The sequence below is a fragment of the Micromonospora sp. WMMD882 genome (genome assembly GCF_027497255.1).
GTDB lineage: Bacteria > Actinomycetota > Actinomycetes > Mycobacteriales > Micromonosporaceae > Micromonospora.
Genome location: NZ_CP114903.1, coordinates 4,315,955 through 4,546,640 on the forward strand (window position 1 = coordinate 4,315,955; position 230,686 = coordinate 4,546,640).

At 72.6% G+C, this 230,686-nt stretch carries 206 protein-coding genes, 4 tRNA genes, 6 pseudogenes and 2 riboswitches (2 of these 218 cut by a window edge); of the genes and pseudogenes, 98 read left to right on the top strand and 118 right to left on the bottom strand.

Annotated elements, in window-relative coordinates:
- Positions 1-177: the 3' portion of a transposase gene (locus O7606_RS27655; protein WP_348651111.1), read on the top strand. It extends 258 nt beyond the left edge of the window; 177 of the gene's 435 nt are visible here — the last part of the coding sequence; the start codon falls outside the window, past its left edge; the stop codon is at positions 175-177.
- Between the two features lie 5 nt (positions 178-182).
- Complete coding sequence (locus tag O7606_RS18195) at positions 183-1,184, top strand: IS3 family transposase (RefSeq protein WP_348651112.1); 1,002 nt, start codon at positions 183-185, stop codon at positions 1,182-1,184.
- A 134-nt stretch (positions 1,185-1,318) separates the two neighbouring features.
- On the opposite strand, the gene O7606_RS18200 is transcribed toward O7606_RS18195, so the two are convergent.
- Positions 1,319-1,519, bottom strand: coding sequence for a DUF397 domain-containing protein (locus tag O7606_RS18200; protein WP_281595226.1), 201 nt, complete (start codon positions 1,517-1,519; stop codon positions 1,319-1,321).
- A gap of 32 nt (positions 1,520-1,551) precedes the next feature.
- Positions 1,552-2,406, bottom strand: a complete 855-nt coding sequence (locus O7606_RS18205; protein ID WP_281595227.1) for a helix-turn-helix transcriptional regulator — start codon at positions 2,404-2,406, stop codon at positions 1,552-1,554.
- Between the two features lie 444 nt (positions 2,407-2,850).
- On the opposite strand from O7606_RS18205, the gene O7606_RS18210 reads away from it, so the two are divergent.
- The 10 genes from O7606_RS18210 (at position 2,851) to O7606_RS18255 (ending at position 13,256) form a co-directional block, all read left to right on the top strand.
- Positions 2,851-3,201, top strand: coding sequence for a hypothetical protein (locus tag O7606_RS18210; RefSeq protein WP_281599747.1), 351 nt, complete (start codon positions 2,851-2,853; stop codon positions 3,199-3,201).
- Positions 3,198-3,491, top strand: coding sequence for a flavin reductase (locus O7606_RS18215; protein WP_281595228.1), 294 nt, complete (start codon positions 3,198-3,200; stop codon positions 3,489-3,491). Before O7606_RS18210 ends, O7606_RS18215 begins: the two co-directional genes overlap by 4 nt.
- 111 nt (positions 3,492-3,602) lie before the next feature.
- A complete protein-coding gene (locus O7606_RS18220; RefSeq protein ID WP_281595229.1) occupies positions 3,603-4,625 on the top strand; it encodes an ABC transporter substrate-binding protein in 1,023 nt (340 codons plus the stop codon).
- Entirely contained in the window at positions 4,622-5,659 is a 1,038-nt protein-coding gene (locus O7606_RS18225) for an iron ABC transporter permease (RefSeq protein WP_281595230.1), read from the top strand. The genes O7606_RS18220 and O7606_RS18225 overlap by 4 nt, the downstream gene beginning before the upstream one ends.
- Complete coding sequence (locus O7606_RS18230; protein ID WP_281595231.1) at positions 5,656-6,465, top strand: ABC transporter ATP-binding protein; 810 nt, start codon at positions 5,656-5,658, stop codon at positions 6,463-6,465. The genes O7606_RS18225 and O7606_RS18230 overlap by 4 nt, the downstream gene beginning before the upstream one ends.
- A gap of 360 nt (positions 6,466-6,825) precedes the next feature.
- Positions 6,826-8,010 (top strand): SagB/ThcOx family dehydrogenase, encoded by a 1,185-nt coding sequence (locus tag O7606_RS18235; RefSeq protein ID WP_281595232.1) that lies wholly within the window; start codon positions 6,826-6,828, stop codon positions 8,008-8,010.
- Complete coding sequence (locus O7606_RS18240; RefSeq protein ID WP_281595233.1) at positions 8,010-9,230, top strand: cupin domain-containing protein; 1,221 nt, start codon at positions 8,010-8,012, stop codon at positions 9,228-9,230. The genes O7606_RS18235 and O7606_RS18240 overlap by 1 nt, the downstream gene beginning before the upstream one ends.
- Complete coding sequence (locus tag O7606_RS18245) at positions 9,227-9,982, top strand: class I SAM-dependent methyltransferase (RefSeq protein ID WP_281595234.1); 756 nt, start codon at positions 9,227-9,229, stop codon at positions 9,980-9,982. The genes O7606_RS18240 and O7606_RS18245 overlap by 4 nt, the downstream gene beginning before the upstream one ends.
- Positions 9,982-11,217, top strand: coding sequence for an MFS transporter (locus tag O7606_RS18250; protein ID WP_281595235.1), 1,236 nt, complete (start codon positions 9,982-9,984; stop codon positions 11,215-11,217). Before O7606_RS18245 ends, O7606_RS18250 begins: the two co-directional genes overlap by 1 nt.
- Before the next feature lie 197 nt (positions 11,218-11,414).
- A complete protein-coding gene (locus tag O7606_RS18255) occupies positions 11,415-13,256 on the top strand; it encodes a family 43 glycosylhydrolase (protein WP_281595236.1) in 1,842 nt (613 codons plus the stop codon).
- A gap of 110 nt (positions 13,257-13,366) precedes the next feature.
- Here the strand turns inward: O7606_RS18255 and O7606_RS18260 are convergent, their stop codons facing one another.
- Complete coding sequence (locus O7606_RS18260; RefSeq protein ID WP_281595237.1) at positions 13,367-14,659, bottom strand: acetyl-CoA C-acetyltransferase; 1,293 nt, start codon at positions 14,657-14,659, stop codon at positions 13,367-13,369.
- Positions 14,660-14,714: 55 nt separating this feature from the next.
- On the opposite strand from O7606_RS18260, the gene O7606_RS18265 reads away from it, so the two are divergent.
- From O7606_RS18265 to O7606_RS18300, 8 genes are all read left to right on the top strand, one after another.
- Complete coding sequence (locus tag O7606_RS18265) at positions 14,715-16,091, top strand: 3-oxoacyl-ACP reductase (protein ID WP_281595238.1); 1,377 nt, start codon at positions 14,715-14,717, stop codon at positions 16,089-16,091.
- The gene (locus tag O7606_RS18270; RefSeq protein ID WP_281595239.1) at positions 16,091-17,053 is read left to right on the top strand and encodes a MaoC/PaaZ C-terminal domain-containing protein; all 963 of its coding nucleotides are present in this window, start codon (positions 16,091-16,093) and stop codon (positions 17,051-17,053) included. Before O7606_RS18265 ends, O7606_RS18270 begins: the two co-directional genes overlap by 1 nt.
- 684 nt (positions 17,054-17,737) lie before the next feature.
- Positions 17,738-17,866 (top strand): hypothetical protein, encoded by a 129-nt coding sequence (locus O7606_RS18275; RefSeq protein ID WP_281595240.1) that lies wholly within the window; start codon positions 17,738-17,740, stop codon positions 17,864-17,866.
- Between the two features lie 274 nt (positions 17,867-18,140).
- On the top strand, positions 18,141-18,893 hold the full coding sequence (locus O7606_RS18280) for an NUDIX domain-containing protein (protein WP_281595241.1): 753 nt from the start codon (positions 18,141-18,143) through the stop codon (positions 18,891-18,893).
- Positions 18,890-19,162, top strand: coding sequence for a hypothetical protein (locus O7606_RS18285; protein WP_281595242.1), 273 nt, complete (start codon positions 18,890-18,892; stop codon positions 19,160-19,162). Before O7606_RS18280 ends, O7606_RS18285 begins: the two co-directional genes overlap by 4 nt.
- 139 nt (positions 19,163-19,301) lie before the next feature.
- On the top strand, positions 19,302-19,886 hold the full coding sequence (locus O7606_RS18290; protein ID WP_281595243.1) for a hypothetical protein: 585 nt from the start codon (positions 19,302-19,304) through the stop codon (positions 19,884-19,886).
- A gap of 10 nt (positions 19,887-19,896) precedes the next feature.
- The gene (locus O7606_RS18295) at positions 19,897-20,862 is read left to right on the top strand and encodes a hypothetical protein (RefSeq protein WP_281595244.1); all 966 of its coding nucleotides are present in this window, start codon (positions 19,897-19,899) and stop codon (positions 20,860-20,862) included.
- Positions 20,859-22,298 (top strand): adenylosuccinate synthetase, encoded by a 1,440-nt coding sequence (locus O7606_RS18300; RefSeq protein ID WP_281595245.1) that lies wholly within the window; start codon positions 20,859-20,861, stop codon positions 22,296-22,298. The genes O7606_RS18295 and O7606_RS18300 overlap by 4 nt, the downstream gene beginning before the upstream one ends.
- On the opposite strand, the gene O7606_RS18305 is transcribed toward O7606_RS18300, so the two are convergent.
- Complete coding sequence (locus O7606_RS18305) at positions 22,273-22,911, bottom strand: TetR/AcrR family transcriptional regulator (protein WP_281595246.1); 639 nt, start codon at positions 22,909-22,911, stop codon at positions 22,273-22,275. The two genes, O7606_RS18300 and O7606_RS18305, sit on opposite strands and share 26 nt — an antisense overlap.
- A 70-nt stretch (positions 22,912-22,981) precedes the next feature.
- Here O7606_RS18305 and O7606_RS18310 point away from each other — a divergent pair, with 70 nt between their 5' ends.
- Together O7606_RS18310 and O7606_RS18315 are read left to right on the top strand one after the other, a co-directional pair.
- A complete protein-coding gene (locus tag O7606_RS18310; RefSeq protein WP_281595247.1) occupies positions 22,982-23,434 on the top strand; it encodes an SCP2 sterol-binding domain-containing protein in 453 nt (150 codons plus the stop codon).
- A 116-nt stretch (positions 23,435-23,550) separates the two neighbouring features.
- Positions 23,551-25,092 carry a N,N-dimethylformamidase beta subunit family domain-containing protein gene (locus O7606_RS18315; protein WP_281595248.1) on the top strand — a complete coding sequence of 514 codons (1,542 nt, stop codon included), beginning with the start codon at positions 23,551-23,553 and terminating at the stop codon, positions 25,090-25,092.
- A gap of 50 nt (positions 25,093-25,142) precedes the next feature.
- Here O7606_RS18315 and purD read toward each other — a convergent pair whose 3' ends face one another.
- Positions 25,143-26,390: a phosphoribosylamine--glycine ligase gene (purD, locus tag O7606_RS18320; protein ID WP_281595249.1), complete on the bottom strand. Its 1,248-nt coding sequence runs from the start codon at positions 26,388-26,390 to the stop codon at positions 25,143-25,145.
- Positions 26,391-26,492: 102 nt separating this feature from the next.
- Positions 26,493-27,782: an adenylosuccinate synthase gene (locus O7606_RS18325; protein WP_281595250.1), complete on the bottom strand. Its 1,290-nt coding sequence runs from the start codon at positions 27,780-27,782 to the stop codon at positions 26,493-26,495.
- A gap of 124 nt (positions 27,783-27,906) precedes the next feature.
- Between O7606_RS18325 and O7606_RS18330 the strand changes: the two genes are divergently transcribed.
- Complete coding sequence (locus O7606_RS18330; RefSeq protein ID WP_281595251.1) at positions 27,907-28,920, top strand: hypothetical protein; 1,014 nt, start codon at positions 27,907-27,909, stop codon at positions 28,918-28,920.
- 101 nt (positions 28,921-29,021) lie between these two features.
- The gene (locus O7606_RS18335) at positions 29,022-30,626 is read left to right on the top strand and encodes a chromosome partitioning protein (RefSeq protein WP_281599748.1); all 1,605 of its coding nucleotides are present in this window, start codon (positions 29,022-29,024) and stop codon (positions 30,624-30,626) included.
- Positions 30,627-30,724: 98 nt separating this feature from the next.
- Here the strand turns inward: O7606_RS18335 and O7606_RS18340 are convergent, their stop codons facing one another.
- Positions 30,725-31,153 (bottom strand): DUF3151 domain-containing protein, encoded by a 429-nt coding sequence (locus O7606_RS18340; protein WP_281595252.1) that lies wholly within the window; start codon positions 31,151-31,153, stop codon positions 30,725-30,727.
- Positions 31,154-31,278: 125 nt separating this feature from the next.
- On the opposite strand from O7606_RS18340, the gene O7606_RS18345 reads away from it, so the two are divergent.
- Positions 31,279-32,496 (top strand): hypothetical protein, encoded by a 1,218-nt coding sequence (locus O7606_RS18345; protein ID WP_281595253.1) that lies wholly within the window; start codon positions 31,279-31,281, stop codon positions 32,494-32,496.
- A 103-nt stretch (positions 32,497-32,599) separates the two neighbouring features.
- On the opposite strand, the gene fbaA is transcribed toward O7606_RS18345, so the two are convergent.
- Both fbaA and O7606_RS18355 read right to left on the bottom strand, forming a co-directional pair.
- Entirely contained in the window at positions 32,600-33,625 is a 1,026-nt protein-coding gene (gene fbaA / locus O7606_RS18350; protein WP_281595254.1) for a class II fructose-bisphosphate aldolase, read from the bottom strand.
- Between the two features lie 188 nt (positions 33,626-33,813).
- Positions 33,814-34,185 (bottom strand): phage holin family protein, encoded by a 372-nt coding sequence (locus O7606_RS18355; protein WP_281595255.1) that lies wholly within the window; start codon positions 34,183-34,185, stop codon positions 33,814-33,816.
- 162 nt (positions 34,186-34,347) lie between these two features.
- Here O7606_RS18355 and O7606_RS18360 point away from each other — a divergent pair, with 162 nt between their 5' ends.
- Together O7606_RS18360 and O7606_RS18365 are read left to right on the top strand one after the other, a co-directional pair.
- Positions 34,348-34,560 carry a hypothetical protein gene (locus O7606_RS18360; protein WP_281595256.1) on the top strand — a complete coding sequence of 71 codons (213 nt, stop codon included), beginning with the start codon at positions 34,348-34,350 and terminating at the stop codon, positions 34,558-34,560.
- Positions 34,561-35,227: 667 nt separating this feature from the next.
- Positions 35,228-35,929 (top strand): annotated as a pseudogene (locus O7606_RS18365) (VTT domain-containing protein); the annotation flags it as partial.
- Positions 35,930-36,765: 836 nt separating this feature from the next.
- Here O7606_RS18365 and O7606_RS18370 read toward each other — a convergent pair.
- The 13 genes from O7606_RS18370 to clpB all read right to left on the bottom strand — a co-directional run bounded on the left by O7606_RS18370 (position 36,766) and on the right by clpB (position 48,584).
- Entirely contained in the window at positions 36,766-37,143 is a 378-nt protein-coding gene (locus tag O7606_RS18370) for a metalloregulator ArsR/SmtB family transcription factor (protein WP_091081602.1), read from the bottom strand.
- Between the two features lie 56 nt (positions 37,144-37,199).
- Entirely contained in the window at positions 37,200-37,739 is a 540-nt protein-coding gene (gene pyrE / locus O7606_RS18375; RefSeq protein ID WP_281595257.1) for an orotate phosphoribosyltransferase, read from the bottom strand.
- Positions 37,740-37,905: 166 nt separating this feature from the next.
- Positions 37,906-38,679, bottom strand: a complete 774-nt coding sequence (locus O7606_RS18380; protein ID WP_281599750.1) for an SDR family oxidoreductase — start codon at positions 38,677-38,679, stop codon at positions 37,906-37,908.
- 180 nt (positions 38,680-38,859) lie between these two features.
- Positions 38,860-39,705: a hypothetical protein gene (locus O7606_RS18385; protein ID WP_281595258.1), complete on the bottom strand. Its 846-nt coding sequence runs from the start codon at positions 39,703-39,705 to the stop codon at positions 38,860-38,862.
- 94 nt (positions 39,706-39,799) lie between these two features.
- Complete coding sequence (locus tag O7606_RS18390; protein ID WP_281595259.1) at positions 39,800-41,377, bottom strand: polyamine aminopropyltransferase; 1,578 nt, start codon at positions 41,375-41,377, stop codon at positions 39,800-39,802.
- Positions 41,374-42,102 carry a hypothetical protein gene (locus O7606_RS18395; protein ID WP_281595260.1) on the bottom strand — a complete coding sequence of 243 codons (729 nt, stop codon included), beginning with the start codon at positions 42,100-42,102 and terminating at the stop codon, positions 41,374-41,376. Before O7606_RS18395 ends, O7606_RS18390 begins: the two co-directional genes overlap by 4 nt.
- Complete coding sequence (locus tag O7606_RS18400) at positions 42,102-42,524, bottom strand: DUF350 domain-containing protein (protein WP_281595261.1); 423 nt, start codon at positions 42,522-42,524, stop codon at positions 42,102-42,104. The genes O7606_RS18395 and O7606_RS18400 overlap by 1 nt, the downstream gene beginning before the upstream one ends.
- A gap of 35 nt (positions 42,525-42,559) precedes the next feature.
- Positions 42,560-42,985: a DUF4247 domain-containing protein gene (locus O7606_RS18405; RefSeq protein WP_281595262.1), complete on the bottom strand. Its 426-nt coding sequence runs from the start codon at positions 42,983-42,985 to the stop codon at positions 42,560-42,562.
- Entirely contained in the window at positions 42,982-43,602 is a 621-nt protein-coding gene (locus tag O7606_RS18410) for a DUF2617 family protein (protein WP_281595263.1), read from the bottom strand. Before O7606_RS18410 ends, O7606_RS18405 begins: the two co-directional genes overlap by 4 nt.
- A gap of 2 nt (positions 43,603-43,604) precedes the next feature.
- Positions 43,605-44,240 carry a DUF4178 domain-containing protein gene (locus O7606_RS18415; RefSeq protein ID WP_281595264.1) on the bottom strand — a complete coding sequence of 212 codons (636 nt, stop codon included), beginning with the start codon at positions 44,238-44,240 and terminating at the stop codon, positions 43,605-43,607.
- Between the two features lie 100 nt (positions 44,241-44,340).
- Entirely contained in the window at positions 44,341-45,408 is a 1,068-nt protein-coding gene (locus O7606_RS18420; RefSeq protein WP_281595265.1) for a hypothetical protein, read from the bottom strand.
- A gap of 70 nt (positions 45,409-45,478) precedes the next feature.
- The gene (locus tag O7606_RS18425) at positions 45,479-45,865 is read right to left on the bottom strand and encodes a hypothetical protein (RefSeq protein ID WP_281595266.1); all 387 of its coding nucleotides are present in this window, start codon (positions 45,863-45,865) and stop codon (positions 45,479-45,481) included.
- Between the two features lie 127 nt (positions 45,866-45,992).
- Complete coding sequence (gene clpB / locus O7606_RS18430; RefSeq protein WP_281595267.1) at positions 45,993-48,584, bottom strand: ATP-dependent chaperone ClpB; 2,592 nt, start codon at positions 48,582-48,584, stop codon at positions 45,993-45,995.
- A 168-nt stretch (positions 48,585-48,752) separates the two neighbouring features.
- On the opposite strand from clpB, the gene O7606_RS18435 reads away from it, so the two are divergent.
- The 3 genes from O7606_RS18435 to O7606_RS18445 all read left to right on the top strand — a co-directional run bounded on the left by O7606_RS18435 (position 48,753) and on the right by O7606_RS18445 (position 51,075).
- Positions 48,753-49,253 (top strand): TrkA C-terminal domain-containing protein, encoded by a 501-nt coding sequence (locus O7606_RS18435; protein ID WP_281595268.1) that lies wholly within the window; start codon positions 48,753-48,755, stop codon positions 49,251-49,253.
- Between the two features lie 5 nt (positions 49,254-49,258).
- A complete protein-coding gene (locus O7606_RS18440; protein ID WP_281595269.1) occupies positions 49,259-50,449 on the top strand; it encodes a cation:proton antiporter in 1,191 nt (396 codons plus the stop codon).
- A 194-nt stretch (positions 50,450-50,643) separates the two neighbouring features.
- Entirely contained in the window at positions 50,644-51,075 is a 432-nt protein-coding gene (locus O7606_RS18445) for a hypothetical protein (protein ID WP_281595270.1), read from the top strand.
- Positions 51,076-51,128: 53 nt separating this feature from the next.
- On the opposite strand, the gene O7606_RS18450 is transcribed toward O7606_RS18445, so the two are convergent.
- The 5 genes from O7606_RS18450 to dnaK form a co-directional block, all read right to left on the bottom strand.
- Positions 51,129-51,620 (bottom strand): hypothetical protein, encoded by a 492-nt coding sequence (locus O7606_RS18450; RefSeq protein ID WP_281595271.1) that lies wholly within the window; start codon positions 51,618-51,620, stop codon positions 51,129-51,131.
- A gap of 128 nt (positions 51,621-51,748) precedes the next feature.
- A complete protein-coding gene (locus O7606_RS18455; RefSeq protein WP_281595272.1) occupies positions 51,749-52,189 on the bottom strand; it encodes a MerR family transcriptional regulator in 441 nt (146 codons plus the stop codon).
- 62 nt (positions 52,190-52,251) lie between these two features.
- On the bottom strand, positions 52,252-53,439 hold the full coding sequence (gene dnaJ, locus O7606_RS18460) for a molecular chaperone DnaJ (protein ID WP_281595273.1): 1,188 nt from the start codon (positions 53,437-53,439) through the stop codon (positions 52,252-52,254).
- A gap of 85 nt (positions 53,440-53,524) precedes the next feature.
- Positions 53,525-54,262 carry a nucleotide exchange factor GrpE gene (gene grpE / locus O7606_RS18465; RefSeq protein ID WP_281595274.1) on the bottom strand — a complete coding sequence of 246 codons (738 nt, stop codon included), beginning with the start codon at positions 54,260-54,262 and terminating at the stop codon, positions 53,525-53,527.
- 50 nt (positions 54,263-54,312) lie between these two features.
- Complete coding sequence (gene dnaK, locus O7606_RS18470; RefSeq protein WP_281595275.1) at positions 54,313-56,175, bottom strand: molecular chaperone DnaK; 1,863 nt, start codon at positions 56,173-56,175, stop codon at positions 54,313-54,315.
- 197 nt (positions 56,176-56,372) lie between these two features.
- On the opposite strand from dnaK, the gene O7606_RS18475 reads away from it, so the two are divergent.
- From O7606_RS18475 to O7606_RS18515, 9 genes are all read left to right on the top strand, one after another.
- Entirely contained in the window at positions 56,373-58,292 is a 1,920-nt protein-coding gene (locus tag O7606_RS18475) for a GTPase domain-containing protein (RefSeq protein ID WP_281595276.1), read from the top strand.
- Positions 58,289-60,010, top strand: a complete 1,722-nt coding sequence (locus O7606_RS18480) for a GTPase (RefSeq protein WP_281595277.1) — start codon at positions 58,289-58,291, stop codon at positions 60,008-60,010. Before O7606_RS18475 ends, O7606_RS18480 begins: the two co-directional genes overlap by 4 nt.
- 67 nt (positions 60,011-60,077) lie before the next feature.
- A complete protein-coding gene (locus O7606_RS18485; protein WP_281595278.1) occupies positions 60,078-61,289 on the top strand; it encodes a hypothetical protein in 1,212 nt (403 codons plus the stop codon).
- 163 nt (positions 61,290-61,452) lie between these two features.
- Positions 61,453-62,058, top strand: coding sequence for a hypothetical protein (locus tag O7606_RS18490; RefSeq protein WP_281595279.1), 606 nt, complete (start codon positions 61,453-61,455; stop codon positions 62,056-62,058).
- Between the two features lie 566 nt (positions 62,059-62,624).
- Positions 62,625-63,812 (top strand): pyruvate dehydrogenase (acetyl-transferring) E1 component subunit alpha, encoded by a 1,188-nt coding sequence (gene pdhA / locus O7606_RS18495; RefSeq protein ID WP_281595280.1) that lies wholly within the window; start codon positions 62,625-62,627, stop codon positions 63,810-63,812.
- A complete protein-coding gene (locus tag O7606_RS18500; protein WP_281595281.1) occupies positions 63,812-64,801 on the top strand; it encodes an alpha-ketoacid dehydrogenase subunit beta in 990 nt (329 codons plus the stop codon). The genes pdhA and O7606_RS18500 overlap by 1 nt, the downstream gene beginning before the upstream one ends.
- 5 nt (positions 64,802-64,806) lie before the next feature.
- Complete coding sequence (locus O7606_RS18505) at positions 64,807-66,423, top strand: dihydrolipoamide acetyltransferase family protein (protein WP_281595282.1); 1,617 nt, start codon at positions 64,807-64,809, stop codon at positions 66,421-66,423.
- Positions 66,424-66,643: 220 nt separating this feature from the next.
- A complete protein-coding gene (locus O7606_RS18510; protein WP_281595283.1) occupies positions 66,644-66,784 on the top strand; it encodes a hypothetical protein in 141 nt (46 codons plus the stop codon).
- Between the two features lie 347 nt (positions 66,785-67,131).
- A complete protein-coding gene (locus O7606_RS18515; RefSeq protein WP_281595284.1) occupies positions 67,132-69,918 on the top strand; it encodes a hypothetical protein in 2,787 nt (928 codons plus the stop codon).
- A gap of 696 nt (positions 69,919-70,614) precedes the next feature.
- Here the strand turns inward: O7606_RS18515 and O7606_RS18520 are convergent.
- Positions 70,615-71,691 carry a cellulose binding domain-containing protein gene (locus tag O7606_RS18520; RefSeq protein WP_281595285.1) on the bottom strand — a complete coding sequence of 359 codons (1,077 nt, stop codon included), beginning with the start codon at positions 71,689-71,691 and terminating at the stop codon, positions 70,615-70,617.
- A gap of 149 nt (positions 71,692-71,840) precedes the next feature.
- Here O7606_RS18520 and O7606_RS18525 point away from each other — a divergent pair, with 149 nt between their 5' ends.
- The gene (locus O7606_RS18525; RefSeq protein ID WP_281595286.1) at positions 71,841-73,700 is read left to right on the top strand and encodes an NHL domain-containing thioredoxin family protein; all 1,860 of its coding nucleotides are present in this window, start codon (positions 71,841-71,843) and stop codon (positions 73,698-73,700) included.
- A gap of 70 nt (positions 73,701-73,770) precedes the next feature.
- On the opposite strand, the gene O7606_RS18530 is transcribed toward O7606_RS18525, so the two are convergent.
- The 3 genes from O7606_RS18530 to O7606_RS18540 are packed head-to-tail and all read right to left on the bottom strand — an operon-like array spanning position 73,771 to position 76,128.
- A complete protein-coding gene (locus O7606_RS18530; RefSeq protein ID WP_281595287.1) occupies positions 73,771-74,523 on the bottom strand; it encodes a 5-oxoprolinase subunit PxpA in 753 nt (250 codons plus the stop codon).
- Entirely contained in the window at positions 74,507-75,454 is a 948-nt protein-coding gene (locus tag O7606_RS18535) for a biotin-dependent carboxyltransferase family protein (RefSeq protein WP_281595288.1), read from the bottom strand. The genes O7606_RS18530 and O7606_RS18535 overlap by 17 nt, the downstream gene beginning before the upstream one ends.
- A complete protein-coding gene (locus O7606_RS18540) occupies positions 75,451-76,128 on the bottom strand; it encodes an allophanate hydrolase subunit 1 (protein ID WP_281595289.1) in 678 nt (225 codons plus the stop codon). The genes O7606_RS18535 and O7606_RS18540 overlap by 4 nt, the downstream gene beginning before the upstream one ends.
- 102 nt (positions 76,129-76,230) lie before the next feature.
- Here O7606_RS18540 and O7606_RS18545 point away from each other — a divergent pair, with 102 nt between their 5' ends.
- Complete coding sequence (locus tag O7606_RS18545) at positions 76,231-76,908, top strand: hemolysin III family protein (RefSeq protein WP_281595290.1); 678 nt, start codon at positions 76,231-76,233, stop codon at positions 76,906-76,908.
- Positions 76,909-77,023: 115 nt separating this feature from the next.
- Here the strand turns inward: O7606_RS18545 and O7606_RS18550 are convergent, their stop codons facing one another.
- Positions 77,024-77,308 (bottom strand): DUF6458 family protein, encoded by a 285-nt coding sequence (locus O7606_RS18550; protein ID WP_281595291.1) that lies wholly within the window; start codon positions 77,306-77,308, stop codon positions 77,024-77,026.
- 116 nt (positions 77,309-77,424) lie between these two features.
- Between O7606_RS18550 and O7606_RS18555 the strand changes: the two genes are divergently transcribed.
- Positions 77,425-77,961: a histidine phosphatase family protein gene (locus O7606_RS18555; protein WP_281595292.1), complete on the top strand. Its 537-nt coding sequence runs from the start codon at positions 77,425-77,427 to the stop codon at positions 77,959-77,961.
- Between the two features lie 28 nt (positions 77,962-77,989).
- Here the strand turns inward: O7606_RS18555 and O7606_RS18560 are convergent, their stop codons facing one another.
- The 4 genes from O7606_RS18560 to O7606_RS18575 form a co-directional block, all read right to left on the bottom strand.
- A complete protein-coding gene (locus O7606_RS18560; protein WP_275032893.1) occupies positions 77,990-78,259 on the bottom strand; it encodes a DUF6458 family protein in 270 nt (89 codons plus the stop codon).
- 163 nt (positions 78,260-78,422) lie between these two features.
- Positions 78,423-80,279, bottom strand: a complete 1,857-nt coding sequence (locus O7606_RS18565; protein WP_281595293.1) for an acyl-CoA dehydrogenase — start codon at positions 80,277-80,279, stop codon at positions 78,423-78,425.
- A gap of 117 nt (positions 80,280-80,396) precedes the next feature.
- On the bottom strand, positions 80,397-81,524 hold the full coding sequence (locus O7606_RS18570; RefSeq protein ID WP_281595294.1) for a PP2C family protein-serine/threonine phosphatase: 1,128 nt from the start codon (positions 81,522-81,524) through the stop codon (positions 80,397-80,399).
- Positions 81,525-81,624: 100 nt separating this feature from the next.
- Positions 81,625-82,296 carry a septal ring lytic transglycosylase RlpA family protein gene (locus tag O7606_RS18575; protein WP_281595295.1) on the bottom strand — a complete coding sequence of 224 codons (672 nt, stop codon included), beginning with the start codon at positions 82,294-82,296 and terminating at the stop codon, positions 81,625-81,627.
- 306 nt (positions 82,297-82,602) lie between these two features.
- Here O7606_RS18575 and O7606_RS18580 point away from each other — a divergent pair, with 306 nt between their 5' ends.
- A complete protein-coding gene (locus tag O7606_RS18580; RefSeq protein WP_281595296.1) occupies positions 82,603-83,154 on the top strand; it encodes a phosphoribosyltransferase family protein in 552 nt (183 codons plus the stop codon).
- Between the two features lie 122 nt (positions 83,155-83,276).
- Positions 83,277-83,693: an ASCH domain-containing protein gene (locus tag O7606_RS18585; protein ID WP_281595297.1), complete on the top strand. Its 417-nt coding sequence runs from the start codon at positions 83,277-83,279 to the stop codon at positions 83,691-83,693.
- Positions 83,694-83,789: 96 nt separating this feature from the next.
- Here the strand turns inward: O7606_RS18585 and O7606_RS18590 are convergent, their stop codons facing one another.
- From O7606_RS18590 to O7606_RS18605, 4 genes are all read right to left on the bottom strand, one after another.
- Complete coding sequence (locus O7606_RS18590; RefSeq protein WP_281599751.1) at positions 83,790-84,671, bottom strand: LLM class flavin-dependent oxidoreductase; 882 nt, start codon at positions 84,669-84,671, stop codon at positions 83,790-83,792.
- 153 nt (positions 84,672-84,824) lie between these two features.
- On the bottom strand, positions 84,825-86,486 hold the full coding sequence (locus tag O7606_RS18595) for a D-glucuronyl C5-epimerase family protein (RefSeq protein WP_281595298.1): 1,662 nt from the start codon (positions 86,484-86,486) through the stop codon (positions 84,825-84,827).
- A gap of 130 nt (positions 86,487-86,616) precedes the next feature.
- The gene (locus O7606_RS18600; RefSeq protein ID WP_281595299.1) at positions 86,617-88,656 is read right to left on the bottom strand and encodes a cell wall-binding repeat-containing protein; all 2,040 of its coding nucleotides are present in this window, start codon (positions 88,654-88,656) and stop codon (positions 86,617-86,619) included.
- Between the two features lie 155 nt (positions 88,657-88,811).
- Positions 88,812-89,417, bottom strand: a complete 606-nt coding sequence (locus tag O7606_RS18605; RefSeq protein ID WP_281595300.1) for a TetR/AcrR family transcriptional regulator — start codon at positions 89,415-89,417, stop codon at positions 88,812-88,814.
- A gap of 190 nt (positions 89,418-89,607) precedes the next feature.
- On the opposite strand from O7606_RS18605, the gene O7606_RS18610 reads away from it, so the two are divergent.
- From O7606_RS18610 to O7606_RS18620, 3 genes are all read left to right on the top strand, one after another.
- A complete protein-coding gene (locus tag O7606_RS18610) occupies positions 89,608-90,513 on the top strand; it encodes a hypothetical protein (RefSeq protein ID WP_281595301.1) in 906 nt (301 codons plus the stop codon).
- Between the two features lie 427 nt (positions 90,514-90,940).
- Complete coding sequence (locus O7606_RS18615) at positions 90,941-91,366, top strand: hypothetical protein (protein ID WP_281595302.1); 426 nt, start codon at positions 90,941-90,943, stop codon at positions 91,364-91,366.
- Between the two features lie 49 nt (positions 91,367-91,415).
- Positions 91,416-91,913, top strand: coding sequence for a hypothetical protein (locus O7606_RS18620; RefSeq protein WP_281595303.1), 498 nt, complete (start codon positions 91,416-91,418; stop codon positions 91,911-91,913).
- Between the two features lie 100 nt (positions 91,914-92,013).
- Here the strand turns inward: O7606_RS18620 and O7606_RS18625 are convergent, their stop codons facing one another.
- A complete protein-coding gene (locus tag O7606_RS18625; protein ID WP_281595304.1) occupies positions 92,014-92,214 on the bottom strand; it encodes a DUF397 domain-containing protein in 201 nt (66 codons plus the stop codon).
- The gene (locus tag O7606_RS18630; protein ID WP_281599752.1) at positions 92,207-93,085 is read right to left on the bottom strand and encodes a helix-turn-helix transcriptional regulator; all 879 of its coding nucleotides are present in this window, start codon (positions 93,083-93,085) and stop codon (positions 92,207-92,209) included. The genes O7606_RS18625 and O7606_RS18630 overlap by 8 nt, the downstream gene beginning before the upstream one ends.
- 358 nt (positions 93,086-93,443) lie before the next feature.
- On the opposite strand from O7606_RS18630, the gene O7606_RS18635 reads away from it, so the two are divergent.
- The 3 genes from O7606_RS18635 to O7606_RS18645 are packed head-to-tail and all read left to right on the top strand — an operon-like array spanning position 93,444 to position 94,382.
- Positions 93,444-93,758 carry a DivIVA domain-containing protein gene (locus tag O7606_RS18635; RefSeq protein ID WP_281595305.1) on the top strand — a complete coding sequence of 105 codons (315 nt, stop codon included), beginning with the start codon at positions 93,444-93,446 and terminating at the stop codon, positions 93,756-93,758.
- Positions 93,755-94,009 carry a hypothetical protein gene (locus O7606_RS18640; RefSeq protein WP_281595306.1) on the top strand — a complete coding sequence of 85 codons (255 nt, stop codon included), beginning with the start codon at positions 93,755-93,757 and terminating at the stop codon, positions 94,007-94,009. The genes O7606_RS18635 and O7606_RS18640 overlap by 4 nt, the downstream gene beginning before the upstream one ends.
- A gap of 52 nt (positions 94,010-94,061) precedes the next feature.
- Positions 94,062-94,382, top strand: a complete 321-nt coding sequence (locus O7606_RS18645) for a hypothetical protein (protein ID WP_281595307.1) — start codon at positions 94,062-94,064, stop codon at positions 94,380-94,382.
- A 9-nt stretch (positions 94,383-94,391) separates the two neighbouring features.
- Here the strand turns inward: O7606_RS18645 and O7606_RS18650 are convergent, their stop codons facing one another.
- The 4 genes and pseudogenes from O7606_RS18650 to O7606_RS18665 all read right to left on the bottom strand — a co-directional run bounded on the left by O7606_RS18650 (position 94,392) and on the right by O7606_RS18665 (position 96,627).
- Positions 94,392-94,709 carry a hypothetical protein gene (locus O7606_RS18650; protein ID WP_281595308.1) on the bottom strand — a complete coding sequence of 106 codons (318 nt, stop codon included), beginning with the start codon at positions 94,707-94,709 and terminating at the stop codon, positions 94,392-94,394.
- Positions 94,710-94,732: 23 nt separating this feature from the next.
- Positions 94,733-95,085, bottom strand: a pseudogene (locus O7606_RS18655) (hypothetical protein).
- A 57-nt stretch (positions 95,086-95,142) separates the two neighbouring features.
- Positions 95,143-96,075: a hypothetical protein gene (locus O7606_RS18660; RefSeq protein WP_281595309.1), complete on the bottom strand. Its 933-nt coding sequence runs from the start codon at positions 96,073-96,075 to the stop codon at positions 95,143-95,145.
- Between the two features lie 321 nt (positions 96,076-96,396).
- Positions 96,397-96,627 carry a hypothetical protein gene (locus O7606_RS18665; protein ID WP_281595310.1) on the bottom strand — a complete coding sequence of 77 codons (231 nt, stop codon included), beginning with the start codon at positions 96,625-96,627 and terminating at the stop codon, positions 96,397-96,399.
- Between the two features lie 152 nt (positions 96,628-96,779).
- Between O7606_RS18665 and O7606_RS18670 the strand changes: the two are divergent.
- From O7606_RS18670 to O7606_RS18680, 3 genes and pseudogenes are all read left to right on the top strand, one after another.
- Positions 96,780-97,347 (top strand): annotated as a pseudogene (locus tag O7606_RS18670) (alpha/beta hydrolase); the annotation flags it as partial.
- A complete protein-coding gene (locus O7606_RS18675) occupies positions 97,344-97,493 on the top strand; it encodes a hypothetical protein (protein WP_281595311.1) in 150 nt (49 codons plus the stop codon). The pseudogene O7606_RS18670 and the gene O7606_RS18675, both read left to right, overlap by 4 nt.
- Positions 97,494-97,715: 222 nt before the next feature.
- Complete coding sequence (locus O7606_RS18680; RefSeq protein WP_281595312.1) at positions 97,716-98,357, top strand: hypothetical protein; 642 nt, start codon at positions 97,716-97,718, stop codon at positions 98,355-98,357.
- Between the two features lie 304 nt (positions 98,358-98,661).
- Here the strand turns inward: O7606_RS18680 and O7606_RS18685 are convergent, their stop codons facing one another.
- From O7606_RS18685 to O7606_RS18695, 3 genes are all read right to left on the bottom strand, one after another.
- On the bottom strand, positions 98,662-99,033 hold the full coding sequence (locus O7606_RS18685) for a hypothetical protein (protein ID WP_281595313.1): 372 nt from the start codon (positions 99,031-99,033) through the stop codon (positions 98,662-98,664).
- A 239-nt stretch (positions 99,034-99,272) separates the two neighbouring features.
- Positions 99,273-100,178 carry a LysR substrate-binding domain-containing protein gene (locus tag O7606_RS18690; protein ID WP_281595314.1) on the bottom strand — a complete coding sequence of 302 codons (906 nt, stop codon included), beginning with the start codon at positions 100,176-100,178 and terminating at the stop codon, positions 99,273-99,275.
- Between the two features lie 441 nt (positions 100,179-100,619).
- Positions 100,620-100,693 (bottom strand) — tRNA-Gly (locus tag O7606_RS18695).
- Positions 100,694-100,993: 300 nt separating this feature from the next.
- On the opposite strand from O7606_RS18695, the gene O7606_RS18700 reads away from it, so the two are divergent.
- Positions 100,994-101,980 carry a zinc metalloprotease gene (locus O7606_RS18700; RefSeq protein ID WP_281595315.1) on the top strand — a complete coding sequence of 329 codons (987 nt, stop codon included), beginning with the start codon at positions 100,994-100,996 and terminating at the stop codon, positions 101,978-101,980.
- Between the two features lie 87 nt (positions 101,981-102,067).
- On the opposite strand, the gene O7606_RS18705 is transcribed toward O7606_RS18700, so the two are convergent.
- The gene (locus tag O7606_RS18705; RefSeq protein WP_281595316.1) at positions 102,068-102,697 is read right to left on the bottom strand and encodes a pyridoxamine 5'-phosphate oxidase family protein; all 630 of its coding nucleotides are present in this window, start codon (positions 102,695-102,697) and stop codon (positions 102,068-102,070) included.
- A 126-nt stretch (positions 102,698-102,823) separates the two neighbouring features.
- Between O7606_RS18705 and dcd the strand changes: the two genes are divergently transcribed.
- Positions 102,824-103,408 (top strand): dCTP deaminase, encoded by a 585-nt coding sequence (gene dcd, locus O7606_RS18710; RefSeq protein WP_281595317.1) that lies wholly within the window; start codon positions 102,824-102,826, stop codon positions 103,406-103,408.
- Between the two features lie 41 nt (positions 103,409-103,449).
- Here dcd and O7606_RS18715 read toward each other — a convergent pair whose 3' ends face one another.
- The 8 genes from O7606_RS18715 to O7606_RS18750 all read right to left on the bottom strand — a co-directional run bounded on the left by O7606_RS18715 (position 103,450) and on the right by O7606_RS18750 (position 113,637).
- Positions 103,450-104,541 (bottom strand): hypothetical protein, encoded by a 1,092-nt coding sequence (locus O7606_RS18715; protein ID WP_281595318.1) that lies wholly within the window; start codon positions 104,539-104,541, stop codon positions 103,450-103,452.
- A complete protein-coding gene (locus tag O7606_RS18720; protein WP_281595319.1) occupies positions 104,538-105,104 on the bottom strand; it encodes an RNA polymerase sigma factor in 567 nt (188 codons plus the stop codon). Before O7606_RS18720 ends, O7606_RS18715 begins: the two co-directional genes overlap by 4 nt.
- 87 nt (positions 105,105-105,191) lie before the next feature.
- Positions 105,192-106,259 (bottom strand): C40 family peptidase, encoded by a 1,068-nt coding sequence (locus tag O7606_RS18725; protein WP_281595320.1) that lies wholly within the window; start codon positions 106,257-106,259, stop codon positions 105,192-105,194.
- Positions 106,260-106,271: 12 nt separating this feature from the next.
- Positions 106,272-106,403: riboswitch (cyclic di-AMP (ydaO/yuaA leader) on the bottom strand.
- 239 nt (positions 106,404-106,642) lie between these two features.
- On the bottom strand, positions 106,643-107,653 hold the full coding sequence (locus O7606_RS18730; protein WP_281599753.1) for a C40 family peptidase: 1,011 nt from the start codon (positions 107,651-107,653) through the stop codon (positions 106,643-106,645).
- A 139-nt stretch (positions 107,654-107,792) separates the two neighbouring features.
- Positions 107,793-108,836, bottom strand: a complete 1,044-nt coding sequence (locus O7606_RS18735) for a hemolysin family protein (protein WP_281595321.1) — start codon at positions 108,834-108,836, stop codon at positions 107,793-107,795.
- Positions 108,829-110,154: a hemolysin family protein gene (locus O7606_RS18740; protein ID WP_281595322.1), complete on the bottom strand. Its 1,326-nt coding sequence runs from the start codon at positions 110,152-110,154 to the stop codon at positions 108,829-108,831. Before O7606_RS18740 ends, O7606_RS18735 begins: the two co-directional genes overlap by 8 nt.
- A 756-nt stretch (positions 110,155-110,910) precedes the next feature.
- Positions 110,911-113,106: a (Fe-S)-binding protein gene (locus tag O7606_RS18745; RefSeq protein WP_281595323.1), complete on the bottom strand. Its 2,196-nt coding sequence runs from the start codon at positions 113,104-113,106 to the stop codon at positions 110,911-110,913.
- 267 nt (positions 113,107-113,373) lie between these two features.
- The gene (locus O7606_RS18750; RefSeq protein ID WP_281595324.1) at positions 113,374-113,637 is read right to left on the bottom strand and encodes a cell division protein CrgA; all 264 of its coding nucleotides are present in this window, start codon (positions 113,635-113,637) and stop codon (positions 113,374-113,376) included.
- Positions 113,638-113,854: 217 nt separating this feature from the next.
- On the opposite strand from O7606_RS18750, the gene O7606_RS18755 reads away from it, so the two are divergent.
- From O7606_RS18755 to O7606_RS18770, 4 genes are read left to right on the top strand one after another with little or no spacing between them, the layout of a single operon-like run.
- On the top strand, positions 113,855-114,655 hold the full coding sequence (locus tag O7606_RS18755) for a DUF881 domain-containing protein (protein ID WP_281595325.1): 801 nt from the start codon (positions 113,855-113,857) through the stop codon (positions 114,653-114,655).
- A gap of 5 nt (positions 114,656-114,660) precedes the next feature.
- On the top strand, positions 114,661-116,175 hold the full coding sequence (locus tag O7606_RS18760) for a class E sortase (protein WP_281595326.1): 1,515 nt from the start codon (positions 114,661-114,663) through the stop codon (positions 116,173-116,175).
- 4 nt (positions 116,176-116,179) lie between these two features.
- Positions 116,180-116,470 (top strand): hypothetical protein, encoded by a 291-nt coding sequence (locus O7606_RS18765; RefSeq protein WP_281595327.1) that lies wholly within the window; start codon positions 116,180-116,182, stop codon positions 116,468-116,470.
- 4 nt (positions 116,471-116,474) lie between these two features.
- On the top strand, positions 116,475-117,125 hold the full coding sequence (locus O7606_RS18770) for an aminodeoxychorismate/anthranilate synthase component II (protein ID WP_281595328.1): 651 nt from the start codon (positions 116,475-116,477) through the stop codon (positions 117,123-117,125).
- A gap of 95 nt (positions 117,126-117,220) precedes the next feature.
- Here O7606_RS18770 and pknB read toward each other — a convergent pair whose 3' ends face one another.
- From pknB to O7606_RS18805, 7 genes are read right to left on the bottom strand one after another with little or no spacing between them, the layout of a single operon-like run.
- The gene (pknB, locus tag O7606_RS18775) at positions 117,221-119,053 is read right to left on the bottom strand and encodes a Stk1 family PASTA domain-containing Ser/Thr kinase (protein ID WP_281595330.1); all 1,833 of its coding nucleotides are present in this window, start codon (positions 119,051-119,053) and stop codon (positions 117,221-117,223) included.
- Complete coding sequence (locus tag O7606_RS18780) at positions 119,050-120,492, bottom strand: serine/threonine-protein kinase (RefSeq protein WP_281599754.1); 1,443 nt, start codon at positions 120,490-120,492, stop codon at positions 119,050-119,052. The genes pknB and O7606_RS18780 overlap by 4 nt, the downstream gene beginning before the upstream one ends.
- A 2-nt stretch (positions 120,493-120,494) precedes the next feature.
- Positions 120,495-122,006, bottom strand: a complete 1,512-nt coding sequence (locus tag O7606_RS18785) for a penicillin-binding protein 2 (RefSeq protein ID WP_281595331.1) — start codon at positions 122,004-122,006, stop codon at positions 120,495-120,497.
- Positions 122,003-123,493 (bottom strand): FtsW/RodA/SpoVE family cell cycle protein, encoded by a 1,491-nt coding sequence (locus tag O7606_RS18790; RefSeq protein ID WP_281595332.1) that lies wholly within the window; start codon positions 123,491-123,493, stop codon positions 122,003-122,005. Before O7606_RS18790 ends, O7606_RS18785 begins: the two co-directional genes overlap by 4 nt.
- Positions 123,494-123,521: 28 nt before the next feature.
- Positions 123,522-124,967 (bottom strand): protein phosphatase 2C domain-containing protein, encoded by a 1,446-nt coding sequence (locus O7606_RS18795; RefSeq protein ID WP_281595333.1) that lies wholly within the window; start codon positions 124,965-124,967, stop codon positions 123,522-123,524.
- Complete coding sequence (locus tag O7606_RS18800; protein WP_281595334.1) at positions 124,964-125,452, bottom strand: FHA domain-containing protein; 489 nt, start codon at positions 125,450-125,452, stop codon at positions 124,964-124,966. Before O7606_RS18800 ends, O7606_RS18795 begins: the two co-directional genes overlap by 4 nt.
- 6 nt (positions 125,453-125,458) lie before the next feature.
- Positions 125,459-126,247: a DUF3662 and FHA domain-containing protein gene (locus O7606_RS18805; RefSeq protein WP_119575106.1), complete on the bottom strand. Its 789-nt coding sequence runs from the start codon at positions 126,245-126,247 to the stop codon at positions 125,459-125,461.
- A gap of 211 nt (positions 126,248-126,458) precedes the next feature.
- On the opposite strand from O7606_RS18805, the gene O7606_RS18810 reads away from it, so the two are divergent.
- The 3 genes from O7606_RS18810 to O7606_RS18820 all read left to right on the top strand — a co-directional run bounded on the left by O7606_RS18810 (position 126,459) and on the right by O7606_RS18820 (position 128,527).
- A tRNA-Leu gene (locus O7606_RS18810) sits at positions 126,459-126,544 on the top strand.
- 109 nt (positions 126,545-126,653) lie between these two features.
- Positions 126,654-127,727, top strand: coding sequence for an NAD-dependent epimerase/dehydratase family protein (locus O7606_RS18815; protein WP_281595336.1), 1,074 nt, complete (start codon positions 126,654-126,656; stop codon positions 127,725-127,727).
- A complete protein-coding gene (locus O7606_RS18820) occupies positions 127,724-128,527 on the top strand; it encodes a WecB/TagA/CpsF family glycosyltransferase (protein WP_281595337.1) in 804 nt (267 codons plus the stop codon). The genes O7606_RS18815 and O7606_RS18820 overlap by 4 nt, the downstream gene beginning before the upstream one ends.
- 61 nt (positions 128,528-128,588) lie before the next feature.
- Here O7606_RS18820 and O7606_RS18825 read toward each other — a convergent pair whose 3' ends face one another.
- The gene (locus tag O7606_RS18825) at positions 128,589-130,148 is read right to left on the bottom strand and encodes a S8 family serine peptidase (protein ID WP_281595338.1); all 1,560 of its coding nucleotides are present in this window, start codon (positions 130,146-130,148) and stop codon (positions 128,589-128,591) included.
- A 212-nt stretch (positions 130,149-130,360) separates the two neighbouring features.
- Here O7606_RS18825 and O7606_RS18830 point away from each other — a divergent pair, with 212 nt between their 5' ends.
- Entirely contained in the window at positions 130,361-130,933 is a 573-nt protein-coding gene (locus tag O7606_RS18830) for a hypothetical protein (protein WP_281595339.1), read from the top strand.
- Here the strand turns inward: O7606_RS18830 and O7606_RS18835 are convergent.
- The 3 genes from O7606_RS18835 to O7606_RS18845 form a co-directional block, all read right to left on the bottom strand.
- Complete coding sequence (locus O7606_RS18835; protein ID WP_281595340.1) at positions 130,921-131,343, bottom strand: hypothetical protein; 423 nt, start codon at positions 131,341-131,343, stop codon at positions 130,921-130,923. The genes O7606_RS18830 and O7606_RS18835 overlap by 13 nt on opposite strands.
- 186 nt (positions 131,344-131,529) lie before the next feature.
- Positions 131,530-131,751, bottom strand: coding sequence for a DUF397 domain-containing protein (locus tag O7606_RS18840; RefSeq protein WP_281599755.1), 222 nt, complete (start codon positions 131,749-131,751; stop codon positions 131,530-131,532).
- Positions 131,721-132,602 (bottom strand): helix-turn-helix transcriptional regulator, encoded by an 882-nt coding sequence (locus O7606_RS18845; RefSeq protein ID WP_281595341.1) that lies wholly within the window; start codon positions 132,600-132,602, stop codon positions 131,721-131,723. Before O7606_RS18845 ends, O7606_RS18840 begins: the two co-directional genes overlap by 31 nt.
- A gap of 593 nt (positions 132,603-133,195) precedes the next feature.
- Here O7606_RS18845 and O7606_RS18850 point away from each other — a divergent pair.
- Positions 133,196-133,483: a hypothetical protein gene (locus O7606_RS18850; RefSeq protein WP_281595342.1), complete on the top strand. Its 288-nt coding sequence runs from the start codon at positions 133,196-133,198 to the stop codon at positions 133,481-133,483.
- A 97-nt stretch (positions 133,484-133,580) separates the two neighbouring features.
- On the top strand, positions 133,581-133,973 hold the full coding sequence (locus O7606_RS18855) for a hypothetical protein (protein ID WP_281595343.1): 393 nt from the start codon (positions 133,581-133,583) through the stop codon (positions 133,971-133,973).
- A gap of 127 nt (positions 133,974-134,100) precedes the next feature.
- Here the strand turns inward: O7606_RS18855 and O7606_RS18860 are convergent, their stop codons facing one another.
- Positions 134,101-134,916, bottom strand: a complete 816-nt coding sequence (locus O7606_RS18860) for a PASTA domain-containing protein (protein ID WP_281595344.1) — start codon at positions 134,914-134,916, stop codon at positions 134,101-134,103.
- A gap of 166 nt (positions 134,917-135,082) precedes the next feature.
- Between O7606_RS18860 and O7606_RS18865 the strand changes: the two genes are divergently transcribed.
- Positions 135,083-136,480, top strand: coding sequence for a hypothetical protein (locus O7606_RS18865; RefSeq protein WP_281595345.1), 1,398 nt, complete (start codon positions 135,083-135,085; stop codon positions 136,478-136,480).
- Between the two features lie 31 nt (positions 136,481-136,511).
- Here O7606_RS18865 and O7606_RS18870 read toward each other — a convergent pair whose 3' ends face one another.
- Entirely contained in the window at positions 136,512-137,990 is a 1,479-nt protein-coding gene (locus O7606_RS18870; protein ID WP_281595346.1) for a glutamate--cysteine ligase, read from the bottom strand.
- 524 nt (positions 137,991-138,514) lie between these two features.
- Between O7606_RS18870 and O7606_RS18875 the strand changes: the two genes are divergently transcribed.
- Positions 138,515-139,051, top strand: a complete 537-nt coding sequence (locus tag O7606_RS18875; RefSeq protein WP_281595347.1) for a MarR family transcriptional regulator — start codon at positions 138,515-138,517, stop codon at positions 139,049-139,051.
- A 291-nt stretch (positions 139,052-139,342) separates the two neighbouring features.
- Here the strand turns inward: O7606_RS18875 and O7606_RS18880 are convergent, their stop codons facing one another.
- From O7606_RS18880 to O7606_RS18895, 4 genes are all read right to left on the bottom strand, one after another.
- Positions 139,343-141,916, bottom strand: coding sequence for a helix-turn-helix domain-containing protein (locus O7606_RS18880; protein WP_281595348.1), 2,574 nt, complete (start codon positions 141,914-141,916; stop codon positions 139,343-139,345).
- 136 nt (positions 141,917-142,052) lie between these two features.
- On the bottom strand, positions 142,053-143,207 hold the full coding sequence (locus O7606_RS18885) for an acyl-CoA dehydrogenase family protein (RefSeq protein WP_281595349.1): 1,155 nt from the start codon (positions 143,205-143,207) through the stop codon (positions 142,053-142,055).
- A 106-nt stretch (positions 143,208-143,313) separates the two neighbouring features.
- On the bottom strand, positions 143,314-144,846 hold the full coding sequence (locus O7606_RS18890) for an acyl-CoA carboxylase subunit beta (protein ID WP_281595350.1): 1,533 nt from the start codon (positions 144,844-144,846) through the stop codon (positions 143,314-143,316).
- A 119-nt stretch (positions 144,847-144,965) separates the two neighbouring features.
- On the bottom strand, positions 144,966-145,874 hold the full coding sequence (locus O7606_RS18895; protein WP_281599756.1) for a hydroxymethylglutaryl-CoA lyase: 909 nt from the start codon (positions 145,872-145,874) through the stop codon (positions 144,966-144,968).
- 965 nt (positions 145,875-146,839) lie between these two features.
- On the opposite strand from O7606_RS18895, the gene O7606_RS18900 reads away from it, so the two are divergent.
- A complete protein-coding gene (locus O7606_RS18900; RefSeq protein WP_281595351.1) occupies positions 146,840-147,988 on the top strand; it encodes a hypothetical protein in 1,149 nt (382 codons plus the stop codon).
- Positions 147,989-148,374: 386 nt separating this feature from the next.
- Here the strand turns inward: O7606_RS18900 and O7606_RS18905 are convergent, their stop codons facing one another.
- The 4 genes and pseudogenes from O7606_RS18905 to O7606_RS18920 all read right to left on the bottom strand — a co-directional run.
- Positions 148,375-149,709, bottom strand: coding sequence for a biotin carboxylase N-terminal domain-containing protein (locus O7606_RS18905; protein WP_281595352.1), 1,335 nt, complete (start codon positions 149,707-149,709; stop codon positions 148,375-148,377).
- A gap of 60 nt (positions 149,710-149,769) precedes the next feature.
- A complete protein-coding gene (locus tag O7606_RS18910; RefSeq protein WP_281595353.1) occupies positions 149,770-150,393 on the bottom strand; it encodes a TetR/AcrR family transcriptional regulator in 624 nt (207 codons plus the stop codon).
- An 86-nt stretch (positions 150,394-150,479) separates the two neighbouring features.
- Positions 150,480-151,382 carry a sulfurtransferase gene (locus tag O7606_RS18915; protein WP_281595354.1) on the bottom strand — a complete coding sequence of 301 codons (903 nt, stop codon included), beginning with the start codon at positions 151,380-151,382 and terminating at the stop codon, positions 150,480-150,482.
- An 82-nt stretch (positions 151,383-151,464) separates the two neighbouring features.
- Positions 151,465-152,229, bottom strand: a pseudogene (locus O7606_RS18920) (SGNH/GDSL hydrolase family protein); the annotation flags it as partial.
- Between the two features lie 128 nt (positions 152,230-152,357).
- Here O7606_RS18920 and O7606_RS18925 point away from each other — a divergent pair.
- The 4 genes from O7606_RS18925 to O7606_RS18940 all read left to right on the top strand — a co-directional run bounded on the left by O7606_RS18925 (position 152,358) and on the right by O7606_RS18940 (position 155,885).
- Complete coding sequence (locus tag O7606_RS18925) at positions 152,358-154,103, top strand: proline--tRNA ligase (RefSeq protein WP_281595355.1); 1,746 nt, start codon at positions 152,358-152,360, stop codon at positions 154,101-154,103.
- A 120-nt stretch (positions 154,104-154,223) separates the two neighbouring features.
- Entirely contained in the window at positions 154,224-154,649 is a 426-nt protein-coding gene (locus O7606_RS18930) for a CBS domain-containing protein (protein WP_281595356.1), read from the top strand.
- 95 nt (positions 154,650-154,744) lie between these two features.
- Positions 154,745-155,188: a SufE family protein gene (locus tag O7606_RS18935; RefSeq protein ID WP_281595357.1), complete on the top strand. Its 444-nt coding sequence runs from the start codon at positions 154,745-154,747 to the stop codon at positions 155,186-155,188.
- Between the two features lie 61 nt (positions 155,189-155,249).
- Positions 155,250-155,885: a DsbA family oxidoreductase gene (locus tag O7606_RS18940; protein ID WP_281599757.1), complete on the top strand. Its 636-nt coding sequence runs from the start codon at positions 155,250-155,252 to the stop codon at positions 155,883-155,885.
- Between the two features lie 47 nt (positions 155,886-155,932).
- Here the strand turns inward: O7606_RS18940 and O7606_RS18945 are convergent, their stop codons facing one another.
- The 3 genes from O7606_RS18945 to O7606_RS18955 all read right to left on the bottom strand — a co-directional run bounded on the left by O7606_RS18945 (position 155,933) and on the right by O7606_RS18955 (position 157,075).
- Complete coding sequence (locus O7606_RS18945; RefSeq protein ID WP_281599758.1) at positions 155,933-156,484, bottom strand: YbaK/EbsC family protein; 552 nt, start codon at positions 156,482-156,484, stop codon at positions 155,933-155,935.
- 95 nt (positions 156,485-156,579) lie between these two features.
- Positions 156,580-156,753, bottom strand: coding sequence for a hypothetical protein (locus O7606_RS18950; RefSeq protein ID WP_281595358.1), 174 nt, complete (start codon positions 156,751-156,753; stop codon positions 156,580-156,582).
- A 70-nt stretch (positions 156,754-156,823) separates the two neighbouring features.
- On the bottom strand, positions 156,824-157,075 hold the full coding sequence (locus O7606_RS18955) for a hypothetical protein (RefSeq protein WP_281595359.1): 252 nt from the start codon (positions 157,073-157,075) through the stop codon (positions 156,824-156,826).
- Positions 157,076-157,335: 260 nt separating this feature from the next.
- Here O7606_RS18955 and O7606_RS18960 point away from each other — a divergent pair, with 260 nt between their 5' ends.
- Entirely contained in the window at positions 157,336-161,850 is a 4,515-nt protein-coding gene (locus O7606_RS18960) for a heavy metal translocating P-type ATPase (protein ID WP_281595360.1), read from the top strand.
- 53 nt (positions 161,851-161,903) lie between these two features.
- Complete coding sequence (locus tag O7606_RS18965) at positions 161,904-162,548, top strand: GAP family protein (protein WP_281595361.1); 645 nt, start codon at positions 161,904-161,906, stop codon at positions 162,546-162,548.
- Between the two features lie 59 nt (positions 162,549-162,607).
- Here O7606_RS18965 and O7606_RS18970 read toward each other — a convergent pair whose 3' ends face one another.
- The gene (locus O7606_RS18970) at positions 162,608-162,883 is read right to left on the bottom strand and encodes a hypothetical protein (protein WP_281595362.1); all 276 of its coding nucleotides are present in this window, start codon (positions 162,881-162,883) and stop codon (positions 162,608-162,610) included.
- Positions 162,884-163,409: 526 nt separating this feature from the next.
- Between O7606_RS18970 and O7606_RS18975 the strand changes: the two genes are divergently transcribed.
- Positions 163,410-163,928: an aminoglycoside adenylyltransferase gene (locus O7606_RS18975; protein WP_281595363.1), complete on the top strand. Its 519-nt coding sequence runs from the start codon at positions 163,410-163,412 to the stop codon at positions 163,926-163,928.
- 9 nt (positions 163,929-163,937) lie between these two features.
- Here O7606_RS18975 and O7606_RS18980 read toward each other — a convergent pair whose 3' ends face one another.
- The 7 genes from O7606_RS18980 to gyrB all read right to left on the bottom strand — a co-directional run bounded on the left by O7606_RS18980 (position 163,938) and on the right by gyrB (position 171,960).
- Positions 163,938-164,477: an ATP-binding protein gene (locus O7606_RS18980; RefSeq protein ID WP_281595364.1), complete on the bottom strand. Its 540-nt coding sequence runs from the start codon at positions 164,475-164,477 to the stop codon at positions 163,938-163,940.
- Positions 164,478-164,687: 210 nt separating this feature from the next.
- Positions 164,688-164,763 (bottom strand) — tRNA-Ala (locus O7606_RS18985).
- A gap of 33 nt (positions 164,764-164,796) precedes the next feature.
- Positions 164,797-164,925: a DLW-39 family protein gene (locus tag O7606_RS18990; RefSeq protein ID WP_281595365.1), complete on the bottom strand. Its 129-nt coding sequence runs from the start codon at positions 164,923-164,925 to the stop codon at positions 164,797-164,799.
- A gap of 43 nt (positions 164,926-164,968) precedes the next feature.
- A tRNA-Ile gene (locus tag O7606_RS18995) sits at positions 164,969-165,042 on the bottom strand.
- Positions 165,043-165,226: 184 nt separating this feature from the next.
- Entirely contained in the window at positions 165,227-166,102 is an 876-nt protein-coding gene (locus O7606_RS19000; protein ID WP_281595366.1) for a DUF3566 domain-containing protein, read from the bottom strand.
- Positions 166,103-166,105: 3 nt separating this feature from the next.
- Complete coding sequence (gyrA, locus tag O7606_RS19005; protein WP_281595367.1) at positions 166,106-169,885, bottom strand: intein-containing DNA gyrase subunit A; 3,780 nt, start codon at positions 169,883-169,885, stop codon at positions 166,106-166,108.
- 128 nt (positions 169,886-170,013) lie between these two features.
- The gene (gene gyrB / locus O7606_RS19010) at positions 170,014-171,960 is read right to left on the bottom strand and encodes a DNA topoisomerase (ATP-hydrolyzing) subunit B (RefSeq protein WP_281595368.1); all 1,947 of its coding nucleotides are present in this window, start codon (positions 171,958-171,960) and stop codon (positions 170,014-170,016) included.
- A gap of 528 nt (positions 171,961-172,488) precedes the next feature.
- Here gyrB and O7606_RS19015 point away from each other — a divergent pair.
- Positions 172,489-173,043, top strand: coding sequence for a hypothetical protein (locus tag O7606_RS19015; RefSeq protein WP_281595369.1), 555 nt, complete (start codon positions 172,489-172,491; stop codon positions 173,041-173,043).
- Positions 173,044-173,070: 27 nt separating this feature from the next.
- On the opposite strand, the pseudogene O7606_RS19020 reads toward O7606_RS19015, so the two are convergent.
- From O7606_RS19020 to dnaA, 5 genes and pseudogenes are all read right to left on the bottom strand, one after another.
- Positions 173,071-173,577, bottom strand: a pseudogene (locus O7606_RS19020) (DciA family protein); the annotation flags it as partial.
- A 304-nt stretch (positions 173,578-173,881) separates the two neighbouring features.
- On the bottom strand, positions 173,882-175,015 hold the full coding sequence (gene recF, locus O7606_RS19025; RefSeq protein WP_281595370.1) for a DNA replication/repair protein RecF: 1,134 nt from the start codon (positions 175,013-175,015) through the stop codon (positions 173,882-173,884).
- Positions 175,016-175,030: 15 nt separating this feature from the next.
- Positions 175,031-175,903, bottom strand: coding sequence for a phosphogluconate dehydrogenase (NAD(+)-dependent, decarboxylating) (gnd, locus tag O7606_RS19030; RefSeq protein ID WP_281595371.1), 873 nt, complete (start codon positions 175,901-175,903; stop codon positions 175,031-175,033).
- Between the two features lie 41 nt (positions 175,904-175,944).
- Entirely contained in the window at positions 175,945-177,078 is a 1,134-nt protein-coding gene (gene dnaN, locus O7606_RS19035; protein WP_281595372.1) for a DNA polymerase III subunit beta, read from the bottom strand.
- 884 nt (positions 177,079-177,962) lie between these two features.
- Positions 177,963-179,774 carry a chromosomal replication initiator protein DnaA gene (gene dnaA, locus O7606_RS19040; protein ID WP_281595373.1) on the bottom strand — a complete coding sequence of 604 codons (1,812 nt, stop codon included), beginning with the start codon at positions 179,772-179,774 and terminating at the stop codon, positions 177,963-177,965.
- A gap of 753 nt (positions 179,775-180,527) precedes the next feature.
- Between dnaA and rpmH the strand changes: the two genes are divergently transcribed.
- From rpmH to O7606_RS19085, 9 genes are all read left to right on the top strand, one after another.
- Positions 180,528-180,665: a 50S ribosomal protein L34 gene (rpmH, locus tag O7606_RS19045; protein WP_088969042.1), complete on the top strand. Its 138-nt coding sequence runs from the start codon at positions 180,528-180,530 to the stop codon at positions 180,663-180,665.
- Between the two features lie 35 nt (positions 180,666-180,700).
- Positions 180,701-181,117 (top strand): ribonuclease P protein component, encoded by a 417-nt coding sequence (gene rnpA, locus O7606_RS19050; RefSeq protein ID WP_281595374.1) that lies wholly within the window; start codon positions 180,701-180,703, stop codon positions 181,115-181,117.
- A gap of 44 nt (positions 181,118-181,161) precedes the next feature.
- Positions 181,162-181,401, top strand: coding sequence for a membrane protein insertion efficiency factor YidD (yidD, locus tag O7606_RS19055; protein WP_281599759.1), 240 nt, complete (start codon positions 181,162-181,164; stop codon positions 181,399-181,401).
- Between the two features lie 3 nt (positions 181,402-181,404).
- Positions 181,405-182,391 carry a membrane protein insertase YidC gene (yidC, locus tag O7606_RS19060; RefSeq protein WP_281595375.1) on the top strand — a complete coding sequence of 329 codons (987 nt, stop codon included), beginning with the start codon at positions 181,405-181,407 and terminating at the stop codon, positions 182,389-182,391.
- A gap of 209 nt (positions 182,392-182,600) precedes the next feature.
- The gene (locus O7606_RS19065) at positions 182,601-183,197 is read left to right on the top strand and encodes a R3H domain-containing nucleic acid-binding protein (RefSeq protein WP_281595376.1); all 597 of its coding nucleotides are present in this window, start codon (positions 182,601-182,603) and stop codon (positions 183,195-183,197) included.
- Between the two features lie 4 nt (positions 183,198-183,201).
- The gene (gene rsmG / locus O7606_RS19070) at positions 183,202-184,146 is read left to right on the top strand and encodes a 16S rRNA (guanine(527)-N(7))-methyltransferase RsmG (RefSeq protein ID WP_281595377.1); all 945 of its coding nucleotides are present in this window, start codon (positions 183,202-183,204) and stop codon (positions 184,144-184,146) included.
- Positions 184,147-184,402: 256 nt separating this feature from the next.
- Positions 184,403-185,719 (top strand): AAA family ATPase, encoded by a 1,317-nt coding sequence (locus O7606_RS19075; protein WP_281595378.1) that lies wholly within the window; start codon positions 184,403-184,405, stop codon positions 185,717-185,719.
- A 27-nt stretch (positions 185,720-185,746) separates the two neighbouring features.
- Positions 185,747-186,838, top strand: coding sequence for a ParB/RepB/Spo0J family partition protein (locus O7606_RS19080; RefSeq protein ID WP_281595379.1), 1,092 nt, complete (start codon positions 185,747-185,749; stop codon positions 186,836-186,838).
- A 1,215-nt stretch (positions 186,839-188,053) separates the two neighbouring features.
- Positions 188,054-188,818 (top strand): hypothetical protein, encoded by a 765-nt coding sequence (locus O7606_RS19085; protein ID WP_281595380.1) that lies wholly within the window; start codon positions 188,054-188,056, stop codon positions 188,816-188,818.
- A gap of 72 nt (positions 188,819-188,890) precedes the next feature.
- On the opposite strand, the gene O7606_RS19090 is transcribed toward O7606_RS19085, so the two are convergent.
- On the bottom strand, positions 188,891-189,901 hold the full coding sequence (locus O7606_RS19090; RefSeq protein WP_281595381.1) for a D-alanine--D-alanine ligase: 1,011 nt from the start codon (positions 189,899-189,901) through the stop codon (positions 188,891-188,893).
- 8 nt (positions 189,902-189,909) lie between these two features.
- Positions 189,910-191,220, bottom strand: a complete 1,311-nt coding sequence (locus O7606_RS19095; RefSeq protein ID WP_281595382.1) for a PLP-dependent aminotransferase family protein — start codon at positions 191,218-191,220, stop codon at positions 189,910-189,912.
- 420 nt (positions 191,221-191,640) lie between these two features.
- On the opposite strand from O7606_RS19095, the gene O7606_RS19100 reads away from it, so the two are divergent.
- On the top strand, positions 191,641-192,303 hold the full coding sequence (locus O7606_RS19100; protein WP_281595383.1) for a GNAT family N-acetyltransferase: 663 nt from the start codon (positions 191,641-191,643) through the stop codon (positions 192,301-192,303).
- Positions 192,304-192,360: 57 nt separating this feature from the next.
- Here the strand turns inward: O7606_RS19100 and O7606_RS19105 are convergent, their stop codons facing one another.
- The 7 genes from O7606_RS19105 to murJ form a co-directional block, all read right to left on the bottom strand.
- Positions 192,361-193,527, bottom strand: coding sequence for an N-acetylmuramoyl-L-alanine amidase (locus O7606_RS19105; RefSeq protein ID WP_281595384.1), 1,167 nt, complete (start codon positions 193,525-193,527; stop codon positions 192,361-192,363).
- A gap of 291 nt (positions 193,528-193,818) precedes the next feature.
- On the bottom strand, positions 193,819-194,142 hold the full coding sequence (gene trxA / locus O7606_RS19110; protein ID WP_281595385.1) for a thioredoxin: 324 nt from the start codon (positions 194,140-194,142) through the stop codon (positions 193,819-193,821).
- 36 nt (positions 194,143-194,178) lie between these two features.
- Positions 194,179-195,129 carry a thioredoxin-disulfide reductase gene (gene trxB / locus O7606_RS19115; protein ID WP_281595386.1) on the bottom strand — a complete coding sequence of 317 codons (951 nt, stop codon included), beginning with the start codon at positions 195,127-195,129 and terminating at the stop codon, positions 194,179-194,181.
- Between the two features lie 180 nt (positions 195,130-195,309).
- Positions 195,310-196,269 carry a hypothetical protein gene (locus O7606_RS19120; protein WP_281595387.1) on the bottom strand — a complete coding sequence of 320 codons (960 nt, stop codon included), beginning with the start codon at positions 196,267-196,269 and terminating at the stop codon, positions 195,310-195,312.
- The gene (sigM, locus tag O7606_RS19125; protein WP_281595388.1) at positions 196,266-197,051 is read right to left on the bottom strand and encodes an RNA polymerase sigma factor SigM; all 786 of its coding nucleotides are present in this window, start codon (positions 197,049-197,051) and stop codon (positions 196,266-196,268) included. Before sigM ends, O7606_RS19120 begins: the two co-directional genes overlap by 4 nt.
- Positions 197,052-197,094: 43 nt before the next feature.
- Positions 197,095-198,705: a protein kinase family protein gene (locus tag O7606_RS19130; RefSeq protein ID WP_281595389.1), complete on the bottom strand. Its 1,611-nt coding sequence runs from the start codon at positions 198,703-198,705 to the stop codon at positions 197,095-197,097.
- Between the two features lie 490 nt (positions 198,706-199,195).
- The gene (gene murJ, locus O7606_RS19135; protein WP_281595390.1) at positions 199,196-201,301 is read right to left on the bottom strand and encodes a murein biosynthesis integral membrane protein MurJ; all 2,106 of its coding nucleotides are present in this window, start codon (positions 201,299-201,301) and stop codon (positions 199,196-199,198) included.
- 126 nt (positions 201,302-201,427) lie between these two features.
- Between murJ and O7606_RS19140 the strand changes: the two genes are divergently transcribed.
- The gene (locus tag O7606_RS19140; protein ID WP_281595391.1) at positions 201,428-202,888 is read left to right on the top strand and encodes a CCA tRNA nucleotidyltransferase; all 1,461 of its coding nucleotides are present in this window, start codon (positions 201,428-201,430) and stop codon (positions 202,886-202,888) included.
- Between the two features lie 34 nt (positions 202,889-202,922).
- Here O7606_RS19140 and O7606_RS19145 read toward each other — a convergent pair whose 3' ends face one another.
- From O7606_RS19145 to O7606_RS19160, 4 genes are all read right to left on the bottom strand, one after another.
- On the bottom strand, positions 202,923-203,345 hold the full coding sequence (locus O7606_RS19145; protein ID WP_281595392.1) for a VOC family protein: 423 nt from the start codon (positions 203,343-203,345) through the stop codon (positions 202,923-202,925).
- 74 nt (positions 203,346-203,419) lie between these two features.
- Positions 203,420-204,925, bottom strand: coding sequence for an SPFH domain-containing protein (locus tag O7606_RS19150; protein ID WP_281595393.1), 1,506 nt, complete (start codon positions 204,923-204,925; stop codon positions 203,420-203,422).
- 32 nt (positions 204,926-204,957) lie between these two features.
- Positions 204,958-205,470: a hypothetical protein gene (locus O7606_RS19155; protein WP_281595394.1), complete on the bottom strand. Its 513-nt coding sequence runs from the start codon at positions 205,468-205,470 to the stop codon at positions 204,958-204,960.
- Positions 205,471-205,634: 164 nt separating this feature from the next.
- Positions 205,635-207,056 (bottom strand): cellulose binding domain-containing protein, encoded by a 1,422-nt coding sequence (locus tag O7606_RS19160; RefSeq protein ID WP_281595395.1) that lies wholly within the window; start codon positions 207,054-207,056, stop codon positions 205,635-205,637.
- 381 nt (positions 207,057-207,437) lie between these two features.
- On the opposite strand from O7606_RS19160, the gene O7606_RS19165 reads away from it, so the two are divergent.
- Positions 207,438-207,992 carry a methylated-DNA--[protein]-cysteine S-methyltransferase gene (locus O7606_RS19165; protein WP_281595396.1) on the top strand — a complete coding sequence of 185 codons (555 nt, stop codon included), beginning with the start codon at positions 207,438-207,440 and terminating at the stop codon, positions 207,990-207,992.
- Positions 207,993-208,034: 42 nt separating this feature from the next.
- Here O7606_RS19165 and O7606_RS19170 read toward each other — a convergent pair.
- A pseudogene (locus O7606_RS19170) lies at positions 208,035-208,154 on the bottom strand (DUF397 domain-containing protein); the annotation flags it as partial.
- Positions 208,155-208,414: 260 nt separating this feature from the next.
- Here O7606_RS19170 and O7606_RS19175 point away from each other — a divergent pair.
- Both O7606_RS19175 and O7606_RS19180 read left to right on the top strand, forming a co-directional pair.
- A complete protein-coding gene (locus O7606_RS19175) occupies positions 208,415-208,621 on the top strand; it encodes an Arc family DNA-binding protein (protein ID WP_281595397.1) in 207 nt (68 codons plus the stop codon).
- A complete protein-coding gene (locus O7606_RS19180; protein WP_281595398.1) occupies positions 208,618-209,004 on the top strand; it encodes a hypothetical protein in 387 nt (128 codons plus the stop codon). The genes O7606_RS19175 and O7606_RS19180 overlap by 4 nt, the downstream gene beginning before the upstream one ends.
- Positions 209,005-209,067: 63 nt before the next feature.
- On the opposite strand, the gene O7606_RS19185 is transcribed toward O7606_RS19180, so the two are convergent.
- Both O7606_RS19185 and O7606_RS19190 read right to left on the bottom strand, forming a co-directional pair.
- The gene (locus O7606_RS19185; protein ID WP_281595399.1) at positions 209,068-210,147 is read right to left on the bottom strand and encodes an inositol-3-phosphate synthase; all 1,080 of its coding nucleotides are present in this window, start codon (positions 210,145-210,147) and stop codon (positions 209,068-209,070) included.
- 23 nt (positions 210,148-210,170) lie between these two features.
- Positions 210,171-210,809 carry a PadR family transcriptional regulator gene (locus O7606_RS19190; RefSeq protein WP_281595400.1) on the bottom strand — a complete coding sequence of 213 codons (639 nt, stop codon included), beginning with the start codon at positions 210,807-210,809 and terminating at the stop codon, positions 210,171-210,173.
- A gap of 179 nt (positions 210,810-210,988) precedes the next feature.
- Between O7606_RS19190 and O7606_RS19195 the strand changes: the two genes are divergently transcribed.
- The 3 genes from O7606_RS19195 to O7606_RS19205 all read left to right on the top strand — a co-directional run bounded on the left by O7606_RS19195 (position 210,989) and on the right by O7606_RS19205 (position 216,196).
- Positions 210,989-211,435 (top strand): DUF5318 domain-containing protein, encoded by a 447-nt coding sequence (locus tag O7606_RS19195; RefSeq protein ID WP_281595401.1) that lies wholly within the window; start codon positions 210,989-210,991, stop codon positions 211,433-211,435.
- A gap of 116 nt (positions 211,436-211,551) precedes the next feature.
- Entirely contained in the window at positions 211,552-214,569 is a 3,018-nt protein-coding gene (locus tag O7606_RS19200; RefSeq protein WP_281595402.1) for a transglycosylase domain-containing protein, read from the top strand.
- Positions 214,570-214,699: 130 nt separating this feature from the next.
- Positions 214,700-216,196 (top strand): glycosyltransferase 87 family protein, encoded by a 1,497-nt coding sequence (locus tag O7606_RS19205; protein ID WP_281595403.1) that lies wholly within the window; start codon positions 214,700-214,702, stop codon positions 216,194-216,196.
- 80 nt (positions 216,197-216,276) lie between these two features.
- Here the strand turns inward: O7606_RS19205 and O7606_RS19210 are convergent, their stop codons facing one another.
- Together O7606_RS19210 and O7606_RS19215 are read right to left on the bottom strand one after the other, a co-directional pair.
- Positions 216,277-218,412 (bottom strand): hypothetical protein, encoded by a 2,136-nt coding sequence (locus O7606_RS19210; RefSeq protein WP_281595404.1) that lies wholly within the window; start codon positions 218,410-218,412, stop codon positions 216,277-216,279.
- Complete coding sequence (locus O7606_RS19215) at positions 218,409-219,194, bottom strand: deoxyribonuclease IV (RefSeq protein ID WP_281595405.1); 786 nt, start codon at positions 219,192-219,194, stop codon at positions 218,409-218,411. Before O7606_RS19215 ends, O7606_RS19210 begins: the two co-directional genes overlap by 4 nt.
- A gap of 656 nt (positions 219,195-219,850) precedes the next feature.
- On the opposite strand from O7606_RS19215, the gene rpsF reads away from it, so the two are divergent.
- The 4 genes from rpsF to rplI all read left to right on the top strand — a co-directional run bounded on the left by rpsF (position 219,851) and on the right by rplI (position 221,504).
- Entirely contained in the window at positions 219,851-220,141 is a 291-nt protein-coding gene (rpsF, locus tag O7606_RS19220; RefSeq protein WP_076468436.1) for a 30S ribosomal protein S6, read from the top strand.
- A 99-nt stretch (positions 220,142-220,240) separates the two neighbouring features.
- Complete coding sequence (locus O7606_RS19225; RefSeq protein ID WP_281595406.1) at positions 220,241-220,759, top strand: single-stranded DNA-binding protein; 519 nt, start codon at positions 220,241-220,243, stop codon at positions 220,757-220,759.
- A gap of 41 nt (positions 220,760-220,800) precedes the next feature.
- Positions 220,801-221,040 carry a 30S ribosomal protein S18 gene (gene rpsR / locus O7606_RS19230; RefSeq protein WP_007073789.1) on the top strand — a complete coding sequence of 80 codons (240 nt, stop codon included), beginning with the start codon at positions 220,801-220,803 and terminating at the stop codon, positions 221,038-221,040.
- Positions 221,041-221,054: 14 nt separating this feature from the next.
- On the top strand, positions 221,055-221,504 hold the full coding sequence (gene rplI, locus O7606_RS19235; RefSeq protein WP_281595407.1) for a 50S ribosomal protein L9: 450 nt from the start codon (positions 221,055-221,057) through the stop codon (positions 221,502-221,504).
- Between the two features lie 113 nt (positions 221,505-221,617).
- Here rplI and O7606_RS19240 read toward each other — a convergent pair whose 3' ends face one another.
- Positions 221,618-223,582: a hypothetical protein gene (locus O7606_RS19240; protein WP_281595408.1), complete on the bottom strand. Its 1,965-nt coding sequence runs from the start codon at positions 223,580-223,582 to the stop codon at positions 221,618-221,620.
- Between the two features lie 390 nt (positions 223,583-223,972).
- On the opposite strand from O7606_RS19240, the gene O7606_RS19245 reads away from it, so the two are divergent.
- A complete protein-coding gene (locus tag O7606_RS19245; protein WP_281595409.1) occupies positions 223,973-228,181 on the top strand; it encodes a replicative DNA helicase in 4,209 nt (1,402 codons plus the stop codon).
- 23 nt (positions 228,182-228,204) lie between these two features.
- Here the strand turns inward: O7606_RS19245 and O7606_RS19250 are convergent, their stop codons facing one another.
- From O7606_RS19250 to O7606_RS19265, 4 genes are all read right to left on the bottom strand, one after another.
- Positions 228,205-229,068: a bifunctional 5,10-methylenetetrahydrofolate dehydrogenase/5,10-methenyltetrahydrofolate cyclohydrolase gene (locus O7606_RS19250; RefSeq protein WP_281595410.1), complete on the bottom strand. Its 864-nt coding sequence runs from the start codon at positions 229,066-229,068 to the stop codon at positions 228,205-228,207.
- A 21-nt stretch (positions 229,069-229,089) separates the two neighbouring features.
- Positions 229,090-229,174: riboswitch (ZMP/ZTP riboswitch) on the bottom strand.
- Between the two features lie 16 nt (positions 229,175-229,190).
- Positions 229,191-230,000, bottom strand: a complete 810-nt coding sequence (locus O7606_RS19255; RefSeq protein ID WP_281595411.1) for a maleylpyruvate isomerase N-terminal domain-containing protein — start codon at positions 229,998-230,000, stop codon at positions 229,191-229,193.
- 19 nt (positions 230,001-230,019) lie between these two features.
- On the bottom strand, positions 230,020-230,442 hold the full coding sequence (locus O7606_RS19260; RefSeq protein ID WP_281595412.1) for a zf-TFIIB domain-containing protein: 423 nt from the start codon (positions 230,440-230,442) through the stop codon (positions 230,020-230,022).
- 29 nt (positions 230,443-230,471) lie between these two features.
- Positions 230,472-230,686 carry the 3' end of a phosphoribosyltransferase family protein gene (locus tag O7606_RS19265; protein WP_281595413.1) on the bottom strand. Its footprint extends 418 nt past the window's final position, so only the last 215 of its 633 coding nucleotides appear in the window; its start codon lies beyond the right edge, outside the window — the gene reads right to left on this strand; it ends in the stop codon at positions 230,472-230,474.

Below are 230,686 nucleotides of genomic sequence, written 5' to 3' on the forward strand. Positions count from 1 at the left end.
CGGGTGAAGAAGTCCGCAGAACAGATCGAGCTGGAGAAGCTGCGCCGGCAGAACGAGAAGCTGCAGGCGGATCTGAAGAAGACCCGCATTGCGTTGGACATCATGGGAAAAGCGCACGCGCTCTTGGAGGAACTCTCCGAGAGCGCGGACAACGACAACCCGCCGAGGAGATCCTGACCGCCGTGTTCGGGCAGTTACGCGACGCGGACATCTCCGTGCAGCGGGCGTGCGCGTTGACCGGGACATCGCGGGCGACCTACTACCGGCGGGCGAAGCCGGTGGTCGGGCCGCGGCACGGGCCGTGGCTGCCGCGGACCCCGCCGCCGCAGGCGCTCAGCACCGCCGAGCGGGAGCGGGTCCTGGCGGTGTTGAACTCGCCTGCTTATGCCGACCTGGCGATCCCGCAGGTCTGGGCCAGGGAACTCGACGCGGGCCGCTACCACTGCTCGATGTCCACGATGTACCGCATCGCCCGCGCGGCCGGGCAGAGCCGGGAACGACGCCGGCTGGCGACCCATCCGCCCCGGGTGCGGCCGGAGCTGGTCGCGACCGGGCCGGGTCAGGTGTGGTCCTGGGACATCACCGCGTTGAAAGGACCCGTCAAAGGCGTCTGGTACCGGTGTTACGTCATGATCGACATCTACTCCCGGTACGTCACCGGGTGGCTCGTCGCGGCCGCCGAGGACGCGGTCGTCGCCCGTGACTTCCTGGCCGACGCGATCGACCGTAACGGGATCGAGCCGCACACCATCCACGCCGACCGCGGCGGCGCCATGGTGTCGAAACCGGTGTCGGAGATGCTCGTCGACCTCGGTGTCCTCCGCTCGCACTCCCGACCCCGGACCTCGAACGACAACCCGTACTCCGAGGCCCAGTTCAAGACTATGAAGTACGTGCCGGATTTCCCGGCCCGGTTCGGATCCCTCGCTGACGCGAGAGCCTTCTGCGACGGCTTTTTTACCGCCTATAACCACGAGCACCGGCATTCCGGGATCGGCTGGCACACCCCGGCGTCGGTGCACTACGGCACCGCCGAGCAGATCCGCGAGCACCGCCAGAACACCCTCGACGCGGCCCACGCCACCCACCCAGACCGGTTCAACCACCGGCCACGCCCACCGCAACTACCCGACCGTGCCTGGATCAACCAGCCCACCCAACAGGACCAAACCGTCTCAATTTGACTTGACAACTACCGGAATGGGCCAAACCAGGGACAACACGGAACCAGTCCCTGCTGGCTACGGGCTGCTCGTGACCGCCACTGCACCCACCACTCGTGGGGCCAGCCATTAAGTACGCCGCGCAAGAACTCTCGTCAGCCGAACCGGCCGCTACGAATGCCCGCCAGGAAAGCTCTCCAGTTGGCCGCCTCGTAGACCAGCGCCGGCCCGTCAGGGTGGTGGCTGTGCCGTACGGCAACCCGGCCGGTGGCGTCACACAGCGGACCCGCCTCGACGCAGTTGCCGCTGCCGGCATCACTCTTGGTGCTGATGTGCCAGGCAACCTCGGGCAACATCCCAGGAGTCGTCGCCCTCGGCATCGTCATGATCACTCCAGCTGGGCCGCCAGATCCTTCAGGAACGCAGCGGTACTGGCGGAAGACATCGCCGCGTCACACAGCCGATCGTACGCCGCTGCGAGTGGCGCAGCCCGATCCGCTTCGACGTAGATCGCCCCTGACGGGGTCTGCATGCACGCTGCCTGCGGGTAGGGATCGGGCATCGAGAACAGGTCGAACTGCCCGTCCGGACTGGCGTGCGCGCCCGCCTCAAAGGACAGGACACGGATGTCCACGCCCCGGCGGTCCACAAGCGAGACGAGGTGGAGGAGCTGACCTCGCATCACCGTTCGCCCGCCGACGACTCTTCGTACCACCGCCTCGTCGATGATCGCGGAGAGCTGTACAGGTGGCTCCCGGTCGAGTAGCTGTTGCCGTGCCATACGTAGCTCAACCCAGCGCTCGACCTGCTCCTCACTGGCGTTACCGTGAGCCGCTCGGATAACGGAAACGGCATACTCGCGCGTTTGCAGCAGACCTGGCACAGCCACCGGCTGGAAGTAGGAGACGCCGGTGGCGCGGCTCTCCATCCAGATGCGGTCGATCAGCGAGCCGGTGACGTCGCCCGCGTAGCCGTCCCACCAGCCCTTACGAAAGAGCTCGCTGCTCATCGTCTTGAGGTCGTCGCGTCGCTTGGGATCGTCGACTCCGCAGATGTCCAGGTAGGCGAGCACCTCGGGTACCCGCGCCGGCAATAGTCCGCTCTCGAAACGGCTGACCGTCGAGGCGTTGCGACGTACGTACTCGGCCACCTCCTTGAGGGTCAGCCCTGCCCGCTCGCGCATTTCGCGCAGCTCGTTGCCCAGCCACTGTGCGCGCAGCGTCGGTCCACGCTGGTCGGTCAAAGTCCACCTCGACACGGTTGGAAAAAATCCTGCTACGCATTATTGCCAAACAACCCTCAATCCTGCAATGCTCTCGGTGCCCCAAAAGTCACCGAAAGTGATCAAGGGTGGCACGAAGAAGGCCGGGGCGGGTGCTGTGCTTGGCGGCCTCGTACCCGTCCCGGCCTGAGAAGCCGAACGGGAGCAGCCACGCTGGACCGCGCCCGGGGATCGACTCCCCTCCTGTCTACCACCCGAAGGTGACAGTGGCGTGCCCGGCGTGCCCGCTCCCCGTCCCCGGCCGCGCAGCGGCGCGCACCTCCGGCAGCGCCGCGCCGGCCACCGGGGGCGGGCGTACGGCATCGCGCCGCGCGCCGACCGCGCTCCCCCGTGGTCGCCGCGCCGGCCGTACGCCCGCCCCCGCCGCAGCGGCAGGGAGGAAAGCCGATGGGTGTCTACCAGTCCATGCGCCGATCGTCCGACCGGGACGAGGCGGACGCGCGGTCCGAGTCGGACGCGCGGTCCGAGTCGGACGCGCGGTCGGCGCGCGCCGTGCTCGCCGGGCACGTACCCGATGGGGAGAGCGGCCTCTGCGCGGCCTGTCTCGAACCGTCGCCGTGCCGGCCGGCGAACGCGGCGGCGAACCGGCTGGTCGAGCTGGGTCGGCCGGTGCTGCCGGACGATCCGCCGCGCCGGCCCGCCGGGTGGCGCAGCCGGTGGTTTCCGCACCGCCGGGGCCGGTACCGGACGGCGCCGCTGCTCACCCACGTCTGGCGGCTGCGGCTCGGGGCGTCCGTCGTCGGGGTCGCCGCGTGAGCCGGCGGCGACCGGCCGCCGGGCCGCGCCGGGGCGACGGCAACGGCAAGGGCGACGGCGGTACGCCGGAGCGGCACGTTCCGGTCCGGCCGGGGTGGACGTGTGCCGGGTGCGCCGCCGACTGGCCCTGCCCGGACCGGCGTGGCCGCCTGCTGGTCGAGTACGCGGGCGACCGGATCGCCCTGTCGATGTTGCTGGCCTCCTACCTGTCCGACGCCGTCGCCGACCTGCCCGGGACGCCTCCGCCGGAGTTGTACCGCCGTTTCCTCGGCTGGCCGCGCCGTCGGTGAACCGGCCCACTGCCGCACCCGCCCGACCTTGTTGCCATGATGTCGCTGTTGCAGTGTGTTTGCAGGAGTGGCTAGCGTCGGGGTGGCCTGGCGGGACGGGTGGGGTGGACGATGCGGCGATCAGGCCGGGTGGTGGGCGCGCTGCTGGCGGCGGCCCTGGTGGTCACCGGGTGCGGGTCCGGGCCGGGTGACGACGACCCCGCCGCCCCGGGCGGGGCGGAGGCCGCCGCCGGGTTCCCGGTGACGGTGACGAACTGCGGCCGTACGTTGACCTTCGACGCCCCGCCGAGCCGGGTGGTCACCGGCTACCAGCCGGTGCTGGAGACGCTGCTCGCCCTCGGCCTTCAGGACCGGATCGTGGGCCGGGTCAACTTCTCCGAGAACGGTCCGGACGGCTTCCTGCCCGGCCAGAAGGAGCTGTACGAGCGGATCCCGCAGCTCTCCGACTCGATCGCGTTCCCCGCCCGGGAGGTGCTGCTGGCCCAGGACGCCGACCTGGTGATCAGTGAGGGCTGGTACAACTTCGAGGCCAGCCGGGGCGAGGCCACCATCGACGAGTTGACCGCCGCCGGCACGCCCGTGTTCCTCACCGGTGGCTGGTGCGACGACGCCGGGCAGCGGAAGTTCCAGCTCGCCGACACGCTGCGGGACGTCCGGGAGCTGGGCCGGATCTTCGGCGTACCGGAGCGGGCCGAGCAGGTGGTGGCCGAGATGCAGAAGATCCTCGACGAGGTACGGGCGGCGGTGGCGGGCCGGCCGGCGGTGCCGGTGCTGGCCACCGACGGCGGGGCCGGCCCGGTACGGGCGTACGGCGGGGCGGGCCTGACCCAGCAGTTGATCGAGGCGGCCGGCGGGGTCAACGTGCTGGCCGGCGTCCGCGACGACCTGATCGAGGTCGGGGTGGAGCAGGTCGCGGCGACCGAGCCGACGGCGATCATCGTCACCGACTATCTTCCCGGGCCGACGGCCGCCGAGAAGTTCGCCACCGTGGCGGCGATCGTGCCGGAGTCCCCCGCCGCGAAGGACAAGCGCTACCTGCCGCTGCCGGCCGCCGGGCAGCACCCGGGCTACCGCAACATCCTGACCCTGCGGCAGGTCGCGGCGTTCCTGCATCCCGACGCCTTCCCGGGATGACCGGACGGCGACGCTACCCGCTGGTGCTCACCGCCGGCGTCACGCTGCTGGTGGTGGCGACGGTCGGGTCGGTGCTGGTCGGGTCGGTGTGGATTCCGCCGGCCCGGGTGGCGGGCGTGGTCGCCGACCATCTGCTGCCCGGCGTCACCGGCAGCCCGGCCGACGCGGTGCAGGACCGGATCGTCTGGCAGTACCGGCTGCCCCGGGCCGGGTTGGCGATCCTGGCCGGGGCGGGGCTGGCCGTGGTCGGGGCGGTCCTACAGGCCGTGGTCCGCAACCCGTTGGCCGATCCGTTCCTGCTCGGCGCCTCCTCCGGGGCGTCGTTCGGGGCCGTCCTGGTGATCGTCTCCGGGGCCGCCCTGGGTGGGCTCGGTCTGTCCGCCGCCGCGTTCCTGGGCGCGTTGGCGGCGATGGTGCTGGTGTACGTGCTGGCCCGGGCCGGGGGTCGGCTCACCCCCGGCCGGCTGATCCTGGCCGGGGTGGCGTTGGCGTACCTGTTCCAGGCCGGCTACTCGTTCCTGTTGCAGAAGGCGGACGCGGCGCGGGCCGCCCAGTCGGCGCTGTTCTGGCTGCTGGGCAGCCTGGCCGGGGCCCGCTGGCACAACCTGGGCCTGCCGGCGCTGGCGCTCGTGGTGGGGCTGACGGCGTTGCTGCTGCGCTGGCGGGCGTTGAACGCGGTCAGCGCCGGCGAGGAGGTGGCCGTCTCGCTCGGGGTGGCGGCGCACCGGCTCCGGGCGGAGGTGTTCGTGCTGACCTCGCTGCTGACCGGGGTGCTGGTGGCGGTGACCGGGGCGATCGCGTTCGTCGGGCTGATCGTGCCGCACGTGGCGCGGATGCTGGTCGGGGCCGACCATCGGCGGGTGCTGCCGGTGGCGGCGCTGCTCGGGGCCGGGTTCCTCCAGGCGGTGGACATCACCGCCCGGCTGTTGGACGCCCCGCAGGAGTTGCCGCTGTCGGTGGTGACGGCGGTGTTCGGGGTGCCGTTCTTCCTGTGGCTGCTGCGCCGCCGCGACACGGCCCGGGTGGTGTCGTGAACCTGCGGTTGGCCGGGGTGACGGTGGCGTTGGACGGCCGCCCGGTGTTGCGCGGTCTGGACGTCGAGGTGCCGACCGGCGGGTTCGTCGGGGTGGTCGGGCCGAACGGCAGCGGCAAGTCGACGTTGATCAGGGCCGTCTACCGGGCGGTGCGGCCGTCGGCGGGCGGCGTGCACGTCGGCGGGGACGACGTGTGGGCGGTGTCGGCGCGGGAGTCCGCCCGGCGGACCGCCGTGGTGGCCCAGCACGGCGGCGAGGCGGGCGAGTTCACCGTGGCGGAGACGGTGGCGATGGGCCGTACGCCGCACAAGCGGCTGTTCGACGCGGACACGGCGGCGGACCGGGAGGTGTGCGCGCGGGCGTTGGCCCGGGTCGGGTTGGCCGGGCTGGCCGACCGCCCGCTCTCCACGTTGTCCGGTGGGGAGCGGCAGCGGGTGACGATCGCGCGGGCGTTGGCGCAGCAGGCGCCGCTGCTGCTGCTCGACGAACCGACCAACCACCTGGACGTACGGCACCAGTACGAGATCCTGGCGTTGGTGCGTTCGTTGGGGGTGACCGTGCTCGCCGCGTTGCACGACCTCGATCTGGCCGTGCAGTTCTGTGACGCGCTGTACGTGCTGCGGGCCGGGCGGGTCGTCGCGGCCGGGCCGCCGGGTGAGGTGTTGACGCCGGATCTGGTGCGGGACGTGTTCGGGGTGGACGCCCACCTGCTGGCGCACCCGGTCACCGGCCGGTTGCGTCTGCTGCTGTCCCATCGGCCGGCAGGTGACGATCCGGCCGGCGCGCCGCCCGGCGTCCGCTCGTGAGTGGACCGTCTCCGATCACGACCGCCCGGTTCCCGGTGGTGACCTGCCTCACAGTCGCCCACTCTCCACCATCTGCAACTTCCACGCTCCTGCCACTCCTTGGCAACAAGATTCGCCGTCGGTAGTCTCCTGATCACCGCAGGCTTCGATGTCCCCTCCGCCTCCACGCCGGCAGAGGCGGGTCGGGGACGGCCAGAGAGCCGTGCCCGTCGAAGGAAGGAGGTGGCCCCATGGCGTTCGAGGTCGTGATCGTCGAGAGCGACGAGGAGCTGCTGCACCACCCGTCCGTCTGACACCCGACCGGGCCGGGCGCGGCCGTGTCGCCGCGCCCGGCCCTCCGCGCCGGAAGGGCTTTCGAGAATGCGGGTACGTCGCCGCGCGCACCTGGTCTGCCGGTGGGAGGCCGACGGGTTGTTCGTCGCGCTGCCCGATCAGCGACGGTGGCTGTGCGCCAACTCCGACCTGATGTCGCTGCTGCACGCCGCGACGGAGTGGACCGACGCCGACGACCTCGCCGCGCGGTTCGGCGCCGAGCACGCCGGCCGGGCGCACGCCGCCATCAAGGCCCTGCACGACGCCGGGCTGCTGGTCAGCGACGACACCGACGACGCCCTGCCGCCGGTGTGGGCGCACTGGGGTGTCGTCGCCCAACGCGCCCACGTCGACGCCCGCGACGCCAACTATCTCGTCGACTCGCCGCGTCGGGCCGAGGTGGCCGGGCAGATCACCGCCGACGGGCAGCCGCCCGCGCCGTTCAAGACGTACCCGGACGCGCCCGCGCTGTTCCTGCCCCGTCGGGCGGTGCCGCTGCGGACCCCGGTCGAGGAGGTCTTCGCCGCCCGCCGTACGCACCGGCGTTTCGCCGACGCCCCGGTGGACGTCGACGCCCTCGCCACCGTGCTGTCGTACACGTTCGCGCCGCAACGTTTCCTCGACGGCGGCCCGTTCGGCGTGCAGCAGGCCCGGGTGGCCGCCTCGGCGGGCGGTCGGCACGAGGTCGAGTGCTACGTGGTGGTGTTCGCCGTCGACGGGGTGCCGCCCGGCCTGTACCACTACGCGCCCGACCGGCACTGCCTGGAGCTGCTCGACCCGGGAGTGGACCGGGCCACCGTCGCCGCTCTCGGGTACGGACAGGAGCCCTCCTACCGGGGGGCGTTCACCTGTCTCACCACCGCCGTCGCCGGTCGACTGTCGTGGAAGTACCGGCATCCGCGCGCGTACCGGCTGTGGATGTACGACGCCGGTCACTACGGGCAGACCTTCGCGCTGACCTGCGTCGCGCTCGGTCTCGCTCCGTTCCAGACGGTCGCCTTCCACGACAGCCGGGTCGAGGCGCTGCTCGGCCTGGACCCGGACGAGGAGTTCGCCGTCTACCTGCTCGCCGCCGGGCTGCCCGAGCCCGCCGGGGTCCCCGGGTCGGCCGCCGGAGCTCCCGGGCCGGGCCCCACCGGGTTGCCGGTCGACCATCCGCATCCGCCGCTCACGCGCCTCGCGACCGCGCGCCACACCCACCGGCCCGCCGAGCCGGCCGAGAGGAGGTCCTGATGGCTCTCGACCGCTGCGTCGCCATGCCCGCCGACGCCTTCCGCGCCGACGTCTACGGCGTGCGTCACCTGCACACCCCGGCCGGTGACCTGCCCGCCGGCTTCGCCGACCTGCTCACTTCGCAGAGCCTCGACGAGCTGTTCACCGGCGGCGCGTTGCGCACCACCTCGGTACGACTGGTCCGGGACGGCCGGGAGGTGCCGACCCGGGGCGTGGTGGAGCCGGGGGACGTGCCGGCCGAGCCGAGTTTCGTCGACGCCGATCATCTGCGCCGCGCGCTGGCCGCCGGGAACACCCTGATCCTGCGTTCCCTGCACCGCTACCACCCGCCGGTCCGCCGACTCGCCCATCAACTCGCCGGTGAGCTCGGCTGCGCGGTCCGGGTCAACGCGTTCGTCACGCCGCCCCGGTCCACCGGCGTCGACCTGCACTACGACGTCCAGGACGTGTTCGTCCTGCAGATCGCCGGCAGCAAACTGTGGCGGTTGGGCACTCCGCCGCTGCCCGCGCCGCTGCCCAGCCAGGCCTGGTTCGATCTGCCCGCCGCCCGGCGTGAGCAGCTCCGTGCCGCCAGCGAGCCGCTGGGCAGCGTGCTGCTCCGGGCCGGGGACACCCTCTACCTGCCCCGGGGCACCATGCACGCCCCCCGGACCGATGACGAGCTGTCCATCCACCTGACCATCGCCGTCTCCCGGCTCACCGGTCACGACCTGCTGCGTCGTCTCGTCGACGCCGCCGCCGACGACGCCGCGCTGCGGGCCGGCGTCGACCTGGCCGAGCTGGAGGCCGATCCCGACACGGCGCGTACGACACTGACCTGGATCGCGCGGCGCCTCGCGGCCACCGCGGACGAGGTCGACGTGGCCGGTCTGCTCTGGTCGGCACGCCGCGAGGCGTTCCGGGATCTGCCCGCCGAGCCCGCGCCGGTGCTGCCCGCCCCGGTCGACGCCCCGGCGTACCGGCTGCGACCCGGCGCCCAGTACGCGGCCACCCCGGACGGCGACACCCTCCGCCTGCGGGTGCCCGGCAAGCAGGCCACGCTGCCGGTGACCACCGCCCCGGTCTTCGACGCCCTGCGCCGCCACGGTCACCTCGACCCGCGCGAGCTGACCGCGACGTTCGGCGACGACGACGCCAGTAGGCTGATCACCCTGCTGGTCGACCTCGATCTGGTCGCCCCGGTGGTCGGGGCCCGAGCGGAGCGGAGCGCCACCGCGTGAGCGCCCCGGGGCCGACCAGCTACGGCGACGCCTGGGCGGACGTCTACGACGAATGGTTCGGGGAGCTGTCCGACACCACCCCCGCGGTCGGCGTCCTCGCCGGGCTCGCCGCCGGCGGCGTCGCCCTGGAGGTCGGAGCCGGCACCGGGCGGCTCGCCGTACCACTGGCCCGGGCCGGCGGTACGGTCATCGCCGTGGAGTCGTCGCCCCGGATGGCCGGTCGGCTGCGCGCCAAGGCGCAGGGCCTGCCGGTGCGGCTGGTGGTCGGGGACGTCCTCGACGCGGACTGGTCGGCCCACCTGCCCCCGGGCGGCCTGGCCCTGGCCTATCTGAGCTGCAACACCCTGTACCAGCTCCCGGACCAGCAGGCCCAGCGGCGCTGCCTGGCCCGGCTGGCCGCCGACCTCGCGGTGGGCGGGCGGCTGGTCGTCGAGGCGTCGATGCCGAACCTGGCCCTGCTCGCGGCCGGCCGGAGCACCAGCATGCGGGTCCTGCCCGACGGCCGGGTCGCGGTCACCACCGTCCGGGCCGACCCCGCCCACCAGCGGACCACCACCGACACGGTCGTGTTCGACGGCCCCCGACAGCATGTCCTGCCGGTGCGGGAGCGCTACGTCTGGCCCGCCGAGCTCGACCTGCTGGCCCAACTCGTCGGCCTGGGACCGGAGCAGCGGTGGTCCGGCTGGGAGCGCGGGCCGTTCACCTCGACCAGCACCGGCCATGTCACCGTCTACCGGAAATCCAGCCTCTGATGACTCTCGCCGCACCGGCCAGCCGCCCCACCATCCGCACCCAGCCGCGTTTCCTGCGGGTCTGGGGCAGTCAGTCCGCCGGCGCGCTCGCCGACCAGATCCTCCCGGTGGCGCTCAGCCTGTACGTAATCCGGCAGGGCGGTGGGGCCGGGGCGGTCGCCACCATCCTCGCCGGCCGGGCTGTCGCCCTGGTGGTGTGTCTGCTCGCCGGTGGGGTGCTGGCCGACCGGGTCTCCCGGACCCGGATCCTGCTCGCCGCCGATGTCCTGCGCGCCGTCGCCGTGCTGACCACGGTGCTCGTGCTCGACCGGCTGCCGCTGGCCGCGCTCGCGCTCGTCACCGCCGGGTGCGGGGCGGCCGAGGCGTTGTCCCGCCCGGCTCTGCGGTCCCTGGTGCCCGCCCTGCTGCCGGATCGACTGCTGGAACGGGGCAACGCCTTCGTCTCCGCCGTGCACCGCGGCTCCGCCATGCTGGGCGCCCTGGTCGGGGCGGCGCTCGTCGCCGCCATCGGCACCCCGGCGGCCCTGGTGGCGGCCGGGGTGCTGTTCGCCCTGGGCGCGCTCGCCGTCGCGGGCGTCCCCGACACGGCCACCGCCAAGCCGACCGGCGGGGTGCTCGCCGATGCCGCGTCCGGGCTGCGTGAGGTGCGCCGCCGACCCTGGGTGGTCGCCGTGATGAGCGCCGTTGCCGTCCAGCTCTTCGCCGGCACGGCGCCGGCCCTCGTCCTGCTGCCGCTGATCGCGGAGCGTGACTTCGGGGGTGAGCTGGCCTACGGGGTCGTGCTGGCCGCGCTGGCCGCCGGGGCGCTGCCCGCCATCGCCGTCGCCGGCCGGTGGCGTCCGCGCCGGCCGGGTCTGGTGGGCATGCTGGCCCTGACCGCGTACGCGGCCCTGCCGTTGAGTCTCGCCGTGCCGTTGCCCCTGCCGGTCACCGCCGCGTGTTTCGCCGTCGGCGGGTTCACCGTCGAGCTGTACTTCGTCTACTGGCTGTCGGCCCTCCAGCGCGCCATCCCGGCCGGCGCCCGGGGCAAGGTCCTCGCTCTCGACCAGCTCAGCGCCTATGCCCTGCTGCCCATCGGGTACGCCCTGACCGGTCCGCTCGTGGCCGTCCTCGGTGACCGGACGACCCTGCTCGCGGCGGCCGTGGTCACCGCCGCCGCGACCGCCCTGACCCTTCTGGTGCCCGGGGTCTCCCGTTTCGCCGACCCGGGGCCGGAGCAGGTCCGGGCTGATTGACGCCCGCCAGCCTACTCAGTACCGTACATCGTCAATAGCCTATGTAAGCGTTGATACTCGTAGGCTGCGGCAACCCCGCTTGCGTGATCTTCGTATCCGCGGAATGGCACGTCAAACAGCCTGCAAAGGAGCCGTAGCGTACGTCGATCGACAGTGTTAGCGCTAACAGTCAGCCTTCCGCCACCATGGGAGTCAGCGTGAAAACCCTCCGTCCCCCGCACCTCCGACAGCGACTCCGGCGCTCCGTAGCCGTGCTCGCCGCCCTGGTCTGCGCCGCCGCCCTCGTCCCGGGCGTGGCGAAGGCCGACAACCCGATCGTCCAGCACATCTACACCGCCGACCCGGCGCCGATGGTGCACAACGGCCGGGTGTACCTCTACACCGGTCACGACGAGGACGGCTCCACCTACTTCACCATGCGGGACTGGCGGGTGTTCTCCTCCGCCGACATGGTCAACTGGACCGACCACGGCACCCCGATGAGCCTGGCCACCTTCTCCTGGGCCAGCGCCGACGCCTGGGCCGGGCACGTGATCGCGCGCAACAACAAGTTCTACTGGTACGTGCCGGTGAAGAACCGGTCCACCGGGCGGATGGCCATCGGGGTCGGCGTCGCCGACAGCCCCACCGGCCCGTTCCGGGACGCCATCGGCCGCCCGCTTGTCGAGAACGGCGAGATCGACCCGCACGCGTTCATCGACGACAACGGCCAGGCGTACCTCTACTGGGGCAACCCCAACCTGTGGTACCTGCGGCTCAACAGCGACATGATCTCGGCCTCCGGCGGCCCGACGCAGATCCCGCTGACCACCGCCGGGTTCGGCGCCCGCACCGGTAACGCCAGCCGGCCCACCCTCTACGAGGAGGGCCCCTGGGTCTACAAGCGCAACGGCACGTACTACATGCACTTCGCCGCCGAGTGCTGCGGCGAGTTCCTCGCCTACTCCACCGCCCCCGGGCCCACCGGCCCGTGGACCTACCGGGGCACCGTCATGCCGAGGCAGGGCGCCAGCTTCACCAACCACCCCGGAGTCATCGACTTCAACGGCGGGTCGTACCTCTTCTACCACAACGGCGCGTTGCCCGGCGGCAGCGGCTACACCCGGTCGGTGGCGGTGGAGAGGTTCACCTACCGCAGCGACGGCACCATCCCGACGATGAACATGACCACGGCCGGCGCGCCCCAGGTCGGCACGCTCAACCCGTACGTCCGGCAGGAGGCCGAGACCATCGCCTGGTCCTCCGGCATCGAGACCGAGCCGTCCAGCGAGGGCGGCATGAACGTCGGCTGGATCGACAACAACGACTACATCAAGGTCAAGGGCGTCAACTTCGGCACCGGCGCGAACTCGTTCTCCGCCCGGGTCGCCTCCGCCGGCAACGGCGGACGCATCGAGCTGCGCCTGGACAGCACCAGCGGCCCGGTCGTCGGCACCTGCACGGTGGGCAACACCGGCGGCTACCAGACCTGGACCACCACCACCTGCGGGGTCAGCGGGGCCACCGGCACCCGGGACCTCTTCCTCCGGTTCACCGGCAGCGGCGGCGGCCTGTTCAACGTCAACTGGTGGCAGTTCGCCGGTGGCAGCAGCACCGGCGGCAACCTGGTCACCAACGGCAACGCCGAGAGCGGCACCGCCGGCTGGGGCGTCTTCGGCAGCGGCACCCTGTCGGCCAGCACCAGCGTCGTCCGCAGCGGCAGCCAGTCGCTGTCGATCACCGGGCGTACGGCGTCCTGGAACGGCCCCAGCCAGGACGTGACCGCGAAGCTCACCAACGGCAAGAGCTACACCACGAGCGTCTGGGTACGGTCGCACAGCGGCACGCCCGCCGCGCGGGTCACCCTGGCGCTCACCGCCGACGGCACGACCAACTACGTCGGGCTCGCCCCGAACACGACGGTCAACGCGAACGGCTGGACGCAGCTCACCGGCACCTCGACCGTCTCGTGGAGCGGCACGCTGACCGGCGCCACGGTCTACGTCGAGACCGACTCGGGCACCGACAGCCTCTACCTCGACGACCTCACCATCCAGTAGCACCGCACCTGGCGGGGTCGGGCCGATAACGGCAACCATCGGTCCGACCCCGCGTCAGTAAGGGCCCCTTGCTACACACGAGGCGGCAACAAGGTGCCCCTCCTTGCGCCTCAGCGCTCCAGTACGGCGGTGACGCCCTGGCCGCCGGCCGCGCAGATGGAGATCAGACCCCGTCCGCTACCCCGTTCGGCGAGCAGCTTCGCCAACGTCGCGACGATCCGGCCCCCGGTTGCGGCGAACGGGTGCCCGGCCGCCAACGACGACCCCACCACGTTCAGCTTCTCCCGGTCGATCGCGCCGGGCGCGGTGTCCCGGCCCAGTCGCTCCCGGGCGAACTCGGGCGACTCCCAGGCGGCCAGGGTGGCCAGCACCTGCGACGCGAACGCCTCGTGCAGCTCGTAGAAGTCGAAATCCTGGAGGGCCAGCCCGGCCCGGTCGAGCATCCGGGGCACCGCGTACGCGGGGGCCATCAGCAGGCCCTCGTCGCCGTGCACGAAGTCCACCGCCGCCGTCTGCGACCAGGTGAACCAGGCCAGCACCGGCAGGTTCCGCTCGCGGGCCCACTCCTCGCTGGCCAGCAGCACGGTGGACGCGCCGTCGGTGAGCGGGGAGGAGTTCCCGGCGGTCATGGTGGCCCGCTCGGCGTCCGGGCCCTTGGTGCCGAACACCGGCCGCAGGCCGCCGAGCTTCTCCAGGGTGGTGTCCGGGCGGAGGTTCTGGTCGCGGGTCAGCCCCAGGTAGGGGGTCATCAGGTCGTCGAAGAACCCCCGCTCGTACGCGGCGGCGAGCCGCTGGTGCGAGCGCAGCGCCAACTCGTCCTGCGCCTGCCGGTCGACGCCCCACCGCAGCGCCGTCCGGGCCGCGTGCTCACCCATCGACAGCCCGGTACGCGGCTCCGCGTTGCGCGGCACCTCCGGCCGGAACGGCTGGAGCGGGCGCAGCTTCGCGGCGACCTTCAGCCGCTCGCCGAGCGTCCGGGCCGAGTTGAGTCTGAGCAGTGTACGGCGCATCTCCTCGTTGACCGCCAGCGGCGCGTCGGAGGTGCTGTCGACGCCGCCGGCGATGCCCACGTCGAGCTGCCCGAGGGCGATCTTGTTGGCGACCAGGATGACCGCCTCCAGACCGGTGCCACAGGCCTGCTGGATGTCGTACGCCGGGGTGTGCGGGTCGAGCCGCGAGCCGAGCACCACCTCGCGGGCCAGGTTGAAGTCCTTCGAGTGCTTGAGCACCGCCCCGGCGACCAGCTCGCCGACCCGCTGCCCGGCCAGCCCGAACCGGGCGACCAGGCCGTCGAGGGCCGCGCCGAGCAGGTCGGCGTTGCCGGCGTCGTCGTACCGGGAGTTGGACCGGGCGAACGGGATCCGGTTTCCACCGATCACCGCGACCCGTCGGACGCTCTGCACGATCCCGCCTCCTCAAAACGCTTGCCCTGACCCTACTCACCAGTAGGCTACGCCTATGACCGACAGGTACGCGAGCTTCGTCCAATCCGGGGCCGGCCGCGCGCTGGTCCGGCGCCTGGGCCTGCCCGACCCGCCCCGCCTGCGCCGACACCACCCGGGTGACCCGCTGCTGCCCGGCCCGGCCCTGCTCGGCGCGGCCACCGGCAGCCGCCTCGCCGACCAGGTCGGCCGGATCCTCACCGCCGCCGGCGTCGAGCTGGCCCCGGCCGCGACCAGCACCGACCCGCCGGACAGCGCCGACTCCGCCGCCCGGTTCGGGGCCCTGGTGTACGACGCCACCGGCGTCACCGACTCCGCCGACCTCCGCCAGCTCTACGACTTCTTCCACCCGTACGCGCGCACGCTGCTGCCCAGCGGCCGGGTGATCGTGCTCGGCACGCCGCCCGCCGAGGCGGCCACCCCACGCGAGGCGACCGCCCAGCGGGCCCTCGAAGGGCTGACCCGCAGCATCGGCAAGGAGTTCGGCCGGGGCGTCACCGCGCAGTTGGTATACGTGACCGCGAACGGCGACCCGAGCACCCTGACCGGTCTGGAGGCCACCCTCCGGTTCCTGCTCTCCGGCCGCTCGGCGTACGTCTCCGGGCAGGTGATCCGGGTCGGCGTCGGCACGGCGACCGCCCCGGCCGACTGGGACCGCCCGCTGGACGGGCAGGTCGTCCTGGTCACCGGGGCGGCCCGGGGCATCGGCGCGGCGCTGGCCCGGGTGCTCGCCCGCGACGGCGCGCAGGTCGTCGCGCTGGACATCCCGGAGGCCGGGGACGAGTTGGCCGCGGTGGCCAACGAGGTCGGCGGCACCGCCGTACAGCTCGACCTGACCGCGCCGAACGCGGCCGGCCGGCTCGCCGACCACCTCGCCGCCCGACACGGCCGGGTCGACGCGGTGGCGCACAACGCCGGCATCACCCGGGACCGGACCATCGCCCGGATGGACGTCGACCGTTGGCAGCAGGTGATCGACGTGAACCTGTCCAGCCAGGAACGGATCGACGACGTGCTGCTGGAGCGGGAGCTGCTCCCGCCCGGCGGCCGGCTCGTCTCGGTCTCCTCGATCGCCGGGATCGCCGGCAACCGCGGCCAGACCAACTACGCCACCAGCAAGGCCGGCGTGATCGGCCTGGTCGACTCGCTCGCCCCGGCGCTGGCCGGGCGGGGGATCAGCGTCAACGCGGTAGCGCCCGGGTTCATCGAGACGCGGCTGACCGCCCGGATCCCCGTGGTGCTGCGGGAGGCGGGCCGCCGGATGAACAGCCTGTCCCAGGGCGGGCTGCCGGTCGACGTCGCGGAGACCATCGGCTGGCTGGCCTGGCCGGCGTCCGGCGCGGTCAGCGGCAACGTGGTCCGGGTCTGCGGCCAGAGCCTCCTGGGGGCGTGATGGCCGCCCAGGAGCCCGCAGACACCCCGACCGGCCCGGCGCCGGTAGCCCGGGAGGTGGTCGAGTTGCCGGCGTTGCCGGCGTCCGGGCCGCTGTACCGACGGGCGGTGCTCGGCTCGGTGCCGGGGCTGCTCACCCGGCGGCCGGCCCGCGGCCCGGTGGACGCGTTGCCACCGGTGGAGTTGCGGGTCCGGGGCGTCACCGTCGACCGGACGCGCCTGGCCGACTACGACCGGGTCTGCGGTTTCCCGCTGACCGACCCGCTGCCGGGGACGTTTCCGCACGTCCTGGGCTTTCCACTGGCGTTACGGCTGATCACCGCCCCGGATTTCCCGATCCCGTTGGCCGGGGTCGTGCACATCGCCAACCGGATCACCGTGCGCCGGCTGATCGACGCGGGCGAGCCGATGGACTTCTCCGCGTACGCGGAGAACCTGCGCCCGCACCGGCGCGGCCGGCAGCTCGACGTGGTGCTGGTCGCCTCGGTGTCCGGCGCGGAGGTGTGGCGCGGAGTCTCCACGTATCTGAGCCGGGAGCGCGTCGCCGCCGCCCCACCCGACCAGCCGGAGCCCCCCTCCGACCAGCCGGATCCGGACAGCCCCGGCGGCCGGGGCCCGGCTGCCACCGGGTCGGCGGTGTGGCGGGTCGGTCCACGGGTGGGCCGGGACTACGCCCGGGTGTCGGGTGACCACAATCCGATCCACACCTCCCGGATCGGGGCACGACTGCTCGGCTTCCCGCGTCCGATCGCGCACGGCATGTGGAGCAAGGCCCGCTGCCTGGCCGCGCTGGCGTCCCGCCTGCCGTCCGCGTACACGGTCGACGTGGCCTTCCGACTGCCCGTCCCGCTGCCGTCCACGGTCGCCTTCGCCACCACCCCCGAGGGCGCGTTCGCCCTGCACGACCCACGTACCGGCCGCCCGCACCTGTTGGGCCAACTGACTCCCCCGGCAGTCGGCTGATCAGCCTCGGCCCTACTTGCTTCCCGGCGTCGACGGCCGCGCGGCTCGGTCCTTCGGGGTCCCGGCCGCCCGGGGCGGGCCGCCCAGGGGCAGGCCCGAGGGTCTGCCTTTGGGTGATTCGTGAGCTCTGCCCTCGGGGGAGCGGCATACGCGGTGACTCGCTTTAGAGCTGCCCCATATCTGGGGCGGACGGACGCCACCACCGGCACCGCAGGGCCAGGGCCGGTCCGCCCGAGGCCGGGCTGCGTCCGCCCGAGGCCGGGCTGCGTCCGCCTGAGGTCACGTCCGCACTCCGGATCTTGTCCACGCCGCCGTGGTCCTCCGCTCCGGACCCACATCCGTGTTCAGTCACGTCCGCCTTGGACGCCGGCGCTTGACGGAGAGCGCTGACGCCATGCCAGCCGTGGGGGCCACATCCGCTGATCCGGGGCGGGACCACAACGCCCGCCCGATCGTCCGGCACGGCGTGACCTACCTGCCGCTCGCCCGGACGGACCGGACCGGGCGGCCCCAACCGCCGGCCGCACGTCGCAGGTCACGACGGGCCACGGGCCACGGCCACACTGGTGGCACAGGCACAGACGCAGGCGCAGGCGGCGGCAGCAGTGGCGGCGGCAGCAGTGGCGGCGGCAGTGGCGGCGGCAGTGGCGGCAGTGGCGGTGGCGGCAGTGGCGGTGGGCGGCGGTGAAGGCGGTGGCGGTGGCGGCGGCGGTGAGGGCGGTGGTCGTGGCGGTGAAGGCGGTGGTCGTGGCGGTGCCCCAGATCTGGGGCAGCTCCAAAGGCAGCGAAAGGGAGCACCTCTCCCCGGGCTGATACCCGACGCCGGACCAACCCCGACCTCGCCCCACAGACCAGCCCGACCGACAGACCACCACCGACCCACAGACCACCCACTCCTGGGCCACGCCCGATCAGCAGACCAGCGCGGCGGGCAGATCGGCCCGACCCCTGACCCGCCGGTCGGCGAGCCAGGCCAGCCGCAGCCGGCGCCGGTAGGACCCGGGGCGGCGGGGGTGGACAGTCACCCGATCGTGAGCTAAGTTATTCTCAGATTGAGTTGTTCTCCAAGTGAGAGGGACGGGTTCCGGTGGACGAGCAGGAGTTTCTTGCGGCGTACGACCCCAGCGCCTACCCGGCGGTGGCCGTGACCGTGGACGTGGTCGCGCTGACCATCCGCGAGGGCGCGCTGCACCTGCTGCTCATCCGGCGCGGCCAACCGCCGTACGCGGGGCACTGGGCGCTGCCCGGCGGCTTCGTCCGCCCGGACGAGGACCTGGCCACCGGCGCGCGCCGGGAGTTGGCCGAGGAGACCGGCCTGGGTGACGAGCGGATGCGCCGGGTCCACCTGGAGCAGCTCGGCAGCTACGGCGAGCCGGACCGGGACCCGCGGATGCGGATCGTGTCCGTGGCCCACCTCGCGTTCGCCCCCGACCTGCCCGACCCGGTCGCCGACAGCGACGCCGCCGAGGCGCTCTGGCAGCCGGTGGCCACGTTGAGCAGCCGGCAGCTCGCCTTCGACCACGGTCGGATCATTGCCGACGGGTTGGAGCGGGCCCGGTCCAAGCTGGAGTACACGCCACTGGCCACCCGCTTCCTCGAAGCCGAGTTCACCATCGGTGAGCTGCGCGGCGTCTACGAGACGGTCTGGGGTCACCCGCTGCACGCCGGCAACTTCCACCGCAAGGTGCTCTCGGTGCCGGGGTTCGTGGAGAGCACCGGGGCCAGCACCGAGCGCGGCGGGACGCGCGGCGGCCCCCGCGCCAAGCTCTACCGGGCCGGCGACGCCCGGCTGCTCCACCCGGCGCTGCTGCGCCCCGCCCGGGAGGAGACCATCCGATGAGGACGGACGAGGCGATCACCCTGGTCGTGGCGGCCCGTACCGGGGCCGAGCTGTTCGGCGTCGACGCGCCGGCCCGCCGCTACCGCGAGCTGGTGGCGGCGCTGCACCCCGACCGGCTGGGCGCGGCAGACGACCGGGTACGCGCCGCCGCCACCGACGCGTTCGTCCAGGTCACAAGCTGGTGGCGGGCCGGCCGGGGGGGGCCGGCCCGCCACCGGACCGCTCGACCTCGGCGGCTACCGGCTCGGCCCGCTCGCGTACGCCGGTGACCTGGCCGACCTGTACGACGTCGGCGCGGACCGGCTGCTGAAACTGCCCCGCGACCCGGCCGACAACGACCTGCTGGCCCGGGAGGCGTACGCCCTGCGCGCCATCGAGGAGCACGGCGACCCGCGCTACCTGCCGTACGTGCCCCGGCTGGTCGACTCGTTCCGGCACCGGGACACCGACACCGGGGCGGAACGGCGGGTCAACGTGCTGGCCGCCGTACCGGGACTGCGCAGCCTGGCCGACGTGCGCCGGGCGTACCCGGACGGGTTGGACGCCCGCGACGTGGCCTGGATGTGGCGGCGGCTGCTGGTCGCGCTCGGCCTGGCCCACCGGGCCGGCGTGACGCACGGCGCGGTGCTGCCGCCGCACGTGCTGATCGAGCCGGACGGGCACGGCGTGGTGCTCGTCGACTGGTGCTTCTCCGCCGCGCCCGGCCGCGCCGTGCCGGCGCTGGTCCCCGACTTCGAGGACTGGTACCCGGAGGAGATCCTCCGGAAGCGGCCCTGCGGGCCGGGCACCGACATCTGGCTGGCGACGGGCTGCATGACCTGGCTGATGGGCCGGCACGCCCCGCGCGAGCTGCTCGCCTTCGCGCGGGGCTGCCGGCAGCGGCCCCTGAACCGCCGCCCGGACGACGCCTGGCGGCTGCTCGGCGAGCTCGACGAGGTGCTGGAACGGCTGTACGGGCCGCGCGCCTTCCGACCCTTCACCCTCAACCCCTAAGGAGGCTGCCATGGGCAGCGGAGTCTGGTCCACCGACGTGTACGACGCGGCCAAGCGGTACCGCCGGGCCACCGGCAAGAGCGCGTTCTCGTACAGCGACAGCGGGGCCCGTACGGTGCACCCGGCGCTCGACCCGCGCGGCGCGACCCGGGAGGCCCGGGACTCGACCGAGCACCCGCAGTCGACACCCATCGCGGTGCTGTTCGACGTGACCGGCTCGATGGGACACGTGCCACGTACCCTCCAGGCCAAGCTGCCGCAACTGCTCGGGCTGCTGCAACGTCAGGGGTACGCCCGGGACCCGCAGCTCATGTTCGGCGCGATCGGCGACGCCACCTGCGACCGGGCGCCGTTGCAGGTCGGCCAGTTCGAGTCGGACAACCGGATGGACGACGACCTCGGCCGGATCGTGCTGGAGGGCGGCGGTGGCGGCCAGATGATGGAGTCCTACGAGCTGGCCATGTACTTCATGGCCCGGCACACCGTCACCGACTCGTGGGAGAAGCGCGGCCGGCGCGGCTACCTGTTCATCATCGGTGACGAGCTGGCCTACCCCCGGGTGGACCGGCGGCAGGTGGAGCGGCTGATCGGTGACCGGCCGGGCGAGGACGTGCCGCTGACCCAGGTGGTCGACGAGCTGACCCGCCGCTGGGACACGTACTACCTGCTCCCGGCCGGCAGCCACTACTCGGGTAACCGCAAGGTGCTGGACTTCTGGCGTGGGCTGTTCGGGCAGCGGGCGGTCACGCTGGACGACCTGGACGCGGTCTGCGAGACCATCGCGCTCGCCGTGGGCCTCGGCGAACAGGCCATCGACCTGGAGCAGGGGCTGGCGGACCTGGCCCGGCACGGCTCGACGGCCACCGGCACGGTCTCCCGGGCGCTGGCCCGGCTGGGCGACGACCGGGGCCCCGTGACGCGGGGCGGCAGCGGGGTGGCCCGTACCGGGCGGGGCAGCGGAGTCACCCGGCTGTGAGCCACGTGATGGTGGTCGACCTCGGCTACGGCGACGCCGGCAAGGGCACCGTGGTGGACTGGCTCTGCGCGACCCGGCCGGTCCACACGGTGGTCCGGTTCAACGGAGGCGCGCAGGCGGCGCACAACGTCGTCCTGCCCGACGGGCGGCAGCACACGTTCGCCCAGTTCGGGGCGGGCACCTTCCGGCCCGGCGTACGGACCCACCTGTCCCGGCACGTGGTGGTGGACCCGCTGGCCCTGGCCGCCGAGGCCGACCATCTCGCCTCGGTCGGGGCGCCGGACGCGTTGGACAGGTTGACTGTCGACGGGGCGGCGCTGCTGGCCACCCCGTACCACCGGGCCGCCAACCGGGCCCGGGAGCTCGCCCGGGGCGCCGACCGGCACGGCTCCTGCGGGCTGGGGGTGGGCGAGACCGTCGCGTACGGTCTCGCCCACCCCGACGAGGCCCCCCGGGTCGCCGACTGCCGCCACCCCGGGCTGCTGCGGCGCCGGCTGACCGTGCTGCGGGACCGGCTGACCGCCGAGCTGGGCCCACTGGACGCCCCGTCCGTCGAGGACTGCCTGCCCGCGTTCACCGGGTTCGCCGAGCGGGTGGCGATCGTCGACGGGACGTACCTGGCCGGGGCGCTACGCGCCGGGACGTGCGTGTTCGAGGGGGCCCAGGGGGTGCTGCTGGACGAGTGGCACGGCTTCCATCCGTACACGACGTGGAGCACCACCACGTTCGCCAACGCGGAGGAGCTGCTCGCCGAGGCGGGGCTGGCCGGGACGGCGCGACGGCTGGGCGTACTGCGGATCACCACCACCCGCCACGGGCCGGGGCCGCTGGTCACCGAGGACCCGGCGTTGCCGTTCACCGACCCGCGTAACCCGACGAACCCGTGGCAGGGCCGGTTCCGGTTCGGGCACTTCGACGCCGTCGCCCACCGGTACGCCCTGGCGGTGGCCGGCGGGGTGGACGCCCTCGCGCTCACCCACCTCGACCTGGCCGAGGCCGCCGGGGGCACTCCACTTCCAGGAGAACGGGGCTTCGGGGCGGGGCGAAGCCGCCAGATCCGTGAAACGGAGTGGATCATCGGCGGGGCACCCGCCGGGGGCGTCGCGCCGCCCGCCGGGCTGTCGGGCGGGTCGGGCGGGGGCCGTCCGGTCGCTGCCGGGACGGCGCTGCGGATCTGTCACCGGTACGACGGCCTGGACCGGTTGGACCCCGGCCCGCCGGGCGACCTGGAACGGCAGGCGGCGCTCACCGCGCGACTCCAGGCGGCCCGCCCGGCGTACGCGGACGACGGCCCGCCGGCCGACTGGGTGACGGCGGTCGAGGAGGCGCTCGACGTGCCGGTGGCGCTCACCTCGCACGGCCCGACCGCCGCGCACAAGCGGCCCCGGCAACCACGGTGGCCCCGACGGCTCACTCCTGCTCGGGCCGCCAGGTGACTCCGCGGAGCAGTTGGTCCGCCCCCAGCCAGGCCACGTTCATCATCCGGGTGGCGGTCTTCTCCGGGTCCGCCTCGGGGTGGTCGGCCAGCCAGTCGGCGAGCGACTCGGACGCGCCGACCAGCGCGTACGCGACGACTTCCAGGTCGGTCTCGCGGACCTCGCGTCCGCGGGCGCGCAGCGCGTGGTCGAGCATGCCGGCGACCACCTCGACCAGCCGGTCGCGCATGGCGGCGAGTTCCCGGGCGAACCGCTGCTCGCCCCGGGCCTGCCGGTAGAGGACGATCCAGCCGTCCCGGTGCCGGCCGACGAACCCGAAGAACGCCCGCAGCCCCCGCCAGAGCCGAACGTCCGCCGGCAGGTCGGGGGCCGCCGCGCCGGCGATGGCCTCCACCATCCGGGCTGCCTCCCGGTGCAGGCAGGCGATGAAGAGTTCTTCCTTCGTGCCGAGATAGGCGTAGACCATCGGTTTGGAGATGCCGGCGTCTTCGGCTATCTCGTCCATGCTGGCAGCATGGAAACCCCTGCTCGAGAAGGCTCGGACGGCCGCGTCGAGCATCTGTTGCTCGCGGGCGGCACGGGGCAGGCGGCGGAACGCGGGCGGGCTGGACACCTTGCGAGCATACCTACCCGTACGTAAGGTTACGCCGGAGTAGGTAAGCCGATCGTCCGGAAGGTACCCCATGACTGACTTCGACCCGGCCACGTTCGCATCGGTCGGCCCCAAGGAGTTCTCCAAGCTCGTCAAGACCACGCCCGACAAGAAGATCGCCGAGATCATGGCCGGCGAGCACCGTGGCAAGATCCTCGACGAGGTCTTCAACCGGATGCCGACGATCTTCCGGCGGGAGAAGGCCGGCGCGACCAACGCCGTGCTGCACTGGAACATCACCGGCGGCCCCGGGGGCGGCACCGACACGTACGAGGTCGTCATCGCCGACGGCACCTGTGTGGTCAACCCGACTCCGCAGCACGACCCGAAGCTGAGCCTGACCCTCGGTCCGGTCGAGTTCCTCAAGATCGTCTCGGGCAACGGCAACCCGGCCATGATGTTCATGACCGGCAAGCTCAAGGCGAAGGGTGACCTCGGCTTGGCGGCCAACATTCCCAACCTGTTCGACATCCCCAAGGCCTGACCCCGGTCGACGGCGCGAGGAAGGGCCCCTTCCTCGCGCCGCGCGCCTGCCGGCACCCACCGTCCACAGTGGTAAGTTCGGGCGTTTTCCTCGAACGGCCCACGGTAGGAGCTGCCATGGCAGGTGTGCGTCGGCGGCGGACGCTCGGCCTCTTCACCCTCGGGGCGTCCGCGGCGACAGCCGGCGCGCTGTGGCTCACCACCGGGCCGGACGATCCGGCGGTCGTCCAGAGCCGGTGGGGGCGACCCACCCCGCCCGCCAGCAACGCCACCGGCGTCGGCCCGCACCCGGTCGAGCGGGAGAACCGGGCCGCCGGCCGGCCCTGGCCGCCCACCGGCGACCGCCGGCCCGGCGTCGACGACCGCCGCCGCCAGATCCAGGGGTACGCCTCGACGACGAGCGTCGCGCCCGGCGGAACCGTCGACTTCCACGTCGCCACGCAGCCCGCCGGGGCGTACCGGATCTCGGTCCTCCGGCTCGGCTGGTACGGCGGCGCCGGCGCGCGGGAGCTGCTGACCAGCCCGGAGCTGCCCGGTCGCCCCGAGCCGGTGCCCGCCCCCGACCCGGTCACCGGGGCGCTGATCTGCCGCTGGCCGGTCTCCTGGACGCTGCGGGTCCCCGACGACTGGGTCTCCGGCCTCTACCAGGCGGTGTTCACCTCCGCCGACGGCTGGCACGCCTACACCCCGTTCGTGGTACGCGACGACCGGCGGGCCGCCGCGCTCTGCGTGGTGCTGCCGTTCACCACGTACCAGGCGTACAACCAGTGGCCGATGGACGGGGTGGCCGGAAAGAGCCTCTACTACGGGTACCGGGCCGGTGGGCTGGACTACCCGCGACGGTCCCTGACCGTGTCCTTCGACCGCCCGTACGCGAACGAGGGCCGACCCAAGCACCTCGACCGGGAACACGACCTGATCCGCTGGGCGGAACGGAACTCGTTCGACGTCACGTACGCGACCAGCGAGGACCTGCACCTCGGCCGGCTCGACCCGACCCGGCACCGGGGGATCGTGTTCGGCGGCCACGACGAGTACTGGTCCGCGCCGATGCGGCAGGCCGCCGAGCGTGCGGTGACCGTCGGCGCCAGTCTGGCGTTCCTCGCCGCGAACAGCGTCTACTGGCACGCCCGGCTGGCCCCGGCGGCGGACGGTCGCCCCGCCCGGCTGCTCACCTGCTGCAAGACCTCACCCGACCCGTGGGCGGACCACGCCGGCCCCACCACGTACTGGCGCAGCGTCGCCCCGGACGGCAGCCGCGCCGAGCAGGGCCTGCTCGGCGTGCAGTACAACGGCATTTTGCCCGACCCGCAGCCGCTGGTGGTCCGCTCGGCCGACCACTGGTTCTGGGCCGGCGCAGGCGTCACCGACGGTGACCGGATCCCCGGCCTGGTCGGCGGGGAGGCGGACGGCCGCTCCGCCGGCTACCCGAAACCGGCGGCGGTCAGCGGGGCGACGCTGAGCGCGTCGCCGTACCAGACCCGCTACCGGCAGCGCCGTACGCAGCACACCCACCTGTACGAGACGCCGCAGGGCGGGGTGGTCTTCGCCGCCGGGACGTTGCACTGGACGATGGCCCTGGACCGCCCCGGCCACCGGGACGAACGCGTCGAACGGGCCACCGCCAACCTGCTGACCCGGATGGCCCGCCCCCGCTGACCGCCCCGGCCACCACCGGCCGCCGTGGCACGCCGGGCGCCGGGCAGTGGTCAGGCCGGCAAGCGGATCTCGCCGCGTACCGCCGCCCCGGCGATGTCCCGCCGGTGCTGTGAGCCGGCCAGCTCCACCCCGCCCACCAGCGCGTACGCGGCGTCGCGGGCGGCGGCCAGGCTCGGGCCGGCGGCCGTGGCGCAGAGCACCCGCCCACCGGCGGAGCGCAGCGTGCCGTCCTCGGCCCGGCGGGTGCCGGCATGGATGATCCCCGGCCGCTCCGCCCCGGTGATCACGTCGCCGGTACGCGGACTGCCCGGGTAGTTGCCGGCGGCCACCACCACGGTCACCGCCGCGCCGTCCTGCCAGCGCAACGCCGGGTGCCCGGCCAGCGTGCCGGTGGCCGCCGCGTGCAGCAGCCCGCCGAGCGGCGACTCCAGCAGGGCCAGCACGACCTGGGTCTCCGGGTCGCCGAACCGGGCGTTGAACTCGATCACCCGGGGGCCGGCGGCGGTGATGGCCAGCCCGACGTAGAGCAGACCGGCGAACGGCGTGCCCCGCCGGCGCATCTCGGCGAGCGTCGGTCGCACCACGTCGGCCATCACCTCGTCGACCAGGCCGGACGGGGCCCAGGGCAGCGGCGCGTACGCCCCCATGCCGCCGGTGTTCGGGCCGGTGTCACCGTCGCCGATCCGCTTGAAGTCCTGGGCCGGCAGCAGCGGCACCGCCGCTTCGCCGTCGGTGACCACGAACAGCGACACCTCGGGGCCGGCGAGGTACTCCTCGACGACCACCCGTCCGCACTCGGCGGCGTGGGCCAGCGCGGCGGCCCGGTCGTCGGTGACCACGACGCCCTTGCCGGCGGCCAGCCCGTCGTTCTTCACCACGTACGGCGGCCCGAACTCGTCGAGCGCCTTCGCCGTCTCCGTCTCGTCCACACAGGTGTACGCGCGGGCGGTGGGCACTCCGGCGGCGGTCATCACGTCCTTGGCGAACGTCTTGGAGCCTTCCAGCCGGGCGGCCTCGGCGGACGGCCCGAAGCAGGCGACGCCCTTGGCGCGTACCGCGTCGGCGACCCCGGCGACCAGCGGCGCCTCCGGCCCGATCACCACCAGGTCGACGGCCTCCTCGACGGCCAGCCGGGTGACCGCGGCGGCGTCCGTCGGGTCGACCGCCCGCAGCTCCGCCACGCCCGCGATGCCCGGGTTACCCGGCGCCGCCAGCACCGCGGTCACGCCCGGATCCCGCGCCAACCCCAGGGCCAGCGCATGCTCGCGCCCCCCGCCACCCACCACAAGTACCCGCACGTCGGAGCATCCTACCCACCCCCTCCCCCACCCCGTTGATCGAGAAGTTTCCGTCCCAGATCCCGGGTCACCAGCGGGCGGGAAGGTCGGGGGTGGGAGGGGTCAGGGGAGGAGGGGGTGGCGGGTGACGTTCTCCTCGCGGCCGGGGCCGACGCCGACCACGCTGACCCGGGTGCCGCAGAGCTCCTCGACACGGGCGATGTAGCGGCGGGCGTTCTCGGGCAGGTCGTCCTCGGTGCGGGCCTTGCTGATGTCCTCCCACCAGCCGTCCAGCTCCTCGTAGACCGGCCGGGCGTGGTGGAAGTCGGTCTGCGTCATCGGCATGTCGTCGAACCGCTCGCCGTTGATCTCGTACCCGACGCAGATCGGCACCTTGGTCAGGCCGGTCAGCACGTCCAGCTTCGTGACGACCAGGTCGGTGACGCCGTTGAGCCGGCACGCGTACCGGGCCACCACCGCGTCGAACCAGCCGCAGCGCCGCTCCCGGCCGGTGGTCGTGCCGTACTCGTGGCCGATCTTGCGCAGGTGCTGGCCGTTGTCGTCGAACAGCTCCGTCGGGAACGGCCCGGAGCCGACCCGGGTCGTGTACGCCTTGCTCACCGCGATCACCTTCGTGATGGCGGTCGGCGGGACGCCCGCCCCCACGCACGCCCCGCCGGCCGTCGGGTTCGACGAGGTGACGAAGGGGTACGTGCCGTGGTCCATGTCGAGCATGGTGGCCTGGGCGCCCTCCAGCAGCACCGTCTCGCCCCGGTCCAGGGCGTCCCAGAGCATCACCCGGGTCTCCGCGATGTACGGCCGCAGCCGCTCCGCGTAGGCCAGATACTCCTCGACGGTGGACTCGACGTCGATCGCCTTGCGGTTGTACACCTTGAACAGCATCTGGTTCTTCTCGCGCAGCGCGAGCTCCAGCTTCTTGTGCAGGATGCCCGGGTCGAGGAGGTCCTGGAGCCGGATGCCCATCCGGGCCACCTTGTCGCCGTACGCGGGGCCGATGCCCCGGCCGGTGGTGCCGATCCGGGACGAGCCGAGGTACCGCTCGACGACCCGGTCCAGCGCCCGGTGGTGCGGCATGATCAGGTGCGCGTCGCCGGAGATCCGCAGCCGGGAGACGTCCACGCCCCGCTCGGCGAGCCCGTCGATCTCGGCCAGCAGCACCTTCGGGTCGACCACCACGCCGTTACCGATGACGATCATCGCGTTCGGGGAGAGCGCGCCCGACGGCATCAGGTGCAGCGCGTACTTCTGCCCGTCCGGGGTGATCACCGTGTGGCCGGCGTTGTTGCCGCCGGAGTAACGCACGACGTAGTCGACCCGCTCGCCCAGCAGGTCGGTAACCTTGCCCTTGCCCTCGTCGCCCCACTGAGCGCCGAGAAGCACGATCGCTGGCATCTTCACCGCCTCCGGGGGGCTCGGGTGCCAGGTGGCGACCGCGTGGCAAGCCCGAGGTGTCAGGCTAACAGTGGTGAAGGCGCAGCCGGCAGGGGCTGCGTGACGAGGCAGGAGGCCCTCTCCGGTGTACGACGTGGTGCTGCTCACCCTCGGCTCGGAGCGCGACGCGGCGGGGGCGTGCGGCGGCGGTGACGGCGCCGGGGGCTGCTGCGGCGCGGCCGACGCGCTCGACGCGAGCCCCGGGAAGGCCGCCGACGAGCGCTGCGAGACGCCCCGGGTGCCGGTGCTGGCCTGCGCGGACGCGCTCACCGACCGGGGCGCCCGGGTGACCACGGTCACCGCCCGGTCGGACGTCGAGATCGACGCGGTGCTGGCCCGGCTGGACGCCCCGGCCCGCCCGGACGGCCTGGACTGGCCGGACCCGGACTCGAAGACCAGGCTGGTCGTCGCCACGGCCAGTGACGGCCAGTTGCGGGCCGTCCTCCGCCGACTCGTCCGGCGGTACGCGCCACCGCCCAGTCGCCGCCCCGACGACCTGCCCGGGAACCGTACGGTGCCGGATCTGCCGCCGATCGGCGTACTCCCGCTCGATCCGGCCCGGAGCACCACGCAGCGTGACCTGGCGGGGCAGCTCGGGCTGCCCCGGGAGCCGGCGGCGGTGGCCGCCGCGGTGCTGGACGGCCGGGTACGCCGGCTCGACCTGCTCCGCAACGACGGCGGCTCGGTCACCCTGGACGGGGCCCTGCTCGGGGCCTCCGACGAGTCCGGCCGACCGCTCTACTGGCGGGGCCGGGTGGAGGTCGACGACGCCGTCCTCAGCGCCGGCGAGGAGCCGCTGCTGGCCTGCGCGGTCGGCAACGCCGGCGGGTACGCGAACCTCGCCGGGCTGCCGTTGCTGACCGGCCCGGACCCGGCCGACGGGATCGTGGAGGTCGCGGTGGCCGTTCCCGTGGTGGCCCGCTCCGCGTTGGGCAGGAAGCGGGTCCGTTTCGAGGTACGCCGGGCCCGTGGCCGGGCCGTCGCCGTGCTGCCCCGCGACGAGCGGATCCCGTACCTCGACGACGGCGTCGAGGGGGAGTTGAGCCGCAAGCGGTCCTGGTGGATCGAGCCGGGAGCGTGGGCGGTCTACCGCGCCTGACCGTGCCGGGTCCGGGCGTCCGGCTGCGGCTACCGCCCGGTTCGGCACCGGATGGGCGACTTTCAGGGCCTATCCTCGGCGGAGGTATGGGGGGAGGAACCGTGGTGCACGACGACGCCGACCGGGTCCGTCTGCCGGATCAGCAGGTGGGACCGCTGACCGAACGGGACATCGAGCCGCTCTGGACACCGGACCAGTTCCCGGCCGACGCCGGCCCGGCGTGGCAGCCGTCGGTCGGGCTCCAGTGGGCGCCTCCACCGCCCCCACCGCCCCCGCCGCCGCCGGAACCGGACGGGAACGTCCAGCGGGCGGGCGGGGCACGCGGGTCGATGGAGTCGCCGTGGGCGTACCCGCCGCAACGACCGTCCGGTCCGACGACCGACCGGCACCCTCGTCGGGTGACGACCGAGGAACAGGCTCGTCACCTGACGACCGAGGACCAGCCGTCCGGCCCGGCGGTGGATCCGCCGTCACCCGCCCCGCCGGTGGCGCCCCGGCAGCAGCCGGCGCACGACACCGGGCAGGGCTGGTACTCCCCGCCGCCACCGGTCGACCCGGACCCCGCCGACGGGCAGCGGCATCCTGCCGGCTGGGCGCCGCTGCCGCCGGACCCGGTCGCGGCACGGGTCACGGCCCCGGTCTCGGACCCGTTCGCGGCACAGGTCACGGCCCCGGTCTCGGCACAGGTCACGGACCCGTTCGCGGTGGAGTCCGCGCCCCGGGTCTTCCCGCTGTCCTCGGCCGGCTACTCGGACCCGCTGTGGTCGGACGGCGCGACACCGACCGCCGAGGACTTCGCCCGGCGACGGCAGGCCCGCCCGGTCGACCCGGTGGCCACCATGGGCGTACGGGCGGTGGTGAACCGGTCGACCCTGGGGCTGGTGAAGCTGCCGCCGGGCCGGCACGAGCAGGAGGTCAAGCAGGACGTCGAGATGGTCCGGCGTAACTTCGGCGGCCTGCGTCAGGTGACCGTGGTCAACCCGAAGGGCGGGGCGGGCAAGACGGTGGCCATCCTGCTGCTCGCGATGACCTTCGGGCAGAAGCGCGGCGGGTACGTGCTGGCCTGGGACAACAACGAGACCCAGGGCACCCTCGGCATGCGGGCCCAACAGGACTTCCACTCCCGTACCGTGCGGGACATGCTGCGGGACCTGGGCCAGTTCCAGGGCCCGCACGGGCGGGTCGGCGACCTGTCGCAGTACGTCCGTTCCCAGGGTGAGGGCATGTTCGACGTGCTGGCCTCGGACGAGTCGGCGACCGGCGGCGAGATGCTCACCGCCTCCGCGTTCGCCGAGATCCGGGACGTGGTCAGCCGGTTCTACAAGCTGATCTTCGTGGACACCGGTAACAACGTCCGGGCGCAGAACTGGCAGGCGGCGATGGACGCCACCGACCAGCTCGTGGTCACCATGTCGGCGCGTAACGACTCGGCCGAGACCGCCGCCCGGATGCTCGACCACCTGGAACAGAGCGGGCGGCAGCGGCTGGTCCGGCAGGCGGTGACGGTGGTGTCGATGCCACCGTCCCGCAAGGAGATCGACCTGCCGGCGATCCAGGAGCACTTCGCCGCCCGGACCCGGGCGGTGCTGCTCGCGCCGTACGAGCGGCTGATCGACACCGGGGAGCCGATCCGGTACGGGCAGCTCTCCTCCGCCACCCGGGACGCCTGGCTGAAGATCGCGGCGGCGGTCGCCGAGGGCCTCTGACCCGGGCCACCTGACCGCCCCGCCGCAGGCCCGGGCCGCCGGCCGGAAGGGACCCCTCCGCCGCCCGGGGCAGCGGAGCGGGCCCCTTCCGCGGCGCGTCAGTTGCTGGCGAGCGCGTCCCCGGCGGCGGGGTCACAGTCGCGGAGGAACTGGGCGCAGCGGGCCGCCTCGTCGGCCTCACCGATCTCTCCGGCGGCCTTCGAGAGCACGTGCAGGCACCGCAGGAAACCCCGGTTGGGTCGGTGCGACCACGGCACCGGGCCGTGCCCCCGCCACCCGCTGCGACGGAGCTGGTCCAGGCCACGGTGGTAACCGGTCCGCGCGTAGGCGTACGCGGCGATCACCTGGCCCTGAGCGAGCGCCCGGGTGGCCAGCGCGGCCCACGCCGCGCTGAAGGTCGGGAAACCGGCGGCCACCTCGGCGTACGCCTCGTCGGTGTCGGTTTCGAGCGCGGCGGCCAGCGCGGCCTCGGCCTCGTCGTGGACGGGCAGCATGGTCGCCGGCGGCTCTGGCAAGAGGTTCTGCATCGCCTCATTCAACCCCGCTTCGCTCGGCGGCCCGCGAGGGGCCCCGGTAACCGGCACGGCTGGGTGGACCAGGCTCCCGCCGACCGCCGGTTTGACCGGTTGACGGCGGTGGGCAGGATGTCCTGATGCCGAGCCCTCCTCCAGCGGACGTCGTCGAGCCGCACACCGCCCCCGACGAGATCGAGACCCGGGCCGCCTTCGACCGGCGGCTGACCACCGGCAGTCTGGCCGGGTGGACCGTGCAGGGCCTCCGGCTCGACCTGCCGCCCGTACCCGATCTGAGCGCCGTGGACGTGGCGGGCGCCCTCTTCGTCGGCTGCCGGTTCGCCTCCCGCGAGGTCGGGGCGGATCTGGTCCGGCGCGGGGCGAACGTGGTGCCGCCGTTCTCCGGGCTGCCCTACCCGACCCAGCCGTCGCACCTCTACCGCCCGGACGACCTGGCAGACGGGTTCGCCGAAGGCGGCTTCGCCGGCATGTACGACACCCGGGTGTACGAGCACTTCCGGGCACACGGCGGCGCGTTGCCGGACGTCCGGGAGGCGCTCGGTCAGCGGCTGCACGACCACGGCGTGGACAACGCCCTGGGTGACGCGACCCGGGCGTGGCTGGCCACACACGGGCCGCAGTCCGTGGTGGGCGTGATGGGCGGGCACGCCGTGCGGCGCGGCAGCGTGCCGTACCGGATGGCGGCCACGCTGGGCTGGGAGTTGGCCCGCGCCGACCGGTTGGTGGTCACCGGGGGCGGGCCGGGGGTGATGGAGGCGGCGAACCTGGGCGCGTACCTCGCCTCCCACCCGTTGGCGGCGCTGGCCACGGCGATCGACATGCTGGCCACCGCGCCCGACTTCACCGACCACGACCGGTACACCGCCGTCGCGCTGGAGGTCCGGCAGCGGTACGCGCCGAAGCCCGGCCTGCCGGGCGCGCCCGGTGAGTTGTCCAGCCTCGACTGGGCCCGGACCGGTGGGTTGTCCATCCCGACCTGGTTGTACGGGCACGAGCCGGCGAACCTGTTCGCCGGGCGGATCGCGAAGTACTTCTCGAACGCCATCCGGGAGGACACCATCCTGCGGCTGTCCCGGGGCGGGATCGTCTTCGCGCCGGGTCGGGCCGGCACCGTGCAGGAGGTGTTCCAGGCGGCGACGAAGACCTACTACGGCACGGACGGGGCCAGCGGCGCGTACGTCTTCCTGGACCGCGAGTACTGGACGCGGGAGCTGCCGGTCGAGGCGCTGCTGCGCCCGTTGCTGGCCGGCTCGCCGTTCGGTGACCTGTCCGGCACCGTGCACCTCACCGACGACGTCGCCGAGGCGGCCCGCGCCCTGATCGGCCGCGCGGGCTGAACCGGCGGAGCGGGCCGGATCGACGGCGGGGGTCGGCTGAACCGGCGGGCCGGGAGACGGGAGGAGCCCCCGGCGTGGGCCGGGGGCTCCTGACTCGTCCGGGTTACTTCGCGAGGGTGGTGCCGGTGGAGCGGAGGTGCTCGCAGGCCTCGACGACCCGGGCGGCCAGGCCGGACTCGGCGGCCTTGCCCCAGGTGCGCGGGTCGTACATCTTCTTGTTGCCGACCTCACCGTCGATCTTGAGGACGCCGTCGTAGTTGCGGAGCATGTGCTCCACCACGGGACGGGTGAAGGCGTACTGGGTGTCGGTGTCGATGTTCATCTTGACCACGCCGTAGTCGAGCGCCTCGCGGATCTCCTCCAGCAGCGAGCCGGAGCCACCGTGGAAGACCAGGCTGAGCGGCTTCTCCTTGCCGTACTTGGCGCCGACCGCCTCCTGGATCTGGTTGAGGATCTCGGGGCGGAGCTTGACGTTGCCCGGCTTGTAGACGCCGTGCACGTTGCCGAAGGTCAGGGCCGCCATGTAACGGCCCTTCTCGCCGAGGCCGAGCGCGTCGACCATGGCCAGGCCGTCCTCGACGGTGGTGTAGAGCTTGTCGTTGATGGCGTTCTCGACGCCGTCCTCCTCGCCACCGACCACGCCGACCTCGATCTCCAGGACGATCTTGCCCTCGGCGGCCCGGTCGAGCAGCTCGGCGGCGATCTCCAGGTTCTCGGCGACCGGCACGGCGGAGCCGTCCCACATGTGCGACTGGAACAGCGGCTCCTCGCCCCGGGCCACCCGCTCCTTGGACATCGCCATCAGCGGCCGGACGAACTTGTCCAGCTTGTCCTTGGGGCAGTGGTCGGTGTGCAGGGCGATGTTGACCGGGTAGTTCTTCGCCACCTCACGGGCGTACGCGGCGAACGCGGCGGCGCCGGTGACCATGTCCTTGACGCTGGGGCCGGAGAGGTACTCGGCGCCACCGGTGGAGACCTGGACGATGCCGTCGCTCTCCGCGTCGGCGAAGCCCTTGAGCGCGGCGTTGAGGGTCTGCGAGGACGTCACGTTGATCGCGGGGTACGCGTACCGGCCGGCCTTGGCGCGGTCCAGCATCTCCGCGTAGACCTCAGGGGAAGCGATGGGCATGGGAAAAGCTCCTTAACTACCGCTCTCGGCCGTGCTGGCCGCTGTCTTCCATGGCTGCGCCGGACCGCGCTGTCCTCCGCGGGCAGTATCCCGTAACCGGGTCGGGCGGGCACACCCGACCCAGGGACGGGCCCACCGCGCGGACGCCCCGGTGACGCCCGGACACCGGCCGGAGGGGCACGCCGGCCCTAGCGGTCCCGGACGGCGATGCTGATCAACCAGGTCACCACCGCCACCACGAGCGCGCCCCAGAACGCCGGCCAGAAACCCTCCACCCGGAACGGCAGGTCGAGGTGCCGGGCGATCCAGTCCGTCAGCAGGAACAGCAGCGCGTTCACGACCAGCGCGAACAGACCCAGGGTCAGCAGGTAGAAGACACAGCCCACCACCTGGATGACCGGTTTGAGGACCGCGTTGACCACGCCGAAGATCAGCGCCACCGCGAGCAGGGTCAACACGGTGCCGGTTCCGGACCGGCCGCCCACGTCGACCCCGGGCACGACCAGGGTGGCGACCCAGAGCGCGACCGCGCTGGTCACCAACCGGATCAGGAAGCCCACCCTCCCATCCTGGCACCGGCCCCCGGTCCGGGGTGGCCGATCGGCGGGACTCGGCCGACCCGTCGCCCCGGTCGGTTTCGGGTCACCTCCCGGTGGGCACGAGTCACAGCCCGTACGGTGTGGAGAAGCGCCAGCATCCTGCCGTGACACGAAGGAGGGACGATGGGCCAGCCCGACGAGGAGTTCACCCCCAGCGACCATCTCGCCCCGGACGAGCGGGATCCGGAGGCGCCCCCGGCCGACGCCGTCGAACAGGCGACGGTGGTCGGTCCGGTCGACGGCGACACCGAACCGCGCCGGGGCCTGGAGGTCGCCGACTGGGACGCGGTGGAGCAGTCCCGGGTGGTCGCGGCGGACGAGGACGACTACCGCTGAACCGGGCCGCACCCCCGGCCGGCGGTGGGAAGCCGGCGGTCGGGAAGCCGGTCGCTACCCGCGCGCCAGCCCTCACCCCGTCACTCTGAGAAAGGGCCGCCCCTACCACCGCACCGTCACGTTTCGTCACCACTTTCGACCGTGTCATGGTCCGATCTCGCCACCTTCCGCCAACCGCGACGAGCTCACCAGGGATTTCTCTACCTGACCCTGCCCGCCCACACCATCCCACCAAAGCCTTTGCTCTGCCCCCACGGGCGCACCAGTCACACCTCGTGCCTGGCGCGTGAACGGGTGCAGAGCAAAGGATCGAAAACGGAGAGCAGAGACCAGTCGTTCGATTACTTTCCGCGTTCGGGGGTGAGTGTCGTGAACGGGCCGGTTCAGGAGGAGCAGCCGGGGCGGCCATCACGGGAGGGGCAGCAGGGGTGGTCATGCTGCGACGAGCACAACCGCGTGCCGCAGCAGCGCGGTCAGCCGTGAGTCGGCGAACGCCTCGTACGTCACTGAGCCTCCCCGGGTGCCGTCCTGTTGACGGGTACGACCCCGGAGAACGTTGCGTCTCCGCGCCGCCGGGTACCGGGTGCGAAACGGGCACCTAGACTACGAGGTGCCATCGCCGGCGGCGGAGGATCGCCGCCCCCTGGCCGACATCGGAGGTCACCTCGTGCCGACACCCACGATCACCCTGGCCCTCGGGCCGGACTGGCTCGACCCGGAGTGGTTGATTTCGACGTTCGGGTTGCTCGGCATCCTGGCCATCGTCTTCGCCGAGTCCGGCCTGCTGATCGGATTCTTCCTGCCGGGGGACTCGCTGCTGTTCACCGCCGGCCTGCTCACCGCCGACGGGAAGTACATCACCTACCCGCTCTGGCTGGTCTGCCTGCTGATCACCATCTCCGCGATCGCGGGTGACCAGGTCGGGTACGCCTTCGGGCGCAAGGTCGGGCCGGCGCTGTTCCGCCGGCCGAACTCCCGGCTGTTCAAACAGGAGAACGTGCTCAAGGCGCACGAGTTCTTCGAGAAGTACGGCGCCCGGTCGATCGTGCTGGCCCGGTTCGTGCCGATCGTGCGGACGTTCATCCCGATCGTGGCCGGGGTGAGCCGGATGGACTACCGCACGTTCGTGATCTACAACGTGGTGGGCGGCATCCTCTGGGGCACCGGCGTCACGGTGCTCGGGTACTTCCTCGGGCAGATCCCGTTCGTCAAGGCCAACATCGAGATGATCCTGATCGCCATCGTGCTGATCTCGGTGGTGCCGATCGCGGTGGAGCTGCTCCGGGCCCGGATGGCCGCCAAGCGCGGCACCACGCCGCAGGAGCGGACGGCCGCCGAGGAGGCGATCCGGGAGGTCCACGAGAACCACGCCGACCAGGCACGGGACGCCGGCCAGCCGTACCCCGGCAGCGCCCAGCCCTACGGCAGCGCCCCACAGCCGTACGGCAGCGCCCAGCCCTACGACGCCGGCCAGCAGCAGTACAGCGGAGGCGGCCAGCAGTACGGCGGCGGCCAGCAGCAGCCCTACGGCCACGGCGGCGGCCAGCAGCCGTACGGGGACGGGCAGCAGCAGCCGTACGGCGGGGGGCAGCAGCAGTACGGCGGGCCGGCCCCGTCCTACCGGGACGAGCGGCAGCAGTCGTACGGGGGCGACGCCGGTCAGGCCCGGCCCCGGACCGGCCAGGTCTACGGCGGCGGGCAGCAGCCGTACGGGGACGGGCAGCAGCAGCCGTACGGCAGTGGCTACGGCGGGCAGCAGCCCTACGGGGGCGGCTACGGCGGCGGGCAGCAGCAGCCGTACGAGGAGGAGACCGAGCGGTTCAGCGCGCAGGCCCACCCGGGGCAGCGGTACGCCGGCCAGCAGCAGCCCCCGCACGGTGCCGAGCAGCCGTACCCGGACCGGCAGCCCTACGGCGACCGGCAGCAGCCCTACGGCGGTCAGCCGTACGGCCGGCACTGACCGGACTGTCGACGCGCGACACCCGCCCCGGTGACGGCTGTGGCCGCCCTCGCCGGGGCGGCCGTCGTCGTACCAGATCGGTGCGTCACCAGAGCGTGCGTCAACCGTGCACCCGTGACTCCGGGTCGGGCGCGCGTGTCACCCACATCGGAGCCCGCGCCTGCCGTACGACGCCGGCCCAGGGCGAACCCGGCCGGTCGCCTGGCAGCCACCCCCGGCGGAGCGGCACCAGGCGACCGGGTAGGTCAGCGAGCCTTCTTGGTGGCGCGCTTACGGGGCGGGGTGAGCAGATCGGCGATCGTGGCGATCGCCGACGGCACCAGCCGGTAGTACGCCCAGACCCCACGCTTCTCCCGCTCCAGCAAGCCGGCCTCGGTGAGGATTCGCAGGTGGTGGCTGACCGTCGGCTGGGAGAGGCCGAGCGGCGCGGTCAGGTCACAGACGCACGCCTCGCCCTCGGGGGCCGACTGGATCAGGCTGAGCAGCCGCAGCCGGGCGGGGTCGGCGAGGGCCTTGAGGACCCCCGCCAGCCGCTCGGCGTCGGCACGTTCGATCGGCTCGCCGGCAAGCGGCGAGATCTGAGGCATAGTCATTTCAGCCAATGCAGTTCCCACGTTTTCCATCCTTCCACCAGCAGCATCGAAACGCCTGCATATTCGCAATCCGAATCGGCAAACTTTTAGGCCACAAGGCCTAGGTCAGCCAACGTATAGGCCGCCCGGTAGGGCAATCCGGCTGCTTGCACGGCGTCGCCGGCACCTCGATCAACAATAACCGCTACCCCGACGACCTCCGCCCCCGCCTCTCGTAACGCTTCGACTGCGGTGAGTACACTCCCACCGGTAGTCGAGGTATCTTCCACCGCCAATACCCGGCGCCCGGGCACATCAGGCCCTTCGATACGGCGTTGCAGCCCGTGCGCCTTCCCCGCCTTGCGCACGACGAAGGCGTCCAGCGGTCGCTCCGTCGCGGCTGCGGCGTGCAGCATCGACAGGGCGATCGGGTCGGCGCCCAACGTCAGTCCGCCGACGGCGTCGTACTCCCAGTCGGCGGTGAGCTCCCGCATGACCCGCCCCACCAGCGGAGCAGCCTGGTGATGGAGCGTGACGCGACGCAGGTCGACGTACCAGTCCGCCTCGCGTCCAGAGGAGAGCACCACCCGGCCATGGACCACGGCCAGGTCAGTGATGAATTTACGCAGGTCGTCGCGGTCCCCCATGGCGCACAAGGGTACTGCGGAAGTCTGGGAGCCGGGGCCCGGGCCCACCTCCGGTCAGCCCTGTGGGCGACCCATCGGCGCCGGTGTCCATTTACTCTCTGCAACATGCAGCGCTGTCGCTGTGATCGCCGCCGGTCGGGCGGGGGACGGTCGGGGTCGGGGGCGGTCAGCGTTCCCGGCGTCCGGCCGGGGACCGGGTGTCCCGGGTGAGCCGGTGCAGCAACCGTTGGGGCGTGTGCCGCAATCCCACCACGGCGAGCTTGTACTTCCAGTCCGGCACGCTCACCAGCCGACCTTTTCGCAGGTCGCGCAGACCTTGGTCGATGACATCGTCGGCGTCGAGCCAGATCCAGGAGGGCATCTTCGTCGTGTCGATGCCGGCCCGCTGGTGGAATTCGGTTCGGGTGAAGCCGGGGCACAGCGCCATCACCCGTACCCCGTGGGGTCGGGCGGCCTGGCCCACCGACTCGCTGAAGTTGGTCACCCACGCCTTGGTGGCCGAGTAGGTCGAGCCCGGTTCGAGCGCCCCGAAACCCGCAACCGAAGAGACATTTATCACTGCCCCGCGTCGTCGGCCGATCATGCCGGGCAGGACGGCATGGGTCAGTCGCATCACCGCGTCGACGTTGAGCCGCAGCAGCCTGGCCTCGTCGTCTACCCCGGACCGCAGGAAGGACCTGGTCAGGGCGATGCCGGCGCTGTTGACCAGTAGGTCGACCGGGCCGGCGTCGGCGAGTCGGCGGGTCACCGCCGCGCATCCGTCCTCGGTGCAGAGGTCGGCCGGCAGGGTCTCCACCCGGCGGCCGTGCCGCTCGGTCAGCTCGGCGGCGAAGGCGGCGAGCCGGACGGCGTCCCGGGCCACCAGGACGAGGTCGTGCCCGTCGGCGGCGAGCCGGCGGGCGAAGGCCGCCCCGATACCGGCGGTCGCGCCGGTGACCACCGCGACCGGGGCGACAGAGGCGACAGGGGCGACAGGGGTGGACCCGACCGGGTCGGGCGTCGCGGACACGGGCGGATCCTCCACCTCGACGGGACGGGGCACGACAGAGCTGGTCCCTCCGGGCAGGCGGCGCGCGGCGACCTGCCCGGAGGGATCAGCGGAAGCCGACCTGTGGACCGGTCAACTGACCGGTGGCGGCGGGTTCTGCCCCGGCTGGTCGTCCGGCCGGTCCGTCGTGGACCCCGGCCGGTCGCCGGGGGTCTGGCCCGGCCCGCCGTACGGGGACTGGCCCGGCGGCGGGTAACCCGGCTCACCCGACTGGCCGCCGGCCGGCGGGTAACCCGGCTGGCCGCCGGAGGACGGGTATCCCGGCTCACCCGACTGCGGGTAGCCCGGCTGGCCGCCGGCCGGCGGGTAACCCGGGTAGCCACCGGGGGTCGGGGGCTCCCACGCCGCCTGCGGCTTGCGGAAGAACGCGTTCGAGGCCGGCAGCGCCAGCAGCACCAGGGCCGCGATCAGGGCGAGCACCGTGACCACCCCGAGCAGCATGGTGACCGGCGTGTACCAGGACGGCAGGACCTCGTCCAACCGGCGCTGGATCTCCTCCTGGCTGGGCATGTCGGCGTCGGAGCCGCCGACCGGGCCGGTCAGCGAGCCGGCCGCGCCGCTGAGCAGGCCACCGCCGGAGCAGCAGAGGAGGATGCCGCCGACCACCCAGGTGGTGATCCGGGAGCCGTTCTTGCCCCGGTTGTTGAGCACCGCCAGGACGACCAGGGCGACCGCGAGCAACAGGGTGAGCAGGCTGCCTCCGACGGCGGCGACGGTGGCGAAGTCGGCCACCGCGTCCATCCCGTCGACGGAGCTGTCCCGGTAGGCGTCCTCCAGCACCCGGCGGGTGTCGCCGAGGGTGGCGAGCGTGATGATCAACGAGATCACCTGTAGGACGGCCACCAGGATCAACAGGTAGCTGGATATGGTCACGCTGCCCGGACGTACCCGGGCCGGCGCGCTGTGGGATTCGGCCACGCCTCTCCTTCCCTCGGTTCGCCACCACACCGTAACGGCATTCGGCCGTTCGCACCGGGCGGCGCGGACGACCCGCCGTACGGATCGTGACTGGTCAGTACCCCCGCCACTCGGCGCGGGCGTATTCGAGCACCTTCGGTCGCAGCAGCGTCGAGGCGGGCACGTCGACCCGGCGCCGGTCGGCCGGGAAGGCGCCGGCCGCGGCGAGCGTGTCGGCGTCCAGGAACCGCAGCGGCGGCCCGTCGGCCGGCAGCTCCAGGACGGGCGGTCGCGCCCCGGGCGCGGCGAGCACGAAACCCCAGTCGCCGAAGGAGGGCACGTCCACGTGGTAGGGCCGGGTGGCGAACCCGGCCGCCCGGATCGACGCCTCGATCGACCAGTACGACCGGGGCGCGAAGTACGGCGAGCCGGACTGCACCACCAGCCGGCCGCCGTCGGCCAGCACCGCCCGCACCAGGGAGTAGAACTCGACGGTGTAGAGCTTCGCGGTGGCCGTCTCGTCGGGGTCGGGCAGGTCCGCCAGCACCACGTCGAAACGTTCCGCGGCGGTGCGCAGCCAACCGAACGCGTCGGCGTGCACCACCCGGACCCGGGGGTCGGCGAACGCGTCGCCGTTGAGCCGGCGCAGTTGCGGCTCCTCGCGGGCCAGCGCCACCACCGCCGGGTCCAGGTCCACCACGGTGACCCGGCGTACGTCCGGGTAGCGCAGCAGCTCCCGTACGGCCAGCCCGTCACCGGCGCCGAGGACCAGCGCCTCGCCGCGCGGGCCGGTCAGCGCCGGATGCACCAGCGCCTCGTGGTAGCGGTACTCGTCGACCGAGCTGAACTGGAGATCGCCGTTGAGGAAGAGGCGCAGGTCGCTGGCCTGCCGGCTCACCTCGGACACCGAGCGGGTCAGCACGATCTCCTGGTAGCGGCTGCGTTCGGCGTGCACGACCGGGTCCCGGTAGAGCTGCTGGCGGGCGGTCACCTCGAAGTCCCGGGCGGTGACCCAGGCGTACGAGAGGCTGAGCGCGACCAGCACGGACCCGGCGGTGAGGGTCACCCACGCCCGGCGGCTCAGCTCCCGCCGGAACACCGTGACCACCAGCGCCAGCCCGGCCACGGCGTTCACCGCGCCGACCACCAGCGCCCCCTTGAGCTGCCCGAAGACCGGGATCAGCAGGAACGGGAAGGCCAGCCCGCCGAGCAGCGCGCCCACGTAGTCGGCGGCGAACAGGTCGGCGACCGCGCTGCCGGCGGACTGCTCGCGGATGCGTTGCAGCAGCACCATCAGCAGCGGGATCTCCGCGCCGATCAGCAGGCCGAGCACGAACGCGGTGCCGACCAGCGCCGGGCCGTACAGGTCCAGCCAGGCGAACGCGGCGTAGAGCCCCAGCACCGACAGGCCGCCGAGCAGCGCCAGGGTCAGCTCGATCAGCGCGAACGCGGCGGCGGCCCGGGGCTGGAACGGCTTGGCGGCGAGCGCGCCGACGCCCATCGCGAAGACCATTACGCCGAGCACGATGGACGCCTGGCCGACCGTGTCGCCGATCAGGTAGCTGCCCAGCGCCACCAGCGCCAGCTCGTACACCAGACCGCAGGCCGCGCAGACGAAGACCGCGAGCAGGACCGCCGCCCGGGCCGCCCGCCACCGTGGCCGGTACGACGGTGGGTCCGCCGGGCTGGTCACCGTCGGGCCCGCCGTTGCCGGTGGCGCTGGACCAGGCCGACGGTGACCAGCAGCGCGGTGACCAGCAGCAGTCCGGCGGCGGTGAGCGTGGGCGCCCAGCGGTCACGCCAGAAGTCGCTGCCCGCGTCCGGCAGCGTGGCCGGGGCGGCGGCGGGGACCGCGGCCGGGGTGGCGGCCGGCGCGACCAGCTCCGCCTCGACGGCGAGCAGCGGCAACGTGACGGCGGCCCGGGTGACCGCCCAGCCGGGGTCTTCGACGAAGACGTCCGGGGTGAGCCCGAAGCGGGGCAGGGCGGCGTCGATCTGCCAGAGGGCCGACTGCGGAATGTCGTCCGAGCCGGTCACCCGGACCAGCGCGGAGTCCTCGCTCTCGCTGCTCTCCGACGTGTAACGGACGTCGGCGACCACCTGGATCCAGCGCGGGCAGCCCGGGTCGCCCTCCACCGGCGCCCCGTCGCCGAGGTTCGAGCCGACGCTGACCTCGTCGTAGCCGAGGTCCTGGAGTTTCCAGCCGTAGCAGAGGCCCTGCGCGGTGGCGTTGCGCTGGAGCACGGCCACGGTGTCGGCACGTTCCGTGGTGGCCGGTGGCGGCACCTCGGTGCCCCCGTCGTCGTTGACGATCCCGGCGGCCACGCAGACGCCGACGACCGCGACCGTGACCACGCCCACCCAGATCCCGGCCCGGTTCGAGGACTTCTGGGCCGCGGCGGACCTGGTGGCGGCCATCAGATGATCGCGGCGGCGATGATCGCGCCGGTGGCGAGGTGGATGACGGCGCTCACCCAGACCGCCGGGTGCGGCTCCGGGTCGACCAGGATCTCCCCCAGCTTGCCGGGCGTCGCCACGTCCAGCACCAGGAACGCCGACGCCATGATGACCAGGCCGAGCACGCCGTACGCGGCGGCGCCGGTGATGCCCAGCGCGAAGTCGTCCTCGCTGGCGACGATCGCGGCGACCACGATGACGCCGACGCCGGCCAGGTTGGAGGCGAGCAGCAGCGCCGCGTTGCGGTTGCGGTGGGTCCAGATCAGCTCGTTGAGCCGGCCGGGGGTGGCCACGTCGACGAGGACGTAGCCGACGGCCATCAACAGCACGCCGACCACCCCGTAGGCGAGGGTGACCAGCAGATCGGTGACGAGGGTCTGCACGGTGGGACTCCGGAGGACGAAGGGGTTCGGTCGGATTACTTGCCGCTGCCGGGGCCGCCGCCTCGGACGGTGCTGCCACGCCCCCAACCCCAGGCGTTACCCACCGTGGAGTGGTAGCGCGGGTAGGCGGTGGAGAGGCGTTCGAGCAGGATCAGCGACCCGGCCGCCACCGGCAGGATGACCACCGAGTCGTCGTCGTACCGCAGGTAGACGCCGCTGCCGTCGACGTACTGGTCGGCCGGTTTCCAGGCGTCGGTGACCTCGTCCGCCACCTGGCTCGGCGACTTCGACGAGGTGTAGGCGATCGCGTCCCGACCGATGTCCCGGCCGTTGGCCCGGGTGTACCGGTCCTCGACGTAGCCGCGCGGGGAGAAGTTGCCGTAGCCGATGGCGAACGCGGCGACCAGCGCGCCGATCACGGCGAACGCCGCGCCCACCACGAACCATCTGCGGTACGTCACCGTGTCACCACCGTCTCGGTCAGGACCAGCTCGTTGGTCTGCGGGTACGCGTGCCAGGTGCGCCACCGCGTCACCCCGCCCGTCGGGTCGGGGGTGACCGCGAGGGCGGTCACCGCGTCCGGGTCACCGGGAAACACCCCCACCAGCGCGTACGGGTCGTCGGCCAGCTCGGCCCGGAGGCGGGCGACCCGCCGGCCCAGGCCCCCCGGCTCGGGCCGGAGCACGCTCGCGCTGAACGTGTAGCCGCTCGCCGGCTCGTGCACGGTCGCCGGCAACTCCGGACGCCGCCCGGGCAGGCAGGCCACCGTCTCGGTCAGCACCACCCCGACCCCGCCGGGGTCACCGCCCCACGGCCGGCCGTCTCCGCCGGACGGGGCGTCTCCGCCGGACGGGGCGTCTCCGCCGGACGGGGCGTCTCCGCCGGACGGGGCGTCTCCGCCGGACGGGGCGTGCAGGAGCACCTGGTGGGACGCGCCGAGCAGCCGCAGCCGCAGCCGGTGGCCGTCGGGCAGCGCCAGGTCGAGCACGTGCAGGGCGGGCAGCTCGGGGCCGCCCAGCGCCAGGCTCAGGTCCCCGGCGCTGGTGTCGACGTACGGGGCTTCCAGGGTGACCAGCACGCTCAGCCCACCTGCTCCGGGCCGGACTGCGGGTAGATCATCACCTCGGGGCGGTGCACCTGCTCGCCCCGGGCCACCTCCCAGCCGGCGTCCCCGTACCGCTCGAAGGAGAGCCGGGCCCCGCCGGAGGCCCGGTAGTCGTGGTAGCGGAGGCCACCGGTGGGGTTCAGGCCGGTGGTGCCGGTGGCGGTCCAGCGGGCCTGCCCCGACTCGTGGCTGCGGTAGCGACGCCCGTCGAAGTCGACGGTGGCCGGTCCCGGGGCCACCGTCGCTCCCGGCTCGTCCGTCCAGAGCACCAGCTCCAGCTCCGGGTCCTCCTCGACAGAGAGCCAGCGGCGAACGCCGTCGGCCGTCTCCAGCAGGTGCTCACGCCAGCTCCACTCCCCCTCGGTGAGGAGGAGCGAGCCGCGTACCGCGTACGACACCTGGCGGATCTCGATGATGTCACCGGGTCGCAGCCGGCGCGGGTCGCCGCGCAGGGCGTCGGCGTCGTGGTCCCGCAGCGGGTCGACGCCGGTGGCGGTGGCCGGACGAGTGGCCCGGCGGGACCGCCGCAACGCGATCACCGCGACGACCACTCCAGCCACCGCGACCAGGCAACCCGTGGTCGCCATCAGGTACGCCAACGTGCCGTTCACGGTCGCCCGCCTCCCCTGCGCCGGTCGATCATCGTCCGTCGGCGCACGACGGTAACAACCGTTCGCACCTGCGGGAACAGGGGCGCTGTCGAGTGACTGGTCAGTTACCCGAGGTCGTCGACCCGGACGGCGGATCGACCGGCGGGCCAACGTCCGTCGACGTCGTGCCGGGCGCGGCGGACTCCGGGCCGGGCGCGGCGGACTCCGGGCCGGGCGCGGCGGACTCCGGGCCGGGCGCGGCGGACTCCGGGCCGGGCGCGGCGGACTCCGGGCCGGGCGCGGCGGACTCAGGATCGGACCCGGTGGGCTCCGGGCCGGGCGCGGCGGACTGCGGGCCGGGCGGTGGTGGCAGGTGCCGGCCGGGGTCGGGGCAGACCAGGTATCCCGGCGGCGGATAGCCGGACGGTGGCGGGTACCCGGGCGGAGGCGTCGGATAGCCGGACGGCGGCGGGTAGCCGGGCAGGAGCGGCTGCCCGGGCGGCGGGGCGTACCAGGGCAGGCCGACCGGCGGGGCCGGGTAGTGCCAGGGCGGCTGCGCCGGGCCGGCGGGCTGCTCGGCGCGCGGCCGGAAGTACCTGTCGGCGGGCGGCAGGGTCAACAGCAGCACCACCGCCACGGTGAGCGCGACGGCCAGCAGGATCCCGCCGAGCGAGCCGAGGCTGAGGAACTGGTAGGTGGGGTCGTCGGCGCCGTACAGGGTCTCCGCGAACTCGGACTCCTGCCAGACCAGGTCGCCGTTGTCGTCCTCGGTCCAGTCGCCGTCCGCGCCGATGCCGAACGGGACGGTCAGCGCGCCGACACATCCCCCGACGACGCAGAACAGCAGGTGCAGGCCCGCGCCCACGTAGACCAGGGTCCGGGCGGCGAGACCGCCCCGGCGGGTCGGGCGGGCGGTGGCGGCGAACCAGACCGCCAGAAACAGCGCGGGCAGCCCGGTGGTCACCGCCAGCAGCACGTTGCCGAACCGCTCACCGGAGACCTCCGCCGGGTCGGCGTCGGAGACGATCTCGGCGGCCCGGGTGATCTGGCCGTCGAACTGCGCCGCCGAGGCCACGGCCAGACCGGCCACGGCGAGCAGCAGGCCGACCGTGGCGAGCTGCAACCAGAACGCGACGGTGACGGTGGTCGGCCGGGCCGGACGCGCCGGCTCATCGGCGGTGGAGGTCATACCTGCCGACGGTACGGCCATCGACGCGCTGGGCGCAGCCCTCTTCAGCCGACGCGCGTCGTACTCATGATCATTCTGCGGTGAGCTGTTCGGCCGCGTGGTCGCGGAGCGCGCGGCGGCCCATGACGCAGCCGGAGAAGGTGGTGAACTCGCCGTCGGCGTCGGCGAGCCGGGCCCAGGCGGCTCGGGCCGCCGTCGGGTCGATCCGGCCCAGCAGCGTCGCCGCGTACGCCCGGCCGGCCGGCGAGCCCTCCGCCAGCAGCCGGTCGACCGCCGCGCGCACCTGGTCGGCCTGCTCCGGCAGGGCCGCTTCGAGCCGCCGGTACGCCTCGGTCGCCGGCAGCGGCTGCGCCGCGAACCCGACCCCGCCGAACGCGAGGGTGTCCGCCCGCGCCAACTCGTCGGCGTCCATCTCGACCGCCGACCGCCGTCCCCGCCCACTTCTCCGCCACCTCATACCCCTCTCCCTTCCCACCCCGCCCCGCCCCGACCCCGGTGATCAAGAGATTTGTGTCGCCGAACCGGCCGGTCCGGCACGAGAACCTCTTGATCACCGTCGAGGGGCGGGGGTGGGGTGGCTGGGGTCAGGCGGCGGTGACGGTCAGGGAGTCCCGGGTGTCGGAGAGGGTCACCTGGACGGTGTCGCCGTCGCGGACGCGACCGGCCAGCAGGGCCCTGGCGAGTTGGTCGCCGATGGCCGACTGGACCAGGCGGCGCAGCGGCCGGGCGCCGTAGATCGGGTCGTACCCGTGCTCGGCGAGCCAGGCGCGGGCGTCGTCGGTGACGTCCAGGGCCAGCCGACGGTCGGCGAGCCGCCGACGCATCCGGTCGAGCTGGATGTCCACGATGGCCCGCAGGTCGTCGCCGTGCAGGGCGGCGAACACCACGATGTCGTCGAGCCGGTTGAGGAACTCCGGCTTGAAGTGCGACCGGACCACCGCGAGCACGCCCTCCCGGCGCTGCTCCTCGGCCAACGTCAGGTCGCTGATCACCGACGAGCCGAGGTTGGCGGTGAGGATCAGGATGGCGTTGCGGAAGTCCACCGTACGGCCCTGGCCGTCGGTGAGCCGACCGTCGTCGAGCACCTGGAGCAGCACGTCGAAGACGTCCGGGTGGGCCTTCTCCACCTCGTCCAGCAGGATCACCGAGTACGGCCGGCGGCGCACCGCCTCGGTGAGCTGGCCGCCCTCCTCGTACCCGACGTAGCCGGGCGGGGCGCCGACCAGGCGGGCCACCGAGTGCTTCTCGCCGTACTCGCTCATGTCGATGCGGACCATGGCCCGCTCGTCGTCGAAGAGGAACTCGGCGAGCGCCTTGGCCAGCTCGGTCTTGCCGACGCCGGTCGGGCCGAGGAAGAGAAAGCTGCCGGTGGGACGGTCCGGGTCGGCGACCCCGGCACGGGCCCGGCGGACCGCGTCGGAGACCGCGCCGACCGCCTCGGCCTGGCCGACCACCCGGGCCCGCAGCGACTCCTCCATCCGGAGCAGCTTGGCCGTCTCGCCCTCCAGAAGGCGGCCGGCGGGAATGCCCGTCCAGGAGGCGACCACGGCGGCGATGTCGTCCGCGCCGACCTCCTCCTTGAGCATCGCGCCGTCGGCCTGGAGCCGGGCCAGCTCCTCCTCGGCCCGCCTCAGCTCGTTGCGGAGCGCGGGGATCCGGCCGTACCGCAGCTCGGCGGCGCGTTCCAGCTCGCCGTCGCGCTCGGCCCGCTCGGCCTCGCCGCCGAGCCGTTCCAGCTCCTCCTTGGCGGTGGAGAGCTTGGTGATGTGGTTCTTCTCCAGCTTCCAGCGGTCGGCCAGGGCGGTGAGCTGCTCACGCTTGTCGGCGAGCTCCTTGCGCAGCCGGGCCAGCCGCTCGGCGGACGCGGCGTCCGGCTCCTTGGCCAGCGCCATCTCCTCGATCTCCAGCCGGCGGACCGCCCGCTCGATCTCGTCCACCTCGACCGGCCGCGAGTCGATCTCCATGCGGAGCCGGGACGCGGACTCGTCGACCAGGTCGATCGCCTTGTCCGGCAGGAACCGGTCGGTGATGTACCGGTCGGACAGCGACGCGGCGGCGACCAGCGCGGCGTCGGTGATCCGTACGCCGTGGTGCACCTCGTAACGCTCCTTGAGGCCACGGAGGATGCCGATGGTGTCCTCGATGGTCGGCTCGCCGACCACCACCGGCTGGAAGCGGCGCTCCAGGGCCGGGTCCTTCTCGATGTGCTCGCGGTACTCGTCGAGGGTGGTCGCGCCGACCATCCGCAGCTCGCCCCGGGCCAGCATCGGCTTGAGCATGTTGCCGGCGTCCATCGAGCCCTCGCCCTTGCCCGCGCCGACCACGGTGTGCAGCTCGTCGAGGAACGTGATGACCTGACCGTTGGAGTTCTTGATCTCCTCCAGGACGGACTTGAGCCGCTCCTCGAACTGGCCCCGGTACTGGGCCCCGGCGACCATCGCGCCGAGGTCGAGCGAGACGAGTTTCTTGTCGCGCAGCGACTCGGGCACGTCGCCGGCGACGATCCGCTGGGCGAGGCCCTCGACGATGGCGGTCTTGCCGACGCCCGGCTCGCCGATCAGCACCGGGTTGTTCTTGGTACGCCGGGACAGCACCTGGATGACCCGGCGGATCTCGGAGTCCCGCCCGATCACCGGGTCGATCTTGCCGTCGCGGGCGCTGGCGGTCAGGTCGACGCCGTACTTCTCCAGCGCCTGGTAGGTCTGCTCGGGGTCGGCGGTGGTCACCCGGCGGTCCCCGCCCCGGATGCTGGGGAACGCGGCGACCAGGGTCTCCTCGGTGGCGCCGGCCGCCTTCAGGGCGTTCGCCACCGCGCCGCCGACCCGGGCCAGGCCGGCGAGCAGGTGCTCGGTGGAGGTGTACTCGTCGCCGAGCGGGCGGGCGATCTGCTCGGCCGCGCCGATGGCGTTGACGAACTCGCGGGCCAGGGTCGGCTCGGCGATGCTGGAGCCGCGCGCGGCGGGCAGCGCGTCGATCGCGCGCGAAGTGGCCCGGCGCAGCTCGACCGGGTCGGCCCCGGCGGCGCGCAGCAGGCCGGCGGCGGTGGAGCCGCCGGTGTCGAGCAGGGCCAGCAGCAGGTGCCAGGGCTCCACGGTGGCGTGACCACGCTGGCTGGCGCTGGCGACGGCACCGGTGATGACCTCGCGGCTCTTGGTGGTGAGGCGTTCCGTGTTCATGGGCTCCCCCGGAATCGGCGTGTCCACTCAGACAGACACAACCAGAGTTGAGCCTATTCCACTCAACTCCCGCCATGTGAGCTGAGTCACCTATCACCATGAGTCGATGCGCTGGGCGGCTCGCACCACCCGTGGCCAGCCCTCGCGTCGGTACCGTACCGTGACCGCGTGCGAGTACGTGTTGAACAGACAGCCCTGCCGGGCATCGGCGTCCGTCACGACATGATGACGGAGTCCGGCCGCCGCCTCGGGGTGGTCTCCCACCGCAACGGCCGACGTGACCTCGTCCTGTACGACCCGGACGACCCCGACTCCTGCCAGCACGACATCCCGCTGACCGACGACGAGGCGGAGGCGCTGGCCGACATCCTCGGCGCGTCGCTGATGCTCGGCCAGCTCGCCGGGCTGCGGGACCAGGCCGCCGGCCTGCTCACCGAGCAGATCGCCATCCCGGCCGGGTCGAGGTACGTCAACCGCCGCCTCGGTGACACCAAGGCCCGCACCCGCACCAGCGCCTCCATCGTGGCGGTACTGCGTGACCGCGAGGTGATCGCCTCGCCGGATCCCGCGTTCCGTTTCGCCGCCGGTGACGTGGTGGTCGTGGTCGGCACCCGACAGGGTCTCGACGGCGTCACCGCCATCCTCGCCGACAGTGACCCGGACGGCTGAGGCGGATGCACGAAACCACCACGCTGCTCGTCGAGGTCGGCGCGCTGCTGTTCCTGCTCGGCCTGCTCGGCCGGCTGAGCCGCCGGATCGGTCTCTCGCCGATCCCGCTCTACCTGCTCGCCGGCCTCGCCGTCGGCCACGGCGGCCTGCTGGAGATGCACGCCAGCGAGGAGTTCTTCGCCGTCGGAGCGGAGATCGGCGTCATCCTCCTGCTGGTCATGCTCGGCCTGGAGTACTCCGCGAACGAGCTGGTCGGCAACCTCCGCTCGGCGGCCCCGGCCGGCCTGATCGACGGCGTGCTCAACGCGCTGCCCGGCGCGGGTTTCGCGCTGCTGCTCGGCTGGGACTGGACGGCCGCCGTGGTGCTCGCCGGCATCACCTGGGTCTCCTCGTCCGGGGTGATCGCCAAGGTGCTCGCCGACCTGGGCCGGGTGGGTAACCGGGAGACCCCGGTGATCCTCTCGGTGCTGGTCATCGAGGACCTGGCCATGGCGCTCTACCTGCCGCTGGTCACCGCCCTGCTGGCCGGGGTCGGGCTGTTGGGCGGGCTGAAGGCGCTGGCCATCGCGGTCGGCACGGTGCTGCTGGTGCTGGTGGTGGCGATCCGCTACGGCCACCTCATCTCCACCGCGATGTCCGCCAAGGACGCCGAGGCGCTGCTGCTCGGCGTGCTCGGGCTGACCCTGCTGGTCGCCGGGGTCGCGGCCAAGCTCCAGGTGTCGGCGGCGGTCGGCGCGTTCCTGGTCGGCATCGCGCTCTCCGGGCCGGTGGCCCACCACGCCACCGAGCTGCTCACCCCGCTGCGGGACCTCTTCGCCGCGGTCTTCTTCGTCTTCTTCGGCCTGGTCACCGACCCCAGGGACATCCCGCCGGTGCTGCTGCCGGCGCTCGCCCTGGCCGTGGTGACCATGGGTACGAAACTGCTCACCGGGTACCTCGCCGCCCGCCGCGTCGGCATCGCCGAGCCGGGTCGCTGGCGGGCCGGGCTGGCGCTGGTGCCCCGGGGGGAGTTCTCCATCGTCATCGCCGGGCTGGCGGTGGCCAGCGGCCGGGTGCCACCGGCGCTCGCCGCCCTCGCCACCGCGTACGTGCTGATCACCGTGGTGACCGGGCCGATGCTGGCCCGTCTGCCGGACTTCGCCTGGTTCAAGCAGTGGCTGCGCGGCCGCGCCGCCGTACAGCGGGTGGCCCGCTGAGCACAGGGAGACACGGGCGCCCTGCCGACGCCGCACGCACGGCAGGGCGCTTCCCGATCCGGCCCCTTCCCGAGCGGGCCCGTTCCTGATCCGGGGCCTTCCTAACTCGGCCGCGCCGCGCTACCGTTTCGCCCCAGCAAGCCAGGTCCCCGCGGGCGCCCGGTACGCCCCGCGGGCCCGAGCGGAAGGTGCCGGTGACCGTGCACGGTCCGACGTTCCACGGCTTCGCCAACCCGGTGGACCCGTCCCCGGCCGAGCTGCGCGCCTGGGCGTACCAGCCGGACTCGGTGCCGTTGAGCACCATGCCCCAGGACTGGGACCTGCTCGTCTCCGGCAACCACCTGGCCACCACCCTGTTCGAGCTGGCGATGGATCCGGCCTGCCCGGCCCGCCGGTTCGCCCTGCACTGTCTCTACATCTACGCCGGCGACGGCATCCGGACCGGCTTCCGCGCCCACCCGAGACGCCGGCTACGCAAACTCGTCGAGCAGGCCGAGCTCAGCGGTGACCACCTGGTCCGCACCTGGGCGTACAACACCAGGACGCTGATGGACCGGCCGGAGCTCTTCGACTACCACGACTGGTGCGAGGGCGGCCTGGTGCGGGAGAACCGCCGGATCGGCTGACGCCGGCCGGGCGGGGTACGGGCCGGGATCCCCCGTGGCTCCCGGCCCGTGGCTCATCGGGGCTGGTCGGGGCGTTCGGCTCCGGCCCGTTCGGCGTCCGGTTTCCCGCTCTCCGCCCCGGCGGCGCCTGATCTGGCGTTCTCCGGCCGCGGGCCCGGTTTGCCGCCCTGCGGGCCGGGGCCCGGCTTCGCGCCCGCCGGCCGCGGGCCTGGTTTGGCGCTCTGCGGTCCGCTGGGGCCGGACGGCGGCGGGCCGGGCTTCGGTGGGCCGGGTTTGGGCGGGCCCGGTTTCCCCGGACCGGACTGCGCGGCACCGGACTGCGCGGGGCCCGACTGCGCGGGGCCGGACTGCGCGGGGCCGGACTGCGCGGGGCTGGACGGCACGGCGCCGGCTTTCGCCGGGTCGGACTGCCGTTCGACCGGGCGTCCGGGTTTGCCGGCGAACCGGCTGTCGGTGATCCGGTCGAACTTCTCCCGTACGGTCTCGGCCGCCTTCTCCAGGCGGTCCTCCGCCTGCCGGGCCACGTTGCGGGCAGACTCCGCCATCGCTCCCCCTCACCATGCCGATATGCCCCATTTGTGGCATCAGGGCGTGCTGGTGAGCTTACCCACGCCACCCCGCCCCGGGTGCGCTTTCCGGCGAACCCGGGACGGAGCACTGGGTCGGGACGCGGTCAGCGGTCGGGCGTCCGGCGGGGCCGCCAGACCACCAGCGCCGTGGAGGTGCGGTTGGTCGGGACGATGTCCCGACCCGGGAAGCGCGCCGCGGCCTCCAGCTCGGCCATCCGGCGGTACGCGGCGTCCAGCTCCGCCTCCAACTGGGCGACCCGGGCCTGCGCCTGCTCCAGGAGCTGCTCCAGCCCGATGATCCGCTTGATGCCGGCCAGGTTCACCCCGTCGTCCTGACTGAGCCGCTGCACCTCGCGCAACAGCACCACGTCCCGGACGCTGTACCGGCGACCGCCACCGGCCGCCCGGCCCGCCTGCACCAGCCCCAACCGGTCGTACTGGCGCAGGGTCTGCGGATGCATGCCCGCCATCCGCGCCGCGACCGAGATCATCAACACCTTGGCTTCGTAGGCAGGGTCACCCGAGCCGACGAAATCACCCGCCATCCCGCTCACCTCCGCGTGTACTCCACCGGTCGGTCGACGCGACGCACCCGCGCGCGCCCAGGTCAGTTGAACCGACGCACCCGCGCGTCGAGATGTTCCCGCGCCGCCGGCGCGGTGTGCTCGGCGAACGTCTCCAACGCCTTGCGGGCCTCCTCGGAGACGGTGGCCGGGACCACCACGTCCAGGGTCACCAGCAGGTCGCCGGCCTGCCCGTCGCGGCGGACCACCCCCTTGCCCCGGGCCCGCAGCACCCGGCCCCCCGGCGTGCCCGGCGGCACCCGCAGGGTCACCGTGCCGTCCAGGGTGGGCACCCGCAGGTCGGTGCCGAGCACCGCCTCCGCGTACGTGATCGGCACGGTCAGCGTCAGGTCGTCGCCGCTGCGCCCGAACAGCTCGTCGGGGCGCACCTTGACGTGCACGAAGAGGTCGCCGGCCGGGCCGCCACGCTCGCCCGGCTCACCCCGGCCGGTCAGCCGGATCCGCTGGCCGTCGGCCACCCCGGCGGGAAAACGGACGGTCAGCGTACGGGTCTTCGTGACCCCGCCGGTGCCCCGGCACTCCGGGCACTTCTCCTCGACGACGGTGCCCACGCCCTGACAGTCACGGCACGGCTCGGCGAAGCTGAACGAGCCCTGGTTCCGGGTGACCGTCCCGGAGCCGTGGCACTGCGGGCAGGTCACCGGCCGGGTGCCCGGCTTCGCGCCGTCCCCGTGGCAGGTGTCGCAGACCCCGGGAGCGCGCAGGGTCAACGGCAGGGTGACCCCCCGTACCGCGTCGGAGAAGTCCAACCCGACCTCGGCCTCGACGTTGCGTCCCTTGGCCGGGCCGCGCGGGCGTCCGGGGCCACCGGGGCCGCCACCGGAGAAGATCGAGCCGAACAGGTCGGTGAAGTTCCCGCCGGCGAAGCCGCCCCCGCCACCGCCGCGCGCGCCGCCCCCGAACAGGTCGGACACGTCGAACGGCATGCCGCCCGGCTGCCCCGCGCCCCGGGCGTTACGGCGGAACGCTCCCGAGCCGAACAGGGAACGCATCTCGTCGTACTCCCGCCGCCGCTGGTCGTCGGAGAGCACGTTGTACGCCTCGGACGCGGCCTTGAACCGCTCCTCGGCCCTGGGATCGTCCGGGTTGTGGTCCGGGTGGGACTCCCGGGCCAACTTCCGGTACGCCTTCTTGATCTCGTCCGAGGAGGCGGACCTCTCCACGCCCAACACGGCGTAGAAGTCCTTCTCCACCCAGTCCTTGGCACTCACCGGTCCACCCTCTTCCACCCGACCTGCACGGGACGTCCCGCCCGCCGGTCGTCGGCGGGCGGGACGGCCCGTGCAGGGTCGCGCACTATTCCGGATCGGCGACCGCGACCATCGCCGGTCGCAGCAGGCGCTCGCCGAGCTGGTAGCCCCGGCGCATCACCTGGACGCAGGTCGGCTCGCTGACCTCGGCCGAGGTCTGGTGCGCGACCGCCTCGTGCCGGGTCGGGTCGAACGGGTCGCCCTGCTCGCCGAAGGCGGTCAGGCCGAACTTGCCCAGCGCCGTGGTGAGCTGCTCGGCAACGCTGCCGAACGGGCCCACCAGGTCGCCGTGCTCGCGGGCCCGGTCGAGGTCGTCGAGGATCGGCAGCAGCGCGGTCAGCACCGCGCCGGTCGCCTGCTCGCCGACCAGGGCCCGGTCCCGCTCGACCCGCTTGCGGTAGTTGGCGTACTCGGCCGAGACCCGTTGCAGGTCCCGGGTCCGTTCCTCCAGCTCCGCGCGGAACGCCTCCGACCCGACGCCGGACGACGCGGCCGGACCGCCGTCGGCCGGCTGGGCCGGGGCGTCCACCACGGGCGCGTCACCCGGGGCGGGCTCGGTGAGCGTCGACTCGACCTCGATCTCGTCGACCACCACCTCGGCCTCCTCGACCAGGCCGCTGGCCTGCTCGGCGTCGCCGCCGGCGGCGTCCACCGAATCGGTGCCGCCGGCTGCGGTCGGCGCCCCGCCGACCGTCGGCTCCGCGCCGCCGGCCGACCCCGCGGAGTCACCCGACGTCGCCCCGGCGGTCTCCTCCGGGTCGGCGGCTCGTGGCTTGTCCGTCATGCGGCTACCTCATCCCTCTGTGCCGTGAGCTCGTGACCGGGGGCGGGAGGTCACTTCTTCCCGTCCTCGTCGACGATCTCCGCGTCGACCACGTCGTCCGCGCCGGCCTGCGGACCGGCCTGGGCGCCGGGCCCACCGGGCGCGCCCGCGCCCGGCTGCTCGCCGCCCTGCTCGGCCTGCTGCTGGGCGTAGAGCAGCGAACCGGCCTGCTGGGAGACCGTGGCCAGCCGCTCGTGAGCTGACTTGATCTTCTCGATGTCCTGTCCGCCGAGCGCGCCGCGCAGCTCACCGAGCGCCTCGTTGATCTGGTCGCGGCTCTCCGCCGGCAGCTTGTCGCCGCTCTCGGCGAGGAACTTCTCGGTCTGCCACTGGAGCGCCTCGGCGACGTTGCGGGTCTCGGCCTCCTCGCGGCGGCGCTTGTCCTCGTCGGCGTGCTCCTCGGCGTCCCGGCGCATCCGCTCGATGTCGTCCTTCGGCAGCGACGAGCCGCCGGTGATCGTCATCTTCTGTTCCTTGCCGGTGCCCAGGTCCTTCGCGTGCACGTTGACGATGCCGTTGGCGTCGATGTCGAAGGTGACCTCGATCTGCGGCACGCCGCGCGGCGCCGGCGGGAGGCCGGTCAGCTCGAAGGTGCCGAGCTTCTTGTTGTACGCCGCGATCTCCCGCTCACCCTGGAACACCTGGATCAGCACGGACGGCTGGTTGTCGTCGGCGGTGGTGAACACCTCGGAGCGCTTGGTCGGGATGGTGGTGTTGCGCTCGATCAGCTTGGTGAAGATGCCGCCCTTGGTCTCGATGCCCAGGCTCAGCGGGGTCACGTCGAGCAGCAGGACGTCCTTGACCTCGCCCTTGAGCACGCCGGCCTGGAGCGCGGCGCCCACGGCGACGACCTCGTCCGGGTTGACGCCCTTGTTCGGGTCGCGGCCGGTGAGCTGCTTGACCAGGTCGGTCACCGCCGGCATCCGGGTCGAGCCGCCGACCAGGATGACGTGGTCGACGTCGGAGACCTTGATCCCGGCGTCCTTGACGGCCTGCTCGAACGGGCCCTTGCAGCGGTCCAGCAGGTCCTGCGTCATGCGCTGGAACTCGGCGCGGCTGAGCGTCACGTCCAGGTGCAGCGGGCCGCCCGAGCCGGCCGTGATGTACGGCAGGTTGATGTTGGTGGTGGTGGCCGCGGACAGCTCGATCTTGGCCTTCTCGGCCGCCTCGCGGAGCCGCTGGAGGGCCATCTTGTCCTGGGCGAGGTCGATGCCGTGCTCGCCCCGGAACGTCTTCACCAGGTGGTCGATGATCCGCTGGTCCCAGTCGTCACCACCGAGCTGGTTGTCACCGCTGGTGGACTTGACCTCGACGACGCCCTCGGCCAGCTCCAGCAGCGAGACGTCGAAGGTGCCGCCACCCAGGTCGAAGACCAGGACGGTCTGCTCCTTGGAGCCCTTGTCCAGCCCGTACGCCAGCGCGGCGGCGGTCGGCTCGTTGACGATCCGCAGCACGTTGAAGCCGGCGATCTCACCGGCCTCCTTGGTGGCCTGCCGCTGGCCGTCGTTGAAGTACGCCGGGACGGTGATCACCGCGTCGGTGATCTGCTCGCCCAGGTACGCCTCGGCGTCCCGCTTGAGCTTCATCAACGTACGGGCGGAGATCTCCTGCGGGGTGTACTTCTTGCCGTCGATGTCGACGGACCAGTTGGTGCCGATCTCCCGCTTGACCGACCGGATGGTCCGGTCCGGGTTGGTCACCGCCTGGCGCTTGGCGACCTCACCGACGAGCACCTCGCCGTTGCGGGCGAACGCGACGATCGACGGGGTCGTCCGCGAGCCCTCAGCGTTGGCGATGACGGTGGGCTCACCGCCCTCGAGAACGCTGACGCAGGAGTTCGTCGTGCCGAGGTCGATACCGACCGCACGTGCCATCTTCGCTTCCTCGCTTCGTAACGTTGAGCAGGTGACGGGCACCGCCCGAAGAACACCCACCGTAGGTTGAGTGGAGTTGACTCAATAGTGCCACGCCCATCGGGATCGTCAAGTCGAGGTTGAGCCGACCCGACGCAAGATGTGGTTCATCGACCCCGCTGTTGTCTTCTCTTGCCTCGGTCGGGCACGCTTTAGCGGTGACGACGCACGGGGACCCGGCCACCGCAGCAGGCGGGCCGGCCGTCGCCGCCCGTACCGGACCAGTCAGCGCCACGGAGGACCCGCCCGGGACACCCGGCGGCGACCTGCCGCCCGCCCGGACGCCCGGAGCCGCCCCGCCGGCCGCCGCGACGCCCCGGGCCGACCCGCCGCCCGCCGGAACGCCCGACGGTGATTCCGCTCACGGAACGCCCGGCAGTGGCCTCTCCGGCGCGCTCGCCGGCCTGCGCGCCGCGACCACGACCGCCCGGTTCCCGCTGGAGCTGCCCTCGGCCGACCCGGCCCGCCGCGACGCCGCCGCCCTCGGCGACCAGCTCGACGACTACCTGCTGCCCCGGTTGGCCCGGCTCGACGCGCCCCTGCTGGTGGTCGTCGGCGGCTCCACCGGGGCCGGCAAGTCGACGCTGGTCAACAGCCTGGTCCAGGCGCGGGTCAGCGCCGCCGGGGTGCTCCGGCCCACCACCCGCTCCCCGGTCCTGGTGTGCAACCCGGCCGACTCGGGCTGGTTCCGGCAGGGCGAGCTGCTGCCCGGCCTGACCCGCACCTCCGAGCCCAGCGAGGACCCGCGCGCCCTGCAACTGGTCACCGCGCCGGCCCTGCCCGCCGGGCTGGCCTTCCTCGACGCCCCCGACATCGACTCGGTGGTGGACGCCAACCGGGCGCTCGCCGGCCAGCTCCTCGCCGCCGCCGACCTGTGGCTCTTCGTCACCACCGCCGCCCGGTACGCCGACGCGGTCCCCTGGGAGCTGCTGCACAACGCGCGGGCCCGGGGCGCGGCCATCGCGCTCGTCCTGGACCGGGTACCCCCCGAGGCCGCCGACGAGGTCGCCGCCCACCTCACCGAGATGCTCGCCACCCACGACCTCGGCGCGGCCCCGCTGTTCGTCCTGCCGGAGACCCAGGTGGACGGGCAGGGGCTGCTGCCGGCGCGGGTCACCGCCCCGCTGGGCGACTGGTTCGCCCGGCTCGCCGCCGACGCTGACGCCCGCGCCGCCGTCGTCCGGCAGACCCTCGACGGTGCGCTGGCCGCGCTCGGCCCGATCACCGAGACGCTGGCCCGGGCCGCCGACGAGCAGGCCGCCGCCGCCGACGCGCTCGACGAACGGGTCCGCGCCGCGTACCGCACCGCCCGGCGCGCCACCGCCCAGGGGCTCACCGACGGGCGGCTGCTCCGGGGCGAGGTGCTGGCCCGCTGGCAGGAGTTCGTCGGCACCGGGGAGTTCTTCCGCACCCTGGAGGCCCGGATCGGCCGGCTCCGCGACCGGCTCGTCGCGGCGGTCACCGGGCGACCCGCGCCCGCCTCCGAGCTGCGCGACGCCATCGAGTCGCAACTGGTCACCCTGCTGCGCGGGGTGGCCGCCGAAGCCGCCGAGAACGCCTACACGGGGTGGCGGGCGCACCCGGCCGGCGCGGCGCTGCTCACCCCGGAGCTGGCCCACCCCTCCGCCGACCTGCCCGAACGCGCCGAACGGCTGGTCCGTGACTGGCAGCGCGGGGTGCTGGAGCTGGTCCGCGTCGAGGGCGGCGACAAACGGTTCGTGGCCCGGACGGCCGCGTACGCGGTGAACGCCACCGGGCTCGCCGTGATGATCGCGGTGTTCGCCTCGACCGCGTTCGTGCCCACCGGCCTGGAGGTCGCCACCGGGGCCGGCACCACCGTCGCCGCCCAGGCCGTGCTCCAGGCGATCTTCGGTGACCAGGCGGTACGCAACCTCGCCCGGCAGGCCCGGGAGGACCTCCTCGACCGGGTCGGCGCCCTCCTCGACGAGGAGGCCGCCCGCTACCTGGACCGGACGGCCGACGCCCGACCCGACCCGGAGACCGCGCCCGCCCTGCGCGCCGCCGCCGCCCGGGTGGCCGAGGCCCGCGAGCACGACGGCCTGGGCGTGCCCCGGTGACCGGGATCGTCGGCCGGCTGCGCGAGGCGCTCCGGCCCGGGCCGCCCCGGGTCGACCCGGACGACCTGATCGCCCGCCTCGACGCGGTACGCGAATTCCTCACCGTGGTCGACGGCCACCTGCCCGACGACCGGCTCGTCCCGGCGCACACCCTGGTCGAGCGGGCCGGCGCCCGGCTGGCCCTCTCCCGGGACCACACCCTCGTCGCCCTGGCCGGGGCCACCGGCAGCGGCAAGTCCAGCCTGTTCAACGCGCTCGCCCGGCTGGACCTCTCCCCGGTCGGCGTGCGCCGGCCGACCACCGGCATGGCGCACGCCTGCGTCTGGGGGCCGCTGGACGCCGCGAACCGGTTGCTCGACTGGGTCGGGGTGCTGCCCCGGCACCGGTTCATCCGGGAGAGCGCGCTGGACGGCGACGACGAGTCCGCCCTGCACGGGCTGGTCCTGCTCGACCTGCCCGACTTCGACTCGGTGCAGCGCGCCCACCGGCTGGAGGTGGACCGGCTGCTCGGCCTGGTCGACCTGGTCATCTGGGTCGTCGACCCGCAGAAGTACGCCGACCGGCTGGTGCACACCGGGTACCTGCGCGAGTTCCACCGGCACCGGGACGTCACCCTGGTCGTGCTGAACCAGGCCGACCGGCTGCCCCCGGCCGAACTGCCCCGGGTCCTCGCCGACCTGCGGCGGCTGCTCGACGCGGACGGCCTGACCGGGGTGCCCCTGCTGGCCACCACCGCCGTCGCTCCCGACGGCAGCGCCGCGCTGCGGGCCGCCCTGGAGGAGACCGTCGCCGAACGGCAGGCCGCCCTGCGCCGGCTGGTCGGCGACGTCGACACCGTCGTCGAGGGCCTCGGCGACCTGGTCGACCCGGCCGGCACGCCCGCCGGGCCGGACGGACGCGCCAGCCGTACGCTCACCGCCGCCCTGGCCGGGGTGGCCGGGGTCCCGGCGGTGACGGTGGCCGTCGGGGACGCCTACCGGCACCGGGCCGCGGGCGCCACCGGCTGGCCGCTGCTGCGGGGCTGGCGGAAGCTGCGCCCCGACCCGCTGCGCCGGCTGCGCCTGCCCGGGCCGGACGGGCTGCGCCTGCCCGGCCCGGAAGCCGACGCCGACGCCGACGAGCCGGCGGTACGCCCGGTCGGGGCGACCTCCGTACCCGATCCGACCGCCGCGCAGCGCTCGGCGCTGGGGCTGGCCGTACGGGCGGTGGCCGAGCAGGCCGGCGGCGACCTGCCGGCCCCCTGGCCCGCCGCCGTGACCAGCGCGGCCCGGTCCCGCCTCGGCGACGTGCCCGACGCCCTGGACCGGGCGGTCGCCGGCGCCGACCTCGGCGTGCCGCGCCGCCCGCTGTGGTGGCGGCTCGTCGGCGGCCTCCAGTGGCTGGTCACCCTCACCGCCGCCGTCGGCCTGGCCTGGCTGCTCCTCGGGTACGCGCTGCGCGCCCTCGGCCTGCCCGAGCTGGACCACCCGATGGTCGGCGAGGTGCCGCTGCCGACCCTGCTGCTGCTCGGTGGCGTGCTCGCCGGCCTGCTGCTGGCGGCGGTGACCCGGCCGGTGGTGCGCTGGGCGGCCGGGCGGGCCCGCGCCCGGGCCCACCGGCAGCTCACCGCGGCCGTGGCCGACGTCGGCGACGAGTACGTGCTCGCCCCCGTCCGGGAGGTGCTGACCGCCTACACCGGGGCCCGGGACGCGCTGCGGGCCGCCGCCGGAAAGATGTGACCGGGTCCGGGAAAGATGTGCTTCCGCGCCTCCTGTTCCGGCGCGCACGGCAGCGTAGGGTCGATCCATGGCCACGACTCACACCCCCTACGACGCGGTTCTGCACGCGGCCCGCGACGTGAGCCGGCTCGACTGTGCCCTCGACGCCGAGATGCTCGGCACGGCGCTGCTCGGCAGCGTCTACGCGGTCGCCGAGTGCGACCGCAGCGCGGCCGTCCGTGAGTTCGTCAGCGGCTTCCTCGCCGCCACGTCGCGCCGTCGGACGGCCTCCGCCACCACCATCCGCCAGGTCTTCGCCCGGCTCGTGCCGGACGCCGAGGGCACCGAACGGGTCCGCCCCGGCGCGCAGGCGCCCGCCTGGCACGCGCAGCTCGGCCGGGTCCACCTCACCGGCTGCTGGGCGTACGGCGACGTGTACGGCGACCAGACCTCCTACCTGGCCACCTTCGCCTACGACGAGGCGGACGGCGGCCCGGAGCACGCGGTGGTCGCCCTGGTCGACCACAACATCGGCATCACCAAGGACATCTTCGTCGGTGGCCCGGCCGCCGGCGTCCTCGACCAGGTCCGGCAGATGTGCGACGGCGACGAGCTGACCTGGTTCCGCCCCGAGGACCCGGCCCGGCTGCACGGCGAGGTGGCCCGCCACCTGGCGGTCACCGACGACCTGGGCACCCTGCCGGGCGAGGGGTCGCTGGCCACCGACCGGACCCTCGCCGGGGCCCGGCTGGCCCTGCTGCCCGGGCCCGCGCCCGCGCCGCCGGAGCGCGCGCCGCTCACCCCCGCGGAGCGTACGGAGCTGGTCCGGCACTTCCTCGCCGCGCCGGAGGCCGCCCGGTACGGTCTCGACACCGTGGACGGCCCCGAGCTGGCGTCCCTGCACTTCTGCCTGAGCCTGCTGCTGGACCACGCGGCGAGCTTCCCGAGCGCCGACCCGATGCGGTGGAGCCCCACCGTGGCCGAGCTGTTCCTGCTGGACTGGGTGCACCGGCGGGCCGTGCTCGACATGGACGACGCGGCGCTGCTGCCCCGGGTGCTGCGGAGCTGGGTCGGGTACGCCCTGCGCCGGCGGGGCCTGCCCGAGACGGCGATCACCCAGACGGACACCGCCGTCGAGGAGATGGTGCCGGAGTTCGCCCGCCTCTACAGCACCGGTGAGCGGCGCAGCCCGGCCACGGCGGCGGTCGCCCAGTTGATGGCCGACGGCGTCGACCCGGACGACCCGGCAGCCCTGCACGCCTGGATCGAAGCCAACCGCCACCACCTCACCGACGACTGACCGCCCCGCGCCCCGCGCTCCCCGCGGGGGCGCGGGGCGCACGCCCTTTTCCAGGATGTGGCGGTGTCGTTGACCCGGGATGCCCCCACATCAGGGAGACCGAGTCGATCATCAAGCGCGCCATGGCGGTGTCGACGCGGAACACGCCCAGGTCAGGGAAGGTGTGTCGATCAGGGGCCCGGCCGAGGCGCTGCCGCCGACCGGGGCGGCCGGGACGCGTTTCGGCCAGGGCGGTCGGGGTGACGGCGGCGGCGGGTTCGTCGGCGGCGGGTTCGTCGGCGCCGGCCCCGGTGGGCGGTTCGGCTGGTCGGCCGTACTGGTCGGCTCGACCGTGGGCGCCGGATGCGGGGCGGGCAGGGTCGGTCGCGGGGTGGGGTGCGGCGCGGGGGTGGTCGGTCGCGGGGTGGGGGTGGTCGGCCGGGGCGCGGGGGACGGCACGGGCCGGGCCGGACGGGCCGGCGCCGGCCGGGACCCCGTCGGGGGCCGGGACCAGCCTGGCGGCAGGCCGTCCGCGTCGAGGCCCGAGGTGGGCCCGGCGGCGGGCCGGGTGGGCGTGGCCGACGGGCCGACCGTGCTGGACGGGCGTGGGCTGCCCGACGCCGTCGACCGGGGCGACGTGATCACCACCGGCCCCCGGGAGGGCGTCGGAATGAACGGGGTGTTGGTGCCCGGCGGGGCGGTACCGCCGACGGTGGCCGAGCCGGTGCTGATCGCCGCGATGATCGGCATCGATGCGGTGCCGGCGAGCAGCGCGACGGTGAACAGGTAGCCCCGGGGCGGACCGGACGCCCCCGTCGCCCGGTGCGCCCCGACGATCCGCCGGTAGCCGCCCACGCCGGAGGCGCGGTGCCGGCCCAGCAACGGCGGACCGGGGCCATCACTTTCGGACACCCTACGAACTCCTCACTCGCGCCCCACCCCAGCCTGGACCAGTCACGCTGGGTCCGCCAACCCTGCACAGCGTGTCGACACGCGTTTTGCCTGCGACGACGCGGCCGGAGCCCACCGAACCGGAGACCGAAGCCCGAATAGCCGGAAATCCGACAGCCGTTCGCTGATCGGGCCGGGCATGGTGTGGGCGCGCTCACCTCCTCTGGGAGGATGGACACACGACGGCGGCGCTGCCGTGTCTCTCGCGTACCCCGCGACAGGCGCGACGCACCGTCGACGCTCCCGAACCGGGTTCGGCCAGAATCCGGCTCACGCCGTACGGCACCCCCCACAAGGGGCCCAGGTGCGGCTGCCAGGAGACCTCCCGGCACCTGCCGGGCGGGCGCACGAGTTGCGCGGCCGGGCAATCCCCGGTGCCGACGCAGACATGACAGGGAGAGACGGATGGCTAAGGGCGACCCCGGGGTCACCACCACCCGCGGCAGACGTGCCGCACCCAGGTCGAAGCGGACCGGGACGAAGGGTGCCGGTGACCCGGAGCTGGTGCAACTGCTCACTCCGGAGGGCGAGCGGATCGAGAGCGTCACCGGAGCGGACGGTGTCGAGTACCGCGTCGACCTCACCGACGACGAGTACCGGAACCTCTACCGGGACCTGGTCCTGGTGCGGAAGCTGGACGCCGAGGCGACCGCCCTGCAACGGCAGGGCGAGCTGGGTCTCTGGGCGAGCCTGCTCGGCCAGGAGGCGGCGCAGGTCGGCTCGGGTCGGGCGCTGCGCCCGCAGGACATGGCCTTCCCCACCTACCGGGAGCACGGGGTCCTCTACTGCCGGGGCATCGACCCGATCATGCCGCTCGGTCTCTTCCGTGGCGTCGACCAGGGCGGCTGGGACCCGAACGAGTTCAAGTTCAACATGTACACGATCGTGATCGGGGCGCAGACCCTGCACGCGACCGGGTACGCCATGGGCGTCGCGATGGACGGCAGGACCGGCGGCGACGACGGCGAGGCGGTGATCGCCTACTTCGGCGACGGCGCGACCAGCCAGGGTGACGTCAACGAGGCCTTCGTCTGGTCGAGCGTGTTCAACACGCCGCTGGTGTTCTTCTGCCAGAACAACCAGTACGCGATCTCCGAGCCGCTGGAGCGGCAGACCCGCGTGCCGCTCTACCGCCGGGCCGCCGGCTTCGGCTTCCCGGGCGTACGGGTGGACGGCAACGACGTGCTCGCCACGTACGCGGTGACCCGGCACGCGCTGGACAACGCCCGCAACGGGCAGGGCCCGAGCCTGATCGAGGCGTACACCTACCGGATGGGGGCGCACACCACCTCGGACGACCCGACCCGGTACCGGATCGCCAGCGAGGTCGAGGCCTGGCAGGCCAAGGACCCGATCGCCCGGATGAAGGCGTTCCTGGAGCGGCAGCAGATCGCCGACGCCGACTTCTTCACGGCCGTGGACGAGCAGGCGAAAACCGAGGCGGTGCACCTGCGGGAGCGGGTGCTGGCGATGCCGGACCCGCAGCCGGTGACCATGTTCGACCACGTCTATCCGACCGGGTCGCCCGAGCTCGACGAGCAGCGGGCGCAGTTCACCACGTACCACGCGTCGTTCGAGGGGAGTGGGCACTGATGGCCACGGAGACGCTCACCCTCGGCAAGGCCCTCAACGCCGGCCTGCGCCGGGCCCTGGAGCAGGACCCGAAGGTCGTCGTCATGGGCGAGGACGTCGGCAAGCTCGGCGGGGTGTTCCGGATCACCGACGGGTTGCAGAAGGACTTCGGCGACCAGCGGGTGATCGACACACCGCTGGCCGAGTCCGGCATCATCGGCACCGCGGTCGGCCTGGCCATCCGCGGCTACCGGCCGGTCTGCGAGATCCAGTTCGACGGTTTCGTCTACCCCGCGTACGACCAGATCGTGTCGCAGGTGGCGAAGATGCACTACCGCTCGGGCGGCAAGCTGAGCATCCCGATGGTCATCCGGATCCCGTACGGCGGCGGGATCGGCGCGGTGGAGCACCACTCGGAGTCGCCGGAGGCGTACTTCGCGCACACCGCCGGGCTGAAGGTGGTCTCCTGCTCCGGCCCGCAGGACGCGTACACGATGATCCAGCAGGCCATCGCCTCGAACGACCCGGTCGTCTTCCTCGAGCCGAAGCGGCGTTACTGGGAGAAGGGGCCGGTGGCGGTGGACGCGCCGCTGGACTCGGCGTACCCGCTGCACGCGGCCCGGGTGGCGCGGCCCGGCACGGACGCCACCGTGCTGGCGTACGGGCCGATGGTGCGGACCTGCCTGGAGGCGGCGACCGCCGCCGCCGAGGACGGCCGGGAGCTGGAGGTCATCGACCTGCGCACGCTCTCCCCGCTCGACCTCGCCCCGGTGTACGAGTCGGTGCGGCGCACCGGCCGGTGCGTGGTGGTGCACGAGGCCCCGGGCAACCTGGGTCTGGGCGCCGAGGTCGCGGCCCGGGTCACCGAGGAGTGCTTCTACTCCCTGGAGGCCCCGGTGCTGCGGGTCACCGGTTACGACATCCCCTACCCGGCGGCCCGGGTGGAGGAGGAGTACCTGCCCGACCTGGACCGGGTGCTCGACGCCGTCGACCGCGCGTTCGGCTGGTGAGCGGCATGTCGCGGATCAAGGAGTTCAACCTGCCCGACCTGGGCGAGGGGCTGACCGAGGGCGAGATCCTCGCCTGGCTGGTCAAGGTGGGCGACACCATCGAGCTGAACCAGCCGATCGTCGAGGTCGAGACGGCCAAGGCGGCGGTGGAGATCCCGGCGAAGTGGGCCGGGCAGGTGCAGGCGATCTTCCACCCGGAGGGGACCACCGTCGAGGTCGGCTCGCCGATCATCGCGATCGACACCGACCCGGGGGCCGGGCCGATCGAGCCGCAGTCCACCACCGGCGCCCCGACGGCCGAGCTGCCCGTCCCGTCGGCGGCGTCGCTGGCGGCGGTGCAGGTGGCCCCGGACGAGGGCATGGTCGAGCCGGGCCTGATCGGGGGTGTCGCCCCGGGTGGGCGGACGGCGGTGCTGGTCGGCTACGGCCCGCGTACCACGGCCGCGAAGCGCCGTCCACGCAAGACCGGCGTGCCCGCCCAGGCCGCGCCCCCGACCCAGGCCGCGCCCGCCGCGCCCCCGACCCGGGACCCCGCTGCGGGCCTGGCGGCTCCCGCCACCCCGGCCACGTCGACGGCCCCGACCACGGCTGTCCCGGGCACAGCGACCGCGACCACGACGGTCCCGGGCACGGCGGCGGCTGCGGCGAACGGGCACGGGCTGGTCGGCGGGCCGGTGCTGGCCAAGCCGCCGGTGCGCAAGCTGGCCCGGGACCTCGGGGTCGACCTGGCCACGCTGACCGGCTCGGGTCCGCTCGGCTCGATCACCCGGGACGACGTCCAGCGGGCGGCGACCCTGGGCACGACGGCGACCCCGGGCACGACCACGGCCCTCGACCCGGCGGCGGCGCTGGACCCGGCGGCGGCCGGGTCGGCGACGGCGTCCGCGGTGGTCCCGGCGACCGGCGCGGCGCGCTTCGGCGCGGACCGCGAGCAGCGCATCCCGGTCAAGGGGGTACGCAAGCTGACCGCCGAGAACATGTCCCGCTCGGCGTTCACCGCCCCGCACGTGACGGAGTTCCTGACCGTCGACGTGACCCGGGCGATGAAGTCCCTGGACCGGCTGCGCGCCAAGCGGGAGTGGCGGGACGTACGCGTCTCGCCGCTGCTGCTGGTCGCGAAGGCGGTGCTGCTGGCGGTCCGGCGGCACCCGATGGTCAACTCGACGTGGGCCGGCGACGAGATCGTCGTCAAGGAGTACGTCAACCTGGGCATCGCGGCGGCCACCGAGCGCGGCCTGATCGTGCCGAACATCAAGGACGCCGGGCGACTGTCGCTGCGTGAGCTGGCCGACGCGATGACCGATCTGGTACGGACGGCGAAGGCGGGGCGGACCTCCCCGACGGACATGTCCGGCGGCACGCTCACCATCACCAACGTGGGCGTCTTCGGCGTCGACACCGGTACGCCGATCCTGCCTCCGGGCGAGTCGGCGATCCTGGCCTTCGGCGCGGTACGCGAGCAGCCCTGGGTGCACAAGGGCAAGGTCAAGCCACGGCAGGTGACCACGCTGGCGCTGTCCTTCGACCACCGGATCATCGACGGTGAGCTGGGCTCGAAGTTCCTGCGGGACGTGGGCGACTTCCTGACCGACCCGGAGGCGGCGCTGCTCGCCTGGACGTGATCCACCGACCGGACGACGACGGCCGGTGTGCCGGGGGTGAACTCCCGGTGCACCGGCCGCCATCATGAGAACAACAGAAAGCTTGGTCACCAGCCCTTCTGGCCTTCGATTGTTCGGCTCGTGTCTCAGCTCACCTTGTAATCGATGGCAAGTCGCAGGTTTCTGCGCTTCAATGGAGACACGACCGGCTGACAACCGAATAGTCCAGGAGGAGAGTCCCGTGAGCATGATCGAGCGAATCCGTAACCGCCGCGACGCCAACCGCCGCGCCCGTGCCATCGAGCACGCGCTGCGTTCCGCCAACTCGCCCGCGGTCCGTGACGAGATCATCGCCATCGCCCAGCGTCACATGATGCGCTGACGCGACCCGAACCTTCCTCACCTCCTCCAGATCGACGGCCCGCCCGGCCCCACCGGGCGGGCCGTCGGCGTTCCCGGCCCCCGGCACCGGGATTCCGCCTAGGACGGAGCGCCCGGTACGGTGGGGCACGGTCGCCAACGCCCCTGTCGGGAGGGTTCGGGCAGATAGAAACTGCTCGACACCACACGGCAACGGGGAGTGACGGCCGGTGCTCCCCCGGCCGCCCTGGGCGGCACCCGATACGGTGCGGGGAGCACGGCACGGCCGGTGAGCCGGCTAGGCCGGCAACCAAGCCGACGGCACCCGATCGGCGTCGGCGGCCGACATGTGATGGAGGAGGCGCAGCCATGACGTCCGAGGGCCCGCACCACCCCGGCCAGGAGCCGGACGAGGTGTCGCCGGGCGCCGGCGGATCAGCGCCGTACGGCGACCGGTCAGCGCAGCAGGAGAACGGGTACGGCACAGCCGCCCCCGACCTGGGCTGGGCGCCCCCGCCACCGGCCGCTCGTCCGAGCTCGCCCGCCCCGGCGTGGGGCGCACCGGGAGAAACGCCCCCGACCGTCGGGTGGAAGTCCCCCGGCGAGCAGCAGCAGCCGGGGCAGTGGGGTCCGCCACCCGGTTCCGGCCAGCCGTACGGCGGTCAGGGCGGCCAGCAGCAGTCCGGCGGCTGGGATCCGCAGGCCGACCAGCAGCAGCCGACCACCGCGTGGGCCGCCGCCCAGCCGCAGCAGCAGCCCTGGGGGCAGCAGGACGCTCCGGGCGGCCAGCAGCCGGCCTGGGGTCGGCCCGGTGACTCCGCCCAGCAGGACTGGCCCGGTCAGGGGCCGGCACAGCCGGCGTGGGCCGCCGGGCCGGGCGCCGTCCCGCCCGGCGGGCAGCCGACCCGCGGTGAGCAGCCGGCTCGTGGCCAGCAGCAGCCGACCGAGCCCTGGAGCCCCTCCGGCGCTCCGCCGCAGGCCGCCCCGTGGGGCGGTGACCAGCCCCAGGGCGGCAGCCAGTGGGGGGGCGGCCAGGAGCAGTCGTCGGGCGCCCCGTGGGGCGCCGCGCCGGAGCAGCACCAGCAGCCCACGGCTTGGGGGCCACCGCAGTCGTCCCCGGACCGCCAGCCGGGCTGGACTCCCGGCAACCCCGGCGAACAGCAGCCGGGCTGGGGCCCTGGCGGCCCTGGCGAGCAGCAGCCGGGCGCCCGGGGCTCGGCCTCCGTCCGCCCGCCGGGCGACCCGCAGCCGTCGGCGTGGGGCCCCGGCCCGCAACACAGTGGTCAGCAGTCCGGCCCGTGGGGTCCGGCCGACGAGCAGACGTCGGCCCCGGCCTGGGGCGCCGCCTCCGTGCCGGCGCAGCAGGAGCAGCAGCGTCCCGACTTCGATCCGCCGGCCGGCCAGTCCCGCCCCACCGAGTCCTGGCCGGGAGCCGACCAGTCCCGCCCCACCGAGTCGTGGCCGCCGGCCGAGCCGACCTCCGCGCCGCCCGCCCGGGCGACCGCGTCGGTCCGGGTCGAGAGTGGACCGGCCTGGGGGGCGACGCCCGACCGCCCCGGAGACGAACCGGTGCCCGCCCGACCGGTCGTGCCGGAGGGCGAGCCGTGGTCGGCGGACGAGGTCTGGGGCAAGGCCGCCCCCGCCCCCACCGACGAGGCGGCCGGCAACCCGAGCTGGGAGCCGACCCGCGCCGAGAACGGCCCGATGTACCAGCCGGCCCCGGGACCGGGCATCTCGCCCGCCAACGCGGTTCCGCTGCCGCCACAGGAGACCCGGGTGCCGGGGGCCAGCCTGGCCGCGTCGCCGCCCGCCGACTACGTTCCCCCGTCCGGCTACGCCGAACAGGGTGGGTACAGCGAACAGGGTGGCCAGGGCGGCTTCGAGGCCGAGCAACGTGGTGACGGCTGGGGCGGCGAGCCGCAGGCCGCCTCCGCGCCGGTGGTTCCGCAGCCGCGTACGTCGCCGGAGTCGGCGGGCGCCGGGGAGGCGGGCGGCAGCGTCACGGCGAGTGCCTCCGTACCGCTCTCCAGCCGGGTGACACCCCCGACGGACCAGGCGCTGCACCCGACCGCCATGCCGGCCCCGCAACCCCGGGTGTACGGCCGGCCGGCCAGCCCGGACCAGTCGGACCACAGTGGTGGGCAGCAGGCCGAGCCGCACCGCTTCCCGCACGACGGCGAGCCGGGGGGCCGGTTCGACGGCGAGCCGGATCCGCGTTTCTCCGGAGCGGCCCCCGGCCCCCGGTTCGACGGACCCGAATCGCGATTCGACGGGCCGGAGTCCCGGTTCGACGCGCCCGAGTCCCGGTTCGACGGTCCCGAGGCGGCCCGGTTCGACGCGCCGGAGCACCGGTTCAACGGTCCCGACGCGGCCCGATTCGACCGGGGGCCCGGGAACCGGTTCGACGAGCGTGACCAGCACGACCGCCCGGGTGGATTCGGTGACGTGCCGGCCGCCGCCGCGTCCGCTCCGCCCGTCCCGCAGCCCGCGCTGCCCAGTTTCCCGCCGGGCATGCCGGCCTTCGCCGACCCGGTGCCGAGCCAGCGTCCGGTCAACGGCACCAGGCCGCACAGCGAGCCCAACCAGCCGGGTGACCGGTTCAGCGGCGCGGCGGCCCCGGTCAGCGGCGGCGCTGTCAACGGCACCGTGCCGGGCCACGGGCCGGGGTCGGCCGACCCCACCCGGGGCTTCCCGGCGGCCTTCCCTCCCGGCGGCGACCAGCCCGACCGTCCGCTCTGGGATCTCGGGGAGCCGGCCGGCGAGGCGAACCAGGGCCGGTTCGACGCTTTCAAGCCGGAGGCCGAGACGCCGAAGCCGGCGGAGCCGCCCACGCCGAAGGTACGCAACGGGCGGGTGCTGGCAGCGGTGCTCACCGCCGCCGTGCTCATCCTGGTCGTCCCGCTCGGGTTGCTCATGCTGCTCGGCAAGATCGGCGGCTCCGACGCGCCCCCGGCCTTCAACCCGGCCGTCGGTTCCTGCGTCAAGCAGTCCGGCGCCGGCGCGGTGGCCGCCGGCTGCGGCGACGAGGGAGCGTTCAAGGTCGTCTCCAGGGTCGACGCGAAGGAGAAGTGCGCCGACCAGGCGCAACCGCACGTCGTGCTGCCCGGCGACGCCGCGAACCGGGTGCTCTGCCTGGCTCCGGCCACGACCGGCTGACCCACGCTGCCCGCAACGGCAACGGCAACGGCAGCAACGGCCGGCAGCGGCCGGCAGCGGCAGCGGGCGACGACAAGCGACGGCGGGCGGCGGACCGAACAGGTCCGCCGCCGGCCGTTTCGTCGGGGTGCTGGGCCCGCCCCCGCTCCCCCGCAGGGACGGACCCCACCGCAGACGCAGCCGCCGGGCCTCGCCTCCACCGACCGCGCCGCTCTCTACCTAGAGGCTGCCAGCCTTTCCGCCCGCGCACACCCGCTCCCGTGCCGTCCTGCACCGCAGCAGGCGGACGGGAGCCCCACCGGGCCGAAGTCAACTACGTCCAGTAACCGAACCTTGGCTCAACAGCTCTCTCACGCTGGGTGTTCCTCGTCGTCGAACCACGCCAGACAATTTCCTCCTTTGCTCTGCACCCATATCAGCGACACCAGCCCTGAGCAGGCGTTCGGTCCTGCGATCACCGCCTGCGCGGCAGTGCGACAAGTAGCCGGTTGTGTCTGGCGCGGATGTGGGTGCAGAGCAAAGGAAAAGCAGCGCAGTCCTTGTCCGACCGAATGACCACCCAGCGTGACCAGATCACCCGGCTCCGACCTTTCCGCAGCAACCGTGTGGCGCGCGGTCGTGCATGCCCGGACCCCGGGATCGACAAGGGACCGTTGACGGTACGTCACCGCACGGTCGGCCGGTATGCGCCGATGGCTACCGCACGGTGAAGTTCAGCGGGTTCGAGATGCCGATGCCGCCGTGGGAGTCGTAGACCCGCACGGTGAAGGTGTACGAGGTGGCGGCGGCCAGGTCCACCTGGAACTGGTAGCGCTGCCCGCTGCCGGTCGCCGAGGTGGCGATCCGGGTGGCGCCGGAGTACAGCTCCGCCCGGTCAACGCCGTCCCCGGGGTCGGCGTCGGTGGCGTCGGCCACCAGGGTGACGATGGTCGGTTCGAGGAAGTAGCTGCTGCCGGACGTGGTGCTCAGCGACACGGCCGGCGGGTGGTTGCCGCCCGAGGTCGGCGGCGTGACCACGGTGATGCGTATCGGCGGCGCGCTGCCGCTCAGCGACTGGCTGGTGCCGGCCGAGACGGACACCACGTAGGTCGTGCTGGTGCCGGGGTCCCCTGTCGGCGGGGTCCACTGCGCCTCGTACCGGTTGCTGCCCGCCGGCACTCCCTGGGCCACCGTGACGCCGTCCACGCGGAACGACACCGAGGTGATGCTGACGCCGCCGCCCACGGTCGCCGTCGCCGCCAGCGGGATGGTGACGGGAGCGGTGTACACCGCTCCGGCGGCCGGGCTGAGGAAGGCGACCTGCGGCGGCCAGTCGGCGACCGGCGGCGGGGTGGTCCGGGTCGGCGTCGGGGTGGGCAGGATCGCGCCGGTGCACGGCCTGCCGTTGAGCGTGAACGTCGTCGGCGCGGGGTTGCTGCCCGACCAGGCGCCGACGAAGCCGATGACCGTGGACCGGTTGGTGCCCAGGGTCGCGTTCCAGGGCAGGTTGGTGGCGCTGACCTGCTGGCCCGACTGGTCCCAGGTGGCGCTCCAGGTGTGCGCGAGCCGCTGCCCGGCGGCGGGGAACGTGAAACCGAGGGTCCATCCGTCTACCGGGTCGCCCAGGTTGGTGATCGTGACCTCGGCGTTGAAGCCGCCGGCCCACTCGCTGCCGACCACGTAGTCCACCCGGCACCCGGCCGCCGCGCTCGCCACGCCGGCGTACGCCATCCCGACGCCCACCGCGGCCGCGGCGACGACGCCGGCCAGCACGGCCGTCAGCGACTTCCTCATGACGCACCTCGCCAAAGCATCGTCGGACATCGATTAACAGGATGACTCTCCGGTGCGCCGGGCCCGCTGTCAAGGCGCAGACCGGCCGACCTGCCGCCCGTAAGCACCGTTACACCGATGACGCACCACCCGTACGGCACGATGGGGGCATGAGCGCACGCGTACGCGCCCCCGAACTGCGGGGGCGGGCCTGGCTGAACACCGGAGGAAAGCAGCTCACGCTGGCCGACCTCCGGGGCCGCATCACGATTCTCGATTTCTGGACCTTCTGCTGCGTCAACTGTCTGCACGTGCTGGACGAGCTGCGCCCGCTGGAGGAGAAGTACGGCGACGTGCTGGTCGTCGTCGGCGTGCACTCGCCGAAGTTCGAGCACGAGAAGGACCCGGACGCCGTGGCGGCGGCGGTCGAGCGGTACGGCGTGCGCCACCCCGTCCTGGACGACCCCGAGCTGGACATGTGGCAGCAGTACGCGGCGAAGGCGTGGCCGACCCTGGTTGTGGTCGACCCCGAGGGGTACGTGGTCGCCACGATGGCCGGCGAGGGGCACGCCGAGGGGCTGGCCCGGCTGGTCGACGAGCTGATCGGCGTACACGAGGCCAAGGGCACCCTGCGCCGGGGCGACGGGCCGTACGTGCCGCCGCCGGAGGCCGCGACGACCCTGCGCTTCCCCGGCAAGGCCGTGGCGCTCGGCCCCGGAACCGCCGGCGGGGACGACGGGAGCGGGCACCTGCTGGTCTCGGACTCGGCCCGGCACTCGCTGGTGGAGCTGGCCCCCGATGGCGAGACGGTCCTGCGGCGGATCGGCGCCGGGGCGCGCGGCAACGCCGACGGCCCGCCTGGCACCGCCACCTTCGCCGAGCCGCAGGGGCTCTGCCTGCTGCCCGCGCACGTCGCCGAGGTCGCCGGGTACGACCTGGTCGTCGCGGACACCGTCAACCACCTGCTGCGCGGGGTACGGCTGGACACCGGTGAGGTCGTCACCGTCGCCGGCACCGGCCGGCAGTGGCGTTCCACGGTCGACGACCACGCGCACGACGCCCGCTCGGTCGACCTCTCCTCCCCCTGGGACCTCGCCTGGTACGACGACAAGGTGATCGTGGCGATGGCCGGCATCCACCAGCTCTGGTGGTTCGACCCGGTCAGGCGGACCGCCGGCAGGTACGCCGGCACCACCGTCGAGGCGCTGCGGGACGGCCCGCTGGCCGAGGCGTGGCTGGCCCAGCCGTCCGGGCTCGCCGTCTCCACCGACGGGGTACGGCTGTGGGTCGCCGACAGCGAGACCAGCGCGATCCGGTACGTGGAGAACGGCGTCCTGGGCACCGCCGTGGGGCAGGGGCTGTTCGACTTCGGGCACGTGGACGGGCCGGCCGACCAGGCGTTGCTCCAGCACCCGTTGGGTGTCTGCGCGCTGCCCGACGGGTCGGTGCTGGTCGCCGACACGTACAACGGCGCGGTGCGCCGCTTCGATCCGGCGACCGGGCTGGTGGCGACGGTCGCCGACGGGCTCGCCGAGCCGAGTGACGTGGTGCTCACCCCGGCCGGGGACGTGCTGGTGGTCGAGTCGGCCGCGCACCGGTTGACCCGGCTCGCCCCGGGCGTGCTCTCCGCCGCCGGGGCGAGGACCGTCGACGGGCCCCGGCACCGCGCCGAGCGTCCGCCCACGCCTGTCGCTCCCGGTGCGCTGACCCTGGACGTGATCTTCACGCCGCCGCCCGGGCAGAAGCTGGACGAGACGTTCGGCCCGTCCACCCGGCTGGTCGTCTCGGCGTCCCCGCCGGAGCTGCTGCTCGACGGGGCCGGCGCCGGCACCGACCTGTCCCGCCGCCTGGTGGTCGACGGTGACGTGCCGGCCGGGGTGCTCCAGGTGACCGCCCAGGCGGCCACCTGCGACGTCGCCGACGAGCACGGCGCGTGCCACCTGACCCGGCAGGACTGGGGGGTGCCGGTCCGGGTGCTCGCCGACGCCCCGGCCCGCCTCGCGCTGGTGCTGCGCGGCCTGGACGCCTGAGCCCCGCCACGCGGTCGTGTGCCGGGAAGGGACCCTTTCGATGCCCGAGGCGTTGGTAGGGTGCCCTTCCTCACACCGCGAACGGGGCGAGCGGCACCCCGGCGTCGATGAGGGCGGCGCGCACCAGCTCCGCCGCGCGTACCGCCCCCGGGGTGTCGCCGTGCAGGCAGATCGACTCGACCGGGCAGGCGACGGCGCTTCCGTCGACGGCCTGGACGGTCCCGTCGGTGGCGAACCGCACGGCGCGGGCGGCGATCTCGTGCGGGTCGGTGACCAGGGCGTTCGGGGCGGAGCGGGGCACCAGGGCCCCGTTCGGCTGGTAGTTGCGGTCGGCGAAGCCTTCGGCGACCACCCGCAGCCCGGCCCCGGTGGCGAGTTGGGCGAGCACCGAGCCGGCCGGGCAGAGCACCGGCAGATCGTGGTCGTAGTCGCTGACCGCCGCCACCACGGCGGCGGCCTGCGTCTCGTCGGTCGCCGCCGCGTGGTAGAGCGCGCCGTGCGGCTTCAGGAAACGCACCTGGGCGCGGTACGGCCGGCAGAACGCGTTCAACGCGCCGAGCTGGTAGGTGATCTCGTCGCGCAGCTCCTCGAACGCGTACGCGATGTGCCGGCGGCCGAAACCGGCGAGGTCCCGGTAGCCGACCTGCGCGCCCACGGCGACACCCCGTTCGGTGGCCGCGGCGCAGACCCGCCGCATGGTGGACGGGTCGCCGCCGTGGAAGCCGCAGGCGACGTTGGCGGAGGTGATCAGGTCCAGCAGCGCCTCGTCGTCGCCGAGCCGCCAGATGCCGAATCCCTCCCCGAGATCAGCGTTGAGGTCCATGGAACCTGACGGTAGTACCCGGACGGGCCTGCGCGAGCGGGGTCACGTCGTCCACCACCCCGACGACCGGGTAGCCGCCGGTGGTCGGGTGGTCGGCGAGGAAGACCAGCGGCTGCCCGTCGGCGGGCACCTGCACCGCCCCGAGCACGATCCCCTCGCTGGGCAGTTCCCCGGCCACCGCACGGGGCAGCGGCGCGCCGACCAGTCGCGCGCCGATCCGGTCACCCACCGGACTGACCACGTACGGGGTACGCAGCAGCCGGTCCAGCGCGGTCGGGGTGAACCAGTCGTGCCGGGGGCCGAGGCGCAGCGTCAACCGCAGCTCGTCGACGGGCGGCGGCGGCACGGTGAAGTCGACGGGCGGCGGTGGGCCGGGCTCCGGGCCCAGCGGCAGCCGGTCGCCGTCGCGTAGCGGGGGCGGGCCGAGCCCGGAGAGGGTGTCGGTGGCCCGGCTGCCGAGCACCGTTTCGACGGCGATCCCCCCGGAGACGGCCAGGTAGCTGCGCAGTCCGTGCCGGGCGGGACCGATCCGCAGCACGGTCGAGGCCGGCAGTGACAGCGGACGCCCGACGTCCACCGCCCGGTCGGCGGGCGGCCTGCCCAGGCGGTGGGCGGGGCCGGGCTGGTCGGCCGGGTCGCGGCCCGATCGGATGGCGGGAAGGCGGCAGCGGCAGCGCGCCGGGCAGGTCACCCGGAGGTCGGCCGGCGCTCCGGTCAGCGCGACCGTGGCGGCCCGGCCCAACCGCAGCTCGCAGCCGGTCAGGGTGATCTCCAGGCCGGCGGCGGGCTCCGGGTTCCCGACCAGCCGGTTCGCCAGGCGCAGCGCCGCCGGGTCGAGCGCCCCCGACCGGGGTACGCCGAGGTGCGCGTACCCGGGTCGGCCCTGGTCCTGGACGGTGGTGAGGGCCCCGGCCCGGAGAATCTCGATCACGCGGGCACCAGCCGGACCCGGGCGCCGGGGGTGAGGGTGGCCGGCGGGTCGGCGTACACGTCGAACAGGGGCAGGTCGGTCCGGCCGACCAGCAGCCAGCCGCCGGGCGAGGCGGTCGGATAGATCCCCGCGTACGGGCCGGCGAGCGCGACGGACCCGGCCGGCACCCGGGGTCGGGGCGTGGCCAGACGGGGCACCGCCCACCCGGCGGGCAGCCCGGTCAGGTAGCCGAACCCGGGGGCGAAGCCGCAGAAAGCCACCCGGAACGGGGTGTCGGCCAGTCGGCGTACCACCTCGGGCACGTCGACCTGCCAGTGCTCGGCGACGGCGGGCAGGTCCTCCCCGTCGTACCGGACGGGCACCTCGACGGCGCGGGCGGACCGCTGCCCGGCGGTGGGCCGCGGGGCCCAGGTGGCGATCCGGGCGGCGGTGGCGGCCGGGTCGGCGACCCCGTCGAGCAGTACGGTCGTGGCGGCCGGGACGATCTCGACGGCGTCCAGTTCGCCGGCCTCCCGACGTCGCCACAGCTCGGCCCGCCAGACCTCGACCCACCACCCGGCCTCCCGCCGGCCCTTCCCCCCGCCCCGTGCCGGCCCGGGCGACGCTTCGGCTTCGGCTTCGGCTTCGGCGCAGTCGAGCAGCAGGGCGTGGGCGCCGACGGGACGGATCCGCATGCCGTCATGGTGGCCCACGCCACGCCGGTGGCGCATCTGATCGGCGTGGCGTGGGCCACCACGATACTTACAAGTAACTTACGGTGCCGTAGCCTGAGGGGCGTGAGCACCTCGAACCCGGTCCGGCTCAGGCCGGCCGACCTCGGAAAGCCGCGGATGCGCGGCTGGCTGCACACCTACGCGTTCTTCGTCGCCGTGGTCTGCGGCGTCGTCCTCTGCTCGATCGCGGCCACCCGGCCGGGCTGGGCGCCCCTGCTGAGCTGCTTGATCTACAGCGTGACCGTCTGCGGGCTGTTCGGCACCAGCGCGCTCTACCACCGCCGGGTGTGGACGGCCCGCGGCTTCCAGGTCATGCGCCGGATGGACCACTCGATGATCTTCGTGTTCATCGCCGGCACGTACACGCCGTTCTGCCTGTTGCTGCTGACCGACCGGGCGGCGACCGTCATGCTCGTGCTGGTGTGGGGTGGCGCGCTCGGCGGGGTCGCCCTGAAGCTGGTCCGCCCGCACGCGCCCCGGTGGGTCTCCGCCCCCCTCTACCTGGCCCTCGGCTGGGCCGCCGTGGCGATCGTGCCGGACGTCCTCCGGGCCGGCGGGGTCACCGCCCTGGTGCTGCTGGTCGTCGGCGGCGCGATCTACAGCGTCGGCGCGGTCTGCTACGCGCTGCGCCGGCCCAACCCGTGGCCGACGGTCTTCGGCCACCACGAGTTCTTCCACGCCTGCACGCTGGTGGCGGCGGTCTGCCACCACGTCGCCATCTACTTCGCCCTGTTCGCCTGACCGCCACCCGCCCGGCCCGTTCCGGTCCGCGGGGCCGCACGACCCGTTCCGGTCGGGTGGACCGCACGACTCGGGGGCCCCGCGACGGGCGGGACCCCCGGCAGTCGGCTACGGGTCAGACCTGGTGACCCGGGCGACGCACCTCGCGGTACTCCTGGACCACCCGGTCGTCCTGGACGGGCACGACCCGCTCCCGCACGACCCGGTCCTGCGGCGCGGTCACCACCGCCGTCCGGCGACGGCTTTTCCAGAAGTACGCCGTCATGATCAGACCCACCAGGCCGGCGAGCATCAGCACCCAACCGACGATGTCGAGGCTGAGCCAACCCAGGTCCGCCTCGACCGCGAACGCGAGGATCGCGCCCAGCGCGATGAGGAAGATACTGCTGCCGATGCCCATCGTGTCGCCCTCCTTGGCGTTCTGCTGGCGTTCCGTACCGCCGCGGCCATTGACGAGGTTGCGGCACACATCGACTTACCCGAGCACGGAGATCCCCAATCAGGCAAGCTGGCACCATGACGGACAGCAACCCCACCGAACGCACGTTGGTGCTGCTGAGGCACGGCAAAGCCGTCCCGCCCGACGGGGTCGTCGACCGGGACCGCCCACTGACCGAACGCGGGCGGGCCGACGCCGTCGCGGCCGGCGCGTGGTTGGCCCGCCACCACCTCCTGCCCGACGTGGTGATCTGCTCACCGGCCCGGCGCACCCGGGAGACGTGGCACGCGGCGGCGTCCGGCCTGACCGGCACGTCGACGGAGGGCGCGCCGGGCGGTCCGGCGCCCCGGATCCGCTACGAGTCGTCCGCGTACGCGGCGGAGACGGCGGACCTGCTGGCGCTGCTGCGGTCCGTGGAGCCGACCGCCGGCACGGTGCTGCTGGTGGGGCACAATCCGGCCGTCTCGCTGCTGTCGATCGCCCTCGACGACGGCGGGGCGGACCGGGACGGCCTGCCCACCGGTGGCGTCGTCGTGCACCGCGTGACGGGCCCGTGGTCCGCCCTCGGCGGCGCCCCCGCCGCCGTCACGGCACAGGGCAGGGCGCCCTACTGAGGCCGCCCCCGGGGGATCCGCGCCGGGCTCAGGAGGGCGGGGCGGTGGGCGGGGGCGGGTCGGGGGGCGGGGGCATCATCGCGGTCGGATGGGAGAGCCGGTTCTCCTCCACGATGAGCGTCCGGGCCCGTTTGCGCCGGTCCTGCCAGAACCACAGCGTGGTGAGCAGCACGGCCAGCCCGGCGAGGATGAACACCCAGCCGACGGCACGCAGGTCGACCCACCAGACGTTCGCCCGGACGGCGAAGGTCAGGATCGCGCCGATCGCGATGAGAAAGATCCCGCTACCAATGCCCATGTGCGCTGCACTCCCCCGTGCGGTGGCTCTGGGCGTCCCCTGCTCACGTCCCCCACCCCCTTACCCCCGATCCCCACCCCTATCCCCACCCTGCGGGGCGCGGAACGGCCGGAGGCGGCGAGCCTGACGCTCGCCGCCTCCGACCGGGGGGGGAATTCGCGGGTCAGAAGGCTTCTTCGGGGAGGTCCATGAGGTCGAGGGTGGTGGACTCGATGATGCGGCGGTCGGCGCCGATGCGGGGCAGCACCTCGCGGGCGAAGAACTGCGCGGCGGCCACCTTTCCGGTGTAGAACGCCCGGTCGGTGCCGGACACCTCGCCGGCGAGGGCGCGCAGGGCCACGTCCGCCTGCCGCTGGAGCAGCCAGCCGACCACCAGGTCACCTACGGCCAGCAGGAAGCGCCGGCTGCTCAGCCCGACCTTGTAGACGGCCCGGTGGTCGCCGGCCTGAGCCTCGCCGAGCCAGCCCGTCATGGTGCCGAGGATCGTCTGGATCTCGGCGAGCGCCCTGCCGAGGGCGAGCCGTTCCTCCTTGAGTCGGCCGTTGCCGCCCTCGGAGGTGATGAACTCCTGGATCTCGGCGGAAACCGTCAGCAGCGCCTTGCCGTTGTCCCGGACGATCTTCCGGAAGAAGAGGTCGAGGCTCTGGATGGCGGTGGTGCCCTCGTACAGGGTGTCGATCTTCGAGTCCCGGACGTACTGCTCGACGGGGTAGTCCTGGAGGAAGCCGGAGCCGCCGTAGGTCTGTAGCGACTCGTGGCCGAGCAGCTCGTACGCCCGCTCCGAGCCGACGCCCTTGACCAGCGGCAGCAGCAGGTCGTTGACCCGCTTGGCCAGGTTGGTGGCCCGCTCGTCGCCGCCGGCCTCGGCGATGGCGACCTGGTCCTGCCAGGAGGCGGTGTAGCAGACCAGGGCGCGCAGGCCCTCGGCGTACGACTTCTGGAGCATCAGCGACCGGCGGACGTCCGGGTGGTGGGTGATGGTGACCCGGGGGGCGCTCTTGTCGGTCATCTGGAGCAGGTCGGCGCCCTGTACGCGGTTCTTCGCGTACTCCAGGGCGTTGAGGTAGCCGGTGGAGAGGGTGGCGATCGCCTTGGTGCCGACCATCATCCGGGCGTACTCGATGATCATGAACATCTGCCGGATGCCGTCGTGCTTCTCGCCCAGCAGCCAGCCCTTGGCCGGCACGCCGTGCTCGCCGAAGGTCACCTCGCAGGTGTTGGAGACCTTCAGGCCCATCTTGTGCTCGACGTTGGTGGCGTAGACGCCGTTGCGCTCGCCCAGCTCGCCGGTGTTCTCGTCGAAGTGGTACTTCGGCACGACGAAGAGGGAGAGCCCCTTGGTGCCGGGGCCGCCGACGCCGTCGACGCCGACCGGACGGGCGAGCACGTAGTGCACGATGTTGTCGCTGAGGTCGTGTTCACCGGAGGTGATGAAGCGCTTCACGCCCTCGATGTGCCACGAGCCGTCCGGCTGGGGGACGGCGCGGGCCCGGCCGGCGCCCACGTCCGAGCCGGCGTCCGGCTCGGTGAGCACCATCGTGGAGCCCCACTGCTGGTCGATGAAGAGCTTGGCCCACTTCTGCTGCTGCTCGGTGCCCTCGACCTGGAGGACGTGCGCGAAGGACGGGCCGGAGGCGTACATCCAGATCGGGGCGTTGGCCCCGAGGACCAGCTCAGCGAGGGACCACCAGAGGGTCCGGGGGGCGCTGCTGCCGCCGAGCGCCGGGGGCAGGTCGAGCCGCCAGAATTCGGAGTCCATGAACGCCTGGTACGACTTCTTGAACGACTCGGGCAGCGGGGCGGTGTGGGTGGCCGGGTCGAAGACCGGCGGGTTGCGGTCACTGTCGGTGTAGCTGGCGGCCAGGTCCTCGCGGGCGAGCCGGTCGACCTCGGCGAGGAAGCTGCGCGCGGTGTCGGTGTCGAGTTCGGAGTACGGCTCCTGGCCGAACGTCCGATCCGCCCCGAAGACCTCGAAGAGGTTGAACTCCAGGTCCCGCAGGTTGCTCTTGTAGTGGGTCATGGCGACTGGCCCCGCTTCCGGACAGGTGTTACCGATCAGTAACCACGACTGTATTACTCACTGGTAGGCACCGACAAGCGGGTGGTGAAAGTGACGGCGGCCACACAGCGGGACAAATCAGCTCTCGGTGGCGCCCACCTCCCAGCTCGGCACCGCCGCGGCCGGCGCGCCGGTGGAGCCGGCGTACTCCATCAGCACCAGGGCGATGTCGTCGTCGAGCCGCCCGTACACCCACTCGACCAGGGCGGCCTCCAGGGAGGCCAGCCCGTCGGCGACCGTGCCGTGCCCGAGCAGCCGCCAGGCCCGGTCGGCGGTGGGGAAGAACTCGCCGTCCCGGCGCGCCTCGCCGAGGCCGTCGGTGAACAGCAGCAGCCGGTCGCCCGGCTCCAGCCGCTCGACCCGGGGCTGCACCACCGGCATGAAGCCCAGCGGCGGGGCCGGGGCCGGCGGCTCCAGCGGGATCACCAGGCCACGGCGCAGCAGCAGCGGCGGCGGGTGACCACAGTTGACGATGGTCAGGGTGCCGCCGCGCTCCTCCACCACCGCCGCGGTGACGAAATCCTCGTCGCCGACGCTGCGGGCCACCGCCCGGTCCAGGTCGGACACCACCGCCCGCAGGTCGGTGCGCTCGTGCGCCACGTGCCGGTACGAGCCGAGGACGATGCTGGCCAACCGGACCGCGTCCAGACCCTTGCCGCGCACGTCCCCGATGATCATGCGCACGCCGTACGGGGTGTCGATCGCCTCGTACAGGTCACCGCCGATCTCGGCGGTCGCGGTGGAGGAGATGTAGCGCGCCGCCACCGCGAGCGTCCCGACCTGCGGGCCGATCGGGCGCAACACCGCCTGCTGGGCCACCGAGGCCAGCCGGGACAACTCGGCGATCTGCTGGGCCTGCCGCTGCCGCACCCCGGCGACCGCCGTCACCAGCGCGGTGACCAGCACGATCGCCGCGATGTTGGCCATGGTGACCAACTGTGTCCTCGGCGCGTAGAACGCGAAGACCGCGGCCAGCACGGTGGCCGCCAGCCCCACCGCGAGCACCACCCGCCAGCTCGCGAAGCCCGCCGCGAGCACCGGCGCGGCGGCCATCAACGCGAGGTAGTGGGCGCCGTCGCCGTCGGCCATCTCCAGCGCGGACAGGAACACGAGCAGGACGAGGGCCGCGCCGAGGCCGGCGCGGGATCCGGGGCTCAGCGGGCTGCGCAACCGCTGGAGGAGATGCATGTTTACGCCCGACAGCATGCCCTATGAAGGTTGCTCAGCGCAGGACCGTTGGCCCGTCGGCCGAGCCGGATCTGACCGGCCGTACCTCGCTGACCAGGCTGGTCTCCGCCGCCGCCGGTCAGCCGAGCACCTCGTACGAGACGGTGAGGTGACCCAGGTCCAGGGAGGCGATCGTCCGGAACGCGGCCCGGGACAGGTCGATGCACCGTCCGTCGATGAACGGGCCACGGTCGTTGATCCGTACGGTCACCGACGCCCCGGTGCCGGGGTTGGTGACCCGGACCCGGGTGCCGAACGGCAGGGTCTTGTGCGCGGCGGTCAGCGCCTCCGGGTCGAAGACCTCGCCGTTCGCGGTCATCTGTCCCTCGGCGTAGAACGACGCCCCGCAGACGCCCCGGTCGACCACCTTCGGCGCGGCTGTGGTCTTCTTCGCCGCGGTCGGCTTGGCGGTGGCCCGCTTGGTCGGGGTGGACGCGGCCCGGGGCTTGCCGCGCGAGGCGGCCGTCGAGCGGGCGCCCGCCGGGCTGGCGGACGCGGTCGGCTTGGCGGACGCGGTCGGCGTGGCGGACGCGCTCGGGGTGGCAGACGGGGTCGGCGTGGCGGAGTCGGCGCTGCCCGCCGACGGGGACGTGACGGCGGTCGGCGCGGGCCGGGCCGCGTCCGGGTCGGTCGAGGTCAGCCGGGCCGCGCCGACCGTGCCGCCGACGCCCACCGCGACGGTGACCGCGACGGTCGCCGCGATGCCGGCGGGCGAGGAGAACATCCGGGTCCGCAGGTGCCTACCGGTCATCGGGCCGTCCTTCCGTCTACCTACAAAACGGCTCGGACCGTAACGAGAGAAGCACTTCCGACGTCAACCTGATCATGAGTATATGTAGGTATTTGTGGGGTTACGTGTAGCCGATCATCCGACCCCGGGTCGCTCGGCCGGCCGGGGCAGGTGGGCAGGGAGGCGCGGCCGGGGCAGGGATGGAGCGGCCGGGGCAGGGAGGCGGCGGCCGGGGCAGGGAGGCGGCGGCCGGGGCAGGGAGGCGGCGGCCGGGGCAGGGAGGCGGCGGCCGGGGCAGGGAGGCGGCGGCCGGGGCAGGATGGAGCGGTGCCCGACGAGCTGCGCCGCCGCCTCACCGCCCGGTTCCGCTGGACCGACCCCGGGCCGGGCAGCAGCCACCTGGTCAGCGACGTCTCCGGGTGGTGGCGGGATCCGCTCCTGCTCGCCGGCCTCGGCCCGGCGCTGGTCGAGCCGTTCCGCGCCGCCGCGCCCACCGTGGTGGTCTCGCCGGCCGTCACCGGCCTGATCCTCGGCCCGCTCGCCGCCACCGCGCTCGGCGTCGGCTTCGTGCCCGCGCACAAACCCGCCGACGGTCGGCAGCCGCCCGGGCCGACCACCTGGGCGCAGAGCCCGCCCGACTTCCGGGGCCGCCGGGTCACCCTCGGCGTCCGGGACCGGCACCTCGGCCCGGACGACCGGGTCCTGGTGGTGGACGACTGGGCGGCCACCGGCGCGCAGGCGCGCGCGATCCACGACCTCTGCGCGGCGCGCGGGGCGACGCCGCTCGGCACGGCCGTCGTGGTCGCCGACTGCCCGCCCGAGGTACGCGCCGAGCTGCGCATCCACGCCCTGCTCGACGCCACCCGGCTCGACCGGTGACGGCCGCCGCCCGGCCCGACCCGGGGCAGCGCGCCACCGCCCGGCCCGATCCGTGACAGGCTCGGAGGCGGAGACGGCGGGGCGTCGCGCCGGACGACGAGCCGGCGCGTAGCCTCGGCGGCATGTGGCCCCGGATCGGTGACCTACGCACGCTCGCCCTCGGCACCCCCGGCGAGATGCGCGCCAACCTGAACACCCTGGTGTTGAACGGCGTGAAGAAGGCGACCGCCGGCCTGCTCAGCGAGTACGCCGCGGAGGGCGAGGAGCTGGAGCACGTCGGTGAGCGGCTGGCGCTGGTCGACGACCACGACGCGCTGCTCGGCCTGGTCGAGGTCACCGACGTCGAGGTGGTCCGTTTCGCGGACGTGAGCTGGGAGTTCGCCCGTTCCGAAGGCGAAGGGGACCACGACCTCGACGAGTGGCGGTCCGGTCACCTGCGGTTCTGGGCGAGCGAGGGTAGCGCCGTCGACGACGACACCGAGATCGTGTGCATCCGCTTCCGGCTGGTCCCGTCGGGCGACAGCACCCCGGGGACCTGACCCGCCGCCGGGTCGGCGGCGACGCGAGATGGCCGCCGGGTCGGCGGCGACGCGAGATGGCCGCCGGGTCGGCGGCGACGGGAGGCAGCCGCCGGGTCAGAGGCGGCGCAGCTCGGCGAGGCGTTCGGCGACCTCGGCCAGGACGTGCTCGTCGCCGGCGTACCAACTGCTGAGCCGGGGCCAGTGCGTCACCACGTCGGTGAAGCCGAGGGCGGCGGCCCGCCCGACCGCCTCGGTGAAGAAGTCCGCGCTGCTCAGCGAGAAGACCGGCGCGGCGTCCAGGGAGAGGTAACGGTCCAGGGTCGCCGGGTCGCGCCCGGCGGCGTCGAGTGTCGCGTCCAGCCGAGCGGACGCCTGCGCCACTGACCCCCACCAGCTTTCCAGGTCGTCGCCGCCGGCGCCGGTGGTCACCCAGCCCTGCCCGAACCGGGCGACCAGCCGCATCGAGCGCGGCCCGTTGGCGGCGACCACGAACGGCACCCGGGGGATCTGGACGCAGCCGGGGTTGTTCCGCGCGTCGACCGCGGAGAACCAGTCCCCGCGCCAGGTCACCCCGTCCTGCCGGAGCAGCAGGTCGAGCAGTTCGGTGAACTCGCCGAACCGGTCCACCCGGCGACGCGGCGGCAGGGTCTCCCGGCCCAGCACGGTGGCGTCGAAACCGATCCCGCCGGCCCCGATGCCCAGCAGCAGCCGACCGTTGGAGATGTCGTCGAGGGTGGTCACCTGCCGGGCGAACGCGGCCGGGTGCCGGAAGTTGGGCGAGGCGACGAGCGTGCCGAGCCGGATCCGGGAGGTCACCAGCGCGGCGGCGGTCAGCGTGGACATCGAGTCGAACCACGGCCCGTCGACCAGGTCCCGCCAGCCCAGGTGGTCGTACGTCCAGGCGTGGTCGAAGCCCCAGTCCTCCGCCTGCCGCCAGCGCCGCTGCGCCTCGGACCAACGCTGGTCGGGGAGGATCACGATGCCGATTCGCACGATCGACAGACTACGACATACCCGGCACGGGGAGATCGTCGCCCCACGATCCCGTCGGACGGCGGCGGGCGCCGGGCGGTCCGCCTGGACGCTGCCGGTGACCAGGTCGGGGGGAGTCGAGCCGCCCCGTCGGGCGGGGCGGCCCGACGACCGTCGTCAGCGCAGGGTCAGGTCGTTGATGCCGACCCAGCGACCGGTGTGGTCACCGCTGGCGAGCCGGACGTGCTGCACGCCGTTGAGCACCGCGCGGACGTCCACGGTCACGCTCTGACCGACCCTGAGGTCGGTGGTCACCGAGGTCATCCGACCGTCCGCGTCGATCGTGTACGCCTTGACCGGCGCGACCGCCACCGTCGCCGGCCGGGGGATCCGGTAGCCGAGCTGGGCGCAGGCGCCGATCTGGTACACCTGGCCGGGGGTCTCGCGTACCAGGTAGCCGTTGAAGGCGCCGGCGGTGATCGCGTACCAGATGCCGGTCTGGCGCATGACCTTGAGCCGCTCGCCGGACGGCGCGTTGCTCGCCTTGGTGAGGTTGAGCTGCTTCGTCGCGGTGACCGTGCCGTTCTCGTCGAACTGGTGGCCGACGTGGTCCCCGGCGGCGAACATGACCGTGCCGCTGACCCCGCGCGGCGGGTGGTCGGAGTAGTACAGGTCGGCGATGCCGGCGAAGGTGGAGTCACCGGTGATCGCGTGCAGCACGGTGTGCTGCACGAGGTGCGTGGTGTGGTAGTTCCCGGAGTCGTTACCGTGGGTGAGGCAGTACTTGCTGCGCCACTGCCGGGTCCGGATGTCCAGGTGCACGTCCCGGGCGGTGGTGATCGCGCCGCGCAGCAGCAGCGCCGCCCGCTCGTCCCTGGTCAGCGTCCAGTAGTCCCACAGGCCGTACGCGGAGAAGATGTGCCCGTTGTAGGTGAGGTCGCCGCGGATCTGCGCGTGGTGCGCGTACTCCTCCAGCCAGAGCAGGCCCTCCTTCACGTAGACGCCCCACGGCTTGCCCGCCACCGCCGGCACCAGGAACGACGCGAAGGTGGCGTCGGCGGCCTGGGCCCAGAACGAGTCCGACCCGACCGCCTGGGCCAGCCGGACGAAGAGGCTGAGCACCTGCCCCTGGGCCATCATCGAGTACCACGGCGGCTCGTAGATGTCGGCCGAGCGGTGCAGGGCGTGCCGGAACGGGTACGGGTAGAACCAGCCGCCCTGGTGCTCCACCCGCCGGTCGACCAGCCGCTGCGCCTGCTTGATGGCCCGCTGGAGGTACGCCGCCGAGCGGGTCAGCCGGAAGCTCTCCAACAGTTGGATGCCGTACTGGGCCTGGTTGACCGGGTGGTCGTAGAGGACGCCGCCGAGCAGGGCCATCCGGACGCCGTGCTCGTCGTGGGTGCCGCTGTCGGTGAGCGAGACCGGCTCGCTCATGTGGTACGGCTTGATGCTGGCCGGCAGCTCACGGATCTCGAACGGGTCGTACCGGAAGGTGAACGGCACCTCGGCGTCGGCGGCGGTGGTCGACGGGCCGGCGTCCTCGGGGCTGGACCTGAGCTGGCGGCCCTGCGACGGGGACAGTCTGGCCACGTCGCCTAGCTCCCGGGCGGTCGACGGCGCGCCCAGCTCGTACGCCGGGTCGACCACGTTCGGCGCGGCGGCGCCGGCGGGGACCTTCGGGGCGGCGGGGCGGGCCGGCAGCGCGGGTGTCGTCCCGGGGCTCCGGGGCGCCGCGGTCGCCGGCTCGGTGAGCAGCGGGGCGGCGCCGGCGGCCGTGGCGGCGGCCAGCACCGACCGGCGGGACCAGCGCGAACGGGAGGACGGGGACGGCGAGGTCATGGTTGTCCTTTCCGGTGTCGGGGCGGACGGTCGAGTCGGGACGGACGGTGGGGGCGCGGGTCGGGGAGGCTCGCTGACGAACAGGGGCCCGGTCGCCTCCGACCGGGCCCCTGTCACGTCGCCGTCGCCGTCACCGGACGGTGGAGGTGTCCTTCAGCGACTTGGCCGCGTCGACCGCGTCCGCCACGCTGCGGGGCTGGCCGGCGGTGGCCGGCGCGCTGCCGCGCAGGGCCTTGGTCGGGGCGGTCACGCCCACGTCCTTGGCGTTCTCGACGGAGTTCGCGCCCAGCGGGCCGCTGATCCAGGTGCCGGCCTGGGTCAACTGGGTGGCGGTGACCACCGGGGCCGAGCCGAAGATCAGCACGGTGTGGATCGGGCCGCTGCCCTCGTCGAGGCTGTACTGGGCGGCCACGCCGAGGTTCGCGCCGGTGCCCGGGGTGAGCAGCAGCGGGCCGTTGAGCCGACCCATCAGGGCCCCGCCGGCGAGCGCGTCCGGCCAGTCGAGCGCGGTGGCCACGCCGGCGTGCCGCTGCCCGGCGAAGAACACCTCGGCGGTGAACGCCGCGGTGTCGTACCGGCTCGGGCCGGCGACCCGGTACGCGCCCGGGTCGTAGCTCTGCGCGGCGTCGGCCGCCGCGTTGCCGATGCCGAAGATCTCCCGGCTGGGCGGCAGGGTGTCCAGGAAGGCGCGGGTCGCGTCCGGCATGACCGCGTCCTTGGTGAGCAGCACCACGGCGGACGGAACGCCCTCGCCGACGTACGAGCCGGCGGCGGCGCCCGCGGCGAGCGCGTCCGGGAAGTCGGTGCCGGTGGCCATCAGCACCAGCTCCGGGTTGGGGCTGATCTCCTTGGCGATCTCCACCGAGGTGTCGTACCGGGTCGGGCCCTGGAGCCGGCGGACGGTGTAGCCGAGCGCGGCGGAGTCGTCGGCGACCTTCTTGGCCAGCGCGCCCTCGCTGCCGAGCAGGTAGACCGTGCCGCCCTGGGGGAGGATCCGCTGCATCTCGGCCCTGGTGTAGGCGTCCAGGCCGTCCGGCGGGGTCATCAGCAACGGGCCGGCCTTGGCGCTGGCCAGGGCCGCGCCGCTGAGCGCGTCGGCGAACATGTCGGAGCGGGACAGCACCACCGAGTTGGCCTGCTCGCGGTGGTCCGCCGAGTCGCCGACCGTCTTCCAGTGCGACTGGGAGACGGCGATGGCCGTGGTGTAGCGGTTCTGGCCGTAGAGCCGGACCACCCGGTCCTTGTTGCGCGGCTGGTAGGCCGGCACGCCGATGGTGGTGGTGACCACCGTCGGGTTCGCCGCGCCGGAGCCGTCGGACGGCGCGGTGGCGACCCGGGTCCCGTCGGTGAAGGCGAGCCGGGAGCCGTCGGGCGACCACGCCGGGAAGTCGTGCGAGGTGGCGTTGCTGGTCACCGGCACCTCGTTGTCGCCGGCCAGGTCGGAGACGATGATCTGACCGCCCCGGACGAACGCGACCTTCTTGCCGTCCGGCGAGAGGGCCGGGTTCGACCCGTTCGTGTCGATCACCACGAGGTCGGCCGGGCCGCGCTGCGGGTCGTACATGACCACGGCCGGCGTGCCGGTCGGGTTGCCGGCGCCGTCGTCGGCGTGCCGCTGGAAGACCACCCGGTTGTCCGGGCCGCCGTCCGGGTTCAGGTAGTGCCTGCCGTCGTCCGGGCTGATCTGGCCGCCGGTGTAGCGGTGCGTGCTGGGCGCGGACCGGATCTTCCACTGCGAGCCGGCGGCCAGCGGCTTCTCCGCCCAGACCAGGCCGCTGCCGTCACCCCGCCAGGAGGGGCTGCGACGGACCGGGTTCGGCGGGTCGCCGTACGCCGCGTCCGGCGGCCACTGGGCGTAGATCACGTCACCGGTGGCGTTCCACCGGATGGTGAGGAGGTTGTTCTGCGGGTCGACGTAGACCGCGCGGCTGCCGTCCGGCGACCAGGCGACGTCCCGCATGGCCTGGCCCGAGTACGGGTTGACCAGCGTGGTGCGGCTGGGGTCGCCGAAGAACCGCAGCGTGGTCGAGTTGGAGTTGCTGACGGTCAGGACGCTGCCCGAGCCGGGCAGGCTGGCGGTCGCGGCCGGGCTGACGGCGACGAACGCCGTAGCACCGACCACGAGCGCCGAGGCGAGCGCCGTCGACCGACGGAAGAAAGATGGAGGCAAGGAAACTCCCCGCTGGAGTACGCGCCAGAGCAGAGCACCCGTCCGCCGGCTGATCCGGCGCGGGGCGGCGCGTTCACCGAGAACCTTAGGAGATCCTCTGGTCCGGCGCTGCCCCTGACACCCGGCCGGACGGTGATCTGACCGAAAGTCGGAGGTCAGCCGGTCGAGCGTCCGGAGTGGAGCAGCGGCAGGTAGACCTGGTCGACGATCTCGACGATCGTGTCGTCCGGGACGCCGCGCACGCCCCGGGTGACGATCTCGTTGCGGAGCAGGGCGAGCGCGACGGTCGCCACCCGGGGCGGGACGGGGGCGTCGGGGATCTCGCCCCGCTCACGGGCCCGGTCGAGCAGCCGCAGCCAGGGCGTCGCGCCGCCGTCGGCGGCCACCGTCTGGAGGCTGGCCAGCAGCTCGGGGTCGTCGCCGACGCCGGCCAGCAGGCTGCGCAGGATCGCGCCGGCCGGGGACGACCAGTCGCAGTTGGTGCGGCGCAGCAGCGCCAGCGCGTCGCCGCGGAGGTCGCCTTCGTCGGGCAGCTCCGCGCCGGCCACCACCAGTTGCCGGTACGCGGCCACGCCCAGCGCCGCCCGGCCGGGCCAGCGCCGGTAGATCGCGTTCTTGTTGGTGCCGGCGCGGCGGGCGACCGCCTCGATGGTGAGGCCCGTGTACCCGTGCTCGGTCAGCTCGTCGGCGGCGGCCCGCAGGATCGCGTCGTCGAGCGCCGCGCCGCGCCGCCGGGTGGTGCCGATGGTGACCTCCTTCATTTAAGGTACGGTCCGTACCGTACCTTACGAGCCTCGGGAAGGGGAGCGACATGCTACGTGGACGCGGCGTCAGCTACGACACCGGTTCCTGAGCGGCGGCGCGACGAGCGGCCCCCCGGTCCTGCACCCGGACGCCGTCCGCCGCGACCTGCGGGTCATCCGCGGCGAGCTGCGCTGCACCGCCGTCCGGGTGACCGGCGGCGACCAGGACCGGCTCGACCTGGTGGCGACGATCGCCGGGGAGGAGGGGCTGGAGGTGTGGTACTCGCCGTTCACCACCGACCTCGACCAGGGCGAGATGCTGGCGTTCCTCGCGGACACCGCCGACCGCGCCGAACGCATCCGCCGACGCGGCGCGCAGGTCGTGGTGGTCGCCGGGGCGGAGGCCGCCCTCTTCGTCCGGGGCCTCATGCCCGGCGAGACCTTCTACGACCGGCTGGAGCTGCTCACCCCCACCAACGCCGAGCTGCCGGCGATCCTCGCCGCGGTGACCGACCCGCTGAACGCGTACCTGCGCGCGGCGACGGCGACGGTCCGGGCCCGGTTCGGCGGCCCGGTCACCTACGCGTCGCTGCCGTTCGAGCAGGTCGACTGGAGCGGCTTCGACTACCTGGGCGTCGACTTCTACCCGAACATGGTGGACGGTGACTTCCCCGGCCTCGACGAGGCGTTGGCGTCGCTGCGCCGGCACGGCAGGCCGATCGTGATCACCGAGTTCGGCGCCGCCGGGCACACCGGCAGCTCCGCCAACGCCGGCCACTCGTACCTGAACGTCGACTACGACGGCCGCAGCGTCCGCCCGCTGCGGTTGAGCCGGGAGCTGGAGCGCAACGAGACCGAGCAGGCCACCTACCTGGGGGCGCTGCTCGACCGCTTCGACGCGGCGGACGGCGTCGACACCGTCTTCGTGCAGACCTTCGCCAATTTCTTCCTGGTCACCCGGGACGACGACCCGGAGCGCGACCTGGACCGGGCCTCGTTCGGCCTGGTCAAGGTCCGCCAGACGGCCGACGGCGTGCCGGTGTGGGAGCCGAAGGAGGCGTTCGCCGCCGTCGCCGCCCGCAACGCCCGCGCCCGCCTTCGAAGCGACGCCTGACTCTGGCGTCGCCCGCCCGGGTCGACCCGGTCACCGGCTACCGCCGCTACCGCCCGGACCAGCTTCCCCAGGCGCTGTTGATCCGGGCGCCACGTCGACTGGAGATGTCCGTCGACCATCCTGGCCCGACGAGCCGGGGAACTGGCCGAACTGGTCCGCGACGCGGACCGCTGTCTCAAGAATGGAGTCAGCATGCCGACCCTGAAGGGTTCCCGCACCGTCCAGACGACGATCGCCGTCACTGAGCCCGTACCCCCGTCGCTGTGCCGGCGGGCGTCGTCTCCTCGCCTGCGGGCGTCGTTTCCCCGGGGGCGGGTGCCCCGGATAGAGACATAGGGTTCTGGCCCCTTTGGAGCTGCCCCAGATTTGGGACGGCCATCTTCGGACCGAACAGACGCCACAGGAGACCCGCTGGCACCATTCCGGCGTGACGCCGCTGCCGCTCCCTCTCGATCTGACGTCGCTCGTGCTGCGGACCGATTTCGCCGACGAGAGCGCCTGGCAGGGTGTCAAGGACGACTTTCGCCGCTGGGGGTGCTACTACAGCGCCACCTATGTCGAGGACCCTGCCTACCGTGACGCCGCTGTCGAGCGGTTGATCGAGGCGAACGCCACCGAAGGCGACCCCGGCTGGCTGCGCCATCTCTTCGTCACCGACACGACCACGATCACCGACCCCGAGCGTCCCCTGCTCGCCGTCGACCTGTCCCGCGAGCCCGGACGCACCTTCCGGGTGCCGCCGCGCTGGTACGCAAGCGTCTCCGACAACCTCACGCTCGGAAACATGGACTTCGCCGACTTCGCCAGCTCGGTCGACCCGTCCGGCGTCTTCCGGGGCTTCGAACAGACCTGACCAGCCGTACGGATACCTTCAGGAAATGCGACGCATAGGGAAACTTGGATTGATCTTCGCGCTGGTGTTGGCCGGGCTGACCGCCCGCAGCCCGCCCACCGAAGGCGCGGTCGGAGTGAAGCTGGACGCCGAAGGTCGACTGGTCGGTGTCTTCGACTGGTGCCGGGGCAAGACCGGAGCCGAATCGATCCGCCTTGTCCTGGACATGGAGAGCAGCGGGGTTGAGGAAAAGGTGATCGAACTCAAGCGGGAACCCGGCCGCAGAGCCCGTACCGCCGAGGAAGTGGTGCTGCTCGACCCGGGGCCCGGCTGGCGAACGGAACTGGCCACGGCCGCGCTGGACGACGATGTGGCTTATGCCCTGCGAGCCTGGAACAGGAAGGAAGGCATCGTGGCAGCCTTCCCGTTCCAGATCAGCGAGCTACGTAGCCACGCCGGCTCCGACCTCATCTTGACCAAAGAATGGGACAACGGAGCGAGTGGCTACGTCGGCACCTTCCGCACCGCTGACGACTTCGCCCGCTACGCCGAAACGGTCTGCGACTGACACAGGGCCGCCCAGGACTTCCACGGGACGCCCGAGTCCACCCATCCACCTCGGGCAGGGGCAGCCTCCCATGCGCCCGGAAGGCCGCCCCCCTCGACTCCTACCGGCTCAGGGTCGCGGCCTTGGTGGCCCTGACGAAGCTCGCCCAGGCCGCTGGCGAAAAGGTCAATGCTGGGCCGCTCGGGTCCTTGCTGTCCCGAAGCCCGACGACACCGGGAGTGTTGTCGGCAACCTCGACGCAATTGCCGCCGTTGTTGCTGCGGGTCGACTTGCGCCAGATGGCACCGGTCAGGTCAGGCACGGGAGTACTCCTCTGCGACTTGCTGGATAAGACTCTTGGAGCGGGACTCATTGAGGGCGCGGCTGGCCATATCGGACCAAATCGTGTTGTAGGCATCGGTCTCGTGCGGCTTGTCGAGGTAGATCGCGCCGGTTGCTGCCTCAAGATAGGCCACCGGTGGTTCCACTTCCTTGCCACGTGCGTCGGTCGGGAACTCCAGGATCGAGAAGGCTCCGGTCATCGCTCCCGCGTGCAGTCCTGCCGAAAATGCGAGCACCTGAACGGTTACGTTCGGCAGCTCCGCTGCCTTCTGGATCTGCTCAAGTTGCTCCGCCATGATCGTGGCGTTGCCGACCGGACGCCGCAAGATGGTCTCGTCGATCATCACGCTGAGCTTCGGAGCGCCGAAGCGGGTGAGAAGCGCTTGTCGCTCCAGTCGGAGCTGGACGGCTCGCTCCTGCTCTTCCTTGTCACTGGAGTTGATCGAACCCCCGGGCATCTGAAAGATCTGCTCGGCGTAGGCGCGAGTCTGAAGCAGGCCGGGGACCAGCTCGGCTTCGTACTGCCGGATGTGGGAGGCCGAGGCTTCGAGTCCGATGTAGAGCTGGAACCAGCGGGGCAGGCCGGAGCCGATGTAGTCGTGCCACCAGTTCTTGTTCTCCCGGGTGGCGGCGGCCATCGCGAGGACCAGCTCGGCGTCCTGCTCCGAAGCTTCGTAGAGGGACAGCATCTCCTTGACGTCGGTGGCGCGGAAGCGCACGTTCTCGGCACCGTTCTCGATCCGGTACAGGGTCGCCCGCGCCCGGTCGAGCTGCTCCGCCGCCTGCTCCATGGTCAGGCCGGCGGCCTTACGAAGCCCTTCGAGCTTCCGGCCGAGTTGCCGGCGAAGCATGGTCGACCCCGCTACTGTCTGTGACACTCACCCCTCCGATGTCAGTGGGCAACACTCGACTGCCCAATTAGACGTCAGAAATGATTCAGAAAAAATAGCCATTTCATAATGTGCGAATGCTGGTCGCCTGATCCCGCAAAACGCTGCTCCTTAGACGTTGCCTGGACCGCGAATCGGGTGTTTGACTGCTTGCGGCCACTGTGGAGTTCGTACTGCTCAGGGGCCTTGCGTGCCCCACTGGCGTACGGCTGGTCAAAGCTGCGTCGGTGGGTGCCGGGGTGGGTCCGCCGGTGCGCGGCGGACCGGCGGGTCCGCCCCTTCCACAGATTGATCTCGACGGCGAGAGGCGGATTAGGTAATGCGCGCGTTCTTCAGGCGGATTCGAAGGCGTCAACGGACAAACGGTGCGACAACCTGTTACCGCTCGGCCGCCTACCGACCGTTGTGGCCGTCGCAGGTGCGGCAGCAGGAGTTCCGGCCGACGCGGATCGGCCGGCGCGGGCTCGACCCGCAGGAGGTGCAGGAGTTTCTCGACCGGGTCGCCGGCGACCTGGCCGCCATGTACGACGCGCTGGCGCAGAGCCGCCACGAGACCGACCGGATCAAGGACGCGCTCCGGCGCTGGCAGTCCGAGCAGGCCATGCGCCGCAACGAGCACAGGTGCTACCGGTGACCGAGCGCTGGGTGATCCACCTGCCGGTGACCGTCGGTGACCTGCCCTCCGCCCAACGCCTCGCCCGGGTGGTGGCGTACTGGGCGCAGATGCTGCCGCAGACCGACCCGGGCGGCACCACCGTGTCCGCAGAGGACGACCAGCACGTACAGCACTGGGTCTTCTGCGACCGGCGGATGACCGGCGGCGCGCGGTGCCTGCTGCGCCCCGACCACGACGGCGCCTGCTCCCGACGGCGACGCCGACGCTGACCCCCGCGGGCGACCCGCCCCCACCGGTTCCCTCTCGTGGAAGGACCACGCGATGCCTGAGCAGCGCATGAAGCATCCGGACTGGTGCGACCCGGCCCGCTGCGGGCACCTGGTGCCGCCGATCATGGCGCACATGCCCCGACGGCATCGGGGAGCGACTCGACGGGTCGGCGAGAAGCGACCGCTGGGCACCGTGATCACGTACCTCGTCAGCGGCCCCGACCAGGCCCCGCTGGTCACCGTTCACGCCGCCTCCCGCGTCGGCGACGTCTGGGCCGAGCTGTCGCTGCCCCAGGCCGCCCAGCTCGTCGAGCACCTGGCGGAGCTGATCAACGACGGCATGCACGCCTGCGAGCCGCCGCGTGGACCGTGAACGGCCGGCCTACCCGTCCTCGAACGGCTCGTCGTGCCACCGGAAGCCGGCCTCGTCGTCCTCGATGCTGAGCAGGAACTCGGCCACCTGGCGGCCGTCCGGGCGGGTCACCGTGACGGCGGCCCGGATCTCGTCGTCGATCCGGATCATGGCCTCGTCGTCCGCGTCGAGGGCCGCGCTCCGGGCGACGAAGAGCGGGCGTAGCGGCTCGAACCCCGGCAGTGGGCGGAACCGGCCGTAGGTCCACGGGAAGTCGTGACTCTGCTCGTCGATCTCACCGACCAGCTCGACCCGGTGGTACAGCCTCCATACCCTGCCCGCGTCCACCGCGACAGCGTAGGCGGCGCTGACTAGCGGAGCTCGTGGACGACCTCGATCAGACCCACGATGTGCGCGTTGAACTCATCCAGCTCCTCGGCGGGCACCCAAAGTTCGAGGATCGTCTTACCGCCGGCCTGTTGGACGGGGTAGCGACCGACGAAATCGGAGTCGACTCGGAAACGGGTCACGTAACCGGCACCGGACGCCGGTACGTTCCAGTCCCGGGCGATCCTGATCGCGTAGTCCTCGTTCAGGACCGGATAGAAGATTGGCTGGTCCGGCAGGCGTGGCGGCCAGCGTCGCCACCCCGACCCACGGACGAGGGCCAACTCCTCCGGCCGGTCGGACGCCACAGCACCGTCGTACCGCCACCACTGCTCATGTCGACCTCGCCACTCGAAATCCTGAGTGAGGCCGAACGATACCGACGGATCGATCGCTACGCCCGACCACCTGCTCCTGCGAGCTTCCAGGGCGTCATGTCCAGGTGCGGGTAACGCTGGGCAACTCCTGCGACGGTTTCGGCGGTCCAGTAGGCGTGGCCCGGTGGCGGGAAGCCGAAGAGCGCAAGCTGCTGTGGGGTTGCTTGGGAAACGAAGCTGTACCAGGCGGGGGCGTGGCTCCGGTCGGCCCAGGCATAGCGAGTGCCCCACTCCACGGAGGCTGGCCGGTAACCGAGGTGCATGGTGTAGCGCGCGCCCCGTGGCGTTGTCATGCCCGTGCCTCGATGGAACGTGCCCGGTTGGAACGCGATCACCGTGCCAGCCGGACCGGCACCGGATACTTCCGCCTGGTAGAGATGTGGGCTGCCGGTGGGCGAAACGAACCCGCTCACTCTTCCGCTCGCGTCTACGGGCGGGTACCAGTTCGGCTTGGCAGGGAAGTCCTTGGTGTGTTCCTTCGAGAGCATGTGTGGTGGACCGAGACCCTCGGGCACGTCGACGAGGTAGACGAACATCTCCAACTGTTGGTAATCGGGAGCGTTCGTGGGCACGAGCAGGGTGTGGTTGAGGTAGTCGCGGTGTAGTGCTTGGTCGTAGTCAGCTGCTCCGGCGAACTTCGCCCAAGCCTCCGCGGAGTAGATCCGGAGATCCTCGTCAACGAGCAGCTCACGGGCCAGCCGGACCAGGCGATCGTTCACCGCCAGCAGGCTGAGCTCGACGCTTGTGAAGGGGAAGGCATCAATGCCGTCGAACTCGTCTCCGATGTAGCGGTCCCGGCGTGGATCGGTGCCGTCGTGGAAGCCTTCAGGCGAAGGGAACATGGTTTCCAACTGCCCGAGCGCCGGCGCCAGGTCCTCCGACGGAATGTAGCCGGGAAGGATGGCAAACCCGTTGCTCTGCCACTCACGCCTGATGGTGTCGAACTCCATCCGGGCAGTATGGGCGCGCATCCACGGGGATGCATCTGGATTTGGGGTTGGCCACCGCCTCACGCTGTAGAATCGGCGGCTCTTCCGTCGGGCGGCCGCAGACCGTCCAGCCTCCCCGGACGGGGCCAAGGTCGTTCGTCCGGTAGGGCGCCCCCGTCCGGTGAGGCTGGCAGCCGTCCCTGGTGGCCTGGGTTGACCTTGGATGTCCTGCCCTGATGGCACGGGCTACCTGTCCTCGGTGCTCAGCAGGGCAGGAAGTCGCGGGTCTGCTCGTCGATCTCACCCACCAGGTCACCCCGGTGGTACAGCCGCCGCACCGGGTCAGTCACGGCGAAGCCGATCGTCGGCTGACGCGCGGGCCTCCATGCGCTCGTCCTGCACCTGGATCTCGTGCCGAGCCCGGTGGGCGCCAGGGTTGTAGATCTCGTCGATCGGGCCCATCAACCGCGCGCCCACGCCACTACGTCGGACCCGACGCGCGAGCCAGGTAAGCCCCACCAGGATCACGGCAAGGCTTCCCACAACGATCAGCAGAGCCGCCACCGCCTCCATGCGACACACCATAGGCCGCGCTGTCGGCCCGGTTCTGTTCCGGCAGGATCCGGGACTGCGGAACCTCAGGGTCGCGTCCGGAAATTCGCCCGTAGGGCTCGGGTGGACGCCGGTCGGGCATGGACTGACCCAAGTCACCAGGAGGTGCCGTGTCGACCGAGTGCGTGCTCCACGGTCGGGAGTACGGTCGGTGCTCACCCGCGCCGACCAGGGCGAGTACGCGCCCCGTACCGCCTTCGACGTGACCGCCGTGGCCATCGGCCTGCTCGCCGGCCCGCGCTGGCCGCAGCCGTCCGGGACATGGACGCCGGCATCCCGCCCGGTGAGGTGAACCTGCCGATCGCCGTCGCGGCGTCCTGCGCCGACTGGCCGGCCCGGGTACACGACCACGACGAGTACGCCACGCTGGTACGGGAGGCTTCGGCCGTCGCGCCCGACGTCCGGTACGGCGCGGGGCTGCTGGCGGCGCAGACCTGCCTCGGCTGGCCGACCCCGGTCCGGAACCCGCCGCACGGGCTGCACGTGCGCACCCGTACGCCGCTGCTGCTGCTCAACGCCCGGCACGACCCCCGCACCGGCTACAACTGGGCCACCAACATCGCCCGGCAACTGGGCCGGCACGGGCGGCTGGTCACGTACGACGGCTGGGGCCACGGTACGTACCAGCGCACCGCCTGCACGACCGCCGTGGTGGACCGCGGGAGGTCGCCGACCGCATGAACGTCTCCCAGCCGCGCGTGGCCGCGATCGAGAAGGGCGAGGTGCCGACGACCGAGGTCGGCACCATCGAGCGGTACGTGTCCGCGCTCGGCGGCAAGCTGGAGATCGTCGTCGACTTCGACGGTGATCGGCTCACCCTGACCTGACCCGGACGCCAGGAATTGCGATGCGGCGGGCCACCGGCCTGGCCGCCTCGTCTCGGCAGTCTCCCGTGGCCCCGGCTGGCCCTGTGCTTCTCACCCAATGGCACGCCGGGCTGCTTCCCTCCACATAATGTGCATGTTCGAGGTGGTGGCCTACAGACCCGGACTCGTGAATACCGACAATGGCGCGGCGCGGCCCGGCGGGTGGTGGGGAAAGGAGCGGGCATGTCGACCGAACCGGAACCGGGCCTCGCGCCCGAGGACGCGAGACGCCGCAAGACCAAGGTCGATCCCATCATGACGGGTTCCATGGAGGTCACCAGAGACGGGCGGAGCTGGCGGATCGGTACGGCCGTCGACGTCGCCTGGATCGCTGGCAGAACGACACAGGGCTTCTCGATCACCACAGCGATACCGCCGGTGTTCGACGCCTACGCCACCTTCTACCCGCCCGATGGCGTGAGCGTCCAGACCCATGAGCACGCTGTGATCGACGTACTCGCCCAGCACACCCCTGACCAGCCCTGGTGGCTGGGTTATCTCGACACGGGCGCCCACGACATCGTCTTCCCGCTCGCGCCGAAGGCGCCCCTCTACTGGGATTGGCCCTACGTGCTGGTCGAAGCCGGGCCCGAACAAGCCCTCATCTGGCGGACCGGCCACATGCGCGCCGGCAACGGCTCGTTACCCGATCTGTTCTTCCCCGCCGATCGCTCCTGGCTCGTCTCCGCCCTCTGGGACGACACCTGGACCGACATTGGCGGGACCGCCGGGTTGATCACCGCCCTGCAGGACAATCCGCTGGTCAACGCTCGCCGGATCGGGCCCGACGAAGACGCCCTTCCACCGGGGCTCACACGCGATTAGTCACCCGCACGACTCAACACGGTCCCGGAGCGGGCGCCCGGCTTCACCGTCACCACCGACAGCATGTCTTTCCAGCGCCGGGAACGTCGAAGGCCCTGCCGCCCGGTCAGAGCCGGTACGTGGGCCAAGGACGGGATCAGCGATGGTGGCAGCGCGGGCATGACTCACTTCGGACGATCACCTGGCGTAGGAACCTTGACCTTCCGAACAGGTCATGCCCGTCTTGCTGCCACCAACAGCGGCGCTGCTGCGCCGAGACCCAAGCCAGACGCCGTCACGACTTTGCCGGGGCCCTGACGGGCTGTCAGTCGGCGCAGAACCAGCTGTACGGGTTGTGGTAACTGGAGTACAGAGCGAAGGCGTTGATATTGTTGTACTGGGTTCTACAGGCCCGATCCACGTCGATGGACGCGAGGTAGCAGCAGGTCGGGTCCACGCACTTCCAGGACATGACGTCGTTGCCGAAGAGCCCTTCGTTCCACTGCACGCCGTACTGAAAAAGGCACGCCATCTCCATGTTGACCCCGCCGAGGTAGCCCGCTTGCGCAGGGGCGGCGTTGAGGCCGAACATCCCGACGGAGGCGAGGAGCAGCGAAGCTGCGAACGAGGCCAGGCGCCGCTTCGTGCCGCGCGATGACCGTTGTTTCGTGGTAGTGGCAGTTGCCGGAGACCGCATGGGGCCTTCTCCTTCACGTGGAAGAACTCGGACGTGGCACCGACCGGGCCGACCGCTGTCGCCGCCGTGCACGGAACGAAACCGCGTGGATACGGTCTTCACGTTAGAAGGGTGTCTATGGCGAGTCTAATGCCTGGACTGGAATTCGTAATACGGTGAGCACATCACGGCCGCCGGACACCGTCCGAGGGTTCCAGGTCACCGCCGGGCGTGCCCTCCGTGCCACCAATTGACCTGTCTCAGTGGACGGCGCGCGGACCTGCCGCGTGTTCCCGGTCGGTCGCCGCCGCGTGCCCGGGATCCGCCACGAGGCAGTCGCGTGCCGCGGCGCAGAACGCGGCGACCAACTGGTTACGTTCCGCGATCCGGGTCAGCAGCGCCACGCGGCACGGTTCGACGCCTCGCAGTGGCACGGCGACGAGATCGTGCCGGCACCCCCGGCTTCGCCCGACGGGCGGGATGATGACGACAGCCCGGCCGGCGGCGACGTGTTCGAGCGTGTCCTCGATGGTCTCGACCAGGGGCCCGTCGGGTGCGGGACGGCCTCCGGGCCGCGGGTCGATGCGCCAGAACGCGTCGTACTCGGGATCGGGAGAACGGGGAATCGGTTCGTTGTCGATGTCGTCCAGCGTCGCGAACTCGTTGCCCGCCAGCCGGTGCCCGACCGGTACGAGCAACAACCTCGGCTCCTCGAAGAGGATCGTCACCCGCAGGCCGTCGGCCCGTACGGGCAGTCGGGTGATCGCCGCGTCCACCCGCTCGTCGAGCAGGGCGTCACGCGGTTCGTGCCGCTGCAGGTGTCGCGTGCGTACGTCGGCGTCGGGGTGTTGCTGCCGCAGCCGCTGCGCCGCCGGCGTGATGATCAGCCCTGGGGTGTAGCCGATGGTGACCCGGGCGGGCTGGTCAGCGGCCTGGGCGGAGTCCTTGGCCTGTCGCGAGAGGCGCAACAGCGCCTGTGCGTGGGGAAGGAAGGCCAACCCGGCTTCGGTGAGGCGGGTGCCCTGCCGGGTGCGGTCGAGAAGCCGTACGCCCAACTGGGCTTCGAGTTGGTTGATCTGTCGGCTCAGTGACGGCTGCGTGATGTGGAGTTCGGCCGCGGCGCGGCCGTAGTGCAGGTGCGACGCGACAGCGGTGAAGTAGCGCACGAGCCGGAGATCGAGTTCCGTCATACCTAGATGATATGGTGCATTCCGGAAAACGTCGGCAGCAGATCGGCAGGCTTAATTCTTGACAGGCGCCGTAGATCCGTACGAGACCGTCACGGCACCGGCGTCCGGGGCTCAGGAGAAGCCCGCGGAACGGCCGGTGCTCAACAGGGCGCAGGTGCTCAGGCTCGCCGAACTGATGGACGAGCAGTAGCCGGCGCTGGCCCTGGTGGCGACGTTCGCCGGCCTGCGCTGGGGTGAGGTGTCCGCGCCGCAACGACAGGACGTCGACACCGACGCCGGTACGGTCCGGGTCCGTCAATCACGACCGCATCCACGCGACACAGCCTAGGACGAGCTACGGCCCGTCCCTGTTTCAGCATGATCTGGAACCACGGAAGCCCTGGCGGGACATCGCGTCCTGACCAGGGCTTCCGTGCGTGGAGCGGGTGACGGGAATCGAACCCGCACTGTCAGCTTGGGAAGCTGATGTTCTGCCATTGAACTACACCCGCAGGCGGGACCACTGTACCTGAGCGCCGCGCGCCCCGCACCAAGGTACCCCATCCGCCCACACGAAGCGCATGCCGACCGTCGACCGGCGGGGCACGGCCCGCCACACACCCCCGCCGATCAGGTGCAGGGAACCCGACAGACCGCCTGGACCAGGCCCCGACCTGCCGGAAGATCCGAAACGTTACTGTGCGGCAACACATGGCCATTCTCAAATGTGTCGATCGGATGTAGCGTCTGCCGCACGTTCCCAGGCACGGCGTGACACAACCCCGATCACGCCGGCAGAAAGAGGTGAGCACATGGGACCTCGTCCCAACCTGCTGACCCGGCGTGTCGCCGGTGTCGCCACCACGACCCTCGCCCTGGTGCTCAGCACGGCGGCGGTCGGCGTCGTTCCGGCCCACGCCGCCCACGCGGACCACGCGGACGAGGCGTGCGCCGAGCCCGTCGACACCCACGCGCACTCCAAGATCAAGCTCGGCGGCATCGCCAAGCACGAGCCGAACGAGCTGACCCCGGCCCAGGTACGCGAGCGTGAGGCCGACCTGGCTGCCGCGCTGGCGGAGCGGGCCAAGCGCCCCGGGCAGCGGCAGGGGCCGGTCGCCAACGCCGCCATCACGATCCCGGTGGTGGTGCACGTGATCCAGAAGGACAGCACCCGGGCCGGCGGCAACATCCCGGACTCGCTGATCACCGCGCAGATCAGCGTGCTGAACGAGTCGTTCAGCGGGGCGACGGGCGGCGCGGCCACCGCGTTCGGCTTCACGCTGAAGAAGATCAACCGGGTCACGAACCCGTCGTGGTACCCGATCGTGCAGGGCTCCTCGGCCGAGCGGTCGATGAAGTCCTCGCTGCGTGAGGGCGGCAAGGAGACGCTGAACCTCTACCTCGGCGAGCTGAGCGACGACCTGCTCGGCTGGGCGACCTTCCCGCAGCGCCGGCTCACCAACATGGACGGCGTGGTGGCGCTGAGCGAGTCGCTGCCGGGTGGCACCGCCACCAACTACAACCAGGGCGACACCGGCACCCACGAGGTCGGCCACTGGCTGAACCTTTACCACACCTTCCAGGGTGGCTGCCGGGGCTCGGGCGACAGCGTCTCGGACACCCCGGCGGAGGCGTCGCCGGCGTACCAGTGCCCGACCGGGCGGGACACCTGCTCGGCCACCGGCCTGGACCCGATCACCAACTTCATGGACTACACCTACGACTCCTGCATGTACCAGTTCACCCCGGAGCAGGCCGGCCGCATGCTGACCGCGTGGAACACGTACCGCGCGGCCTGACGTACCTCTGAACGGCTCGACCGGGACGCCGGCTCCGCGACAACCGGAGCCGGCGTTTCGCGTACCCGGGAAGAAGTGGCCGCGGGCTCAGGCGGCTGCCCGGTGGGCGGGGTGGCGGCGGCGGCCGGGCCGCTGACCGGGCAGGTCGGCGGGCGTCGAGGGGTCGGCCGGCGGCGTGTGGCCGGCGGGCGGCGCCGAACCGGCGGGCGGCGAGCCGGCGGACAGCGCGGCGGCGGACCCGCTGGCGGTCGGGTCGAGCCAGACCTGCACCGCCGGGCGGGCGTGGGCCGGGTCCAGGTAGATCGCGTCGGCGGGCGCGCGCCGGGCCAGCATCGCCACGTCGACGGTGAACTCGAACAGCCGCCAGTCGGCCCCCGGACGCGCCCGCGCCCCCTCGGCCAGCCGGGCCACCCGGGCCCGGTCGGTCACCGGGCGCGCGTGCCCGGCCACGTACGCCTCGTCGTCGCTGTCTTCCGGCGGGAACGAGTGCAGCGCGTAGCGACCGTCGCGTTCGAGGTCACGCCGCTTGGGCGAGTCGACCACGAAGCAGAACAGCCCCTCGTCGGTGATGACCGGGGAGACCGGGTGGACCCGGGGGCCGCCGTCGGCCCGGACGGTGGCCAGGTAGCCGAAGCCGGGGCCGTACTGCTGAAGGAGAACGCGGATCCCGTCGGCGAGGCGGGGCTCGTCGGCGGCGAACTCGGACCAGGAAGCCATGCCGACATCCTATCGAACACGCGTACGAAAAATCAGCCCGACGCGCTGGTCATGCCGGATGTCGAGGGTCGGGACGCGGGCGGGCCGGACGGCGGCGCGGCCGACGCCGGTCGCTATGGTGGTGCGATGCTGCTCTCCGACCGGGACCTCGTCGCCGAGATCAAGACCGGCACGCTGGCGCTGGAGCCGTTCGAGGCCGCGCTGGTGCAGCCGTCGAGCATCGACGTACGTCTGGACCGGCTCTTCCGGGTCTTCAACAACCACCTCTACACCCACATCGACCCGGCCCAGCAGCAGGACGACCTGACCTCGCTGGTGGAGGTGCCCGACGGCGAGCCGTACGTGCTGCACCCCGGCGAGTTCGTCCTCGCCTCCACGCTGGAGGTGATCTCGCTCGGTGACCGGCTCGCCGCCCGGCTGGAGGGCAAGTCGAGCCTGGGCCGGCTGGGGCTGCTCACCCACTCCACCGCCGGGTTCATCGACCCGGGCTTCTCCGGGCACGTCACGCTGGAGCTGTCCAACGTGGCGAACCTGCCGATCACCCTCTGGCCGGGCATGAAGATCGGCCAGCTCTGCATCTTCCGGCTCTCCTCGCCGGCCGAGCACCCGTACGGCTCGGCGGTCTACGGCTCGCGCTACCAGGGGCAGCGTGGGCCGACCCCGAGCCGGGCCTGGCAGAACTGGCGCACCTGGCCGACCGGCCGGCGCTGACCACGTCCGGGGGACGGGAACGCCCCCCGGACGCACGGTGGCTAATCGCAGCCCAGCGCCTCCTGGTACCGGTCGGGCGCGCGGCCGGCGGCCACCCTGTCGGTGGTCTCCCAGAACACCTCGGGCCAGTCGCCCTCGACGTCCATCTGGCGCAGCACCTTCCACTTCCGGCTGCCGTTCAGCGCGTCGACGGCCCGGCGGGCGGCGGCGTCGTCGCCGGCCTCCTTCGCGCGCAGCCACTCGGCGATCCAGCCGCAGCCGACCCGCCCGATCACCTCGACGCCGAACTGGTAGGTGTCGTTGGCCCCCGGCATGGTCAGCTTGCCGGGGTCGAAGCCGGGCGGCAGCGGCACGTCGGCGAGGATCTCCGCGGCCCGCTCGTCGACCGTCTCCGGGGTGACGACGTGCGGCGGCAGCGCGGCCAACCAACTCCGGGCGTCGACCCGGACCACGCTCGCGAGCACCTTGTCGAAATCCGTCCGGCTCCAGGCACCGCTGGTACGCAGCTCCACGAAGGAGCCGTCGCGGGGGCGGAGCATGACCGCGAAGTCGCTGGCGCTGTACCGGAACAGGTCGCCCGGCCAGCCGTTCACGCTCACCTGCTCCGGCTTGCTGACGTGCAGCCGGTCCGCGCGGTAGAGGTCGTACCGGGCGGCCGGGTACCAGTTCATCTCCAGCGTCCGGCCGCCCTTGCCGAACGCGATGGTGCCTTCCTGCTCCGCGAACCCGTAGACGGTGGTGACCTGCCAGCCGGGCTCGTCGATCAGCAGCCGCGGGTTCTCCTCGGCCGCCTTGAGCACCATCGCCGAATACCTGGCCGGGCCCGTCGCCGGATCCGTCGTCTCGGTGGCGATCGGCGGTGCCCCCGGCTCGCCCGGCGGTTCGACCAGCAGCGAGACGCCCAGCAGACCGGCGAGGACGGCCGCCGCGACGCCGGCGACGGCGAGTCGACCCGGCAGGAAGCGGCGGCGCGGGCGGCGACGTTCGGCCGGCGGGCCGGCGACGGGTTCGAGCGTCGGCACGGACATGATCTCCTCCAGGAGGTTCTGCGCGGCCCCGTCGAGGTGGCTGATGGTCCCCGGTCGGTACGGGTCGGCGTCCCGGATCGTCCGGTCCAGGTGGTCGTGGGTCATCGGCCCTCCTCCGCGGCGCGTGCGGCCATGACGTCGAGTACATGTCCGGGCGGTCCCGGATCGTCACCGACGAGATCCCGCAGCCGGGCCCGGGCGCGGGACAACCGGGTCCGGACCGCCGCCGCGCTGACGCCGAGCACCACCGCCGCCTCGCGGGGCTCCAGGCCCTCCCAGAAGGTCAGCATCAGCACCTCCCGGTCCAGCTCACCGAGCCGGGCCAGCGCGGCCCGGACGGTGAGCCGTTCCGGCACCTCGCTGCCCGGGTCGACGCCGGCACCGCCCCGCAGCCGTTGCCGCAGCCGGTCACCCAGCCGCTCCCGGCGCGCCCCGGCGCGGTGGTGGTTGGCCAGCACCCGTCGGGCCACCCCGTACAGCCACAGTCGCGCCTCCGCCTCGGGTGGCACGTCCCGGCTGCGCCGCCAGGCGACCAGGAAGGTGTCGGCGACCACGTCGGCCGCGTCCTCGGGTTGCTGCACGCGCCGCAGGGCGTACGCCAGCAGCGGCTCGAAGTTGGCCGCGTAGACGCGTCGGAAGCGGTCCTCGTGCTCGGTTCCGGAAGCCACGCCTACTCCATGTCCGGTCGGGCGTCCATCGTGACAGCCCGGACGGGACGGGTCCCCGGCGCGAAACGCGCCGGGGACCCGCAACCGTCACCCGGCGGGACGACCGAAGCTGTGCACCGGGCCGTCGTCGACCCGTTTCATCTTGATCGGCGCTCCGGCGCGGGACGCGTGCACGATCCACCCGCCGCCGACGTACATGCCGACGTGGTGCAGGTCGGCGTAGTAGAACACCAGGTCACCGGGGCGCAGGTCGCTCCGGTCCACCCGGGCCGTCACCCGCCGCTGCTGGGCGGCGTTGTGCGGCAGCCGCACCCCGGCCCGGGACCACGCGGCCAGCGTCAGCCCCGAACAGTCGTACGCGTCGGGACCCTCGGCCCCCCAGACGTACGGCTTGCCGAGCTGGGCGCAGGCGAACGTGGCCGCCCGCCCGCCGGCCCCGCCGACGTACGCCGTCGGGCAGGGGACCGGTCGCGCCGCGCCGCCCGCGCTGCCGCCGTACGCCTTGAGGCGCAGTTTCTGCAGGTGGGCGATGGAGCCGTCGATCTGACGGCGTTTGGCGTCCAGGTGTTTCTCGACCCCGCTGAGCTGGACGATCAGCCGGTCCAGCGGCGCCTTGCGGGCGGTGAGCTGATCCCGCAGCTCGACCACGTGCCGGATCTTCGCCTGCCGGCGGCGGGCGAACTGGTCGAGCACTTCGAGATGGTCGGCGACCAGGGCCGGCGACCGGCTGGTGAGCATCACGTTCAGGGCGGAGGCGCTCTCGCCCTTGTACGCCCGTACCGCGAGCACGTCGACCTGACTCATCGCCTGGTCGACCTGGCGTTTCAGCGGCTCGATGCGGGCGGCCAGCGCCGCCGCCTGCCGGCGTTTGCCGGCCAGCGCCTGGCGGGTGGCGTTGTGCTGTTCGATGACCGGTTCCAGAGTGTTCCACTCGCGGTCGATCCGGCGTTCGATCTCGTCGATCGAGAGCGCGGCCGGCGGCGCCGTCGGTGGACTGGCGTGGGCCGGGACGACGCCGACGGTGACGACGGCGACTCCGGCGAGGGCGATGACTACGGTGGTGGTGCAGCGGGACCAGCATGGGCGCGGCGCAGCCGCCGTCCGGTCGGCCGGGGCCGGTCGGACGGACGTCGGCCGCGGGGCATGGTGTGCCACCGGGCTCCGTACTCCTTCTTCCTCGACCGCCTACCGGGTTAGCTGACGGGTTCGGGCGGGAAGGGGGCGCCCTACCGCGATGCGGATTCACCCCGATGGTGCTCGGTGGGTCCCCGGCTCGCTCTGCTGTGGCGACTCTCTCGGGTGGTGATCTCGATGCGACTCGGCGGTGCCGGGCCGTAGTCGCCCCGATTGGCGGCTGTCACCGGCTCGGCAACTGCCGACGATAGGTACGGGCGTCGTGGTTCCGCAACGAACCCGGCCAATCGGTGACCTGCCGATATCCGACAGTAACCGGAAATCACGGCGATCGTTCCGCGATACGGAGAGGTCCCCGGCCGATGGCCGGGGACCTCCGAGTTGCTGCTGGTACGCGCCTGCGGTCAGTACGGGCGGCGGAACCCGGCGACCGGCATGTGGTTGATGCTGGCCACCTGCACCGGCTTACCGGCCCGGGGCGCGTGCACCATGATGCTGTTGCCCAGGTAGAGCCCGACGTGGTGCAGGTCGCTGAAGAAGAACACCAGGTCGCCGGGGCGGGCCTCGGAACGGCTGATCGCCTTGGTCTCCCGCCACTGCGCGCCGGTGAAGTGGGTCAGGCTGATCCCGGCCGCCCGGTAGGCGTACTGGGTGAGCCCGGAGCAGTCGAACGCGTTCGGCCCGGTGGCCCCCCAGACGTACGGGTCGCCGACCTGGGCGCAGGCCGTCCTGATCGCGGTGTTGGCGGCGGCGCTGATCACGCCCTTGATCATCGGGCAGCCGGGGGCGCTCACCACGGACTTCGGCATGGACGCCCGGAGCCGCTTGATCTCGGCGTCGATCTTGACCTTCTTCTCCGCCAGCTCCTTCTCCTGCTTGGTCTGGGCGGTGATCAGCGCGTCGAGCTTCTCCTTCTCGGCGGTGTAGCGGGCCTGGATGGCCAGCACCCCCTCCAGCTCCTTGCGCTGGTGGGCGGCGAGCCGGTCGAGCATGCCGATCTGCTCGGCCAGCGTGCCCGGCTTGGCGTTGACCAGCAGCGCGCCGATCTCGGCCGACGGGCCGGTCATGTAGTGCTGGGAGGCGAGCGCGCCGACCCGGTTCATCGCCATGTCGCTCTGCAGGGCGAGCGGCTCGATCTTCTTCTCCAGCTCGGCCGACTTCTTCCGGTTGACCTTGAGCTGGCTGCGGACGTCGTTGTACTTCTCGATGGTGGGTTCGAGCTGCTCCCACTGCTTGTCGATCTGCGCCTCGATCTCCTCCGGAGTGGGCGCGGCGTGGGCGGGAGCGGCGAGCAGGCCGGCGCCGACCACGGCGGCGGCGGCCAGGGTGACCAGGTGTCGTGCGAACCGGCGCAGCCCACCCGGGTGGGTGGGGAGCCGATCCGGCGCGTGACGCTGAGCGGGCAGGGCTGCCACCGGCACCGAACTCCTTTGGCGAGCAGGACCACCGGGCGCCCCGCGAGGGGAAGAAGCTGGGCGGGGCAGACGATCCACAGCGGCCGGAGCCCCACATTAGAGAGGCGACGAAGCGATATCAAGGCGAGGGGTACTCACATCACCCCCGGCCTACCGGCCGACCACCCACCGTGGCCGAACCACGCCCCACGATGGCGGTCAGCACGTCGTCCAGGGTCACCACCCCGAGTGGACGCCGACCGTCGCTCACCAGGACCATGTGCCGTCGCTCACGCCGCATCGCCAGCAGCAGATCGGCAAGCGTACGGTCCGGCGGCACCACGGCCAGCGGCCGGTACACCTCGGCCGGCACCGGTGCCCGGCGGCTCGCTCCCGCGTACCCGAGCACGTCCTTGACGTGGACGAAGCCGAGCACCCGGCGGGTGGCCCGCTGCACCACCGGGAACCGGGACCGCCCCGTCCGGGTGGCCAGCACCTCCAACGCGGCCGGTGAGACGTCGTCGGCCACCGTCGTCACCGTGGACCACGGTTGCAGCGCGTCTCCGGCCGTCCGGGTGTGCAGGGCCAGCGCGCCGGTGATCCGGGCGTGCTCCTCCGACCCGAGCAGCCCCTCGGTACGCGCCTGCGACACCAGCGCGGCCAGCTCCTCCGCGGTGAACACGGTCTTCACCGCGTCCGTCGCCTCGATCCGCCAGAACCGCAGCACCCGCCGGGACGCCCACTTCATCGCCAGCAGCAGCGGCTTCGTGGCGACGCAGAACGCCAGCATCGCCGGCCCCAACCAGAGCGCCGACGGCTCCGGCCCGGCCAGGGTGATGTTCTTCGGCACCATCTCGCCGACCACCGTGTGCAGGAACACCACCACGCCGAGGGCCAGCACGAACGCCACCGGGTGGATCGCCCTGTCGGGCAACCCGGCCGCGTGGAACACCGGCTCCAGCAGGTGGGCCAGCGCCGGCTCGGCGATCGCGCCGAGACCCAGCGAGCAGACCGTGATGCCGAGCTGCGCGCCGGCGATCATCAACGGGATCTGGTTCATCGCCGACAACGCCCACCGGGCCCGCTTCGAGGTCGCGGCCAACGGCTCGATCACGGTACGGCGAGAGGCGATCAGGGCGAACTCACTGCCCACGAAGAACCCGTTGCCGAGCAGCAGGGCCACGCCGATCAGCAGCTCAGCCACGGTCGCCGGCCTCCTCGGGGCAGACCACCCGCACCTGTTCGACGCGGTGCCGCTCGACCTCCACCACGGTGAACTCGTAGCCGCTCTCGGCCACCGTCTCGCCGGCCGCCGGGATCCGGCCGAGCCGGGCCATCAGAAACCCCCCGAGCGTCTCGTACGGACCCTCGGGCAGCCGGAAGCCGGTCTGCTCGGCCAGCTCGTCGGAGCGGAGCACACCGTCCACCAGGGCGGTCCGCTCCCCGCCCGGCGCCGTCGCCCCCACCACCCCCACGTACGGCCCCGCAGCCGGGTCGAACTCGTCGGCGATCTCCCCGACCAGCTCCTCCACCAGGTCCTCGACGGTCACCACCCCGTCGGTGCCGCCGTACTCGTCGACCACGATCGCCAGGTCGGCCCCGGCGGCCGTCAACGCGGCCAGGACGCTGTCGAGGTCCAGGCTCTCCGGCACGTACACCGGCTCGCGGGCCACCTGCCCGACGGTGGTGACCGCCCGGTGGACCAGCGGCACCCCGAGCGCGTCCGGCACCCCCGCCACGCCGATGACTAGGTCGAGCGTCTCCTCGTACACCGGGAAACGGGTCCGCCCGGTCCGCTGGGCCAGGGCGAGCAGCTCGGCGACCGTGGCGGTGGTCCGCAGGGCGACCACGTCGACCCGGGGGGTCATCGCCGCCGCGGCCCGCTTGTCGGCGAACCGGATGGTGCGCCGCATCAACATCGCCGTCTCCGGCGGCAGCGCGCCGGCCCGCGCCGAGATGACGGCCAGCAGTCCCAGCTCCTCCGGGGAACGGGCGCTGGCCAGCTCCTCCTGTGGCTCCACCCCCACCCGGCGGACCAGCCAGTTGGCCGACCCGTTCAGGGCCCGGATCAACCAGCCCAACGTCCGGGAGAAGGCCCGCATCCCGGCGGCGGTGGTCAACGCGACGGGCATCGGCCGGGCCAACGCCGCGTTCTTCGGGATCAACTCGCCGACCAGCATGGAGACCAGGGTCGCCAGCGCCAGGGCGAGCAACGGGGTGAACCGGTCGGTGGCCGCCCCGGTGACCGGACGCAGCACCGGGGCGACGAGCCGGGCCAGCGCGGGTTCGGCGAGGTAGCCGGTGAGCAGCGCGGTGATGGTGATGCCGAGCTGGGCGCCGGAAAGCTGGAAGGAGAGCTCGCGCAGCGCCCGCCGGACCGTGCCGGCCCGGCCGTCCCCGGCGTCCGCGCGGCGGTCGATCTCCGCCCGGTCAACGGTGACCAGGGCGAACTCGGCCGCGACGAAGAACGCGTTGCCCACGGTCAGCAGCAGGAAGCCGACCAGCGGCAGCAGTGTGGTCACGAGTAAACCGTCGATGATCGATCCACCTCGACGCGGATTCTCCCATGACGGACCGCTGTCGCACGAGTACGCAAAAGCGTCGGCTGCCCGACTGCGCCCCGCCCGCCGCCCGGTGGGTGGTGGGTGGTGGGTGGTGGGTGGTGGCCCGTCCCCGTGCCGGGTCCGGGTGCTGCCGCGCCAGGGTGTCGGGGCGTCTCCTCCTGCCACGGCTGCCCGCACGCCACCGACCAGGACGGTCATCTCGGGCGGCGGCGACCCGACGTGGCCGTCCACAGCACCGGCGTAGCGGCGAACATGCCCACGTGGCGCAGGCGCGTCCCCTGGTCACCGTCGTCGAGGATGCCCAGACCCTACCTGCCCCGAACTTCCTCTAGAGCTGCCCCGTTTGTGCTACCGAGTCGCTCGCCGGTAGCGCAGACGGGGCAGCTCTAGAGCGCTCACGACCCACCACCACCACGGACCCCGCACCAACCTCACGGGGAGCACCTCCGCGGAGCCCGGAACCACCACGAACCACCACGGACGTGACCCCCACCGACCAACAGGGACCACCAGGGGCGGCAGCACCCCCGCGGGGCCCGTCAGCACGGACGGGGCAGCTCGACAGCGGTTGTCCGCCACACCTACCGCCCGGCGCTGATGGCCGACGCGGCACCGCCGGAACCCACCGCCGCCGAACCGAACCGCCGCCGCAGTCGAGCAGTCACCGGCTTGGGACGCGCCGGCCGCGCCGGGTTCAGCGAGGTTCAGCGGGGTTCAGCCGGCGACCGGGGCGGACTCCTGGTCGTCGCGGGGCTGGGCCGGCTTCATCGAGCGGAGCAGCACGCTTGCCACGTCGACCACCTCGACCTGCTCGCCGGCCTCCTTGCCGTTGACCCCGTCGTTGAGCATGGTCGAGCAGAACGGGCAGCCGACCGCGATGGTCTTCGCGCCGGTCGACATGGCCTCCTCGACCCGGTCGACGTTGATCCGCTTGCCGATCCGCTCCTCCATCCACATCCGGGCCCCACCGGCTCCGCAGCAGAAGGAACGCTCGCTGTTGCGGGGCATCTCGATCACCGCGTCCTGGGCGGACGAGCCGAGCACCTCACGCGGCGGGGCGAAGACCCGGTTGTGCCGGCCCAGGTAGCAGGGGTCGTGGTAGGTGACCCCGCCGTCGACCGGCTGGACGGGGGTGAGCTTGCCGGTGCTCACCAGGTGGGCCAGGAGCTGGGTGTGGTGCACCACCTCGAACTCGCCGCCGAGCTGCCCGTACTCGTTGCCGAGGGTGTTGAAGCAGTGCGGGCAGGTGGCGACGATCTTGCGCTTGGTCTTCTCCCGGCCCTCGAACGCCTCGTTGAGGGTCTCCACGTTCTGCTGGGCGAGCATCTGGAAGACGAACTCGTTGCCGATCCGACGGGCCGGGTCACCGGTGCAGGTCTCACCCTCGCCGAGGATGGCGAAGGAGACACCGGCCTCGTTCAGCAGCGTGGCGACGGCCCGGGTGGTCTTCTTGGCCCGGTCCTCGAACGCGCCGGCGCAGCCGACCCAGAAGAGGTACTCGAAGTCGTCGACCTCGCCGACCCGGGGAACCTCGAAGTCGAGACCCTTGGTCCAGTCCTCCCGGGTGTTCTGCGGCGCGCCCCACGGGTTGCCCTTGTTCTCCAGGTTGCGCAGCATCACGCCGGCCTCGGACGGGAAGCTCGACTCGATGAGCACCTGGTAACGGCGCATATCGACGATGTGGTCGACGTGCTCGATGTCGACCGGGCACTGCTCGACACAGGCGCCGCAGGTGGTGCAGGACCACAGCACGTCCGGGTCGATGATCCCGCCGGCCTCGGCGTCACCGATCAGCGGCTTCTCCGCCTCGGCGAGGGCGAGCACGTCCACGTGGGCGAGCTGCGCGGCGGTGGCCTTCTCCTCACCGGTGAGGTCCTTGCCGCCGCCGGCCAGCAGGTAAGGGGCCTTCGCGTACGCGTGGTCACGCAGGCTGAGCACCAGCAGCTTCGGCGACAGCGGCTTGCCGGTGTTCCAGGCCGGGCACTGCGACTGGCAGCGTCCGCACTCGGTGCAGGTGCTGAAGTCCAGCAGGCCCTTCCAGGTGAACTGCTCGACCTGGGCGACGCCGAACTGGTCGGTCTCCGGGTCGGCCTCCTCGAAGTCGAGCGGCTTGCCGTTGCTGGTCATCGGGCGCAGCGCGCCCAGACCGGAGCCGGCCCGACCCGGGTCCCGCTTGAAGTAGATGTTGAAGAAGGCCAGGAAGCGGTGCCAGGCCACGCCCATGGTCACGTTGAGCCCGATCACGATGAGCCAGGTCATCGAGATCAGGATCTTGACGAGGGCGGCGACGCTGACCCCGGACTCCCAGGCGGGCAGCAGCGAGCCGACCGCGTGGCTGACCGGGGTGGCCCAGAGCGGGTACTCGAAGTGGTCGGTGGCGACCTTGAAGCCCCGGATCACGAAACCCATGACGAGCACGGCCAGCACGACCGCCTCGACGAAGTACCCCTGCCACATCGTGGAGCCGGTGAACCGGGAGCGCCCGCCCGGGCGGCCCGGCCGGTTGCGGATCCGGATCGCGATCAGCACCACGATGCCCGCCACCCCGAGCACGCCGATCAGCTCGGTGACCAGCCCGTAGACCGTCCAGCCGCCGATCAGCGGCAGACCGCCGGTGGTCGAGACGACCTCGAAGTACGCCTCCAGCACCAGCAGCGACAGGACGACGAAGCCGACCATGACGAACCAGTGCGCCGCGCCGACGACGCTCCAGCGGAGCATCCGGGTGTGGCCGGCCGTCTCGGCCAGCATCGTCTTCGTCCGGGCGACCGGGTCACCGGAGCGTCCCGGGTCCGGTTGACCGAGCCGGACGACTGCCACGATGCGTAGCACCGCCTGCGCCGCCACCCACACCGCCAGGACGGTGATGGCTGCGGCGAGGATCGTGGTGACGATCTGGACGCTGCCCATAGCGTTGGCCTCCCCGCCTCTGCTGCCCTGCGAGCCGTCCGGCGACCGCGGCCGGGATGACGCCCCGGCCGGCTGCCCGCCGCGACGCCCGGCCCTGGCCGGTCGATGACCTCGCTCCGCTCGGTCATGCAGTGCAGCCTACGCGCAGGGTTACTCAGGAGTAACGTGAGGAACCTCGCACCGGGCCGCGCCGCCCTGAGCACACACCTTAGGGCGAAGCAACGGATCAGCGCTGGTCAGGGGGACGCGTCGCGGCCCGGGCCGGACTCAGCGCCAGCGGGAGAGCACGATCAGGGAGGCGACCATGGCCCCGAAACCGACGGCGAGGTTCCAGTAGCCCCACGCGGCGACCGGGTACGCCTGCTCTGAGAGGTAGTACACGACCAGCCAGGCGATGCCGGCCGCGATCAGCGAGACCGCCAGGATCGGCAGCCAGACCGGGCTGGGCTTACGCGTCGCCGCCGAGGCCGTCGGACGGACATCCGTCGGCGGGGTGTACACCTTCTTCTTGCGGACCTGTGACTTGGGCACGACGCTCTCTCCAGAGGGGTTACGACCTCGTCCGGCCTGACAACCGGGCGCGAGGGCGACGGTCCATGGCCAATAATGTTCGACAGCTAGCGTAGTCCCGATGACCCGTTCAGGCCATGAATGAGGCGGACCGGATGCGCGCAGTGACCGAAAAGAGCGGAACTGGTCCGGTGCCGAACCTGTTCTGACGGGTGGACACCGGGGGAAGGAGCGCTCTGTGGAGTACACATCCGGCGCCGCGTCCTGGCAGAAGGCGCTCCGGCGGGCCGTCGTCGGGCTGCTGCCCCGCCGGCCACGGCAGCGCCGGCCGGGCTGGTCGGTCGGCGTACCGCTGATCGCCGCCGCGGCCGGGCTGCTCTTCACCACCACCGCCACCACCGCCGGGGGCACCGCGCTGCGCGAGGACCGCCGGCCCCAGCTCACCCAGTTGATCGACGGCGCCCGGGACCGGGTGGCGGCCAGCGAGGACCGGGCGGCGGAGCTGCGGGCCGACGTGGAACGGCGGACGGAGGAGCTCGCCGGCACCGACCAGCCGATCGCCGACGAGCAGGGCCGGGCGGCGGCCAACCGGCAGGCGGCCGGGTTCACCGCGCTCACCGGCGCCGGGGTGACCGTGGAGCTGGACGACGCCCGCCGGCTGGAGACCCTGCCCGAAGGGGCGAGCAACGACGACCTGGTCGTCCACCAGGGGGACGTCCAGGCGGTGGTCAACGCGCTCTGGGCGGGCGGCGCGGAGGCGATGTCAATCATGAACGTCCGTGTGCTGACCACCAGCGCGGTACGCTGCGTGGGTAACACCCTGCTGCTGCACGGCCGGGTGTACTCCCCACCGTTCAAGATCGTAGCAATCGGCGATGCGGACGCCCTCCAGCGGGCCCTCGCCAACTCCAAGGGAGTCCGGTTGTTCAAGGACGCGGTCGACCACTACCAGCTCGGCTACCGCGAGACCGTCTCCACGGTCACCGTGCCGGCGTTCGAGGGTTCGACGGCGCTCCGCTCGGCGAAGGTGCCGAGGTGACGGGTATGTCCGACGACTGGCGTGCCGGCGGCTCCGGCCGGCGGCACCGCGCCGACGACACGGACGGCCCCACGGACTTCCTCCCCTCGTCGGACCGGCCGGGCCCGCCGCCGTCGGACCGACCTTGCACGCCGCCGGTGATCCGGCCGGGTACGCCGCCCCAGTCGTCGCCGGCCTCCCGCGGCCCGTGGCCGGCCCCGGTTCCGCCTCGGCGCACCGCTCCGCCCGCCGGGCCGCCCCGCTGGCCCGGCAACCTGTCGGATGCCGGCGCCCCGCCCCGCTGGCCCGGTAGCCCGACCGGCGACGGTCCGGGGCGGAACACCGGTGGCGGCGCCAGGACGACCACCCCCCCACCGCCGACACCGGCTCCCGACCAGCGTCCCACTGTCAGCCCGGGCGGTGAACGACCCACCGCCGGCCCCGCCGGCCAGCGTCCCGGCGGCGGCGTGGAGGGGCCGACCGTGGTCATCGCCACGGTCGGGACCCGCGACGACGACTCGACGGCGCTGATCCCGGCGGTGAGCGGTGACCGACCGCGCCAGCCGGCCGACCGGCCGACGGCCGCCGCGCCCATGACCGGACCGACGGCCGCCGCGCCCATGGCCGGGCCGACGGCCGCCGCGCCCATGGCCGGGCCGCCGCCGGAAGCCCCCGGCCTCGACTCGACCGCCCTGATGGGCGCCGTTCCGCGGCTGCCGGCCCGCGACGACGAGCCGGCGGGCGACCGGGGCCTGACCGACGCCCCGCCCGTGCCCCGGCGCGGTGAGCGGGTGGTGCAGTTGCGCCCGGAGCAGACCGGCGAGGGCTACCGGAGCGTCTACTCGGAGCTGACCCGTCCCACCTTCTGGTCCCGGCTGCGCACCGGCATCCGCGTCGGCGGCGAGCTGCTGATCACCTTCGGCCTGGTGGTGCTGCTGTTCGCCGGGTACGAGGTGTGGGGCAAGTCGGCGATCGTCGACGCCCACCAGGACGACCTCAGCCAGCAGTTGGAGCAGGCCTGGGGCCCCAGCGGCGACCCCACGGTCGCCCCGTCGGCGAGCCCGCCCCCCGGTCCGAAGGCCCCGCCTGGCGGCAAGCCGATCGCCGGCCTCTACATCCCCAAGCTCGACAAGAGCTGGGTGGTGGTCGAGGGCGTCACCCAGAAGGACATCCGGTACGCCCCGGGCCACTACCCGACCAGCGCCATGCCGGGTGAGGTGGGCAACTTCTCGGTCGCCGGGCACCGTAACCGGGCCACCTTCTGGCGGTTGGACGAGCTGGCCGACGGCGACGCCATCGTGGTCGAGGGCAAGAACGAGTGGTACGTGTACCACGTCTCGGAGTCCCGGATCGTCAAGCCGTCCCAGGTCGAGGTGGTCGCCCCGGTCCCCGGGCGGCCCGGGGCCAAGCCGAGCAGGCGGATGCTCACCCTGACCACCTGCAATCCGAAGTTCGACAACTACCAACGCCTGATCATCCACGCCGAGCTGAACCGTACCCAGGCCAAGTCGGCGGGTCGACCGGCCGAGCTGGGAGGCTGACCCGGTGTACGCGTGGATCTGGCGGAAGCTGCCCTTCGGTCTGCCCGGCAAGCTGGCCGGTTCGGTGCTGCTCGCCTCGGCGATGGTCGCTCTGCTCTGGTACGTCGTCTTCCCCTGGGCCGAGCCGTTGCTCCCGTTCGACGACGTGCAGGTCACCCAGAACGTCGACAGCCCGGGCGGCCCGGCCGGTGGCGACTCCGGCCCCGGCGCCGGCGACCAGCCGGCCGGCGACGAGCACGATCTGCCGTACGACACCGACCAGAACAACACCCCGCCCCCCTCCCCGCAGAGGTGAGTCGATGCGCGTACTGGTGATCGACAACTACGACTCGTTCGTCTTCAACCTGGTCCAGTATCTCGGCCAGCTCGGCGTGGACTGCGACGTCCGGCGTAACGACGAGATCAGCGTCGACGAGGTCGGCCGGCTCGGCGCGGCCGGTGTGCTGCTCTCCCCCGGGCCGGGCAGCCCCGACCGGGCCGGCATCTGTCTGGACGTCGTCCACCGGTACGGCGGCGAGCTGCCGATCTTCGGGGTGTGCCTCGGCCACCAGGCGATCGGCGAGGCGTTCGGGGCCACCGTGGCCCGTGCTCCGGAGCTGCTGCACGGCAAGACCTCGCAGGTCCGGCATTCCTCGACGGGTGTGCTGGCCGGTCTGCCCGACCCGTTCACGGCGACCCGCTACCACTCGCTGGCGGTGCTGCCGGAGACCCTGCCGGAGGAGCTGGAGGTGACCGGCTGGACCGGCTCCGGCGTGGTGATGGCGATGCGGCACCGCACCCTGCCGATCGAGGGCGTGCAGTTCCACCCGGAGTCCGTGTTGACCGAGGGTGGTCATCTGATGCTGGCCAACTGGCTGGCCGCCTGCGGGTTCCGGGCGGCGCTCGACCGCGCGCCGGAGTTGGCCGCCGAGGTGGACGCCCGCCGGTTGGCGGCCTTCGTCACCACCTGACGGGCCCTCGACCCGGTCACGCCCAGCCGGGCTGGCCGCCCCGGTTCGGGCCGGCCCGACCGGTCCCTGCCGGCGCACGGACCGCCGAAGGTTCGTCAGCGCAGCCGGTTGACGTCGTCGCGGGGCGGCAGCGTCGGGAACGGCACTCCGCCACCGCCACCGCCGCCGTCGCTCGGCGTGGGGGTGGGCGTGGTCGGCATGGGCGGCTCGGGCGATTCGGTCGGGTCCGGCTCGGGTTCCGGCTGGCTGACCGTGATGGTCACCGTCTCGCCCACCGCCAGTGAGGCGCCACCCCGGGGGTCCTGACCGGTGACCTCGCCCGCCTCGTCGGCCGGCACCTCCTCGCCCTTGCGGACGTTGACCTTGTAGCCGGCCTTCCGCAGCTCCTCGGTGGCGTCCTCCTGGCTCTCGCCGACCACGTCCGGCACCTCGCGGAGGTTGCCCCGGGAGACCTCGACGACGACCTTGCTGCCGGACTCGACAGTCTGGCCGGACGCCGGGGTCACCTTCGTCACCAGGCCCTCGGTCTTGCCGCTGTTGACGTCCTTCTTCTCCACGGTGAGCCCGAGCGCTTCGAGCTGGGCCTTCACGTTCTCGTACTGGGAGTCGACCAGGCCGGCGGGGATCTTCACCGGCGGCTTGCCGTCGCAGATCTGGAGGGTGACCGTCTCGTTGGGGTTGAGCCGGGTCCCGCCCTCTGGGCTCTGCCGGGCGACGGTGCCCTCCCGGCACTCGGTGTCCAGCACCGGGTCGCCGATCTGCACGGTGAGCCTGGCGGCGGTGAGTTTCGCCTCGGCGGCCTGCCGGGTCTCGCCCAGCACCTGCGGCACCGGGACGCTCTCCTCCCCGCTCTGGTTGAGCAGCAGCCCGGCGACCAGGGCGATCACCGCGAGGACGCCGAGGCCGGCGAGGGTGGCGATGACCCAGGACGAGGCGCGTCGCCGGCGGGGGTCACCGACCCGGGCCGGCCCCTGCTGCCGGGTCTGCGGGCCGGCGGCAGCGGCCGGGAAGGCCGCCGCGGCCGGCGCCGGCCCCATCGCCACCGTCTCGTCCTCGCGCAGCACCGGGGTGGCCGCCACCGGACGGCCGGCGGCGGCCCGCAGCAGGTCGGCGCGCATCTCCCCGGCGCTCTGGTAGCGGTTGAGCGGGTTCTTCGACAGCGCCTTGAGCACGATCGCGTCGATCGACGGGGTGACGTCCGGGTTGATGTCGCTGGGCGTCGGCGGCGCCTCCCGGACGTGCTGGTAGGCCACGCTGACCGGGCTGTCGCCGACGAACGGGGGATGCCCGCAGAGCAGCTCGAACAGCACGCAACCGGCGGCGTAGACGTCGGAGCGGGCGTCGACCGCCTCGCCCCGGGCCTGCTCGGGGGAGAGGTACTGGGCGGTGCCGATGACCGCGCTGGTCTGCGTCATCGTGGTCGCGCCGCTGGCCAGCGCGCGGGCGATGCCGAAGTCCATCACCTTGACCTGCCCGGTCAGGGTGAGCATCACGTTGCCGGGCTTGATGTCCCGGTGGATGATGCCGTGCCGGTGGCTGAACTCCAGCGCCGCGCACATGTCGGCGGTGATCTCCAGCGCCCGGCGGGGCTGGAGCCGGCCCTCCGCGCCGAGGACCTCTTTCAGGGTGCGCCCGTTGACGAACTCCATGACGATGAACGGGAGCGTCTCGCCGGTCGGCGCGGTCTCCTCGCCGGTGTCGTAGACGGCGACGATCGCGGGGTGGTTGAGCGAGGCGGCGTTCTGCGCCTCGCGACGGAACCGCATCTGGAAGGTGGCGTCGCGGGCCAGGTCGGCCCGGAGCATCTTGATCGCCACGTCCCGGCCGAGCCTCAGGTCACGACCGCGGTGCACCTCGGCCATACCGCCGTAGCCGAGGAGCTCGCCGACCTGGTACCTGCCACCCAGCAGGCGGGCCTGCGCAGTCATCGCGTCTGTCGTCCTTCGCTCGTCGTCTCGTCGCCGCCCGGCACGGGCAGCCCTATCCGACGGTACGACGACCCGGTACCGCCGTCACCCCCGCCGACCGTCGCCACGTCGGACATCACGCCCATCGAACGCGTTCCGCCGCCGTCCTGCATGCTGTAGGTAATCACGCCGGAACAGACCAGGACCAGCACGGCGAGCGCGATGACGGCCAGCACCGTGCGGGCGCTCACGCCGGACGCGGGCGGCGCGGGCGGCGGGCCGGGCTGGCGAGCGTACCCGATGGGGCGGTCCTGCCGCATCGGGGCCGCCGGCACGCTCGCGGCCCCGCGCGGGTAGCCGGGCGGGGCCATCGGCGGGCGCTGGTGGATCGGCGGCTGGGCGGCCGGGCGGGGCTGCGCCATCGGGCGGGGCTGGACAGCCGGCACGGGACGCGGCGGGGACACCGGGGCCGGGGCGGCCGGTCGGGCCGGGGCCGGCGGCCGGGGCTGCTGCTGCGGTACGACAGGTGGCCGGGGCTGCTGCCGTTGCGGCGGGCGGACCTGGGCCCGGGCCGGCGGCATGGCCGGCGAGGCCGGCGCGGCGCTGACCTGCCGGACGCCGCCGCCCGGTCGGCGCTGGTGGTTCAGGGCGGCCTTGATCTGTCGGGCCGCCCCGGCGAGCGCGGCGGCGGTGGGCCAGCGGGCCGCCGGGTCCTTGGCGAGCGCCCGGTCGACGAGCGCCCGGACGGGGGGCGGGATGTCCCCGGGCAGCGGCGGCGGGGCGTCCCGTACGTGCCGCATGGCGATTTCGAGGGGGTTGTCCCCCTCGAACGGGCGGCGGCCGGCCAGGCACTGGTAGGCGACCACCCCGAGGGCGTAGACGTCCGACGCGGGGGTGGCCACCGCGCCGGCCGCCTGCTCCGGTGAGATGTACGAGGCGGTGCCGAGCACCGAGCCGGCGGCGGTGAGCTGGCCGACCAGGTCGGAGCGGGCGATGCCGAAGTCGGTGAGCACCAGCGTGCCGTTCGGTCGGACCAGGAGGTTACCGGGCTTCACGTCGCGGTGCACGATGCCCTTGGCGTGCGCGGCGTGCAGCGCCTCCGCCGCCTGGGCGACCAGCGCCATCGTCCGGGCCGGGGTGAGCCGGCCGACCCGGCCCAGGGTCGACGAGAGGGCGTCCCCCTCGACGTACTCCATGATCAGGAACGCGATCTGCTGGTCGTTGCCGAAGTCGTAGATGTCGACCACGCCCGGGTGGTTGATGGTCGCCATGGTCCGCGCCTCGCCACGGAACCGTTCGGCGAACCCGGGCTCGTCGAGCAGCGCCGGGAGCAGGCTCTTGACCGCGACGACCCGGCCGAGCACCTGGTCGGTGCCGCGCCAGACGTCACCCATGCCACCGCTGGCGATCCGCTCGTCGAGGCGGTAGCGGTTACCGAGCTGGACGCCGGGGCTGAGCATGGTCACCGCCCTCCGGAGTCCGCGATCGCGGCCCGCATGATCTGCCCGGCGATCCGGGCCGCCTCGGCGCTGCCGCCGGAGCCGGCCGACTCCAGCAGCACGCACACCGCCGACACCGGGTTGCCGTTCTTGTCGAGCGCGAAACCGATGAACCAGCCGTGGTCCTCGGTGCCCTCGCCGGCCTGGGCGGTGCCGGTCTTGCCGCCGACGGTGTAGCCGCTGATCCGGGCGTTGCCGCCGGTGCCGTCGGTGACCACGTGGGTCATCATCTCGCGCAGGTCGGCGGCCACCTGGCTGCTGACCGGCTGCCGGAGTTGTTTCGGGTCGGCGGTGTAGTAGCTGGTCGTCCGGTCCGGGCCGAGCAACTGCCGCACCAGGTACGGCCGCATCTGGGTACCGTTGTTCGCCACCGTGGCGGCGATCAGCGCGCCCTGCAGCGGGGTCATCCGGACGTCGAACTGGCCGATCGACGACTGGGCCAGTCCGGCCTGGTTGTCGCTGCCGTCCGGGTTCTGCATGTCACCGGTCCGGCTGGCGGCCACCGGCAGCCCGCGCTCGTCGAGGTGGCCGACGGTCAGGTCCTCCTGCTCGAAGCCGAACTGCCGGGCCTTCTCCTTGATCGTCGACGCCCCGAACCGCACGCCGAGCTGAGCGAACCCGGTGTTGCAGGACTCGGTGACGGCGTTGTCCAGGGTCACCTCGTCCTCCGGGCAGATCGACGGGGCGGCGTTGCGGATCGGTGTGCCGGAGGTGGGCGCGGTGTAGCTCGACCCGGCCGGGATGGCGGTCTCCGGGGTGACGCCGTTCTCCAGGGCGGCGGCGGCGACCACGATCTTGAAAGTCGAGCCGGGCGGCAGCGTCTCGCCCAGCGCCCGGTTCTTCAGCGGCCCGTTCGGATCGCCCTCCAGCTTGTTGTACGCCGCCGAGGCCGCCCGGGTGTCGTGGCTGGCCAGCGGGTTCGGGTCGTAGCTGGGCATCGAGACCAGCGCCTGCACCGCGCCGGTGCGCGGGTCGATGGCGACGGCCGCGCCCTTGGCCACGCCCTCGCGGTTCTCGGTCAACTGCTCGTACGCGGTGTCCTGGGCGCGCTTGGAGATGGTGAGCAGCACGTTGCCGCCGCCGGAGGGCTCACCGGTGAGCCGGAGCATGTCCCGGAACCGGTCGGCGAAGAGCTGGTCGCTGGTGCCGGCGAGGAAGTCGTTCTCGACCCGCTCGATGCCGGTGTCCCCGAGGTTGACCGGCTTGTAGCCCAGCACGTGCGCGTACTTCGGACCGGCCGGGTAGCTGCGCAGGTACTTCAGCGTGCCGTCGGTCTCCTTGCTGGTAGCCACCGGGGTGCCGCCGGCCTCGATGTTGCCGCGCCTGCGCTCGTACTCGGCGACCTGGACCCGGCCGTTGTAGTCGCTGGTGCGGTACTCGTCGGCCTTGTAGCCCTGGATCCAGTTCAGGTTGAGGAAGAGCAGGCCGAACAGGACCATCACGACCACGCCGACCCGGCGGAGCGGTGCGTTCACGGGCGGATCACCTCCGTAGGGGCGCCGTGCAACTGCTCGGGCGGGCCGCCACCGGGGCGGCTGCCCGGGTTGCCGCCGACGCCGGCCGGTCGCCGTCCGGCGTCGGAGATCCGCAGCAGGGTGGCGACCAGCAGCCAGTTCGCCATCAGCGACGAGCCGCCGGCGGAGAGGAACGGGGTGGTCTGGCCGGTGAGCGGGATCAGGCCGCTGATCCCGCCGACGATCACGAAGACCTGGAGGCCGAGGGTGAAGGCGAGACCACCGGCGAGCAGCTTGCCGAACGAGTCCCGCACGGTGAGGGCGGCCCGCAGACCGCGCTGGACGATCAGCAGGTAGACCACCAGCAGCGCGGAGAGACCGAACAGGCCGATCTCCTCGCCGATGCCGGCGAAGATGAAGTCGTTCTGCACCTCGGGCAGCACGTCCGGCGCGCCGCCGCCCGGCCCGGCCCCGAACAGGCCGCCGGTGCCGAGCGCGAGCAGCCCCTGCACGAGCTGGTAGCCGTCGGCCAGCGGGTCGCCGAACGGGTCCAGCCAGATCTCGGCCCGCAGGTAGAAGTTGGCGAACGGGCCGCCGACGGTGCTGCCCAGCAGGTAGGCCAGGTAGGCGCCGCCGAAGAACAGCACCAGACCGATCAGCAGCCAACTGACCCGCTCGGTGGCGATGTAGAGCGTCACCACGAACATGCCGAAGTACAGCAGCGAGGTGCCCAGGTCCTTCTCGAAGACCAGCACCATGAGGCTGATCAGCCAGACCACGACCACCGGGCCGAGATCCCGGCCCCGGGGGAGGTCGACGCCGAGGAAGCGCCGGCTGGCCAGCGACAGCACCTCCCGCTTGCGGACCAGGTAGTACGCGAAGAAGACCAGCAGGGCGAGCTTGGCGAACTCACCGGGCTGGATGGAGAAGCTGCCGATCCGGATCCACAGCTTGGCGCCGTTGATCTCGGAGAACCGGCCGGGCAGCACGGCCGGGATCATCACCAGCACGATGCCGGCGAGCCCGAGCGTGTACGCGTACCGGGAGACCGCCCGGTGGTCCCGCATGATCACCAGCAGCGCGGCGGCCAGGATCACCGACGCCAGCGTCCAGGCCAGTTGCCGGCCGCCGGTGCCGGCGAAGATGGCCAGGTCGGCCCGCTCGGCGGGGGCCGCGTCGGCCAGGTCGAGGCGGCGCAGGAAGCCGACGCCGATCCCGTTGAGCAGCGCCACCGCCGGCAGCAGGGCCGGGTCGGCGAACGGCGCGAAGTAGCGGATCACCACGTGCAGGCCGACGAAGACGACGGTGAGCGCGACCGCCGGCACCCAGAAGTCGCCGGTCACCGTGTCCAGCACGTTCGCCTCTACCGTCGCGCCGTACGCGGCGACCATGGCCATGGCCAGCGCGAGCAGCGACAGCTCCGCGTTGCGCCGGGACCGGGCCAGGCGTACGCCGGGCTGCTCGCCCGTCGTGCCGGGCGAGACTGCCGGAGTGGCCTGGGCGGTCACGGTCGGATCCTCGGGGTCGGGCCGGCGCTCACTCGGGAGACCGGCAGCCCGCCGGCTCGCCCGGCGGAACCGTGTCGGTGGGCAGGGCTTCGGGGGTCGGGGAGACGCCCGGCGACGGGCTGACCGGCGCGGTGGGCCGGACGGTGGCGCGCGGGCTGCCCGGGGCCACGCCGGACGGCGTCGGCGACCCGACCGCGCCGGGCGGCGTGGCGGGTACGGAGGTCGGCGCGGCGGTGGGAACCGGCGGGCAGATCGGCTTGAGGTTCGGGTTCGTCGGGTCGTCGTCGGTCAGCTCGGCCAGCCGACGGGTGGCGTCCGACTGGCTCTTGGCCTGGATGCCCTGCTTGACCCGCTCCTGCGCGGCGAGGGTCAGATCGTCCAGGCTGGCCGGGCTGGTGGCGTGGACGTTGGAGAGGTCCAGCCCGGCGATCTGACCCGGCACGCCCTGGAACACCGCGAGCTGACCGTCGTCGGTGGCCCCGACGTAGTACTGCCGCTGGGTGTACGTGTAGCCGGCGTAGAGGCCGCCGCCGAGCAGGGCGAGCAGCACGACCAGCAGGGCCGCCGTGCGGACCGGCCGGCGCCGGCGGCGTTCCGGCTCGTCGTCGCGGTTGGCGGCCGGCTCCTCGGGCGCCGGCGGCCGGGGGGCGGAGAGCGCCGAGGCGCGGGCCGCGGGCGTGGAGACGTCGGCCGAGGTGGCCATGCCGCGGTCCCGGGCGGCGGCGCCGCCGACGATCGGGCTCGCCTCGACGATGTCGTGGTCGGTGGCGTCCGCGATGATCACGGTGATGTTGTCCGGCCCGCCGCCGCGCAGCGCGAGCTGGACCAGCCGCTCCACGCACTGCTGGGGGTCGGTGTACTCCCGCATGGAGTCCGCGATGGTCTCCGCGCTGACCACCCCGGAGAGTCCGTCGCTGCAGATGAGGTAGCGGTCGCCGGGGAGCACCTGGCGGACGCTGTACTCCGGGTCGATGTCGCGGCCGTCGAGCGCCCGAGTGAGCAGCGAGCGCTGGGGGTGGCTGCTGGCCTCCTCGGCGCTGATCCGACCCTCGTCGACAAGCATCTGGACGTAGGTGTCGTCCTTGGTGACCTGGGCGAAATCACCGTTGCGGAGGAGGTACGCGCGGGAGTCGCCGATGTGCACCATGCCGAGCTTGGTGCCGGAGAAGAGGATCGCGGTGAGCGTGGTGCCCATCCCCTCCAACTGGGGGTTGGCGTCCACCGTGTCGCGGAGCTGCTGGTTGGCGGTGTCCACGGCCTGGCGCAGCGCGTCGACGAGCGCGTCCCCCGGGACGTCCTCGTCGAGCGGTGCCATGGCACCGATGACGATGTTGCTGGCGACGTCACCGGCGGCCATGCCGCCCATGCCGTCAGCGACGGCGAGAAGCCGCGGTCCGGCGTAGACGGAATCCTGGTTACCGTCTCGGATCAGACCGCGGTCGCTGTGGGCCGCATAGCGCAGGGTCAGAGTCATGGCCGTAATTCGAGAGAGGTGCGGCCGATCCGGATCGGCACGCCGAGGGGGACGGGGGTTGGTCCGGTGACCTTAGCGCGGTCCAGGTAGGTGCCGTTAGTCGAGCCGAGGTCCTCCACGAACCACTGGCCGTCGCGGGGCAGCAGCCGGGCGTGCCGCGCGGACGCGTAGTCGTCGGTGATGACCAGCGTCGAATCCTCCGCCCGGCCGATGGTGATCGGCGCTTCCCCGAGGGTGATCCGGGTGCCGGCGAGCTGCCCGGCGGTGACCACGAGCTGGTGGGCGGCCCGGCCGCGCTTGGCCTTCGCCGGTTTCGCCGCCGGCTGGCCGGTGGACGCGCCCACGGCGCGGGGCGCGGCGACGAGCCGGCCCGAGCGGGCCCCCGCGAAGAGGTCGCGCCGGATCACCCCCACCACCGTGAAGACGAAGATCCACAGCAGGATGAGGAACCCGAACCGGGCGACGGTGATGACCAGTTCCGGCAACTCGGGTCAGCCGTCCACGCGGAAGGTCAGGGTGGTGGTGCCGAGCTGGATCATGTCGCCCGGGTTCAGCGCGACGGCGGACACCCGCTGGCCGTTGACCATGGTGCCGTTGGTCGAGCCGAGGTCGGTCAGCACGACCTGGCCGCCGTCGAAGTCGAGCCGGGCGTGTCGCCGGGAGATGCCGACGTCGGGCAGCCGCAGGTTCGCCTGGTCGCCCCGGCCGATCACCGTCGAGCCCATCTGGAGCGGGTAGGTGCGGCCGTCGCCGGAGACCAGCCGGACGTTGCGCCCGCCGCCGTGGCCGGGGGGTGGGCCGTAGCCGCCGCCCTGGTCGTAGGACGGGTATCCGGGCGGGCCGGCGTCGTAGCCGGGCGCCGACACCGGGGCGACCTCGCCACCGGTGTAGACCTCGGCGGTGACCCGGAACATGCCGGTGTCCAGCCCCTCGCCCCGCTCGATCTCGACGATCACGTCGCCGTACACCGTCCACGCCTGCTCGCCGATGAACTCGGCCTGCGACTGGGCCAGCTCCTGGGCGAGCGCGGCGGCGTACGGCGCCAGCCGGCTGTGGTCGTACGGCGAGAGATCGATCACGTAGCGGTTCGGCACCAGGGTGCGCCCGCCGGCCAGGATGGCCTTGTGCGCCTCAGCCTCCCGCTGCATGGCGTTGAGGATCTCCACGGGGTGGACCACCCCTTTGAAGACCTTGGCGAAGGCTCCCTCGACCAGGCCTTCCAGACGCTTCTCGAAGCGTTGCAGCACGCTCACCGGCTCCTCCTCGGGTCCCGAGGACATGATGGTATCCGGCCGTCGCTCGCGCAGCTCACACGCCGCTCGGCCGCCTGCTGTCGGCCCGTTCCGACGGGCCCTTACGGTCGTGCTACTCTTCTCCCCGCCACGAACGGTAACCGATCGCGGCGAGGGCCGGGAGCACGTACGATGTCCGGGCCACCCCCACTGGCGACAGCGAGGGCGGCACGCATTAGGGTGATCCAGGTCATGCCACGGGGAAGTGGCGGAATGGCAGACGCGCACGGTTCAGGTCCGTGTGCCCGAAAGGGCGTGGGGGTTCAACTCCCCCCTTCCCCACCACAAGCCGAGGGCTCCGCAGCAGCGGGGCCCTCGATGCGTTGGCGGATCGCGCGGATCGTCACGTTATGCTCCGGTGGTTTCCTGCCCCCTACGACTCCTGGAGTGGCATGTGAGTGTCGCGGTGGTGACCGGCTCGGGCGGTCTGATCGGCTCGGAGGCGGCCCGGCACTTCGCCGGCCTGGGCCTCGACGTGGTCGGCATCGACAACGACATGCGGCAGGAGTTCTTCGGCGCGGAGGCGTCCACCGCGTGGAACGTGCGCCGGCTCACCGACGAGCTGGGCGCGGCGTACGCGCACCACGGCATCGACATCCGCGACCGGGAGGCGCTGGCCAAGCTGTTCCGGCGGTACGGCCGCGACGTCGCCGTGGTGGTCCACACCGCCGCGCAGCCGTCCCACGACTGGGCGGTCCGTGACCCGTTCACCGACTTCGACGTCAACGCGGCCGGCACGCTCAACGTGCTCCAGAACGTCCGCGAGCACTGCGTCGACGCGGCGGTGATCCACTGCTCGACCAACAAGGTCTACGGCGACCGGCCGAACAGCCTGCCCCTGGTGGAGCGGGAGACCCGCTGGGAGATCGCGCCGGGCCACCCGTACGAGCAGGGCATCCGGGAGGACATGTCGATCGACGCCTGCCTGCACTCGGTCTTCGGGGCCTCCAAGGTCGCCGCCGACGTGATGGTCCAGGAGTACGGCCGCTACTTCGACATGAAGACCGCCTGTTTCCGGGGCGGCACGCTGACCGGCCCGGCGCACTCGGCGACCGAGCTGCACGGCTTCCTCGCGTACGTGATGCGCTGCAACATGGAGCGCCGGACGTACAAGATCTTCGGTTACCAGGGTAAGCAGGTGCGGGACGCCATCCACAGCTCGGACGTGGTGTCCGCGTTCGAGGCGTTCTTCCGCAACCCGCGCTCGGCGGCGGTCTACAACCTCGGTGGCGGACGGCACTCCAACACCTCGAACCGGGAGGCGTTCGCCCTGGCCGAGCAGATCACCGGCCAGGAGATGATCACCGAGTACGTCGAGGCGAACCGGATCGGCGACCACAAGTGGTGGATCGGCTCCAACGAGGCGTTCCAGCAGGACTACCCCGACTGGAAGCAGATCTACGACGTGCCGATGATCCTGCGGGAGATCCACGAGGCCAACGTCGAGAAGTGGGTGCCGCAGTCATGACCGCGCGCAAGCGGAACGTCCTCGGCGTCCTGGTCGACGCCACCGACTACGCCTCGGCCACCGAGGAGGTGGTCCGGGCCGCCCGGGAACGCCGGCCGCTGGCGCTGACCGCGCTGGCCGTGCACGGCGTGATGACAGGTGTCCTCGACCCGGCGCACAACGCCCGGCTGAACTCGTTCGACGTGGTCACCCCGGACGGCCAGCCGGTGCGCTGGGCGCTCAACCTGCTGCACTCCGCCGGGCTCGCCGACCGGGTGTACGGGCCGGAGCTGACCCTGCGGGTGCTGGCCCGGTTCGCCGACGAGGGGCTGCCGGTCTACCTGTACGGCTCGACCGAGGAGACGCTGGGGCGGCTCATCCCGGCGTTGGAGCGGATGTTCCCGGCCCTCAAGATCGCCGGAGTGGAGCCGTCGAAGTTCCGCGCGGCGCAGCCCGGCGAGGACGCCGAGATCGCCGACCGGATCCGGGCCAGCGGCGCCCGGCTCGTCCTGGTCGGGTTGGGCTGCCCCCGGCAGGAGATCTTCACGTACGCGATGCGCCCGTTGCTGGACATGCCGTTGATGGCGGTCGGCGCGGCCTTCGACTACCACGCGGGGCTGCTGCGCAACCCGCCGCCGTGGATGCAGCGCGCCGGGTTGGAATGGTTCTGGCGGCTCGGCCTGGAGCCGAAGCGCCTCTGGAAGCGGTACGTCATCCTCAACCCGGCGTACCTGGCCCGGCTGGGCGCGCAGAAGACCGGCCTGTGGAAGGCCCGCCCGCCCGCGCCGGCCACCGACCGCCCGTCCGGCTTCGCGGTCTGATTCCGGTACGCGAAAGGGGCCCCGCCGGACGGTCGGCGGGGCCCCTTGCCGTACGGCGTGCCTAGACGGTCAGCGTCCAGGTGTTGATGTAGCCGGTGTCGCCGGCGTAGACGTCCTGGACCCGCAGGCCCCAGGTGCCGTCCGCCGACTCACTGCCGAGGTTGACGGTGTAGGTGGCGACGACGTTGTCCGCGCCGTCGAAGAAGCCCTGGTTCTTCAGGCGGTACGCGGTGCCGTCCGGGGCGACCAGGTCGATGACCAGGTCACCGCGGAAGGTGTGGACGATGTTGACGTCGACCTTCGCGGAGGTCGAGGCGGCCCGACCACAGCCCGAGATGGTGATCGGGCTGGTCGCGGTGCCCCGGTCCGGGATCGCCACGTCGGCGGCGTTGGTGCCGGTGCAGCCGGTGGGCGGCGGGTCGACCGGGCCGCCTCCACCCTCACCGACGTAGAGCAGCTTGGTCGGGGAGCCGCTGCCCGGGTTGCTGGGCAGACCGCCCGTGGCGTCGGCGACCAGCTTGTCGCGGACCTGCGCCGGGGTCCAGCTCGGGTTGGCGCTGGCCAGCAGGGCCGCCGCGCCGACCACGTGCGGGGTGGCCATCGAGGTGCCGCTGATGGTGTTGGTGGCGGTGTCGTTGGTCATCCACGCCGAGGTGATCGCCGAGCCCGGCGCGAAGATGTCCAGGCAGGTGCCGTAGTTGGAGTAGCTGGCCCGCGCGTCGGAGGAATCCGTCGCGCCGACGGTGATGCCCTCGGTGACCCGCGACGGCGAGGTGTTGCAGGCGTTGGCGTTGCTGTTGCCGGCGGCCAGGCCGTACGTCACGCCGGAGGCGATCGAGTTGCGGACCGCGGTGTCCAGCGTCGCGTTGGCGCCGCCGCCGAGGCTCATGTTGGCCACGGCCGGCTTCTGCGCGTTGGCGGTCACCCAGTCGACGCCGCCGATGACGCCGGCGTTGGTGCCGCTGCCGTTGCAGTTGAGCACCTTGACCGCGACCAGCTTGACGCCCTTGGCCACGCCGTACGCGGTGCCGCCGACGGTGCCGGCGACGTGCGTGCCGTGCCCGTTGCAGTCGGTGTTGTTGCTGTCGACGGCGTTGGTGCCCCAGACCGCCCGTCCACCGAAGTCGCTGTGCGTGGTCCGGATGCCGGTGTCGATGATGTACGCCGTCACGTTGCTGGCCGTGGTCGGGTACGTGTACGAGTTGTTCAGCGGCAGCGCCCGCTGGTCGATCCGGTCCAGACCCCAGGACGGGGTCGGGGACTGGGTGGCCGCGATGCTGACCGTGTGGTTCTGCTCGACGTACGCCACAGCGGGGTCGGCCGCGATCCGGGCGGCGGCCCGGGCGTCGACCCTGACCTCGAAGCCGCGCAGCGCGGCGCCGTACGTCCGGGCGACCGCGCCGCCGTGCCGGCCGGTCAGCCGCTTGGCGTTGTCCGTCACCGTGGTCCGGGCGACCGCGCTGTCCTTGAACACCACGATGTAGCTGTCGGCGACGGCGGTGGCCCCACCGGCCTTCAGGATGCTGCCGACCGACTCGGCTGCCGCCATCGCCGGCGTGGCGGTGGCCACCATCGACAGCGCGGCGGCGCCGACCAGAATCGACCTACGTGGGAGACGCATCTCCCTACCTCCCCTCCGACCGGCACGCATCGTCCACCCCTTCGGATGAATCGATGATGGCCGATCGAGCTGAGGCTAGGCTGTCGACCATGACAAACGAAACATACTGATCTGTCAATAACCTGACGGGATGCCCCCTACGGGGATTCCGGCGCGAGGAACCGGGGACAAGCCGGATTCGGCCGACCGCCGAACGGGCAATGCTCTCTGACATGGACGACCATCTCATCGCTCTGGTTCCCGTCGCGGCGGTCTGGGTCGCCGCGGGCGTGGTCGCGGACGGCCTCCCCAGGCTCCACCGGGCCCGGGCGCTCCGTCGACGTGCCGGGTGGTCGATCACCCTGTGCCTGGCCGGCCTGGGCCTGATGGCGTCGGTCACGCTCGCCGCGCTGGGCACCGTCGGCACCACCTCCGCCGACCGGGCCGCCGCCGGCTTCGCCCTGGCCGCCCTGCCGGCCCTGCTCGTCGCGGTCTGCACGGTCCGTCGACTCCGCCGGCTCCGGGCCGGCGCCGCCGCCCTCGCCGCCGCGCCCCGCGCCCCCGTCCCACCCGGGCTGCGCGCCCACGCCGCCCACCCGCTGGTCGGGCTGCCGCTCCAGCTCACCGGTCTGGCGCTGGCGGTGGCCGCGGTCGTGGCCAGCGACCTCGGCGCGGGTCTGGCCGGTGGCCCGGCGCTCACCCTGGGCCTGCTCGCCGTCGCGTCGGTCGGGGTCCGCCACGCGCTGCGGCACGACCGGCTCGCCAGCCGGGCGCCGGCCGAAGGGCCGGTCGGTCAGCGCGCGTGACCGCCCGATCCCTGCACGTACAGCAGCTCGAGGATCGACCGGGTCGCCTCGAACCAGCGGTCCAGCCAGCCCGGCGGCGGCACGCTGCCCCGCGGCGGCAGCTCCAGGAGCAGTCCGCGCAGCAGCGGATGGTCCGCCAGCGTCTCGGCCGTCCCGGCCGTCTCGACCGGCCAGCCGGCCGGCGGGAACGCCGGCTCGGTGAGCGGGTTCGGGTCCAGCGACGGCAACGACAACGGCGGGCCGGCCTGCTCCGGCGGGACCACCGCGGCGCTCTCCCGGCCGCCCAGGTCGACGTCGGTGGAGACCACCTCGGTCAGTACGGTGTCCCGCCGGGCGCCCCGGTACTTGCCGCCGAACCGCTCCGCCTTGCTCGGGCCGTTCGTGAGGTTCTCTGATCCGATCGTCGTCATCCGTCCACCTGCCTCGCTCGGTTGCGGATCCACCCGGCCGACCGTCGACCGGCCGATGACGAGTGGTACAACGAGATGGGACGAAAGTGGCGACGGGTGACCTTCGGGGCATACGACGGGGGCGCGGCCCCCACCCGGCCACGCTGCCGGAACGGGAGCCGCGCCCACGTGTCTCCACGCGTCGGGTCAGCCGAGGCCGATCCCGGAGCGCTTGGTGCCGCCGACGAAGGCGAGCCAGTCACCGGGGGCGAAGACCAGAGCGGGGCCAGTCGGGTCCTTCGAGTCACGGACACCGACCGCTCCGGTAACGAACGCCACCTCCACGCAGTTGTCGCAGTTCGGCCCGCTACGCGAGCTCTTGAACCACGATGCGTGCGTCAGGTCCGTGAGGACCCTCTCGGTCGCCATTTCCACAACGGCTCCTCTGCCAGTTCTGCGATGTGTGCAATGGATTCCTCCGGTCGCATGGCCCGTGCTCGAATCTGGTCGAAGATGTAGTTGAAACGTCGAAGCTCGTCGCTCTTCTCCAGGAAGAGACCACCGGTGGCGTTCTCCGCGTACACCACATCCGGATCACCGCGCTCAGGGAAGTCGAGGATCGTGAACGAGCCGTCCATGGCCGCGTGCGCCCCGACTTCGAAAGGCAGCAACTGGATGGTGACGTTGGGCAGCTCGGCCACCTCGGCCAGCCGCGTCAACTGCGCACGCATCACCTCGTCGCCGCCCACCGGCCGGCTCACCACCGCTTCATCGAGCACCACCCAGAGATCGATCGGATCGTCCTGGGTCAACAACGACTGACGGTTGGATCGGACACGCACCCGTTGGGTGACCTCGTCGGCGGGCATGTCGGGCCGGGCGAGCTGGATCATCGCGCCGGCGTACTCGGCGGTCTGCAACAGACCGGGAACGACCTGCTGCTCGTACGTGCGCACCGAGCGGGCGGCGGCCTCCAGGCCCACGTACGCGCCGTTGAGCACCGAGCTGTAAGGGTGCCACCAGCCGCGTTGACGTGCCTCCCGGGCGATCTGCACCAGCTCCTCGCTCTCCGCCGCGGAGACGCCGTAGATCAGGAGCATGTCCCGGACGTCGCGCGGGGTGACGGAGGTGTGCCCCGTCTCGATGCGGGAGATCTTCGAGGACGAACACTCCAACCGTTCGGCCACCGTGTCGATGGTGATCCCCGCCGCGTCCCGCAGCCGGCGCAGCTCGGCGCCCAACCGCCGACGCCGAATGGTGGGACTCCGCCGTTCGCTCACCGGGTACCTCCGGTCGATCGCGCCCGAACCGGCTCGCCCGCCGGGGGCGCGACCGTCGACCGGCGGGCGATCGTTCGCGGCGGATGGTTGCGGTCATCAGCCGGCCGCGGCGGCAAAAAACCGGCGTCCAGTGTGCCGGTTTACGGCGTACGGCATCAAGGGCGGCGATCGAACACAGGTTACCGGCTGGACACTTCAGGTATCGGCAAAAGTCGACGTGCAACTTGCATGAAGCACCCCGCTCGTGCAGTCTGTCGGCATGTCTCGGGTCACTCACCGTCCGCATTCACTTTCACAGCGCGACCCGCGCCCGGTGAAGGTGACCGGCGGCGGGCGGGCCCGACCGGGACACCCAGCCCTGCCTCCCGGCTAGGGGCCGTACCGCCGAAGCGCCGGACGGCCGCGGCGGCGGGAGCGACGCCACCGGAAGCAGCCGGTGCCGACCAGGTGACGGTCCGCCACCCGTGGACCCCACCCGACCGGCACGTCGTCACATCGGTCCGTACGCGGCACCACCGCGCCGCCCGACCGACACACCACGTTCACGCCCTCCCGCCGGCGTGCCCGCCGGCCGATCCCTCACAGGAGCCGATGTGCTTCCCCGCTCAGGTGACGTACTGCACGTGACTCGTGCGGCAAGTGTGCAGTTCATCCGACCGATCATGTTCCGGGTGATCCGGGTGCTGGACTGGCCGGTCTACGACGGTTGGCTCTGGCTCGACGGTTACGAGCTGAACGCGGCCGGAGACGCGGTCAGCCGACGTTCGATCCTCGTGCAACGCGTCGGACTCGTCCGGGTCCATGCCGGTCCCGAGCCCCGTCCACACACCGTCCGGGGCACCCGCCGGCCGGTGACCCGAACTCCCGTACGGGCTAGCTGAGCTGGGCGTTCTCCAGCTACGGGGTGGGGCACGACGTTAGAGTCGAAGTGCCCACCCCGGCAGCACACCCCGCCCGTCCCGGACCGGAGAACCTGGGATGGCCATGTTCAACCGCACCGCCGAACGTCGACGCCCGCTCACCCGGGCCGGTTACGCCGTAAGTCTGCTCGTCCTGCTCGGCGCCGCCACCGCGTTGGTGGTGGTGGTCCGTACTCCGGCCAACTCCGCGGTCCACCCCGTCGGCCCGGCGTCGTCCTCGACGTCGACGTCGACATCGACGGGCGTACGGTCCGGCGCGGCGGCCCCCGACGTGGTCGCGGCCACGTCGACCGATCCCGGGGAGCACCGCCCGGCACTCGCCGACGTCGACCGTCGGACGTCGGCCCCGGACGCCGCCCTGCACCGGTCGCTGATCTGGTCCGGCCTGACCGGGCTGGCCATCTCGCTGACCGGCTTGGCCATCGTCGGATCCCGACGCCGAATGTGGTGAGCCGCCAGCTCCGGTACGCCGCCGGACGTGCCGGACGGCAGCGGGCCGGGCCGCCGGACGTGCCGGACGGCAGCGGGCCGGGCCGCCGGACGTGCCGGACGGCAGCGGGCGGTGAGCCGTCGCTCGGTCAGCCGGTCGCGGTCGGCGTCACCGCCGGCGGAGTCGCCGGGGTCGGTGTCGCCGTGGGTGGGCTGGTCGCCGCTGCGCCCTCGGCGACCACCAGCGTCACGTCCCGACCCGCCGACACGGACGTGCCCGCCGCCGGATCGGTCCCGATCACGGTTCCGGCCGGCCGGTCCGACCGGCGCAGCTCCACCCGGTAGCCCAGGCCCAGCCGGTCCAGCACCGTCTCGGCCACCGCCTGCGGCAGCCCGACCAGCGGTGGCATCGGGATCCGGGCGGGCGCGTCCGTGGTCGGCGCGCCGGTGGTGGCGGTCGTCGGATCCGGCGACGCGGTCGGTGGGCCGGCGCTGGTAGCCACGGCGGTCGATGGCGGCGGCTCCACCGGTCCGGCATCGAGTTCCGCCCGGGCGATCAGCCACAACCCGAGACCCAGCACCGCCAACAGGACCAGGACGACCGAGGCGACCAGGATCGGCAGCCACCAGCGCCGGTCGCCCTGGTCACCCGGATCCCATTCGCCCCGCGCCGGCTCCGGGTGCCCGGCCGGTCGCGGTGGCGGCACCCCCGCCCGCCCCGACCAGGCCGACGACGTACGCCCCGGCCCCGTCCCGCCCGGGACGACCCGCCCGCCGCCCCCGGGCGCCGACCGACCGCCCCCGGGCACGATCCCACCACCGGCCACGGGCCCACCACCACCCGGCGCCGGGCCACCGCCACTGGCGGCCGGCTCGGCGTCACCCGGCCGTTGGGCCGGTGGCAGCGGTCGGGTGGACTCCCCCGGGTCCTCGTCGGCCACCGGTTCCTGTCGGTCGTCGCTCATGGCACGCGCCCCTTCCGGCGGGCGGGAAGCTGACCCCGTACCGTCCAAACTAACCGTCGGACGGGCCGGCATCCGGGACCGACGCCGCCGACGCGCCCCGGCCGGACCAGCCCGTACGGGAGACGACCGGTCGCCTGATGGTCGGCGGGGCGCTACGCTGCCCGGCATGGCCGTACGGGGCTGGGGAGGATCGATCGCGACCGCGACCGGCGTGGCCGCCGGGGTGGGCGCGGCCCAACTCGGTTTCGGCTACGGGCTCGGCATCGTCACCTGGACGGCGACGGACGTCGGCAGCGGGCCGCTGGACGCCGCCCTGCCCGAGGCGATCTGGACGGCGAGCCTGGCCTGGTCCACCTGGATCGCCGCCACCTCGACCGTCGCCGGCGCCGTGGTGGCCCAACGGCTCAGCCGGCGGCCGACCGGCGCGGCACAGCCCAGCGGGTCCGCCGGGGCTGCCGCACAGCCGCGCAGGCCGGTCGGCGCGCTGCCGGTCGCCCTCGCCTCGGCGCTCGGCGCGCTGGTCGCCGTGCTGCTCGTGACGGTGCCGGCCCGCGCGGCGACGCCACCCGACAGCACCGCCCCCCAACAGGTGGCCGCCGGATACGCCGCGGCCGGCGTCCTGCTCGGTCTCGTCGTCGCGATCTGGGCGCTGCGTTCACCACCGGCGGCCGGTGTCGTCGTCGCCACGGTCGGCTGGACCTGGCTGCTCGCGGTCGTCGCGGTCGTCGACGGGGTGCTCGCCGGACGCGGCCTGACCAGCACGCCGCTGGGCGCCTGGCAGATCAGCGCCGACCGGCCCGGATTCTGGTGGGGCGACCATCTCTACTGGCCGGCCGCCCTGCTGTCACTGCTCCCCGCCCTGGTGATCGGGGCGCTCGCCGCCCGCCGGGCCGCCCGGTCGACGTACCGACGGGTGGGGGCGGCTGCCGCCGGCGCGGCCGGGCCACTCCTCGTCGCCGTCGCCCACCTGCTGGTGACGCCCCGCCTGACGGAGGTCGGGGGCGCGCGGTTCTCCGCCCAGCTCGTCGCCCCGTACGCGGTGCTCGCCGGGCTCGCCGGCTCGGTCCTCGTCGCCGCCTGGGCCCAACGCCGCGACGCCGCCACCGCCGCTGGCCCGACCACCGCGACCGCCAACGACGCCCACCCCGTCGACGCCGCCACCGACGCCCACCCCGCCGACCCGGCCACCGACCCGGCCGACGCCGCCACCGACGCCGTTGCCCCCGCCACCGCCGGCCCGACCGCAGTGGCCGCCGGCCCGACCGGCCCCACCGGCGTCCCGACCGGCCCCACCGGCGATCCGACCGGCCCCACCGGCGACCCGATCGCCACCGCGACCGTCCCGACCAGCGCCACCGACCCGAGCGCCACCACGGAACCGGCCCCGACCGTCGATTCGGCCGGAACCGTCGATTCGACCCCGGCCGGTTCGGCGACGCCACCGACGGAGCCGACCACGGCCGCTCCGGCCCGGGTGCCCCGACCACGTCGTCGTGCCCCGGGCCGGTCCCCGGCGGCCGGGGCTGCCGACACGCCGGACCCGCTGTCCGGTGCCGACCGCTGACAGTCGGTCCCCGGAGACCGGCCGGTCCCGCTCAGTCGATGGGCCAGGTGTGCACCGGCTCGTTGGTGCGCTGGAGCTCGGCGTACCGCTTGACCATGTGGTGCAGGGCGGCGCTGCGGTCCATGCCCCGGTGCCGCTCCGCCGCCCACACCGCCTCGGTCTGCCAGACCGCGCCGTTACGGCCGGTACGGCAACGCTGCTCGATGATCCCCAGCAGCCGGTCCCGTTCGGCCGGGTCGACGCCGAACCGGTCCAGCCCGGCCGCCGCCTTCGGCAGCAGCACGTCGAGGACCAGCCGACTCACCGGGACCTCGCCCAGCCGGGGCCAGTGCAGGACGGCGTCCATGCCCCGTCGGGCGGCGGCGTGGAAGTTCTCCTCGGCCGAGCTGAAGGTGAGCTGGCTCCAGATCGGCCGGTCGGACTCGGCGAGCGACCGGGCCAGCCCGAAGTAGAAGGCGGCGTTGGCGAGCATGTCGACCACGGTCGGCCCGGCCGGCAGCACCCGGTTCTCCACGCGCAGGTGCGGGCGGCCGTCCATGATGTCGTAGACCGGCCGGTTCCACCGGTAGACCGTCCCGTTGTGCAGACGCAACTCGCTGAGCTCGGGCACCCCGCCGGCGTGCAGCACGTCGACCGGGTCCTCGTCGTCGCAGATCGGCAGCAGTGGGGGGAAGTACCTGACGTTCTCCTCGAACAGGTCGAAGATCGAGGTGACCCAGCGTTCCCCGAACCACACCCGTGGGCGTACCCCCTGGGCCTTGAGCTCGTCGGGGCGGGTGTCGGTGGCCTGCTCGAACAGGGCGATCCGGGTCTCCGCCCAGAGCTGGCGGCCGTACAGGTAGGGGGAGTTCGCCCCCACCGCGACCTGGACCCCGGCGATGGCCTGGGAGGCGTTCCAGTAGTCGGCGAAGCTGTCCGGTGGCACCTGGAGGTGGAACTGGAGGCTGGTGCAGGCCGCCTCCGGGGCGATGGAGTCGGTGTGCGTCTGGAGGCGTTCGACGCCCCGGATGTCGAGTTCGATGTCCTCGCCACGGGCGCCCACGATCTGGTCGTTGAGCGCCCGGTACCGCTCGTCGGTGGAGAGGTTGTCGGCCACCAGGTGCCGCTCGGTGAGGGTGGGCAGGATGCCGACCATGACGATGGTGGCGTCGAACCGGGCGGCCCGCTCGCCGGCCCGGTCGAGGCTGCCGATCAGGTCCTTCTGGTACCCGGTGAACCCGGATCCGCCGATCAGGCGGGGGTTGGCGTTCAGCTCCAGGTTGAACCGGCCCAGCTCGGTCTGGAACAGCGGGTCGGCGATAGCGGCGAGGACCTCCTCGTTCCGCATCGCCGGCTCCGCCGCCGAGTCGACCAGGTTGAGCTCGATCTCCAGCCCGGTCATCGGACGGTCCGCGTCGAAGCCGAAGTCGTCGAGCATGAGCGCGAAGACGTCCAGACACCGCCGTACCTTCTGCCGGTAACGGATCCGGTCCTCTCGGGAGAAGGCGCCTGCTACGACGTCCCTACCCATGTGTCCTCCCGACACGAGGCGCGACCCGTCCGACCGGGCCCGGTCGGCGGCAGCGCGGATGGCGAAGTATTCCGTCAAGAGCGACAACCTCCGCAGAACCGGAGGCCGCGACGGTGGTCACCACCGGACGGCCACGACCCGGCGGGGGTGTGCCCACCGCTTCCCTACCCCGTCGGTGGTGACGTGGCACCGGCCAGTGGCGAATGACTCGTGAGGTTTCGCACCGTTACCGCCGCTACTGTCGATCTTCCGGTACGGCAACCCTACCGCCTGGCGACGCCTCCGGATCGGTAGCTGACCGTCCGCGCGGCGGGTCGTCGCGCCCGTGGTGGTCCTGCCCTCGATCCGCTTGTGCATTTGGTCCAGCATGTAGGGGCAACAGGGGGGACAAAGAACGCACCGGTGGTCAACCGACAGGAGGCAAGCCTGGTCAGACCGTCATCGCTCCTGACTGACCAATTAGTTTCTTAGTCAACTATTTCTTTAGGGAAATTCGTTACAACAATTACTGATAGGATGTGGGAGTGACCAAGAACGTCTTCGACGACCCCCGGATCACCGCCGTCGGCCTCCTCGTCGAGGCGCACGCCGGCCTGTCGTCGCGGTTCGCCACCCAGTACGAGGAGCACGGACTCTCCCCGGTCGAGTTCGAGGTGCTCACCCGGCTCGCCCGGTCCCCCGGAAACCAGCTACGCATGACCGACCTGGCCGCCCAGACCTCGCTGTCGACGAGCGGCGTGACCCGGGTGGTGGACCGGATGGAGCGGGACGGGCTGCTCTGCCGCCGGGCCTGCCCCTCCGACCGGCGCAGCTCCTACGCCGTGGTCACCCGGTCCGGCCTGGACCGGCTCAACGAGACCCTGCCCGGGCACCTGACGATCATCGAGCAGTGGTTCACCGGGCAACTCGAGCCGGCCGAGCTGGACGCTCTCCTGGTCGCCCTGCGCAGGGTCCGCGACGCCGTGCACCCCGGCGCCACGGCGGGCAGCCAGCACCAGGCGCCCACGGACGACACGTCGACGGAAGGGGGGCCCGCTGTCCGACCGGTCCGGAAACGCTGATCGGTGACAACGCCGGCAGTCGATCGGTGCCCTGGGGGAGAGCGCACCGGCAGAACGACCGGCAGAACTGACCGACGCATACCATTTTCCCGACTATTCAGGCAATAGCGCCGGCACGCCGTCGCTAATCTTTGTTTCAGCGGGGACACCGGGGGGTGACGGCGCGAGCGATGAGCGAGGGGTAGCACCGTAGGGGGCTTCTTCGCTCGCGCCTTCCCGGGCTGACCGCGGTCGGCCCCGCCCCGCCGGCAGCGCCGTCCGGGCGTGCCGCCGGGTCAGCGCGGCCAGCCGTCACCGCCGTCCGGCCGTCAGCGCGTACAGCAGCGCCTCCTCCTGTGGCAGCAGCCGAATCCCGTCCTCCCGGCAGACCCGGTCGAGCCGGTCCAGCAGGGCGCCGTCCCCGGTGCTCGCCGTCATGCCGACCAGCGCCTCCACGACATCCCGTCGCCCCCGGCAGGTCGCCTCGGCCGCCGCCGCGAACCACTCCGCCGCCACCTCCCGGTCCCCCCGGTGCAGGGCGACGGTCGCCTCCAGCAACGCGCACAGCCCGTCCTCGGCGCGATCCGGTCCGTGCTCCGCGGGGATCGTCGCCCGCAACTCGGCCAGCACCTCGGCCGCCTCCCCGAACCGCCCGGCCTGCGCGAGCGCCAACCCCACCGTGCCGAGCGCCCGACGGCGGGGACCGGAGTCGCCCAGGCCGGCGAGCGCGGTCACCGCCCGGCGGCCATGCTCGACCGCGTCGGCGTACCAGCCCTCCAGCCGGGCCACCTCCGCCAGATCCGCCCGGGCCAGCGCCCTGATCCGCGGCTCCCCGCACTGACTGGCCAGCCGGTCGACCGAGGCCAGCCGACGCCGGGCGGCGGCCAGCTCGCCCGAGCGGACGTCGTGCCAGGTCAGACTGCGCTGGAAGACCGCGGTGTCCCGGACCCGGCCGTGCCGGCGGGCCGCCGCCAACCCGGTCTCCGCCTGCTCGCGGGCCTCCTCGTGCGCGCCCACGCTGATCAGGAGCGCGCAGAGCACGCCCCGCGCGTCGAGCTCGCCGGCCAGGTCACCGAGCCGCCGGAACTCGGCGAGCGCCCGGCGGGCCGTCGCGACCTCCGCCGTCGGGCCGCCGTGCACCGCCGACAACCGGGCCAGGCCGAGCTGCGCGGTGGCCCGTACCGCCGGGGCGGCGTCGACGGTACGCGGATCGTCCAGCAGCCGACGCAGCCACTGCCGTCCCGCCCCGTCCCGGCCACGCAGCCGCAACCAGCGGGACAGTCCGGCGGCCAGCCGCAGCGCGGTGTGCGGGTCGTCGCCGGCGGCATGGGTGATCGCCGCCAGGATGTCGCTGGTCAACTCGTCCAACCGGTGCAGCGCGCCGGGCAGGTTCGGGCCGGTCAGCTCCGGCTCGGTACGGGCGACCAGCCGGGCCACGATCTCCGCGTGCCGGCGGCGGACGCAGGTCTCCTCACCGGCGGCCACCATCCGCTCGCTGGCGAATTCCTGCACCGCGTCGAGCAGCCGGAACCGGAGCGGACCGGTGCCCCGCACGCTCAGCAGGCCGAGTTCGAGCAGCCGGTCCAGCAGCGGCACCGGATCGCCCAGCGGCTCCGCGCCGTCACCGGCGAGCATCTCCTCCGCCAACCCCACCGACCAGCGGTTCCGGAAGGCGGCGAGCCGGCGCAACGCCGCCTGCTCGTCCGGGCCGAGCAGGCGGTAACTGGTGGCGACCGCCTCCCGCAGGGTCACCGCCGCCGCCTCCCGGTGCGCCGGTGGGGCCAGGTCGAGGACCCGGTGGCCGTACCGGTCCAGCAGCTCGTTGAGGTCAAGGATCCGGCCCCGGGCGGCCATCAGCTCGATGGCCAGCGGCAGGCCGCCGAGCCGACGGACCAGCGCGGCGAGGGCGGGCAGCTCCTCCGGGGCGGGCGGCTCCCGCCGCACCTGGGCCAGCCGGGCCATGAACAGTCGGGCCGCAGGATAGCGGACCAGCACGTCCGGGTCGCGGTCACAGACGTCGTCCGGGGGCGCGTCGAGCGGCGGCACCGGCCAGACCCGTTCGCCGGGCAACCCGACCGGGTGCCGTCCGGTGGCGAGCACCCGCAGCTCGGGCAGGCGTCGGGTCAACTGGTCCAGGGCCTCGGCCACCGCGTCCGGCGCCCGTTCCACGGCGTCGACGAGCAGCAACGCCGGGGTGCCGTGCAGCCGGGTGACGAGTTCCGCCGGCCCGGTGGCCCCGAAGACCGCCGCCGCGGCGGAGAGCACGCACCCGGCGTCGGACCCCTCACCGACCAGCACCCCGGCGGTCCCGCCGGGATACCGTTCGGCCGCCTGCCGGGTGACCGCCAGGGCGAGCGCCGACTTGCCGACCCCGGCCAGCCCCACCAGGCTGACCACCGGCGCGACCCGGTCCCCGGCCAACAGCCGGGACAGCTCGGCCCGGTCGTGGTCGCGGCCGATCAGCTCGACCGGAGGCGGCAGGTCCACCGAGAACCCCGAGGCCACCGTAACCGGCTCGGCGCCCTCGCTTCCGGAGCGCGCCACCGGCACCGCCCCGGCACCCTCGTTCCCGGAACGGGCCACCGGCACCGCCCCGGCGGACGGCTCGTCGGACGGCGACGCCGGCAACCGCCCCCGGGCGGCGGCCAGGAAGGTGCGCCGGATCGCTCCGGTCAGGTCGAGCGCGTCGGCGAGCAGGTCCACCGTGGTGCGCTGCGGACGGGACGCCCGGCCGCGTTCGAGGTCACGGACGGTCCGCACGCCGATGCCGGCCCGCGCCGCCAACTCGGCCTGAGTGAGGCCGGCGGCGAGCCGGTGCCCGCGCAGCAGCGCCGACAACCCGGCCCTGCTCCCCGAACTCCGCGAACCGTCATGATCCGGAGTCATGGGCAGGAAGCGTACGGACCGGGTGCGACGTTCGGCAGCCGAGCGTCGGGCTAACGACGATACGCTGCGCGATATCCGACAGTCGACAGTGGTCGGCCGAATCGGCGGCGACAATGCGCCGCGCTACGACGCCCGCTCACATCCCCAGGTCACGCGCGATGATCATGCGCTGCACCTCGCTGGTGCCCTCGCCGATCTCCAGGATCTTGCTGTCCCGCCAGAACCGGGCCACCGGGTACTCGTTCATGAAGCCGTACCCGCCGTGGATCTGGGTGGCCTCCCGGGCGTTGTCCACCGCGACCGTGCTGGCGTGCAACTTGGCGATCGCGGCCTGCCGCTTGAACGGCTCACCGGCGAGCATCCGCGCCGCCGCGTCGTGGTACGCCAGCCGGGCGGTGTGCGCCCGCAACTCCATGTCCGCGATCTTGAACTGGATCGCCTGGTAGTTGCCGATCGGTTGGCCGAAGGCGTGGCGCTCCTTCGCGTACCTGACCGACTCGTCGACGCAGCCCTGGGCGAGACCGACGGCCAGCGCGGCGATGGCGATCCGCCCCTCGTCGAGGATCCGCAGGAACTGCGCGAAGCCGCGGCCCCGCTCGCCGAGCAGGTTCTCCGCCGGCACCCGGCAGTCGTCGAAGGACAGCTCGTGGGTGTCCGACGCGTTCCAGCCGACCTTGGAGTACCCCGGCGCGACGGTGAAGCCGGGCGTGCCGGACGGCACCACGATCGTCGACAGCTCCTTCGTGCCGTCCGGTCGGACGCCGGTGACCGCGGTGACGGTGACCAGGCTGGTGATGTCGGTGCCGGAGTTGGTGATGAACGCCTTCGAGCCGTTGATCACCCACTCGCCTGTCGACTCGTCCAGCACGGCGCGGGTCTGGGTGCCGCCCGCGTCCGAGCCGAAGCCCGGCTCGGTCAACCCGAACGCCGCCAGCGCCTCGCCGCTGACCAGCTTGGGCAGCCAACGCGCCCGCTGATCCGGGGTGCCGAACCGGTAGATCGGCATCGCGCCCAGCGAGACCGCCGCCTCCAGGGTGATCGCCACGCTGGAGTCGACCCGGGCCAGCTCCTCCAGGGCGAGACAGAGCGCGAAGTAGTCGCCGCCCATCCCGCCGTGCTCCTCCGGAAAGGGCAGCCCGAACAGCCCCATCCTGCCCATCTGACGGACGATCCCGTACGGGAAGGTGTGCTGCTCGTAGTGCTCGGCGATGACCGGGGCGATCACCTGCCGGGCGAAGTCCCGGACGCTGGAGCGCAGCGCCTCCTGTTCCTCGGTGAGCCGGAAGTCCATCGGGTTCCTCCTGTGTGGACGGGCCGCCGGACGCTCGTGACGCCGGGACGGCTCGGTAGACGCGACGGCCACGGTGGGCCGCGTGACCTGGGTCGGGGCCGGCGGCTCAGACCGGGGTGACGCCGTGCCGCCGCCGGGAGAAGTGCCGCTCCCTGCCCCGCGCGGCGGCGAACCGGCGGACCAGCTCCGCCCGCAGTTGGCGCGGCTCGACGATCGCGTCGACGACGAGCTCGCTGGCGAGCCGGACCACGTCGATGTCCCGCTCGTACTCCGCCCGCTTCGCGGCGACGAAAGCGGCCCGCTCGGCCTCGTCGGCGATGGCGGCGATCTTGTTGGCGTAGACCGCGTTGACCGCCGCCTCCGCCCCCATCACCGCGATCTTCGCGGTGGGCAGGGCGATCGTCGCGTCCGGCTCGAAGCCGGGCCCGGCCATCGCGTAGAGACCCGCGCCGTACGCCTTGCGCACCACCACGCAGATCTTCGGTACGGTCGCCTCGGAGATCGCCGTGATCATCTTCGCGCCGTGCCGGATGATGCCCTGCTTCTCCACCGCGCTGCCGACCATGAACCCGGGCACGTCCGACAGGAACAGCAGCGGCACGTTGAACGCGTCACAGAGCTGCACGAACCGGGTCGCCTTGTCGGCCGAGTCGACGAAGAGCACCCCGCCCTTGAACATCGAGTTGTTGCCGACCACCCCGACGACCTGGCCGTCCAGCCGACCGAAGCCGATGGTCAGCTCCTTCGCCCAGAGCGCCTGGATCTCGAAGAAGCTGCCCTCGTCGAGCAGCCCCTTGGCGTACCGTCGCATGTCGAACGCCTGCCGCTCGCTGGCCGGGACCAGCGCGGCCAGGTCGACCTTCTCGGGCGCGGGCTTCGCCTCGGCGGCCGGCGGCATCTCGGTCCAGTTGGCCGGCAGGTAGGACAGGTAGGTCCGCACCACGTCGAGCGCGTCGGTCTCGGTCTTGCAGAGGAAGTGGCCCACGCCGGACTCGGCGCAGTGCACCCGGGCCCCGCCCATCGCCTCCAGCGTGGTCTTCTCGCCGGTGACCATCTCGACCATCCGGTCCGAGCCGAGGTACATGCTGGCGTTGCCCTCGACCATCGCCACCACGTCGCAGAACGCCGGAATGTACGCGCCACCGGCGGCGCTCGGCCCGAAGAGCGCGCACACCTGGGGGATCGCCCCGGAGGCGCGGACCTGGTTCCAGAAGATCTTCCCGGCCCCGCGTCGGCCGGGGAACAGGTCCACCTGGTCGGTGATCCGCGCCCCGGCCGAGTCGACCAGGTACACCATCGGCACGCCTGTCGAGTACGCCCGCTCGATGACCCGGATGATCTTCTCGACGGTACGCGCGCCCCAGCTTCCGGCCTTGACCGTGGAGTCGTTCGCCATCAGGCAGACCTGCCGGCCGTCGATGGTCGCGACGCCGGTGACCACGCCGTCGGCGGGCAGCCCGTCGGCCAGCGCGTTGGCGTAGAGCCCGTCCTCGACGAAGGACCCCTCGTCCACCAGCAGCGCGACCCGTTCCCGGGCGAAGAGCTTGCCCTTGGCGGCGTTCGCCGCGTGGTACTTGTCCGCGCCACCGGCCCAGGCGCGCTTGCGGAGCTGCTCCAGTGCCTCACCGTCGAGCGTCACACCGACCCCCTCACCCACCGACCTGAACGATCGTTAGGGTAACCGATCCGTGCTTTCCGGGGTAGCGAAGGGCCCGGCCAGGACCTGTGTCGAAGTCCTCGGTCGAGAGTCCAGGGGCCCTAGGCCCGGGGGGTGAGCCGGCTGCGCGGACCGGCCCGCAGCACGCCGGAGGGGAGCTGACGGCCGACGAGCTGCTCGGCCAGCTCCGCCGCCGCCAGCAGCGCCGGCAGGTCGATGCCGGTGTCGACGCCCATGTCGTGCAGCATGTGCACGGCCTCCTCGGTGGCCAGGTTGCCGCTCGCCCCCGGCGCGTACGGGCAGCCGCCCAGCCCGCCGACGCTGGCGTCGAACTCGGTGACGCCCAACTCCAGCGCGGTCAACACGTTCGCCAACGCGGTGCCCCGGGTGTTGTGGAAGTGCAGCAGCACCGGGACGCTCGCGTTCCGGTCCCGTACCTCGGTCAGCAGCTCGCGCACCCGACGCGGGGTGCCCATGCCGGTCGTGTCGCCGAACGCCACCCGGTCCGCGCCGTCCCGCACCACCCGGTCGACGATCCCGGCCACCCGGCGCGGGTCCACGTCCCCCTCGTACGGGCAGCCGAAGCTGGTCGCCACGATCACCTCGACCCGGGCGCCCGCGCCGTGCAGCAGGTCGATCAGCTCGGCGATGTCGTCGAGCGACTCGTCGGTGGACCGGTTGACGTTGCGCCGGTTGTGCGTGTCGCTCGCCGACACCACCACCTCGATCTCGGTGAAGCCGGCGGCCAGGGCCCGCTGCGCGCCCCGCGTGTTCGGCACCAGAGCCGAGTAGCGAACCCCGTCGACCCGCCGCGTCCGCCGCCACACCTCGTCGGCGTCGGCCATCTGCGGAATCGCCTTCGGGTGCACGAACGAGACCGCCTCGATCCGGCGCACACCGGTATCGGAGAGCGCGTCGAGCAGCCGCACCTTCGCGTCGGTCGGGATCGGCTCCTCGTTCTGGAGGCCGTCCCGCGGCCCGACCTCACGGATCGACACGGTGTCTGGCAGCTGGGTCATCGGTCACCTCACTGTGACGTTGGTCTCGGTCCGCCCGATTCGGGCGACACCGCCGCCGGTGGCTCGCCGGAGTTACCAGCGAAGCAGAGCGACCGGGTCGGGTGCCAGTGGAGTGACGGATCCGCCAGCACCTCGACGACGCACCGGACGACGATCGAGAGCGCTCCGGCCCAGGTGGCCGCCCCGTCCCGCCCCGTCGCCGCGGCCAGTGCCCCCACCCCGTCGACGCAGAACGCCGCCGTCCGCAACATCCGCACCACGCGACGACCGTTCTCGGGCCGACACGTGCCCCTGCCATCCATCCTCGTCCTCCCGACGGTCCGGTTCTCCCACCACGGCGGGATCGGAAGGCACAACGAACGACCCGGCTCGCTCAACCTGGCCCGCTGGCCGGGCACCACCCCGAGCCGCCCGGCCACCCGACCACCGCCGTCCCCGCCGGGCACAGGCCACCCCGCCGGGCAGAGCCACCCCCCGGGCAGGGCCACCCCGCCGGGCAGGGCCACCCCGCCGGGCAGGGCCACCCCCGGCAGAGCCATCGCCGTTTCGCTGATGTAGGGGCATCGAGCAGCAAGGACGGCCCCGCTTCAGGGAAACCGCGCCGGCCACCGCAGGCCACCGCCAGGCCACCGCAGGCCACCGCCAGGCCACCGCCGGCCACCGCCAGGCCACCGCCGGCCACCGCCAGGCCACCGCCGCGCCACCGCAGGCCACCGCCGGGGCAGGGCCGGCCCCGCCCGGGGCAGGGCCGTCGCCGTTTCCTTGATCTGGGGGCATCGAATGGCGAGGACGGCCCCGTATCAGGGAAACGAAGAGGATCATCCGGTCCCGCACATCGTCCTACCCGGACAGTCACCCGGCCAGAACCTGACCGACGACGCAGCGGTCGGCCCGCGATCGACGCCCGGAGCGGGTAGAAATACGGGTCCGAGGCAGAAGCTGGTGAAAGGACCACCGTGACCACCGACAACGACGCGGCACCGGGGTTTCGGGGGCGGACCCGACGGCGGCTCGTGCCCCGCGCGGAACTGGCGGCGGCCCTGCGGTCGCGGTACGGCTCGGCCGCGGTCGCCGACTACGCGCTGGCGGTGCGGGACGTCATCGAGAACTGCCCGGGAATCGGAGCGGTCGACACCTGGAGCCGGCTGGCCGGGCGGGTCTGCCGGAACCGGTCGGCCCACGACCGGGACAGGTACCGCAAGAGGTTCTCCCGGCACTTCACCGTGGAGACCGAGGGACCGCCCTGGCAGACGGTGGTGCTGGTGGTGCGGCACGCCCTGCCGCGGGAGGAACGCGACGCCGCGCTGGCCCGGTTCGCGGAACTCTACGAGGCGGCACGCGGAGAACGTCCGCCGACCGGTGAACGCCCCGCAAACCGCACCGACGCGCCCGACCCCACCACCGCCGTCAGCCCCGCGACGATCAGCCCCGCCACCATCGGCCCCGCGACGATCAGCCCCGCAACCGGTGGCACAGCCAGCGCTGGGACCAGTGCGGGAGTCAGCGCCGCAGCAGGAGCCGGAGTGAGCGCCGGGACCGGGGCCGGCGTCAGCGCCGGAGTTCCGAGTGCCGGGGGCGGGCGGGAGCAGCGGGATCCTGAGCGGCTGCCGGGCCTGGTCACCGCCCTCCGGCGGCAACTCGTGGCCAGTCAGGCGCGCAACGACCAACTCCAGCAGGAGATCAGCCGGTTGCGGGCCGAGATCGCCCGGCTGCGGAGCGGCCGGTACGTCCCGGGACGACGCCAAACCGAGGAGCCGGGCCGGTCGGACGGGCATCCCGGGCAGCCGCGAGGCACCCGTAACGCCCGACAGCTCCCGTACGACCAGCCGGGGATCGACGAGTCACCGAACAGCCGGCGCCAACCGGCCCGGCCCGGCCCGGACGCTCCGGCCCGTTCGGGTGCCGCGAACATCCTGGAAGCTGCGAACATCGTGGATGCCGTGGCGGTGGATGGCGTGGTCGTGGACCGGCCGGGTCCCGGCCGGGTGACCTGGCTGGTCGACGACAGCCACTGGCCGGACGCCCACCGGCAGGACGGCGGGACGCCGGGCCCGGCCGGGCGACGGCGGCAAGCACCGGCCGAACCCTGGCGGCCCGCCACCTGAACCAGCCCGCTCCGACCGAAACCCGGCCGGACCCTGAAGGGCCGTCCGGCTCAGCCGGGCCGGGAGCCCCGGCCGGCCCCTGAAGGCCGTCCGCCTCAGCCAGGCCGGGAGCCCTGGCGGAGCCCTGCGGCCGTCCGCCTCAGACCGCCGGCCGGAAAAAGGACCGCCGGCCCCACCGACCCCCGCCGAAACCCACCGGCCCCGCCAGAACCCACCGATCCCGCTGGAACCCACCGAACCCACCGGCCCCGGCCGAAACCCACCGAACCCACCGTCCCCCGCCGAAACCCACCGGCTCCGCCGAAACCCACCGGCCCCGCCGATCCCGCCGGAACCCACCGAATTCCACGAACCCGCTGGACCGCGTCGGACCTTGGGCGGCCCGGTCAGCGCATCCGGCCGACGATGCCGGTGTCGTAGTCACCGGAGACGAACTCCGGATGCTCCAGCAGTTCGGCGAAGAACGGCAGGTTGCACTTCGGCCCGCTGATCTCGAACCCGGCCACCGCCTCCCGCGCCCGCCCGATCGCCTCGGCCCGGTCCGCGCCGTAGACGATCAGCTTCGCCATCAGCGAGTCGTAGAACGGGGTGACCGGGTTGCCGGCGACGTACCCGGAGTCGACCCGGACGCCCGCGCCGGTCGGCTCGGTCCAGGTGGTCACCGTGCCGGGGCCGGGCAGGAAACGCTTCGGGTCCTCGGCGTTGATCCGCAGCTCGATGGCGTGCCCGCGCGGGGTCAGCGCGTCCGGGTCGAAGGTGGGCGCGAGGCCGGCGGCCACCCGGAGCTGCTCCTCGACCAGGTCGATCCCGTAGACCAGCTCGGTGACCGGGTGCTCCACCTGCAACCGGGTGTTCATCTCCAGGAAGAAGAACTCGCCGTCCGGCGTCAGCAGGCACTCCACGGTGCCCGCGTTGCGGTAGCCGACCGCCTCGCCGGCGCGGACGGCCGCGGCGAGGAAACGTTCGCGCAGTTCGGGGGAGACCGCCGGGGAGGGCGACTCCTCGACCAGCTTCTGGTTGCGCCGCTGCACCGAGCACTCCCGCTCGCCGAGCGCCACCACCCGGCCGTCGGCCAGGCCGAGGATCTGCGCCTCGACGTGCCGTACCCGGGGGAAGTAGCGCTCGATCAGCACCGCGCCGTCGCCGAACATCCGCTCGGCGAAGGACCGGACCTTGTCGTACTCGACGCGCAGCGCCGCCTCGTCGGTCGCGACGGCCATGCCCATGCCGCCGCCGCCGGCCGCGGCCTTGACCATCACCGGGTAGCCGATGTCCGCCGCCGCGGCGACCGCCGCGTCGAGGTCGGCGGCCGGGTCGGTGGTGCCGGCCGCGACCGGCACGCCGGCCGCGGCCATCAGGTTCCGCGCGTTGATCTTGTCGCCCATCGCGGTGATCGCGTCCGCGCCGGGCCCGACCCAGATCAGCCCGTTCGCCTCGACGGTACGGGCGAAGTCGGCGTTCTCCGACAGGAAGCCGTAACCGGGGTGGACGGCCTGCACGCCTGTCGACGCGGCGGCGGCGAGGATCGCCTCGACGTTGCGGTAGCTCTGGGCCGGGTTCGCCGGCCCCACGCACACCGCCTGGTCGGCTTCGGTGACGAACGGCAGGGCGGAGTCGGCCTCCGAGTGCACCGCCACCGTGCGGATCCCGAGCCGCTTCGCGGTGCGGACGATCCGTCGAGCGATCTCGCCACGGTTGGCGACGAGCAACGACTCGATCATGTTTCCTCCAACGTCCTGGGGTGGTGGACGGGTGTCAGGAAACCACGGATCGGCCGGTGGCTACGACCCGGAGCCGGTCGGCGCGAGCAGCGCGGCGAGCGTCGCGCCGCGCAGCAGCTCGGCCCGGCGTTCCCGGTCCACCTCGCCGCCGAGGAACGGGGTGGAGTTCATCAGGCCGAACGCGGCGTGCGCCAGCACCCGCGCCGCGCCGGCGGGCAGCCCCGGGTGCAGCGCGGTCAGCACGGTCACCCACTCCTCGACGTAGAGGCGCTGCAACCGGCGGATCGTGCGGCGCGGCTCTTCGGGGAGCCGGTCCAGCTCGTGCAGGTGCAGGGCGATCACCGCCGGGTGCGCGAGCGCGAATTCGACGTGGAAGTCGATCAGCGATTCCAGCGCGCCACGGGCGTCGTCGGGGTGCCCGGCGGCCCGTTCCCGGCCACCGTCGAGCAGCCCCTCGCTGACCGGGATCAGCGCGGCGGCCAGCATCGCCTCCTTGCCGGCGAAGTGGTGGTAGAGCGCGGGACCGGTCACGCCGGCCGCCGCGCCGATGTCGTCCATCGACACGCCGTGATAGCCCCGGGCGGCGAACAGCCCGACCGCGATGTCCAGGATCTCGTCCCGGCGCGACCGCCGCCGACGCGCGCCGCCCGCCCGGCCCCGTGCCGCCTGTTGCTCCACCGTCACCCGGCAAGCCTAATCCGCTGTCAATTCCCCCGGGTTTCCCCGTCGGGTGGCCGGGGCCGTACGTCAGGGGTCGGGGCCGCCGTACGTCAGGGGTTGAGGCCGCCGGGCTGGTCGCCCCGGACCACGGGCGCCCGGACCAGGTTGCCCCATTCTGTCCACGAGCCGTCGTAGTTGCGCACCTGCGGGTAGCCGAGCAGGTGGCGCAGCACGAACCAGGTGTGGCTGGACCGCTCGCCGATCCGGCAGTACGCGATCACGTCGTCGTCCGGGCTCAGCCCCAACTGGTCGGCGTAGATGGCGCGCAGCTCGTCCGCCGGGCGGAACGTGCCGTCCTCGTTCGCCGCCGACTTCCAGGGCTTGTTCACCGCGCCGGGGACGTGCCCGCCGCGCAGCGCGCCCTCCTGGGGGTAGTCGGGCATGTGCAGCATCTCGCCGGTGTACTCGCCCGGGGAACGCACGTCGACAAGCGGCCGACCGGCCGCCACGTGGGCCATCACCTGCTCGCGGAACGCGCGCAGCGGCGCGTCGTCGCGGGTGGGCACCGGGTAGTCGGCGCGCGGCCGGACGGTCTTCTCCCGGGTGAGCTCCCGTCCCTCGGCGATCCACTTCTGCCGGCCGCCGTCGAGCAGCCGCAGGTCGCGGTGACCGAAGAGGGAGAAGACCCAGAACGCGTACGCGGCCCACCAGTTGAAGTTGTCGCCGTAGAAGACCACCGTGTCGTCCCGCCCGATGCCCTTGGCGGCGCACAGCTCGGCGAACGCCTTCGCGTCGAGGTAGTCCCGGGTGACCTGGTCGTTGAGCTCCAGATGCCAGTCGATCTTGACAGCTCCGGGCAGGTGACCGGTGTCGTAGAGCAGGACGTCCTCATCGGACTCCACCACCACCAGCCCTTCGGTCCCGAGCTGCTCGGCGAGCCACTCGGTGGTGACGAGCCGCTGCGGGTCGGCGTACGACTGGAGACGGGGGTTCGGATCGCTCGGCACAGCCATGCGTTCCAACCTACGCCGGATCCGTCCCGCCCACCGCCCGTCCCGCCGGCCCCGCCGCCGCTGAGCCGCCCGTCCCGACTCGGTCGGACACCGGACCGAGCTGCGGACGTTTCGCGGTGACCAGGTCGCCGGAGGACCGGCCGGTCAGCCGCCGCCTGATCCACGGCGCCAGGTGCCGGCCCGCCCAACGCAGGTCGGCGGCGCGGGCCGCCAGCCACGGCGACGGCTGCGGGTGCGGCGGCACGAGCAGCCACTCCTCGTCGCAGCCCACCCCGAGCGCGGTGAGCACCTGCGCGGCCACCCGCCGGTGACCGGCCGCCGACAGGTGCAGCCGGTCGGTGCTCCACAGCATCGGGTTCAGGTACGTGTCGTCGGCGTACAGGTCGACCAGGATCGCGCCGTGCCGCTCGGCGGTCTCGCCGACCGCCCGGTTGAGCAGTCGCACCCGGGGGGCGACCAGACGCTGGCCGGGCAGCCGGGCCATCACGTCGGCGAACCGGAACAGCAGCACGTCCGCGCCGTCGGACCGCAGCCGCCGGACGGTGTCGTCGAACCGGCCGACCATCGTCGCCGGGTCGAAGTTGCGGCGCAGCACGTCGTTGCCGCCGGCCGCGAAGCTGACCAGGTCGGGGCGCATCGCCAGGGCCGCCGGCACCTGGTCGGCCACCACCTGCGGGAACAGCTTCCCCCGGACGGCGAGGTTGGCGTACCGGAAGTCGGGCCCGGCCTCGGCGGCGAGCCGGGTGGCCACCAGGTCCGCCCAACCCCGGTAGGTGCCGTCCGGGTACGCGTCGTCCATGCCCTCGGTGAAGCTGTCGCCCACCGCCACGTAACTGCGCCAGCGCACTGCACCCTCCGTCGCGAGCGGGCACCCTGTCACCGGAAGGGGCCCTTCCTGACTCCTGCCGACCACACAGTCTGGCACCCTGCGAATCCGATCGTCAGCCGCCGCTTCGCGGTCGTAGGCTGCGCCACATGATGGTGCGGATGTCGACCCTGCTGCTGCGGACCCTGCGGGAGGACCCGGCGGACGCGGAGGTGCCGAGTCACCGGCTGCTGCTGCGCGCCGGCTACATCCGGCGGGCCGCGTCGGGCGGCTACACCTGGCTGCCGCTGGGCAAACTGGTCCTGGACCGGGTCACCGAGGTGGTCCGGGCGGAGCTGACCGCGATCGGCGACCAGGAGGTGTGCTTCCCGGCGCTGCTGCCGGCCGAGCCGTACCAGACCAGCGGCCGGTGGAGCGCGTACGGCGACGACATCTTCACCCTCACCGACCGGCGCGGCGCCCCGCACCTGCTGGGCCCCACCCACGAGGAGCTGGCCGCGCTGCTGGTGAAGGACCTGTTCACCTCGTACCGGGATTTTCCGGTGACGTTGTTCCAGATCCAGACGAAGTTCCGGGACGAGGCCCGGCCCCGGGCCGGTCTGCTGCGCGGCCGGGAGTTCCTGATGAAGGACGCCTACTCGTTCGACCTGGACGAGGCCGGGCTGGTCGAGGCGTACGCCCGGCACCGGGCCGCGTACCGGCGGATCTTCGACCGGTTGGGGTTGGAGTACACGGTGGTCACCGCGACCTCCGGAGCGATGGGCGGCTCGGTGTCGGAGGAGTTCCTCGCCACCACGCCGGTCGGCGAGGACACTTACGTCGCCTGCGAGGCCTGCGACCACGCCGCCAACACCGAGGCGGTCACCACGCCCGTGCCGCCGGCCGGTGACCCGGCCGCGCACCCGCCGGCCACCGTCCACGACACCCCGGACACCCCCACCATCGCCGCCCTGGTCGACCTGGCCAACACCCGCCGGCTGGGCGGCCGGGGCGACTGGACCGCCGCCGACACGTTGAAGAACGTCGTGCTGTCCGTCCACCGTGCCGGCACGGACGAGCCGGAGCTGTTGGTGGCCGGGGTGCCCGGCGACCGGGAGGTCGACCTGCGGCGGGTGGACGCGGCGCTCAGCCCGGCGACCGCCACCGTCTTCGACGGCTTCGCCGACCGGCCGGAGCTGGTACGCGGGTACATCGGCCCGCAACTGCTGGCCAAACTCGGCATCCGCTACCTGGTCGACCCCCGGGTGACGCCGGGCACCGCCTGGCTGACCGGGGCGAACGAGCCCGGCCGGCACGCCGTCGACGTGGTGTGCGGGCGGGACTTCGTCCCGGACGGCGTGATCGAGGCGGCCGACGTCCGCCCCGGCGACGCCTGCCCGGCCTGCCCGGCCGGCACGCTGACCATGCGGCGGGGCATCGAGGTCGGGCACGTCTTCCAGCTCGGACGGCGCTACACCGACGCCTTCGCCGTGGACGTGCTCGGCCCGGCCGGCAAACCGGTCCGCCCGGTGATGGGCTGCTACGGCATCGGCATCTCCCGGCTGGTCGCCACGATCGCCGAGCAGCACCACGACGAGCGGGGGCTGCGCTGGCCGACGGTGGTCGCGCCGCTCGACGTACACGTGATCGCGGCGGGCAAGGGCGGGCAGCTCGACGCGGCGCTCGACCTCGGCGGACGGCTCGCCGCCGCCGGCCTGCGGGTGCTCGTCGACGACCGCACGCACGTCTCGGCCGGGGTCAAGTTCACCGACGCCGAGCTGATCGGCGTCCCGCGCGCCGTCGTGGTCGGTCGCCGGCTGGCCGACGGGTACGTCGAGCTGCGGGACCGGATCACCGGCACGCGGACCGAGGCGCCCCTGGCCGACCTGCCCGACGCGCTGGCCCGTCCCGCCTGACGGTCCGGCCTGGACGGGTCCGTCGGACCGGTCCGTCCCGGTGGCGGCTGACCGGGTGTAGCGACGCCGCCGCTGGGTACCGCTGTTGTCATCCATTCGGTACGGCTCTCGGAGGCTCTCATGTCCGGTTACCGGGTCAGCGACGTGATGACCCGACAGGTGGTCTACCTGTCGGCCGAGACGCCCCTGGACGAGGCGGCCCGGGTGATGAAGGACGCCGACATCGGCGACGTGGTGGTGACCGACGGGGCCACGTTGGCCGGCATGCTCACCGACCGGGACATCGTGGTCCGCGCGGTGGCCGAGCGGAGTGATCCTTCCACCACCACCATCGGCTCGATCATCACCCGCGAGGTGGTCATGATCGACCAGCACTGTTCGGCCGGGGAGGCCGCGGCGCTGATGCGGGAGCGCGGGGTGCGCCGCATCCTGGTCTGCGACGCGGACCGGAAGCTGGTCGGCATCGTCTCCCTCGGCGACCTGGCGCGGCAGCTCGATCCCGACTCGGCCCTCGGCGAGATCAGCGAGCAGGCCCCCGCCACCTGACCGGTCGGCGGTGGGGCGACGGGACGCCGCCTGGGCCGCCGACGGCGGTCGAGCGCCGGGCCGTGGCGGGACGGGCCGGCGGGTAGCCTGGCGGGATGTCCGAGATGCCGCCCAGGCTGGCCGAGATCGTCGACGAGTTCGCCGCCGCGCCGCGCGACGTGGTGCTGGAGATGCTGATCGAGTACGCCGACGTCCTGCCGCCGTTGCCCGCCGACCAGGTCGACCGGGCGGGTCTGGAGCAGGTGCCCGAGTGTCAGACGGCGTTCTTCCTCCGGGCCCGGGTCGCCCCGGACGGCACGGTGACCACCCTCTTCGACTGCCCGCCGGAGGCGCCGACCACCCGCGCCTTCGCCGGCATCCTCGCCGAGGGGCTGGCCGGGGCGGACGCCGGGCAGGTGCTCGCCGTCCCCGACGACCTGTACCAGCGGATGGGGCTCGCCCAGGCGATCAGTCCGTTGCGGGTGCGGGGCGGCACCGCCATCCTGGCCAGGTTGAAGCGTCAGGTACGCGAGCAGACCGACGGCGCGTCCGGAAGCTGAGCCGCGCGACGGCCCGACGGCCGGGGGAACAGATGCGCCGGAGGGCCGGTTGACCCGGAGCATGGAGATCGAGATCTACGCCGACGTGGTCTGCCCCTGGTGCTACATCGGCAAGCGCCGGCTCGAAGAGGCGCTGGCCGTCCACCCGGGCGAGGTCACCCTCCGCTACCGGCCGTTCCAGCTCGACCCGTCCCCGGTGCCCGAGCCCCGGCCGCTGGTCGAGGGGCTGGGCGCGAAGTTCGGTGGCGCGGAGCGGGCCCGGCAGATGTTCGCGCAGGTCACCGAGGTGGCCGCCGGGGCCGGTCTGACCCTGGACTTCGACCGGGCGGTCACCGCCAACACGTTCGACGCGCACCGGCTGATCCGGTACGCGGCCGAGCGGGGCCGGGCCGCCGAGACGATCGAGGCGCTGTTCCGGGCGTACTTCACCGAGGGGGTGGACGTCGGCTCGCGGGCGGCGCTCGCCACGGTCGCCGCCCCGATCGGCTTCGACGGGACGGAGGTACGCGCCTTCCTCGACTCGGACGCCGGGGTGGCCGAGCTGGCGGCGGAGCTGGCCGCCGCCCGGGAGCTCGGCGTGACGAGCGTGCCGACCTTCGTCCTGGCCGGCAAGTACGCGATCAGCGGCGCGCAGGAGCCGGAGACGCTGTTGGCCGCGCTGGCCGAGGCGGAACGCCGCGAGTCCGACCAGGCGTGATCCGGCCCGGCCGATGTTTCACGTGCAACAACATCGGAGCACGTCGATCACTGTGTGAGCTTGGCCAGCCCCTCGACGACCCGGGCGTTGGGCAGCGCGCCCAACGCCGGGCCGGGCAGCGCGATCTTGCTGTGCCGTACGCCGGAGCCGATGACCACATGCGGCGTGGCGACGACCCGGCTGTCCACCAGGATCGGCCACTCCTCGGGCAGGCCGATCGGGGTGATGCCGCCGTACTCCATGCCTGTCGACCCGACCGCGTCGGCCATCGGGGCGAAGCTCGCCTTACGTACGTCCAGCGCCCGCCGGGCCACCCCGTTCACGTCGACCCGGGTGGTGGCGAGGACCACGCACGCGGCGTAGCGGACGACGCCCTCCCGTTTCCCGGCCACCACGACGCAGTTGGCGGAGACGTCCAGCCCCACCCCGTACGCGACGCAGAAGGCGGCGGTGTCGGCGAGCGAGGTGTCGATCGGAGCCACCAGCACGCCCGCCACGTCCACCGGCACGTCGGCGGGCCACCGCCGCACCGCGTCGGCCACGGGTGGCGCGAGCAGGTCGAGCCGGTCGCGTGCGGGCTCGGTCTTCAACGTCCCCATCACGCCCGTGATCCTCGCACCCGCCGGTACGACCACCCCGCCGCCCTCCGCCGGGACAGCCGCCGCGCCGCCCGTGGAACGTCGCGGACGGGCGGTCAGCGCAGGGCGCTCGGCAGGTACGGCCGTTCCCGGAGCCGCCCGTCGGGCGACTGTTCCGCCCGGCGGACCGCCAGGTCCTCCAGGGCGTGCCGGACGGCCACCCGGATCACGCCGTAGAGGAAGACGAAACCGGCGACGTAGAGGATCATGGCGAGCACCAGTGTGAACATGCGCCCACGCTAGGGTGAACGTGAATCACCGACGGCTTCACCGGCCACGGTTCCCCCGTACGGGTGCCGGTCAGGCCGACTCCAACGCCTCGCCCACCCCCTGCGCCAGCCCGGAGAGATGCTGGTCGGCGAGGAGGTGCCCGGCGGTGATCACCAGCGCCAGCGGCCACTCGATGACCTGCAACGCGGCCAGCACGCCGACCCCCGCGTAGTAGGCCACCTTGTCCGGCGGCAGGGACACCTCGCCGAGCAGCGGGATCGTCACCCGGTGCTCGTACGAACGGACCGTCTCACGTGCCTGGTGTCGAGTCGTCTCCCGCATCGGTACCTCCCCGGTCGGCCGTGACGTCGACCTGGCATTCCACCACCGGCCGGGTTCATGCGCCGCCGGCCGGGCTCATGCCGGCGCCGGCCGCGTCCCGGCCGACCGGTGAGAACGGAGAATCACCCGGTCAACGGGCATAACGGACCGGAGTACGGGAAGGCAGCCGCCCGGAAACCGAGCACGGGAGGCACGATGGCGTACGGGACGCACGACGGTAGCCGGGAACCGGATCGACTCCGAACCGCTCGTACCGTCGCATGATCCCGCTCGGCAGGGTCCTGCCTTTCGTCGGTGACACCGTGCCCCGGCTCGTCCCCACCTTCGTGCCCCGGCTGGTCGGAGACTCCGTGCCCCGGCTGGTCGGTGAAGCCTCCCGCAGCGCCGGCTCGACCGCCGCCCGGCTGGCCCGTACCGCCGGCCTGTCCTCCCGGCGGGTGTGGTCGCGGCCCGGACGGCACCACATCGAGGTGCGCGGGGTCTGCCAGGACGGCGGTGACCGGCTGGCCCGGCAGGTCGAGCAGGCCCTGGAGAAGCTGCCCGGGGTGCGCTGGGCGCGGGTCAACGCCCCGTCCGGTCGGGTGGTGGTGGCCGTCGGGGAACCCGAGCCGAGGCTGCGCGACCTGATCCGGACGATCGAACGGGCGGAACGCCGCAGCGACCACGAGCCCGACCCGGAGATCCCCCCGCCGCACCCGCCCGAGGAGGGCCCCCGCACCCCCCGCACCCTCGGCGGGCTCGCCTCCGACGCGCTCGGCCTGACCCTCGCGGCGGCCGCCCGGATCCTGCCGTTCACCCCGGTGCCGGGCGAGGTGGCCGGCTTCCTCACCGCCGTCGACCTGCATCCGAAACTGCACGCCCTGGCCAACCGTGGCCTGCGCGCCGACCCCCGCGCCGAGCTGGTCTTCCCGCTCGCGGAGGCGGTGGTGCAGGGGCTTTCCGGCGGGTGGACCGGGCTGGTGGTCGACAGCGCCCAACGGGTCGTGCAGTGGGGGGAGGCCCGCGCCCAGCAGGACGCCTGGCGACACGCCGAGCCGCAGCTCACCGGCGACCCGGACCGGGCCGTCGCCCGCGCCCCCGCCATCGGCCGTCCCCGGGCCAAACCGGACGGCCCCATCGAGCGGTACGTCAACCGGGCGTTGCTGGCCGGCGTGGCGGCCGGCGCGGCGGCCATCCCGGCGGTCGGCGTGAAACGGGCCGCGGCGGTGGCGCTCGCGTCGCTGCCGAAAGCCCCCGGCTCCGGCCGCGAGGGGTACGCCGCCCAGCTCGGCCGGATCCTGGCCCGCCGGGGCGTCATCGCCATGGACCGCGGCGTGCTGCGGGAACTCGACCGGATCGACACCCTGGTCCTGGACGCGGCCGTGCTCGGCTCCGACCGGGGCGTCCTGACCGACCTGGCCCCGCTGGCCGGCGTGGACCCGGAACGGGCGGCCAGCCGCGCGTTCGCGCTCTTCGACCCGGCGGCCCCCGAACGACCGCAGGCCGCCGAGGGCTGGCGGCTCGGCCCGCTGGACCGGATGACCGCCCGCGACCCGGGCGACACCGACGACAGCCGACGGCTGCGGGCCGCCGGTGGCCTGCTGCTCGGGCTCGCCGGCGGCAACACGCTCACCGCCGTGCTGCGGGTCGAGTCCGAGCCCGCGCCCGGCGTCGACGCGCTGACGGCCGCCGCCCGCCGGGCCGGTCTCCGCCTGGTGGTCGCCGGGGATACCGACCGCCGGTACGACGTCGCCGACGCCGTGCTGCCCGGCGGGCCCCGGATCGCCGAGACGGTACGGGCCCTCCAGTTCGACGGGGCGGTGGTGATGCTGGTCTCCGCCGACCGGGCGGCCCTCGGGGTCGCCGACTGCGGGCTGGGGGTGGCCGGGCCGGACGATCCGCCCCCGTGGGGCGCTCATCTGCTCGTCGGCACCGACCTGCGGACCTGCGCGCTGGTCGTGGAGGCGACCGGGGTGGCCCGCCGGATGAGCCGACAGAACATCCGGATCGCCGAGGCCGGCACCGGGCTGGGCGCGCTGGCCGCGTTCACCACCGAGCCCCGGCTCCTGCCCGGCCGTACGTTGTCCGCCGTGAACGCCGCCGCCGCCCTCGCCTTCGCGCACGGCGTGTGGCGGGCCCGGCACCTGTCCACCCCCACGGACGGCCCGGCCCCGACCCGTACCGCCTGGCACCTGATGCCGGCGCAGACCGTCCTGGACCTGCTCGACACCCGGGCCGACGGGCTCGCCTCGGCCGAGGTCGCCGGCCGGCGGCGGTCGGGCGACCCGGAGGCGACCGGTCCGGGTGGCCTGTTCCGGGCCTTCGTCGACGAGCTCGCCAACCCGCTCACCCCGGTCCTGGCCGCCGGGGCGGCGCTCTCCGCCGCGTTCGGCTCGCTGGTGGACGCCGCGCTGGTGGGCGGGATAGTCGGCGGGTCCGCGCTGGTCGGCGCCGTCCACCAGCGCAACACCGAACGGGCCCTGGCCGAGCTGCTCTCCCGCTCGGCGGTCACCGCCCGGGTCCGGCGGGACGGCGTCGAGCAGTCGGTGACCGCCGACGACCTGGTGGTCGGCGACGTGATCCTCCTCGGGCCGGGGGACGCGGTGCCCGCCGACTGCCGGGTGCTGGAGTCGGTCGGGCTGGAAGCCGACGAGTCCTCGCTCACCGGGGAGTCCCTGCCGGTCGCCAAGACCGACCGGCCGGTGGTGGCCGCCACCCTCGCCGACCGCCGGTCGATGCTCTACGAGGGCAGCTCCGTCGCCGCCGGGCACGGCACGGCGGTGGTGGTCGCCACGGGCGTCGACACCGAGGCGGGACGGAGTCTGGCCCTGGCCCGGCAGGCCACGCCAACCGGCGGGGTGGAGGCCCGGCTCGGCCGGTTGACCCGGGCGGCCGTGCCACTGGCCGTCGGGTCGGCGATCGCCGTGGCCGGGGCGGGGCTGCTGCGGGGCGTACCGCTGGCCCAGACCGCGGCGGCCGCCGCGAACCTGGCCGTCGCCTCGGTGCCGGAGGGGTTGCCGTTCCTGGTCAGCGCCGCGCAACTGGCCGCGGCCCGGCGGCTGGCCGAACACGGCGCCCTGGTCCGCAACCCGCGCACCATCGAGGCGCTGGGCCGGGTCGACGTACTCTGCTTCGACAAGACCGGCACCCTGACCGAGGGGCGGCTGCTCCTCGCCGGGGTCGGTGACGGCGACCGGTACGCCCCGGTCGAGCGGCTCGACGGGGCGGGCCCGCTCCGGGCGACGCTGGCCGCGGCGCTGCGGGCCACCCCCGACGCGGCGGACCCGGCGGAGCTGCCCGAGCAGACCGACCGGGCGATCCGGCTCGGCGCGCGACGGCTCGACGGACCGGCATCCGACGAACCGGCATCCCACGGACCGACATCCGACGGACCGGCATCCGACGGGCCGGCGGAACGGTTCGGCGCGGACGGCTGGCGGGCGGTCGGCGGCCTGCCCTTCGAGCCCTCCCGCGGCTACCACGCCACCCTCGGCGAGGACGACGACGGCCTGCTGCTCAGCGTGAAGGGCGCCCCGGAGACGGTGCTGCCCCGCTGCGTTGCCCACCGCCGGGCCGACGGCACGCGGCATCCGCTCGACGACCGCGACCGGGCCCGCCTCCAGGAGATCCTGGCCGAACGGGCGGGCGCCGGGCACCGGGTGCTCGCCGTCGCCGAGCGGCGCGTGCCCGGCCGGATGGTCACCGACAGCGAGGTACGCGAGCTGACCTTCGTGGGCTACCTGACGCTGGCCGACGGGATCCGGTCCAGCGCCGCGCCGGCGGTCCGCCGGATCCGGCAGGCCGGCGTGCACACCATCATGATCACCGGTGACCATCCGGCCACCGCCGCGACGATCGCCGCGACCATCAGCCCGGACGGCGACGAGCAGCGGGTGGTCACCGCCACCGAGCTCGACCAGCTCGACGACGAGGCGCTCGCCGACCGTCTGGCCCGCACCGACGTGGTCGCCCGCTGCACCCCGACCCACAAGGTACGCATCATCCAGGCGCTCCAGAAGCGCGGACGGGTGGTCGCGATGACCGGGGACGGCGCGAACGACGCCCCCGCGATCCGGCTCGCCGACGTCGGCATCGCCCTCGGCCAACGGGGCACCCCGGCCGCGAAGGCCGCCGCCGACCTGGTGGTCACCGACGACCGGCTGGAGACCATCATCGCCACCCTAGTCGAGGGGCGGGCCATGTGGTCCTCGGTGCGCCACGCGCTGAGCATCCTGGTCGGCGGCAACCTCGGCGAGATCGCGTTCAGCGTGCTCACCGCCGCCGTCACCGGCCGGTCCGCGCTCAACGGACGACAACTGCTGCTGGTCAACCTGCTCACCGACCTGGCGCCGGCGATGGCCATCGCGGTCCGCCCACCCGCCCGGGGCCACGAGAGCCTCCTCCGGGAGGGCCCGGACACCTCCCTCGGCGAAACCCTGACCAGGGAGATCGGGCTGCGGGCGGCGGCCACCACGCTGGGCGCGACGGCGGGTTGGACGATGGCCCGGTGGACCGGCACCCGACGGCGGGCCGGCACGGTGGCGCTCGCCTCGCTGGTCGGCACCCAGCTCGGGCAGACCGTGCTGGCCGGCGGGACCAGTCCGAGCGTGCTCGCCTCCACCGCCGCCTCGGTCGGCGTGCTGGTCGTCGTGGTGCAGACCCCCGGGCTCAGTCAATTCTTCGGCTGCACCCCGCTCGGCCCGGTCGGCTGGACCATCGCCGCCGGCTCCGCCCTCGGCGCGACCCTCGGCAACGGCGCCCTGACCCGCCTGACGCAGGGAAAGCCCCCTTCCTGACACCCGGGCCGGACACGGCCACCGACGAATCCGAGGCGGAGGAGGTCGACCTGGTGAACCTGCTCAGCGTCCTACCGTTGGCCGTGGTCATGGTCGCCGGCCCGCAGCTCGTCGCCGCGATCTTCCTGGCCTCCAGCCGGACCGCGAAACGCAGCTCGGTGGCGTTCCTGGCGGGCGCCACGCTCGCCGTCGTGACCGCGCTGACCCTCTGGTACGTCGTCTTCCGCGCGATCCGGCACGGCGGCGCCGGCGGGGGTGGTGGTGGCGACGACCGGACCCGGCACCTGATCGACTGGATCGTCCTGGCCGTGCTGCTGGTCCTGATGGCGCTGGTCTACGCCCGGCGCAGGCACAGCCAGCCGCCGAAGTGGATGGGCCGGTTGGAGGACGCCGGGCCCCGGTTCGCGTTCGGGCTGGGCTTCCTGCTCTTCGCCGCGATGCCCAGCGACGAGGCCACCATGCTGTCGGTGGCGGGCAGCCTGGCCGGGCACGACAAACCGTGGTGGCACCTGCTGCCGTTCGCGCTCCTGACGCTGCTGCTGCTCGCGCTTCCGCTGCTGTCGCTGCTCGTCCTCGGCCGCCGGGCCCTGGCCGTCCTGCCGAAGATCCGGGACTGGGCGAACACGCACTCCTGGCTGGTCAGCGAGGCGGTCATCCTGATCTTCGTAGCGATCGTGGTGTCCGACCTGCTGAAGTGAGCCGCCCGCCGGCCCGTGCGGGCATTGGCCGGTGGCCGGCCCGTGCGGCCGATGGCCGGTTAGTCCGCCAGGTAGCCGGTGGCCGGGTCGATCTCCGCGAGGAAGGACCGGATGGCCTCCGTCATCTCCGGCCGGCTCAGCCGGGACCGGTCGGAGCTGCTGGACCCGAAACCGTACTCGTGCGGCCCGCTGAGCCAGTCGAAGTCGTACGTCCCGGGCTCGTCGGCCCGGTGGCGCACCAGGAACTCCTCCCCGTCCACGGTCAGCCGGACCTGGTCGTCGTACCTGGGCAGGGTGGACTCGGGCGCGAGGCCCGGCTCCGGCTCGTCCGACACGTCGGCTCCTTCGCAGTGCTCCCAGGCGGCGGATGACCAGCCCCGGTTTGACGTCCGACGCGGCCGACAGGTGCGCGAAGTGGGACGATCTCGCAGCTCTGCAGGAACCGGCCGAGTTGGACCTGGCGGCGGGTCCCGCCAGGCCTGGCCGCCACGACGGCGGGGACGAGCAGCCGACAGCCCTCCTCCACCGCCAGATGGGCTTCCCGGGCCGCCACGCCGAGCGCCTTCACCAGTCCCCTAGGCAGGGTAACGGTGACCTTCTTCATCGCCTATACGAACACCATGCGCCGATATGGCGTCGCTGAGCCGCTCACCCGCGCTGGACGGGTCGACCGCACACTCGCCAGGCGCCAGTGGGTGCTCTGCCGGGCACCGGGGTGGGGCGCTCACCCTCGACCCGGGGCGTCGCCATTCCCGCGAAATGGGGGTGACCCGCCCTGCGAAAAGCGCCTTATCCCAGAAACGTCGAGCGGGTAGCCTCGCGTCGGCCTCTGATGGTTGTCGTCGCGCTAGAAGGACGGGCATGATCAACCCTGCTGACATGAATACCGATGAGGTCCACACGGTTCTGGACACTCTCGCTGCCGCCGGCTGCAACGCATGGATCAGCGGTGGGTGGGGTGTGGACGCGTTGTTCGGACGGCAGACTCGTCCGCACCGTGACCTGGACCTGGCAGTCGCCGCAGAGGACGAAGCAGCGGCCCTGCTGGCTCTCGGCCGCCTGGGCTACGTCATCGAGACTGACTGGCGCCCGGTACGCGTTGAAGTGGTCGCCGAAGCGCGAGGCCGAGTAGACCTTCACCCGCTCAAGTTCGACGAGGTTGGCCACGGCCACCAGGCTGGCCTCGATGGCGGTAGCTTCCGTTGGCCGAAGGAGTGCTTCACCACTGGAGCCATCGCCGGCCGCCCGGTCAACTGCATCTCGGTGGAGCAGCAACTGCTGTTCCACAGCGGGTACGAGCCGCGCGACATCGACCGCGCCGACCTGGCCCTCCTGCACACACTCGCAACAGAGGCGAAGCGAACAAGCGATATCGTCTGACAATGGGCGTCAGGGGACCGACGGAGGCCAGCGATGCCTGCGCCAGTCCTCCCATGTCGTGAATCCCGCCGGCGCGCAATCGACAGGTTCGCTGCCGTCGAGCTCCCCTTGCGTCGGGATGCTGATGAGGGCAGCCCACTGGGCGAGCTCCTCGTCGGACATGTGCCACGTCGTGTGCGGCTCTTCGGCTTGACGCCGGTCAAGTCGTCTCCGCTGCTCAGCCGGTGGGAGTTCGAAATAGCGCATCTCCACCGCCGCGCCGAGGTCGGCGGCTGCCTGCCGTAGCGCGGATCGCTCGTCTCTAGCCCAGAGACCGAAGTCGATAACAACGCTGACACCGAGCTCGAGCGCGCGCAACCCGATCTCGATGAGCCGTCCTTCGATCACGTCCGAGGCCGACGGCGGGTTCGCGAGACCGTACAGAGCCTTCACCCACTCGTCCTTCGTGAGGCGAAGAGCCTTCTCCTCCACTTCGATGCGTCGCGCTTCTGTCGTCTTCCCGGTGCCTGGCAGTCCCACGGTCAGGAACAGAGTCGGTCGTGTCGTCATCGTTTCCCCAGCGGCCGCTTCCTCGATGATGCCGGCCAGTCCGCCAAGCGGTACAGCTCGGGTTGGTCCTCGAAGGTCACCTGGAAGGCGTAGAAGCGCTCGTCTGGCGGCCCCGGCCATCGATCGCGTGCTGGGCGACGAGGGGGCATCGTGAACGGCTTGGCTGTACGGGTGGCTGTACCCGGGACCTAGATCAACCGGTGTTCGTGCTGGTGGAGCCCAGGGGACTCGAACCCCTAACCCCTGCCTTGCAAAGGCAGTGCTCTGCCAGTTGAGCTAGGGCCCCGAGAGCGGAGAAACGACCGCCGCAGATCGCAGGTTACCGCAGGTCGGGGGCGGTGGTCGCCTCGTGCCACAGGGCGCGCTCGTCGTTCGACGCCTTGATCTTCTGGGCCACGACGACCGCGACACCGACCACGCCCAGCAGGAACAGGACTTTCTTGGCCATGGGGCGACCCCTCACGCTCGACTGCCGTCGGGACGGTGTGCGGTGGGGCTAGCTGGAATCGAACCAGCGACCTCAGAGTTATCAGCTCTGCGCTCTAACCGACTGAGCTATAGCCCCGCGTGCGACGAGCAAGGTTAACCCATCCGCTCATCCGGCCCCAAACCGGGGTCGGTGACCGCTGCCGTCGCCGACCAACCTACCCGTACGCGTGATGCCGGGGCGACCGCTTTCCGCGGCGCCCCGGCATCACCGGGCGCTGGGCGCGATCACGCGCGCGTCCGACCCTTCGTGTCCGGGCGGCTCAGTCCCGCTCGGCGAGGGTGAGCTCGACCCCGCCGACCAGGTCGGCGCAGACGTTGTAGACGAACGCCCCGAGCGTGGCGAGCGCCGTGAACAGGACGACGTTGACCAGCCCGAGCAGCGCCGAGCTGAGGATCACGCCCTTGGCGGTGATCTGGAACCCGCCGCTGCCCGCCCCGCCACCGGCGTTGACCAGGTCGGCGAGGCTCTCGTTGACGCTCTGGAACACGCCCATGGCGTCCAACGCGAGGTAGAGCACCGAGGTGGCGACCACCACGACGATGAAGAGCACCACGGAGACGGCGAAGGCGAACTTCATCACCGACCACGGGTCGATCCGCTTGAGGTTCAGCCGGGCCCGACGCGGACCACGGGACGCCGCGGACGTGACCGAGGTGCGCGCCGCGCGTACCGCGTCGTTGACCCGGGCCGCCCCGACCGCCGACGACCCGACGCCGGGCGGCAGGCCGCCGCCGTTCGGGCGGGGCGCGCCGGGACGTCCGGGGTCCGGCTGGCCGCCGCCGACCCGGGACTGGGTGCCGGTCGACGCCGTGCCGGCCCCCGTCGTGGGGATCGGCTGGGTTGTCGTCGGACGGGCGGCGGCGCCGCTGCCCACCGGTGTGATCCCCGATGTCGGCGCGTCGACGCCGATCGCCTCGGTCCGGTCGGACTTCCCGGCGTCGTCCGCTGCCGGTTTGTCCGGCGGCGGCGTCATCCCGGGGGCCCGGGTGAACTTCGGGGCAGGCGCGTCGGCGGGGACCGTGGCCCGGCCCACCGCGGCGCGGCCGGTCGCGGGGGTCCCGCCCTTCGCGGCATCCTCGTCGACCGGTTTGGCCGAGGCCCCCTTGTTCCCCGACTTCGCCTGTGTCTCCGTCATCAACTAGTCCTGTTCTTCAGGCTCGTCGGCATTGCGAGCAATCGCCACGATAGTCACGCCGTCCGGGAGGTCCATCAGCTTGACCCCCATTGTGTTCCGATCACGCGTACGGCGTACAGGCTTCACCGGAGTCCGGATGACGCCACCGTTGCTGGTGATCGCGAACAGCTCGTCGTCCGGGTCGATCACTACCGCGCCGACCAGACCACCCCGACGCTCGGTGATCTTCGCAGTCAACACGCCCTTACCTCCCCGGCCCTGCACCGGGTATTCCTCGATGGGGGTCCGTTTCGCGTATCCCCCGTTCGTCGCCACCAGGACGTCCATGCCCTCCCGTACGACCTCCATGGCCAGCAGGACGTCCTCGTCGCTGAACCGCATGCCGATCACCCCGGAGGTCGCCCGTCCCATCGGGCGCAGCGCCTCGTCGGTCGCGTTGAACCGGATGGCCTGGGCGTTCTTGGAGACCAGCAGCAGGTCGTCCGCCGGCCCGGCCAGGGCCGCGCCGACCAGCTCGTCCTCGTCGCGCAGGTTGATCGCGATGATGCCGCCGGATCGGTTGGAGTCGAACTCCTCAAGCTTCGTCTTCTTCACCAGGCCGTTCTTCGTGGCGAGTACCAGATAGGGCGCCACCTGGTAGTGCGGAATCTCGATGATCTGCGCGATCTGCTCGTCCGGTTGGAAGGCGAGCAGATTGGCCACGTGTTGGCCCTTCGCCACCCTACTGGCCTCCGGAAGCTCGTACGCCTTGGCCCGGTAGACCCGCCCCTTGTTGGTGAAGAACAGCATCCAGTCGTGGGTGGAGCAGACGAAGAAGTGGCTGACGATGTCGTCCTGCCGCAGCGTGGCGCCGCTGACGCCCTTGCCGCCCCGCCGCTGCGAGCGGTACAGATCCACCTTGGTCCGCTTGGCGTACCCGGTGCGGGTGATGGTGACCACCACGTCCTCGCGGGCGATGAGGTCCTCCATGGAGACCTCGCCGTCGAACGGGATGATCTGGGTCCGCCGCTCGTCACCCCACTTGGCGACGATCTCGCCCAGCTCCTCGGAGACGATCCGCCGCTGCCGCTCCGGCTTGGCGAGGATGTCCTTGAGGTCGGCGATCTCGATCTCCAGCTTCGCCAGGTCGTCCAGGATCCGCTGCCGCTCCAGCGCGGCGAGCCGGCGGAGCTGCATGTCCAGGATCGCGGTCGCCTGGATCTCGTCGATCTCCAGCAGCCGGATCAGGCCCTGCCGGGCGTCCTCCACCGTCGGCGACCGCCGGATCAGGGCGATCACCTCGTCCAGGTGGTCGAGCGCCTTCGCCAGACCGCGCAGGATGTGCGCCCGCTCCTCGGCCTTGCGCAGCCGGAACGCCGTCCGCCGCCGGATCACCTCGATCTGGTGCTCGACGTAGTAGCGCAGGAACTGCGCCAGGTTCAGCGTGCGCGGGACGCCGTCGACAAGCGCCAGCATGTTCGCGCCGAAGGTCTCCTGGAGCTGGGTGTGCTTGTAGAGGTTGTTCAGCACCACCTTGGCGACCGCGTCGCGCTTGAGCACCAGCACGATCCGCATGCCGGTACGGCCGGAGGACTCGTCCCGGATGTCGGCGATGCCGGCGAGCTTGCCCTCCTTGATCAGCTCGGCGATCCGTTCGGCCAGGTTGTCCGGGTTCACCTGGTACGGCAGCTCGCTGACCACCAGCGCGGGGCGGCCCCGCTTGTCCTCCTCGACCTCCACCACCGCGCGCATCCGGATCGAGCCGCGACCGGTCCGGTACGCGTCCTGGATGGCCTGCTGGCCGACGATCAGGCCGTGGGTCGGGAAGTCCGGACCCTTGACGATCTCCAGCAGCGCTTCGAGGGTGGTGGCCTCGTCCTCGTCCGGGTGCTCCAGGCACCACTGCACCGCCGCGCCGATCTCCCGCAGGTTGTGTGGCGGGATCTTGGTGGCCATGCCGACCGCGATGCCCTCGGAGCCGTTGATCAGCAGGTTCGGGATCCGGGACGGCAGGATGGTGGGCTCCTTGGCCCGGCCGTCGTAGTTGTCCTGGAGGTCGACGGTGTCCTCGTCGATGTCCCGCAGCATCTCCATCGCCAGCGGGTCCAGCTTGCACTCGGTGTTGTGGCTGACGAAGCCGTCCGAGACGAACGAGTGGTCGTCGGTGTCGACCCGGATGCTGTAGACCGGTTGCACGCCCGCGTCCACCACCGAGTCCACCTCGGCGTAGTAGAAGCGTCCGTCGACCAGCGGCTCGACCACGTCGAGGACGTCGGCCTCGGTGATCCGGGCGGCGATCTCGTCCCGGTCCCGCTCCCAGCGCTCGACCCGGTCGACGTTGTGCCGACGCAGCCAGTCCCGCTCGGTCCAGCGGGTGGCGCCGTGCTCCCGGACGAAGTCCGCCACGAACGGGACGTGGTCGCCGGACAACGCGGTGTTGGTCGCCGGCACCGACGCCAGCTCCGACTCCAGCTTGGCCTGCTTACGGCCGAGGAAACCGACCTGCTGGGCGAAGATCCGGGCGTCGCGGCGGTTGGTGACGACGACCTTGATCTCGCCGCCGTCGTACCGGCACTGCCGGCTGATCACGCCGAACTCCAGCAGGAGCTGCTGTACCTCGCGGGCCAGCCGGTCGCTGCGGGTCGAGTACGAGACCTGGATGGTGTTGCGGGGCAGCAGCGACGAGGAGCCGTCCCCTTCGAAGAGCGCCTGGAGGAAGGCGCGCTTGACCGCCGCCGGCCCCTGCCAGACGAACTCGGGCACGAACTTCGCCGCGCTCCGCGCCCCGACCAGCTCACCGAGGATGCTCGCGCGCAGCGCGGTGAGGTCCTGGACGTCCAGCTCGTGCAGCAGACTGCCGGAGGCGATGGTCCGCTGGCCGACGTAACGGGGGCCAGCGACCGCGAGGTCGTAGGCGGCGAGCACCCGGACGAAGAACTCCCGGTCGACGTTGTCGAACCCGGCCCGGTTCTCGGAGACCCAGCCCTCGCTGACGAAGGCGCCGGCGAGGACGGCGGCCTCGACGTGCTCCAGCGTCGGGTAGCCGATCTCGTCCGGCACGGTCCGCTGGATGACCACTCGGTCCCCGGGGGAGATCTCGGCGAGCAGCTTCCAGAGCAGCGTGGGCACGCCGGCCACGTTCACCAGGCAGAGCACCGGGTGGTTGTGGGTGCCGGTCAGCTCGTACCCCTCGCGGGTGCGCAGCCGCAACGTCGGGTGCTCGCCGGAGTGGAAGAACTTCGAGGCGTGCGCCAGGTCGCCGTTGCGGTCACGGACCTTGAGCGTGATGTCGGTCTCGCTGCTCGGGGCTGTGCCGGGCACGACCTGGTCGATCCGGACCGACCCCTCAGCGGTACGAATCCGGGCATCAGCCGCAAGACAGTACCTCATGGCCGCAGCCGGGTCATTGCCGGGCGAACCGAAGTTGCCGTTGCCGTCGACCAGCGGGTACCGCAGCGACCAGGGCTGGGCCATCCGGACCAGGGCGTCGTAGATCGCCGAGTCGCCGTGCGGGTGGAACTGACCCATCACGTCGCCGACCACCCGGGAGCACTTCACGTAGCCCCGGTCCGGCCGGTAGCCGGAGTCGAACATGGCGTAGAGGATCTTGCGGTGGACCGGCTTGAGCCCGTCCCGGACGTCCGGCAGCGCCCGCCCCACGATCACGCTCATCGCGTAGTCGAGGTAGGAGCGCTGCATCTCCACCTCGAGACCGACCGGTTCGATCCGGTCGTGCGCCACGACGGCGGCGCCGGTCTCCGGGGTCTCCGGTGGGTTAGGGGTTGACTCGGGAGTATCGGTCACTTGTTAACCCTTATCAGACTCAGAGTCGGTTTTGCGCTGTGGATAACGGCTGTGGATACCGCGGAACCTGTGGATAACTCTGTGGATCGACGGGGTGCCGGTGTGCCCCGGCCCCCCGCCACCATCCGTCAGATGTCCAGGAACCGCACGTCCTTGGCGTTGCGCTGGATGAACGAGCGGCGCGCCTCGACGTCCTCACCCATCAACACGCTGAACAACTCGTCGGCGACGGCGGCGTCGTCGAGCGTGACCTGCCGCAGGGTACGGGTCGCCGGGTTCATCGTGGTTTCCCACAGTTCGGGATAGTTCATCTCGCCGAGACCCTTGAACCGCTGGATGTCGTCCGGCTTCGCGTTCGGCTTCTTCTGCTGACGCAGCGCGATCAGCCCGTCCCGCTCCCGGTCCGAGTACGCGTACTGGGCGTCGTCGCCCTTCCGGTTCCACTTGATCTTGTAGAGCGGCGGGGCGGCCAGGTAGACGTGCCCCAGCTCGACCAGCGGGCGCATGAAGCGGAACAGCAGGGTCAGCAGCAGGGTCTGGATGTGCTGGCCGTCCACGTCCGCGTCGGCCATCAGCACCACCTTGTGGTACCGCAGCTTCTCCATGTCGAAGTCGTCGTGGATGCCGGTGCCCAGCGCGGTGATCAGCGCCTGGACCTCGTTGTTCTTCAGCACCCGGTCGATGCGGGCCTTCTCCACGTTCAGGATCTTGCCGCGGATCGGCAGGATCGCCTGGGTACGCGGGTCACGACCCTGCTTGGCCGAGCCACCCGCCGAGTCACCCTCGACGATGAAGACCTCGCACTCCCGCGGGTCGGTGGACTGGCAGTCGGCCAGCTTGCCGGGCATCGAGCCGGACTCCAGCAGCGACTTGCGGCGGGCCAGCTTGCGGGCCTGCTGGGCGGCGATCCGGGCCCGGGCGGCCTGGGACGCCTTCTGGATGATCACCTTCGCCTCGGCCGGGTTGCGGTCGAACCAGTCGACCAGCCACTCGTTGCACACCCGCTGCACGAAGCTCTTGACCGGGGTGTTGCCGAGCTTGGTCTTCGTCTGCCCCTCGAACTGCGGGTTCGCCAGCTTGACCGAGATGATCGCGGCCAGCCCCTCGCGGATGTCCTCCCCGGAGAGCTTCTCGTCGGCCTTGAGCAGCTTCTTCTCGGCGCCGTACTTGTTGACGAGGGTGGTCAGCGCGGCCCGGAAGCCCTCCTCGTGGGTGCCGCCCTCGTGGGTGTTGATGGTGTTCGCGAAGGTGTAGACGGACTCGCCGTACGACTCGTTCCACTGCATGGCGATCTCGACGGACATGCCCTCCTCCTCGCCGCCGAACTCGACCACCGTCTTGTGGATCGGGTTCTTCGAGGCGTTGAGGTGCCGGACGAAGTCCGCGATGCCGCCCTTGTAGCAGAAGGTGACCTCGCGCTGCTTGCCGTCCTCGCCCTCCGGGACGCGCTCGTCCAGCAGGTGGATGGTGAGGCCGCGGTTGAGGAAGGCCATCTCCTGGAGCCGCCGGTAGATGGTCTGGAAATCGAAGTCGACGGTCTCGAAGACGTCCGGGTCGGGCCAGAAGGCGACCGCCGAGCCGGTGCGGTCGGTGGTCTCGCCCTTGGCCAGCTCGCCCGGCTTGGATGCCTCGTACCGCTGCCGCCAGACGGAGCCGTGCTTGTGGATCTCGACGGCCATCCGGGTGGAGAGCGCGTTCACGACGGACACGCCGACGCCGTGCAGACCCCCGGAGACCGCGTAGGCCTTGCCGTCGAACTTTCCGCCGGCGTGCAGCACGGTGAGCGCCACCTCGACGCCCGGCTTCTTGAGCTTCGGGTGCAGGTCGACCGGGAAGCCCCGGCCGTTGTCGGTGACCCGTACGCCACCGTCGGCCAGCAGCACCACGTCGATGGTGTCGCAGTACCCGGCCAGCGCCTCGTCGACCGCGTTGTCCACGACCTCCCAGACGAGGTGGTGCAGACCACGTTCCCCGGTGGACCCGATGTACATGCCGGGCCGCTTGCGGACCGCCTCCAGACCCTCGAGGACGGTGATCGACTCTGCGCCGTACTCCTGCTTGTTCTGGTCTGCCACCCTCGGCCACTTTCTCGCGCCGTCCGCGCCGCAGGGCGCGTCGGACGCGGGTTCGGCGGACAGGACGCGACGTCGGGCGCGCGGACCGGCACCATGGATTCCGGGGTACGGGCCGAGCACGCCGGTCGCCGCGGTTGCCCGCGGATCGCGATCAACTCAGGTGACACGGGAACGTCCGGGGGTCCGTGGCGTCGCTCCGCGTCAGATCTTCGTCTCGCCCCTAATCCTACTGTGCGCAGCCGACAGAACCACCACTCGGCACCCCTTGAAGGCGGCTCAGACCTCCGCTGCCGGCCGAATCGCGCCCCCCACGACTCCCCCTACACGAACAGGCCCGTTCGTCGGGCGCGTTCGCCGACGGGTACTCCCACCCGTCCCACCGGCCACCGGTACGCCCCGGGGTCGCGCGGAGCACGCAGCGTGCCGTACGTTGGCGGCGCTGCCGGGGTGCCGCACTTGATCTTTGAACGGCAGAATCAGACGATCGGACCAACTGGCCCGACACGTGCACTGAAGAGGTGACGCCCGATGGGGCTGGACAACGTCGCGGTGCTCTGGCCGCGTACCGGCCGCTTCTACGACCCGGTGGCCCCGGCCGAGTTCGTCGACTTCGGCGAGATCGTGGAGATCCCGCAGATCTCCGCGCCGACCGCCGCGCTCGCCGAGCTGATCGCCAAGACCGGCACGGTACGGGCGACCGCCTACACCGAGCTGGTGGATCTCCTGCTCGGCCTGGAGAACGTGCTCTACGCCACGGAGAACGCGGCCGAGGACGAGGACCCGGTGATCGACCCGGACGGCTGCGGCTGGATCGCCGACGGCCTGGAACGGTTCGTGGCCCGCCACCGCGAGCACGGTGAGGCGGTCACGTTCGACTCGGTCAGCGCGGTGCTGCGGGCGCTGCTCGGCGACGGCCGCCTGGCCGAGCAGCAGCTCCGCTGGCTGGAGGGCCGGCTGGACGGCCTGCGCGACGACGCCGGCGAGCCGCCGCAGTGGAACTTCACCTGCGCCGAGCTGGCCGTTCTGGCCGCCTTCTACCGCCGCTGCGCCGATCGCGGCTTCGCCGTCTACGCCGCCACCTGACGCGCTCGTCGCCACCAGACGCCGGTCTCAGCCGTAGGTGTCCCGGGGGCCCCGGCCCCGGACCCGGCGGGGCCCCCGGGACCAGGACGGCGCGGCGGGCCCGTGGATGTGCAGCTTGCGCACCACGTTGTGGCCCACCTCACTGGCGATCTGTCGCAGCAGCGAGCCGGCCAGCAGGCGAAGCTGGGTCGCCCAGGCGGTCGACCGGGCCTCCACGGTGAGCTCGCCGTCCTCCAGCTTCACCGGCCGGCTGTTCTGGGCGACGTCCGGCCCGACGACCCGCTCCCACGCGCCGAACACGGTCGCCTCCGCGGCCGGCTGCTGCCAGCCCCGGGCCTTCATCAACCGCTCCAGCACCACGCCCAACGGCTGCGGGTCGCGGGGGTCCGGTCCCGGCCCCGAGTACCCGCGGGGCCGCCGCTGGCCGCCCTCTCCACCGCCGACGGCGCTGCGCCGCCGGCTGGCCGTGGACGCCGCCGCCCGGCGGGCCTTCGCCGCGTCCAGCACCGCCCGGGCCAGCGCCGGGCCGGACGCCCCGTCACCGCCACCATCGCCCGTGCCGCTCTCGCCGCCGCCCGTGCCGGCCGTGCCGCTCTCGCCGCCTGCGCCGCGCCGAGCGCCCGTGCCGTTCTCGCCACTACCCGCGGTGCCCGCTCCGCGTCGAGCGGCGGCGACACCACCCGTGCCGCGCTGAACGCCGCCACCGGTCGCCGAAGAACCGTCCTGGGCGCCGTCACCGGCCGCGCCGCCGGCCGCACGGCCCGCACGGCGCTGAGCGTCGACACCGTCGTCGGCCGCGCCCCGGGCCGGGCCGGTACGCGGGGGCGGGAGCTGGCGGTCATCCGGCACGGCGGACCGCCCCCGCGTCGACGGAGAACCGGGCCCCGCGCAGCGCCACCGGCACGTCCTCGTCGACCGCGCAGGTCACCAGGAGCTGGGCGGCCCCGCCGACCAGCCCGGCCAGCCGTTCCCGGCGGCCGGCGTCCAGCTCGGCGAAGACGTCGTCGAGCACCAGCACCGGCTCGATACCGTCGGCCCGCAGCAGGTCGTACGCGGCCAGCCGCAGGGCGAGCGCGAACGACCAGGACTCGCCGTGGCTGGCGTACCCCTTGGCGGGCAGCGGGCCGAGGGTGAGCGCGAGGTCGTCGCGGTGCGGGCCGACCAGGGTGGTGCCCCGCTCGACCTCGGCGGCGCGGGCCCCGGCCAGCGCCGCGGTCAACGCCTCGGCGAGGGCCGTCCGGTCCGCCGGGGCGTCGGCCAGCTCCAGCGACGGCCGGTACGCGATGCCGGCCGCCCCGCGCCCGGCCGCGACCGCGTCGTACGCCTTGGTGACGTGCGGGGTGAGCGCGGCGACGAGCTCCAGCCGGCCGGCGAGCAGCTCCGCGCCGTGCCGGGCCAGGTGGGCGTCCCAGACCGCCAGCGTGGACAGGTCGCCGCCGCGCGTGCCGCCGGTCTTACGGGCCAGGTACGCCGTACGCAGCAGGGCGTTGCGCTGCTTGACGACGCGCTCGTAGTCGGCGCGCACCCCGGCGAAACGGGGTTGCCGCAGCACCAGCAGGTCGTCCAGGTAGCGGCGGCGTTCGGCCGGGTCGCCCCGGACGAGTTCCAGGTCCTCCGGGGCGAACAGCACCAGCCGCAGCGCGCCGAGCACGTCGCGGGCCCGACGGGCCGGCGACCGGCCGAGCCGGGCCCGGTTGGCCTTCCCCGGGACGATCTCCAGCTCGACCAGCAGCTCCCGGCTCTCGTGCACCACCGCGCAGCGGATCACCGCCGACTCGGCGCCGAGCCGCACCAGCGGCGCGTCGGTGGCGACCCGGTGGCTGTCCAGGGTCGCCACGTAGCCGAGCGCCTCGACCAGGTTGGTCTTGCCGACGCCGTTCGCGCCGGTGAGGACGTTCGCCCCCGGCTCAAGGTCGACTTCGACCCGCTCGTACGAGCGGAAGTCGACAAGTTCGAGCCGGCGGACGTACACGGGCGGCGGCGCCGGTCAGCGCTTGCGGACGGCGTGCCCGCCGAACTGCTGACGCAGCGCGGCCACGGCCTTCATCGCGGGCGAGTCGTCCTGCCGGGAGGCGAACCGGGCGAACAGCGAGGCGGTGATGACGTTCAGCGGCACGGCGAGCCGGACGGCCTCGTCGACCGTCCAACGCCCCTCGCCGGTGTCCTCGGTGTAGGGGCTCAGCTCGGCCAGCTCCGGGTCCTCGTCGAGGGCCCGGTCGAGCAGGTCGAGCAGCCAGGACCGGACCACCGTGCCCTCACGCCAGGACTTGAACACGCCCGGCACGTTGGTCACCAGCTCGGAGGCGGCGAGCAGCTCGTACCCCTCGGCGTAGGCGTGCATCAGGCCGTACTCGATGCCGTTGTGCACCATCTTGGCGTAGTGCCCGGCGCCGACCGGCCCGGCGTGCACGAAGCCGAACTCGCCTTCCGGCTTGAGCGCCTCGAAGATCGGCATCAGCCGGGACACGTGCTCCTCGGACCCGCCGACCATCAGCGCGTACCCGTTCTGCCGACCCCAGACGCCGCCGGAGACGCCGACGTCGAGGTAGCCGATGCCGCGCTCGTTCAGCCGTTCGGCGCGCGGCGCGTCGTCGCTGAACCGGGAGTTGCCGCCGTCGATGACGATGTCGCCGTCGCCGAGCAGCCCGGCCAGCTCGTCGATGGTGGCGTCGGTGACGCCGGCCGGCACCATCACCCACACCGCGCGCGGGGCGTCGAGCTTCTCGACCAGCTCCGCGAGGGTGGCCACGTCGGTCAGCTCCGCGTTGTGGTCGAAGCCGACCACCTCGTGCCCGGCGGCCCGCAGCCGCTCGCGCATGTTGCCGCCCATCCGGCCGAGTCCTACCAGCCCGAGCTGCATCTGTACCTACCTCCGGTGCGTCGGTCGAGGGGCCTGCGCGATCAGCGGGAGACGCGGATCGGCATGATGAGGTACCGGTACCCGGGAATGACCTCGCCATCCTCACCGGCCGGCGAGATCACGGCGGGCTTGAACGCGTCGACGAAGGAGAGCATGGCGGTCTGCGCGCCCAGGTTCGCCAGACCGTCGATCAGGTACTGCGGGTTGAAGCCGATGGTCAGGGCCTCGCCGGTGAAGGTGGCGTCCATGGCCTCGCTGGCCCGGGCCTCCTCGGTGCCGCCGGCCTCGACCACCAGCCCGTCGGCGCTGAAGCTGAGCAGGACCGGGGTGGTGCGTTCGGCGACCAGCGCGACCCGCTTGACCACCTCGATCAGGCCGGCCACCGACACCCGGGCCTCGGCGTTGTGGCTGGCCGGGAAGAGCGACCGGACCGGCGGGTAGTTCGCGCCGTCGAGCAGCCGGCTGGTCGTGCGCCGGGTGCCGCCGGAGAAGCCGATCATGCCCTCACCGGCCGCGCCCTGGGACAGCGCCAGGTTCACCTCGCCGCCGAGCGGGCCGAGGGCCTTGGCGGTGTCGTGCAGCGTCCGGGCCGGCACCAGGGCGTTGATGCTCACCTCGGCGTCGTCGGGTCGCCAGGTCATCTCGCGCAGGGCGAGCCGGTAGCGGTCGGTGGCGAGCATGGCGAGGGTCTCCCCGTTCAGCTCCAGCCGAACCCCGGTCATCATCGGCAGTGTCTCGTCCCGGCCGGCGGCGACGGCCACCTGGGCGACCGCGGCGGCGAACGCGGCGGCGTCGACGGTGCCGGCGCTCTCCGGCATCTCGGGCAGGCTGGGGTAGTCCTCCACCGGCATGGTGGGCAGGGTGAACCGGGCGCTGCCGCAGACCAGCTCGAGGTGCGCGCCGACCGCGGCGATGTCGACCGGCTTGGCCGGCAGGGCCTTGGTGATCTCGGCGAGGAGCCGGCCGGAGACCAGGGCGGCCCCGTCGGCGTCACCCTGCACCTCGACGGTGACCTGGCTGGAGACCTCGTAGTCGAAGCCGGATACCTGGAGGTCGCCGTCGGTGACCCGGAGCATCACCCCGGCGAGCACCGGTACGGACGGCCGGTTGGGGAGGCTCTTCGCGGTCCACGCCACGGCCTCGGCGAGCGCGTCGCGCTCCACTCGGAACTTCATCAATGCCTCCGCGTCGACGTCAGCGACAACTCTCTCATGCCGACCGCTGCCTGCCGTCCCGCCCGACCGTGCGGGTACCCATCGCACCTTAGGGCGCGCGGGCATCGGCTGTGCGCCCGACCCCGTGGATCGGCAGGCGCCGGCCGACTCGGGTCGGCGGCCGACGGCCCGATCCACAGGAAGTCCAACGGTGATGATTGGTTTTTGTTCTCTTCAAAGAGATAACCCGTAGTCGTCATCGCACCTGTGGAAACTGTGGAGAAGTCGCGTTTGCGCAGCTCAGAGCGCTTATCCACCGGTGGTTTACCTGTGGAGAACCCTGGGTACAACCGGCCTTCTTGTCCACAGGCTGCGTGGACCGCGAAGTTATCCACCGTCGTCCACAGGTTATCCACCGCTTATCCACCGACTTTCTCCCCAGGGCTGTGGACAGCGGGTGACGAGCCGACGCCAGTTATCCCCAGAACCTTCAACAGCCCGTCCACAGGTGGCCGGTGGCCGGTGGACAACCGGGTCGACTGTCCACAGTCGTCCACAGGCTGTCCCCAGGGTTTATCCACAATCTGTGGGTAACTGGTCGGCCGCCCAGGGTAGTTGTCCACCGCCTGTGGATAACTTGCTGTGGACAAGTCGGCCGACCTGTGGACAACAGAGCCGCCCGGTGGACGACGCGACGGCCGGTGGACAGCCCGGAGCGGCTTCCACAGCCGTCACGGAGCCCCACGGAGCCGGCACGGGAGGCCGACGGAGCCGGCGCGGGGCTGCCCGACGGTGGCGCGTCGGCAGCGGAAAATGGCGCACGCCCGGCCGTCGGGCCGGGCGTGTCGGTAGGAGTAAGGCGTCGTGCCGGTGCCGGGGCGGGCGCTCCCGGTGCCCGTACGGGCTCAGGAGGTCTGCTTGATCCGGTTGGTGAGCTCGGCGATCTGGTTGTAGAGCGAACGCCGCTCGGCCATCTGCTGCCGGATCTTGCGGTCGGCGTGCATCACCGTGGTGTGGTCCCGGCCGCCGAACGCCTGCCCGATCCGGGGCAACGACAGGTCGGTCAACTCCCGGCACAGGTACATGGCCACCTGGCGCGCGTTGACCAGCACCCGGGACCGGGAGTGGCCGCGCAGGTCCTCCAGGCTCACCCCGAAGTAGTCGGCGGTCGACACCATGATCTGGTCGGCGGTGATCTCGGGGCCGGCACCGTCCGGGATGAAGTCCCGCAGCACCTCCTCCGCCAGCGACAACTCGACCGAGGACCGGGTGAGGCTGGCGAACGCGGTGACCCGGATCAGCGCCCCCTCCAACTCCCGGATCGAGTTCGACACCCGGGAGGCGATGAACTCCAGCACGTCCGGCGGCGCGTACAGGCGCTCCTGGGCGGCCTTCTTCTGCAGGATGGCGATCCGGGTCTCCAGGTCCGGCGGCTGGATGTCGGCGAGCAGACCCCACTCGAACCGGGTACGTAGCCGGTCCTCCAGGGTCTCCAGGTCCTTCGGCCGCCGGTCGGACGTGATCACGATCTGCTTGTTCGCGTTGTGCAGGGTGTTGAAGGTGTGGAAGAACTCCTCCTGCGTCCGTTCCCGGTTCTGCAGGAACTGGATGTCGTCGATCAGGAGGATGTCCACGTCGCGGTACCGGCGTTGGAACGCGCTGGTCTTGTCGTCCCGCAGCGAGTTGATGAAGTCGTTGGTGAACTCCTCGGTCGAGACGTACCGGACCGAGCGGGCGTTGCCCAGCGTCGTGGCGTAGTGCCCGATGGCGTGCAGCAGGTGGGTCTTGCCGAGCCCCGAGCTGCCGTAGATGAACAGCGGGTTGTACGCCTTCGCCGGGGACTCGGCGACCGCCACGCTCGCCGCGTGGGCGAACCGGTTGGAGGAGCCGATCACGAAGGTCTCGAACATGTACTTCGGGTTGAGCCGGTTGCCCCCGGTGTCCCCGCCGGGAAGCCGACGGTCACCCGGCCCGCCCGGTCGGTGGTCCACGCCACTTCGCCCCGGCCCGCTGTCCGTGCCGCCGTCGCGGGGCAGCCGGTCCCGTCCCGTCCCGCCGCCGTCGTACCGCTGCTCGTACGGGCGGCCCGCCTCGGGGCCGCCGGGCGGCGCGGGGTCGCCGTAGCCGCGGCGCTCCGCGCCACGGTCGTCGTACCCGCGCGGGTCGGGGCCGGTGACCGTACCACGCAGGTGCTCGGCGAACGCGGCGGTGAACAGCGGCTCCTGGCCGCCACGGCTGGTGGGGATCAGCCGGGGCGGCTCCTCCACCGGCCCGTCGGGCGACCCCCCGGGCTCCGGGCCGTCGTGGTCGTCACGTGACGCCGCCGGGGGGTCCCCGAACGGGGCGGCCGGCTCGGCGGGGCCGACGCCCGGATCGAAGCCGGCGAAGGGCAGCTCGGGGGCGTCGGCCTCGGGCACGCTCCGGTAGACGGTGCCGACCGGACGTCCCGCGCCGTCCTCGGGCGCCCGGACGGTCACCGCCACCTGGATCGGCCGGCCGAGTCGGCGGGTCAGCGCCTCGGTGATCGCCGGGCGCAGCCGGGACTCGATGACGTCCCGGGTGAAGGCGTCCGGCACCGAGAGCAGCGCGGTGTCCTCGACGATGGCGCGCAGTCGGGTCAGCCGGAGATAGGCGCGCTGCTGAGCCGAGATGATCTCGTCGGCGAGTTCGTCCGTCGCCGCCGCCCACACCGCGGCAAGGTCGGTCGTTCCGGCCACCGTCGTGCCACCCCCTCGCCTCTGCTCCCGACCGCCGCTGTCTCGCCAGTCGGCCGTCCCGGGCCCGCCACCGCCGTCGAGCGGCTGAAACGCCGTCCGCCCGGACGGCTGACCGGCCGTCGTCCACAAGTTATCCACAGCCTGTGTACCGACCGATTGTGGCCGCCCGCCGGATGCGGGTGGGAACTGGCCCCTGCCTGAACGGGTGCTGAAGCGGGTTCACCGTGCCGAACGATTGACTGCCCCGTCCGGTCTTGCCTGTCAACGACCGTCGACGGCACCGGACGCTGCTGGCCGATCACGACGTTGACCGCAAGCGCGCACGCTAACAGCGTTGTCCGCGCCGCTACAACCGGTGGCGTGCGGTGCCCTTGTCGGCATCAGCGAAAACCGCCGCTTCGGTCCCGGCGCGTCGCGGCGGGCACGGCCCCGCGCGAGCGGCCGGCTCCGTCGCGGGCCTGCTCGATGACGGCATCTCCGGTACGGCCCCGCGCGCGCCGTCCGGCCGGCCGGTGGCCGGTGATCACCCCGGGAACGGGTGTTTGACGGTCATTGCCGCCCTGCGTAGGCTGGAGCGGCTGCTCTGTCGCCCTCTGCTAGGGTGATGGGTGCCTGTTGTCCGGGATCGTGGTGCCCGCTGCCTCGGGTCCGTGCATCTCAGGACAGCGCCGATCGAGGTCACCACGCCGTGGCCTGGACCACCACACACCCCGGGCGACTACCCGCGGGCGTACGGAAAACGGAGAGCCTGACGTGAGCAAGCGCACCTTCCAGCCGAACAACCGCCGGCGCGCGAAGACCCACGGCTTCCGGCTGCGCATGCGTACCCGTGCCGGCCGCGCCATCCTGTCGACCCGCCGCGCCAAGGGCCGTACCCGCCTGTCGGCCTGAGGCCGATCGGGTCCGCTCGGGGGACGTGGGCAGTCGTGCTGACAGCCGCGCAACGACTGCGGCGCAGCGACGACTTCGCCGCAGCGGTCCGTGGTGGGCGTCGTGCCGGCCGCGGCGCGGTCGTCGTCCACCTGAGTCTGCCGCCGACACCGGAGCCCACAGCACCGCTTTCGTCGGAGCCGGCGCGGAGCCCCGGGGTGGAGGAGATCTCCACCCCGACCCGCGCCGGCTTCGTCGTGTCCAAGGCGGTCGGCCCGGCCGTGGTCCGCAACAAGGTCCGCCGACGGCTGCGGCACCTGGTCCGGGAACGGCTCGACGCGCTGCCGGCCGGCAGCACGATCGTGGTACGTGCTCTTCCTCCGGCCGCCGACGCCGCGTACCTCCGGCTGGGCGCGGATCTGGACGGGGCCATCGCCGCCGTCCGGGCGCCCCGGAGCCGGCGGTCGCGGTGAGCGGCGCGACCACCACCCCCCGGGCCACGACACTCGGTGCCCGGGTGCTGGTGGGGCCGATCATCGCGTACCGTCGTTGGATAAGCCCGGCACTGCCGGCCCGTTGTCGGTTCTACCCGTCGTGCAGCGCGTACGGCCTGGAGGCCGTCGTCCGGCACGGCGCGTTACGGGGAGCCGGCCTGACGATCCGGCGGCTGCTGCGCTGCCACCCCTTCCACCCCGGTGGGTATGACCCGGTGCCGGAGCCGGGCGGCCGCCGCCGTGCCGACGTGACTGGAGCCTGAGAATTGAGTCTCGACTGGATCTACTATGCGATTTCGTGGATCCTGCTGGCCTGGCATTCGGCCTGGGACGCCATCGGGGTGTCGGACGCTGAGGTCGCGGGGACGAACTGGGCCTGGATCCTGGCCATCGTGTTCCTGGTGGTCACCGTACGGGTGATCCTGTTCCCGGTCTTCGTCAAGCAGATCAAGTCGCAGCGGGCCATGCAGGCGCTGCAGCCGCAGGTCAAGGCGCTGCAGGAGAAGCACAAGGGTGACCGGGAGACGCTCCAGAAGGAGATGATGGAGCTCTACCGGAAGGAAAAGGCCAACCCGTTGATGGGCTGCCTTCCGATGTTCCTCCAGATCCCGGTGTTCCTCGGCCTCTTCCACGTGCTGCGTCGCCTGGACCCGGCCAACCAGGGCAAGACCCTCTACGGCTGGACGGTCGCGCAGTTCGACAGCGCGTCGGCGGCGACGCTGTTCACCGCCCCGATCGCCGGCAAGTTCGGCTCCACCGCCGACGAGCTGGCCCGGCTCGGCGCGAACGGCACCACGGTCAAGATCATGGCCGGCGTGCTGGTCCTGGTGATGATGGGCACCACCTACCTGACCAGCCGCCAGATGATCCTCAAGACCGGTTGGGCGGAGGATCCGCAGCAGCGGATGATCCAGCGGCTGATGCTCTACGGCATCCCGGCGTCGCTGCTGATCTCCGGCGCGATCTTCCCGATCGGTGTGATCATCTACTGGGTCACGAACAACCTCTTCACCCTCGGCCAGCAGCAGTGGGTGCTGCGCAAGTTCCCGCCGCCGCCGAACCTGACCGCCGCCAAGGCGGGCTCCGCGACCCGCAACCCGGCGCAGCCGGCCAAGGCGACCGGTCTGCTCGGGCGGAAGAAGCCCGCCCCGCAGGTGCCGGTCAAGCCCGCCGCCCCCAAGGTCGCCGGGCCGAAGCCGGGCGCGAAGCCGGTCAACCCGAAGAAGAACCGGCCCGCCAAGCGGCAGGGCTGACCGACCCACCGGCCGCCGCCGGGCACCCCTGGCGGCGGCCGGATCCGTACCGTGCGGCGGACGGCCGACACCGGGGCGGATCCCGCGCGGTCGCGCGGTCACGGGCGACACTGCCCGTACAGACGTGCCCGGGGCACCGGCGAGACCTCCCGCCGCCCGGGGAACCAGCGGACCCGACGGTCCGGCCGAACGAAGTACGGAGATGAACCGTGACCGACACCAGCATCCCCCGCGCCGACCGGTCCCCGGAGGAGGACAGCGCTCCGACCGCGGAGATCGAGGCCGACGTCGACGAGGCCGACGAGACCGTCGTCGACAAGGCCGGAGAGAAGAAGGCCCCGGGCGACGGCGACCTGTTCCGGCAGAGCGAGATCGCCGCCGACTACATCGAGGGCCTGCTCGACATCCTCGACTACGACGGTGACATCGACGAGCTGGTCTCGGGTGGCCGGCCGGTCGTCGAGGTCGTCGGCGCTCGTCTGGAGAGCCTGGTCGGGCAGCGCGGGGCCACCCTGGAGGCGCTCCAGGAACTGGCGCGACTGGCGGTCTTCCGGCAGACCGGCACCCCGAGCCGGCTGCTGCTGGACGTGGGCGGCTACCGGGCCAACCGCCGTAAGGAACTGGCGGCCGTCGCCAAGAACGCGGTGGAGAAGGTCAAGGAGCACGGTGAGCCGGTGCGGCTGGAGCCGATGTCCGCGTTCGAGCGCAAGTGCGTCCACGACGTGGTGAACGCGATGTCCGGCGTGGAGAGCGAGTCCGAGGGCGTCGAGCCGAACCGGCGGATCGTCGTCCGGCCGGTGGACTGACCAGGTGACCGCCGACGCCACGGCAGGCGCTTCCGGCCCGGGTGGTACGCCACCCGGGCCGTCGCCTGTCTCCCCCCGCCCCACCACCGAGCCGTCCGGCGTCACCTCGGCCGGCCCGCCGGCCGAGTCCGACCTCCCGGAGGCACCTGCGCCGACCGGGTCCGATCTGCCGGCGAAGGCCGGCGCGTCGGCGGACGCCGACCTGCCGGTGGAGCCCGGCGCGCCGACGGGAGCCGATCTGCCGGCTGAGTTGGCCGAGTCGGCGCGGACGCTGTTCGGTGAGCGCCTGGACCTGGCCACCAGGTACGCTGAGCTCCTTGTCACCGACGGAGTGCTCCGGGGTCTCATCGGGCCCCGGGAGGCCCCAAGGATCTGGGACCGGCACCTGCTCAACTGCGCGGCGATCGCGGAACGGATCCCCGAGGGCGCGACGGTCGTCGACGTCGGCTCCGGCGCCGGCCTGCCCGGTCTGGTACTCGCCATCGCGCGGCCCGATCTCACCGTCACGCTTGTCGAACCGCTGGCCCGCCGTACCTCGTTCCTGGTCGAGGCGGTCGAAGGCCTCCGGCTCACCCGTACCGTCCGGGTGGTCCGGGGCCGCGCCGACGAGGCGGCGGCCGGCGTGAACGGACTCGCTCCGGTCAGCGCGGACGTCGTCACCGCCCGAGCGGTGGCGCCGCTGGACCGGTTGGCCGGCTGGTGCCTGCCGCTCACCGTCCGGGGTGGACGGCTGCTGGCGATGAAGGGTTCCTCGGCGGACGAGGAGGTCGCCGGGCACGCCGCGGCGGTGGCGCGGCTCGGAGGCGGAGACCCCGAGGTACGCCGGTGCGGTGTCGGGGTGATCGACCCGCCGACGATCGTCGTCGAGATCGTCCGGGAGCGGCTGGTCGGTCCGGTACGCAAACCACCCAGGGCGGCCCGGCGGGGCGGCCGACCCCGAGGACGCTGACGTCGCCCGGCTCCCCGGTGGTGGTTGTGTCGTTGAACCGGTACGAGCCGGGCGCTGCTCAGCTTGTCGGCATGGACCTTCTCCGCCCGTGCGCCGTAGGCTGGCCGCGCGTCGATAGTGTGGGACGGACGGCAGCCGGTGTCCGGTGTCACGGGGCCACGGCAGTTCCCGCCCGGCCGTACGCTTCGGGGAGCGGGGCGCGGGTACGACAGCGACGGTGTGCGGACCGACCATCCGAAGCGGGCAGGGATGACAGGTGCATGACGACGGCAGGTACGACGATCCCGGGCTGACCGGACGGGGGGACTCCCCGGCGGCTGCCCCGGTTTCACGTGAAACCGATCAGGAGCGCTGGCCGGTGGAGATTCGCCGCCCGGCTGCCGATAGTGGCGGGCCGTTGCCCGCGGGTCTCGTCCCGGCCGCTGCCGGCGACGTCCCGGCATCCCTGTCGTCCGCCGGTCCCGACCGGACGCCACCGCAGGTGTACCGGTCCGCCAACGTCGCCGGTCGACAACCCGTCACGCCAGCGGTGGAGGTGGTCCAGTCGTACGTTTCCCTGGCCGTCCCGCAGCAACCCGCTCCGGCTGCGGTCTCCGCGCCGCCCTATGCCACCACCGACGCAACCACGTCGCCGGCCGGCTCTCCCGCCGCTCCCGACGACGCGTACGTTTCACGTGAAACTCCGACGCGCGAAGAGGATGACCCACCGTTGGCTATGGAGGCTATGCGCGCCGTACAGATCCTGAATCCCAGTGGCGAGGTCACCATGCCGCGCCCCGACCGGACGAGGGTGATGTGCGTCGCGAACCAGAAAGGCGGCGTGGGTAAGACCACGACCACTGTGAACCTGGCGGTGGCGCTTGCCCTGCACGGGAACCGCGTGCTCGTGGTCGACCTGGATCCGCAGGGCAACGCCTCGACCGGGCTCAACGTCCCCCACCACACGGGCGTGCCGGACGTCTACGACTGCCTGATCGACAGCGTCCCGCTGGAAGAGGTCGCCCAGGGGGTCGAGGGCATTCCGAACCTGTGGTGTGTGCCGGCCACCATAGATCTGGCCGGTGCGGAGATCGAACTGGTGTCGGTGGTGGCCCGCGAGTCACGGCTCCAGCGGGCGATCGCCGCCTACCCCGGCCACTTCGACTATGTTTTCATCGACTGCCCGCCGTCGCTCGGCCTGCTCACCGTGAACGCTCTGGTGGCCGCGCAGGAGGTGCTCATCCCGATCCAGTGCGAGTACTACGCGCTGGAGGGTCTGAACCAGCTCATCAACAACATCAACCTGGTCCGCAAGCACCTGAACCCGACGCTTGACGTCTCCACCATCCTGCTCACCATGTACGACCGGCGGACCCGTCTCGCCGACGCGGTCGAGCAGGACGTTCGGAACCACTTCGGGAACAAGGTCCTCCAGGCGGTGATCCCCCGGAACGTCCGGGTCTCCGAGGCCCCGAGCTACGGGCAGTCGGTGATGACCTACGATCCCGGTTCACGAGGCGCCACCAGTTACTTCGCCGCTGCCCAGGAGATCGCCGAACGGGGGGCCAAGGAGCCGGTGAGCCGGAATGCGTAGTGCGGAAAAGTCGCTGGGAGGCGTCGTATGAAGAACCGTCCGCGTGGCGGACTGGGCCGAGGGCTCGGGGCACTGATCCCGACCGCCCCCGTGGAGACGCCGGAAACCACGACACCCGCTCCGCCGGCCGTCGTCGACCCGACCCCGCCGGTCACCGCAGTACCCGCCGAATCTCCCGGTAACTCCACCGCCCCGGTGGTCACGCCCACCGCCCCGGCTGTTGCGCCGCCCAGCGTCCCGGTGGTGTCGCCGGAGCCGACGGGTCCTGCGCTCGCTCCGGTGCCCGGAGCGCATTTCGCGGAGATCCCGGTCGACGCGATCATTCCGAACCCGAAGCAGCCCCGGCAGGTCTTCGACGAGGATGCGCTGGAAGAGTTGAAGACCTCGATCGAGCAGGTTGGCTTCCTCCAGCCCATCGTGGTACGCCAGCTCGACGACCAGAAGTACGAACTGGTGATGGGCGAGCGCCGCTGGCGGGCCGCGCAGGCCGTCGGTCGGGAGAACATTCCCGCGATCGTGCGGGACACCCGGGACGACGCGATGCTGCGGGACGCGCTCCTGGAGAACATCCACCGGGCCAACCTCAACCCGCTGGAAGAGGCGGCCGCGTACCAGCAACTGCTGGAGGAGTTCGGGGCCACCCACGAGGAGCTCGCCCGGCGCATCGGTCGGAGCCGTCCGCAGATCTCGAACACGATCCGGTTGCTCAACCTGCCGGCTCAGGTGCAGCGGCGGGTCGCAGCCGGGGTGCTCTCGGCCGGGCACGCCCGGGCGCTCCTGAGCCTGGACGAAGCCGAAGCCCAGGAGCAGTTGGCGTTGCGTATCGTGGCCGAAGGTCTCTCGGTACGCGCGACCGAGGAGATCGTCTCCCTCGCGTTGAGCGACGGCGAGACGAAGCCGCCGACGGCCCGACGCCGCCCGAAGGCGCACGCCCCCGCGCTCACTGATCTGGCGGACCGCCTCTCCGACCGGTTCGACACCCGGGTCAAGGTCGACATCGGGCGGAGCAAGGGCAAGATCACCATCGAGTTCGCCACCGTGGACGACCTCGAACGAATCGTCGGGATCATCGGCGTTGGGCAGGACGAGGGCGTCGGGCAGGACGAGCCGGAGGACTGACCCGCCCGCCCCAGCGAATACGACCGCGCCCGGCACCACCCGGGTGGCGGTCGTTTCTCGTGGGGCTAGCGGCCGTTTCACGTGAAACGGGCGGCACCTGACAGATTTCAGAGGCCGCAGGGACTGTCCTCGTGGCGCGCGCCGCCCCGCTCTCTCCGTCGCCCCCAGATCGCCGAAACTGCGCCTTCTTTCACGGTCGATACCGCGACATCACCGAACTGGACGGAGGGGCGCACGCCTCGGCCCAGGGCACCGGGAGGGAAGGCCACCGGGAGGGAAGGGCCACCACCTGAGCGGGACCGGACACCTACGGACCGCGCGGGACACTACCGAGCGGGACGACGGGCACTGCCGAGATACACGGGCACCCACCGGACTCGACGGAAACCTACGGGCTGGCACGTCGTCGCGCACCGCCCACTTACTGACGTCGTTGCGCAGCACCACATCGGGCTCGACGGGTACCTACGGGCTGCACGGCCGTCAGGGGGTGCAAGCAGCAGGCGAGAGGCGGGACAGTGGGAGCTCACGACAGCCGGGCGGTACGTCGAGAAGTGTCGCCGTACGGGCGGAACAACTCAGGGTCCAATCACCTGGTCCTGCCGCACCTCACAGCCGGCGATCTGGACGGGAAGAAAGTTATCCACAGGCTGTTGGCCAGACGATCCGCTATCCACAGGAGTTATCCACAGGCAGCCCCGTTTCACGTGAAACAGCGCGTGAAACGGGGTGCAGCCCTGTGGATGAAGCGGTGTGACGGCGGTCTCGTCGGCGGTCGAACGAACAAAATTCGGCATCTCGGACCGGACCACTGCGGGCCGTTGGCCGTTCCGCACTTCCGGCGGCGACGACCTGTCGAGCGACGGCCCGCCGATCATCCCGACCACCGATCACCCCGATCCGCCGTCGATCGCGACCCGCCGACCCGCCGACCCGCGACGACGCCGTCGATCACGACTCACCGACCCACGACGACGCCGTCGACGATCACGGCCCACCGACCCACGACGGCCCACCGACCCACGACGAACCGTCACGGAGGTGTCAACCCCGACAAGGCGCAGAGCGGACCTCCGAACTTCCGTTCCTCGCTCGCCGGTGGACGTGCTGCCGCCTGGCCAGGATGGACCCAGCGACGACATGGACGACAGGTGTCGGGTGAAACCGCAGGTTCGGGTGGGGACAGCGGTCGCGGACTCGGTTAGGGTCAGCGTCGTGCCCGAAAACCCGCCCCAGCCCCCCGACTTCACCCAGTGGCCCTCCTTCCCCTTCGAGGGGGATCTTCGCGTCAAGCGTCTCGACGACCCGGTGCCGGTCGAGCCTCTCCGGAAGGGTGAGGGGGATCGGGAGTGCACCGCCTGTTCCGCTCCGGACGAGGCGTACATCTGGGTGGGGGAACGATGGCGGGTCCGGGCGATGGACCGGCCGACGGGCCTGCCGATGGTGTTGATCCTGGAGTCCCGGTCGCACTTCGATCTGGGCGACCTGCCGAATCTGCTCGCCGCCGAGCTGGGTGTGATGACGGTGCGGCTGGAGCGGGCGATCCGCTCCCTGGACGGGGTGGCCCGGGTGCACGTCAACCGGTGGGGTGACGGCTCCTCCCACCTGCACCTGTGGTTCCTGGCCCGGCCGTACGGTCGGCTGCAACTGCGCGGGACGTTCCTGTCGCTGTGGGATTCCATCCTGCCGCCGATCTCCGACGAGCAGTGGCGGGAGAATCTCGCTCTGGTGGCCGCCTGGCTCGGCGAGTTCGGCGGCCGGCCGCTGGCTGAGCCGTCCCGGATCCAGTGGCAGGCCCCGGCGAGGTTCGGCGCGCCCTCCTCGTTGGCGGACGCGGTCACGCCGAGAGAGGGCGAGGGCGGCTCGGTGATCGAGGCGGCCGAGGAGACCGACGAGCCGGTGGGCCGGATCCCTGCGCCACGCACCGACCCGGACCCGATCGAGGCGACCGGTGGAGCCCGGACGACCGAGCCGATCTGAGGACGGCGTCTCGACGACCGAGGCACGCCGGCAGCCCCGCTGAAGATGGCGCCTCGACGACCGGGACGAGAGTCAGGCGGAGCGGACGGCGGCTCGGGCCACCAGCGATCCGAGCAGCCGCCCGAAGTCGAGCCCGGCGGCCTGGACCGCCAGCGGCAGCAGCGACGTCTCGGTCATCCCCGGTGAGACGTTCACCTCCAGCACGTGCGGCTGGCCGGCGTCGTCCACGATCATGTCGACCCGGGAGAGATCCCGTAGACCGAGGGCGTCGTGCGCGGCCAGGGCGACCTCGGCGACCCGGTCGGCCGCTTCCGGTTCGAGCCGGGCCGGGGTGTGCCAGGTGGTCCGGCCGGCGGTGTAGCGGGCGGCGTAGTCGTAGAGGCCGTTTCGGGGCACGATCTCGACCGCCGGCAACGCGCGCGGCCCCTCACCGAGATCGACCACGGACACCGCCACGTCCATACCGGGCACGTACCGCTCGACCAGGGCGGTCGAGTCGTACGCGAAGCAGCCGACCATCGCCGCGGGCAGCGCGGCGGCGTCCCGGACGACGGCCGCGCCGAGGCCGGAGCCGCCCTGTGCGGGCTTCACCATGACCGGCAGGCCGAGCCGGTCGACGATCCGCTCCAGCACCGCCACCGCGCCGAGCTCGGAGAACCGGTCGTGCGGCAGGGCCACCCAGTCGGGGGTGGGGATGCCGGCCTCCCGGAGCACCGTCTTGGCGGAGGGTTTGTCCCAGGCCAGTCGGGCGGAGCGGGCGTCGCAGCCGACGTACGGGACACCGCACAGGTCGAGGACGCCGCGCAGCGAGCCGTCCTCGCCGGTCGCCCCGTGCAGGGCGATCACCACCGCGTCCGGCGCGTCGGCGGACAGGGCGGGCAGCAACGCGACATCGGCGTCCCGCAGCTCCGCGTCGACGCCGGCCGCGCGGAGCGCGTCGAGCACCCGGCGCCCCGACTTCAGGGAGACGTCCCGCTCGTACGACAGTCCGCCGGCCAGGACGAGGACCCGCAGGTCCCCGGCGGCCGGGCCGGACGGCGTGTCGCTGGTGGAGCCGGGGTGGTCGACGGGGGTGACAGCCATACCGGAGATCATGCCAAGTCGGGTCCGGGCGCGTCCGCGCCGGCCTGCCCGCGCCGACCCGGCCGGCTGACCTGGCCGAAGACCCGCCGCATCGCGATGTCCTGTTCCATCACGCCGGCCAGCCGGCGGACGCCCTCCCGGATCCGCTCCGGCGACGGGAAGGAGTAGTTGAGCCGCATGTGGCGGGCGCCGGTGCCGTCGGCGTAGAAGCCGGTGCCCGGCACGTACGCCACCCGGGCGGCGATGGCGCGGGGCATCATCGCCTTGGAGTCCAGACCGTCGGGGAGGGTGGCCCAGACGAACAGGCCGCCGGCCGGTCGGGTCCAGGTGGTGCCCGCCGGCATCAGGTCGGCCAGCGCGTCCAGCAGCGCGTCCCGCCGCTCCCGGTAGACCTCCTGGTAGACCTTGAGCTGCTGCCGCCACGGCATGGTGCGCAGGTACGTCGAGACGGCGGCCTGCGCGTACCCGCTCGGGCAGAGGATCTGCGCCTCGCTGGCGATGACCAGCTTGTCGCGGACGGCGTGCGGGGCGAGGATCCACCCCACCCGCAGCCCGGGGGCGAAGGTCTTGGAGAAGGTGCTCAGGTAGAAGACCCCCTCCCGGCGGCGGGCGCGCAGCGGCCGGGGGGCCTCCGACTCGAAACCGAGCTGCCCGTACGGGTCGTCCTCGACCACCAGGAGGCCGGCGCGTTCGCAGATGTCCAGCACCCGTTCCCGCCGCTCCTCGGTGAGCGTCACGCCGGCCGGGTTCTGGTAGGTGGGGATGGTGTAGAGGAACTTGACCCGCCGACCGGTCCGGGCGCAGTCGGCGACGGCCGCCTCCAGCGCCTCCGGGATCAGCCCGTCCTCGTCCATGGGTACGTGCACCACCTGCGCCTGGGCGGCCTGGAACACGCCGAGCGCGCCGACGTAGGTGGGCCCCTCGGCGAGCACCACGTCACCGGGGTCGAGGAAGAGCCGGGCGACCAGGTCGAGGGCCTGCTGGCCGCCGACGGTCACCACCACGTCCTCCGGGGACGCCCCGCACGAGGCGTCGATGCCGGAGAGGGCCATCACCTCGCAGATCCGTTCGCGCAGCTCGGGCAGGCCCTGGCCGATGCCGTACTGGAGGGTGGTGGCGCCGTGTTCGGAGCCGAGCCGGCCGAGCATCTCGCCGACCGCGTCGAGCGGCAGCGCGGCGATGTACGGGGCGCCGCCGGCCAGCGACACCACCTCCGGTCGGCTGGCCACGGCGAAGAGCGCGCGGATCTCCGAGGCGGTCATGCCGCGCACGCGCCGGGCGTACCGGTCGGTGTAGTCGTCGAGCGTCGTGCCGGTCATGACATCACCTCGTCGGCTGTCGGGTGGGCCCCGGTCGACCGCGGACCCCGGTGGCCCGTCCGTCGGTGGGGGCCGGTGGGCGGGCCCGCGAAACACGCCGGTCGGTCGATCGTAGTCCCTGGTGGTCAAGGTCATGTCGCGACGCGAGAAATCGTCCACATCCCGGGCCGTCGCGTCCGTCGGCCACCACCACCGCGCCCGGCGACCGCCGCCGCGACCACCACCGCGCCCCCGTCAACTGCCGCCGCGACCGGCGCCCCGCGCCGCCGACCAACGCCACGGCGTCGACTCCCGGCACGTGGTGTTCGCGCGTCCCCTCCCACGGCGGCGTGTCGCGGCGTACGATCGCTCGTCGGGGGCAAACGCGGCGGCATGATCCGCTGCGTCGTCACCTCCGAGCCTAGTTGTGGGGATGCGCCAATGTCGCGACGTCTGGTCAGCCTGACCCTCGACACCCTGGAAGATCTGCCCCGGGCGTGCCGGCAGTGTGTCTTCTGGGAGCTGGATCCGGTCTCCGCCGACCGGGCCTGCGCCGCGGGTGACCCGGGGCTGGAGAAAGAGGCGTGGGTCTCGCAGACGCTTCTGGAGTGGGGCTCCTGCGGCAAGCTCGTGTACGTCGACGGCATGGCCGCCGGCTTCGTGATGTTCGCCCCGCCGGCCTACGTGCCCCGCTCGATGGCCTTCCCCACCTCACCGGTGTCGGCCGACGCCGCCCTGCTGACGACGGCGCACGTGGTGCCCTCGTTCGCCGGTGGGGGGCTGGGGCGGATGCTGGTGCAGGGTGTCGCCCGGGATCTCACCAAGCGCGGCATCAAGGCGATCGAGGCGTTCGGCGACGCCAAGTTCGGCGACATCGACGAGCTGGCCGTCGGCGGCTGCGTGGCCCCGGCGGACTTCTTCCTCTCCGTCGGCTTCAAGACGGTCCGCCCGCATCCGCGTTACCCGCGGCTGCGGTTGGAGCTGCGTACCGCGCTGTCCTGGAAGTCCGATGTCGAGTACGCCCTGGAGAAGCTGCTCGGCTCGATGAGCCCGGAGAGCCTGCTCCGCCCGGTCCGTCCCGCCACCCGCTCCACCACCGGCTGACCGGCGGGGCCGGTCGACCGCACCGCCCGGCCGGACGGGGCGGTCGAGCCGCGGCCGTCACCGCGCGGCGCGGCCGGCCGCCACCACGGCACGCAGCTCGCTGACGTCGATCGAGCCGGTCGGCACGTCCCGTTCGACCGGGAAGTACATCCGCTGTACGGCGGCCACGATCGCCTCGACCACCCGGTCCCGGAAGCGCGGATCCACCAGCCGGCCCCGGTCGGCCGGCGAGGTGAGGTAGCCGATCTCCACCCGGACCGCCGGCATGCGGGTGAGTCGCAGCAGCTCCCACGTCTTGGCGTGGGTACGGCAGTCCCGCAGCCCGGTGCGGGCCACGATCTCCCGTTGCACCAGCCCGGCGAGGCGTTCCCCGGTGGCCGAGGTGACCCCGTTGTCGGTGCCGTAGTGGTACGTGGCCACCCCCTCCGCCGCCGGGTTGCGGTGCCCGTCGGTGTGCAGGGAGATGAACACGTCCGCGCCGAGCGTGTTGGCCAGCTCGGCCCGGTCGGCGTCGGGCAGGCACGTGCCGGGTGACGGCCCCCGGGTGAGCTGCACCCGGACGCCGGCCGCCGCGAACCGTCCCTCCAGCCGGCTGGCCAGGTCGTGCGTCAGGTCCGCCTCGGTCCAGCGCAACGGCCCGTCGCGTACGACCACGCCGGGGTCGGTGCCGCCGTGCCCCGGGTCGACGACCACCGTCCGGCCGACCAGGGCCGGACCGGACTGCCGGATCGCGTCGGACTCCCGTAGCCACTGCGGTCGGCCGCCGACGACCTTCCGGCCGAGCCGGCGCAGCGCGTCCAGGGTGTGCGGGCCGCAGGAGCCGTCCGGCGTCAGCCCGACCTCCCGCTGGAACTGGGCCAGCGCGCGGGCCGTCCGCGCGCCGTAGACGGCGTCGGCGCGGCCGACGTCGTACCCCATCTCCAGCAGGCGCTCCTGCAACGTGCGGACGTCCTCGCCGCTGATCGGCTCGGGTACGGCGTGGTACAGGGTGCGGGCGCCGAGCCGCCACCGGGCCGCGTCCAGCGCCCGCCAGGTCTCCGCGCCGACCCGGCCGTCCACGCTCAGCCCACGGGACTGCTGGAAGGCCCGGACGGCCCGCTCGGTGACCGCGTCGAACGCGTCGACGGCAGCGCCGTCCTCCGGGGGGAGCAGGTCGAGGTCGGTGAGGACCCGGCGGATCTCCCGTACCGCCGGGCCGTGGTCACCGGGGCGGATCGGACGCACGGACGACCCCCTCTGCGGCTGCTGACATCTCGCCACCCACCGCGGTCGTACGCAGGGGCTCTCCTCATCGAGTACGCCTACGGAGCGTACCGTTCCCGGTACCGCCGCGTTCCCGGTTGCCGCAAGCGGTGCCGACCCCCGCGCCCCCCGCCGACCCCCGCCGACCCGCGCCCCCGCCGGCCGCCCGGCCCTGCCGGAAACCGAACACCCCGCACCCCTGGTCGGGGGTACGGGGTGTTCGGTTTCCGGCGCCGGGCCCGCCCGGGTGGACGCGGTCCGGCGCCGGTCAGCTCAGAGCGCGGCCTGGATCAGCTTCACCAGCTCGCCCTTGGGCTTGGCCCCGGCGATCGACTGCACCGGCTCGCCGTCCTTGAAGACGGTGAGGGTAGGCACCGACATCACCCGGTAGGCCCGGGCCGTCTCCGGGTTCTCGTCGATGTTGAGCTTGACGATCCGGACCTGGTCGCCCATCTCGTTGGCGATCTCCTCCAGCAGCGGCGCGACCTTGCGGCACGGCACGCACCACTCGGCCCAGAAGTCCACGAGCACCGGCTTGTCGGACTTCAGCACGTCGCTGGCGAAGTTGGCGTCGGTGACCGCCGTCGTCGTTCCCACTATTGACCCTCCTCCGGAAATGAATGCGGGTTTTGCTCAGCTCAGGGTGGCGATGAACCGCTCGGCGTCGAGGGCGGCGGCACAGCCGGTGCCGGCTGCGGTGATCGCCTGCCGGTACGTGTGGTCGACCAGGTCACCGGCGGCGAACACGCCCGGGACGCTGGTCCGGGTGCCCGGGGCGTCGACCGTGACGTAACCCTCGTCGTCGGTGGCCACCTGGCCGCGGAAGAGCTCGCTGCGCGGGTCGTGGCCGATGGCGACGAACACGCCGGTCACGTCGAGCACCTTGGTCTCGCCGGTGTGCACGTTGCGCAGGCGGACGCCGGCGACCTTGTTGTCCGCGCCGAGGATCTCCTCGACGACGCTGTTCCACTCGACCTTGATCTTGTCGTTGTTCAGCGCCCGGTCGGCCATGATCCGGCTGGCCCGGAACGAGTCGCGCCGGTGGACGATGGTGACCGAGTCGGCGAACCGGGTCAGGAAGCTGGCCTCCTCCATCGCGGAGTCGCCACCACCGACCACCACGATGTGCTGGTTGCGGAAGAAGAAACCGTCACAGGTGGCGCAGGACGACACGCCACGGCCGAGGTACTCCTGCTCGCCGGGGACGCCCAGCGGCCGCCACGCCGAGCCGGTGGCCAGGATGACCGCGCGGGCCTGGTACTCGGTCTCGCCGACCCAGACGCGGCTGGCCGCGCCGGAGCCCGGGGTGCCGGTGTCGGCCAGCTCGACCCGGGTCACGTCGTCGGTGAGGAACTCCGCGCCGAACCGCTCGGCCTGCTTGCGCATGTTGTCCATCAGCTCGGGGCCGAGGATCCCGTCGGCGAAGCCGGGGAAGTTCTCCACCTCGGTGGTGGTCATCAACGCCCCACCGGACTGAACGCCCTCGATGACCAGCGGCTTGAGGTTGGCGCGCGCCGCGTAGACCGCGGCCGTGTAACCGGCCGGCCCGGAGCCGATGATGATCAGGTTGCGGACCTCGTCCACTGCCGTCTCCCGAGTGTGTGTGTTCGCCACCGGCGCGCGCACCGATGTCGATCCGAGCGCCGACGCCTCACGCCGCCGACAACTGACATGCAGAACGTCATCGTACGAAGCAGGGATTCCCGAGCCGGTCATCCGGTGGGTGACGTCACGTGGACGGTCAGGGCCCGACGACCGCGAACCTCACCCTACCCGGGTGCGGTACCGGGTGTCCGCGCCGGAGCCGGGCGCCCCGCAACCGGCGCCGGCCACCACGATCCACCGCTCCCCGGCGGCGTCCAACAGACCGACGACCAGCGCCGGCTCGCCCTGGAAGGCGGCGTACTCCAGCCGGTCGACGGTGATCGGGCCGGCGCCGTGCGCCGCGCCGACCTCGGTCAGGCAGTCGTCGAGCGCCTCGCGGGCGGAGAGCCGTTCGAGACCGGCGAGGGGCAGCGGACGACGCGGAGCGGCGCCCTCCGAGGCGGCGTTGTCCGGGCCGCTGCTCTCCCGCAGCACGCCCGGCCCGGCAGGCGCGCCGGCGAGGCTCTCCGGCGTGTACGAGACGCCGGTGCGCTCGGGCTGGGTGGTGAGCCGGAACTCGCCGGAGGCGGCGCTGTCCTCCCGGGCGCTGCCGGGCGGCTGCCCGCCGTCCGCCGCGCCGTTCTGCGCGGCGGACAGGAACTGCGTCACGCCGAACCCGGCCACGGCCACCGCGGCGGCGGCCACCAGCACCCGACCCGCCTGCCCGGACCAGCGCCGCGACCGGCGTGGCCGCCCCGCCCCGGGAGTGCCCCGACCGGCGGGCCCGACCGTGGCGTCCACGGGGTCGCTGCCGCCGATCACGGCGAGTCGGCGGGCCGCCGCTCCGGCGGGCTGGGTGGGGACGGTGATCGCCGGAACGGCCGGCCCGGCGCCGGCGAGGGCCGCGGCGAGCCGGTCGGCCACCGGGCCCGGCATCTGCTCGGCGGGCTCACCCCAGGCCGCCAGGTCGAGGCCGACCCGGCCGACCGCCGGGGCCAACTCGGCGTACGCCCGGGCCCAGGCGGTGTCCTCGGCCACCAGTCGGGCCACGGTCGCCTCGTCCGGGGTGCCCGTCAACGCTCCACCGACGTAGTCGGCGAGCAGATCGAGGTCGACCTCCCGGAACCGCCCCGCGGTCACGAGTCCTCCCTCTGGTCGGTGGGTCGGGATCGTCCCGACCCTGATCCGACGCCGTCGGGTGGCTGTGGGTTCCCGCCGGTGACGTCCGGCACGTCCGGGCCGCTGCCGGCGCGTCCGCCACCGGTGGGCGGCCCGCCCGGCGGCTCCGCGCCGGTACGCAGGTGCCCGAGCAGCACGGCCAGCCGGGCCCGTCCCCGGGCGCACCGGCTCTTCACCGTCCCCTCGGCCACGTCGAGGATCCGGGCCACCTCGGCCACCGGGTACCCCTGCACGTCGACCAGGACCAGCGCGGCGCGCTGCTCGACCGGCAACTGGGCGAGGGCCTGACGGACCACGAGCGCGGTGTCGTGGTCGGCGACCGGGGCGGCCAACTCCACGCCGCCGGTGGCGCCGGGCTCGTCCGACCGGTGGCCGTCCGGCAGCGGGACGGTGGGATGGGCCTGCCGGCGGCGGATCCGGTCCAGGCAGGCGTTGACCACGATGCGGTGCAGCCAGGTGGTGACCGCGGAGTCCCCCCGGAACCGGGCGGCCGCCCGGTGCGCGGACAGCAGGGCGTCCTGCAGGGCGTCGGCGGCCTCCTCCCGGTCGCCGATGGTGCGTACCGCCACCGCCCAGAGCCGGTCCCGGTGACGGTGGAACAGCTCGGCGAAGGCGTCCCGGTCCCCGGCGACGTGCGCGCGCAGCAGGTCGGCGTCGGAGGCGTCGGCCAGCGGACCGGTGTCGGGCGGCAGCACCGACGGCCGACCGCCGCCCGCTGCCGCTCCCGGGCCGGGCCTGGTCATCGCCGCGTCCCCGGTCGGGGGCGCTCGCAGGGTCGCCGTCGGTTCACTGCACCTTGACCGTGATCTCCTCGACGATGAGCTTGAACCGGCCCGGCTCGATCTCCGGCAGCTCGGTCACCCAGAGGAGGAGGTACTGGTATTTCTGGCCGGCCTCGAAGGCGTCGAAGACCATCTTCGCGCCGTGCTGCTCCAGCTTCGGGCCCACCGGCGTCTTCTGGTACTCCGCCACGAGCTGCTTGTCACCGGCGGAGCTGGACGCGGGGTTGATCGTGCCGGAGAAGAGCTGGGCGGTGGCGCCCTGGTTGGACAGCGACGCCTCGACCGACTTGACCGTCTGCGGCTGCTTCAGGTCGATCAGGATGCCCATGCCCTTCTTCAGGTTGCTGAAGTTGGCGTTGTAGTAGCTGTCGGTCTGCCAGGCCTCGTCCTGGTCGCCGTCCACGACCTTGCCGATGCCGTCGAACTCGTCCCGGGACTTGCTGTCCGGGTCGATCACGCGGACCTGGTCGGCGGCGAGGGGCATGGTCCGGACCACGGCCGGCGGGGACGGCGGGGCGTCCTCGGTGGTGGCCGGGGCGTCCGGCCCGCCGGCCTGCCCGCTGGGGCTGTCGTCGCCGCCGCGCAGGGTGGTGATCCCGACCAGGAGCCCGACCAGGGCGACCGCGAGCAGGCCGGCGATGCCGAGGATGACCTTGCGGCCGCCGGCCGGCGACAGCGGTGAGCGCTCCTCCTCGGTGTCGGCGGTGAAGCGCAGCGGGCCGGCCGATTCGAGGTACTGCTCGTCGGCGGGCACTTCGAGTCGACCCAGCTCGGCGGCGAGCACGTCCGACGAGGGCGGCGCGATCTGCTGGTCGAGCAGGTCCATGGTCAGGTCGTCGAGGTAGGCGGGGATGCCGGCGCGGACCTGCCGGGGCGCGGCGAGCCCGCCACCGGCGTCCCGCATCGCGTCCGGGATGGCCGCCCGGCCGTGCCCGGCGGTCGCGCCGTGCAGCGGCGCCTCGGCGTGCGGCCAGTACCCGGTCAGCGCGAAGTAGAGGACGCCGCCGACCGCCCGCAGGTCGTTCTCCTGGGTGTCCGCGCCGTCGGTGCGGGCGTCGGCGAGCACCACCCGGCCCTCGTCGCTGATCATGACCGTGCCGGGGTGCACGTTGCCGTGCACCATGCCGGTGGCGTGCACGGCGGCGAGCGCGCTGGCCACCGCGTGGCCGATGCTGGTGGCCCTGGCCGGGTCCAGCGGGCCCTCGGCGGTCAGCTCGCGCAGCGACCGGCCGTCCACCCACTCGCGCACCACGTACGCCCGCTCGGCCTCGTCGATGGCGTCGTAGACCCCGACGAGGTTGGGGTGGATGACCCGGCTGGCGGCGACGGCGGCCTGGAGCATCTCGGTGGCCGAGTCACCGCCGGGGTGCCGCAGCACCACGGCGACCGGGCGGCGCAGGATGACGTCGACGCCACGCCACACCTGCCGGCCGGCACTGTCGTTGTTGATGTGCTCGACCAGCTCGTAGCGTTCGGCAAGGATCTCACCGACCGTGGGAGCACCGAAGGTCATGACGGTCGGAGCGCTCTCCTCCGCCTCCTGACCCTCGCCGACCTGGGTCACCCGTCCTCCCTCGGTGATCGTGTCGATCGATGGACCCGCGCTGCTGGGCATGTGGCTTTCCGCTCTGCCTCGTGTGAAGGAACCGGCCGGGTCGTCGACGCGGAGCGCCGCCGGCGGCCGTACCCGTCGAGAGCGACCTTACCTGGGTTGCGTGACTCCCCGACATGTCATCTTGCCGCCGTACCCGCACAGGGTGCCGGTTACGAGTGGCGTGTCCGGTTACGACCGTTGTCAGCCACGTTGCTGGCACATGTACTTGCCAAATCTAGTGGCTGGTGGCAACCGGTGGCCGGGCGGCTCGCCCGAACCGGTGACCAGGTCGACGGCTGCCGGGTTCCCGCCGATCGGCGGGCCATGCTCATCCGTACGGTTGGTTATCCACAGGCCGAACCGCCAGTTGAGCGGCGGCGCGCTGAGTTATCCACAGGTGTGTCCCCAGGTTGGTGATCCACGGTCACCCTCTGTCCACGGGCTCCGCAGCGGTTCCCGGCCCGGCCGTCCCCGACCCGAGCCGCCTTCGGCCCGGGGACGGCGGCGCGGCTCAGCGGCCCAGGCGGCGGCGGACCATGTCCAGCACCTCGGTGATCTCGCGGATCCGCAGCAGCATGGCCAGCCCGAGGTACGTGCCGGCGATCACCGCGCCGCCCACCACCAGCTGGACGATCGCCTCCAGCCGGCTCGGCGTGTCGTCGCCGGGCAGCAGCCCCACCACCAGCAGCCCGACGAGCGCGGCCCCCAGCGCGGCCACCGCAACCCGGCCCAGGGTGCGCAGGATCGCGCCGAGACCGATCCGGCCGACCCGGGGCCGCAGCAGCCAGGCCGAGACGATCGCGGCGGCCAGGTACGACACCGCGTTGCCGATCATCATGCCGGCGGCGGCGAAGGTCGTCGAGAACGCCGCGAACAGCCCGATCTGCACCCCGATCCGCAACGCCACCACCGGAATGTTGACCAGGGCGGGAGTGCGGGTGTCCGGCAGCGCGTAGAAGGCGAAGGTGAACAACTGGCTCACCGCGAACGGCACCAGGGCCAGCGCGGCGACCAGCAGCACCAGCGAGGTGGCGGTGGCGTTCTCCGCGCTGAACGCGCCGTACCGGAAGAGGGTGTTGGCCAGCGGGGTGGCCAGCACCGCGTAGCAGACCGCGATCGGGGCGAGCACCGCGCTGACCGTCCGGGTGCCCTTGGACAGGTCGGCGGCGAGGTCGGCGTACCGGCCGTCGGCGGCGGCGGCGCTCATCCGGGGCATCAGCGCCGTGATGATCGACACGGCGATGATGCCGTGCGCCATCATCAGCAGCAGGAAGACGTTGTTGTAGATCAGCGGACCGGCGGCGTTCTCCTCGCCGGCCCGGTTGAGCAGGTTGAACAGCACGATCAGGCCGATCTGGCTGACCCCGACGTAGCAGAACATCCAGATCCCGAGCCGGCCCAGCTCGGCCAGGCCCAGCGCCCGGAAGTCGAACCGCAGCTTCCACCGGAAGCCGACCGTCCGCAGCGCCGGCAGCAGCCCGAACGCCTGGATCGCCACGCCGAGCAGGGTGCCGCCGCCGATCAGCAGGATCCGGCCGGTGGTCATCTCGTCCGGATCGACGATCTCCGCGCCGAAGATCCCGATGTACGCCAGCGCGGTGCCGATCACCACGACGTTGTTCAGGATCGGCGCCCACATCGGCGCGGCGAAGTGGCCCCGGGTGTTCAGCACCGCGCTGATCAACGCGCTCAACCCGGAGAAGAAGATCATCGGCAGCATCAGCCGGGCCAGCGCGGTGACCAGGCCCTGGTAGCTGTCGCTGGACTGGTCGCTGGAGTAGAGCCAGGTCAGCAGCGGGGCCAGCACCACCGCCAGGACGGCCGCGACGCCGAGCGTGATCACCGCCAGGGTGAGCAGCCGCTGCGCGTACGCCTGCCCCCGGTCGGCGTCGGCCTTGCGCCGACGGACCAGCACCGGAATCAGGACGCTGGTGAGGATGCCGCCGAGCAGGAACTCGTACACCATCCCGGGGAGGATCTGTGCCGTGGTGTACGCGTCACCGACCAGCGCGCCGCCCAGCGCGGCGGTCAGCGCCAGCGTGCGGAGGAACCCCGTACCCCGGCTGACCAGGCTGCCGATCGCCATGACCGCGCTGTTCGTCGCCGCGCTCGTCTCGGCCACCTGCTCCTGGGGCGGCGCGGTGGACTCCATCGCCGGCTGGTTGAGCGGCTCCGCCGCGATGTACGTCGCGTCGTCCGGCCGACGACGGTCGTCCCAGGCACGGTCGTCCCTGGCACGGTCGTCCCTGGCACGGTCGTGCCAAGCGTCGGGTCCACGGCGGTCGGCCCGCACTTCGTGCCGGTGGCGGTCGTCCCAGGCGTCGTGGGCAGGACGGGCGCCCCAGGCGTCGTGGGCAGGACGGACGCCCCAGGCGTCGTGGGCAGGACGGTCCTCCCGGGCGTCGTGGGCAGGACGGGCGCCCCGGGCGTCGTGCCGGCGGCGGTCGTCCCAGTCCGCCTGACGGTGCCGACCGCGGTCGTCCTCCCGGCCGTCGCCGGGCCGACCGTGGCCGTCCTCCCGGCCGTCGTGTCGCTGGCGGTCGTCCTCCCGGCCGTCGTCCGGACGGCGGTCGCCCCCCCACCCGGCGTTCGCGCTGCGGTAGAGCCCGCCGCTCATCGAGCCTCCCCAAGGGGTTCTGGTCGCCGGGCGCCGGCCCGCACACGAACACGACCTTAGTCAACGGCTGCGGTGATCGCGCCCGGCGGACCGGATCACCCCCGGGGCCGCTAGGCTGGCGCTCCGATGTCCGAAGTCTCCGTACCCCACGCCACCGACCGTCGCCAGCTCACCGCAGCCCAGCGCAACGCCGTCGCCGAACTGCTCCGTGTCTCCCCGGTCGCCGACGAGCTGGGCCGCCGGTTCGCCCGCGCCGGCCACGAGCTGCACCTGGTGGGCGGCTCGGTGCGGGACGCCCTGCTCGGACGGCTCGGTGACGACCTCGACTTCTGCACCGACGCGCATCCGGACCAGACGCTGGCGGTGCTCCGGGGCTGGGCAGAGTCGGTCTGGGAGACCGGGCGGGAGTTCGGCACCATCGGCGCGCAGCGCGCCGGCCTCCGGCTGGAGATCACCACCTACCGCGCCGAGTCGTACGACCAGGTCAGCCGGAACCCGGTGGTGGCGTACGGGACGAACCTGGTCGACGACCTGCGACGGCGCGACTTCACCGTCAACGCGATGGCGGTGAGCCTGCCCGAGCACCGGTTCACCGACCCGTACGGCGGTCTGGACGACCTCGCCGCGAAGGTGATCCGTACCCCGGGCACGCCCCGGGAGTCGTTCGGTGACGATCCGCTGCGGATGCTGCGCGCGGCGCGGTTCGCCGCGCAGCTCCGCTTCGCGGTGCACCCGGACGTGCGCGCGGCGATGACCCGGATGGCCGCCGACCTGGACCGGATCACCGCCGAGCGGATCCGCGACGAGTTCACCAAGCTGCTCTGCGGCGCGGACCCGGTCACCGGGCTGCGGCTGCTCGTCGACACCGGCCTGGCCGAGCGGTTCCTGCCCGAGCTGACCGGGCTCAAGCTGGAGATCGACGAGCACGCCCAGCACAAGGACGTCTACGAGCACACGCTGACCGTGGTGAGCAACGCGGTCGGGCTGGAGGACGACGGCTGCGACTTCGTGCTGCGGATGGCCGCCCTCATGCACGACGTCGGCAAGCCGGCGACCAAGGCGGTCGGCGGGGACGGCCGGGTCAGCTTCCACCACCACGAGGTGGTCGGCGCGCGGCTGACCAAGGCCCGGATGAAGGCCATGCGGTACCCGAAGGACGTCACCGCCCAGGTCACCAAGCTGGTCGGCCTGCACCTGCGGTTCTACGGGTACGGCCGGGGCGAGTGGACCGACTCGGCGGTGCGCCGGTACGTCACCGACGCCGGTGACCTGCTGTCCCGCCTGCACAAGCTGACCCGCTCGGACTGCACCACCCGCAACCGGCGCAAGGCGGCCCAGTTGGCCGCCGACTACGCCGCGCTGGAGGAGCGGATCGACCGCATCGCCGCCGAGGAGGACCTGGCCCGGGTCCGCCCGGACCTGGACGGCAACGCGATCATGGAGCTGCTCGGCGTGCCCCCGGGGCCGATCGTCGGCCGGGCCTGGAAACACCTCAAGGACGTACGCCTGGAACGTGGCCCGCTCGACCGGGACGCCGCCGAGGCGGAGCTGTTGCGCTGGGCCCGCGCCGAGGGCCTGGTCGACTGACCTCGCCGGACCCCGGCGGCCCGACCCGGTCGGGTCAGTCGGTCGGCTCCACCGTCAGCAGCCAGAGGTGCCCGTCCGGGTCGGCGAGGGCGGCACTGAACCCCCAGGGCTGCCGCGCCGGCTCGGTGACGACGGCGGCGCCCGCGGTCCGGGCGCGCTCGACCAGCCGGTCGACCTCCTCCGGCGAGGTCAGGGAGAGGCCGAGCAGGCATTCGCTCTGCCCACGTGGGGCGACCTCGTGCGGGCTGACGACCCAACCGAACCCACCGGTGGGCACCAGCATGAGGCGCAGGCCCTCGTTGACGTCGAACTGCAACGGCTCGGGAATGCCGTCGTCGGCCGGCTCGCCGACGGCGGTGAGGCCGAGAGCCTCCCGGTAGAAGCGGAACGACGTCGGTCGGTCGGCGATCGGCAGGCCGAGGACCACGGGCGAGTGACGCGGTACGACAGAGGTCATGCCGGATACCTACCAGACGCCTGTGACAGCGGGCCCCGCCCGACGGCGCGTGCGGGGCCCGACGTACGTCCGGGTTACCTGCCGGCCTCGACCGCCGTGGTCGGCGTGCCGTTCTCGCCACGCGCCGAGCCGAGCTTCGCCAACAGGCCGGCCAGGTCGATGCCGGTCAGGTCGGAGCCGAGCTGGAGGCCCTGGGCGACGTTGCCGGCCACCGACTTCGTCAGCGACGACGCGCCGTCGGTGGAGATGACCGTCATCTTGTCGATCGCGCCGATCGGGGCGCTGGCCGCCTCGACCACCTGCGGCAGCACCCGGACCAGCAGGTCCAGCACGGCCGCCTCGCCGTACGCGGCGAACGCCTCCGCCTTGCGGGCCATCGCCTCCGCCTCGGCCTGCCCCTTGGCCAGGATCGCCTCGGCCTCGGCGCGGCCCTCCCGCTCGACCGCCTCGGCGATCGCGGACCGCCGCCGCTGTTCCGCCTCGCCCTCCTTGGCGCCCTCGATCGCGTTGGCCTCGGCCAGCGCGGCCCGGCGGGCCCGCTCGCCCTCACCGGTCAGCCGGGCCTGCTCGGCGGACGCCTGCGCGGCGGCGATGACGGACTGGCGCTGCGCGTCGGCGTTGAGCACCGCCGCGTTGCGGGACGCCTCGGCCTCCTGCTCGACCTTGTACCGGGCCGCGTCGGCCGGCTTGCGGACCTCGGTGTCGAGCTGACGCTGCTTGAGCTCGGCGTTGCGCTCGGCCACCTTCTGCTGCTCGGAGAGGATCGCCTGGTCGCGTTCGGCCTGGGCGAGCGGCCCGGCCGCCGCGGACTTGGCCTTCGCCGCGTCGATCTCGGCCTGGATGGCGGCCTGCTTCAGCGACAGGTTCCGGTTGGCCTCGGCGATGGCCTCCTCGGCCAGCAGCCGCTCCTGCTCGGCCTGCTGCCGGGCCCGCGCCTCGGCGATCGCCGCGTCCTTGAGCACCCGGGCCGCCTCCGGCCGACCCAGGTCCGCCAGGTAGGAGCCCTCGGCCAGGATGTCCTGGAGCTGGAAGGTGTCCAGCACCAGCCCCTGGTTGGTCATCGAGTGCTCGGCCTCCTCGGCGACCGCGCTGGCGAAGGCCGCCCGGTCCCGGATGACCTCCTCGACGGTGAGCCGGCCGACGATCGAGCGCAGCGCGCCGGCCAGCACCTCCCGGGTGAAGTCCTCGATCTCGTCCTGCTGGTGCAGGAACCGCTGGGCGGCGGCGCGGATCGCGTCCTCGGTGCCGCCGACCTTGACGATGGCGACGCCGTGCAGGTCGGTGCGGATGCCCTGCTTGCTGACCGCGCCCCGGATGCCGACGTCGATCCGGCGGCTGGACAGATCCAGCGACTGGAGTTTCTGCACCACCGGCAGGACGAAGACGGAAGCGCCGAGGACGACCTTCTGCCCGGACATGTCGGTCTGCCGCCCGCCGTCGGCGGTCTGGGTGGTCCGGCCCCGACGGCCGGTCACGATGAACGCCTGGTTCGGCCCGGCCACCTTGATCCGGGAGAGCACGAACATGACGAGGACGAGGAGCAGGAGCACCGCGCCACCGACGGCGATGAGGAGAGGCATGAGGGGGTTTCCGTCTCTCTGGGGAAAGGAGTTCAGTACGTTTCGACGTGCACGCTGGTCTCGCTGAGCGCTTCCACCACGAAGATCTGTGCGCCCACCGGCAGCGGCCGGTCGGCCCGCGCGTTGAGCTTCACCGGCTGCCCGGCGAGGCGTACCCGCACCTCGCCGTACCCGCTGGTCGGGATCGGGGTGACCACCAGGCCGAGCGCGCCGACCAGGTGGTGACGGGTGGGCGTGGCGTCGGTGGGCATGTCCCGGGCCGCGCGGCTCAGCCGGCCGGCGAACCACGCGGTGGGCACCGCCGCGACCACGCCGGCGGCGACCGCCCCGGCCACCAGGGCGGGGGTACGCGCGCCGAGCAGCTCGTTGGCGATCGCCCCGCCGAAGCCGAACGCCCCGGCGAACCCGGCGATCACCTCCACCGAGACCGGCCCGTCGACGTCGGGCAGCAGGGCGTGCAGCAGCTCGCCGCCGAGCAGGGCGAGCGCCAGCACCGCGACGCCGGCCGCGCCGATGACGAGGAAGATCAACGTTCCGCTGGCCACACCTCGAACGCTAGGGGCCGGGGTCAACCCCGCGAGCGGGGGCCGGACCGGGCCGACGTGGCAATCAGCGGGCACTGGGCGTGCCGATCGACGGTCGGCGGGCGGTTGACGGACGTGCTGCGGGCCCGGAGCCGACCGGCTCCGGGCCCGCAGCTACCGGTTGCTCAGGAGCTGGTGCAGGTGATGTTGCTGGGCGGGGTGGCGCCGTTGCCGGTGGCGGTGAACCCGAACGTGGTCGAGGCGTTCGCGCCCAACGCGCCGTTGTAGGGCGCGTTCCGGACGGTGACCGTGCCGGTGGTGCCCGTGTTGACGCCGCTCCAGAGGCTGCTGATGGTCTGGCCGCCGGCCAGGGTCAGGCTGACCGTCCAGCCGTTGACCGCGCTGGTCGTGTTGTTGGCCACGGTGACCTCGCCCTGGAAGCCGTCCGGCCAACTGTTGACCGCCTTGTAGGTGGCGACACAGGTGCCCGGTCCGCCGGTCGGCGGCGGGGTCGTGGGCGCGGGGGTGGTCGGCGCCGGGGTGGTGGGGGCCGGAGTCGTCGGCGCCGGAGTGGTGGGGGCCGGGGTGGTCGGCGCCGGGGTGGTGGGAACCGGAGTGGTGGACTGGAACTGGTTGAAGAACCGCCAGATCTCCCCCGAGGTCCAGGTCCGGGAGTCGTTCGGGCTGCCCGACCCGTCGACCGGGCTGGGCGTGTGGTCCCCGTCGAACGCCGCCCACTGCACCGGGTAACCGGCGCGGCAGCCGGAGTACGCGGTGGTGATGTGGGTGAGGGTGTTCCGGGCGGGCTCCGGCGGGTTCTGCACGGCGCAGCCGTTGTTCCGGACGAACGTGTCGCGCAACTGCCGGCCCCTGGAGATGCTCAGCACGCTGTCGTAGGTGCCGTGGATGCCGAAGTAGGGGACCGGCTGGGTGCCGCCGCTGCACCCGCTGAGCTGGGCGCCGGACAGCACGGCGACGGCGCGGATGACGGTGGGCCGGGCGCAGGCCACCGCGTAGCTCATCCCCCCGCCGTAGCTCCACCCCAGGGCGAAGCGCTGGGTCGTGTCGACGCAGAGGTCGTTCTCGACCTGCCGGGAGATGTCGTCGAAGAGGGTCAGGTCCCGGCCGTTGGTGTTGGCCCAGCCGGCGTCGATGCCCTGCGGCGCGACAAAGATCGTGCTGTTGTTCGACAGCGGCAGGAGACCGTAGTAGCCGGCCGAGGAGACGTTCTGGGCCGAGCCGTTCAGCCAGTGGAAGCCGAAGACCAGCCGGTAGGGGCGGTTGCGGTCGTACCCGTCCGGGATCCGCAGGATGTAGCTGCGGTTCTGGCCGCCGCTGGAGATGGTGCGGGTCCCGTTGCTCAGCGTCGGGGCCTTTCCGCAGCCGGCGGTCGTGGCGAGAACGCCGGGCGCCGCGGCGGCCTCCGCCACGTTGCCGGCGCTGCCGCTCAGCACGCCACCGGCGGTGGCCGCGAGGAGCACCACCGCGGCGGCGACGGACGGGACGAGGTGTCGGTATCTCACCGGGTAGCGCCGGAGGGTGGCGCGACCGGTGGGTGGGGCGGTGACGTCAGGTTGGACGTCACCGGCGCTTGCTGGTGATGGCATGGGCGTCGATCCTTCCGTTGCGGGCCGGCCTGCTCGTGCTGGCCGGTGCGGTGTGCGCACTGTGCGTGCGGGCCGCCCGCCGGTGCCGGAGGCGCTGGTGACGGGGCATCGGAAGCTGGGCATGCGGGCCCGGGACCGAGGTCGTCCGGCGACCGTCGTCGGTCGCCCGGCATCGGTGGAGCGGCCCGGACTGGTCACCGATCGGCAGCGGCGACGAGACCCGGCATGCTCGGCGTGTGTCGCTGCCCGGAACGGGGGTGACCGGGAACGTGCCCTTCGTTCCCGGACGAAAAATAGCAGAATGTCGATTAGTGAGCAATGGCGCGGGTTGTCCCGGACACCTGACGTACTCCCGCTGCCCGGGGGCGGGACAATGGCCGGATGCGCTGGACCGTGCTCGACACCCCGATCGGGGACCTCTCCGTGGCCGTGGCGGACGGGGCGGTCTGCGGTGTGCGCTTCGGCCGGGTGGAGCCGCCGACCGCCGAGCCGCCCGGTGGGCCGCCGGCCACCGAGTCGCCCGCCGGTCCGCCGGCCGCTGAGCCGCCGGGCGGGCCTGGCGCTGGCGACGACGAGCTGTCCCGGTGGGCGGCGGCGGAGCTGGACGCGTACTTCGCGGGCGAGCTGACCGGGTTCACCGTGCCGGTGGCGGTCCGCCGGGGCTCGGAGTTCGAGCGCGCCGTCTGGCAGGCGATGACCCGCATCCCGTACGGCGGGACGCTCACCTACGGTGAGGTGGCGAAGGCGCTCGGCGATCCGGGGGCGGCGCGGGCGGTCGGGGTGGCCTGCAACCGCAACCCGCTGCCGGTGATCGTCCCCTGCCACCGGATCGTCGGGGCCGGCGGAAAGCTTGTCGGTTTCGGCGGCGGCCTGCCCCGCAAGGTCCACCTGCTGGAGTTGGAGGCCCGGGTGACCCTGCAACGCGCCTGGTCCTGACCGGTTGGGCGCAGGAGCAGTTGGCGGCTGGTGTCGGCTCCGTCAGGAGGGCAGATTTCCGTCCGGCCGCAGCCCGGCGATGAAGGCCGTCCAGGCGACCGAGGGGTAGACCAGGGTTGGCCCGGTGCGGTCCTTGCTGTCGCGTACGGCGACGCGTCGTGCACGCCGCCGCGCTGCGCCGATGGTTGGCCCCGTACCGCAGGGGCAGTCCACGCCCGGCCCCGCTGCTGACCCGCACGTGGCGGCTGCGGCTCGGCACGGCGACGGGTGAACCGGGTCGGCTGCCGGAATGTGCGACGTCCCCACAGCGCTCGGGACGAAGATCGGGGCAGGCCGACACGGCTTGCCCAACTGACCCACCAGAAGGAGAAGTAGTGCCGAGCGTGGTTGACGTACCGCAGGAGCGGTTATACAACTCTGGTATGGCCTTCACCCTGAACCTCAAGCCCGAAGTCGAGCAGCGGCTCAAGGAGATCGCCGAGGCCGAGCACCGCTCGATGCACAAGACTGTCGAGGTCGCCGTGCAGGCGTACCTGGACCGGCACGAGCGCGACGAGTGGACCCGCCAGGCTGCCCGCCGGGTCTTCGAGGAGGACGCCGAGTTCTTCGAGATGCTGGGGGACCGGTGAGACAAACCTGGCCGGACGCAGAAGACCTGCTGACCCTGCTAGCCGAGCACACCGGCCCGCGTAGCCAGGTGCGGGATGCCGGGATCCTGGTCGCTGCGGCGGCCCGGCCGCACGCGCGCCTGATCGGCCGAGCCGCCTACCCCACCGTGCTGGACAAGGCGGCGGCGCTGCTGCACGGGCTGATGATGTGGCGCCCACTCGATCTGTGGAACGCCGGACTCGCCTGGGCCGCCACGCGGATCTTCCTGAGCCGCTCCGGCTTTGTCCTGAGTATGCCGGCGAAGGAGCGGATGGCGTTGACCGACGCGTTGACCAGTGGCGAGGTCGACTCGGTCGAGGAGTTGGCGTTGCGGCTGTCGCCGTACCTGGAGATGTCGGTCTGACCGCGACGGCGAGGGCCGGGCCCCGTGCGGAGCCCGGCCCTTCGACGTACGGCGGTCAGCGGGTCAGCGCTCGACCTCGCCGGCGATGAACGCCTCGACGGCGGCGTGCGCGTCGTGGTCGGCGTACTGCACCGGCGGGGACTTCATGAAGTACGACGAGGCGGAGAGGATCGGGCCGCCGATCTTGCGGTCGAGGGCGATCTTCGCGGCGCGGACCGCGTCGATGATGACACCGGCCGAGTTCGGCGAGTCCCACACCTCAAGCTTCAGCTCCGCGTTCAGCGGGGCGTCACCGAAGGAGCGGCCCTCCAGGCGGATGTACGCCCACTTGCGGTCGTCCAGCCACGGCACGTGGTCGGACGGGCCGATGTGCACGTCGCTCTTGGCCATCTCGTGCGGCACCTGGGAGGTGACCGACTGGGTCTTCGAGATCTTCTTCGAGACCAGCCGGTTGCGCTCCAGCATGTTCATGAAGTCCATGTTGCCGCCGAAGTTGAGCTGGTACGTGCGCAGCAGCTCGACGCCACGGTCCTCGAAGAGCTTCGCCAGCGCGCGGTGCACGATGGTCGCGCCGACCTGGCTCTTGATGTCGTCACCGACGATCGGCAGGCCCGCGTCCTCGAACTTCTTCGCCCACTCCGGGTCGGAGGCGATGAACACCGGCAGGGCGTTCACGAACGCGCAGCCGGCGTCGATCGCGGCCTGGGCGTAGAACTTGTCGGCCTGCTCGGAGCCGACCGGCAGGTACGACACGACCACGTCGACCTGCGCGTCGCGCAGCGCCTGGACCACGTCGACCGGCTCGGCGCCGGACTCCTCGATGATCTCCCGGTAGTACTGGCCCAGACCGTCGAAGGTCGGACCGCGCTGCACGGTGACGCCGGTCGGCGGCACGTCGCACAGCTTTATGGTGTTGTTCTCGCTGGCCACGATCGCCTCGGCGAGGTCCATGCCCACCTTCTTGGCGTCCACGTCGAACGCCGCGACGAACTGCACGTCCGAGACGTGGTAGTCGCCGAAGGTGACGTGCATGAGACCCGGGACGCGGTCGTTCGGGTCGGCGTTGCGGTAGTACTCCACGCCCTGCACGAGGGACGAGGCGCAGTTACCCACACCGACGATGGCGACGCGGACGGAGCCCATAGCGTCTGCCTCCTTCTTCTTCATCACGGCCGCTCTTTCCTGGACTCTCCAGGCGGAGGCGGACTGCTGTCTTCTCGTCGGCCGACGGCCGGCCCGCTGGCGGGGGCCGTCGGGGGCCGGCCGGAGCGCTCGTTGGCGATGAGCTCCTCCAGCCAGCGAACCTCGCGCTCACAGGCGTCGAGGCCGTGGCGTTGAAGTTCGAGGGTGTACGCGTCGAGGCGTTCGGCCGCCCGGGCCAGCACGTCGCGCAGGCCCTCCCGGCGTTCCTCGATCTTGCGTCGGCGACCCTCCAGGATCCGTAGCCGGGTGGCCTGGTCGGTCCGGGCGAAGAACGCGAAGTGCACCCCGAAGCCGGTGTCGTCGTACGTCTCGGGGCCCGCCTGGGCGATCAGTTGGGCGAAGCGCTCCTTGCCCTCCGCCGTGATCTTGTAGACCACCCGGCCGCGGCGGCTGGTGAGCGCGGGAACCTCCTCGGCGGTGGCCGGCGCCTCGTCAGCCTCGGTGATCCACCCCGCTGCCTGGAGCCGGCGCAGCGTGGGGTAGAGCGAGCCGTAGCTGATCGCCGCCCGGATCGCCCCCAGCTTGGCGGTGAGCTCCTTGCGCAGCTCGTAGCCGTGCATGGGGGATTCCTGGAGCAGGCCGAGGATGGCGAACTCGAGCACCGGTCATCCTCTCTGCTCCCCCGTGGACGCGGACCGGTCGGTCGATGCGATGTATCGGACCGATACATCGCACGTTAGCGCCTTCCGTTCATCTGGGCAAACCCCGATAAACAAGAGCGTGTCGTCACGGAACGTGAGCGTTGTCGCCCCGTCGGGTCCGAGCGCGTACCCTTTGCCGCATGCGTACGCAGCGCCAGGTCGTCGACTACTCGCTCCAGAAGCGGGCGGTGCTGCGCGAGGTCCTCTCCGGCCGGGTCGGCACGTACGACGTCTGCGACGCGTCGCCGTACCTCAAGAACGCCGCGCGGTTCCATGGCGAACCGACCGAGCAACGGTGTCCGATCTGCCGACGGGAGAACCTCACCCACGTCCACTACATTTACGGGGACGAACTCAGGCAGTCCGCCGGTCAGGCGCGCACCCGGGCCGAGTTGCCCGTGCTGGCGATGACACTGCGTGAGTTCCAGGTGTTCGTGGTGGAGGTGTGCCTCGGATGTGACTGGAACCATCTCGTCGAGCAGTTCCTGCTCGGCCGGGACGGCCTGGTCACCGGCGCGGGCGACGGGCAGGAGCAGGACGCGGTCGGTGGCCCGACCGCGCGGCGGAGGCGAGAGGCGCAACGGTGACCGCGACGCCCTCGGCCGTCGCCGACCTGGTTCGAGCGGATGAACGGCGTGGCACAGCTCACGGCAAACCGGTGGTGGCGTACCCGCGTCCCACCGCGACCGGCAGGGTGTGAGGAATGAACTCGTACGGCGATCCCAGTTCCCCGCGTGGGCGGGCCCGGATCCCGGGCTCGGACGGTGACCCCGGAGCGGGGGCGGACGACGCGTACCGCCGTCCCGCCGAGGACGACCGGGGAACCGGCTGGTCTTCCGGCTACGACGGGGCGACACCGGCCGGCCGGGCCACCCCGACACCCCGGGCGCCCGGCTCCAGCGGGCGCGCCTCGGTGGCCGGCTCGGCGTCCGTACCCCCCCGTGGTGGCATGGCGCCCCCGATCAGCCCGCCGCCGTCCGGCTCGGCCTCGGTCGGCCGGGCCGGCGCGGGGCGGGCCTCGGTGCCCGTTCCGCCGGCCGGTGGTGGTCGGGCCTCGGTGCCGGTCTCCCCGGCCGGCGGCCGGGCCCAGGTCGGCGGCGTCGGCCCCAGCGGTCGGGCGTCGGTCGGTGGTCAGCCGAGCGGTCGGGCGTCGGTCGGCGCAGGCTCCAGCGGTCGGGCGTCGGTCGGGGCGGCGTCCCCGGTGAGCCCCGCCGGGCGGGCCTCGGTCGGCGCGGCGTCCGTGGGGGCGGCTTCCGTCGGCGGGCCCGCCGGTCGGGCGACCGTGGCCCGGGCCAGCGTCTTCCCGCCCGGCGGCGCGGACCTCGACGGTCGTGGCCCCGGCGGGCCGACCGGCCCCGGCCGGCGGTCGCGGGCCAACCAGGACCCGGAGGGCCGTCGGCGGGCGAAGAAGCGCAAGCGGCTCAACCTGATCATCGCGAGTTTCGCGGTCTTCATCATGCTCGCCGGCATCGGCGTGGTCGGCTTCACCTACTACTCCGCGCAGGTCGTGCTCCCCAACAGCCTGCCGTTGCCGTTCGCGACGACCGTCTACACCAGCGACGGCAAGGGGCTCGTCGCGAAGCTCGGCAGCGAGAACCGCGAGTTCATCACGATCAACGACATCCCGCCGTACGTGCAGCGGGCGGTGGCCGCCGCCGAGGACCGCAACTTCTACGAGCACTCCGGCGTCGACTACAAGGGCATCGCCCGGGCCGCCTGGAACAACTTCACCGGCGGCACCAAGCAGGGCGCCTCGACGATCACCCAGCAGTACGCGCGTAACGCCTACGAGAACCTCAAGGACGACTCGTACGCCCGGAAGGTCAAGGAGGCGATCCTCGCCTCCAAGCTCAACGACCAGTACTCCAAAGACGAGATCATGCAGCACTACCTGAACACGATCTACTTCGGTCGGGGCGCGTACGGGGTCGAGGCGGCGGCGAAGGCGTACTTCGGGAAGTCCGCGAAGAACCTCGACGTGGCGCAGGCCGCCGCGCTGGCCGGGGTGATCAAGCAGCCGCAGGCGAGCGACACCCACCCCGGGTACGACCCGACCAAGGGCCCGGAGGCCGCCCAGGCCGCCCAGGACCGGTGGAACTACGTGATCGGCGGGATGGTCGAGGAGGGCTGGCTCAAGCCCGAGGAGCGACCGGCCGCCTTCCCGAAGATGAACCCGGAGAAGGCCAATGGCTTCGGCGTCGACTCGCCCCGGGGCAACGTGGTCAACTACGTCCGCCAGGAGATGGCCGGCTGGGGCCTGTGCACCGACACCGTGGAGCCGGTCGGCGAGAAGCCGACCTGCGCCAAGCTGCTCCGCACCGGCGGCTTCCGGATCAGGACCACCATCGACAGCAGGATCCAGGCGTCGGCCGAGGTGGTGGCCCGGCAGAAGGCCAAGGACTCCGAGCTCAGCGACCAGCCTAAGAACCTGATGGCGGCGGTGGTCTCGATCGATCCGAAGACCGGCCGGGTGCTCGCCTACTACGGCGGTGAGAGCGGCGAGGACATCGACTACGCCGGCAAGAACACCGACAGCAGCGGCCGGCTCTACGGCGGTCACCCGCCGGGCTCGTCGTTCAAGGTCTACACCCTGGCCGCCGCGCTGGACGCCGGCATCTCGGTCAAGTCGCACTGGGACGCCAAGCCGTTCAAGCCGGAGGGCTTCGCGAACCCGGTGCAGAACGCCGGCCGGGACGTCAGCGCCAACGGCCGCTGCAACCGGTGGTGCACCCTGGACGAGTCGACAGTCGAGTCGTACAACGTGCCGTTCTACCACGTCAGCACGAAGGTCGGCCCCGACAAGATCATCGACATCGCCAAGCGGGCCGGCATCACCACGATGTGGACCACCTCCGACAACCCGCCGAAGCCGGTCGACCTGACCAAGACCGATCCGAAGAAGGTCGCGCCGGAGCCGTTCTTCCACGTCGTCGGCTACGGCCAGTACCCGGTGACCGTGCTCGACCACGCCAACGGGCTCGCCACCCTGGCCAACGAGGGCAAGTACAACAAGGCCCACTTCGTGCTCAAGATGGAGAAACAGGACGAGGACACCGGCGAGTGGAAGACGGTTCCCGGCACCGGCGAGAACCTCGGCAAGGGCGGCCAGCAGTTGATCAAGCGGGAGGTGGCCCGTGAGGTCACGGCCGTGCTGAAGAAGATCCCCGGCAAGAACAGCCGGGCCCTCGACAACGGCCGGGACGCCGCCGGCAAGACCGGCACCTGGGAGTACGACAGCAAGGACAACGCGCACGCCTGGATGGTCGGCTACACCCCGCAGATCGCCACCGCGGTCTGGGTCGGCAGCAAGGATCCGAAGAAACCGCAGATCCTCGACAAGAACGGCAAGGACATCGGTGGTTCGGCGCTGCCCGGCGCGATCTGGGAGCGGTACATGAACGCCGCGACCAAGGGCATGGAGAAGCGCTCCCTGCCGGACATCACCGGCGTCGGTGACGTCGACGCCGGCAACGGTGTCGAGCCGCCCCCGCCGCCGCCGGTCAACCCGCCGCCGGGCCAGAACCCGAACCCCAACCCGAACCCGCCCTGCCTCGACCCGCTGAACATCCTCTGCCGGGACAACCCGCCCGGCGGGCCCGGTGGCGGCAACCCGAACGACCCGAACACCCCGCCGCCCGCCGGGCCGGGCGGTCCGGGTGGGCCGGGCGGTGGTGGCGGGGGCGTGATCTCACCGTCGCCCCGGATCACCGACCGCGACTGACGCGCCAGCACGTCGCACCGCCCACGGCGGCCGGATCACCTCCGGCCGCCGTCGGCGTTTGCGGCCACCACGACGAACGTCGCCGGACGGGCAGGACGGAACGCCCCCGGGTACGGCAGGATGCCTGGTTATGAGCACGCAGGCGACCGCAGGCATCGACGACGCTGAGCGCAGCGATCATCCGTCCCGCTCCGACGGGTTCGTCCGGGGAGCGTCCCAGCTCATCGGCGGTCCACTCGGCGACCACGCGGTCGCGGTGGACCAGCCGGCCGGCGGGGAGCGCCGGTTCTGGACGGCCGTCCGGATCGTGCTCGCCCTGGTCTGCCTCACCCTCGCCCTGCACTGGGTGCAGAAGTCGCCCTGCCAGGACGGCGCGTGGGCGAACAACGTCCAGTACACCCGGTTCTGCTACACCGACGTGCTGGCGCTCTACTACGCCGAGGGGCTGCACGAGGGGAAGGTCCCGTACCGGGACCACCCGGTCGAGTACCCGGTGCTGACCGGCTACTTCATGGGCGTCCTCGGGTTGCCGGTGCACGCCCTCGGCGTCGACGACCCCGGCCTCAACCAGGCCCAGTGGTTCTACAACCTGAACGCCCTGGTGCTCGGCGCGCTGGCGGTGGCCACCGTCGCGGTGATCCTCGCCCTGCGCCGCCGACGACCCTGGGACGCCGCGCTGTTCGCCCTGGCCCCGGCGTTGCTGCTCACCGCCACCGTCAACTGGGACCTGCTCGCCGTCGGGCTCGGCGCGTTCGGGCTGTTCGCCTGGGCCAGGAAACGCCCGGCCACCGCCGGCGTGCTGCTCGGTCTGGCCGGCGCGGCCAAGATGTGGCCACTGTTCATCCTCGGCCCGATCCTGGTGCTCGCCCTCCGGGCCGGCAAGGTACGCGCCGCCCTCACCGCCCTCGGCGCGGCGCTGGTGTCCCTGGTCGCGGTGAACCTGCCGGTCGCCATTCCCTACCGGGAGAGCTGGGACCGGTTCTTCGAGCTGAACAGCACCCGGCCCATCGACTGGGGCACCCTCTGGTACGTCGGGCGGTACCTCGACGGGAAGATCAACCCGGGCAGCGCCACCGAGCAGGGGCCGTTCGAGTGGCTGAACGCCAACATCCCCACCCTCAACTACCTCTCGTACGCGCTGTTCGGGCTGGCCTGCCTGGGGGTGGCCGCGCTGGCGCTGTTCGCCCCGCGCCGGCCGCGCCTGGCCCAGCTCGCCTTCCTGGTGGTGGCCGCCTTCCTGATCTTCAGCAAGGTTTGGTCGCAGCAGTTCGTCCTGTGGCTGCTGCCGCTGCTGGTGCTCGCCCGGCCGCGCTGGGGCGCGTTCCTCGCCTGGCAGTTCGCCGAGGTCGCCTACTTCGCCGCCTTCTACGGTGAGCTGCTCGGCTCGGCGACCGGTCGGCCGGTCTTCCCCGAGGGCGTCTTCGTGCTGGCCGCCACGTTGCGGCTGACCATGGTCGTGGTGCTCTGCGTGCTGATCGTCCGGGAGATCCTGCACCCGGAACGCGACCCGGTCCGGGCCACCTACCCCGACGACCCGGACGGCGGCCTGCTCGACGGCGCGTCGGACGCCCCCTGGCACACCCGCTGGCGACAACGCCGCGCCCCCGTCCCCGAACCAACCACTTGATCCACTCGTTTCACGGAAACGGGGGTGTCCGCTGGGCGGGACACCCCCGTTTCCGTGAAACGGAGTCGGTCAGGCGGCGGTCAGAGGCGGTACACCACCGCGTCGCCGATCTCCTCCCGGCGGATACCGAGACCGTCCACGGGCAGGTCGATGGTGGTCTCCCAGGGCGTACCGGCCACCTGCCCACGCGGAATCACCACCACCCGCACGCCCAGCCGACGCAGATGGTCGATGCTCGTCGGATCAGGGAAGGTCCGGGTCACCTCCCGGGTCTCGGCCAACCTCACCGGCGTGAAGCCACTGCCACCGTTCACCACGTCCTGGAACCTGGTGGTCGTCCACAACATCACCGGCTGGTCGTTGCTCTGGCTGCTCGGCAGCACCAGCATCGGCCCGTCTACGGTCCGCATCGCGGTCGGCTGGGGCGGCACCACCGGATGCGGCGTGGTGTTCAACCCTTCCACGATCACCAGCAGCAACGGCAGCAGGGTGGCCGTACGCAGCCACGGGCCGGGCCACGGGGGGATCCGCTGGGCGGCGAGCTCACGTACCCGCATCGCGAGGGCGGTCAACGCCCCGGCCGCCAGCAACCCGAGCAACAGCGTCGTCCAGATCATCAGCCGGCCCGGCGTCCGGATCCCGTCCCAACCGGGCAACGTCTCGAACAGCGGAACGTAGGTGAACGTGCCCCCGAAGAACCGGGTGCCCATCGCCAACACCATGCTGACCAGCACCCCGGCCAGCAACAGCAGCCGGTGCCGCAGCCGCCACACCGAGAAGAACAACCCACCGGCGGCCAACGCGTAGAGCACGAAACCCGGCAGCAGCGTCATCTCCGGATGCCAGGGCAGCACCGCCCGCGCCCCCTCGTGCAGGTCACCCCAGATCCGCGACTCACCCGGGGCGGTGAAGAAACCGGACGCCGGCGGCGAGTAGACCTCGATGTCGGCGATGCTGCGCCGGGCGTTCGGGTGCAGCTCCGCCACCTTGAAGTACGGGATCGCCAGCAGCCCGCCGGTCGCCGCGAAGACCAGACCGCCGATCACGTCGGTGACCAGCAGGCGGGCGCCGAACGGATGCCGTACCGGCCGGATCCGGTAACGCCGCACGTACCAGGTGACGACCGCGACGAGCACGACGCCACCCAGCACGTACGCGAACGGCAGGCCGATGCCGAAGCCGAGACTGAGCTGCCAGGCGGCGACCAGCCAGCCGGCCAGCGCCCAACCGGCGCGCCGACGCTTCGGCCGGTAGCCGTACCGCAGCGACCAGCCGTGCCCCCGGGCCAGCATGGCCAACGCCAGCGGTATGCCCCCGTTGGAGATGATGTGCAGGTGCCCGGCCTGGGCCAGCAGCCACGGCGCGTACGCGAAACTCACCCCGGCCACCGCCGCGCCGATCCGGCCCGCGCCGAGCTGCCGGGCCAGCGCGTACGCCCCGAACGTGGCAAGCGCGTGCGCGAACACGAACAGGACGTTGTAGCGCAGCACGGCGACTTCCGGACCGCTGCCGAGCATCCCGGTCGGCGCGTAGCCGAGCAGACTGTCGGTGAACGCGTAACTCCACGACTCCGGGTAGAACGCGTTCGCCTGCCACAGGTTCCCCGGGTTGGTCAGCAGGCTGTGCCCGGCCCAGGAGAGCGCCCACGCCTGGAGGGTGGGATCGTAGATGTCCTGCGGGATCGTGTAGAGCGGGTAGCGCAGCGTCGGCCAGGTCAGCAGCACCGCCAGGACGACCGCGCCCAGCACGGCCAGCGTCCACTCGTGGACCAGGACCCGGCCGACCGACCGACCCACCCGACGCGCCCGCGTCGGCACCGTCTCCGGGGCCGGCCCGAACGCCTCCCACGGATCACCGTCCGCCTTCGCGCCGTCGGCCTTCGTCGCGCCGTCGGCCTTCGTCACGCCGTCGGTCTCTTCGGCCTGTGCGTCCTTGCCGGTCTCCTCGGCCGCCTCGCCCGCCGCGGCCTCCCGGGTCTTCCCGCTATTCCCGGCCTCTCGGGCTTCGCGGCTCTTGTCGTCCGCCGGCGTGGCGGGGGTCTTGCCGGGCTCTCCGACGTCCCCGGCTGCGGCGCGCGCCGGCTTCTCGACGTCGTCGTCGGTCGGGCCAGGCGCGTCGACGCTGCCGGTCGGGTCCGGCTTCTCCACGCTGTCGGTCGGGTCCGGGGCCGACCGCTCGACGCCGGTATCCGTCGCGTCGGGCTTTCCGCCGCTCATGCCGCCGCACCAGCCAGGTGCTCACGGAGGAACGCGAGGTCCGCCCGTTGCCCGTCCGTCCCGCCGGGCGTCTCCACCACGACCGGCGCGTCGGCGGCCCGGATGACCGCCACCAGCAACTCGGGATCGATGGCGCCGGCGGCGAGGTTGTCGTGGCGGTCCCGGCCCGAGCCGAAGGCGTCCTTCGAGTTGTTGGCGTGCACCAGGTCGATCCGCCCGGTCACCGCCTTGACCCGGTCCACCAGGTCCAGCAGCTCCTCACCGCCGGCGTGGGCGTGGCAGGTGTCCAGACAGAAGCCGACGTCGTACCCGTCCAGCGCGTCCCACAGCCGCGCCAACGCGTCCAGGCGTCGGGCGCAGGCGTTGTCGCCACCAGCGGTGTTCTCGATCAGGACGGGCACCCCGAAGCCGCCCTGCTCGGCGGCGTACGCGAAGGTCTTGCGCCAGTTGTCGAAGCCCTTGGCCAGGTCGTCGCCCGCGTTGACGTGACCGCCGTGCACGATCAACCCGTGGGCGCCGATCCCGGCGGCTGCTCTGGCGTGCCCGAGCAGCAGCTTCCGGCTGGGGATCCGGATGCGGTTGTTCAGCGTCGCGACGTTGACCACGTACGGCGCGTGGACGTAGACGTCGACCGGCGCGGCGCGGAGGCGGTCCGCGTCCTCCCTCGGCGGGGGCGTCTTCCACCCCTGAGGGTCGGAGAGGAAGAACTGTACGGCGTCGGCGCTGCGGGCCGCCGCCTCCGCGAGCGGGTCGGCCGAGTCGACATGGGCTCCGATACGCATGCAGGCGAGCCTACGTGGCGACCGGCGCGGTCGGGACGACAGCAACGCCCGCCTCCGGCGGGCGCCGCCGGGGCCACCTCGCATCGAGCTGCGTCGCGTCGACGGCGCGCGGAAGGTCTCTTTCCGTCGCCTCGCGTCACCCGCCGCCGGTGGTCTTCGTTCACCTGATGGGAGGCGCAGCGCCAGCGGTACGCGCCGGACGGGTCGCCAGCCGTTCGGCGCGGTCGGTCCGGCGGAAGCACGGACGGCTGGCGTGGCAGCCCGGTTGATTAGGGCATTTGTCGCAAGAGATGACAAGAGCTGTTGTAGCGTCAGGTAACAACACGATATAGCTCCGCGGGGCGCTCTCGATCCAATCTCATCGGTGTGGTCGTTCCTCCCCAGGTCCCACCCAAAGAATGCGGACGGGGCGCCCCGCGGCCCAGTGGAGGGGCCCGCTGCCAGCGTCGACGACGCCGGAAGCGGGCCCCGATCCCGTCTGCCGGCCCGCCGGCCCCGGCGCGCTCCGGCCAACGCCGGCATGATCGTCTCGACCGGGTATCCTGGTCCGGTTGTCCGTCGTCGGCCGGGTTCCCCCGGCGCTGTGACGGGCCACGACGCAGACCTCCTGCCACGGAAGGACCGTGGCCGCATAGCCCACAGGAGGTGAGCACGTCTTGCGTCATTACGAGATCATGGTGATCCTCGACCCCAGCCTCGAGGAGCGCACCGTCGCCCCGTCGCTCGACACGTACCTGAACGTGATCCGGACCGCGGGTGGCTCGGTGGAGAAGACCGACGTGTGGGGCCGCCGGCGCCTCGCGTACGAGATCAACAAGAAGGCCGAAGGCATCTACGCCGTCATCGACCTGCAGGCGACGCCCGCAGCGGTGGCCGAGCTGGACCGTCAGCTGCGGCTCAACGAGTCCGTGCTGCGCACCAAGGTCATCCGGCCGGAGATGCGCTAAGCATTCAACCCGGTTCGTCCGGATCAGCCTCGTCGGCTCCTTGTCATACGGCTCTGCGAGCCTGTGCAGTGAGACCGGCGAGTGTGCGAGGAGATGGTCATGGCAGGAGACACCACCATCACGGTCATCGGCAACCTGACCGATGACCCCGAACTGCGTTTCACCCCCTCGGGTGCGGCGGTCGCCAAGTTCCGGGTCGCTTCCACGCCCCGGTTCCTGGACAAGGCCTCCGGCGAGTGGAAGGACGGCGAGCCGTTGTTCCTCGCGTGCACCGTGTGGCGGCAGGTCGCCGAGCACGTCGCCGAGTCGCTCCAGCGGGGCGCCCGGGTGATCGTGTCCGGCCGGCTGCGGCAGCGGTCGTACGAGACCCGCGAGGGTGAGAAGCGCACCGTCATCGAGCTGGAGGTCGACGAGATCGGCCCGTCGCTGCGCTACGCCACGGCGAAGGTGCAGAAGATGTCCCGCTCCGGTGGCGGTGGCGGCGGCTTCGGTGGTGGTGGTGGCGGTGGTGGCCAGGGCGGCGGCGGAGGCAACTTCGACGACCCCTGGGCCTCGGCTGCCCCGACCCCCTCCCGCGCTGGATCCGGCGGCAACTTCGACGAGGAGCCCCCGTTCTAATGGCGCCGAGCGCCCGCGATCGCAAACCAGGAGCACGAGCAATGGCCAAGGCTGCGGCACTTCGCAAGCCGAAGAAGAAGGTGAACCCGCTCGACAAGGACGGGATCACCTACATCGACTACAAGGACACCGCGCTGCTGCGGAAGTTCATCTCCGACCGTGGCAAGATCCGCGCCCGGCGGGTGACCGGTGTCACCTCGCAGCAGCAGCGCCAGATCGCCCGCGCGGTCAAGAACGCTCGTGAGATGGCTCTGCTGCCGTACACGGCCACCGCCCGCTGAGAGGAGGCACCGAAATGAAGATCATCCTGACTCAGGAGGTGTCCGGTCTCGGTACTCCAGGCGACATCATCGAGGTCAAGGACGGCTACGGCCGTAACTACCTGCTTCCGCAGGGCTTCGCGATCGCCTGGAGCAAGGGTGCGGAGAAGCAGGTCACGGTCATCAAGCGGGCCCGTTCGGCCCGTGAGATCCGCGACCTCGGCCACGCCACCGAGGTGAAGGGCCAGCTTGAGGGCCTCAAGGTCAACCTCAAGGCCCGTGCCGGTGACGGCGGTCGGCTCTTCGGCTCGGTCACCCCGGCCGAGATCGTCGACGCCGTCAAGGCGGCCGGCGGCCCGGCCCTCGACCGGCGTCGGCTGGAGGTGCCCGGGCACATCAAGTCGCTCGGCACCTACCCGGTGCGGATCAAGCTGCACCCCGAGGTCACGGCTACGTTCGACCTGAACGTGACCCAGAGCAAGTGACACCGCCCGAAGGGCCCGCACCAGCCGGTGCGGGCCCTTCGGCGTACCGGCCGACCGCTCCGGGGTTTCTCCGTTACCTGGCCAGCGTGCCGGTGAGCTGACCGGAGGCGTCGTCAGCCGATCGGCTCGCCGGTCACCACACTGATCAGCACGGTCGACAGGCCGCCGCCGACCACGGCGGACGCCAACGCCACCGACGCCGCCCGCCAGGTGGCGCCGACCCGCCGCAGCAGCAGCGCCACCACCAGACTGGTGGCCAGCGCCAGCCCGAACCGTGGCCCCCCGGCGACGAACGACCCGATCGCGTGCGCCCGGGGCGAGTCGCACCCGCCTCCGCTGAGGTCGGTGACACAACCGGCCGGAGCCTGACCGCTCAGGGTCAGCAGCCAGCCGAACAGCGCCAGCGCCGGAAGCACGTAACAGACGGCCGTGTAGACCAGCGACCGGACCGCTCCCCCCTGATCCGGATCGAGCAGATCGTCCTCGATCCGCCGGGCCCGTCGCCCGGCCGGCGCCGTCCGCGCCGCCGAGCCGCGATCCGTCCGGGTCGCAGCGGCCGGCGAACCAGCAACGGTCGGCGAGCCGGTGCCGGACGATCGACCCACCGGGACCGGACCGGGCTCCGCCCGACGACGGCCCGTCGTCGGATCAGGACGCGACCGGCGACCGCCCGACGTCTCGTCTGCCCCCGGATAGGGCTCCGGCCAGCCGGTCACCGCCGGGGACCGGGGCGCGGACGTCGGCGTCGCCATCCACCGGGGATCGTCACCGGCCAGCCGGGTGCCGGACCAGAACCCGTCGGGTCGCGGCCCCGGCCACCCTTCGGCGCCCGCGCCACCGTCCCGTCGGCCCAGCCCGGTGTCGTCCTCCCGACCCGTGCCGACCCACCCGGTGTCGTCCCACCTGCCGGTGTCGGTGAACCGGTCCCACTGACCGGTGTCGGTGAAGCCGTCCCACCGTCCGTTGCCGGTCGACCGGTCGGCCCCGTCCCAGACGTGCAGCCCGGACGCGTCCCACGGATCGACCGCCGTCGGCGGGAGAGCCGGCTCGGCCGAATCCTTCCGGCGTCGACCGCCGTCGCTGCCCCACCCGGACGGTTCGGGGGCGCGCCCCGGGTACCGGGACGGTCCGGCGTCGAGGCTCCGGTACCGGGACGCGTCGGCGTCGGGGTAGCCGTACCGGGACCCGTCGGTGTCTCCGTACCGGGACGGCGCTGGGCTGCGGCTCCGGTACCGGGACGGGCCACCGTCGGGATCGTCGTAACGGGGCGGCTCGGGGTCGTCGTACCAGGCGGAATCGGTGTCGGAGCCGTACCGGGACCCGTCCGGGTCGGGGTTACCGCGCCGAGGGGACGGACGGCGGGACGGCAGCCGGGCCGGGCGCTGGTCGTCGCCGGGCGACTCCGCCTCGCCCGACCAGACCACCCGACGTCGACCGGCTTCGGTGCTGGCCGGATCGGTTCTCTCCACCGCCCGGCGGCTGCCGACGTATCCCTCGTCGGTGACGGAACGCTCCACGGACCACCGCCGCCCGGTGTACGGGGAGCCGCCCATCCCGCTGGTCGGCGCCGACCCGGCTGCCCCGCTCGCCGGCCCGGCCTGGCTGGTGCCGCCGGTCGGGTCCTCGTGCCAGCGAGTCGTCTCGGTCACCCGCCGCCAGGTGTGTGTCGTCTCGGTGGCCCGCCAGCCGACATCGGCCCGAGGCGGTGTCCCGTCCCGGGAGCGTGTCCCGTCTCCGGGGGAGGTCTCGTCCCGGGGGAATGTCTCGTCGCCCGCCAGGCCGTCGTGCCGGTGCCGACCGCCCCCCGCGACGCCCCGGCGGCCGTCTCCCGTGACGCCCCGGCGGCCGTCCCTCTCGGTGGCTTGTCGGCCGGGCGACTCCGTTGCCCAGCGGGGCAGGTAGTCGTCGGTCGGCTGCTGCTGACCCCGTTCGGCGGCCCGCCGCCGGCTGCGCGTCCGGTAACTGTCGGGCGTGCGTGAGTACGGCTCGACCGTGCGGCCACCGGCGTCCTCCCAGGAGGAGGCCGCCAGGCGCTCGCGCGGGTCGGGTTCCCCGCGCTCCCAGTCCCGGAAACTCACGGCCGGAGCGTGACCCTTCTCAGCCGGAAGCGCAATCGGCTGCACAGGTGTAAGTCGATGCTCGGAATACTACGGGACGACACGCCGCCCAACCCGGCAAGAAAATCTTCGTCCACAGCCTGTGTGGAGTGTTTCCCCAGGTCAGAGCCATTGTGAACTGGATTACCCCAGAGTTTTCCACAAGTTGTGCACAGGCTACCCACACCCAGGGGCGCGCTGTCCACAGGTTGTCCCAAGGCTCGTCCACCGGCCTGCTTGAGCCCGTCACCTCGGGTTCCGTATGGTTGGCCCCCAACCGGCCCACGATGGCCCCCGATCGCCGGGCCGGTCGGCAGCCAGCCGCCGCACCGGCGGCGTACCGGGCTGGACCCGACGCGGAGGGGGGAACCGGTGTCGGTCACCGACGACAGGCGGACAGAGCCACGGACGAACGGGCAGCCGCCCGCCCCGCGGGACGGTCAGTTCGACAAGACGCCGCCGCAGGACGTCGCCGCCGAGCAGTGCGTGCTCGGCGGGATGCTGCTCTCCAAGGACGCGATCGCCGACGTCGTGGAGATCCTCAAGACGCCCGACTTCTACCGGCCCATCCACGCCACCATCTTCGACACCATCCTGGAGATCTACGGCCGGGGTGAGCCCGCCGACTCGATCACCGTCGCGGCGGCGCTCGCCGACTCCGGCGACCTGGTCCGGATCGGCGGGGCCCCCTACCTGCACACGTTGATCGCCAGCGTGCCGACCGCCGCGAACGCCGCCTACTACGCCCGGATCGTCGCCGAGCGGGCCGTGCTCCGACGGCTGGTCGAGGCCGGCACCCGGATCGTCCAGCTCGGCTACGGCACCGCGGCCGGCGGCAGCCGGGACGTCGACGACATCGTCGACCTCGCCCAGCAGGCCGTCTACGACGTCACCGAGAAGCGGGTCAGCGAGGACTTCGCGATCCTGGCCGACATGCTCCAGCCGACCCTCGACGAGATCGAGGCGGTGGGCGCGCAGGGCGGCGTGATGACCGGTGTCCCCACCGGCTTCTCCGACCTGGACCGGCTGCTGAACGGCCTGCACCCCGGCCAGTTGATCATTGTTGCCGGACGGCCCGGTCTCGGTAAGGCGCTGGCGCTCGACACCCCACTGCCCACCCCACAGGGGTGGACGACCATGGGCGAGGTAGAGGTCGGGGACCAGCTGCTCGCCGCCGACGGTACGCCGACCACGGTCACCGCCGCGTTCGAGGTCAGGCACGGTCGTCCCTGCTACGAGGTCGAGTTCTCCGACGGATCGACGATCGTGGCCGACGCGGAACACCTCTGGAAGACCACCACGCGGGCAAGCCGCCGACAGCGGGCCGAGGCCGGCCGGACCCACCAGTGGCCGACGCATCAGCGCAGAGTCGTGGCCCACGCCCGGCGCCTGTCCGACAGCGAGCCGGACAGTCTGGTGAGCTTCGGCGAGTTGGTCGGACTGGTCGGCGAGGACTTCCGCCACGTGCTGCATGTCGTGGCGCACCAGGTGGGGCCCGCCGGTGAGGTGATCCGCGAGTACGTGCGGGCCGGGAGGCCCTGGCGGCGGCGTATGCCGGCGTACTCCCGTCGGGACCTGCTCGCCGCGCTGCAACAGCGGGTCGAAAGACTGCGGAACGAGGGGAGGACAGCCGACCACGAGAGCGTCGTGACGACCGCACAGATCGCCGCGACACTCCGGGTCGGAGGGGACGACCGGCTCAACCACGCCGTGGAGAACGCGCGGCCACTGGCGCTTCCGCACCGTGACGATCTGTTGATTCCTCCGTACACGCTGGGAGCGTGGCTGGGGGACGGCACCTCGGCCGCCGCCGCGTTCACCACTGCCGACCTGGAGTTGGTCACCTACATCGAGGCCGATGGTTTCGTGGTTCGACCGCTGGCCGCCCGGACGCGGTACTCGATCGGCTTGTCCCCGCCGGTCCCGCTGACCGCGCGGGACTGTGTGGTGTGCGGCAAGCAGTTCAGTCCACGCGGACCGAGTGTGTACACCTGTGGCCGTTCCTGCGGCGGGAAGTCCGGAGGACTGGTCGACCGCCGGGCAACGGCTGGATGCCGGTTCTGCGGCCGGGTCGTCCAGAGCAGTTGGAACGGCAGCCGTAGCTGTGCCGACTGCCGTCGCCGGTACGGGTCGTTCACCGGCCATCTGCGCGCCATCGGGGTGCTGGGGGACAAGCACATTCCGATGGCATACCTGCGCGCCTCCGAGCAGCAGCGGCGCCAGCTCCTCGCTGGCCTGCTCGACACCGATGGCACAGTGACCCCCACCGGATCCGTCCAGTTCGGCGTCACCTCCCGTCGACTCGCCGAGGACGTGCGTGAGCTGGTGGTCAGCCTCGGCTACCGGTGCAGCATGACCACCAGGCGGGTGAAGGGCCGACGGGCCGACACGTCGGTCGCCCACGTCTTGAACTTCACGACCGATGACGACGTGTTCCGGCTGGAGCGTAAGCGCATCGCGCTCAAGGAACGGCGTGCGTGCGTAACCAGATCGGCACGCACCGGCTCGCGGTACATCGTCGACGTCCGGCCGGTCCCCAGCGTGCCGGTGCGGTGCGTGACCGTGGAGAATGACGAACACCTCTACCTGGCCGGGCGCTCGATGATCCCGACGCACAACAGCACGGCCTCTATGGATTTTGCCCGAAACGCCGCAATTCGGGCAAATCAAGCGGCGGCCATCTTCTCGCTGGAGATGAGCAAGGTCGAGATCGTCATGCGGCTGCTCTCGGCCGAGGCCCGGGTGCCGCTGCACGTGCTGCGCAGCGGGCAGCTCTCCGACGACGACTGGACCAAGCTCGCCCGCTGCATGGGTGAGATCAGCGAGGCGCCGCTTTTCGTCGACGACACGCCGAGCATGAACCTGATGGAGATCCGGGCCAAGGCGCGGCGGCTCAAACAGCGGCACGACCTCAAGATGATCGTGGTCGACTACCTCCAGCTCATGACCTCGCCGAAGCGGACGGAGAGCCGGCAGCAGGAGGTCGCGGACCTGTCCCGGGGCCTCAAGCTGCTCGCCAAGGAGGTCGAGTGCCCGGTCATCGCGGTGAGTCAGCTCAACCGTGGACCCGAGCAACGCACCGACAAGCGCCCCCAGTTGTCCGACTTGCGCGAGTCGGGCTGCCTGACCTCAGAAACAAGGTTGATCCGCGCCGACAACAACTCGGAGGTGACCCTGGGAGAGCTTCTCGCTCACGGCGCGAAGGACATCCCAGTGTGGGCCCTGGACGAGAAGCTGCGGTACACCCCTCGCACGATGACACATGCCTTCCCGAGCGGGAACCGGGAGGTCTTCCGGATGACACTGGCCTCCGGCAAACAGATCGACGCCACCGCCAACCATCCGTTCCTCACCTTCGCCGGGTGGCTACCGCTCGGTGATCTGTCTGTCGGTGCCCGCGTCGCCGTCCCCCGGCACATTCCGCCGCCTCTTGCCGTGCGACCGTGGCCGGAGGCCGAAGTCGTGCTGCTGGCACATCTGCTGGGCGACGGGTCGTTCGTGCGTCGCCAGCCCATTCGTTACGCGACTGTGGACGAGTCGAACCTCGCGGCGGTCACTGAGGCTGCCAAACATTTCGGTATCTCGGCCGTTCGAGACGACTACGCGGCGGCTCGGGTGACCACCCTGCGCCTGCCGGCACCGTACCGACTGGCCAGGGGGCGCCGTAACCCCATCGCCGAATGGCTCGACTCACTGGGGCTTTTCGGTCTGCGATCGCATGAGAAGTTCGTTCCCCAAGCGGTGGCTGGCCTCCCCAAGGACCAGATCACCACGTTTCTGCGTCATCTCTGGGCAACCGACGGTTCGGTGACCGTCAAGAAGTCAGGTCGCGGGGGGAGGATTTATTTCAGCTCGACCAGCCGGCGAATGCTGGAGGATGTGTCGCGGCTGCTGCTGAGGTACGGCATCAGCGCCCGGCTGAAGGCTGTCCCGGTGGCTCGCCACCGGCCTCAGTACACGCTCGACATCTCGGGCCGGGACGACCAACTCCGGTTCCTTCGGGAAATCGGGGTGCACGGCGCGCGGTCGAAAAATTGTGTGGACCTCATCGCCTCGTTGGAGGCATTGGAGAGCAACACCAACGTCGACACGGTGCCGCGTGAGGTGTGGACGCGTGTGCGGGAAATCCTGACCGAGCGGAAGATGAGCCACCGCGAGTTCGCTGCGGCGATCGGCACCCAGTTCTGCGGTAGCGCTCTGTGGAAGCGCTCGCCCAGCCGCTCCAGGCTTGCGAATATCGCTGCCGTCCTGGATGCCGCAGACCTTGACTTGCATGCCACCAATGACATTTTCTGGGATGAAATTGTATCGATCGAGTCGATCGGTCATCGTGATGTCTACGATGCCACGGTCATGGGTACGCACAACTTCATCGCCAACGGAATCGCCACGCACAATTCCATCGAGCAGGATGCGGATGTTGTAATACTTCTGCATCGGGACGACTACTACGACAAGGAGTCACCGCGGGCCGGCGAGGCGGATTTTATTGTCGCCAAGCATCGGAACGGCCCCACCGACACCGTGACCGTCGCCGCCCAACTCCACCTCTCCCGCTTCGTCGACATGGCCATCGTCTGAGGTAGCTGCGCTGACGTTACCCCTCAACGGTCCACCCCGAGCTGGCCCGCAGCCGCCGCGACCGTCTGGGCCAGCAGCACGGCGATGGTCATGGGGCCGACCCCGCCCGGCACCGGGGTGAGCAGACCGGCCTGGTCCCGGGCCGTGGTCGCGTCCACGTCGCCGACCCCGCCCGGGTGGTAGCCGGCGTCGACCACCACCGCGCCGGGCTTGATGTGCGCGCCGGTGATGAGCCCCGGTCGACCGACCGCCGCCACCAGCACGTCCGCCTCCCTGGTGATCGACGCCAGGCCGACGGTCCGGGAGTGGCAGTACGTGACCGTGGCGTCTCGGGCCAGCAGCAGCATGCCGACCGGCCGACCCAGGATCGCGCTGCGCCCCACCACCACGGCGTGCTTTCCGGCCAGGTCCACCTGGTACTCGTCCAGCAGCCGGAGAATGCCGCCGGGCGTGCAGGACACGAAACCGGGCAGCCCGAACGCCGTCGCGGCGAACGAGCGCGTGGTCACCCCGTCCACGTCCTTCTCCGGGGCGATCGCCTCGAACGCGGCCCGTTCGTCGAGGTGCGACCCGACCGGATGTTGGAGCAGGGTGCCGTGCACCGCCGGATCCCGGGACAGGGCGGCGACCGCGCCGACCAGCTCGTCGGTGGTGATCGACGCGGGCAGCGCGACGTGCCGGGAGTCGATGCCGGCCTGCGCGCAGCGGTTGCGCTTCATCCGGACGTACGTCACCGAGGCGGGATCGTCACCGACCAGCACCGTCGCCAGGCAGGGAGCGACGCCGGTACGTCGGCGGAGGTCGGCTGCCCGGGTGGACGCCGCCTCGATCGTGCGGCGGGCGAGGTCACGGCCGTCCATCAGCCGGGCCGGGGAACGTGGGGTCATGGGGGCACTCCGGAAGATCACGGGAGATGCCCAGGCGTACGGCGGCGACGAGTGTCAGACCGCTCCCCGGTGGTGCACCACCCGAACGCCAGTCACGGCCCGTCCACACTGTACCCGCTGGATCAGCCCAGCAGGGGAAACCGGTCGGCGGCCGGGCCCAGCTCGGTGTGGTCGGCGTCGCTGAGCGGGAGCCGTCCGGCGGCCTTGAGCAGGTGCTCGTCCCCGGTCCACCGGGCCGGTCGGACCACGTCGTCGCCGAGCAGGCCGTCCATCGTCGACACGGTCACCGCGCGGGCCAGCGGGCCGGGGCCGGCCGCGTCGGGCAGGTCGACGATCAGGTCGAGGTGGTGCAACACCGCCTCGGTGGTCAAAGTGGCGAGGAAGTCCGCCACCCGCAGCACGTGCCCCTGGGTGGTCACGTACGCCGTCGGGTCGGCGGCGGCAGCCGCGCGTACCGCCGCCGGCGCGGTGTCGGACCAGAGCCGGACGATCCCGCCGGGCCGCTCGAAGGCGGCGGCGGAACGACGGATCCACCAGGCGTGCCGGTCGGCGACGCCGTCGGTGTCTCCGCCCGGGAAGGAGTGCCAGTAGCTGACCTGGTCGACGTCGGCGGGCCCGTCGGCGGGGCTGGCCAGCGTGACCAGGGCGCGCTGAGCGTCGCCGAGCACGTGCAGGAGCAGGTCGGCGACGAGCCAGCCCCGGCAGCGGGTGGGTCGTCGCAGGTCGCCGTCGTCGAGGTCGGCGACGACGGCGGTGATGCCCGCGTACGCCTGGGCGAGGGCCTCGGCCTGCCGGAGCTCGGTCATGCCGTCGAGGGTCGCACGCTGCACGCCCGGCGGGGCGGCGAGCAGCGCCAGGAACACCGGCGGGGCGGCGAGCAGCGCCAGGAACGCCGGGCGTCGGGAGGGGACCGTCCCGCGCGCCCGGGACACGTCCCCTCCCGGCGCGCTGTCAGTCGAAGAGCTCGCCGAGGAAGCCGTGCTGCTTCTTCTTGCGGCGGTAGTGGCCGTGGTAGCCGTAGTGCTGCTGGTGGCCGCCGTACGCCGGAGCGTGGGTGGGCGGGTAGCCGGGCGGCGGCGGGGGCGGCGGCGGGGGAACCGCGCCGTACCCGGGCTGGTGGTGCGGGGCGGCGCCGGGCGGGGGCGGCGGCGGGGGCGCGTAACCGCCGGGCGGGGCGGGAGCGTGCGGCTGGCCGGGGACCTGCGGGGGCCCGGCGTTGTGCTGTTTGTTCCAGTTGGCCTCGGCCTCGAACAGCTTTTCGAGCTCGCCGCGGTCGAGGAAGATGCCACGGCATTCGCCGCACTGGTCGATGACGACGCCGCTGCGCTCGTACTGGCGCATGTCTCCGCGGCACTTGGGACAGATGAGCTGCATCTCTCGACGGTACCCGGTGACTGTTGCACTCAGGAGGCGGCGAGCGCGCCGGTCACCTCGTCGTCGGTGACCTCGTGGAAGTCGTCGTAGTAGCGGCTGACCGCGCCGAAGTCGGGTGGCCGCTGGGCGCAGACCACCTGGTCGGCTTCGGCGGCGAGCATCTCGTACGCCTCCGGGGAGCCGACCGGGACGGCGACCACCACCCGGCGTGCGCCGAGCCGTCGGGTGACCTGGACGGCGGCGC

Coding starts and splice junctions, on each gene's coding strand:
- O7606_RS18200 (WP_281595226.1), bottom strand. CDS start 1,519: ATGTTGCCCGAGGTTGCCTGGCACATCAGCACCAAGAGTGATGCCGGC.
- O7606_RS18210 (WP_281599747.1), top strand. CDS start 2,851: ATGCGCCGATCGTCCGACCGGGACGAGGCGGACGCGCGGTCCGAGTCG.
- O7606_RS18220 (WP_281595229.1), top strand. CDS start 3,603: ATGCGGCGATCAGGCCGGGTGGTGGGCGCGCTGCTGGCGGCGGCCCTG.
- O7606_RS18225 (WP_281595230.1), top strand. CDS start 4,622: ATGACCGGACGGCGACGCTACCCGCTGGTGCTCACCGCCGGCGTCACG.
- O7606_RS18235 (WP_281595232.1), top strand. CDS start 6,826: ATGCGGGTACGTCGCCGCGCGCACCTGGTCTGCCGGTGGGAGGCCGAC.
- O7606_RS18240 (WP_281595233.1), top strand. CDS start 8,010: ATGGCTCTCGACCGCTGCGTCGCCATGCCCGCCGACGCCTTCCGCGCC.
- O7606_RS18250 (WP_281595235.1), top strand. CDS start 9,982: ATGACTCTCGCCGCACCGGCCAGCCGCCCCACCATCCGCACCCAGCCG.
- O7606_RS18265 (WP_281595238.1), top strand. CDS start 14,715: ATGACCGACAGGTACGCGAGCTTCGTCCAATCCGGGGCCGGCCGCGCG.
- O7606_RS18270 (WP_281595239.1), top strand. CDS start 16,091: ATGGCCGCCCAGGAGCCCGCAGACACCCCGACCGGCCCGGCGCCGGTA.
- O7606_RS18285 (WP_281595242.1), top strand. CDS start 18,890: ATGAGGACGGACGAGGCGATCACCCTGGTCGTGGCGGCCCGTACCGGG.
- O7606_RS18295 (WP_281595244.1), top strand. CDS start 19,897: ATGGGCAGCGGAGTCTGGTCCACCGACGTGTACGACGCGGCCAAGCGG.
- O7606_RS18310 (WP_281595247.1), top strand. CDS start 22,982: ATGACTGACTTCGACCCGGCCACGTTCGCATCGGTCGGCCCCAAGGAG.
- O7606_RS18315 (WP_281595248.1), top strand. CDS start 23,551: ATGGCAGGTGTGCGTCGGCGGCGGACGCTCGGCCTCTTCACCCTCGGG.
- O7606_RS18325 (WP_281595250.1), bottom strand. CDS start 27,782: ATGCCAGCGATCGTGCTTCTCGGCGCTCAGTGGGGCGACGAGGGCAAG.
- O7606_RS18340 (WP_281595252.1), bottom strand. CDS start 31,153: ATGCAGAACCTCTTGCCAGAGCCGCCGGCGACCATGCTGCCCGTCCAC.
- O7606_RS18345 (WP_281595253.1), top strand. CDS start 31,279: ATGCCGAGCCCTCCTCCAGCGGACGTCGTCGAGCCGCACACCGCCCCC.
- fbaA (WP_281595254.1), bottom strand. CDS start 33,625: ATGCCCATCGCTTCCCCTGAGGTCTACGCGGAGATGCTGGACCGCGCC.
- O7606_RS18360 (WP_281595256.1), top strand. CDS start 34,348: ATGGGCCAGCCCGACGAGGAGTTCACCCCCAGCGACCATCTCGCCCCG.
- O7606_RS18370 (WP_091081602.1), bottom strand. CDS start 37,143: ATGGAAAACGTGGGAACTGCATTGGCTGAAATGACTATGCCTCAGATC.
- pyrE (WP_281595257.1), bottom strand. CDS start 37,739: ATGGGGGACCGCGACGACCTGCGTAAATTCATCACTGACCTGGCCGTG.
- O7606_RS18395 (WP_281595260.1), bottom strand. CDS start 42,102: ATGGCCGCCACCAGGTCCGCCGCGGCCCAGAAGTCCTCGAACCGGGCC.
- O7606_RS18420 (WP_281595265.1), bottom strand. CDS start 45,408: ATGACCTCCACCGCCGATGAGCCGGCGCGTCCGGCCCGGCCGACCACC.
- O7606_RS18425 (WP_281595266.1), bottom strand. CDS start 45,865: ATGAGGTGGCGGAGAAGTGGGCGGGGACGGCGGTCGGCGGTCGAGATG.
- clpB (WP_281595267.1), bottom strand. CDS start 48,584: ATGAACACGGAACGCCTCACCACCAAGAGCCGCGAGGTCATCACCGGT.
- O7606_RS18440 (WP_281595269.1), top strand. CDS start 49,259: ATGCACGAAACCACCACGCTGCTCGTCGAGGTCGGCGCGCTGCTGTTC.
- O7606_RS18450 (WP_281595271.1), bottom strand. CDS start 51,620: ATGGCGGAGTCTGCCCGCAACGTGGCCCGGCAGGCGGAGGACCGCCTG.
- O7606_RS18455 (WP_281595272.1), bottom strand. CDS start 52,189: ATGGCGGGTGATTTCGTCGGCTCGGGTGACCCTGCCTACGAAGCCAAG.
- grpE (WP_281595274.1), bottom strand. CDS start 54,262: ATGACGGACAAGCCACGAGCCGCCGACCCGGAGGAGACCGCCGGGGCG.
- dnaK (WP_281595275.1), bottom strand. CDS start 56,175: ATGGCACGTGCGGTCGGTATCGACCTCGGCACGACGAACTCCTGCGTC.
- O7606_RS18485 (WP_281595278.1), top strand. CDS start 60,078: ATGGCCACGACTCACACCCCCTACGACGCGGTTCTGCACGCGGCCCGC.
- pdhA (WP_281595280.1), top strand. CDS start 62,625: ATGGCTAAGGGCGACCCCGGGGTCACCACCACCCGCGGCAGACGTGCC.
- O7606_RS18500 (WP_281595281.1), top strand. CDS start 63,812: ATGGCCACGGAGACGCTCACCCTCGGCAAGGCCCTCAACGCCGGCCTG.
- O7606_RS18505 (WP_281595282.1), top strand. CDS start 64,807: ATGTCGCGGATCAAGGAGTTCAACCTGCCCGACCTGGGCGAGGGGCTG.
- O7606_RS18515 (WP_281595284.1), top strand. CDS start 67,132: ATGACGTCCGAGGGCCCGCACCACCCCGGCCAGGAGCCGGACGAGGTG.
- O7606_RS18520 (WP_281595285.1), bottom strand. CDS start 71,691: ATGAGGAAGTCGCTGACGGCCGTGCTGGCCGGCGTCGTCGCCGCGGCC.
- O7606_RS18525 (WP_281595286.1), top strand. CDS start 71,841: ATGAGCGCACGCGTACGCGCCCCCGAACTGCGGGGGCGGGCCTGGCTG.
- O7606_RS18530 (WP_281595287.1), bottom strand. CDS start 74,523: ATGGACCTCAACGCTGATCTCGGGGAGGGATTCGGCATCTGGCGGCTC.
- O7606_RS18540 (WP_281595289.1), bottom strand. CDS start 76,128: ATGCGGATCCGTCCCGTCGGCGCCCACGCCCTGCTGCTCGACTGCGCC.
- O7606_RS18550 (WP_281595291.1), bottom strand. CDS start 77,308: ATGGGCATCGGCAGCAGTATCTTCCTCATCGCGCTGGGCGCGATCCTC.
- O7606_RS18555 (WP_281595292.1), top strand. CDS start 77,425: ATGACGGACAGCAACCCCACCGAACGCACGTTGGTGCTGCTGAGGCAC.
- O7606_RS18560 (WP_275032893.1), bottom strand. CDS start 78,259: ATGGGCATTGGTAGCGGGATCTTTCTCATCGCGATCGGCGCGATCCTG.
- O7606_RS18565 (WP_281595293.1), bottom strand. CDS start 80,279: ATGACCCACTACAAGAGCAACCTGCGGGACCTGGAGTTCAACCTCTTC.
- O7606_RS18570 (WP_281595294.1), bottom strand. CDS start 81,524: ATGCTGTCGGGCGTAAACATGCATCTCCTCCAGCGGTTGCGCAGCCCG.
- O7606_RS18575 (WP_281595295.1), bottom strand. CDS start 82,296: ATGACCGGTAGGCACCTGCGGACCCGGATGTTCTCCTCGCCCGCCGGC.
- O7606_RS18585 (WP_281595297.1), top strand. CDS start 83,277: ATGTGGCCCCGGATCGGTGACCTACGCACGCTCGCCCTCGGCACCCCC.
- O7606_RS18595 (WP_281595298.1), bottom strand. CDS start 86,486: ATGACCTCGCCGTCCCCGTCCTCCCGTTCGCGCTGGTCCCGCCGGTCG.
- O7606_RS18605 (WP_281595300.1), bottom strand. CDS start 89,417: ATGAAGGAGGTCACCATCGGCACCACCCGGCGGCGCGGCGCGGCGCTC.
- O7606_RS18630 (WP_281599752.1), bottom strand. CDS start 93,085: ATGCTTCGCCGGCAACTCGGCCGGAAGCTCGAAGGGCTTCGTAAGGCC.
- O7606_RS18635 (WP_281595305.1), top strand. CDS start 93,444: ATGCGCGCGTTCTTCAGGCGGATTCGAAGGCGTCAACGGACAAACGGT.
- O7606_RS18645 (WP_281595307.1), top strand. CDS start 94,062: ATGCCTGAGCAGCGCATGAAGCATCCGGACTGGTGCGACCCGGCCCGC.
- O7606_RS18660 (WP_281595309.1), bottom strand. CDS start 96,075: ATGGAGTTCGACACCATCAGGCGTGAGTGGCAGAGCAACGGGTTTGCC.
- O7606_RS18665 (WP_281595310.1), bottom strand. CDS start 96,627: ATGGAGGCGGTGGCGGCTCTGCTGATCGTTGTGGGAAGCCTTGCCGTG.
- O7606_RS18675 (WP_281595311.1), top strand. CDS start 97,344: ATGAACGTCTCCCAGCCGCGCGTGGCCGCGATCGAGAAGGGCGAGGTG.
- O7606_RS18680 (WP_281595312.1), top strand. CDS start 97,716: ATGTCGACCGAACCGGAACCGGGCCTCGCGCCCGAGGACGCGAGACGC.
- O7606_RS18685 (WP_281595313.1), bottom strand. CDS start 99,033: ATGCGGTCTCCGGCAACTGCCACTACCACGAAACAACGGTCATCGCGC.
- O7606_RS18700 (WP_281595315.1), top strand. CDS start 100,994: ATGGGACCTCGTCCCAACCTGCTGACCCGGCGTGTCGCCGGTGTCGCC.
- O7606_RS18705 (WP_281595316.1), bottom strand. CDS start 102,697: ATGGCTTCCTGGTCCGAGTTCGCCGCCGACGAGCCCCGCCTCGCCGAC.
- dcd (WP_281595317.1), top strand. CDS start 102,824: ATGCTGCTCTCCGACCGGGACCTCGTCGCCGAGATCAAGACCGGCACG.
- O7606_RS18715 (WP_281595318.1), bottom strand. CDS start 104,541: ATGACCCACGACCACCTGGACCGGACGATCCGGGACGCCGACCCGTAC.
- O7606_RS18745 (WP_281595323.1), bottom strand. CDS start 113,106: ATGGGCAGCGTCCAGATCGTCACCACGATCCTCGCCGCAGCCATCACC.
- O7606_RS18760 (WP_281595326.1), top strand. CDS start 114,661: ATGTCCGACGACTGGCGTGCCGGCGGCTCCGGCCGGCGGCACCGCGCC.
- O7606_RS18770 (WP_281595328.1), top strand. CDS start 116,475: ATGCGCGTACTGGTGATCGACAACTACGACTCGTTCGTCTTCAACCTG.
- pknB (WP_281595330.1), bottom strand. CDS start 119,053: ATGACTGCGCAGGCCCGCCTGCTGGGTGGCAGGTACCAGGTCGGCGAG.
- O7606_RS18780 (WP_281599754.1), bottom strand. CDS start 120,492: ATGCTCAGCCCCGGCGTCCAGCTCGGTAACCGCTACCGCCTCGACGAG.
- O7606_RS18795 (WP_281595333.1), bottom strand. CDS start 124,967: ATGACTCTGACCCTGCGCTATGCGGCCCACAGCGACCGCGGTCTGATC.
- O7606_RS18805 (WP_119575106.1), bottom strand. CDS start 126,247: ATGTCCTCGGGACCCGAGGAGGAGCCGGTGAGCGTGCTGCAACGCTTC.
- O7606_RS18820 (WP_281595337.1), top strand. CDS start 127,724: ATGACCGCGCGCAAGCGGAACGTCCTCGGCGTCCTGGTCGACGCCACC.
- O7606_RS18825 (WP_281595338.1), bottom strand. CDS start 130,148: ATGCGTCTCCCACGTAGGTCGATTCTGGTCGGCGCCGCCGCGCTGTCG.
- O7606_RS18830 (WP_281595339.1), top strand. CDS start 130,361: ATGGACGACCATCTCATCGCTCTGGTTCCCGTCGCGGCGGTCTGGGTC.
- O7606_RS18835 (WP_281595340.1), bottom strand. CDS start 131,343: ATGACGACGATCGGATCAGAGAACCTCACGAACGGCCCGAGCAAGGCG.
- O7606_RS18840 (WP_281599755.1), bottom strand. CDS start 131,751: ATGGCGACCGAGAGGGTCCTCACGGACCTGACGCACGCATCGTGGTTC.
- O7606_RS18855 (WP_281595343.1), top strand. CDS start 133,581: ATGGCCATGTTCAACCGCACCGCCGAACGTCGACGCCCGCTCACCCGG.
- O7606_RS18860 (WP_281595344.1), bottom strand. CDS start 134,916: ATGAGCGACGACCGACAGGAACCGGTGGCCGACGAGGACCCGGGGGAG.
- O7606_RS18865 (WP_281595345.1), top strand. CDS start 135,083: ATGGCCGTACGGGGCTGGGGAGGATCGATCGCGACCGCGACCGGCGTG.
- O7606_RS18870 (WP_281595346.1), bottom strand. CDS start 137,990: ATGGGTAGGGACGTCGTAGCAGGCGCCTTCTCCCGAGAGGACCGGATC.
- O7606_RS18880 (WP_281595348.1), bottom strand. CDS start 141,916: ATGACTCCGGATCATGACGGTTCGCGGAGTTCGGGGAGCAGGGCCGGG.
- O7606_RS18885 (WP_281595349.1), bottom strand. CDS start 143,207: ATGGACTTCCGGCTCACCGAGGAACAGGAGGCGCTGCGCTCCAGCGTC.
- O7606_RS18905 (WP_281595352.1), bottom strand. CDS start 149,709: ATGATCGAGTCGTTGCTCGTCGCCAACCGTGGCGAGATCGCTCGACGG.
- O7606_RS18915 (WP_281595354.1), bottom strand. CDS start 151,382: ATGGCTGTGCCGAGCGATCCGAACCCCCGTCTCCAGTCGTACGCCGAC.
- O7606_RS18925 (WP_281595355.1), top strand. CDS start 152,358: ATGATGGTGCGGATGTCGACCCTGCTGCTGCGGACCCTGCGGGAGGAC.
- O7606_RS18930 (WP_281595356.1), top strand. CDS start 154,224: ATGTCCGGTTACCGGGTCAGCGACGTGATGACCCGACAGGTGGTCTAC.
- O7606_RS18935 (WP_281595357.1), top strand. CDS start 154,745: ATGTCCGAGATGCCGCCCAGGCTGGCCGAGATCGTCGACGAGTTCGCC.
- O7606_RS18940 (WP_281599757.1), top strand. CDS start 155,250: ATGGAGATCGAGATCTACGCCGACGTGGTCTGCCCCTGGTGCTACATC.
- O7606_RS18945 (WP_281599758.1), bottom strand. CDS start 156,484: ATGGGGACGTTGAAGACCGAGCCCGCACGCGACCGGCTCGACCTGCTC.
- O7606_RS18950 (WP_281595358.1), bottom strand. CDS start 156,753: ATGTTCACACTGGTGCTCGCCATGATCCTCTACGTCGCCGGTTTCGTC.
- O7606_RS18955 (WP_281595359.1), bottom strand. CDS start 157,075: ATGCGGGAGACGACTCGACACCAGGCACGTGAGACGGTCCGTTCGTAC.
- O7606_RS18960 (WP_281595360.1), top strand. CDS start 157,336: ATGATCCCGCTCGGCAGGGTCCTGCCTTTCGTCGGTGACACCGTGCCC.
- O7606_RS18975 (WP_281595363.1), top strand. CDS start 163,410: ATGATCAACCCTGCTGACATGAATACCGATGAGGTCCACACGGTTCTG.
- O7606_RS18980 (WP_281595364.1), bottom strand. CDS start 164,477: ATGACGACACGACCGACTCTGTTCCTGACCGTGGGACTGCCAGGCACC.
- O7606_RS18990 (WP_281595365.1), bottom strand. CDS start 164,925: ATGGCCAAGAAAGTCCTGTTCCTGCTGGGCGTGGTCGGTGTCGCGGTC.
- O7606_RS19000 (WP_281595366.1), bottom strand. CDS start 166,102: ATGACGGAGACACAGGCGAAGTCGGGGAACAAGGGGGCCTCGGCCAAA.
- O7606_RS19015 (WP_281595369.1), top strand. CDS start 172,489: ATGGGGCTGGACAACGTCGCGGTGCTCTGGCCGCGTACCGGCCGCTTC.
- gnd (WP_281595371.1), bottom strand. CDS start 175,903: ATGCAGCTCGGGCTGGTAGGACTCGGCCGGATGGGCGGCAACATGCGC.
- dnaN (WP_281595372.1), bottom strand. CDS start 177,078: ATGAAGTTCCGAGTGGAGCGCGACGCGCTCGCCGAGGCCGTGGCGTGG.
- O7606_RS19080 (WP_281595379.1), top strand. CDS start 185,747: ATGAAGAACCGTCCGCGTGGCGGACTGGGCCGAGGGCTCGGGGCACTG.
- O7606_RS19090 (WP_281595381.1), bottom strand. CDS start 189,901: ATGGCTGTCACCCCCGTCGACCACCCCGGCTCCACCAGCGACACGCCG.
- O7606_RS19095 (WP_281595382.1), bottom strand. CDS start 191,220: ATGACCGGCACGACGCTCGACGACTACACCGACCGGTACGCCCGGCGC.
- O7606_RS19100 (WP_281595383.1), top strand. CDS start 191,641: ATGTCGCGACGTCTGGTCAGCCTGACCCTCGACACCCTGGAAGATCTG.
- sigM (WP_281595388.1), bottom strand. CDS start 197,051: ATGACCAGGCCCGGCCCGGGAGCGGCAGCGGGCGGCGGTCGGCCGTCG.
- O7606_RS19130 (WP_281595389.1), bottom strand. CDS start 198,705: ATGCCCAGCAGCGCGGGTCCATCGATCGACACGATCACCGAGGGAGGA.
- murJ (WP_281595390.1), bottom strand. CDS start 201,301: ATGAGCGGCGGGCTCTACCGCAGCGCGAACGCCGGGTGGGGGGGCGAC.
- O7606_RS19140 (WP_281595391.1), top strand. CDS start 201,428: ATGTCCGAAGTCTCCGTACCCCACGCCACCGACCGTCGCCAGCTCACC.
- O7606_RS19145 (WP_281595392.1), bottom strand. CDS start 203,345: ATGACCTCTGTCGTACCGCGTCACTCGCCCGTGGTCCTCGGCCTGCCG.
- O7606_RS19150 (WP_281595393.1), bottom strand. CDS start 204,925: ATGCCTCTCCTCATCGCCGTCGGTGGCGCGGTGCTCCTGCTCCTCGTC.
- O7606_RS19160 (WP_281595395.1), bottom strand. CDS start 207,056: ATGCCATCACCAGCAAGCGCCGGTGACGTCCAACCTGACGTCACCGCC.
- O7606_RS19165 (WP_281595396.1), top strand. CDS start 207,438: ATGCGCTGGACCGTGCTCGACACCCCGATCGGGGACCTCTCCGTGGCC.
- O7606_RS19175 (WP_281595397.1), top strand. CDS start 208,415: ATGGCCTTCACCCTGAACCTCAAGCCCGAAGTCGAGCAGCGGCTCAAG.
- O7606_RS19185 (WP_281595399.1), bottom strand. CDS start 210,147: ATGGGCTCCGTCCGCGTCGCCATCGTCGGTGTGGGTAACTGCGCCTCG.
- O7606_RS19195 (WP_281595401.1), top strand. CDS start 210,989: ATGCGTACGCAGCGCCAGGTCGTCGACTACTCGCTCCAGAAGCGGGCG.
- O7606_RS19200 (WP_281595402.1), top strand. CDS start 211,552: ATGAACTCGTACGGCGATCCCAGTTCCCCGCGTGGGCGGGCCCGGATC.
- O7606_RS19205 (WP_281595403.1), top strand. CDS start 214,700: ATGAGCACGCAGGCGACCGCAGGCATCGACGACGCTGAGCGCAGCGAT.
- O7606_RS19210 (WP_281595404.1), bottom strand. CDS start 218,412: ATGAGCGGCGGAAAGCCCGACGCGACGGATACCGGCGTCGAGCGGTCG.
- O7606_RS19215 (WP_281595405.1), bottom strand. CDS start 219,194: ATGCGTATCGGAGCCCATGTCGACTCGGCCGACCCGCTCGCGGAGGCG.
- O7606_RS19225 (WP_281595406.1), top strand. CDS start 220,241: ATGGCAGGAGACACCACCATCACGGTCATCGGCAACCTGACCGATGAC.
- rpsR (WP_007073789.1), top strand. CDS start 220,801: ATGGCCAAGGCTGCGGCACTTCGCAAGCCGAAGAAGAAGGTGAACCCG.
- rplI (WP_281595407.1), top strand. CDS start 221,055: ATGAAGATCATCCTGACTCAGGAGGTGTCCGGTCTCGGTACTCCAGGC.
- O7606_RS19250 (WP_281595410.1), bottom strand. CDS start 229,068: ATGACCCCACGTTCCCCGGCCCGGCTGATGGACGGCCGTGACCTCGCC.
- O7606_RS19260 (WP_281595412.1), bottom strand. CDS start 230,442: ATGCAGCTCATCTGTCCCAAGTGCCGCGGAGACATGCGCCAGTACGAG.